We start from the raw sequence: 230,686 nt of genomic DNA, 5'->3' as shown, positions 1-230,686 counted from the left end.
GGAATCAATTCTGTATAACTCACGCTTAAAGTTTTGTCTTCGTCATCTGCTGTGTGCACAATTTCTTTTATGACAGACTGTACATCTTGTGCTATTAGCCCTAAAGATTTATTTACTTGATTTGTTTTGGCTTTCCAATTGTATGCTTTAGGCTGTAGTTTTAATATTTCGTTTAAACCATAAGGCAAGGTTTCAATATCTTGTTTTAATCTACGATCACTACTGTGTACGACACTTCCATTTACTAAAACATTGCCATTACCCAAAATAGACATGATATCACCAACATCTGAATGGTAAAAATTAATACGATCTGTAGCTGTAGTTCCATTCAAACTTCCTGCAATAGCCCAATAGTCTGAACTATTTGTATTAGAAATATTTAGTCGTGCATACGTGCCAGATGTTTCTCTGATATTAATTTGAGGCGAGGTTTGAGAACTTGCGTGATCGATATCTAGTTTTGCATTAATGCCTGTGTGTTTATCAACACCTATTTTGCCACTCTTTAAAATGGTTAAGGCATTATTCCTTGAATTAACTATTCCATTGCCTATCACAAACAAAGGTTCGGTTGGAAACCATGAAGTAGAATTACCTCCCAATACATTAAAACGACCCATTACTATAGAGTTGAACGATTGAGCTGTTGTATAAGTGCCCAATGCTAAAGAATTATCTCCAGAGGCTGAGTTTAGATTTCCCATAGCTACAGAATTATCTCCAGAGGCTATTGTTATATCACCCATTGCAGTAGAATTATCCCCATAAGCAAACGTACCAGATCCCATTGCTGTGGATTGTTCTCCAGAGGCTTCGGTTTCTTTTCCTATGGCTGTGGAATGATTCCCTAATGCTTGAGTGTTAGAACCAAGGGAATTAGAACTAGCTCCAGAGGCTGTAGCTCTATAACCTGAAGCCAATGAATAAGCTCCTGTTGCCCCAAACGTAGAACTTGAAATATTACTAAAACTAAAATCTACAGCATTAAAACCCACTTCTCCATATCGGCTTGGATTTCTTCCTACTATTCTATAACCACCACCTTCATCTAATTTTTCTAAACCAGTAACATTTGCCGCACTTAAAGCATAAGGCACTGCCAAAAACTGTGTAGTTCCCATATCTACAAAACCAGAACCTGTATCAATATGCACATTCAAAAAGTGGTCGTCTTTTGCCCAATCTATCTCTGTAAATACATCACTAGTTGTGCCTTCTCCTATATTTAGAACAATAAGACCGTTGGCATCTGTAGTAGGTGTATGTGTTTCTTGATAAACATTGGTAGCATCTTCCAAAATGGTGAATTGCACATCTATGGTTTGGTTGGCTACCACATTGCCTAAGCCATCTTTAACAAGGGCTTTGTAGTTAATGCCTTGTTGAGCATAATTTAAAAATGTCATACTAAATGCAAGTAAAAGAAATACTTTTTTCATGATTTGAGGTTTAAGTTGTTAAGTGTTACAAATCAACAATATATGAAAAAATAAAAAACACTTACATATATTGTAAGATTAATACAAAGTATTACATCGTTAGTTATTTTTAATATGGTTTCAAACAATTGTTGAGTTTTGCCTTTCTGCTCTAATTAGGTAGTTAAGTCATTTATTATTTTTGCAACTGCTATCTTCAAATTAAATGTTTAAAGCTTAATTTTTGTAAGTGTTTACTAACTTATCAGTATCAGAATATCCAATGTTTTCAAATTTTAAACCTGTTATGTTTAAAACTGAGTCTTCAGCGTTTTTTAGCTTATCTTTTTCATAATTAATATTAAGATTTGTTATTTCTGCTGTACCTATTGTAACTGATGCATTTGATAAATCAATACTTCCAGATAGTTCACTTTCAGGATGACGTTTACGTGTTTCGGGTTTTAAGTCAAAGTAAGCGGTAGATAGTTTTCCATCCTTTTTTGGTAGTCTTAGTTGCACAGATACAGCTATGAGTTGAAACGTAACTGCATCATAAGTTAACTGTAGGTGTTCGCTGCCTTTCTCTAATTTCTTTTTGAAGGTAATTAAGGCTGTACGTTTTTTAGTTTTTGCATGTGTTGAGACAATACCTGAGGCTTTAGTGTATGCCCAATCTTTACTATTGATTCTACAGAGATAAGTTTCATTGTTGTCTTTAGGTTTGCTTGTTGAAACTTCTTCCTTTGGTTGAGTTATAACTGTTTCATTGTTGTCTTTTTTTGTTTCGGTTTTACAAGCAACTAATAGTAGTATTACAATGAGTGTTATGAGTTTTTTCATGGTTATTATTTATTAATTAAGGTTTATATATTACAAAAGAAAAAGTGGTATTTTGAGCAACACTAGCGTAGTTGCTTGTGGTTACTTGAAACAAACCTGTATTAGTTAAATTTGCTTTAATAAATCCAGAAGTATTACCAATTCTGCTTAACATAGTTATATAATCAGTAGTATTCCATACCTCGTTATTTATTGTAATGTAATAAGCACCAGTAAGATAGTTGGTTACCGTAAAATTGCCGCTACCAGTAGAAATATCTCCATTACTTGCAATTGTACCATAAGCAATAGGAATCATATTGGCTGATCCTGTTGATGTAGTGTTCAATTCTCCATCTATAACAGTATTGCCATCTTCTGAAACCTTAAATACGCTTGTGTCATTACTATTTACAATGGTAAAGGCACTATTACTTTCGTTATTATCTGCATCTAAATAAACAAACACTTTGTCATTAGACTCTATAAATATATCGCTACTAGGATATTGAGGGTCTGAACTTATAATCCCATTCTCACTAGAATTAGAAGTGCCTCCCAAGATAAGATCTGGTTCGTTATCTGATTTATTATTTACTATGGTAGTACCATTTTTAAGTACGGTTAAAGCATTAGTTCTGGTTTCTGTGTTTACGGTTGCTGTGCCATTACCTATTTCAAAAAGAGGGTCTGTATCAATCCATGAGTTAGTATTTCCGCCTCCTACATTATAAGTTCCAATAGCTGTAGATGCATAGGACTCTGCTTTAGTTCTATTTCCTAAAGCAGTACTGTAAGAACCACTAGCAATGGTATTAAGTCCAAAAGCGACTGATCGATTACCTACATTTGTATCATCCCATTCATCATCTAAAGTACGACCTGCCCTAAACGATGATTTACCAGTATTGAAAAACATACGCGAATTTGAATTATTATCAACATTATCTAGTTGAGTGTTTCCAAAAACAAAATCATCATTTATATTCTCAGGTATAGTTAAACCGTTTTCGCTTTTGAATGCTTGGTTTTTAATTGTTTTGGCATGTAAAGCATAGGGCACAGCCATAAATTGAGTTGTTCCCATATCCGTAAAATTAGTACCACCAGTGATGTCTATTTCCACTCTTAGGTAGTACATATGGCTTCCCCAATCTATATCATTAAATAAAGTATAACTTAAAGATTGTATGCCTTCGCCAATGTTGGCTATAACGATACCGTTTGCATCAGAAACAATATTATCATGGGATTCTTGAAACTCAATATTGCCATCTGAAAGTGCATCTAACATGGTGAATCGAATCGTTACATCTTGATTTGCAACGATACTTCCCTGATTGTCTTTAATAAGTGCTTTATAATTTATGCCTTGTTGTGCAAAACTTGAGATTGAGATTAAAAAAGCAATAAAAAATGTAATTTGAGTTTTACTCATCATTAAATATTTTTTTTGGTAGTCTTGAATCTTCGATTTCATAATCTTATTTTTTAAAAGTGGTTTTCTTAATGATTTTATTTTTATGCACAATATTTAAAACATACTTGCCAGGCTCTAAAAGATTAATATTGAGATGGATCGCTTTTGTGGAAATGTGATCTATCTTACCTAGGTAAGTGGTACGCTTTTTTTTCATACACAACAAATCTAAACGGAAGCTCATAAGAAGACTGTGACGTATGTAACAAGAACTATGATTATTGTAACATCTTAGTAATAATGCAAAATGTAAGTGGTATTTAATTGAAGAATTTAGAATTAACTAAGATTAAGTGTGCAATTATAAACGTCTTTAAAATCTCTAAAATTCGTTGAGAAATTAAGAATCAGACAATAAAAAAGTCTAAACTACAATTGTAATTTAGACTAAAATAGAAACCATAGTGTATTAAAATTTTAATCTTCTAAGTCAATTCCAAACGCTTTGAAAGCTATTAATTGTCCTGGATATTCTACATCTTTTAAATCAAAATTACCTTCAAATTTAGTTTCATTATCAACTTCAACTTGATAAACTATTACTTGTTTTTTTTCGTTCTCAGTAATATTAATTTTTAGTGTTGGCCAATCTGAATTGTTTTCAACCCATTCAATATTACAATCCTTAAGTTCTTCTATAATTTCTTCCTGTCTTGGTGTCAAGCTCTTATTAATCACTTTAAGATTAAATTTCATTTTAAGACTTGAATATGGAACCAATTGAGGATAATTATTATAGAAGTCAATTAAGTACTTATTTGCAGATGCGCTATCATCTTTTTCGGTGTAAGCTTTACTTAGTGCCTCATTGATTCTAGCAATTAAAAGTATTTCATTTTCTGTATCTAAAAATTCGTTTTCTAACACGTTCTCAAATTCATTTATGGCTAAGTCATAATCTCCATTTTCTAAATGAAACTGAGCAATAAAATAATTGAAATATTTATGCACTCTTTCTCGTTCGTCATCCTTTAGTTTACTTTCAAATATTTTAAGAAAATAGTCAGGATTGAAAAACTTAATGAGCTCCCATATCTCATCGAAAAATATATTGTTTTCTGATGCAAACAAATTATAATAGCCTATAAATCGTTCTGGATCTGCCGACAATTCACTAGTAAGAAGTAAATGTGCATTTTCTTGTTTAAAATGATGTTTAGATATCTCATATAGTTTTTTGGGTTGATACCAATAATATTGATCTCGAAACTTAATTTCATTTATTGATTTCTTATGGAATAAATATTTAAACAAAAGCGTGTTGCGATCATATGCAACTTCTCCCCAAGTACTACCAACATGTATTTCCTTAAAATTAGCCGCTATGTCTCTAAATTTTTTAGATTTTTTTAAATCTCCTGAATAATAATATGCTCTACTAAGCGCAATATTATTCCATCCAAATCCAGGAGCATTGCCAAGGTTATTTATAGACTCTTCAATTATGGTTTTAGATGAAGGTATATCATTTTTGAAAATTTTTATAGCCGATTGCATATAATCAAACTCTTTTATGCTTTTTTCATCATAATTATCTTTTTCACGTGCGATGTCATAACTGTCTTCTGCCTCTTGATATTTAGCTTGAATGAATTGAAGGTTTCCGTAATTGTTATAGGAAAGCTTATCGTATTTTTCTAATTGTTTACTGAAATATTCAGCAGAATCTAATTTAATTTGATGGGAGTAAATAATATTCTTATAATGGTAATAACTCATTAGTGCATCATTGGCAAAATCTGGCCACCAAATGTCTAAATATTGTTGATTGTATTTATCACTATTTTTAATAGAATCGGCATATTTGGATGCTATTTCAAGGTTTTCTTCGATAGTAGGTTTTAGAAAATCATATTTTTCTGGACTATACATTCTATTTCGCAAATAAATCCAAGAGATATTTGCGTAGGCATTAACACCAAAATTACATACAAAATTGCGTTTTTGGAGCCTCTTAACGACCTTAATAGACTTGCCAGGTTCGTCTATATATTCGTAACACTTAGAAAGAAGGAAAATAAGAAAAGTATACTTTCTTTGAAATTGATACTGATCTATATAAACATTAATATTTGTGGATCTTTTAAGCTTTCTAGGAAAGTCTTTTTCAAGTAAATCGATCGCTTTTTCAAGTGATTTAATTGCAGATTCGTATCCTCGTTTATCTGAAGCTCTAAAATAACGATAATTCGCTTCAAAAAAATGACCAACATAATAGGTGCTATCTAATTGTATCATCTTCTGCGAAAGCTCGTAAGATTTACGACCACTATAACGTCCTTTAAAGTCACGTTCTAGTCGGTCAATTTCAATCCGTTGACCATAGACAGAGAGGAATCCTAAAAAGAAAAAGCCTAAAAGTAAATGTGTTTTTTTGCTTGCCATTTTCACGAGTTACCTCCTTAAATTAAGTCTAGACAAACGATCTATTTCAGATTTAACGATACTATTTACAGCATTCGTTTCGGCTCCAAGATTTTTAAAAAGAAGTCTGTGTTGAAGTACTGGTTTTGCTAATGAAGCTAAATCATCTTCAATTACATAATTACGTTTATGAATTACGGCATATGCTCTTAAACATTTTAAAAGGATAATTCCGGCTCTAATTGAAGCACCTAGAATAATTCCTGAGTGCTCTCTAGTATTTCGAACAATATTGTTAATGCCTACAATAATTTCGTCAGCTACATGTACTTCTTCGGCTTGACTTCTAAGCATTAATACATCTTTCATATTTAAAACTGCCTCGACAGAATCCTGTGATTTTTGGATTTCTAATTGTTTTTTATAAATTTCAAGCTCGACTTCTTCAGTAACATATCCAAAATTTATCTTCATAAAGAAGCGATCCAATTGTGCGTTTGGTAGCGGATAAGTTCCTTCCATTTCAATAGGGTTTTGCGTTGCAATTACGAAAAAAAGATCTTCTAGTTTGTAGGTTTGGTCTCCAATTGAGATTTGGTTTTCTGCCATACATTCCAGCAGTGCAGATTGAACTTTTGGTGACGCTCTGTTTATTTCATCTGCTAATAATATATTAGAGAATAAAGGTCCTTTTTTGAAAATGAAATCTTTGTTACCTTCATCATATAAATGTGTTCCTATTAAGTCCATAGGTAAAAGATCTGGAGTAAATTGAATTCTTTTAAAATCAGAATGCTCATTCTCACCAGAAAGTGAATATGCTAAAGTTTTTGCCAAAACGGTTTTACCAGAACCTGGATTATCTTCTAATAAAATATGTCCTTTAGCAATTAAACAGGTAATTATTTGAATGATCTGTTCTCTATGTCCTTTAACAACCTTCCCAATATTTTCAATTAATACATCTATGTTTTGCCCAGAGACAGCTGTAGAACTTGCTTCACTCATTGGTGGAGCGTACCTTAGATTATCAGAATTTGTATTTTCTATGTCTTCATTCATAATTACATGCTATTTTTTAAGATTAAGATTCAACATAAAATGAATCCATTTATTCGGTTTAATGAAATTTAAAAATTGTTCAGACTTACTATATTTAGATAAGACTTTTTGATTAAAATCAGAATGAAAACTCTGAATTAAATCGACTTCTTCACTAGTGAGTTCTACTTTACTGTATTTTAGTTTTTGATAAATTTTGATAAATGCTTCAAAATTAGTTCCAAATTTTGGATCTATTAAATCTCGAGCATAAACCATTGATGTTTGATGATTTCTAGGAATACCCATTTGATTGAGTATAAAATGTGCATTTTTATAATTCACTTCAGACAGCTCCACTATTGAATTGTTGTTTTTAGCTTTTTTAGACAACCACCAATAATAACATATTGGAGAAAGTACTAATATAAATACTAAAAATAGTAGTAGTGAGAGAATATAAATAGACCAGTCTGTAATGGTTTCAATAACACTTACATCCTCTTCTTTATCAGTTTCACTTAATTTTTCTTCTTCAATTTCTGGCACATGCACTTCCATAATTGTAACTGGATCTGGGAAGAGTTGCATGTATTTTTCTATGCTTTCATTTTTATTTTTCTTTCGTATTCTACTGAGCTTATAATCAAAAGACACCATTACAGCAGTGTCTCCAAGTTGAACTTTTTGTAGTGGAATGATCTCTTCTCCAGCAAAAACTTTAGCTTGATTTACATCAAATTTCATATTAACAACATTAGTACTGTCTAGAGAAATACCGTTGTCATTTATAATTATTTGGTCTACCCGAACTTCCATTCTTCGGCTTAACGTATCAACTACAGTAATAACACCTTTACCTACAAATGTCTCTTTAGTTGGTGGTGTTGGAGGCGTTCCATCAGGTTGTGGTGCTTGTTCTGCATCTGAATTACTTACAGTCATATCGAAATCTAACCAACCATATTCAGGGATATAAACCTGAGTCCAAGCATGACCTTGATCTCCATAAAACCAATACCAGCCAGGTGTTTTATGACTTCTATCAACTGTCATAAATCCTACAGCTACTCGTGTAGGAATTCCTAATGATCTAAGCATAAATAATGAAGACGTTGCAAAATAGGTACAGTAACCTTCATGTGTGTTGAATATAAACTCACCCAACATACTTGCGTTAGGAATATTTGGATCTGTAACTTTTCCTGGTGTTAGAGTGTACGTATAAAGTGGCTTACCATACTCATCTTCAGACAGAAAGTAATTTCGAATACTTAAGATTTTATCAATAGTTGTTTTATCACCAATGGTTAAGCTATCGGCTAATTGGTCAATTTGATTGTAGAGGTCTCCTTCTGGCATCTCTGTGTAATACTCCATAAACCGATCATCTTCACCATCATAATTCTTAGCCTGTCTCAACGTACGATATCGACTTTCTTGATAATCAACAATTGACTGATTATTAGTATTGTAAACAAAATATGCGCTATTTAGTTCTGATACTTCCGAATACACATTATAAGCAAATTTATAATCCTCTTTAAATTCTTCTTCAATAGAAATTGGTTGACAAGCATACGCTGTACTTGGTGCTACAAAAACCTCTGGACTTAGGCCTGCGATGTAGATTGTACTTTTAACTTGTTTAGTCGCTCGCTCCATCTTATCATACACAAGGACAGAATCATTTTGCTGACTAAAATATTGAGGAATTTTAGTAGGATTAGGTAAAAATAGATCTCGAACAATACTATCTGGATCAATCTCGAACTGTTCTAAAGCTGGATTATATTGATTTAAATGGTATAACGTAATATATTGTGGATTAGGTGTTGTTTCGTTAATAAAATTATCAATGTTGGCGCAAAAAAGGAGTTCATCTGATACTTTCAAACGGTCTTTAAGGCCTAAATAATCATCAATATTAAACTGAGATGACCCATTACTGTCTTTTTTAGAATCTTTATCATCTTCTTCACCTTCTTTTTCCGAATTCTCATCATCGCCTTCTCCATCTTTTGTTTTAGTAATTTCATTTTGAATATGATTCAACTTTGAATCTAACAACTGTATGGTTGCCCAAAACAAAAAAAGAGCAATCAATGAGAAAAGCGTAATCCTCAAGACAACCATTGCATAATTTGTTTTCTCTTGTTTTTTTATGGATTTGAGTTGTTCTTTTACAAATAGTCCATAAAACAGAAAAAGGACTGTTGGAGCAACTAACCATATCATGTTGTTTACATTGGCCATTTCTAAGTCCGAAATAAGAATTACAGATATGGTTGTTAGTAGTATTGAAAAAAATATTAAGTAATATCTCCATTTAGATATTGCAAATCCTGAAAACCAACCAAATACAAAGATGATGGTATTAATTTTGAATCTACTTGCTACATAATAAGCATCAAACTCACTAAAAGAAGCTGAGCTAATAGAATTATAAAGGATATTTATAACTAATATGAGTAAGCCAAATATAATTAAGAATCTAATTTTTGTTTTATGTAAAAGGTAAGCTGTAACGATACCAATAGCAAAAACACTAATCAAAAAATGCTTATCAATAAAAAGTAACGAGTAATATTCAGCCAAAAACCCTAATAAAGGATACATGATTAGTATCGTGGGAAGAATCAAAAAAATTAATCCAAGTGCTAGTTCTTTAAAGTCTATATTTTTCATAAGATTTGCCCTTGAAAATTTGAGTTAGACACTAGTTTCATAATTTCTTTTTCATTTCTTTTTACCGTTCCTCGAGTTTTTGACAAAAACCAACCTAATTTATTGAGTTCAGTTTTTTCATCTTTCCTTAAAAATAAATTCTTGAAATTAAATAAATTTTGATTATCCAAATGACGAGAAACGAAAACAATAATAATGTTTGAAGATTCTTTTTCTACCAATGTTGTTAATTCTTCTATTCTTATCAATGATGACACACAAAGTATAGATTCTCCTGACATTTTTAATTCATTTGCCGAAAAATTATTTTGCCAATTTGCTGAACTTAATTGAAATCCGATACGATCTTTCTCTGTTACAGATACAAATTCATTAACGGCTTGATCAATATTAAATTCTATTTTTTTATCCTTTTTCTTAATATTCATACAAATATTATAAACAATATCTTTATAATAATTAAGCATACTAATAGCATATGCAGAGGTTGGGTCTTTGGATATTAAATTAAAAAAACTCGTATGAAATCTAATATGAGAAGCATAAGGGTTAATAACTTCAGGTGTTCTTATGACAAGCTCTCGGTTTTTAGCAAAAATTTTCCATACAATTCTTCGTACATCATCACCCATTTCAAAGTCCTTATAATTTAAGAAATCGCCTTGCACCTTTCTTGATGTTTTTATTTTTTCTACCTCTTCTTTCGTTTTAGAAGGATTAATTTCTTTTTCTGAAATATCTATTTCCGAAGAATGTAAGTAGAAAGAATTTGATGACTTATGATAAGTAGTAAAACGGAAAAATTGCAAATAATCTATAAAACTGATTATAAAACCTTTAGCATGATACTGTTTACGATCTGGAAGCCAAATTAATGTAAACCCTTCTTTTGGTAGTAACTTTTCAAAACCTTTTGAGTATTTATTAATTTCGATAGTATCTGAAAGATTACCATTCTCAAATTCTATTTTTATTTTAATATAACCTAGTAAAGGAAGCAAAGCTTTAGGTAAAGAAATCATTATGGGCACGTGTCCTGCTTCTCCTTTAACATTACCTTCAAGTCCGATATCAATTTTAGGATGTATACTTTTTTTATTGAAAACAAAATGCAAATAACATATTAGAGTGTGCAAAAAACCAACACCTACTAAAATCAAGATAAAAGATCCTATCAACCAGGCAAACAACTTAAGGTAAATTGTAATATTTGACTCCTCCAAAAAGAACTCAATTCTAATAAAATAGATTGCAGCTATTAATACGAATACAAAAATTAATGCATTTCTTTTAAAAGGTAAGAAACTAATAAGTCTATTAAAATTAATATTCAAAGTGAAATTTATTTGATTAATACCATCGCATTTATACTTGTTTATGGTCGTGGATTAAACAAGTTTAAAACGTTCTAAATCTACAAAAATAAATAAGTGTATAACATCTCAAAATAGTTTTTGTTCATATTCAAACGTTTTATTCTAAAACGTATTCTACAAGCAATATTTTAATATATAATGTTAAAATAAAAAAGCCCTACATCTCTGTAAGGCTTCTATCTTATTAAGTGGTCCCACTTGGGCTCGAACCAAGGACCACCTGATTATGAGTCTGTAACTGTTATGTTTCAGATTGTTGCTTTTTGTTTCAGATGGTTGATTATCAATGATATAATTAAAAACCATTCTTTTCTTTGTTTCCTTTAGTTACCTATTATTATAAAAATGTTTGACCTATGTTTGACCCAGAATTTTAAACACTCTTAGCTTTATATCTTTCTCTATATTTAGCATCAGACTAAATTCTGGAAAACTGAAAACAGTAAATGTTTGACCTAAATCAAATTTATCTCTAATTAATAAATAATCACTTAACTTCTCTTGCAACTTACCTAAATCCTTTATATCAAAGCTATATACTATTCCAGAAAGTATATCTCCATTGTACTGTAAGATTGGATTACTGCAAAAAGAAACCCCGAATAGTGTTCTAAAATCTCCTTTTATATATTCGTAATTTTCATTCTCTAATCCATTACTAAAAGTTGATTCTAAAGCCTTAAGATTAAACTCATTTAATTCATACTGTTCTCCAATACTAAAGCGAAATTCTTTTAATAAGGAATTACACATACCTTAATTAAAAGTATATTGATATTGAAAACTCTGTTGGTTTATGCTTTCTTGATGAACATTAACGTTATCTACAGAACCATAAAAACGCATTTCAGCTTGAGATGAATCTTCAATATAAAATTCTAACTCAAAGCTTACTGTATTCTCTGGAATCTCTACACTAACTATATTTTGGGTATAGTCAAAATCTGAACTAATTGTTGACTCTGTTCCATCATCTGAAGTTAATGTCGTTGTTAAGCCTACAGATACCCAATCCTCAAGAGCACCTGTTGTAAACTGTACAATATGAGATTGACTAATTTGTTGTTCTTCTCCTTGATTGTCATCATCACTTGAGCAGGCTGTAAATGCTAAAATAGCTATTAATATTAAAAATGTATTCTTCATTCTATTAGGTTTTAGTTTATTAAAAATTATGGTTATAAGAATAATTTACTTCTGAAATAGTCTGTTCATCTATGATGTTACCTTCAGAACTAATTAACTTAATATTTACTTCTGAACCTCCTTCAATATAGAAATTCGATTCTATTTTAACTGGATTTAAATCTGTTTCTACTGTAACAGTTCTAGTATCTTCATCATAACCAACTTCTTTAAACTCAAAGGAATCTTCATATGTAATTGTATTTCCTGCTCTTACTACATAATAACTAGGCAATACACCTGTAGTATATACTAACTTATAACTGAGGTTAGCATTTGTCATTTCTGCAACCTCACTATCATCATCACTAGAACAAGCTACGAATGACAAAATCGCTATTAATGTTAAAAAGATATTCTTCATAATTTATTATTTATTGGTTAATTGATTCTTATTAAAATGGCAAGTCGTTATCTACTTCATCCAAAAAGCTAACTGGTTCTTGCTGTGTTTGTGGATTAAATGTAGGTTCTTGACTATTTACAAGCTCTATTCTCCAACCTTGAATAGCATTAAAGTATTTAGCTACACCTTCAGGATTAATCCATTCTCTACCTCTCAAATTAAGGGCTATTTTCACTTCTTGACCTACAACAAAACTATCTAGCAAATCACACTTATCTTGTATAAACTCTACTAAAATATGTTGTGGATATTGTTCTTCTGTAGTGATAACAACTTCTCGTTTTCTAAAGCCATTGCTCCCTATATTTTGAATATCATTTAAGACCTTTATTTTTCCTATTAATTCCATAGTTTTTTATTTAAAAAGGTAATGGTAAAATGTATTTATAATACAAATCCATTTCCTTTGTGTTTTTCTTTACTTTTGGTTTAGCATCTAATTTCTCTACACGCCAACCATATAAATTATGTCTATACTCATTAGTGCCTTCTGAATTTTGCAACTCTCCTCCTGTGAGTCTTGCAAATACTTTCACAAACTGACCTACACTTAAATTATCCAAGTGTTTTACCCTTCCATCCGAAAACGTTATTAGATATTCACTACAGCAAAAATCATTTATAGAAAGAACTATTTTACGCTTAGAGTAAGCTCTATTATTATTTGATTCTATATGAACATATAAATCACCAATTGTTTTAACTGTACCCTCAAACACTACAGCTTGACTGTCTTCAATAATGCTTAAGTATTTAAGTGTGTGTTTAAAATCTTCTGGATTAAGAGTTAGCTCATCAATTTTTAAAGAATAATGTGTTAGTGTTCTATTGTTATAAAAGACATCTGAAAACAATTGATATTTGTTTTTATTTTCTGCTTGATAGTCAAACCAATTTTTAAGTCTTGAAATGCTGTCTTTAACCTCATTGTAGTCTTTTATTTGCTGCTTGAAATAAGCTTCTTTCTTATGTAATATGGACAAGACGTTTAGCTTTCCGTATAGAATTTCAAACTCTTTTTTTACAGCTAATTCTACTAAGTTAAGTTTAAAAGTATTTTCTTTAAGTAGTGCAACTGTTTCACTGTAGGAGTCTTTATGCTTTTCTAACCATATTTCTATAGCATTCATATTACAAATGACTTTAGAGCAAAATGCAGTGTATTCCTTAATAGGGCAAGAGGTTTGCTTATGATTTTTATATTCTGAAGTGTTTTCTGGTTTTATTGAAAAGTGATGAAAGTTGTTGACATCGAGTTTTTCATCATAGCTTACTTCGCTACAAGATGTAGAAAATTTGTAATACTCTTTTTCATTTTCTAGGTAGGATAATGTAAAGTAATCTTTGGTTTTATCCCCAACAAAGCAAAACACTTTTTTGTCTTTATTACATTCACATATACCAATACCTTTATAAGCTTCTAAACGCGTGTTTCCAACTGTTTTAAATTCAGCAAATAACTTGTTTAGCTTTTCTATAAAACTGGTATTAGCATATTTTTTAAAAGCATTTTCTACTAAAACAGTTTCTAGTGATTTGGTATCCATAAAAGAAATATGGTTTATAAATTCTTCTTTTTGGGTCATAGTATTATTAGGTGTTATATTTTCCTGTGTTTATAATTAATTAAAAAGCATTAAAATAGGCTTTATTAAAAGCAACCATATGCTACTAATAATAATAGCACCAAGTGCTACACCTCCAAAAATTATAATAACCCTAGATATTTTACTACTTTCTCCTAATTTAATCTTTAGGAATCCCAAAAAAACAACCAGTGCTACTAGTGAATAAGGAATTGAGTCAGGATAAAAGCGATATATTATGTAAGGTAATAGTAGTAGTACTATAATTTTCAGAAACCCCTTCTCATTAAAAAACTTAGCCATCTCTTCATTTACTTCTTTGAATAAATCTTGAATAAATCTCGAAATTTTGGTTAGTTTTTCTCTATCCCACTGAAATAAAAGTTTAAATAGCTTTAAGTTCATAAAGTTAGTTTTTGTTTTCCTCTTCTTAGAGTTTCATCTTTTTACTGCTATCCATTATATGCTTATTAATAATAAAACTATTATTAAAATAGATAAGGCTATGTAAGCTATAATTGTTTTTGGGTAAGGATTGATTATATATTTAAGGACACCACTAGGAGTAACAAGAGATAGGATTTTTATAGTAACCGCTGGCACTATTAATAATCCTACAAAAAATATCAATACACTATAAATCCAGTAGAATGAGTAATACAAATTAATAGCTAAAACAATATAGCCAATCCAAGGTGTAGCTCTTAACATCAAATTAGAAAGGAAAGAACCTGTAGCCAACATCTCACCATCTTTAATTCTTGATGAAATTGAGTTATGTATCCCAAATATTATAAATGATAATGCAAATAATAAGTAATAGTAATTCATAAGTTTTATAATTTATTTAACAAACATACTTTTTTTATCATTTATGATAACCATAACAGCTTACTTAATTATCATTTTTGACAACTAGATAATGTATGTTTTAAAATGGACGATAAAGACCAACTTCAAATAGCAATTGGAAAGCGAGTTAAAATGTTAAGAGAAGAGCAAGGTATTGCTCAACAAGACCTTGCTGCCAAATGTAATATTGAAAAATCTAACTTTAGTCGTTTAGAAGCTGGAGGAACCAATCCTACTTTATACACCTTAAAAAGGATTGCCGATAATTTAGGTATCACTTTATGTGAAATTGTAAACCTAGAAGATAAAAAGTAAAATTTAGCTATTAATACTAATCTTTAGGACTTTCAAACTGTAATTTTTTGCTTAAAAAGCCTACTCTCACACTCATTCATACATAAACAAAAGACAAAAAGTCCCACTTTTTCCAATTCACTATATATAGAAATGGAAAAAAGAGAACTATTTTATCAATCCATTATCACTAAAACTATAAAAGTCATCTTTAGTTACTATTAAGTGGTCTAACAGCACTATATCTAGATAATGCCCTGCTTGTTTTAGCTTTTGTGTTAAATTCTTATCTGCTTCACTTGGCTGAAGGTTTCCTGAAGGATGATTATGTGCTATTATAATGTTTGAAGCATTGCATTTAAGAGCAACACTAAACACCAATTTTGCATCTACCACAGTAGCAGAAACACCTCCTTTAGAAAGCGGATAAACACCTAAAATCTGGTTACTCCTATTCATCATTAGTACCTTAAACTCTTCTTGTAATTCTATTGTAGAATCACTCCAACAAGCTCTTATAACATTATAAGACTGTTTACTATTACTTATTTTTAGTCTATCCCCATTATTGTTTGAATATGATACACTTATTTCGGAAATTTTCATAATGAATATTTTTGTTATTAGAAACCTCAACACCTTACAAAATTCATTTATCTACTTACACCCACCTTCAAGATTAATAATATATCCCTATAGTAATAAAGTAAACTCGCTACAGTTAGACTATCTTTTATTTATGAAGGTATAAGCAATCAAGTACAATATTGTAGGGTGTTTTATAACTCAAAAAACAAAGCCTAATCTATTTACATAGACTAGGCTTATATTTTTACTCTGCATGCTCAAGAATACCATTCTGTGAAAACACATCAGAATTAGCTATAATATTATGTTTAGGCACAAAAGTTTCTTGCTTTGGCTTTACAGCATCTTCTGTAACATAAACCCATCTGTGGGATAATGTAATTTCCTCTCCTGTTTCCTTTACAACATATTCAAAAGGCTCACAGTCTTCTTTAATGATGCTCCCTGGCATTTCTGTACCAATAAGCCCAGTACACACCTGCTCATCAAATGTTGAAGGTATATAAGCTTTCTTCGCTGTAGCATAAAAGTTTCCTGTAACTTTGCTTAATACCATTTCAATTCCTCCTTGTAGTTCCAGAACGAAGAATGAAGTTCCATCCTCCTTTTGTCTCTCTTTGTAATTTACGATTCTAACCATTTTTCTAAAAGTTTTTGAGTTGTAGTATACCACACACAGAAAATCAATTACCAACAGCATATAAAATCTCAACTATCACCTTGAATTTATTAACTCTGCCAGAAAATCTTCTTTACTATATAAAGTGGTAGGGGCATCTTTATCCCCAGAACTTAGTGGGGGTTTTGCACAAGGTATCTGGCACTCTCACAAAGCATTCAAAAAATATATTTTTCAAAAATTTTTTATAACAAAATTTCTAATTAGATTTAGACAATATTTGACAAGAACTAATTTGACTACCAAATGATACTCTCAGAATTACTAAAATCTAAAAGGGAAACTAAAAACCTATTACTGCGCGAAGTAGCTTCTATGATAGATACAGACACTGCTTTAATAAGTAAAATTGAAAAAGGAGATAGAAAACCTACTAGAGAGCAAATAGATAAATTAGCTATTGCACTAGATATTGAACATAGCAAACTTTTAAAGCTTTGGCTTAGCGAGAAAGTATATGAAGATGTAAAAGGAGAAGATGTTGCCATAGATGCCATTAAAATAGCCTTAAAAAGAATTAAAACAGAAGAAAAGAACTAACTGTATGCCAACATTAAACTGGATAGGAAAAGAAAAAGTGATAAACCATCATCAAGATGTACCCTATAAAACATTAGAACCTCAATACACTTTTACTAATGGTAAAGTGAGTAAAACCGCTACCTCACAAAATAAAATTATACATGGTGACAACCTAGAAGCTTTAAAAAGTTTATTACCAGAGTATGAAGGTAAAATAAAATGCATCTATATAGACCCTCCATACAATACAGGTAATGAAGGTTGGGTGTATAATGATAATGTAAGTGACCCAAAACTTAAAAAGTGGTTAGGACAAGTAGTAGGTAAAGAAAGTGAAGACCTATCTAGGCATGACAAATGGTTATGCATGATGTACCCAAGATTAAAGCTACTACATAAGTTATTGGCTAATGATGGGGCTATTTTTATTTCTATTGATGATAATGAACTTGCTAATTTAAAGCTGATTTGCGATGAAATTTTTGGAACAGGTAATTTTATTTCTAATATAGCTGTAGTTAATAATTTTAAAGGCAGAAGTGATGATAAGTTTATAGCATCTGCACATGAAAGTTTGTTGATTTATAAAAAAAGGGATTTTGAAACTAATGGTGTTTCATTGCCAGAAGAGTATTCCAAAGATTACAAGCTTAAAGATAACATAGGTAATTATAGATTACTAGGCTTAAGAAAAAGAGGAAGTAACTCTAGACAAATTGATAGACCCAACTTGTTTTATCCAATTTATTTTTCTGAAAAAGAAAATTTAATTAGCCTTGAAAAAACAGAGAATTCTTTAGAGATAACGCCTAAACTTTCCAATGGAGAAAATGGTAATTGGAGATGGGGAAAAGAAACATTTATAAAAAGACTAGATGAAATTGAAGTCAAAATTGTGAAAACCAGAAATGAGTATGATGTTTTCCAAAAAGACTACTTAAATAAAGATGGAGATGAAAAAAGGATTAAACCTAAATCTTTCTGGCATGGTTCGGAATTTTCAAGTGAAGCAGGGACATTACAATTAAAATCTATATTAAATAGTAAAGAGTTTCCGACTCCAAAATCAATTGATTTAATTGAATATTGTTTACAACAAGCCACAGACAAAAACTCCATCATTTTAGATTCTTTTGCAGGCTCAGGTACAACTGCTCATGCTGTATTAAATCTGAATAAACAAGATGGTGGTAATAGAAAATTCATTCTAGTTGAAATGGAAGACTATGCCAATACCATTACTTCTGAAAGAGTAAAGAGAGTAATTAATGGTTATGGAGAAGGCTCTAAAGCTATTGAAGGTACAGGAGGAGATTTTACTTACTATGAGCTAGGAGAACCTTTATTTTTAGATAATGGTTTTTTAAATGAAGACATTGCCTTAGATAAAATACTAGAATATGTTTGGTATAGTGAAGCTAAAGAACCATTTAACAAACCTAAAGAAGATTATCTATTAGGTGCTAAAAATGATACTGCTTATTATTTCTATTACCAAAAAGACAGTATCACTACTTTAGATGAAAGCTTCTTAAGGTCTATAAAAACCAAAGCTTGTCAGTACATTATTTATGCAGATAATTGTTTGCTAGACCAAAGCATCATGGATAAGTATAACATTGTATTTAAAAAGATACCTAGAGATATAACTAGATTTTAATATGGAGATATTTTCTAAAATATTAGAGCCTATATTGAATAACTATTTTTCAAGTATAGATTTCACTAATACTGAAAAAGAAAGGATTGCTACTGTTAGAAATATGCAAATTATCATTTATAGTAATGACCACAATCCTCCACATTTTCATGTAAAATCTAAAGATGGAAGTATTGATGCTAAATTTAAAATTGAAGATTGCTCCTTATTAACAGGTAAAATTTCAAATAAAGAAATAAAAAAAGTAGAGAGTTTCTATAGTGACCCAAAAACAAAAGTAATAATGCAGAAAATCTGGAATAAAAGAATAAACTAATGGAATTAAAACCATACCAACATAAAGTCATTAAAGATTTAGAGCATTTTTTGTCCTATACACAAAAAGAGGTTACACCTGCTAAAGCATTTAATCAATATTGGGAAGACAAGTTAGGTATACCCTATACCCCACAATTAGATGGTTCTTTTACAGGTATGAAACCTTATAAAGATAATGTCACAAATGCGTTACACATTGCTATAAAAGTACCTACTGCTGGTGGTAAAACATTTATTGCATGTAATGCTATACACACTATAAACAAGCATTTTTATCAAGGTAATGCAAAAGCAGTTGTCTGGTTAGTCCCTTGGTCTAATTTATTACAACAAACAGTAAAAAACCTTTCAGACTCTAATCACCCATATAGAGAGAAGTTAAATAGCCTATTTGGTAACAGAGTTGAAGTGTATGAAAAAGACCAACTCTTACAAGGTGCGAATTTCAACCCTACTTCTGTAACAGAACAGCTTAATATTTTTGTGTTCAATTTTAGTAGTTTACGTATAAATTCGAGAAAGAAAGATGACAGAAAAGTGTTTCAAGAAAATGGTGCTTTAGAGTCTTTTAGAAACACTATTGTAGATAAAGACCTTGTGTTACCAGATACAGATGAAACTGCTTTAATTAATGTTATAAGAAGCCTCAGCCCTATTGTAATTGTAGATGAGAGCCATAATGCTGAAAGTGATTTAAGTGTTGAAATGCTGAACAATTTAAACCCTTCTTTAGTTTTAGATTTAACCGCTACACCAAAAGAAAACAGTAATATTATTTCATTTGTAAATGCATTGGCTCTTAAAAAGGAAAGTATGGTAAAGCTTCCTGTTGTGGTTTATAATCATCATAAAAAAGAAGAGGTTATAACTAGTGCATTGCACCTACAAAGACAGTTAGAACTACTAGCTATTGAAGAAGAGAAGCTAACAGGAAAATATATAAGACCTATAGTATTATTCCAAGCTCAATCTAACATTAAAGGGAAGAAAAATACAACTTTTCAGAAGATTAAGGAGCAGCTAATAAAGATTAAGATTCCAGAGGAACAAATAAAAATAAAAACTAGTGGTATTGATGAGCTAAAAGGTATTGACCTTATGGCTAAGGACTGTCCTGTAAAATATATTATTACAGTAAATGCCTTAAAAGAAGGTTGGGATTGCCCTAATGCTTACATATTAGCTTCATTGGCAGATAAGTCTTCTCCTGTTGAAGTTGAACAAATTTTAGGTAGAGTTTTAAGACAGCCTTATGTAGTTAAACATAAAGAAGCATTATTAAACATGTCTTTTGTTTTAACAGCTTCAGCAAAGTTCAATGAAACTTTAGATAGTATTGTTAAAGGTTTACAAGAATCTGGTTTTAGTAAAGATGATTATTATGCAGAAGAAGCACCTGAAGAAGAATTAACTCCAAATGAAATACTTACAGATAACTTATTTTCAGAAGAACCTAAACCTGATGACTATGTTAAATCTGATGAAGATTTTGATGTAGAAGCTGTAGAGTTTAATCCAGAGGAAGAAGTCACATTAGATACTATTAGTCAACAAAACACTTTAGTATCTCATATTACAGAAAAGGCAAAAGTTGAAGGACAAACCTTTGAACAAAAAGTAAATGATATTGAGATTGATGATACTACTTCTATTTTTACAGATATTATGAAAACTGCACCTAAAGTTTATAAACTAGACTCCCAATTTAAAGAGGTTGCAACTACTATTAAATTACCTCAATTCTTTAAAAAAGTGGAAGAAGGGGAACTTGGAGAGGTTAGCCTGTTTGAGGAATTAAATTCTGAAGACCAATACCTAAACAAGGTGAGTTTATTAGATGGTTTCAAGCTATCTAATTACAGTACACAAGTTACTTTTGATGATATTTCTAAAGAGATATACGCAGTAGATTTTAATGAGCAAAAAAAGACTGCTACTGCTCAAAAAGTAAGTAAAAGAGCTAAGGATATTCTTGTAGATACAATTCTTTCTAAACCTAAAGAATCACAAGTAAATCAAATTAGTAGTATTCTAGTATCTAAGCTTGGAGATATGACACCTATATCTCAGCAAGAACTTCAAAAGTATGTTAGTCGGGTTTTTGACAACCTATCTAGTGAGCAAATTAGAGATATAGTAGATAATGATTTTATTTATGTAAAAAAGATTAGAGATAAAATTAATGAACTAACTGACACTTATGCTAAAGAGCGCTTTAAAGTACTTATAGATAGTAATAAGATTATTGTAAAAGACAATTTTGAATTCCCTGAAACATTAACCTTTTTAAATCCTAGTACTACTATTGGTAAATCTCTATATGATAGAGAAGCTAGTATGAACAATTATGAGCAAAAAATGATTATGGAGGTTGCTTCACTTGAAAACATAGTCTTTTGGCATAGAAACCTCGAAAGAGGTAAAGGGTTTGCTCTAAATGGGTTTAGTTCTAACCACTATCCAGACTTTATCCTTTATACAAAAAAAGGAAACATCATACTATTAGAAACCAAAGGAGATGTGTATGATAATGATGATAGTAGAAATAAAAATATTTTAGGTAAGACTTGGGCTGAAAAAGCAGGAGATAACTTTAAATACTTTATGGTATTTGAATCTAAACAGGTTGAAAATACTTATACAGCTAGAAGTGTAATTGAAGTATTAAAAGGATTATAAAATGAATGCAGATTTAAAAACACAAATACCAGATTTCCAAACAATAATGCTTCCTATGCTTAAATTATTAGCAGATGGTCAACCTAAATCGCTTAATGATGTAATGACATTACTTTCTAGTCATTTTAATTTGACTCAAAACCACTTAAAGATTAAAGTTCCTAGTGGTCAAATGGGGCTATTTAGAAATCGTGTAGGTTGGACAAGAAGCTATTTAAAAAATGCGGGGTTAATTCATTATCCAAGTAGAGGAATATATCAAGTTACAGACTTTGGTAAGGATTACTTGAAAACTAATCCAACAGATTTAAGAATAAAGCATTTAAAAAAAATGCCTAAATATAAAGAATGGACTGACACATTTAATCAAGACCAGCCTGACTTGGTAGATAACACTTTAACTAAAGATATTGTTAGTAAAACTCCCGAAGAGATTTTAGCGAACACAGTTACTCAACTAAATAAACAGTTAGCCACAGAAGTATTAGATAAGCTGAAAGAAAATACGTTTGGATATTTTGAAAGCTTTGTAATTTCCTTATTACAAAAAATGGGGTATGGTGAGTTTAGAGAAGATTCAGGTACAGTTACAGGAGGAACAGGAGATAATGGTATAGATGGTATTATCTACCAAGACAGGTTGGGTCTAGAAAGCGTATATATACAAGCAAAACGATTCACTACAGGAACTGTAGGCTCTCCTGACATAAGAAACTTCATAGGTTCATTGGCTCTTCAAGGAGTAAATAAAGGTGTGTTCTTAACTACATCCAAATTTTCAGATAGTGCTATGAAAACTGCCCAAGACAGTAAACAACAAAAAATCATTTTAATAAATGGTCAAGAGTTATCGAAACTTGCCATAGAATACAATTTAGGCGTTCAAGAAGATAATACTATCGTTATCAAGAAAATTGATTTAGATTATTTTGAAGAGTAATTTATGTTTAACAATGAATGGTATTCTATTTATATTCCAAATGCTAAAAGACAAAATAGATGGGGTTTTAATGGCTCTATAGCAAAGGACAATGTTAGAAACCTTTACACTAATAAGTCAATAGCCCACACGAAGAAAAAGGGAGCTGCAAACCCAATTAAATATTTTTTATAGATAATGCAACTCACTAAAACAGATTTCATACAATACTTAAATTGCCCAGAATTATTAAGACTACTTAAAAACAAGCTTGAAATTTACCTTAAAGGAAAGATGTGAACGATTAACTTTAATTATTGAAAATTGAGTTATCAACAAAATTTAAATTTTAATTAACACCTTCTGTTAACAAAAAAATCTATATTTGCATGAAGATTACGTTTGATAATAACAAATTAAAAAAGTATGCTAACAATGATAGCTTAGCAGAAAGAAAATTAGGAAAGCGAGAAGCAGAGCTGTTTAAGCAAAGACTTGATGACTTAACAGCAGCCAAAAACTTAGAAGATGTTAGATATTTACCAGGAAAGTATCATGAATTAATTGGAAATAGAAAAGGACAATGGGCTTGTAATTTAGTTCATCCTTATAGATTAATTTTTGAACCCCATGAAGACCCAATCCCTGAAAATGAGGATGGTCAATATCTTTGGATTGAGATAAAGGGGGTTGAAGTAATTGAAATTGAAGATTATCACTAACAAAAAAAAAAAAATGGCAACAATTAACGAATATTATCCGCAGTCTGTTTCACACCCAGGAACTACTTTGTCAGAAATATTATCTGAAAAAAAAATGGGAGCAAAGGAGTTTGCAGTAAGAACAGGTAAGCCTGAGAAAACAATATCAGATGTACTAAATGGTAAGAGTAGTATAACTCCTGAAATGGCTATTCTATTTGAACAAGTTTTGAAAATTCCTGCACACTTTTGGATTAACAGACAAAAAAATTATGATGAATACTTTGCTAGAATAGAGTATCAAAAGACTATTGAAGAGGGAATAGAATGGTCTAGACAATTTCCCTATGCAAAGATGGCTTCATTAGGCTGGATTGAACCAACATTAAAAAAAGAAGCAAAAGTTATTAATTTATATGATTACTTCGAGGTTTCTAATACCAAAGGGTACCATGACTTTTATTATAATCAGAAACTTTTAGTTAATTTTAGAATTTCATTAAAAAATAATGAAAATGCAGGAGCAATAGCAGCTTGGTTAAGACAAGGTGAAATTCAAGCAAAAAAATTAGTAGTTACTGAATTTAGTAAAAACGGCTTAAATAAGGTTTTACCAGAACTAAAGAAAATAATGGCTATACAGCCTATTGATTTCTTTGCCCAAATACAAGAACTTTGTAAAAGTATTGGTCTTAAGGTTGTTCATACACCTTGCCTACCTAAAGCTCCTATTCATGGTTCTACTAGATGGCTCGGCAACACACCTTTAGTACAATTAAGTGGTAGATACAGAAGAAATGATATTTTTTGGTTTACTTTTTTCCACGAGATTGGTCATATCTTACTACATGGTAAAAAATATATATCAATAGAGAATATTGAATATGATGGTGAAAACCAAGTTTATGAATATGAAGCAAATGAATTCTCTGCAAATATCCTTTTAACCAAAGCTGAAGAACAAGAAATAATAAAAAATCAAAGATTAAGTGAAAAAGACATAATTTCTTATGCAAAAAAATTCAAAACTCATCCTGCTGTCATTATAGGAAGGCTACAGCACTTAAAACTAGTCCCTTTTGGAATGGGTAATCATTTATGTAAACCTATTGATTTTACAGTCAAATAAGATAAAAAACACCCTGTAATTAAACAGGGTGCATCACTCAACTCAAAAACCAATGATGTTTAGAATCACCATTGATAGCATTAGCCAACCCTTGAGTAAAATCAAAGGCATTGACATTTCTTGATAGAAAAGAGTCTATGTAAGAGCTCTTATTAGCTCCTGTGAATAGATTATATACATTCCAAAGGTTAATATCGCCATTCTCGTTTCTACAAAAGCTATCATCTAAATAATAGTCTTTAGCTACTGTAGAAATTTGTCCATCATTAAGCATTAATTCTGGAATTAGAGTCTTTTCCTCTTTAGGTAAAAAGTTATATAATCTTGCTCTACCTATAAGCTGAGCAAATTGCTGTTCAGTTAAATTATGCTGAGATAATTGCTTCATTTCCTGTAAATGAGTTTGTGCATTATAATTCTCAATTAAGTCCATGATTTTAGACTGTAATTCAGAATAGTTCCCTACTCGCATTTCATCTTGATAACCATCTGTAGAAATACATAGATTACAACACACCATATTTTTAAACCCAATAAAGAATTTAAATTTCTCATAAGATTTCCTGTTATACAGGTTTTCTTGGTTGTAAGCTCTAACACCTCCAACTGTTAATGATACATCATGACCATTTATGTTTTCTGTAATAGATGGAATTCTAATGATAAATGCCATTCTTTCAAAATACTGGGTTTTCTCATGCTCTAAAAGCTCTTTTACTGGCTTGTAAATAGCATCAGCAGTTCTGCCTTTAATTTGATGAGAAACTCTAACCTCTGGAACTTCTATTGTATGATGTAAAAACACCTTACCAACACAGTCTTGAGCTATCTCTATAAACTCTTGATGCGCTAAAGTCTTTTCATTATCTTTACTGAACACAGGAATGATACAATCCTGTTTTAAAGTAGAAAGGCTAACCTCTTTTGTGTTCGCCTCTATAAATGGGTTATGTTGATATACTTTATTTTTTGAAGGTATTTGCAAAGGATACACAATTTCAGGAATACCTTCAGGATAATTAAATACTCCATTACGTTGCTTGTTAAGCTCTGTTACTGATACTATTTCCATTTTGACTAAAATTTTGTGGGTTAACTAATTTTTCTAATAAATCTTTTTTAGCTTGATACAAAGCTTTTAATGGCAACTGAAAACTAGGATATTCTTTATACAGTTCCATTAACTGACTAACAGACAAACACTCTTCTATTCGCTGTTTTACATCTTCTTCTTTTACAGGTGAAGTACACCATTCTAAAATCCGTTTACCTGTAGAAGTATTTATCATAAATTCTGGTCTACCTGAAAACAGATTAGTTCTGTCTTTACTCGCTATTGCAAAGTGCTTAATATCTATATCAAATACTATAGTAAATTCATAAGAAACATCATCTCGTTGTACAGCTTTAAGACCAACTTTTTCAGGAACATATTTTCCATCTTTTTGTTGTAGTACATAATCCTGTTTTGTTCTCATTGTAGCTATAACATGTGCATCACATTGTAAAATCTTATTGATAAATGCTTTTTGTCTTGGTGTAACTTTGTTCCAATTAGCAAATGAATTACCTGGTAGTTTTGAATGATAATCTAAAAGCTCATCCCATACTTGAGAGATGGAATCTAAAATTATCACTTCCATCCCTGCCTTTTCACAAACAATGATTGCTTCTATGAATTTCTCTGGTGTATAAGGTGGTTGTAATGGCAATACATTGTAGTTGCCTAAATGAGCATAAAGGTCTGCTGAACCATTCTCTGTATCTATTACAGCCACTTTATCTAGTTGGTCATTAGTTAGCCCTTTAGCAAGTAAAAGAGAGCTTAAACTCTTGCCTGAACCTGATGAACCTTGTAGAGCCATTTTAATTTTTGCTTGTTGCCTTTCTGATTTTCGTAATTGCATAATTTTATGTTTTTGAAGGTTAATATTAATTTGAATTATTTTTAAGTTGAATCTGAATAGATTCAGTACATAATGAAAAAGACCCTCATAAAATGAGAGTCTTTTCATATAGTTTTAAGATGCATATTGTAATATGGGTTCTTCTAAAAGTTTTGACATTGCGTCATCAATAATGTCATCTTTAAATTCTTTAAGGTAAGCTTGTGTTATACTAACATCAGCATGCCCCATAGACTTCCCAATAACATCAGTTGAAATACCTGCAAACTTTAAGTTAGTAGCAAAGCTGTGTCTGATAACATAAGATGTTACATTTTGTTCCAATCCTTGAATTTCAGCTATCTCTTTGAGTTGCTTATTAAATCGTCTTAATGTTTTATGCTTCCTATTGTCTATTTGTATTGGTGTTAAGTCTTCTTTTAGTAAAATTGGAAACACATATTTTGTTGGTCTATTCTGAGCTTTGTAATAAGCTATAATTTGCTTTACAGGCTCTAACATTTTAACTGTAAACTTACCTTTGGTTTTAGAACGTATATATTGAATTCTATCACCTTGAATATTATCCCATTTCAATTTCATCATATCAACAAAGTTCATTCCTCCCATGTAATAGCTAAAAACCAAGTAGTTCTTAGTGTTAATTAAATGCGGATATTTCTGGGTATCAACAGCTTCCATCAACTTCATTTCATCTCTAATCAATGCTTTTTTAACCCCTTTAGCTTTAAACTTTGAAATTTTATAAATCTTAAACGGATAGTATTTTTCATCTACAATTCCACTTTTAATAGCATAGTTATATAAAGCTCTAATAGTTCTCATTTTTATACCAATACCTCCATTGGAATTATTATTACTCCTTAAAAAGGTTTCATACTTATCTAGAAAAGCTGGTGTGACTTCTCTAAACACAATGTTTTTGTTCTTATGGAATTTAAAAAATGAGTTATAAGTGTCTTTATATGGTTTTGAATTACCTATCCTTCCAGCTTTTATAAAATCATTTATTTTTTCTTTCCAAAATTCGGAGACAGTTACACTGGAAGATTTACGCCCCCTAAACTTGGTTTCAAATTGATTTAAAGTAAAGTCAATGTCATCTAAAGCAAATTCATCAATTATTTTTAATGCTTTTTCTTGTAGCTTTAATAACACTCTATTTCTCTGTGAGGCGTTAGCATATGTTTTTTTAAACTCGTTCTTTTTAGAATCCCAATCTTCCTTTTCACAAAGCATCCCTAAAGAGATTAGCTTAGACTTTCTATCTTTAACTATTCTTAGTATTACTGGAAATTCGTTTTTCTTATTAGGTTTACTTCTTAAGGTTATATTAATACTTGCCATAATTATGATTTTAAGTATGCGACATTTTCTCAACTATATATTACATATACTATAATGGTTGATAAAATGTCACATTATTAGTTGGAAATGAATACACTAAAAGCTTTCCTTAGTTCGCTTTCTAGATTTAGTTTTTCTTTATTTAGATTGTACTTAAGTATCAATGCATTGAATTTCGTCTTTTCTCTATACTTTGCTTTTCTGCCATTTCGGGTATTAAAAGACTCCCAATACCTGTTACTTAAATATTTCTCCAGTGATAGCTTATCTTTCCCCTTAACATTTTCATAATTATCTACAATAATTATCTCGTTAAACCTCAGCATAAAGAAATCAAATAGTAGTTTTAATTTTTCCTTTTTTTCTAAGTCATTTACGTTTAGAATCCCCATCTTTTTAAGTTCTAAACTCTTACTTAACGTAAGGTTTATACTTAAAAAATTTTCTAAACCAAGTTTCTTTTTACTTGCATAAATGCCAATAGTATAATTGGTGTATTCAAATTCCTTTAACTCTATGTTTTTCTTCTTCTTTTTGTTATGATTGTAATAATTTAATTTATGCATAAGAATGTTCATTTTTATTAAATCTTTTCCTGCAATTTTTGTTGGTACACTAAAGCCATAACTAATCTTAGATATTCTAGTTTCATCGGAATCAATCATATAACTTTTAAGGTTTTTGATAGCTTGTAAAGACTCCGAAAATGTTAAGTTTTTATATTGATGTATATATCTTCTAGAGATATGACGATAGATGTTCTTTTGATAACCAATTACAAATGCTCGATACCTATCTATTAAGGCTGAAATTCCATTTTGATAAGCAATTATAGGATAATTGATTTCTCCTGTTTTAATATCAATTACTCTTTTAACATTGTCAAAAACATTACTACTAGTAATAAAAGATTGATATTCTGATTTAGTTTTGTGGTATGATTTTATCATATCTATCATAACCTTAGTTCTCTAAAGGTTTAGACAAATAATCATCAATCTTTAAAGTACAATCATCATCAGTACTGACTCTACTGCCTGTTATCCATTGCTCTAATTCTGGACGCTTTAAATATATTTTCTTGCCACCAGGTTTATAATGAGGAATCTCCTTATTACTTGTCATTTTGTAAAGCCTAGAGGTTGATAACCCCAAGAACTCTGAAGCTTCTTCAATTGTTAAAATCTCTTTTTGCTGAATGTTTAGAGCTAAAAGAAGTTTTTTTATTTCTTTAATTTCATTTTGAATAAAATCCATAATTATAAATAAATTATGGATAGCCGACTATCCTTGTTAATGTTGAAACAAAGAAACTGCGAAGAAGACCTTACATTAGTTTACCATACCTTGACTGTATGGTAAAGCTATATTTATAGTGAAGAAATAATGGTGTCTATTCTATCTTTAGAAGCTGGATTATCTGACATAGCTTCTCTAGATTGTTTTAAGTTTTTTAAGTCATTTCCTTTATGGTCTCTAAAAACATATCTAATGAATTTATAGAGGTCATGTATTATATTTTTACTTAAAAACCCTTCCTTAATTAGCTCATCTAAGAAGTATAGTAATGAAGGCTTACTAACATAATTTTTATTCTTACCTGTAATTAGCCAATTAATACCTTCGTCTATTTCTTTTCCTGTAAAGGCATTAATAAACTCTTCTAGTGAACAAGAAATAACTGATGGTTTTTCATGAAGCTGTTTATATAAAGTTTTAATTTTAGATAATTGCTCTTCAGGTGTCTTTGCTATAAACACAAAGGAAGGTGTGTAAGAATAGTTTGTAGATTGTTTTGAATACTGGTCAATCAAGCTATCTAATTGCCCTAAATACAAGAGTAAAAAGGGAAATTCTTTACAAGCACTATTACTAAAAAGACCGTTTAGTTTTATTCTTAAAAAATCGGCATAAGCCCTAACTTCTTTTTTTTCAGAAAAGCGTTTCTGAAAACCTAACTCAATGAAGTCTTTAGCCCTTTTAACTTCCTGCTTAAGCTTTGATTTAGAAGAGTGTTCAAAAGAAAAAGTAATATACTCTGATGTTACTTCGTCATGATGAATGTTAAGGACTTTAATAATGTGATTTACATTATCTATTTCATCTGTATTATTAAAATACAATTCTTCAGTAATATTAGTATAAAACTTTTTTAGGTCTCTCTGTATTTCGTTTTCTAAATACCAATCAAAAAATGCTAAAGGGAATTCTGCTGTACTTTCCATAAATCAAAACTACTAAAAACCGTGTTTACAAAAAGAGAAATGTTTGACCTATGTTTGACCTCAATCCACAAAAAAAGCCTTACATCTCTGTAAGGCTTGGTTTTACTAGTGGTCCCACATGGACTCGAACCATGGACCACCTGATTATGAGTCAGGTGCTCTAACCAACTGAGCTATGGGACCAATAAGGCTGCAATATTACTACATATTTTAATACTCTACAAGAAATTTGTATCAATATTACTTATCAATATCTTGACACAACTCAATGAGAACGCCATTTGTTGCTTTTGGATGCAAAAAAGCGATGAGCTTATTGTCGGCTCCTCTCTTTGGTTGTTCATGAATCATTCTAAAACCTTCGCCTTTTAGGCGTTCAATTTCTGCTTTTATATCTTTAACTGCAAAGGCTATATGATGAATCCCTTCTCCTTTTTTTTCTATGAATTTTGCAATCGGACTTTCAGCATTAGTTGCTTGAAGTAATTCAATTTTATTTGGACCAACTTTAAAAAATGATGTTAAAACACCTTCGCTCTCAACGGCTTCAGTTTTATAATGTGTTTTATCAAATAGCTTTCCAAATAAATCATTTGAAGCCTCAATATTTTTAACCGCAATTCCAATATGTTCAATTTTTTTCATCTTCAATGGTCCGTAAAAACGAACTGTCTTTTAATTATATTGCCTCTTTTATCTATTCAAAGTTAACATATTCCTCAATTATCGCCTATTTTTGCAGTTCGAAACCAAAACTTGGTTCTATTATTGATAAAAGTCGTTATATTAGAATAACCTGATGATGAACTGATAATGACTTAAATTTAAGACAATGGAAGAATTAACCCAAAGACAAAAAAAAATTGGCGGACTTTTACAAAAAGATCTCGCAGATATATTACAAAAAGCAGCTACTGATGGTGGATTACGAGGTGTAATTATTTCAGTAAGCAAGGTAAATGTAACCACAGATTTATCTGTTGCCAAAGTATATCTCAGTGTCTTTCCTAATAATAAAGGAAAAGAATTAATTGAAGGGATTCGCTCAAATACGCCTTTAATTCGTCATGAAATGGCACAGCGCACAAAAAATCAATTGCGACGCATGCCTAATTTAGAGTTCTTTATTGATGATTCACTAGAATATATTGATGGTATAGAAAAATCATTAAAAGGTGAAGAAAATCCTATAAAAAATGAAGACCTTTTGGGTAGACGTAAAAAATCTTAACCGTCTATTTTCTAAATTAGAAAAATGAACTTCTCATTATACATAGCAAAACGTTACTTGTTTTCAAAAAGCAGTAATAATGCTATTAATATAATGACCATCATTGCTGCTTCAGGAACTATTATTGCTTCTGCAGCTCTATTTATTGTACTTTCTGGTTTTGGTGGTTTAAAAGAATTTAGTCTTAAATTTTCGTCTTATGTTGACCCAGATTTAAAAGCAGTTCCTGTTCAAGGCAAATCGTTTACACTTACCGAACAACAATTAGAAGCTCTAAATAAAATTCAAGCTATTGCTTCCTATTCTAAAATCATTGAAGAACGTGCGATTGTACAGTTCGATCAAAAACAACAAATAATTACATTAAAAGGCGTAGATGCTAACTACAAAAAAGTAACGTCAATAGACTCTATGATAATGTATGGTCGATGGCTTGAAGATGGCACATCTCAAATCGTTTCTGGAGGCGGAATTTCAAATCAATTATCCTTTGGTGTTTTAGACATGTCTAAAAGCCTTACTATTTCTGTGCCTAAACCAGGAAAGGGACAAATCACCTCTGTAAAAGGGGCTTTTAATACTGTTAAGGTGTTTAATATTGGTGTGTTTAACATCAACGAAACACTAAATTACGAATACATTTATGCAGATTTAAAAACCGTAAAGCAACTCCTAAATTATAACGACAATCAGCTTTCTGCCTTAGAGTTTAAACTACAACCTAATGCTAATGAATCTGAAGTTTCTAAAACATTGCAATCTATCTTAGGAAATACCATTCAAGTTAAAAACAGAACACAACTCAATGATGCGCTTTATAAAATGTTGAATACCGAAAATGTAGCGGTTTATCTCATTTTCACCTTAGTCATCATCATTGCTTTATTTAATGTGATTGGTGCATTAATTATGATGATTCTAGATAAAAAGGAATCGCTTCACACACTTTTTAATTTAGGTGCAACCACAAAAGAAATCAGACGTATTTTCTTTCTTCAAGGAAGTTTAATGACGATTCTTGGTGGAATTATCGGACTCATATTAGGCTTCATTATCGTGTTTTTGCAACAGCAATTTTCTTTGGTTATGATTATTCCTTCAGAGCCTTATCCTGTGGTTATTAAAGCCATTAATTTTATACTCGTTTTGGTTACTATTACCATACTGGGCTTGTTGGCATCAAAGTTGGCATCGCAACGTATTACTAAAAGTTTAGTGAAATCTAATTAAAATTATTTGGGCAAGTTGCTTAGGCAAACAGGCTCTCACAACTCGCTTCTAGACAAAAAAGTCTAGAGAGCTCAAACAGATTGTTCCATCCTTCTTGCAAAAACTACTAAGTAGCAAATTGAAACCCTGAAAATTTATCTAACACCTCATCAAAAGCAGCAAATACATCTTTTGAATCATCACTAGTCACCATTTTCATTCGGTGTTCCTTGAAATTTGGAATTCCTTTAAAGTAGTTTGTGTAATGTCTTCTAGTTTCAAAAACACCTAACCGTTCGCCTTTCCAATCAATAGACATTTGCAAATGACGTCTCGCTGCATCCACACGTTCTCCCATCGAAATTGGAGCTAAATGTACTCCTGTTTCAAAATAGTGTTTTACTTGTTTAAAAAACCACGGATTTCCAATTGTTGCACGACCAATCATACAACCATCTAAACCATAACTATCTCTCATTTCCGCAGCGCGTTCAGGCGTAGTAACATCGCCATTTCCAAATACAGGAATGTGCATTCTCGGATTGTTTTTTACAGCTGAAATAGGTTTCCAATCGGCATCACCTTTATACATTTGAGCACGTGTTCTTCCGTGAATAGAAATCGCTTTACAACCTACATCTTGCAAACGCTCTGCAACCTCAACAATTTTTATTGAATCGTGATCCCAACCCAATCGAGTTTTTACAGTTACAGGTAGATTGGTACGTTTCACCATTTCAGCAGTCAGTTCTTCCATCAAACAAATGTCTTTCAGGATTCCTGCTCCTGCGCCTTTACTCACCACTTTCTTCACTGGACATCCAAAATTGATATCGATAATATCTGGATTCGATTTTTCAACAATATCAATGGTTTGCAACATGCTTTCCATATTAGCTCCAAAAATCTGAATCCCTACAGGGCGTTCTTTTTCATAAATATCAAGCTTCATGACGCTTTTAGCAGCATCACGAATCAAGCCTTCACTAGAAATAAACTCAGTGTACACAACATCTGCGCCTTGCTCCTTGCACAATGCTCTAAATGGAGGATCGCTAACGTCTTCCATAGGAGCTAAAAGTAATGGGAAATCTGGAAGTTCTATGTCACCTATTTTTACCAAACTCGATTTATTTTGCGCAAAATTAGGCTTTTTTGTTAAAAGACTAGAATTGAGTTGTGACGTTTTACATTTATGAAGTTAAATCGAAAACGGAATTTAAAAAATATATGTAGAAATTAAAAACCCTAGAGTCATATTAATAATGAACTTAATTTTTTAATTTTTAGTACCTTATAGTGCTAAAATCCTTTTATGAAAAGTTATTTAATAGGTGTTTTTAAAAACGCTTCCGATTTTGAAACCAAACAAGGTGTAATTAAATTGACTTCTGCTAAACTACAATCGCCAAATAATCCTGCCAATTTTCCTTTTGAAGACGCTAGAGAATATGAAGGTCATCTTGCAATTGTTAGTGGCTTTTTTCAAAACAACACCCTTTTTGAAAGTCAACTTATAGAAATATCGCCAAGTTGGATTTCAGAAATCCTAGTCCAGATGCTAAAAAGTGGAGATACAACTTGGGATGTTCTTATTCGCCAACTAACTATATCTAAAGATATTGTTATTGGACCTGTTCCTGTTCCGTCTGCAAATCCAAGTATAAAACCTTTATGTGTATTAGTGGTTGGCCATAGAAAAAGTCAGAAAGGCGCACGCATGATGATAAACAATATTTTTGAATTCGATTTTAATTCAGAAATTGCTCAAGCCGTTAAACAACAAGTCACTAAAGCAAATGTGAAAATTGTTTTCAGAGATGATAATAATCAAGGTTATACACATTTACCAGCAAAAATAAATGCGCTACAACCAAAATTTATAGTAAGCTTACACTTCAATGCGGCTGGTCATAAAAGTGCTAATGGGACTGAAATGCTTTATTATCATAGTTCTAAAAATGGGCATAGTATGGCATTAATAATGCAAAGACAAGTGTTAGCGTCCTTAGGCTTAAGAAATCGTTATACTAAAAAAGTAAAAGCCACAGAACGTGGTGGACATTTATTAAAATATACAGCTGCTCCATGTATTATTACTGAACCTTTTTTTGGAACAAATGACCTAGATGAGCTTACAGCAATCACTAAAAAACGAGATCTTATTAATGCATACGTTTCTGGTATTGATGAAATTGTAACGAGCATGTTTTAAGTGGTCTAAAACTTCTATAATAACAGTATATTTAAATCAAAAATAAGCCATTGCAAATTCCTTTCGATACAGAACTCTTCGGTATTTCTATAAATATCCATTTGGTTTTAGAGTATCTTGCTTTTTTTATTGCCTTTAGATATTATGTAATTCTAAGACGAAAATCTGAAGACCACATCACGTCTGGTAATCGATTATCTATTATTCTTGGTGCTGCTTTAGGTGCTTTAGTTGGATCTAGATTAATTGGAGTGCTAGAAAACCCGTTAGTAGATTTTTCCCAAGAAAATTTAATCCAACTCCTAAACACCAAAACAATTATGGGTGGATTATTTGGTGGATTGCTTGGTGTTGAACTTGCTAAAAAAATAATTGGCGAGCAATCTTCTTCTGGTGATCTCTTTGTGTTTCCTATTATTCTCGGCATTTTTATTGGTCGTATCGGTTGTTTCTTGTCTGGCATAAAAGAATTTACCTATGGAAAAGAAACAGCCTCATTTTTTGGAATGGATTTAGGCGACGGATTGCTTCGGCATCCAACCTCACTTTACGAATTGATATTCTTAGTCATTCTGTTTTTTGGATTAAAACAATTTCAGAACAAAATAGACTTAAAAAACGGAGAGTTATTTAAGGTTTTTATGGTATCTTATTTCGGATTTAGATTTTGTATTGAATACATAAAACCTAATGTGTTTTATGTATTCGGATTAAGTACTATTCAACTTTTATGTGTAATTTGTTGGTTGTATTATTCAAAATTCATTCTTCAAAAATTAGCTAATGCCAGTTAGAAAATATACCTATTACGATTTTACATTAAGCCTTTGTCCAGAATGTTTACGGCGTGTAGATGCTAAAATCGTATTTGAAAACGGAAATGTTTATATGCTTAAACGTTGCAATGAACATGGCAATAGTAAGGTCTTAATTGCTGATGATATTGAGTACTACAAAAACATTAGAAATTACAACAAACCAAGTGAAACGCCTTATACATTTAATACCAAAACCCATTATGGTTGTCCTTACGATTGTGGTTTGTGTCCAGATCATGAACAGCATAGCTGCCTAACGGTTGTTGAGGTCACAGATCGCTGTAATTTGACCTGTCCAACGTGTTATGCTGGATCATCACCAACCTACGGAAGACATCGTACTTTAGAAGAGGTTAAAGCAATGTTAGACACCATTGTTAAAAATGAAAAGGAGCCAGATGTTGTTCAACTTTCTGGAGGAGAACCAACGATTCATCCTCAGTTTTGGGAGATTATGGATTATGCGAAATCATTACCTATTCGGCATTTGATGCTCAATACCAACGGCATTAAAATTGCTAAAGATTTTGCTTTTGCAGAGCGACTTAAAACCTATACACCAGATTTTGAAATTTACCTTCAGTTTGATTCCTTTGAAAATAGTGTTTTACAAGAATTGCGTGGTGCAGATTTGAATGCAATTCGAAAGCAAGCACTAGATAACTTGAATAAATTAAACCTTTCAACAACTTTAGTGGTCACGCTTCAAAAAGGGTTAAATGACAATGAAATAGGAAAGATTATCAACTATGCTTTGAAGCAAAAATGTATTCGAGGTGTTACGTTTCAGCCTACGCAAATTGCAGGTCGTTTAGATAATTTCAATCCAGAAACCGATCGAATGACGCTTACCGAAGTACGACGAAAAATCATGGAACAAACCGATATTTTCAACTCAGACGATTTACTTCCTGTACCATGTAATCCTGATGCTTTAGTGATGGGTTATGCTTTAAAATTAGATGAAGAAGTATTTCCATTAACACGATATATCAATCCGAATGATTTATTAGATAATAGTAAAAACACAATTATTTATGAGCAGGACGAGCAACTTCACGGAAAGATGATTGAACTATTTAGTACAGGAAATTCCGTAGAAAAAGCTGAAGAGAATTTAAAATCCATTATGTGTTGCTTGCCAAATATTGATGCACCAGAATTGGGTTATGATAATTTATTCCGTATTATTATAATGCAATTTATTGATGCTTATAACTTTGATGTGCGAGCTATCAAGAAATCTTGTGTTCATATTGTGGATAAGGATAATAAAATCATTCCTTTTGAAACGATGAATTTGTTTTATCGCGATGATAAAAAAGAGCGTTTAGAGGAACTTCGAAATCAAATACTATGAATTATTTAATTTATGGAAGCGGTTGGGAATCATTTATTGTTATAATGGTTTTGTTTGGAGTTATTGTTCCGCTTATTCTTTTTCTTATTGGTTTAATTCAAATAGGCAAGAATAAAAAGAAAGGTCAATTAATTTTAATCATCGCTACTATATATTCAATTATAAGCTTTGGTGTTTGCGGAGGCTTCGGATTTTAAACTATAAACTATGATGTTATTAAGTCCAAATATGAATCTCGACGGATTATTTACCATGATTATACTAATCATGTTTGGTCCTGCAATTCTATTAGCAATAATTGGTACTTTCGTTTTTAAAAAAAACAAAAAGGCCGCAAAAGTCTTATTTATTTTGGCAGTGGTTTACTTGATTATTAGTCTTGGTATTTGTGGAGCGCTTATTGCTGGTTTTTAGAAAAAACCAAGTTTAAAATTCAATATCAGCTTCCACCTCATCATCACCTCGTTTAACTTTTACTTTCGTTTTGTCTCCAGTATCAAAAGTAGATAATGCTCTCATGTAACTCATCATGTCTGTCACCAAACTATCACCTAATTTCACAACAATATCTCCTTTTTGAAGTCCTGCTTTTTGAGCTGGTTTGTCTTCGCTTATACCATCGATTCGCAATCCTCCTCCATCGTATAAATAATCTGGTATCACACCTAAGCCAACTTTAAATCGTGGTACTTCTTCGCTTTCATTTTTAGTTTTTCTAAACGGCAACTTTCCATTATCATCAAGATCAGAAATGATGTCAAAAATATATGTCGCAATGGTATTCATGCCTTCATAATTCAACTTTTCAGTATCGTCTCCAGGTTTGTGATAATCTTCATGTTGACCAGTAAAAAAATGCAATACAGGAATGTCGCTATTATAAAACGATGTGTGATCGCTTGGACCAACTCCAGATTCTTTTTCAATAATGTTAAACTTTGAGTTATTTGCTTTTACAACGTGTTTTAAAATAGGCGAAGTCCCAACACCATAAACAGCCAAAGTACTGTCTTGTTTCAAACGTCCAACCATGTCCATATTTATCATATAATTCGCTTTTGATAAATCGATTGTTGGATTTTTCGTAAAGTAATTAGAACCTAACAATCCCATTTCCTCTCCCGAAAACGCCATGAATAAATAGTTGTTACCTGTATTCTTTTCTTTAAGAGTCATGGCTAAATTTAAAAGCACAGCGACTCCACTTGCATTATCATCTGCTCCATTATGAATTTCTTGAGATTCACCTCTAAACAATGATCCTTCTGCTCCATAACCTAAATGGTCGTAATGTGCTCCTATAATGATGGTGTTTTCGGCTTTATTATTAAGAAATGCGATAACATTAGTTCCTGTGATTGTGCTATCTCCATCTTTAACCGTATAATTAACCTCTTGATGTGGATCTGTTTTAGGTTTAAAAGAAAATGTTTGAAAATAATCTTTAGTGCCTTTAGCCTCTAATCCTAAACTTTGAAAGCGTGATGCAATATATGCTGCTGCTGCTTTCTCTCCATCAGTTCCAGTTTGCCTGCCTTCTAACTTATCATCAGCTAAAAAAGTAACATCTTCTTTGATGGTTACTGGAGTCTGTTTTTCTTCAGAATTGGTTTTACATGCTACAAACAGCATCAAAAAAAGTATAAATAATAAGTTTTTCATCTTATGAAGTCTTAATTTTGAACAAATTTAGTTAATATTCTAATCAAACCTATAAGGTTTTAAAAACCTTGCAGGATAAAATCTAAATATGAAATATCTATACGTTTTAGTTTTCTGCGTTTTAATTTTTAATTGCAAAAACGACAAAAAAACAAATTTAGAATCTGAAAAAGATGCTCAAATACAAACTGTAGAAACTACAAAAGACAGTTTGATTTATCCTGAAGAAAAACATTTTAAATCCATTCGTCAAGTGACTTTTGGTGGAGATAATGCGGAAGCCTATTGGAGTTTTGATGACAAACAACTTGTATTTCAATCTAATTATAAGGCCTGGAATGTTGGTTGTGATCAAATGTTTTTAATGAATGCTGATGACTCCTTTAAAGAGAGTATACCTCCAATGGTAAGTACTGGAAAAGGAAGAACCACCTGTGCTTATTTTTTACCTGACAATAAGCATATCATTTATGCGTCTACACATTTAAAACAAGATAAATGTCCAGACACACCTTTGCGTAAAAACGGAAAATACATCTGGCCAATCTACGACAGTTATGATATTTTTGTGGCAGATTTAGAGGGTAATATTGTAAAGCAGTTAACGAATGAAGTTGGCTATGATGCAGAACCAACAGTCTCTCCAAAAGGCGATAAAATTGTATTTACCTCAACAAGAAGTGGCGATTTAGAATTGTACACAATGAATATTGATGGTAGTGATGTAAAGCAAATTACTCATGAATTAGGTTATGATGGTGGTGCTTTCTTTTCTCCAGATGGCACTAAATTAATTTTCCGTTCATCTCGTCCTAAAACTAAAAAAGAAATCAAAGATTATAAAGATTTATTAGCTGAAGGTTTGGTTGAACCAACAGAAATGGAATTATACATTTGCAATGCAGATGGTAGTGACTTGCGTCAGCTAACCGATTTAGGAAATGCGAATTGGAGTCCGTTTTTTCATCCATCAGGAAATAAAGTTTTATTCTCATCAAACTTTGAAGCTGAGCGTGGATTCCCCTTCAATTTATACTTAATTGATTTAGATGGGAAAAATCTAGAGCGTGTCACGCATGGCGAAACTTTTGATGCGTTTCCTGTGTTTTCTAATGATGGGAAATATTTAGCCTTCTCGTCTAATAGAAATAATGGAGGCGGAAGAGATACGAATCTATTTATTGCTGAATGGCAAGATTGATAGATTCTTCCTTATTTTGGATGGACATAAAAAGATGAATTATTTTGTTTTCTTTTCTAAACGATCTCGTTCTTCGGTATCAATAGCACGAGCATTACTGTTTAGTTTTGTATTTCCGAATTTATATCTAAAACCTAGTCTGATATAACGATTATCAATATCGACAAATTGTCTATTAGACTGATTTTGGTATTTAGTAGACAAATCATAATCATGCATATTGAATAAATCACTTACAGAAAGTGATATGATGCCCTTTTTATTTAAAATAGATTTTGAAACAGCAAATTCAGAAAACAATCGGTTGTCAACAACTTGAAAACCTTGTAAATTTTTCCCAACCCAAGTTAAGACAAAGCTAATATTTAAGCTATTGTCTTTTAATAATGTAAAATCATTTTGTAATTCAGAATAATTAGACCATTGGTCTTGGGTTACAAAACCTTGTCCAAAATCTGTTTCTTCTTCTAAATTATAAAACGAGGTCACAGCATAAACTGACCATCGATTTGTAAGATCAAAATTCGTGATAAAATCAAAACCAAATTCTACTGTTTTATCAAAATTTACTGAAATGTATTCAATATCATTTGTGTTGTTATTTTGTCTAGGTACTTCAGAAATTGCGCCATCAAAATTTTGATAATACGCTTCAAATGTAAAGTAATCGGTAATGTTTGTTCCCACTTTGATATGATCTGTAAACGTTGGTTGTAAAAATGGGTTTCCCGAAACCACATAATTATCATTTAAGAAAAATTGAAACGGATTTAAAGCCGCATAACTTGGTCGAGCAATACTTCGTTTGTAGTTGACATATACATTATAATTATCCGAAATACTGTATTGCAAACTAGCGTTTGGAAACCATTCAAAATAGTCTTGTGTATTGCTAATATTTGTTAATGGTGAATTGCCTTTAATGTTAGTCTGTTCAACACGTAATCCTGCATTAACACTCCATTTTTCGATACTCATATCATAGTTAACATAAGCAGCGAAAATAGTTTCGTCGTAATTAAAAGCATCAGAATTTAAAGCATCAATAGTTTCATTTCCTGTATTAAGATCTACATCAAACTGTGTGATATCACTTTCTGCATTTGTTCTAGAAAACTTAAGTCCTGTTTCAAAATTTGAGGAGTCATCTATAGGTAAACTATAATCTATTTTTCCAGCAAAAATATTAGTGTCTTGATTGTTATTTGTGTTAAAAGCACTTGCATTTAGAAACGAATTATTTATGTCAAAAGCGTTACTGATTACACTTTGGTTTCTTTCATAATTATAAGTTGTATAATGTGCATTTACAGCTAATTCTCCTTTTGTAAAACTGTGACTAAAATCGATATCAAAAGCCAAGTTATACTTATTATCTCTCGATAAATTATCTGCAGTAAATCGAGATAAAAAATCACCATTAACATCACTAATTATGTTATTACTTGCAATTTTGTATTTAAAATATGGAATATATAAAGCGTTTGAAGATACACTTAATGTACTACTTTCGTTAATGAAGTAATCAAAATTAGCATTGATATTATGGGTTTCAGACCATGTATTTCTATTAGATAATGATTGCCAGCTTTGATTAAGTAGATTAGAATTATTTAGAAAATTAACCGTGTCATCACCATCTCTATTAACTTTGTCTTTAGAATAACTATAATTCACATTAAGACTAATGTCTTCGTTTTTAAAAAAATGACTAGTTCCTGCAGTATAATTTGGAAAAACACCTTGTGTATAGTTCGCAAAAACACTTCCTCTATATCCTGTAATGAGGTTCTTACTCATTACAATGTTTATGACCACTCCACTTTCTGCGTCATACCTCGCTGAAGGGTTTGTAATCACTTCAACAGATTTTATTGCATTTGCAGAAGATCCAGTTAATAATTGATTTAAATCTTCGGAAGATAAATTGACTTTCCGATTGTTAATATAAACTGTTGGGTTAGTGTTTTTAACTGTAATTTCATCACCAATAACTAAAACACCTGGTGTGCTTTTTAAGACTTGAAGCATATTTCCTTCAACTAGCGCAGTCTTTTCAATATTGAATACCAATCGGTCAGCTTCCCGTTTTATGGTTGGTTTCTTAACCAAAATACTCACCTCATCTAAGCTTTCTGAAACTTGATTAAGTTCAATTATTCTCAAATCTAAATGACCTGTAAGTACTATCTTTTGATTAAAATCTTCAAAACCTATATAACTTATTTTTAATATGTAAGTGTTAGGTGCTAAATTAATAAGATTAAAAAAACCATTATCATCCGTTGAAATCCCTTTTAAAATTTCGCTCTCATCTTCATTTAATATAATAACGTTAGCGAATTCAATTGGGTTCTTATCGATGTCAATTATAGTTCCAGAAACAGATAGGCTCTGTCCATAGCTCAAGAGTGAGCATAACAATATGAACGTAAAATTGAGTAGGGATTTCAAATTTAATTAGGGTTTTGAATTGCAATATAACATTTGTTTTTAAATCCAAATTACTGATTTTCCATACTTCTTATGGTTTTGTAAACATTTATGCCTTTTTATGCGTTAGAAATCAATTATATTTGCAGCATCTTTTAAAGGAGATTTGATTTATGAAGTATATCAGAAATTTTTGCATTATTGCACATATTGACCACGGAAAAAGTACATTAGCAGATCGTTTACTCGATTTTACTGGTGCAGTTACAGCACGTGAAAAACAAGACCAGCTTTTAGATAGTATGGATTTGGAACGTGAACGTGGTATCACTATTAAATCACATGCCATTCAAATGGAATATACATTTGAAGGTCAAGAATATGTACTTAATCTTATTGATACTCCTGGTCACGTTGATTTTTCTTATGAAGTATCACGCTCTATTGCTGCCTGTGAAGGTGCTTTATTGATTGTAGATGCTGCTCAAAGTATACAAGCGCAAACTATTTCTAACCTATATCTTGCTTTAGAAAATGATTTAGAAATTATTCCAGTACTAAACAAAGTTGATTTACCTAGTGCGAATCCAGAAGAAGTTACAGATGATATCGTTGACCTTTTAGGTTGTGATCCTGAAGAGGTCATTCACGCAAGTGGAAAAACGGGTTTTGGTGTAGATAATATTTTAAAAGCAATTATTGAACGTGTTCCAGCTCCAAAAGGAGATCCTGATGCACCATTACAAGCCTTGATTTTTGATTCGGTTTACAATACATTTAGAGGAATTGAAACCTATTTTAGAGTTTTTAATGGTGAAATTAAAAAAGGACAAAAAATTAAATTTGTCGCTACAGATAAAGAATATTTTGCTGATGAAGTTGGTACCTTAAAATTAAATCAGGTTGCTAAAAAAAGTGTTAAAGCTGGTGATGTTGGTTATTTAATAACAGGAATTAAAACCGCTAAAGAAGTAAAAGTTGGTGATACCATCACCGATTTTGCAAATCCAACAACCAATATCGTTGAAGGGTTTGAAGATGTAAAACCTATGGTATTTGCTGGTATTTATCCTGTAGACACTGAAGACTATGAAGAGCTTCGTAACTCAATGGAAAAACTTCAATTGAATGATGCCTCTTTAGTATTTCAACCAGAAAGTTCGGCAGCTTTAGGTTTTGGTTTCCGTTGTGGATTCTTAGGAATGCTTCACATGGAAATTATTCAAGAACGTTTAGAGCGGGAATTTGACATGACTGTTATAACTACAGTTCCTAACGTGTCGTATCATGCTTACACAAATAAAAATCCAGATGAAGCTTTTATTGTAAATAATCCTTCCGATTTACCTGAGCCTACAACTGTAAATCGTGTTGAAGAGCCGTTTATTAAAGCGACTATTATAACAAAAGCAGATTTTGTTGGAAATGTCATGTCGCTTTGTATCGAGAAACGTGGAATGGTTTTAAATCAAACTTATTTAACAACAGAACGTGTTGAATTAACTTTTGAAATGCCACTTGCAGAAATTGTTTTCGATTTTTATGATCGTCTTAAAACAGTATCTAAGGGCTATGCTTCTTTTGATTATTCGCCTATTGGAATGAAAGTTTCTAAATTGGTTCGATTAGATATTTTATTAAATGCACAAACCGTAGATGCACTATCTGCTTTAATTCATACAGATAATGCACAAAACATTGGGAAGAAAATGTGTGAAAAACTAAAAGAACTTATCCCAAGACAACAGTTTGATATTCCTATTCAAGCAGCAATTGGTGCTAAAATAATTTCTAGAGAAACAATTAAAGCCTTGCGTAAAGATGTAACTGCAAAATGTTATGGTGGAGATATTTCACGTAAACGTAAGCTTTTAGAGAAACAGAAAAAAGGTAAAAAACGCATGCGTCAAGTAGGAAATGTTGAAATTCCACAGCAAGCATTTATGGCTGTTTTGAAGTTGAATGATTAATCTTCATTTGCAACCGCTTCAACATCAAATGGCTTTCCTAAATAAACTAATTTACATTTTTCTCCAATACTATCAACATTAGTATTATAAGATGAAATGATGTGGAGTTCGGAATCATCATCTTTTAAAAATAAAGGAATCATGTCTTTATCACTATTTGTGATTTCAATCAGACTATCATAATGCTCCTTATTATTAATTTCTATTTCTTGTATAGAAGGGAATTTGCGTGTAACTTCTGTTAATCGACTATAATCATCAGTATGTGAAAACAAACCTTCTTTAGGATTGTTTTCAGAGTTGTTCATTTCATCCGTTGTAACCAATCTAAAAGAACCATTTTCTCCAAACTGTTTACTAAATTTATTAATTGCATACTTATTAATGTCTGAATTACCTGTCATTGCCATTAAATATCCAACAGCATTCAATTCAATATTATCAGTCAATGTCTCCGAATAAATATTAGTACTCAAAGCTTCTAAACCTAATTCTTTTGCTTTAGCTATATTATTTTGGTTGCTATCTATTAACACTACATGTCTACCATTTGACTCTAAATAGTGTCCTAATAATCGAGATACTTTTGAGGCTCCAATAATTAAAATTCCATCAGATTTTGTTAAAAACACACCAACTACCTTAGCAAATAAACGCGCTGTAGTCGCATTTAATAATACGGTTCCTAAAACAATCACAAACACTAATGGTGTTATATATTCGGCTCCAGCGACACCTTTACTTGCTAGTTTAAGACCAAAAAGTGAAGCAATACCAGCTGCTACAATACCACGAGGACCAACCCAACTTATAAATAACTTTTCATTTAGTTTTAGCTTTGATCCATATGTACTTAAAAACACTCCAAAAGGTCTTATGATAAAAACTACAGCTGCAAAAAGCAACGCGGTTTTCCAGTTATAAATTAATAATAATTCATCAAAATTAATATTAGCGGCTAGTAAAATAAAAAGTATTGAAATAAGTAATACACTAAGTGATTCTTTAAAATATAAAATGTCTTTTAAAAATGGAGAATTGGAATTCCCTAAAACCATTCCCATTACTACAACGGCTAACAAACCAGACTCATGAGCAAAGGTGTCAGACAATACAAAAACACCTAATACCGCAGCTAATGAAAATACGTTCATTAAATAATGTGGAACTAACTTTCTGTTCAGAATAAAATTAAGTGCATGGGCAAATGTGAATCCAAATGTAGAACCAAACAATACTATTTTACCAAATTCAATAAGTGCTGTTTTAGTAAATTCTCCTCCTGCATCAACACTAATAAATTCATAAACTAATACGGCAACTAATGCTCCAATTGGGTCAATTAAAATACCTTCCCATTTCAAAACCGCAGACACGTCTTTTTTAAGAGGAATATTTCTTAGAATTGGCGTAATTACTGTAGGTCCAGTAACAATAATTAAACCTGAAAATAAAAATGAAATCTCCCAACTCAAATTAAAAATAAAATGAGCAGCAACTGCTGCGCCAAAAAAAGTTACAATAGATCCAACTGTAATGAGCTTAGAAATTACAGGTCCGACATTCTTAATTTCACTAAGTTTTAATGTAAGTCCACCTTCAAAAAGAATAATACTAATCGCTAATGAAACGAAATAAAACAAGCTTTCTCCAGGAAACAAGCCTTCTTTTCCATTCCAAATCGGCTCAACCCATTTGGTACCGTCTTCTGAAAGAAATTCTGCAGCAATTGGTCCTACTAAAAGTCCAATTAAAATCAAAGGTAAAATAGCAGGTATTTTAAATTTCCAAGCAACCCATTGAGCTAATATACCAAGGATGATAATTCCGGCTAATTCTAACATATATCTAAAATTTTGAAAGCTAAAGATAAACCAATTTTAACTACTTAAAAAACAACAAAAACCTACTTAATAATTTATTCTTTTGTAAGCACAAAAAAAGCACTAACTTACCATCAAAATTGATTTAAATAGCGCTTGAATAAAATAAATTTTCATACTATTGGTATTGGTGTTGCATTTTCTCCAAACCTAAAAGCAAATATTTACGAAGCAGCAAGGTTGTCTTTGTTTTTTGAGAGTAAATTAGTGCTTATACATGTTGGTAAAACATCTTCAGAAAAAGAACAGAAACTTCAAGATATTTTAGTCCCTTTTATTAAACAAAACCTCAACTATGAGATCGTATTTAAAACAGGTGAGCCTGTTGATGTTATACTATCTACATCTGAACAAAAACAAGTAAACCTTTTGATTTTAGGGGCTTTACAAAAGGAAAATTTTATGCAATATTATTTAGGTACAATTGCAAGAAAAATTACACGTCAAGCTAAGTGTTCTATTTTATTACTTATTAACCCCTCAGTAGAAAGAGTACCTTGTAAACACATTGTTGTTAATGGTTTGAATGACCCAAAAACAAAGCAAACCATTTCTACAGCCTATTATGTGTCTCATAAATTACAATCAAAAAAAATCACTATAGTTGAAGAAATCACAAAACAAGAAGTTTCTGTAAGTGTTGATGATGATAGGTCACTTAGAAAATCTGCAATCGTAAAGGAGCGTATTAAAAGACGTGAAGATTCTCGGGTAAAACAAATTATTTCTGAAGTTCCTCAACATTTTAAAACAGGGTTACAAACAAAAACCCAATCCATTTTTGGAAAAAGAGGATATAGTATTGGTCATTATGCTCAATTTGTAAGAGCTGATTTATTAATCATGAATGCACCTTTAAAAACTGGATTTTGGGATCGCTTATTTCCACATGATATAGAATATATTTTATCTGAATTACCAACTGATGTCTTAATTATTAGATGACACCAAAAAAGAACAACATATCGCTCTTTTTTAATCAGCTTCCGAAGAATATCTTTTCAGGATTTGTAGTAAGTTTAATAGCTCTTCCTCTAGGCTTAGGTCTCGCTATGGCTAGTGATGCTCCTGCTATAGCTGGTATTATAACAGCTATTGTTGGTGGAGTTATTGTTTCTATATTAGGAGGAAGTTACGTAACAATTACTGGTCCAGGAAATGGGTTGGTTGGTGTGACCTTAGTTGCTATTTCTACATTAGGTTTAGAGACTGCTTATGCTGCAATTATTTGTTCAGGTGCTATAATTATGCTACTTGGTTTTTTACGAATGGGAAATTTAGCAGATTTCTTTCCGTCATCAGCTATTCAAGGTATGCTTGCTGCAATTGGATTAATTATTTTGGGTAAACAATTTCATATCATGTTTGGTCATAAGATATCAAGAGAAAATACAATAGATTATCTCATAGAAATCCCTTTCACAATTAATGATGCTTTACATTATGAAAATACTGGTTTAATTTATGCTGCAGGTGCAGGTGTAATTAGTCTCATAATTATGGTGTACTACTCAAAAATTCGAAACAAATATCTGCAGCTTATTCCAGCACCAATGTGGATTGTTCTTTTATCAGTTGCCTTTAGTTATTATTTTGAATTAGTTCTGCATCAAAATAACCCAATTGCTAAAGAATATATGATTCCAGCAATACCTTCTTTTTCTGAAATTACAACAGAATTACCTAAGGTGTCTTTCTCTGGAATTGGAAGCTTAGTGTTTTGGGGAAATGTGTTCTCACTAACTTTAATTGCTAGTATAGAATCACTTTTAAGTATTAAAGCCGTTGATAAATTAGATTCTGAAAAACGGCGATCTAACGTAAACAGGGATTTAAAAGGCTTAGGTTTAGCTACTATTGGAAGTGGGTTTTTAGGTGGTTTAAATGTTGTAACTGTAATCGCTAGAAGTTCTGTAAATGTAAATAATGGTGGAACCAATCGCTCTTCAAACTTTTTTCATGCGTTCTTTCTTGTCGTTTTTATTGTATTGTTCAGTTCTCAATTAACAAGAATTCCGTTGCCAGCTTTAATGGCAATATTAGTATATACTGGCTATAAATTGGCTTCTCCAGATTTAATTAAAAAGATTTTTTCTATAGGAAAGGAACAGCTTTTCATCTTTTTTGTTACACTACTAACAACACTAAAATTCGGATTAATTCTTGGTATTTCTGCTGGTGTAATTGTCACAATTATTATCCACTTTATTATTAATAAAAATATCACTCTATTTTTAAGACATTGGATAAAACCAAATGTATTGATGTTTAGAGAAGATGATGAAAAATCGAACTACTATGTTAGTGTAAAACATTTTTGCACCTTCGCTAATTTTTACAGATTAAAACAAAAACTTGATGCTATTCCAGAAGAAAATGACGTCATAATAGATTTCTCTTTATGTGAGTTTGTTGACCATACTGTAATGGAAAACCTCAATAATTATCAGAGTACATTTACTAAAAAAGGAGGTCATTTAGATATTATTGGCTTAGACATGCATGATGCTGACTCTAAGCATCCTTTTGCTCTTAGAAAAATAGTTGCTGTACCAAAGCTCTTTGGTTACAACCTAACTAAAAGACAAGAAAACCTTGAAACTATAGCGAATGATTACAAACTTATATATAACGCAGAAAAAAACAAAGACACTCATTTTTTAAACCCTTTTCTATTTTTTAAAGTCAAGCAAATCAATCATATTTATAATAAATTAGCAGATAAAAGTAAGAGTTTTAAGCTTTTTGATATTGAATTTTCTGAAGGCGAATTCATCGCTAAAGAAGTCATTAGAACGTCAATGCTTCATATCGTTTTAGATAAATCTATTCCTGTGTTCACACTTGATAGAGAAAGTTTATTTGATAAGGTATATGCTCTTGCTGGGTTTTCTGATATTAATTTCGAACATCATCAAGATTTTTCTAAACGTTTTCATTTAGTAGGCGAAGATAGAGAAGCTATTAAAACACTATTTAATGATGATGTGATACACTTTTTTGAAAGTAATCCGTATTATCACATTGAATCTAATGGAAACTGTTTACTTATTTTTAGCAAACAACGTCTGGCTAGTACAAAAGAAATTAAAGCACTTTTAGACTTTGGGAAGCGTTTAAAGCAAGTTATATCTTAATAAACTGCTAAAACCTATCGTGTTCATGGTCATATTTATTAATTTGCAAACATGAATTTATATCCTATAAACGCTGGTAATTTTAAACTTGATGGTGGTGCAATGTTTGGTGTTGTCCCAAAATCACTTTGGACAAGAACCAATCCTTCAGATGCCAATAATATGATTGATATCGCAGCTCGCTGTTTGTTAATTGAAGATGGAAATCGATTGATTTTAATCGATACTGGAATGGGAAACAAACAAAGCGATAAGTTTTTTGGCTACTATTTTCTTTGGGGAAATGATACTATTGATAATTCTCTTAAAGCCCATGGATTTCATCGTGATGATATTACAGATGTATTTATGACGCATTTACATTTTGATCATTGTGGTGGTAGTGTTCAATGGAATAATGACCGAACAGGTTATGAAATTGCATTTAAAAACGCTCAATTTTGGAGTAATAAAAATCACTGGCAATGGGCTACAAATCCAAACAACCGCGAAAAAGCATCTTTCTTAAAAGAAAATATTTTACCTATAGAAGATAGTGGGCATTTAAAATTTACATCGCTTCCAGAATCCAACATACTTAAAAACTCTGAGTTAGGTTTCGATATCTTCTTTGCAAATGGGCATACCGAAAAACAAATGATTCCAATGATTCAATATAAAGATAAAACCATTTGTTTTATGGCTGATTTACTTCCTACTGCTGGCCACATACCTCTTCCATTTGTTATGGGTTACGATACTAGACCGTTGTTGACTTTAGATGAAAAAGAAAAATTTCTAAATCTAGCAGCTAACAACAATTACTATTTGTTTTTAGAACACGATGCTCACAACGAAATTATTACTGTTCAGCATACAGAAAAAGGGGTAAGGCTAAAAGATGTGTACACTACATATGATATTTTTAATTAAAATGAATAACTACATTAAATATTTTGCTTTACTAGTTTTCTTTTCAATGTTTCTTTTTGGATGTGGTGGTTCATCAGCTATTATTTCAACACCTACTGAAAACATTGATAGCTCACCTATAAAAGTTTCTCCTTTAACTGAAAATGAACTAAAAACATGGTCGCATTTGGATTTGGTAAAAGATACTATTCCAGGAATGAGTGTTGAAAAAGCGTATTCAGATATTATAAAAAGGAAAATGGGAAAACCCGTTATTGTTGCAGTAATAGACTCTGCAACTGATATTGATCATGAAGATTTAGATGATGTTCTATGGACGAATGAAAATGAAATTCCTAATAACGGAAAAGATGATGATAACAATGGTTATGTTGATGATATTCATGGCTGGAATTTTATTGGAGACACCTATTATGAACAATTTGAATATGTGCGATTATTAGCTTCAGGAGATACGAATAATCCAAGGTATACTGAAGCTCAAGAAAAATATAATGAACAGTTTCAAAAGTATTCTCAACTCAAAATAAACTCCTCCAAATTATTACAAGATGTTATTGATGCAGATAATGCTGTTTCTAAACATTTAAAAAAGAAAGATTATACACAAAAAGACATCTCTGCAATTAAAACGGATAACAAAGAGCTTCAAGATTCCGTAGCATTAATAGATTACATTTTTAGTATAGATAGATATGATACTGTTGAAGCATTTAAAGAAGCGGTCGAAGGTGATCTAATGACCATTAGTATACGATTAGATTATCATCTAAATAAAAGCCATAAGGGTAGAAAAACAGAAGATAATCCAAATGATTTATCAGATGTTGGCTATGGTAACAACAACCCAAGACCAACAGTGAAAACAGAAAGCCACGGAACTCATGTAAGCGGCATTATTTTGGCTGAACGTGACAACGATATAGGCGTAAAAGGTGTTGCTAATAATGCCAAACTTATGGCTATTCGCTCTACTCCTAATGGAGATGAATATGACAAAGATGTTGCATTGGCTATTCGATATGCTTCAGATAATGGTGCAAAAATTATTAATATGAGTTTTGGTAAATCTTTTTCACCTCATAGCGATTGGGTGAAAGATGCTATTTTATATGCAGCAGCAAAAGATGTACTTATTGTTCATGGTTCTGGAAATGATGGTCATAATATCGATCTAAATAAAAATTACCCTAACGATATTATTAATAAAACGTCTGAGATTTCTGATAATTATATTACAGTTGGTGCTTTAACTCCAAGATATGGTTCGAGTATGGTTGCTGATTATTCTAACTTCGGAAAGGTTAATGTTGATGTTTTTGCTCCTGGATCTGAAATATATTCGTCTTTACCAGAAAACGAATACAAATTACAAAATGGTACATCAATGTCTGCACCTAATGTCTCTGGTGTTGCTGCTTTAATCCGTTCTCAATTCCCAAATTTAACAGCACCTCAAGTAAAACAAATTATCATGGATTCTGGATTGCCTATAAACACCAAAGTAGTTGTAGGTGAATCAGAAACTATTGAAAACCTTGCTGACATCTCTAAATCCGGAAAAATTGTTAATGCATACAATGCCTTAATTATGGCATCACAAATTGGAAATCAATAAGTATCAAATTTAAATCATGAAACATACTTCATTTTTACTCTCTTGTTTTGTGTGTTTTCTATTGACGTCACATGCTATTTCGCAAACACCTCAAATTGTCTACAAAACTGATGGTTATTGGCAGCAACAAGCAGATTATATAATGGAAATTGATATGAATGTTTCAACATATCAATTTACAGGAAAGCAAAAGATTATATACACCAACAATTCTCCAGATGTATTAGATAAAGTATTTTATCATCTCTATTTTAATGCCTTTCAACCAGGTAGTGAAATGGATATGAAAGCTCAAACCATTGCAGATCCAAGTAAACGAATGGTTATTAATGTTGGTGAAAAAGGAGATCCAATTTATGAAAGTAAAATTGCAAAATTACAACCAGATGAGATTGGATATATTAATGTAATAGCGCTTTCACAAAATGGAATAGCGCTGAATTATAACGTAGAAGGCACAGTTTTAGAAGTTCAACTAGCAAACACGATTCAGCCAGGTGAACACGTTGAATTTGATATGGTTTTTAAAGGTCAAGTGCCTGATCAAATTCGTCGTTCTGGACGAAGCAACTTAGAAAATGTCGCCTTATCAATGTCGCAATGGTATCCTAAATTAGCAGAATATGATGATGAAGGTTGGCATGCCTATTCGTACATTGGAAGAGAGTTTTATGGTGTTTGGGGAAATTATGATGTAAAAATAACCATAGATAAAAATTATGTTTTAGGTGGTACAGGTTACCTTCAAAATCCAAACGAAATTGGTCATGGCTATGAAACTTCAAAAGTAAAACCTTCTAAAAGCGATAAACTCACTTGGCATTTTATAGCACCAAATGTTCATGATTTTGCTTGGGCAGCTGATCCAGACTATAATCATGATACCTTAAACGTTGAAAATGGTCCAACACTTCACTTCTTGTATAAAAATACTATGGCTCCAGAAAAATTGGAGAACTGGAAACAATTACAGCCAAAAGCTGCTAAATTAATGACCTATTACAGTGATTTGGTTGGTGCTTATCCTTATAAACAATACTCCATAATTCAAGGAGGTGATGGAGGCATGGAGTATGGAATGTGTACACTCATTAATGGTGAAGATAATCTAGAAAGCATGTTTAGATCTACTGTATCTCACGAAATGGCACATACTTGGTTTCAGTTTTTATTAGCAACTAATGAAGCTAAACACGAGTGGATGGATGAAGGTTTTTCCACCTATATCGAATACAAAGCAATGGATGATTTTTATAACGAGAATAAAACTAATCCATGGAAAAGATCATATTCTAGATATATAAATATTGCTAATTCGGGTCTAGAACAACCACAAACAACATATGCAGATAAATATGAATTAAACAATTTATATAGTGCTGCATCTTATCATAAAGGTTGTGTGTTTTTAGCACAATTAGGCTATGTAATTGGTGAAGATAATTTAGTGAAAACCATTAAAAAATATTACAACAATTTTGCATTTAAACATCCTAAACCAATAGATATTATTCGAACCGCAGAAAAAATTTCTGGAATTGAACTCGATTGGTATTTAATAGATTTCACACAAACCACAAATACTATAGATTATGCTGTTAAAAGCATCGATACTAAAACAGTTACTCTTGAACGTATTGGACTCATGGCAATGCCTATAGATGTTAGAATCACTTATACTGATGGATCAGTTGAAGATTTTTACATTCCGCTTCGTCAAATGCGAGGAGAAAAACCAACCTCAGCGACATTACTTAAAGATTGGGCTTGGGTGTTTCCAACGTATAGTTTTAAAACATCAAAAAAAGTAGCATCTGTTCAAATAGATCCATCAAGTTTAATGGCAGATGTAAATAGTGAAGATAATCTATTACTTAAAGACAAAAACAACTAATTCTTGCTGTATAATATAGTATAACAAATGTTTGATTTTGCTGTGCTTTTAGTATATTGGCTGTGACATCAAATAAGAGATTCAATACGTTGCAATATGCTACATATAGATGAAAAAATAACGACAATTATAAATCGGTTTAACCTTAATAACTACGCGTTTTCAAAACGTATTGGTGTTACAGGAACAACGATAGATAGTATCGTTAATGGTCGACCACAGAAAAATGGTTCTCGTAAAAAAACCAAACCTGGTTATGATGTACTTTTAGCTATTATAGATACATTTGATATTAATCCTGATTATCTCTTTGGAAAAAGCGACATCATGCTTACCTCAGAAATTAATCCTATTCCAACATATTCAGGAATACCACAAGTCATTTCTACGACATCTGAAGGTAAAGAAAATGTGGTATTTGTAACCACAAGAGCAAGAGCAGGTTATCTAAATGGCTATGGAGATACTGCCTATATTGAGTCGCTTCCATCTTTTAAAATGCCATTATTGACTAACGGAACTTTTAGATGTTTTGAAGTTCAAGGCAATTCAATGGTACAAACATTTTATGATGGTGATTTGGTTTTTGGAAAGTATATTGAAGCTATTTCAGATATTAAAAATAATGACGTTTATATTGTGGTCAGTAAAAATGATGGTGTGGTTTTGAAACGAGTTTTTAATCCAACTGAAAATGCACAAAGACTTATTCTAAAAAGCGATAATAAAGATGGAAATTTCCCTGACTACATTATAAATTCAGAAGATGTAATGGAAATATGGAAAGTCGTAATGTACGCATCAAAACAAATTCCGAAACCTGTTGATGTGTTTGATAAACTGCATGAACTTGAAAGTAAAATTATGAACCTAGAACATAAAATACACTAAAGATTACATGTCATTTTCCTACCCTAAAAAAGAAAAACTGAAAAGCCAGAAGTTGATTGATCGACTGTTTTCTGAAGGAAAGTCTATATCTTCGTTTCCGCTTCGGATGGTGTATTTAAAAACGGATTTTGAAGACCATACTCAGTTTAAAACAGGAGTGTCAACTAGCAAACGAAACTTCAAAAATGCAGTCGATAGAAATCGAATAAAACGCTTACTTAGAGAATCTTACAGACTCAACAAAGCCGTATATTTTAACAACATTTCTGAGTCTTATGCGTTAATGATTTTGTACATTAGTAAAGATGGAACAGATTTTGAGTCCGTTGACATAAAAATGAAACAACTTTTAGATACTTTTTCTAAAAAAGTGTCCCAAAACTAAATGATGAAAATGATGAAAAGAGTATCACAAAAACGAATCCTTATTCCGCTACTTGCAATCACTATATTTTTTGGAGGAACCGCTTTTAAAAGTGATTTTTTTGAAATTGCAAAACAAATAGAAATTTTTACGACTGTATTTAAAGAACTCAACATGAATTATGTTGATGATACCAATCCTGGAGATCTAATGGATACAGCGATTAAAAGTATGCTTGCAGATCTAGATCCTTATACCAATTACTACAACGAACAAGATGTTGAAGCTTCAAGAATTAATAACTCTGGAGATTATACAGGAATTGGTGCTAATGTATTAACACTTAAAGATAAATTAGTAATTGTAGAACCTTATAAAGATTTTGCAGCTGATAAAGCGGGTTTAAAAGCTGGTGATGAAATTATAAAAGTAGACAATGTTGTGGTTGCAGATTTTAAAGATGATGCTGGAAACCTTCTCCAAGGTGCTGCAGGTTCAGAAGTTAAAGTGACATATATAAGACAAGGAAAAACAGAAATAGCAACTATTAAACGAGAAGCTGTTGATATTCATGCAGTTCCTCATTTTTCTATGATCGATGAAAAAACAGGCTATATTGTACTTCGGAAATTTACACGTAAAGCTTCTTCAGAAACAAAAAATGCTTTAAGAGCTTTAAAAAATCAAGGTGCAAAACAACTCATTTTAGATCTTAGAGGAAATCCTGGTGGTTTACTAACTGAAGCAGTTAATGTCACAAATATTTTCGTGCCTAAAGATCAATTGGTTGTAACCACCAAATCAAAAGTTAAAAAATATAATAAAACGTACTACACACAAAAAGAACCTATAGATACTGAAATTCCTGTGGTCGTTCTTATTGATGGAAGTAGTGCTTCTGCTAGTGAAATTGTTTCAGGAGCGCTTCAGGATCTGGATCGCGCTGTTGTTATTGGCGCAAGGAGTTTCGGAAAAGGCTTAGTGCAACGTCCAAAACCACTCATTTATGGTACACAAATAAAAGTGACCATTTCACGTTATTACACACCTTCTGGTCGATGTATTCAAGCATTGGATTATTGGAATAGAGACGAAAATGGAAAAGCCACTAGAACTAAACGTGAAAATTATAATGCATTTAAAACCAAAAAAGGAAGAACGGTTTATGATGGTGGTGGTGTTCAGCCAGATTTAGAATTAGACGAAACAAAAAAGAGTCCAATTACTAACGCTGTTATTGCTGAAAATTTAATTTTTAAATACGCTACAGAATACTATTACAATAATCCTGAACCTGCAGATGTTACACAATTTAAATTGGCAGATACTGAATTTTCAAACTTTAAAAAATTCTTAAAAAATAACAACTTTGATTTTGAGACCAAAGCCGAAAAAGCCTTTGCTGGAGCTTATTTAGTTGCAAAAGAAGAAAAAATAGGTACTGCTATAGATTCAGATTATGAAGATTTATTAAATGCCTTAAACAGATATAAAACGCAAGCAATTGATACCAATAAAACAGAATTATTAGCGTTATTATCAGACGAAATTATAAAACGATACTTTTACAGAGAAGGGCTTTATACATATTATAAAGCTACAAATCCTGAGATTCAAAAAAGTAAAGACATTCTTAATTCAAGCTCGAATTATCAAGGATATTTGGATTAAATAGCTTTATATTTTTGAAATAAGAGCCAAAATAGACTATATTAGAATCCCTATTTTATAGACTTTATGAAAAAAATAGCACTCATTTTATTACTTTTTACTTCGTTTTTGTTTGCTCAAACAGACATCAAAACACACGAAGTCTATTTTGAAACCGATCAGTTTGAAGTTCCTCCTACAGAACATTATAGGTTACTCCTATTTTTATCTGAAATAGAGTCGTTGGATATTAAAAAAATATCTATTTATGGGTTTACAGATGATAGAGGAAGTGATTCTTACAACTTGGTGTTGTCTCAAAATAGAGCCAACGAAATAAAAACTATTTTTTCTAATAATGAATTTGATGAATCCATCATCACTAACGTTGATGGAAAAGGAGAAGTCCTTTTGAAACTCATTAAAGAAGAGGATATTCATAAAATTAGAGGACTCAACCGAAAGGTTGAAATAATTGTTGAACCTTATAATCCTGCACGCGTTCAAAAAGTTGTAAATAAAGAACCTCAGAAACTTGAAGATATTATTAAAGGAGAGTTAGTTGCTGGTGATAAATTCACATTAGAAAACATTCTTTTTAAAACAGGTTATAGTAAATTACTGCCTGAATCTAAGTCAACACTTGAGGGTTTAGCTCAGGCATTATTAGAACGAAAAGATATTTACTTTACTATTCAAGGTCATGTGTGTTGTACAAAATATAGTAGAGATGCTATTGACCGTCAAACTAAAAAAAGAAATTTATCGTTAGCAAGAGCAAAGTTTATCTATGATTATTTAGCTAAAAAAGGAGTTGATAAACGACGTATGAAGTATGTTGGTATGCGACGTAAATTTCCTCTAGGTGGAGAGCCAAAATTTGATCGACGTGTTGAAGTTTTAGTCACTTATGTTGGTACTGCAAACCAAAGAAATTAATTTCTAATCATTGCTATATGTGGAATACCATCTTCGAGGTACTCCTCTCCTACTTCAAAAAATTCTAAGGCATTATAAAATCGCTTTAAATACGTTTGTGCAGAAATTTTAATAGTACTTACTTGATAATGACTTTTAATCGCTTTAATAGAAGCCTTCATAATCTCATAACCATATTTATGCTCACGTTGAGAATCTTTAACCACTACTCTACCAATACTGGCTTTATCAAAATAATAACCCGGTTTGAAAAGTCTTGTATAAGCCACAACGTTTCCATCTTTAAAGCCTATTACATGTAATGCGTTATGATCTTTTCCGTCGATATCTTGATACACGCAATCTTGTTCTACCACAAATACTTCACTTCTAAGTTGAAGTACATCGTATAATTCTTGTGTCGTTAATTCTTGAAAGGTTTTGACTTTTATTTTTAACATTATTTTAAATGATTTGTCATCCTGAACTTGTTTCAGAAGCTCATTATTATAGATGATGACGTCTTAATTATTTTAATTTATAGTAATATATTAATCCTGTACAATCACATGTTTATCATCACACTTACCAAATTCTGGTTGAATGTTAACATGATTAATTCCGAAGTTATGAAAAACCAAGTCTTCAATCTTGTGCAAGATGACATCAAATTCTGATAAGGTAATGTCCTCTTTAAAATCGATATGTGCTTCTAAATGAATTTCTTCTTCATTCAATTGCCAAATATGCACATGATGCACATTTTTAATAACGTCTATATCTTGAACGACACGAACAATATCTTCAACTTCAATATCTTCTGGAGTGAATAACATTAATACTTTAAATGAATTTTTAAGTAAGCTATAACCCATTATGATAAGATACACAGCAATAGCAAACGTCAAGACACTATCTACCAAAAATAATTGGAAATACTTCATCAATAAACCACCAATTAACACTGCAACACTAGCCATCATATCGGTTAGTAAATGTAAATAGGCACTTTTCATATTCATATTAGATTGGCTATCTTTTTTTAGAAGTAAGACGCTAAAACCATTTCCTAAAATGGCAACAAACGATAACCAAATCACTAGATTTGATTCAATCTCTTGCGGATTTTGAAAACGCTCAACGGCTTCAATAATTAATAAAACTGCCACAATAATAAGTGTCGCAGCATTAATGAAAGCGGCTAAAATTTCAGCACGTTTATAACCAAAGGTTTTTTGTAATGAGGCTTGTTTTTTAGAAAGTCGTTCAGCAATATAACTTACCATCAGCGAGACAACATCACTAAAATTATGGAGTGCATCACTCAGTAATGATAAACTTCCAGAAAGTAATCCACCAATCACTTGAGCAACAGTGATGATGATATTTAATAAGATAGAAATAAGTAGATTTCTACCTTTTAAATCGCTATGATTATGGGAGTGGTTATGATTGTGTGAATGACTCATTACACTATAATAATTATTTGATATCATTCAAAAGGAATAATATGACTGAAGAATCTATCTAATTTTCAAGAGATTCTTTGTCTCACTCTGAATGACAGTATTTTCAACTTAACGGAATTTTATCTACACGGTTTTGGTGTCGTCCACCTTCAAATTCAGTATTTAAAAACGTGTCAACCATTTCAATGGCTTGTTGTTGAGCTGTAAAACGCGCTGGAATACTTAATATATTAGCATCATTATGTTGTCTTGCTAAAGCTACTATTTCCTTATTCCAACACAAAGCAGAACGTACACCTTGATGTTTATTTGCAGTCATGTTAGCACCATTTCCACTTCCGCAGACAATAATTCCTAAATCTACTGTTTTAGATTCAACATCATTCGCTACAGGATGTACAAAATCTGGATAATCTACACTGTCATTTGTGTTTGTTCCGTAGTTATTAACAATAAAACCTTTAGCTTCTAAATGTGCTACAATAGCTTGTTTATATTCAGTTCCTGCGTGATCGTTACCTATTGAAATCGTCATATTTTTCTGTGTTGTTTAAAACCTTAAAGTTAATAATTGCTTATAAATAAACCGAAGGATAATACACTTAGTTCTTCATAATATATAAGTTTGACAAGGATGTGATTTTCTTAACAATTAAGTATTGTTAACTTCTATGGTGATTTATATTCATTACTTGTTAATATCTTCTCTTAAGTATTTACAACTTTTACTAGGATTATCTCGTAATTTTTTCAAACCAAAATTGAAATGAAACAACCTAAAAAGTTACCTAGTTTTTTTAGTCAAGTTATCAGCATCGAAATACTAAGATACCAACACTAAATTTTAAAATACTTATTAAATTTTAGTTGTCAACAGTAATTATTAACAGCTGTTAATAGCTTTATAAATGAAGTTTAAAATGAGGCGTTTATAATTAAAAACCATGTTAACTAATTATTCATCGAATTATATAAGTCACATATCAAAACAAAATACAAAAAAGTTATAGTCACTATTAACACACTATAATAACCATCATTTATTTTTTTAAATTTTAAAAGAAAAATGATAATATGTATATATATGTTGATAACTATAAATTTTAAATTATGGTAGGTAAATATCTAGTTGAGCTGTTTTATATGAAATAGATAGTTATGAAAAAAATTACGTTACTTTTTATTGTAATTCCATTTTTATGTTTTTGTCAAGTCCAAATTGGTAATGATATTAATGGTACTAATATTACTGATAGATTTGGAATTAGTGTATCTATATCTTTAGATGGAAGTATTGTAGCAATTGGTTCAGATTTTAGTGATGAAAATGGGTTTAATTCTGGTTCAGTTAAAGTGTATACAAACATAAATAGTAATTGGGAACAATTAGGAAATACCATAAGTGGTGAAGCAGAATTTGATGGTTCTGGTATTGTTACCACTTTATCATCAGATGGAACTACTGTTGCAATTAGTGCTTTTGGAAATGATGGAAATGGTGATAGAGCAGGACATGTTCGCATATTTAAATTTCAAAATAATTCTTGGATTCAACTTGGATCTGATATTGATGGAGAAAATGAATTAGATTTCTTCGGAAGAAGTACTTCTTTATCTTCTAACGGTAATATAGTAGCAATTAGCTCTGCAGATAATGACACTAATGGAGAAAATACTGGACATGTAAAAATATTTCAATATCAAGGAAATAATTGGACGCAATTAGGAAATACTATCAATGGTACAGCAGATTATCAAAGGTTTGGTGAGAGTATTTCATTATCATCAGATGGCACTATTTTAGCCGTTGGAGCAACAGGAAACTCAAATAAAACAAGTATTTATGAATTTGAAAATAATAATTGGATACAGTTAGGAAACGACATTGTTAATGAAACTCTTTTTGATCAATCAGGTCAATGTGTATCGTTATCTTCTAATGGACAGATAATAGCTGTTGGAGCACCTCTTAATAATGACAATGGAAATGATTCTGGTTATGTTCGTGTATTTGAATATTTAAATAATGAATGGCAACAATTAGGTGATGATATAAATGGAGAGGCTTCAAATGATTATTCTGGATGGTCTTTGAGTTTATCTTCTGATGGAACAACTGTTGCAATTGGAGCACATTTAAATGATGGAAGTGAACCAGATGCAGGTCATGTTCGCGTGTATAATTTTGAAAATAATAGTTGGACACAAGTAGGAATCGATATTGATGGCGAAGCTTCTGAAGATAATTTTGGTACAAGTGTATCCTTATCTGGAGATGGTACAACATTAGCTGTTGGAGCATTAAATAATGATGCTAACGGAACTGATTCTGGTCATGTAAGAATCTTCGATTTATCAGATCCTTTATCAATTGATGAATTTCAAAATTCTATGTTTCAGCTTTATCCAAACCCAACCAAAAATCAATTCACAATTCAATTAAATAATACTTCAATCTTAAAAGAAATAAATATTTACAACACTTTAGGTCAAGTGGTTTTAACTTCTGAAAATACAGTAATTGACACCTCAACATTGGCTTCAGGTTCTTACATTGTAGAAATTCAAACCACAGAAGGTAAAGCGTCTAAAAAACTAATTATAGATTAGTATAAAATAAATATTACGTTATTAATTTTTCATTAGTTTTTTTGTAATACTACCTTTATCTGTGGTTATTTTTATTAAATATAAACCAGATTCTAAATGACTTGTAGAAATAGTAGTACGCGTAGCTGTGAGTATTACTTTTCCTGTGATATCATATAATGTCACATGTTGTAATATAGCAACATTGTTTAATAGTATTTGCAACTCATTTTTTACAGGGTTTGGACCAATATATACTTTAGAGACATCAAAGTCTGAAACACTTAAAGCATCACAGTTTTCACTATAACTACAAGTAAAATCTTTTATCCAATTAGTGTAGATTCCTGTACCTGTTGTTGCTGCTGCTTCATCTGCTACAGCAATACAATCTAAGTTAGGTGTATCATAAGCATACATAGTATTTAATACGGTATTCGTACTTACATCTAAAGTACTTAGTAAAGTATTATGAACATACAAAAGAGTTAATTCGGTATTGGTGCTCACATCTAAAGTACTTAGTGGAGTGTTAGAAACAATTAGAGTATTTAATTCGGTATTGGTACTCACATCTAAAGCACTTAGTGAAGTATTATTAGCAGATAGTGTATTCAATTCGGTATTGGTGCTTAAATCTAAGCTACTTATTAAGGTTTCATAAACAATTAAAGTATTTAATTCGGTATTGGTACTTACATCTAAAGCACTTAATGAAGTACTAGTATTGGTATTATGAACATCTAAATAAGTTAATTGAGTATTGGTGCTTACATCTAAACTAGACAACGAGTTGTTAGAAGCATCTAAATAAGTTAATTGAGTATTAGTGCTCACATCTAAATCAGTTATCAAAGTGTAAGAAATATCAAAATAAATTAATGCTATAAAATCCTCTAGTCCTGTTAAATCACTAACATCTGTATTATTTAAATCTACTCCAAATACATTATTAACATTATCTGTTAATACATAATCGTCTAATACATCATCATAACCTTGATCTATTGTGTACTGCTCAAATACATCGTCAGGAATATAAGTACGATTACAAACCTCACTATAATTACAAGTTACATCTTTTTGCCAATTGGTGTAGATTCCTATACCTGCATTGGCTGCTACTTCATCTGCTACAGTAATACAATATAGGTAGTATGTCCCACTGGCTATTAAATCATTTATAAGGTTATTAGTACTCAAATCTAAACTATTTAGCGATGTGTTATAAACATATAATCGTGTTAAAGCCGTATTTACGCTAACATCTAAATTGCTTAAAGGTGTGTTATTAACATCTAAGTCGGTTAAAGCAGTATTTGTGCTCACATCTAAACTGGTTATTGAAGTGTTTCCAATATTTAAAAGTTCTAATGCCGTATTATTACTCACATCTAAACTACTTATTAACGTGCTACCTATCCATAAATTAATTAATGAGGTATTAGTGCTCACATCTATACTATTTATAAAATTATTACTAGCAGATAAACTAGTTAAGGCGGTATTGGCACTCACATCTAAACTACTTATGGATGTACTACTAACTTGTAAAATTTCTAATAACGTATTATTACTTACATCTATACTGCTTAGAGGTGTGTTAAAAACTTGAAAGTTTTTTAATGCAATAAAATCCTCTAGTCCAGTTAAGTCACTAACACTTGTATTATTTAAACCTATATAAGTTACATTATCAATATTAGTTGTTAGCACATAATCATCTAAGACATCATCATAACCTTGGTCTATTAAATATTGCTCAAAGACATCGTCTGGGACGTATGTTGTTTGAGCATATGAATAATTTAAAAATATTAGACTAAATAAAAATAATAGGTAGTGTAATTTTGTATTCATAATACAAGTTTTTAATTAATAGGTTTAAAAACCTAATACCATAAGGTAGATTTTATATACTTAACATTTATAAAAAAAAGTATGGTTGGTTAGTAATTTATTATAGATGGTAGTTGATTCACTTTTTATTTAAAAAGTAGGAGTTATATTTCTAATTATAACAGCTAGTTTCCATTAATTTAACACTTACAAAACAGCATTAAATAATTAAACCGTAGATTTGCAGAAACTTAATAACCTTCTTCTCCTTTTATTAAGTTGAAAATTAATTGTCATTGCGAGCAAAGCGTGGCAATCTCTAATAATAAATGAGATTCTTCGCTTCACTCTAAATGACACACAATTAGATTACAAATTAAATGACAAAACGAAAAAAAAAGAAATCCAATAAAGGGATTCCAAATCTTACAAATACTATTCTGAGTATTTTAAAAAAAGACAGAAACAAAACATTTAACTACAAACAAATTGCTGCTATACTTGGTGTTAACGACGCAAGTAGTAGAAATCAAATCATAAAAAAACTACATCAACTCAAAGCAAAACAAGAGATTGAAGAAGTAGATCGTGGTAAATTTAAAGCCATTGTAAATACCGAATATCACACAGGTCGTGTCGATATGGCATCTAGAGGATCTGGATATATTATATGCGACGATTTTGAAGACGATATTTACATTGCTTCAAACAATATGAATAAAGCACTTCATGGAGATGAGGTCGAATTTTATGCATACAAACGTAGAAAACGTGGCAAGCTTGAAGGTGAAATTACAAGCATCATCAAACGTGCAAAAAGCGAATATGTTGGCGTCATCCAAATTCATGAGAAAAAGAATTTTGCATTCGTCGTTCCTGATGGAAACAAAATGTATAAAGATATTTTTGTCCCAATTAACAAAATTAACAAAGCAGAAGATGGTGACAAAGTTCTTGTCTCTCTTGAAGATTGGCCAGAAAAAGCTGATTCTCCAAACGGAAAAGTTTTAAAAGTATTAGGTAAACCTGGAGAACATAATACAGAAATTCACGCCATTCTTGCTGAGTATGGTTTACCATTAGAATTTCCTCACGAAGTTGAAGAATTTGCCAATAAAATAGATACGTCTATTACTAAAGAAGAAATCGCAAAACGTCGTGATATGCGTAAAGATTTAACCTTTACCATAGATCCAAAAGATGCTAAAGATTTTGATGATGCCTTATCATTTAAAATCTTAGATAATGGTTTATTTGAAATCGGAATTCATATTGCAGATGTCTCTCACTATTTACAAGAAAATACCATTTTAGATGACGAAGCTTTTGAGCGTGCAACGTCTGTGTATTTAGTAGATAGAGTCGTACCAATGCTTCCAGAAATCTTATCAAATGGTGCGTGTTCATTACGTCCACACGAAGAGAAATATACGTTTTCAGCTGTGTTTCATATGAATGAGAAAGCAGAAATAAAAGACCAATGGTTCGGAAGAACAGTAACCTATTCTGATGCGCGATTTGCTTATGAAGAAGCACAAGCTATTATAGAAAATAATGCCACATTGAGCGCAGTCGAAGTGCTTAAAAAGCCAAATAAGATAGATTTAACGATTCCTAAAGAGGTGTCGCTTACAGGTAAAGAATATAAAACATCGCAAAAAGTTGCTCAAGCGACTTTAAAACTAGACGAACTCGCAAAAATCATGCGTCGTAAACGTATGAGTTCTGGTGCGATTTCTTTTGATAAAGTGGAAGTAAAATTCAATTTAGATGACGATGCAAATCCAGTAGGAGTGTACTTTAAAACAAGTAAAGATGCGAATAAACTGATTGAAGAATTCATGTTATTAGCCAACAGAAAAGTTGGTGAATTTATTGGAAAACAAAAGAAAACTTTTATCTATCGTATTCATGACGAACCTGATGATAGTAAATTAGCAGCATTGCAAAATGTTGTTGGACGCTTTGGTTATAAGCTCAATTTTAAAGACCGAAAAAGTGTATCTTCATCCTTGAATAATTTATTAAAAGACGTTAATGGTAAAAAAGAGCAAAATTTGGTTGATACCTTAACAATTCGAACTATGAGTAAAGCCGAATATTCAACACATAACATTGGTCATTACGGATTAGCATTTGATTATTACAGTCATTTCACATCACCAATTCGTCGATATCCAGATGTCATGGCACATCGTTTATTACAACAGTATCTCGATGGTGGAAATTCAGCTAATGCAGACATTTACGAAGAAAAATGTAACCATTCTAGTCGAATGGAATATCTAGCCACTAAAGCAGAACGTGACTCAATCAAATACATGCAAATTCGCTTTATGGAAGATCATAAAAACGAAAATTTTGTTGGTGTGATTTCTGGTGTTACAGATTGGGGAATTTATGTCGAAATCATTGAAAATAAATGCGAAGGCATGGTAAGTGTTAGAGACATGAAAGATGATCATTACCAATTTGATGAAGACCATTTTGCATTAATTGGTAAAAATTCAAAAATAATGTATCAGCTTGGAGATGAGGTTATTGTAAAAGTTAAAAACACCGATTTAGTTAAGAAACATCTTGATTTTACTTTAATAGGTAAGCACGAAGAAGCATAATTTTTTGTCAGTTCGAGTGTTCCAACGATATGTGTTGTTATGTATCGATAATTTTTATGGCGTTACCTAAAGGTCAGGCTATCCGTTATATCTTTTGGTAAAAAAACCAAAAGGATGCCACTTCTATCCTTAACGCGAATCGATACTACTTTTGTAACATTTCCTGAAAAAGAAACACAAATAAGAAAAATAAATAAGAAAAACAATAAACCATGATTCTAACCACAACAAACACTATCGAAGGCTTTAAAATAACAGATTATAAAGGTATTGTCACAGGAACGTCTTCGGAGCTCAAAACAAAATTTTCCTTCAAAAATGATAAAAACATGCAAATCATTGAGGATTTAATGAACGAAGCTAAAGAACAAGCCTTTCAAAAACTTCAAACAAATGCGAGTCATTTAAAAGCCAATGCGGTTGTAGGAATTAGTGTCGATGTTGAAACCGTTGGTGGATCCTACTTTTTTGTTTCCGTCACAGGAACTGCTGTTTTGGTTGCTTAGTTGTATTTAATGATTTTAAAACTGTAACAATTTTGTTTTTGTTCACTCTTTAATAAAAGAAACATATAAATACATAGTCAAATGAAAACTATTTTAACCATTGCATTATTAGTAGTAACATCAGTATTAACAGCACAAAACCCAAAAGAAAAAGGCGTTGGTGATTTTGACGAAGTTAAAGTATACGATCTCATAGAAGTGAATTTAGTCAAATCTGATGTTGATAAAGTTGAGATTACTGGAGATGATATTGAAGATGTAGAAGTCATCAATAAAGATGGAAAGCTAAAAATTAGAATGAAGTTTGATAAAGCCTTTAATGGAGAACGAACTTTTGTTGCCGTGTATTACACCAAATTAAATGTTATTGATGGTAATGAAGGGGCTTTTATTTCTTCAAACGAATTAATAACGCAAGACTATATTGAACTAAGAGCACAAGAAGGAGCAATTTTAAAAATAGGTTTAGATGTCGATAAAGTAGATATTAGAGCAGTTACAGGTGGTATTATTGAAACTAAAGGTAAAGCCATCTCTCAAGACATTGTGTTAAATACAGGAGGCATTTATGAAGGCATGTCTTTCGAAACTAAAAATACAACCGTAAGTATTAAAGCTGCTGGAGAAGCTGAAGTTCATGCCTCAAAAAAGGTCAACGCTAAAGTTCTTGCTGGAGGCGATGTTTTTATTTATGGAAATCCAGACAATATCAAAGAAAAAACAACTTTTGGAGGTCGTGTAAAACGAATGAACTAATCCTTATAGGTTTAGGTTGAGTTAGTGTCTTTTTTTATTAGTTTTGTAGGAAAGCCATGCAACTCATATGTTTGATGATATTTTAGCAGCTATTCCGTTCGGAATTATTCTTGCCTTCACTATTGGTCCAGTATTTTTTGTACTGCTCGAAACTAGTGCTACTAAAGGCTTTAAAAGCGCTTTAATTTTTGATTTAGGCGTTATATTTGCTGATATTGTTTTTATTCTTTTAGCTTTTTACAGTACCAATAAACTTATTGATAAAATAAAAGATGATCCAAATTTCTTGATTTTTGGAGGTGTATTATTGGTTGTTTATGGTATTATTTCTTTTATGAAAACCTCTAAATCATTTAGATCGATTGTTAGAGAATATCATAAAGTAGAGATTGAAAAGAATGCTTATGGGAAATTATTTGTAAAAGGGTTTCTCCTCAATTTTATAAACATTGGAGTACTTTTAGGATGGCTAGGTTTCATTGTTATTGGAAGCTCAATTACCGAATCAGAAAATGGTGTTACAATTTTTATTATAACCATGTTAACGGTTTACTTCCTTACGGACTTGGTGAAAATTGCAGCTGCAAAGCGATTAAAAAATAAGCTTACACCACGACTTATTTATAAAACAAAAAAAATAGTGGCTCTAGCTATTCTAGGTTTTGGAATTTTATTATTGGTTCAAGGCTTATTTCCAGCAGGTAAAGAATTACTTCAAGAAGAAATTGAGCATAGATTATAACTTTAACATTATACTATGCCAAAAACAGAATATCGTATCTACGTTGTAGAATTATCTAAAAAAGTATTTACAGAACACCGTAAATTTAGAGAAGCTAATCCACAATTTAATGGTGTTTTAGAATGTCTTTATGTTGGCATGACCAGTAAAACACCTAAAGAGCGATTTGAACAACACAAAACAGGTTACCGAAATAAAAAAGGCCATAAATTATCTTCAAATATTGTAGAAAAATATGGATCCTATTTAAGACCAAGTTTATACAATCATATTCAGCCATTACAGACTAGAGCAGAAGCTTTAAAAATGGAAGAAACCTTAGCCTTAGAGTTGAGACGACAACGCTATGCTGTGTGGTTTAATTAAATGGTTACAATATTATTAGGTAACGTCATGCTGAACTTGTTTCAGCAATTCATTACTACTTGACAAAATCTATTTTGATAATTTTTTTAAAAACTTCCATGTATAAATATGAAGGCTCTTGAGTTTTCAATAGATTCGAACTGCTTTTGTCTTTAATTAATTTTCATAAAAATTGTAAAACAAAAAAAGAGATACCAATTTGTATCTCTTTTTTTTCTGAGGCGTCTAGCGGATTCGAACCGCTGTAGATGGTTTTGCAGACCACTGCCTAGCCACTCGGCCAAGACGCCAATTTTTCTGCGAAAGCAGGAATCTTTATTGGTTGTTATCAACAAAGAAGGCAAATGTAAAAAAAAATACCATTGTATACACTAAACCCTTACTTTTTTCGTCTTTTGGTCATTTTTATCGTTACCATTTCAACATCACCACCAATTGGAGGGTTCAGCTTACTCACACTAATTGTTGCTTTTTTAACCAATAAATCTTCATTAAAAATACGTTTTAAAATACGTTTAGCAACCGTTTCTAATAGTTTTGAAGGCTGTTGCATTTCTTCCTTAACAATTTTATTTAAAAGTACATAATCAACAGTATCAGACAACTCATCTGTTTTTGAAGAGGGTTTTAAATTCGCTTTAACTTCTAAATCTACACGATAATCGCTACCAATTTTTGTTTCTTCTTCTAAGCAGCCATGATGTGCATAAACTCGTATGTTTTCAACTTTAATAATTCCCATGTTTTAATTTGTAAAGAAATCAAATACATTACTTAAGCCACTTGTTTTGGTTTTATAAAACTCTGTGTAAGTGCAGCGTTCACAAGTTACGCTAGTGAATTTTTGATTTTGAACATCAAATATTTTTGAAAGTGTTCCTCCTGTTGCTCTCATTTGTCCTGTTTTATAAGTTCTGTTATCGCACTTTGAACATTTGTAGTTTAGGTGTTCCATTAGTTTTAAATTTTCTATAAAATTAATCAAACTAGAATAGATTTATAACCAATAAAAGGGATATTTACTTAATTTTGTGCAATAATTTTGTAAAGATGTCTGAAGAAACAAAATCGCTTAATTTTATTGAGCACATTATAGAAGAAGATTTAGCAAATGGTTTATCTAGAGATAAACTTCGGTTTCGTTTTCCTCCTGAACCTAATGGATATTTGCACATTGGTCATACTAAAGCCATCGGAATTAGCTTTGGTTTAGGCGAAACTTATAATGCACCAGTCAACCTTCGTTTTGATGATACTAATCCTGCTAAAGAAGAACAAGAATATGTAGATGCTATTAAGCGAGATATTGAATGGTTGGGTTACAAATGGGCAAATGAATTGTACTCTTCAGATTATTTTCACAAGCTCTATGATTGGGCTGTTCAGTTGATAAAAGACGGAAAAGCATATATTGATTCCCAGTCTAGTCAGGCTATGGCAGAACAAAAAGGAACACCAACACAACCTGGTGTTGATGGTCCATATCGTAATAGAAGTGTAGAAGAAAATTTAGATTTATTCGAACGTATGAAACAAGGTGAGTTCGATGAAGGTTCACATATTCTTAGAGCTAAAATAGACATGCAACATCCAAATATGTTGATGCGTGATCCAATAATGTATCGTATTTTAAAGAAGGATCATCACAGAACAGGAGATGAGTGGTGCATTTATCCAATGTACGATTGGACACATGGTGAAAGTGATTATATCGAACAAATTTCACATTCGTTATGCTCACTTGAATTTAAGCCTCATAGAGAGCTTTACGACTGGTTCAAGGAGCATGTTTATGGCTATGCTTCAGAAACACTTCCTATGCCTCCTAAACAACGTGAGTTTGCACGATTAAACTTGAGTTACACCATAATGAGTAAACGTAAATTACTCAAACTGGTTGAAGAAAATCTTGTGTCTGGTTGGGACGATCCTAGAATGCCAACAATTTCTGGATTACGACGACGCGGTTATACGCCAAATTCTATTCGACAATTCATTGAAAAAGTTGGTGTAGCTAAACGAGAAAATGTCATTGATGTATCACTTTTAGAGTTTTGCATTCGTGAGGATTTAAATCAAACAGCACCAAGAGTTATGGCTGTTTTAGATCCTGTGAAATTAGTAATTACGAATTATCCAGATGATAAAGAAGAGTGGTTTGAAGCAGAAAATAACCCTGAAGATGCAAGTGCTGGTTTTAGAAAGGTACCTTTTTCTAAAGAATTATATATTGAACGTGATGATTTTAAAGAAGAAGCAAGTAGTAAATTTTTTAGATTAAAACTAGGAGGTGAGGTGCGTTTAAAAAACGCATACATTATCAAAGCTGAAAGTGTTGTTAAAAATACGGAAGGGAATATTACAGAAATTCATTGTACCTATGCTACTGATACCGAAAAGAGGGTTAAAGGTACATTGCATTGGGTATCAATAAAACATGCCATAAAAGCAGAAGTTAGAGAATATGATAGATTGTTTATCGATGAAGCACCTGATAGTCATCAAGATAAAGATTTTATAGAATTTATCAACCCTAATTCTTTGAAAACTATTGAAGCATTTGTTGAGCCAAGTTTGGCAAATGTTGAAGTATCTGAACGTTTTCAGTTTCAACGTATTGGATATTTTAATGTTGATGATGATTCAACATCAGAACATTTGGTATTTAATAAAACAGTTGGTTTAAGAGATTCTTGGGCAAAACAAAAGCCTAAACCACAACAAAATCAGAATAAGCCTCAACAACCACAACAAAAGCGCCCAGCAATTGAAGTGATAAAACAACTCGGTAAAAAGTACAATAATGTTCCTGAAGCTAAACAAGAAAAGTTTAAAGTTGAAATTTTAAAATTAGCAAAAGAAGTAAGTTATGAAGATTTACAACCGCTATTTAATACGGCTGCTAAAAAAGTAGGAACTCGAATAGCAACACTGATTACTTTGAGTGTTTTACTTAAAAACGGACAAGAACGAAATGAAGATATTGATGCGTTTATAGAAAAAGCTAAAGCTGATAAAAATGAGCTTTTAGTAGCCGAAGCTAACACTATTTAAATACAAAAAATAGTTTTAACGACCTCAAAGAAAGTCTCTTTGAGGTTTTTTTGTACATTTAACAGACTAACTATAATCAAAACACATCATGGAAATTAATTTTTTAGCAGTACTTGTTGCTGCAATTGTACCTATGGTTTTAGGCTTTATTTGGTATAACCCAAAGTTTTTAGGTACAGTTTGGGCTCGAGAAGCTGAAATGACTGAAACTAAAATGAAAAGCGGAAATTTACCTGTCATTTTTGGCTTGTCATTCATGCTTTCAATTTTACTTGCTTTTTCTATACAAACACTAACCATTCATCAATTTGGAGCGCTAGGTATGGTTGGAGGAGATCCAACAGTTGAAGGTGTTTTACCTTCGTTTCAAGCGTTTATGGATGATTATGGAACAGCGTTTAGAACCTATAAACACGGAGCATTCCATGGTATATTAGCAGGAATATTTATTGTATTTCCAATACTAGCGACCAACGGAATGTTTGAACGTAAAAGCTGGAAACTCATATTTATCAATTCTGGATATTGGACTCTTGCTCTGACAATTATGGGAGCAATTGTTTGTGGTTGGGTTTAATTTTGTAACATAATAAACTTTTAAAAGACTGATGACATATGTTTTCAGTCTTTTTATTTTATCACCTTGACGCACTTTAAATTATATCATTCTACAACAGATTTACCTCAATCTTGGGACAATCTCCCTATTCAAGATACGTTTTTAAAAACTCCCTTTTTAAAAGCTTTAGAGTCCTCAAGTCCTGCTAATATATCAACCTATTTTTTAGGTGTATTTAATTCTGAAGATTTAGTTGGAATTGCCATAATTCAACGTGTCGAAATGTACTTTGATGATGTGTTTAGAGAAACTTCTAATCCGTTTTTTAAACGTTGTGGAAAGATGCTCATTTCAAAAATTGTTAAAGGCAATGCTTTAATAGTAGGAAACCTTATGCATACAGGACAGCATGGCATGTATTTTAATTCTGAAAGCACCTCACAAGATGTGTTTTTAGATCAAATTTCTCAAGGATTAAAAACACTTTCAAAAACAATTAAGGATGAATTCGGTAAAAAAATAAGAATTATAGCGTTTAAAGATTACTTTAAAAACGATTCATTTCACTCTAGTAAAGGTTTTTTTAGAAAAGAAAAATTATATAAAGCCCAAGCACAACCAAATATGATTTTTGATATAAAACAAGAGTGGTCTTCACCTGAAGATTATATTTCAAATTTCAATAAAAAATACCGAAGACGATACAAAACTGCTCGTAAAAAAAGTGAAAGTATTGAATGTAAAGAGTTCAATTTAGATGACGTTAGTGGTTTTTCAGAGGAGATTTATGAGCTTTATGAAAATGTGTCTAATAATGCAGGAGTAAATTCATTTAAGCTTCATAAAAATCATTTTTATCAACTCAAAAATGAACTTAAAGATAACTTCAAAATATATGGCTATTTTTTAGGTGAACAACTCATTGGGTTCTATACTGTCATCAAAAATTACGATAAACTTGAGACTTATTTTTTGGGTTATAATCAAGAGCTGCAACACCAACATCAAATGTATTTAAACATGTTGTTTGATATGGCTTCTTTCGGAATTGAACAGCAATTCAAACAAGTTGTTTTTGCAAGAACAGCAATGGAAATCAAAAGTTCAATTGGAGCCAAACCTTATGATATGTATATTTATTTAAAGCACACTAATAATATTATTGCGAATACAGTTTTAAAATTGGTTGTGAAATACGCAAATCCAGTTAGAGATTGGGATGAGAGACATCCTTTTTCATAAAAAAGCCTCAAAATTAATTTCCGAAGCTTTTAAATTTTCAAAATAAATTAATTACTACTCTTCTTTTTTCTTTCTTGAATTTTTCATCGCCTCACCAATTTGATTACTCGCTGTAAAACTAGCAACCATATCATTTAGCATCTGACTTCCAGCTTGAGGTGAATTTGGTAATAATATTAAGTTACTATTGGTTTCTTGTCCAATTGATTGTAAAGTATCATAATGTTGTGTTACAACAATAAGCGCAGAAGCTTCTTGAGAGTTGATACCCACTTTATTTAATACTTCAACAGACTCCTCTAAACCACGAGCAATCTCACGACGTTGATCTGCAATACCTTGTCCTTGTAGTCGCTTGCTTTCTGCTTCTGCTTTTGCTTTTTCTACGATTAAGATACGAGCAGCATCACCTTCAAATTGTGCAGCTGTTTTTTCACGATCTGCAGCATTAATTCTATTCATAGCTGCTTTAACCTGAGCATCAGGATCAATATCTGTTACTAAGGTTTTAATAATGTCATAACCATAGTCTGCCATAGCATCGTTCAATTCTGTTTTCACAGCTATTGCAACATCATCTTTACGAACAAAGACGTCATCTAATTTCATTTTAGGCACTTCAGCACGTACCACATCAAACACATAAGAAGTAATTTGGTCATGCGGATAATCTAACTTATAAAAAGCATCATACACTTTATCTCTAATCACTTTATATTGAACAGATACTTTTAAACGCACAAATACATCGTCTAGAGTTTTTGTTTCTATAATCACATCTAATTGCTGAATTTTTAAACTTAATTTACCAGCAATACGATCTACTAAAGGTATTTTGATTTGCAATCCAGACTGCCTAATACTATTAAAACGACCAAATCGCTCAATGACAGCTGCTGTTTGTTGTTTAACAACGAAAAATGACGAAATCAATATGATTAAGCCGAAAAATATAATTGGAATTAAAATAAATTGACCCATAAGATGTTTTTTTAAATGGTTAGGAAAATAATCAGTTACTAAATTAAGTTATATTTGTTCACTCACACAATTTAGAGATGCAAAAGAAGCAGTTTATAGTATTAGTAGTGTTTTGTATAGCTTTTGTTACAATTTCAACAGCTCAACATAAAACATACACCATAAAAAACGGTATTGGACTTGTTGGAGGACTAACTCAATATGATATTACAACAGATAATTTTAAGACGAAAAGCGGTTCTGGTTTTCTTGGCGGAATGATTGCTACAGTTGATATTCCTCATAAATGGTTTACTGTGAGTTATGGTTTGCAATTTTCTCAAAATTCAATTGAAATTGAAGGCCGATCAGGTCTATTGTCTAAAGATGTTGAACTTTTAGAATATGATTTAATGGCCATACAATTAGCATTTATGCTTCACGTGAAACTATTAAGCGATAATATCACGCTAGATGTAGGACCTCAATTGCAATATAATGGTCAGCTTGATCTCAAAAATAGCAACCAAGAAGCATTTTTAATTAATGGGTATGACGCATTATTAGCTGAAGATATAAGTGATATTTCTCCCTTTAATGTGAATGGTGTCGTAGGTGCATCTGCAGGAATAGGGAATTTTAAACTAAGAGCGACCTATAGTTACGGGTTTACAAATATTTTTAGAAAACTTAATGACGACGATAATTTAGCAACCACACCTTTATCTGAAAAATTTGAAGGAAATCAAACCATGCTGGCTTTTGCTTTGATGATTACGTTTTAATCATAGTTTATCATCATTCAGAAGGATTGGTCGCGACTGAGCACTCTTTTAAAAATAGAAAAAGTATTCATTATTACTCATAATGACACGACTATGCACTTGACTTAGAAATCAAATTATCAATTCGTTTTGATGTTTCAGTTTTTCCAATCATATAGATAATATCAAAAACATCAGGACCTTGTAATGCACCAACTAAAGCCAAACGCAATGGCATCATTACTTTTCCAAAGCCAATCTCATTTGAAGTAATCCAGCTTTTTACAGTATTTTGAAGGTTTTCAACTGTGAAATCTTCAATACTATTAACTAATTCTTTGACCTTCGTTAATATATCAGCTGTGCCTTCTTTTAAAGCTTTTTTTGATGCCTTTTCATCATAAGCATCAGGAGCAATAAAGAAGAAATGACTTAAGTCCCAAAAATCACTTACAAACGTAGCACGCTCTTTAATTAAAGCGATTACCATTTCAATGTATTGTGAATCAATTTCAGATAATTCATTTCTAGAATTTTTAAAGGCTATTGCTAAATTAGAATTATCTTGAATTTGCATATAGTGATGATTAAACCACTTGATTTTATCTGGATCAAAACGCGCTCCAGCTTTATTGACACGTTCTAAATCGAAAGCATTAATAAGTTCATCTAAACTGAAAATCTCTTGCTCTGTACCAGGATTCCAGCCTAAAAATGATAAGAAGTTAATCATCGCTTCAGCAAAATAACCGTCTTCTTTATAACCTCTAGAAACGTCTCCAGATTTTGGGTCTGTCCATTCTAAAGGAAACACAGGAAACCCTAATTTATCACCATCACGTTTACTTAGTTTACCCTTACCTGTTGGTTTTAAAATTAATGGTAAATGTGCAAATTCAGGTGCTTCCCAACCAAAAGCTCCATAAAGCTGATAATGTAATGCTAAACTTGGTAACCATTCTTCTCCTCGAATCACATGTGAAATTTCCATTAAATGGTCATCAACGATATTTGCTAAATGATAGGTTGGCATGCCATCACTTTTAAATAAAACTTTATCATCTAAAACATTGGTGTCAATTTTTATATCACCACGAATACTATCTTTTAGATGTAAGGTTTCATCTTGAGGTGATTTAAATCGAATCACATAATCGTCTCCAGCTTCTAATTTTGCGTTTACTTCATCTTCAGAAAGCGATAAAGAATTACTCAATTTCAATCGGTTATGCCAATTGTAAATAAAGGTTTTTCCTTTTGCTTCATGATCTTTTCTATGGAAATCTAAAGTTTCAGCAGTATCAAAAGCATAGTAAGCATGACCTTTTTCAATCAATTCATCTGCATATTGCTTGTATAAATGTTTGCGTTCGCTTTGCCTGTATGGTCCAAATTTTTCGTTTTTCCCAACACCTTCGTCAAAAGGAATTCCGCACCAATTTAAAGACTCAACAATATAATCTTCTGCACCTTCAACATAGCGATTTTGATCTGTATCTTCAATACGAAGCACGAAGGTTCCGTTATGCTTTTTAGCAAATAGATAGTTAAAAAGCGCTGTTCTTACACCTCCAATGTGTAAAGGTCCTGTTGGGCTTGGTGCAAATCGCACACGAACGGATTTGGTCATGGTTTTGTTTTAAGTCCGCAAAGGTATTAAAAATACGTTATTTGACGTATGTTTTCATGTTTGTTGATGCTTTAGATTTGCTTTTATGTTAATTATCACAATAAACACCATGAAACAATTACTACTTTTATTTTTATTAGCTCCTTTTATGTTACAAGCTCAATGGACTCAGGTTGGAAGTGACATTGATGGAGAAGTTATAAATGACACTTCAGGATTTGAAATTAGTCTTAACAACGAAGGAAATATAGTTGCCATAGGTTCCTATAGAAATGATGATGGCGGAAGTGATGCTGGACAAGTTAGAGTATATCAAAACAACTCTGGAAGCTGGACACAATTAGGAAACGATATTGAAGGTCAGTCTGATAACGATAATTTAGGCTTTTCAGTAAGTCTAAATGGAACAGGAAGCATAGTTGCTGTTTCATCTCCTGGAAACTCTGATGGAGCTCCATTTGCTGGACAGGTTAAAGTATTACAGTATGATGGTACAGATTGGGTTCAATTGGGTAGCGATATTAATGGCAGTGGGAATGTAAATAATTTTGGATCATCTATAAGTTTAAATAATGACGGAACTGTTTTGGCTATAGGAGAAATAGGCAATGATACAAATGGTAACAATTCTGGATCAGCAAGTATCTATAATTTTGATGGAACCAATTGGATACAAATGGGACAAAATATTATTGGTGAAGCTTCTGGTGACCAGTTTGGAAGAACCACTAGTTTAAGCGCAGATGGATCTATTGTTGCTGTTGGAGCGATTGAGAATGATGGACTAGTAAATAATGGAGGACATGCAAGGGTTTTTCAATTTAATGGAACAGATTGGCTACAATTAGGAAATGATATTGATGGTGATACTAACAATGGTTATGCAGGATATGCTTTAAGTTTAAGCTCTAATGGACAAATTTTAGCCGTAGGAGCAGTAAATGATGATGATGGTGGATTAAACTCAGGAAGTGTAACTGTTTATGAGTTTAACGGAACAGATTGGAATTTGAAAGGAACAAAAGTTTTAGGAGAAGCTGTTTCTCTTCAGTCAGGCTATTCTACTAGTTTAAATGGAGATGGGTCAATTTTAGCTATAGGTGATATTGGATCTAATGGTTATGCTGGTCAAGCAAGAATTTTTCAATTTAATGGAACGGATTGGGTGCAAATTGGAGCTGGAATTTTAGGTGAAGCTACTAATGACCAATCAGGTTATTCTATTTGTTTAAATGATAGTGGCTCTATGGTCGCAATAGGAGCTATTAATAATGATGGAAATGGTTCAAATTCAGGACATGTTAGAGTGTTTAATGAACCGTCGTTAACTACTAAAGATTTTACTTTTGAAGGCTTTAATTTATATCCTAATCCTAGTAGTGATTATGTTTATATTCAATTCCATAAATTATTTGAAAGCATATCTGTTCAAGTTTTTGATATTTCAGGAAAATATGTAATTCAACAAAAGAATAGAGAGTTGAGTGCTATTAAATTAGATGTTACTCATTTGAAACCTGGACTTTATCTTGTAAATATTAAGACGGAATTAGTCAATAAAACCGTAAAACTAATTATAAAGTAAAGATATTATTTAACCAAAATCATTTCTTTCGGCACACGTTTATTCATAATCCGAAACCATAAAGGTGGAACCATTGCCAAAACCATAGATGTTGGATAGCCAAAGGGCATTTGCGGACTCTCATCATGGCAATCTAATACTTGGTATTTTTTAGATGTTTTGTAGTGATGATCGCTATGCCTTGTTAATTCGTAAAGCACAATTCGCCCAATGACGTGGTTAGAATTCCATGAATGTATTTCTTTAACACGTTCATAACGACCAGATGCTGTTTTGAGGCGCATTAATCCATAATGTTCGATATAATTTACTGATTCTAAGAGCAATATACCAACTATAGCAGAACAAAAAGCAAAAAGAAATCCAATGATTCCGAAGAAAAAGGATACCATCAATAAATACCCAATTTGAAGCAAAACGAACCAAAACATGTCATTTTTGACAGAAAAGAAGCTCTTTTTGTTATTTTTTAGTAGTTTTTGCTGAATTTGCCATGCTTTAAAATATTGCCTAAATATTGATGTAAACCAAAATGAGTAGACACTTTGATTGTATCTGGCTGTTGCAGGATCCTCAGGAGTTGCGGCATGCAAATGGTGACCAAAATTATGCTCGATGTAAAAATGCATGTATTGAGCTGGTAGGAGTAAGGCTTTACCAATAAAACGCTCGTTTGTGGTTTGTCTGTGACCTAATTCATGAGCAACGTTGATACCATTGACACCTAAAACAATGCCTATAGAAATAATCATCCCAATAAGTTCGTAGGTTTCAATAGTTGTTGTTGTAGCTTCGTATATTCCGAAGAAAACTAATCCATAAACCATAGGCAAATTCAAGTATAATAACCAATCAAAGGTCTTTTGTTTTGATTTATGGTCTCTGTTTTCAGTTGATAGATTTTTAGTATCAATAGGAAAAAGGAGTTCTAGAATTGGAATGATTACAAATCCATATAAAGGCGTTAAGAAAACCAGATTGCCTTTAAAATACAATCCAATACACGCAACTAATGGAATAGAGAATGCTGCAAGATATTTTAGATCTTTCATAGAAATGGTAGTGTAATTTGGTCTTTATTTTAACACAACTCCTCGAAATTAACAGAAACTTACCAAAGTTAGGCATTTGCAGGTTAAAATAAAATTGTAGTTTAGTGAGTTAAATAATTAATGTTGAATAATTTCAAGACCATACAATCTAAATTAGAGCAATTTATTAGAAGATATTACACTAATGAGTTGGTTAAAGGCGCAATCTTATTTTTTGCCATTGGATTATTGTATTTGATTGTCACCTTGTTAATTGAGTATTTTTTATGGCTCAACCCAACGGCTAGAACCATTCTTTTTTGGGTGTTTATTAGCGTTGAATTGGCTTTATTTACTAAGTTTATTGCATTTCCAATAGCGAAATTATTCAAGCTTCAAAAAGGCATTAATTATGAAGAAGCGTCGCATATTATCGGAAACCACTTTCCAGAAGTCAACGATAAACTACTTAATGTACTTCAGTTAAATCTTAATAATTCACAATCCGAACTTCTTGAAGCTAGTATTGAGCAGAAATCGTCTGAATTAAGTCCGATTCCATTCAAATTAGCCATTAATTTTAATAAAAACACCAAGTATTTAAAATATGCAGCCATTCCTATTGCAATTTTATTAATCTCCTATTTTACTGGTAAAATAAACTGGTTTAGTGATAGTTATGAGCGTGTTGTGAATTATCAAACCGCTTACGAACCACCAGCTCCTTTTCAGTTTTTTGTGACTAATGAAGACATGAATGCCATTGAAAACAAAGAATTTAAACTTATTGTTAATACTGCTGGTGATGTTGTTCCGGAAAATGCTCAAATTCATTATAACGGACAATCGTATTTCTTACAACAGTCAGCTCCAGGACAATTTGAATACCTATTTCCTCAATTAAAAGATGGGTTTAGTTTTAATTTGTCTGCTAACGATGTGCGTTCAAAAGATTATATTATTAATGTCACTAAAGTACCAACCTTAGTGAATTTTGAAATGTTTTTAGATTATCCAGCCTATACTCTAAAGAAAGATGAGGTTTTAAAAAGTACAGGGAATTCAACAATTCCTGAAGGCACAAATGTGACTTGGAAAGTATCAACGCGTTCTACTGATGAGGTTGCTTTGTATTCTAAAGACACTATTAATTTTAAAAACTTAACCGAAGGTAATTTTGAAGCTTCAAAACGAATTTTTAATAATACAGATTACAGTATTAGCACTAGTAATTCGAACCTAAAAGACTATGAAAATTTAGCATTCTCATTAAATGTTATTAAAGATAGTTATCCTGAACTTAATCTAAAAATGGAAAAAGACTCTTTAGATAATCAAACACTGTATTTCTTCGGACAAGTAAGTGATGATTATGGATTGAGTAAATTGCAATTAGTATATTACCCTTCAACAAACCCAAGTGATAAATCTTTTGAAAAAATACCAGTATCAAAATCTAATTTTGATGAGTTTGTCAGTGCATTTCCAAACCAATTAAATTTGACCGATGGAGTTGATTATGAGTTCTATTTTCAGGTGTTTGACAATGATGCCATTCATAATTATAAAAGCACCAAAAGTACCGTTTATAGCTACAGAAAACTGACTCAAGAAGAAGAAGAACAGAAGCAACTTCAAGAGCAAAATGAAACTATAAAAGATATTGGCAAAACATTTGAGAAACTCAAAGAACAAGATAAACAACTGGAAGAGTTTTCTAAAACTCAAAAAGAAAAAGAAGAGCTCAATTTTAATGATAAAAAGAAGTTTGAAAATTTCTTAAAGCGTCAAAAGGAGCAAGAACAACTCATGCAAAACTTCAATAAAAAATTGAAAGAAAACCTTGAGGAGTTTCAAAAAGAAAATGAAGAGAAAGATCAGTTTAAAGAAGATTTGAAGCAACGTCTTGAAGAAAATGAAGAGCAACTCAAGAAAGATGAAAAACTGTTAGAAGAACTTGAAAAAATGCAAGAGAAAATTCAAAAGGAAGAGTTTTCTCAAAAACTTGAAGAATTAGCAAAACAAAACAAAAACAAAGAGCGAAGCTTAAAGCAACTTTTAGAATTAACAAAGCGTTTTTATGTCGCTAAGAAAATTGAGAAACTTCAAAAAGAACTTGAAGAGCTTGCAGAAGAACAAGAAAATATTTCAGAAGAAAGTGAAGAAAACAACACTAAGGAAGAGCAGGAGAAACTCAATAAAAAGTTTGAAGATTTTCAAAAGGAAATGGACGCACTTCAGAAAGAAAATAAAGAACTTAAAAAACCGATGGAGCTTCCTCAAGATAAACCAACAGAGGAATCAATTAAACAAGACCAACAAGAAGCAACTGATGCTTTAGAACAAAAAGAACAAGAAAAGCAAGAGTCAGGAGATCAAGGTGAGCCAGGAGAAAAGCAAGAAAGTCAACCTCAAGATTCTCAGCAAAAGGCTAAAAGGAAACAAAAACAAGCCGCTAAAAAAATGAAGGAGATGAGTGGTGAAATGTCTCAAATGATGCAAATGAGTGGTGGTGATCAAGCTCAAGAAGACGCTACAATGCTTAGACAGGTTTTAGATAATTTAGTATTATTTTCTTTTGATCAAGAACACCTAATGGATCAATTTAAGAGTATTGAAATAAACCATAATGAGTATGGAAAATTCTTAAGAAAGCAGAGCAATTTAAGAGAGCATTTTGAGCACATTGATGATAGTTTATTTGCTTTATCATTAAGGCAGCCCAAAATTTCAGAACGCGTTAATGGTCAAATTACTGAAGTGTTTTTTAATATTGATAAATCTTTGGGACAATTATCCGAAAACCGATTATATCAAGGTGTTGCAGCTCAACAATACACCATCACAGCTACCAACGAATTGGCTAGCTTTTTAAGTGATGTTCTCGATAATATGAATGCACAAATGAATCCTTCTATGGGACAAGGTGGTGGAGATATGCAGTTGCCTGATATCATTATGAGTCAAGAACAACTTAATGAGATGATGAAAGATGGAATGAAAAAAAGTGAGCAAGGAAAACCAAAAGAAGGCGAAGGTGAGAAAGAAGGCGAGAAAGAGGGTGAAAAGGAAGGTGATAGTAAGAAAGGAAAAAAGGGAGAAAAAGGCGAAAATGGTGAAAATGGAGAAGGAGGAGAAAACGGAAATTCTCAAGGAGAAGGAGAAGGTAGTAATGAAGATCTTAATGGAGAATTATACCGTATTTACCAGCAACAACAACAATTACGTCAAGCTTTAGAAAATAAATTAGGCGAACTTGGTAAACAAGGTCAAGGAGAGAAACTTTTAAAGGATATGGAAGACGTTGAGCTTGATTTAATTAATAAAGGTTTCACTAATCAAACCCTTCAAAAAATGATGGATCTACAACATCAGTTATTGAAAATGGAGAATGCCACATTCATGCAAGGAGAAGATAACAAGCGTAAATCTGAAACAGATAATACAACTTATAAAAATACCACTAGCAATAAATTACCTAAAGCAAAAGAATATTTCAACACTACTGAAATTTTAAATAGGCAAGCATTACCTTTGCAAGACGTTTATAAAAAGAAAGTCCAAGAGTATTTTAAAAAAACAAATGATCAGCTTTAATTACGAAACCGATTTTGATTTGCCCAATGAAAATGAAATGTCAACATGGATTTCAAATGTTATTGTTTCTGAAAATTGTAGGGAAGGAGAAATAAATTATATTTTTTGCAGTGATGATTATTTGCATGATATCAATGTAAAATATTTAGATCATGATACCTTAACAGATATTATTAGTTTTGATTATTCAGTAGGAAAAGAACTACATGGAGATGTTTACATTTCTATTGATAGAGTGAAAGATAATGCAGTGGATTTTAACGTTGATTTTGTAGAGGAAATCAAACGGGTTATGGTTCATGGTGTTCTTCATTATTGCGGCTACAAAGACAAATCAATTGAAGATAAATCTGTCATGCGAACTAAAGAGGATTTCTACATAAAACAACTATCTTAATATCTTAGGATTTAGCTGTATATTTGCAAACTGAATTTTCTAAAAATTTAATGTTCCACGTGGAACAATATTCTAAATTATGTTCAACGATGTATACGATGTAATAGTAGTTGGAGCTGGTCATGCCGGAAGTGAAGCCGCTGCTGCTGCTGCAAACATGGGAAGTAAAACGTTACTTGTTACAATGAACCTTCAAAACATTGCACAGATGTCTTGTAATCCTGCTATGGGTGGAATTGCGAAAGGGCAAATTGTAAGAGAAATTGATGCTTTAGGTGGTTATAGTGGAATTGTAAGTGATACATCTGCGATTCAGTTTAAGATGCTGAATAAATCTAAAGGACCAGCAATGTGGAGCCCAAGAGTTCAAAGTGATCGTATGCGCTTCGCTGAAGATTGGAGATTGCTATTAGAACAAACCAAGAATCTTGATTTCTATCAAGAAATGGTGTCTGGATTAATTGTAGAGAATCATAAAGTGGTCGGTGTTAAGACTTCACTAGGATTAGAGATTAAAGCCAAAACAGTTGTGTTGACTAATGGTACTTTTTTAAATGGATTAATTCATATTGGTGATAAAAACTTTGGTGGCGGAAGAGCAGGAGAAAGAGCGGCAACAGGAATAACAGAGCAACTTATCGAATTGGGTTTTGAATCAGGCAGAATGAAAACAGGTACGCCTCCAAGAGTCGATGGTCGTTCTTTAGATTATTCTAAAATGATTGAACAACCTGGTGATGAACAGCCTGAAAAATTCTCATATTTAGAAAATATTAAGCCATTAACAGAACAGCGTTCATGTCATATGACGTATACAAGTCTGGAAGTTCATGATTTATTACGTGAAGGATTTGATCGTTCACCAATGTTTAATGGTCGAATTAAAAGTACTGGACCAAGATATTGTCCTTCAATTGAAGATAAAATTAATCGTTTTGCAGATAAGGATCGTCATCAATTATTTGTGGAGCCTGAAGGGTGGAATACTGTTGAAGTTTATGTAAATGGCTTTTCAACTTCATTGCCTGAAGATGTTCAGTTTAAAGCATTGAAATCTGTAGTTGGTTTTGAAAATGTTAAGTTTTTTAGACCAGGTTATGCTATTGAATATGATTATTTTCCACCAACCCAATTAAAGCATACTTTAGAAACTAAATTGGTAGATGGTTTGTTTTTTGCTGGTCAAATTAACGGAACAACTGGATATGAAGAAGCGGCTTCTCAGGGTTTAATGGCTGGAATTAATGCTGCTTTAAAAGTTCAGGAAAAAGATGAGTTTATCTTAAAACGAAATGAAGCTTATATTGGAGTTTTAGTTGATGATCTCATAACAAAAGGAACCGAAGAGCCATATCGTATGTTTACATCTAGAGCAGAATATAGAACGCTTTTAAGACAAGATAATGCCGATTTTAGACTTACTCCTAAAGGTTATGAATTAGGCTTAGCTAATGAGACGCGTTTATGTCGTATGGAAGAAAAACAAAAACAATCGGATAATTTTGTAAATTTTTTTAGAGAAACAAGTGTGAAACCAGAAGATGCAAATCCGGTTTTAGAAGCTAAAAACTCCTCTCTAGTGAAGCAGTCTGATAAGATGTTTAAATTATATTCTAGACCAAATATTACTGCTGAAGATATGCGCCAATTTGATGTTGTTGAAAGTTATATTCAAGAACATAAATTGGATAGAGAAGTTATTGAGCAAACAGAAATTCAAATTAAGTATTCTGGTTATATTGAAAAAGAAAAGAATAATGCAGATAAATTGAACCGTTTAGAAGATGTGAAAATACCTAAAGGTTTTGATTATGATAAATTGAAGTCTATGAGCACTGAAGCGAAACAAAAACTTACAAAAATTCAACCTGTAACGATTTCTCAAGCGTCACGAATCTCTGGTGTTTCTCCAGCTGATATTTCTGTTTTATTAGTTTATTTAGGACGATAGTTTTATAAATGTTCCACGTGAAACATAAGTAAAAAAAATTTGATTTTTTATCATTCAGAGTAAAACGATGAATCAATTTAATGAAAGATAATTCAACATATTTAAAAGTAAAAGATCACTCTGTTTCTGGAGAAGAATTTCAATTGATTTATAATAAAGAATTTGAAATGCTCGAAACTTTTCCTCAGCCTTCAGAGGAACAATTGCCTAAATATTACCAAAGCGAAGACTATATTTCTCATACAGATGCAAAGCGCAATTGGTTTGAAAAAGTGTATCATTTTATCAAAACGATTGCTTTAAAACGAAAACTAAAATTGATCAATTCATTTAATTCTAAAGAGAAACAACTCTTAGATATTGGATGCGGAACAGGAGATTTTTTAAAAGTTGCAAAAGATAATAATTGGAGTGTTTTTGGGATTGAACCAAATCCGAATGCTAGGAAAATTGCCAATCAAAAAACTAATAATTCTGTTTTTGATATTGAACAATTATTGAAGTTTGAAAAGTACAGTTTTGACGTGATTACGCTTTGGCATGTTTTAGAGCATCTTCCAAAATTAGAAAACCATATTGCTGTATTTGAATCACTTTTGAAGCCCAATGGTCGATTAGTAATTGCGGTTCCAAATTACAAAAGTTACGATGCAAAATATTATAATAAGTATTGGGCAGCTTTTGATGTTCCTAGACATCTATGGCATTTTTCTCAAAAGGCCATTTCAAAATTAGTTTATCAAAAAGGCATGGAATTAATTAAAACGAGTCCGATGACATTTGATGCTTATTATGTGTCTTTACTTTCTGAAAAATATAAAAATGGATTTATGAATCCTATTAAAGCATTTAGGATTGGATGGTATTCTAATTTTAAAGCAAAACGTACAGGAGAGTTTTCTTCTTTGATTTATATCATCAAAAAGTCATAAAAACTATTTTTATGCGTTCTAAGGCGTTTTTTCAACCATAGTAATAAAATCCCTACAAGTAGATTGTTTTAATATATTCTAGCAGCTTTTAAAGAGTTAAATTGTAATAGGTATAATTTATTATGTATAAAAAAACCATACATAATATTTATAGTGCTAATTTTTATAAAATAAATACTTGCACTTTCATACATTTGCAAAAATTAAAATAACTTAAAATGAAAAAAATAATAGGTGTACTTAGTTTGGTACTTATTTTAGCATCTTGTCAAGAGCAACAAAAAATTGCATTTATAGATAATGCTAAAGTTGTAAATGAATATCAGAAAAAAGTAGATTTCGAAAAGGTGTTTCAGGTTAAAGTAACTGCGTTTAATAAAAAAGCGGATAGTTTAGGACAAGCTATTCAAATTGAAGCGCAATTATTTCAAACTAAAGCCGCAAAAATGTCACAAAAAAATGCTGAAACTGAATATCAAGCATTACTTCAGAAAAAACAAATACAAGATTACCAGTTACAAGGTGAGGAGCAAAAACTTCAAGCTGAGGGTCAAAAACAAATAGATACGCTAATTAAAGAAGTCAAAGCTTTTGTTAAAGATTATGGTAAGAATAATGGATATACTTACATTCTTGGCGCTAATGATGCTGGAAGCGTAATGTATGGAACTGATGCAAATGATATTACTCTAACGGTAATTGATGCATTAAATGCAAATACAAATAAAGAAGAATAGTTTTATTTCACATAACTTATAAAGCCGGTTGTGTATCAATCGGCTTTTTTATGTAATAAACGTGTGAGTTTAATAGAGAGATCAGTAAGAATAATCTTTGAATTCCCATTTCGTTCTATATGATAAATTGCATCTTGTAGCTCATTTGAGATGTCCATAATATTATTGCCATGAACATATGGTGCAAAATTTTCAAGTTTAAACGAGGTCTTGGGTTCTATAAAAACTAAATCTTCAGCACTATAATTTAAGAGTAATGCTTGTCTGAAAAAATCAAGGCAGAAGTTTAAAAATTGCTTTTGAGTTTCACGACCTGTTTTTGCAATAGTTTCACTCCAAGAAATTAAATCATGAATTGCACTTTTATTTCCTTTGGCTTTAAACGCTGATCGAATCCAAAATACAAACCAGTCTTCAAACTGAGTATCCTCACTGTCATTATAAACTAAATCACAAGCTTTATTGTAGTTTCCATTGGCTTGATGCGCAATTTTTATAGCATCAGCTTCTGGAATTTGGTAGTTTTTAATTAAAGCCTTTTTAATGACTTCTTCTGCTAAAGGAGGGAAGTTTAATAATTGACATCTTGATCTAATTGTGTTTATTATTTGTTCTTCATCTTCAGCAATAAGAATAAAAATGGTCTTATTTGGTGGTTCTTCAATAAGTTTTAAAAGTTTATTTGAAGCTGCGGTATTTAATTTTTCTGCCATCCAAATTAACATCACTTTATAACCGCCTTCATAGGATTTTAATGCTAACGATTTAACAATATCTTGAGCTTCATCTACACCAATCTGGCCTTGTTTATTGTTTATACCCAAGATACGATACCAATCAAATAAATTCCCATAAGGTTGACTGTCAATGAGTAACCTCCATTCTTCCATAAAATGATTTGACACAGGATGGCTTTTTATCTTATCATTGGTAGCTACAGGAAAAGCAAAATGTAAATCAGGATGTGAGAGGTTTTTAAACTTTAAATTGCAAGCTTCATTACCATTAGTGTTTTTCCCTTCTGAATTTTTGCAAAGTAAGTATTGCGCATATGCAATAGCCATAGGAAGTGTACCTGAACCTTCAGGTCCAACAAATAATTGTGCATGAGGTATTCGACCATGGTCTGCACTTTTTGTGAGATGGTTTTTAATATGTTTTTGACCTAAAATTTCTGAAAATAACATGTGGTAAAGATACCTTTTTTATAATATTAATTTATGCAAACGTTTTCGTAATAAAACAACTTTTATCAGTCTCATTTATTAGTTACATTTGTGTAACATTTATTAAAAAGCAGACTTATGAAAACCTTAAATGATTTTAATTTTGACAATAAAAAAGCACTAATTCGTGTAGATTTTAACGTGCCTTTAAATAACAATTTTGAAGTTACTGATGCGACTAGAATTGTGTCTGCAAAACCAACAATTATTAAAATTCTTGAAGATGGAGGAAGTTGTATTTTAATGTCTCATCTAGGTCGACCTAAAGGAGTACAAGAAGAATTTTCACTTCGTCACATTATAAATAAAGTAGAAGATATTTTGGGTGTAGAAGTTAAGTTTGTTGATGATTGTATTGGATCTAAAGCTGAAGAAGCTGCTAAAAACTTAAAGTCAGGAGAAATTTTATTATTAGAAAATCTACGTTTTCATGATGAAGAAAAGCAAGGTGATAAAGATTTTGCTGAAGGCTTATCAAAATTAGGTGATATTTATGTAAATGACGCTTTTGGTACAGCACATAGAGCACATGCGTCTACAACGATTATTGCTCAGTTTTTTCCAGAACACAAATGTTTTGGTCACTTATTAGCTCAAGAAATTCAGAGTATTGATAAAGTAATGAAAACAGGAGAAAAACCTGTTTTAGCAGTTCTTGGAGGTGCAAAAGTATCTTCAAAAATTACGATTATTGAGAATATTTTAGATAAGGTTGATCATTTAATAATTGGAGGCGGAATGACATTTACTTTTATAAAAGCACAAGGTGGTTCTGTTGGAGATTCAATTTGTGAAGATGATAAAATGGAACTTGCTTTAGAAATCATGAAGCAAGCTGAAGCTAAGAATGTACAGATTCATTTACCTGTTGATGTTATAGCGGCAAATGCATTTAGAAATGATGCCGATACTCAAGTTTTAGATGTTGCTCAAATTCCTGATGGATGGCAAGGTTTAGATGCAGGACCGAAATCAAAAGAAATTTTTCATAATGTAGTAATGCAGTGTAAAACAATTTTATGGAATGGCCCACTTGGTGTTTTTGAAATGGAACGTTTTGCTAATGGAACTATTGCTTTAGGAAATTCTATTGCTGAAGCAACCAAAAACGGAGCTTTTTCTCTTGTTGGAGGAGGTGATTCTGTTGCTGCAGTAAAACAGTTTGGATTTGAACATAAAGTAAGCTATGTAAGCACTGGAGGAGGCGCAATGCTAGAGAGTCTTGAAGGTAAAACGTTACCAGGAATCGCTGCTATTTTAGAATAGAATATATTTATTTCCTTTTTTTGTATTTCAGAAGAATCGTACAGGTCTTGTTAAATTGTCTTGTCAAACTTTCATTTTAAGTAAAAAAATACGATTTTAGCTGACCTATCGTTTTGATAGTTAAATAATTTACCAATGAACCCAAAGCTTAAAATACTAACGATTGGAATTCTATTGAGCTGTGTATTTAGTTTTGGTCAGGATAGTATTCCGAAGACAACCGAAATTATAAAGCCAATAGAACCTGCCCAAATAGAAAATATACCAATCGTTGTTGATTCTCTTATAGATGGAAATAAAGTCCTAAAAACCGAAATTAAAGCAGAGCCAGATTCAACCGGTTTTAAACGCTTAGAAGATCATAAGTTAGCAGCAAAATTAGATCAAAAATGGCTAGAAGAACTTTATAGCAATACGCTTTTTGACACCATTTATAGGAGCGTTACTGAACTAAAATACGAACCAGTTGATTATCCTGAATTACCAACGGATACATTAAAAGCAAGACTTAAAGAGTTAAATGCTCGAACACCTTTTAATATAGAATACAATACCTCACTAGAAAGTGTTATTAAATCGTATTTAAAAAACAGAAGGAACTCTATGGAGAAATTAATGTCTTTAAGTGATTATTATTTTCCGCTATTTGAAGAGTCATTAGATAATTATGATATTCCTTTAGAAGTAAAATATCTTGCCATTGTAGAATCGGCACTAAAGCCTAGAGCAAAATCTAGAGTTGGAGCAACAGGTTTGTGGCAGTTTATGTTTGGAACAGGAAAAGAATACGGACTAAATGTGAGTAGTTATGTAGATGAACGAAGTGATCCCATAAAATCTTCAGTTGCTGCAAGTAAATATTTAGCAAGACTATATAAAATATTTGGCGATTGGGATTTAGCTTTAGCAGCTTACAATTCTGGACCAGGAAATGTAAGTAAAGCCATTAGACGTTCTGGAGGTTATGAAAATTACTGGAATATTAGGGCGCATTTACCACGAGAAACAGCTGGATATTTACCAGCATTTTTAGCAACAATGTATATTTTTGAATTTGCTGAAGAACACGGGTTTAAAAAAGAACGACCCAATTTTCATTACGTAGAAACCGATACAATTCATGTGAAAAAAATGATTTCTTTAGATCAAGTTTCAGAATTACTTGAAGTTCCAATTGAAGAACTTCAGTTTTTAAACCCTTCCTATAAACTAGATATCATTCCGTATATAAAAGGCGAAGATTATACTTTACGCTTACCTCGTGAAGCCGTTGGAAAATTTGTTACTAATGAAAAAGAAATTTACGCATTTGTTGAAAAGGAACTTAGTAAACGAGAAAAACCATTACCTCAATTTTTTGATTCAAACTCGAAAGAGCGATATCGTGTTCGTTCGGGAGATTATTTAGGAAAAATAGCCAGAAAGTATGGTGTTCGTGTTAGTCAAATTAAACGATGGAATGGATTAAGAAGTAATAATCTAAAAATTGGACAACGATTAACGATTTACCCTAGAAAACCTTCAACACCTTCAAAAGCTGTAAGTACTTCAACGGTTAAGAAAACACGTAATACAGAAGGTAAATCGACCTATAAAGTAACAAAAGGAGATTCTCTTTGGAGCATCTCAGAAAAATTCCCTGGTGTTTCTGTTCAAAATATTAAAGATTGGAACGATATTAGTGGTAACAAGCTAAAAATTGGAATGACACTTATTGTGTCAAACTAATTAAAAACATATACAATGAAAAATATACTTGCATTATTGCTATTGACTATTACTTTATTTTATGGATGTAATGACAAAAATGCCAAACGCGTTGTCCCTAAATCTTCTGGAGGAAGTTTAAATGATATCACTGTTGTGGTTGATAATTTACTTTGGGAAAACAATGTAGGAGAAGTTGTAAGAGATACCTTAGCAGCATCAGTAGAGGGTTTATCTATACCTGAAGCTCAATTTAGATTAAGACAAATGCCACCTTCAGTATTTACTGGGTTTGCAACCAAAAACAGAACGGTTTTAAAAATTGAAAAAGGCAAACCAGCAGAAACGTTAATCCTTACAGATAAGTTCGCAAAACCGCAAACAGTAGTTGTTATATCAGGTAATACAAATGTCGAAATAATAGATCAAATTAATACTAATTCAGTAAAAATTGTTGATGCATTTAAGAAGGAAGAGCTTAAAGAAAAACAAAGAAGAATTAAGAAAGCATTGTTTAATGATAAAGACATTAAAGAGCGATTAGGATTATCTTTAAGGTTTCCTACTGCGTATAGAATTGCAAAAAATGAAGACGGCTTTTTCTGGTTAAGACGAGATATTGAAACAGGAACAGTAGATATTATGTTATATGAAGCACCTCTATCTTCAATTAGAAAAGGAGATAGTGCAGTAGTTGATATTGTTAGATTACGAGATTCAGTAGGTAAAATACATATTGAAGGACCACTTGATGGTTCATATATGGCAACTGAAAATAAATATACTCCATTTATTTCAAAAACGATTTTAGATAATAAACCTGCTTTTGAAACCAAAGGGCTTTGGGATGTTAAAAACGCGTTTATGTCTGGACCTTTTATAAATTATGCCATTGAAGATAAAGTAAACAACAGAATAGTTATTGTCGAAGGTTATGTATTTGCACCTTCAGTAGCAAAACGAGATTATATGTTTGAATTAGAAGCTATAATTAAATCGATTACGATTAAATAATAAAAAAGCCAACATTTTAAATGTTGGCTTTTTTATTGGTTTATAAAACGTTAATCGTTTTTATCAGTAGTTGTAGGCTTGTCTTCATCTTTACTGGCATCTTTAAATTCTTTGATGCCGCTTCCAAGACCTCTCATGAGTTCAGGGATTTTCTTTCCTCCAAACATAAGTAATACCACTACAACTATTAAAACAATTTGCCATGCTCCAAAAGCTAAAAATATGCTAGATGCGATCATAATGATTAATTTTGAATTGCAAATTTAATAATTAAACTTAAGAATAAACGTTTTATAGTAAACTTTAAGATAAGGCTAGTACTTGTCCTGTAAATTTTATTTAATTTTGTTTCACAATGGCAAAAAAAGATAAGGAAAAAAGAATATCAAGAAAGTTACTTCACAAGTATCGATTGGTTGTCTTAAATGAAGACACTTTTGAGGAGCGTTTTGCAATTAAATTAACACGATTAAATGTTTTTGTTATTGCATCAATTTCGACAATTTTATTGATTGCTGGTACCATTTTTCTTATTGCTTTTACATCTTTAAAAGAATTTATTCCAGGGTATTCTTCAACAGCGCTTAAAAAAAAGGCAACTGAACTCAATTATAAAACAGATTCTCTACAACAGGTAATTAATTTAAACGAACAATATTACGCATCTATTAAACGTGTGTTAACAGGAGATGTTAGCACAGTTGAATTTAATAGAGATTCAATAATTGACGCTGCTAATATAGATGCAGGACAATTAAATTTATTACCCACAAAAGAAGATTCACTTCTACGTGAAGTTGTAGATAAAGAAGATAAGTATAACGTTTTTGAATCAGCTTTAACTAACACTAACTTTGTATTGTTTCCTCCTGTAAACGGAACCATTTCCGAAGCTTATAATGTTAAAGAAAAGCACTACGCTGTAGATGTTGTAGTTGCTAAAGATACACCAGTAAAGGCCACTGCAGATGGAACCGTTATTTTTGCGGAATGGACAACTCAAACAGGATATGTAGCTATTATTGAACATAGCAATGATTTAATATCTGTTTATAAGCACAACGCAACTTTAACAAAGAAACAAGGTGATTTAGTAAAAACAGGAGAAGTTATTGCTTTGGCAGGAAATTCAGGTGAATTAACAACTGGACCACACTTGCATTTTGAACTTTGGAATAGAGGATATCCTGTTAATCCAACTAACTTTATTGATTTTAAGTAATGCAATCTATAAAATCTTTATTAGCAGTACCTTTTGCTAAACTAGTAAAAAAATCAGTTTTAAAATGGGTTAATAATCCAATTGAAACTCAAGAAAAAGTGTTTCAAAAACTAATTAAAGATGCCACGAATACTCAGTTTGGTATAGATCATAAATTCAAAGACATTATCTCTTATAATGATTTTAAGAATCAAGTTCCTGTAAGAGATTATGAAGCCTTAAAACCTTATGTTGATCGTATGGTTGCAGGAGAAGAAGATATTCTTTGGAAGGGAAAACCAATTTATTTTGCTAAGACGTCAGGCACAACATCTGGTGCAAAATATATTCCTATTACTAAAGAAAGCATGCCAACTCATGTTGAAGCCGCCAGAAATGCAATTCTAATGTATATTGCTGAAAAAGGAAATAGTAAATTTGTTGACGGTAAAATGATATTCTTACAAGGAAGTCCAGTTTTAAATGAACAAAATGGAATTCAGCTTGGGCGACTTTCGGGAATTGTTGCTCATTATGTGCCCAAATACCTTCAAAAAAATAGAATGCCCTCATGGGAAACTAATTGTATTGACGATTGGGAAACTAAAGTCGAAGCAATTGTTGACGAGACTTTGCCAGAAGACATGACAATCATTTCAGGAATACCTTCTTGGGTGCAAATGTATTTTGAAAAAATTCAAGAAAAAACAGGGCAAAAGATTGGTGATGTTTTTAAAAATTTCAATCTATTTATTTTTGGAGGTGTAAATTACGAGCCCTATCGAGCAAAGTTTGAAAGCCTTATAGGACGAAAAGTTGATAGTATAGAATTATATCCAGCAAGCGAAGGTTTTTTTGCATATCAAGATAAGCAAGGCGAAAAAGGCATGTTACTTCAATTAAATTCAGGCATATTCTATGAGTTTATTAAAGCAGATGAGTTTTTTGATGAAAACCCTGAGCGTTTAACAATTAAAGATGTTGAGGTTGATGTAAATTATGTAATTATTATTTCAACTAATGCAGGTCTTTGGGCTTATAATATTGGAGATACAGTTCAGTTTACAAGTGTAAAACCATATCGCGTGATAGTGTCTGGTAGAATAAAGCACTTTATCTCTGCATTTGGTGAACATGTTATTGGAAAAGAAGTTGAGCAAGCACTACAAGAAGCTGTTTTAGGTTCAAATGTTCAAGTTTCAGAATTTACCGTAGCACCTCAAATTAGCCCTGAATCAGGTTTACCTTATCACGAATGGTTTATTGAATTTGAAAATTTACCAGACAATATTTCCGCATTAGCGCAAGAAATAGATCAATTATTACAACAGCAAAACAGTTACTATTTTGATTTAATTAAAGGAAAAGTGCTTCAACCATTAAAAATTAAAATCATTCAAAAAAACGGATTTCAAGATTATATGAAGTCTATCGGAAAATTAGGAGGACAAAATAAGCTTCCAAGGCTTTCAAATGATCGAAAAATTGCAGATACTTTATACGCATTAAAATTGACTAAATAATGTTATATTTGCTAGCTAAACAGTGTATATGAGTAATAAAAAACTTCACGCAAGAACAAGAGCTCAAGAGAGCTCAAGTGCCATTGAAAGAATGTACATTACAATGAGACATTTGTTCAATCGAGGCTTTTATAAGCCTATGGGAGTTTCAGGTGAAACTTTACGTGAGGCCTTATTACTTTTAAGACCAGAAATTTACGGATCAATTTCAGAAGAAAAAGCCGAACTAGAAGGGCTATTATACGTTATTGATAGACTTCCTGAAGGAATTGAAGAGTGTCGTTTTATTAACCTTACAAGTGATGAAGGTTATGGAAATTCTCATTTTAAAGCAATTATTCCACCTAAAAGAAGACGGAATTGTTATCGAATAGATGATGAGCAGATGAATATTGAGATCACGAGAGGTCGCTCAGAAATTTATGACATACTAACACATATTACATTCTTGTTTGTTGAATCTCATAAAATTAGCAAACGTGTTTTAATAGATGAAAATGGATCGACAACTCGCGACTGGATTAAGCTGGAAAAAGCAGTGCTTTCAAAAGATAAGCTAAGTCAAAAAGAACGAGAGATTGCAATTACGCATACTGCAAATATATTAGGCAGAACATTTAATGAACTTACAGAAGCTCATAAACAATTTACATCAAACACAAAACCAGATCGTTTATTGCACATCATATATTGGTTAGGAAAACTAGCGATAGATGAAGTTATGAATAACGATAAACGGACTGTTACTTTTAGTCCTGTTTTAAGAGAACGTTTAGGGCATCATATTCATGGAGAAATTTGGTCAGATCGTATTAAAGAAGTTTTACATAAAAATGATCTTTTAAAACGACCAATACACGTTATAAGTGCCAATATGCATAGTGTGATGAACTCTCTTTTTGCTTCAAATGCATTAAAGAATTCAAAGACTAAAAAAAGTATTTTTGAAGTTTACGAAGCCTTAAGTCAAAAAGATAATCAAGCCTTACGCAATAAAGTAAATAAAGAAGCGTTGCAGAATGGAATGATTTACATTGAAGACACTTCAGGAACTAACATTGATGTTCAGATTTTTGATACTGATAAAATCGATTTTTCTAAAACAGATATTGAGATTGGAAAAGGGTTTAAGAATACTGAAAAACCAGTCATTTTTGTAATGGATTATGCGTTTGGAGAACAAGCTTATGAGACCATTGATGAGTTATTAAAGCCTATAAAAGCTGATGGAGAAAAAGTACACCTCAATGTTGAATCTGTTTCTATAATGGGTAAGGCTGGTATTTTAGAAGGAGGTAAAGGTGATATTATGATTCCTTCAGCTCATATTTTTGAAGGAACAGCTGATAATTATCCTTTTAAAAATGAATTATGCAAATCAGACCTAGAAGGTCAAGGTGTAGATGTTTACGAAGGTTCAATGATTACTGTTTTAGGAACATCACTTCAAAATAAAGAGATATTAAAGTTCTTTTATAATTCTACTTGGAATGTTATTGGACTTGAGATGGAAGGTGCACATTACCAAAAAGCAATTCAAGCCGCTTCAAAAGTAAGAGGTAGTATCAATCCAAATGTAAAAGTAAGATACGCTTATTATGCTAGTGATAATCCATTAGAAACAGGAAGTACATTAGCATCAGGTGGTTTAGGAACTTCAGGTGTAAAACCTACATATTTAATAACAAGAAAAATATTACAACAAATATTCAATAATAATTAATAATTATGAGTAAAGATTTACAGAACCAAAATAACAATAATGAAGAAGTAGATTTGTTAGTTCTATTTAACTATTTAGGAGATAAAATAAATAATCTTGTTACCTTAGTTAAAAAGCTTGTTATTGGTCTTTTTTCAATATTTATATATGCTTCAAGAGCAGTTTTTAATAATATAAAGTTGATTGCTTTAGTAATGGTTTTAGCTGGAGTATTGGGATATGTTTTACAAAAAGCAAACCCAAAAGTTTATGAGTCAAGCATGTTGGTTAGAACATATTTTGATGCTAAATATCAATTAGCCACTAATATTAATTATTACAATGCATTATTAGGAGACCAAGATTATGATGAAATGGCATCTATTTTTGAAATTGATCAAAAAGCAGTTTCAGAAATACTACGTTTTGAAATGTCTGTTGGTCCTGAAACAGAAAATGACCGAATAATTGAATATGACGCATTTCTTAAGTCTATTGATAGCACAAGAGCAAGTGAAATTATATTTGAAGACTTCGTAGAAAACAGAGATATTTATACTGGTAATCTATTTGAAATTCGTGTAGAATCTCATAAAAAAAATATCTTTAAGAGATTAGAAACAGGTATTAATAACTCATTTGAAAACCGATATTCTACCAAAAAAATGGAAAAACGAGACTCTATGATTGTTATTAAAAGGAAGAGTCTGCAAGATGCCATTAATCAAATTGACTCACTTAAAAGAGTGTACATAAAAGTTATGCAGAATGAATCAGTATCTCCAAAGGCAAATATTAGTTTAGGAGAAGGGTTTCCATTAATGCAAGAAAAGTCTCAAACAAAAGAATTTCAATTATTAGATAAGGAAATAAAATTAAAAGCCGAATTAAGAGTTTTAGATGAACAAAAACTTGAAGAAAATGTATTTTTTGATGTTATATCTAGCTTTCAGGTTGTTGGTAACGAAGTTAAGCATTGGCAGGATCGCTATGCATTGATATTCCCTGTACTTGCTTTTATCTTATTATGTTTGGGGTATTTGATCAAAAAATTTGCTATTTATGTGAAAAATTATTCTGCATAAATCTATTTTAGCAACAAAAACTTTTGGTTTTATTAAATCAATTTTTATTCTTTTTAAATCTAATATTGTTAAAGTAATAAAAATGTAACTTATAAAGTTGCCGAACCTTATTAAAGGTTGGCTGTTTTTAAATTCCTGTAACAACTTAAATAAAATGATAGTTGAACAAACCCAATTAGAAGGCTGTTTTATAATTTCACCAAAAGTTTTCCTTGATGATAGAGGCTATTTTTTTGAAAGTTTCAATAGAGAAACCTTTAAACACCATACAGGTGTTTCTGTTGATTTTGTACAAGATAATCAATCAAAATCCTCTAAAGGAGTATTAAGAGGTTTACATTTTCAAACAGGAGATTTTCAGCAAGCTAAACTTGTTACAGTCATTAGTGGAAGTGTATTAGATGTGTCTGTAGACATAAGACCAAACTCACCAACTTTTGGGAAACATTTTTCTATAGTTTTAAATGAAACTAACAAAAAACAATTATTTATTCCTCGAGGATTTGCCCATGGCTTTTTGGTTTTAGAAGACGACACTATTTTTTCTTATAAATGTGATAATTATTATAACAAAAGTGCAGAACGAGGAATTATTTATAACGATCATACTCTAAATATTGATTGGCATTTTAAAACCGAAAACTTAATACTTTCTGAAAAAGATACCAATTTGCCAACTTTCGAAAGCTTGTTTGCATGAAAATAAAAGCCTTAATTACAGGAGCAGAAGGTCAACTTGCTAAAACTATTTATGAAATCTACTCGCAAAACTCTGATGAAATAGAGTTTACATTTGCTAATAAAGAGGACTTAGATATTACAAATAAGAATCAAGTAGCATTATATTTTAATTCGCATCATTTTGATTATTGTATAAATTGTGCAGCATATACAAATGTTGAACAATCTGAAAAAACTCCTAAAATAGCTTATGAAACCAATTCTGAAGCAGTAAAAACCATCGCTGAGTATTGTAAAAACCAAAACATTATACTCATTCATATTTCTACTGATTATGTGTTTGATGGTCAGAAAAATTCACCTTATACAATTAGTGACTTGCCAAAACCGATAAATGTATATGGGAAATCTAAATTGATTGGTGAAGAATACATTCAAAATATTATGACCGATTTTTTTATAGTTAGAACATCTTGGTTATATAGCAAAAATTATGGCTACAATTTTTATAAAACCATATTAAGAAAAGCTAAGACTAATGAAATCATAAAAGTTGTTGACAATCAAGTAAGTTGTCCAACAGACTGTAAAGACCTTTCTAATTATATTTACAGAATTATTAAAAGCAAATCGAAAACATTTGGACTTCTTCATTTTAGTGGAAAAAATCAAATGTCTTGGTATGGTTTTGCTAAACAGATCTTGAAAGAAAATAAACTGTTAAACGACACAAATATCATTGTAGATAATAGTTATGTCACACTAGCAAAACGACCAAAATATTCAGCGCTACAAATCACCAAGTTGTGAGCAATTAAATGAGAAGAATTTACAGAAAAATAATTTTAAAAGTCATAGATAATTAACCTATATTTTTTATAAATTATATTTTAAATCTTAATTACAAATGTGTTACTGTAAAACTAATAATTATACTACATTTATAAATCAGTTAAATTAAACCAAGAGTTCAACATATAAAAGATTAGCCCTAAAATTTATGAGTGAAAAGACGTTGATTTATATCATTGGAGCCGGAAGAAGCGGAACCACTTTGCTTGACATAATTTTAGGAAATAATACCAATTCAATTAGTTTAGGTGAGATTAATAGATTCTTTAAAAGAAAAGGAAATCCACCAAAAAGGGATCTAAATTCGCAAGTTCATTTGTTTTGGGAAGCCATAAATAAAGAGGTAACAAAAAAACATAATGAATACAAGTATTCGTATGTGTCAAAAGTTTTTAAAAAAAACGAATACCATTCCCATGCCTTTAAAGTCATTTTTAATAAAAATGATAAAGAATACAGTGAAATATTAACAACACTGTACAATTCACTGTATTTAAAAACAAGTGAAAATATTTTAATTGAATCATCAAAATACCCATTACGAGCTTTAAATATCTCAAGAATTTTATCTAGAGATCAGTATCAAATTAAATACATTTATTTAAAGAAAGATCCGGTAAAAGTTGTTCAGTCTTTTCAAAAAAAACATATTGAACAGCCATCTAAAGGGTTTTTTGCGGCCAATGTTTATTATTTATTTGTTAATTTATTGTGTAGGTATATTGTAAAGCTATTAAAAGTCAATGGCCACAATGTCAGCATTGTAAATTATAAAGATATAATTGAGAACAGTCAACAGACGATAAACAGCATCAGTAAAGACCTAAATTTAGATTTATCTGATTTAAAAACGAAATTAGACACAGACAAACCATTAAACACAGGCTTTTTATTTGATGGAAACAGAATAAGATTAAAAGAAACATTATCTTTGCAGACTTCAAGTAAAATTGATGCAAAAAACTTAAAGTATTATTTTACAAGGATGTTTAATTATATAGTTTACAATTAATGAAAATAAGCATATTTGGATTAGGTTATGTAGGCGTTGTGTGTTGTGCATGCTTCTCTAAGGACAAACATAAAGTCATTGGAGTGGATGTCGATAAAATCAAAGTAGATCTAGTAAATCAAGGCAAATCGACAATAATAGAACAGGGTTTAGAAGAACAAATAAATGAATCGGTTGAAAATAAGTTGTTAACTGCAACTAAAAATTATAAAGAAGCCGTTTTAAATTCAGATATTTCTTTTGTTTGTGTAGGTACGCCCAGCTTGTCTAACGGCTCAATAAATTTGGGTTACATATATGAAGTGGTTAAGCAAATTGCTGAAGTCATAAAAGATAAAGATACCTTTCACACGATAGTTATTAGAAGCACTGTAAAAGTAGGAACACTTAAAGCTTGCCAAGAAATAATAGAAGATATTTCAGGAAAAACGCATGATGTAGATTTTGGTGTTGTCTCAAACCCTGAGTTTTTAAGAGAAGGGACTGCGATGTTTGATTTTGTCAATCCACCTTATACAGTGGTTGGAACTAATAGTAAAATAAGTGAAGCAGTAATGTCAGATCTTTATAGTTCAATTGATGCTCCAATTCATTACATCAAACCAGAAGAAGCAGAAATGATTAAATATGCAAATAATAATTTTCACGCAATGAAAATTACTTTTGCTAACGAAATAGGTAATATTTGTAAAGAAAATAATGTTGATGGACATGTTGTGATGGACATTGTTTCTAAAGACACAAAACTTAATTTATCACCTTACTATTTAAAACCTGGTTTCGCTTTTGGAGGATCTTGTCTCCCAAAAGACGTCAGAGGATTAACACAAATCGCAAAGAATTTAGACTTAAAAACACCTTTACTATCAAGTCTTTTAAAAAGTAATTTTTATCAAATTGAAAGAGGTCTTGATTTAATTTATAATACAGGAAAGAAGAAAGTAGGATTTCTTGGATTTGCATTTAAATCAGGAACTGATGATTTAAGAGAAAGCCCAATTGTAGATGTTATCGAGACTTTAATCGGCAAAGGATATGATTTAAAAGTATACGACAGTAATGTACATCTCTCTTCATTATTAGGGAAAAATAAAGACTATATTAATAGCCACATACCACATATATATAAATTACTAAAGCAAGATGTCCAAGAAGTAATAGACAATTCAGATGTAATTGTAATTGGAAACGGAGCAAAAGAATTTGCTAAAATAGTTCCAACTATTTCTAAAGAAAAAATTGTTATTGACTTTGTTAGAGTCGATAAAGAAAAAACTTCAAAAGACAATTATATTGGAATTTGCTGGTAAACACATATTAATCGTTATTGAAAATCTACCAGCTCCTTTTGATAGAAGAGTTTGGCAAGAAGCAACAACCTTAAAGGAAAATGGAGCTAAGGTTTCTATTATTTGTCCTAAAATGAAAGGCTACGAAAAGAGCTATGAACTTATAGATGATATTGAAATTTATAGACATCCATTAAGAGAGGGTAAAGGTGCTTTAGGATATTTAATAGAATATAGTCAAGCCATCTTTTGGGAATTCGTTTTAAGCTGGAAAATCTTTTTTAAAAAACGTTTTCATGTGATTCATGGCTGTAATCCACCAGATTTGATATTCATTACCTCCTTGTTTTTTAAACCTTTTGGTGTCAAGTATATATTTGATCACCATGACATAAATCCAGAACTTTACATATCTAAATTTGAAAAGAAAGGGTTTTTCTATAAGTTGATGGTACTCTTTGAAAAACTAACGTTTAAAACTGCTAAATATTCAATAGCTACCAATGAGTCTTATAAAAAAATTGCTGTAGAACGAGGTAATATGAAGCCTGAAAATGTTCAAGTGGTTAGAAGTGGACCAAAGTTAGATCGATTAAGAATTTTAGAGCCAAAAAACGAACTTAAGAAAGGAAAGAAATACCTAATTGGGTACATTGGAGTTATTGGAGAACAGGAAGGATTAGACCTTTTGTTAGAGTCTGCTAATTATATTTTATCTAAAAGAGATGATGTTCATTTTGGTATTGTTGGAGGAGGCACTCACTTAGAAGAGATAAAGAAAATGGCAATAGATATGAATCTTTCTGAAGCATTTGATTTTTATGGAAGAGTAGATGACCAAACCATGCTTGATGTTTTAAATACTGCAGATATTTGTGTAAATCCTGATAAGCCAACAGCAATGAATGACTTGTCTACAATGAACAAAATAATGGAGTACATGGCATTAAAAAAGCCCATTGTTCAATACACTTTAAAAGAAGGTAAGTTCTCTGCCCAAAAATCATCACTTTATGCAAATAATACCGATCCTATTGATTTTGCTGAAAAAGTTATGTTGTTATTAGATAATGAATCTCAAAGAAATGAAATGGGAGAATATGGTTATAATAGGGTTATTAATGAACTTTCATGGGATTTTGAGAGTGAAAAATTAGTTTCAATATACAATAAGGTGTTTAATAATTAAAAGTTTGGAAACATGACAAATAAAGAGTTATTAAAAATAGCAGTTGAAGCAAGTCTCAAAGCAGGACAAGCAATAATGGAGGTCTACGACACAAACTTTGATGTCGAAATAAAAGAGGATAATTCACCCTTAACTATTGCAGATAAAAATGCAAACACAATAATTAATTCGTTTTTAATTGACACTAAGATCCCAATTATTAGTGAAGAGAATAAGCAAACCAACTTCTCTACACGTAAACATTGGGATACATGTTGGATTGTTGATCCTGTTGATGGCACTAAAGAATTTATCAAAAGAAATGGTGAATTTACAGTCAATATTGCATTAACAAAAGAAGGATTTCCTAAAATGGGAGTTATATATGTTCCTGTAACCAAAACACTTTATTTTGCAGATGTTGATCAAGGGTTAGCACTAAAAGTAATTTTAGATTCTCATGATACAACTATTGATGAAGTCTTTGCTAAGGCAATACCTTTAGAGCCTAAACTAGAAACTGGTGAGGCTATTCAGGTTGTTGGAAGCCGTTCGCACATGAGCCAAGAAACCTTAGATTTTATTGAGAATCTGAAAGCATCAGGAAAAGATGTGAAAATAGTATCAAAAGGAAGTTCATTAAAATTTTGCCTAGTCGCAGAAGGGAATGCAGATGTATATCCTCGTTTTGCTCCCACAATGGAATGGGATACTGCTGCAGGTCACGCCATTTGTAATGCCTTAGGAATACAAGTGATTTCTAAAGAAACCAATGAGCCTTTATTATATAACAAAGAGAACCTTTTAAACCCATGGTTTGTTGTATCTAAGTAATGAAAGACCAATCTCATAAAAGACATATTGCCAAAACAATTACTTGGAGAATAATAGGAACCTTTGACACGATATTATTGTCATGGATTATTTCAGGTGATGCAACGATAGGTTTAAAAATTGGCATGGTTGAGGTCATTACAAAAATGCTATTATATTATTTTCATGAACGTGCTTGGTTTAAAATTAACTTCTCAAGAGAAGGTGTGGTTTTGGAAAGCAGAAAACGACATATTGTAAAAACATTTACATGGAGATTAATAGGCACCATAGATACAATGATTATTGCCTGGATTATTTCTGGAAACCCACTTACAGGATTAAAAATAGGGTTCGCAGAAGTTGTCACTAAAATGATTTTATATTATTTTCACGAAAGAGCTTGGTATAAAATTAATTACGGCCTTTCAGATCGGCATAAATCTAAATAAAGAATGCCTTATGATTAATAAGAAGCATTATTTTAGGTTAAAAAAAGGAAAAATAATACTCATGTTATTTTCCTTCTTCATACTTTTTTCATGTACAGATATTGTTACTCATCACCTAAATCAAGGACTGGAAGAACTTGAGTTTAGTTTTGATATAAATCAAATATTAATTGATGATATTAAAGTAGAATCGGTAGGTTTTTTCAAACTAAATGACAGTATATATAAAATTGCCATTAAGTTTAATGATGAAGCCATTAATGAAGATCTAAATAAGTATACCTTAGGAATGCATATAAAACCAAAGGATTCTGATAAGCACTTATTGCAAAAAAATAAAAATTATATTAGTTGGGATTTTATCCCAAAGTTAGAAAGTTATAATAATCATAAATATGTAATTCGAACACTAAACTCAAAAGTAAAACACATTAAATCATTACGGATTTTTTTATATAATCAAGGTGTCTACAAAGAAAGATACGGGAACAATATTATTTTGAATAATATTACTTTATATTAAGACGTTATTTTTTTAATTAATAAATAATTTCATGAAGAAAGACCTTTTTTTACACAATTATAATATTTCTTCTCAAGACAGAAGAACTCTAAACAAGCACAACTCATTTTTAATTTGGTTTACAGGCTTATCAGGATCAGGCAAATCTACAATTGCTAATGCTGTTGAAAACGCATTATTCAAAAAAGGTGTAAAAACGTATGCATTAGATGGTGATAACATTCGAAAAGGAATTAATAACGATTTAACTTTTTCGCCCGAAGACAGAACAGAAAACATTCGTAGAATTGCCGAAGTAGCAAATCTTATGGTAGATGCAGGCATAGTTGTTCTTGCAGCATTTGTTTCACCATATAAAAAAGACAGAGAGAATATTAAAAATATCGTTAAAGATATTAACTTTGTCGAAGTTTATGTAAACACTAGTATAGAAGAGTGTGAACGTAGAGATGTAAAAGGACTATATAAAAAAGCGAGAGCAGGTGAAATAAAAAATATGACAGGCATTTCTGCTCCATATGAAGCGCCAGATAATCCGCAGATAGAAGTAAAGACAGAAACAGAAAACATAGATGAGGCTGTAGCTAAGATTTTAAAATGTATAGAGCCTAAGCTTAAATTAAGCAAATGAAAAACTATATTTTAATCCTAATTATTTTAAATCTTCTGTGTTTTAATTGTAAGAACGAAACAAAGAATAGTTCAGAAATAACCGAATCTGAAATATCTAAAGACATATTAAATGATTATGACCAAAAATTATTAGACTATAGAAAATTAGATGTTTTATTAAATGGTAATTTCAAAATTGAAGGTTTTGGAATGAAGAAAATGCCTAATGGAAATCATGGTTTTGTGTTTAAACTTGGTGACCACACCACCAATAAAATAATAGACTATTACAGTATAGGGCTAATAGGCTATAGTAATGAAAGTCCTCAAAAACCATTTGAGGCTTCTTTGCACCCAAGACTAACAACAAAGCAAAATAATAATTACATTATATTACAAAGAAAAATTGATAAAATTAGATATTTTGATAGCCTTGATGTTTATATTTACCTAAGAAAAAATTACAAGAAATCAAAGCGTTTAGGAACCGTAATAATAAAAGACATATTATTCGAAGACAAAAAATAAATGAGCAAATATTATTTAAATTATTTAGACGAATTAGAAAGTGAAGCTATATTTATACTAAGGGAAGTATGGGCTCAATTTGAGAATCCAGTGATTTTATTTTCTGGTGGTAAAGATTCTATTTTAGTAACACATTTAGCTAAAAAAGCATTTTACCCTTCTAAAATACCATTTCCTTTAATGCATGTAGATACTGGACATAATTTCCCTGAAACAATTCAGTTTAGGGATGATATTATTAAAGATTTAGGCGTAAAACTTATTGTTGGTTCAGTTCAAGAATCTATTGATGATGGAAGAGTAGCTGAAGAAAAAGGAAAAAATGCTACGCGTAACGCTTTACAAATTACAACCTTATTAGATGCTATAGAATCTAATAAAATTGATTGTGCTATTGGAGGTGGAAGACGTGATGAAGAAAAAGCAAGAGCGAAAGAGCGCTTTTTTTCACATAGAGATGATTTTGGGCAATGGGATCCAAAAAATCAAAGACCTGAGCTTTGGAATATTTTCAACGGAAAACATTTTGAAGGTGAACATTTTAGAGCTTTCCCTATTAGTAATTGGACAGAAATGGATGTGTGGAATTACATAAAACGTGAAAACATAGAAATCCCTTCTTTATATTTTGCACATGAACGCGAAGTGGTTTGGAGACAAAACACATGGATTCCAAATTCAGAATTTTTAGTATTAGAAGAGCACGAAGAGGTCGTCACTAAAAAAATCCGTTTTAGAACCTTAGGAGACATTACAATTACTGGAGGTGACGAATCTGAAGCTGATACTTTAGAAAAAATTGCCACAGAAGTTGCGGGAATGCGAAACACAGAAAGAGGAAATAGAAGTGATGATAAGCGTTCAGAATCTGCAATGGAAGATCGTAAGCGTCAAGGTTATTTCTAAAAATCACAAATTTTTAATTCCTTTTAAAATAGGAATCTATTTAATAAAAAGTAAACAATGGTAGATAATAATCAATTATTACGTTTTACAACAGCAGGAAGTGTAGATGATGGAAAGAGTACTTTAATAGGTCGTTTATTATATGATTCTAAGTCCATATTTGAAGACCAATTAGAAGCAATAACAAACACAAGTAAAAAGAAAGGTCATGAAGGTGTCGATTTAGCCTTATTTACTGATGGTTTACGCGATGAGCGTGAGCAAGGTATTACTATTGATGTGGCTTATAGATATTTCACAACACCAAAGCGTAAATTTATTATTGCAGATACTCCAGGACATATACAATATACACGTAATATGGTAACAGGAGCGTCTACAGCAAATGTTGCAACTATTTTAATAGATGCAAGACATGGTGTTATAGAACAAACCAAAAGACATGCATTTATAGCTTCCTTATTACAAATACCTCATATCATTGTATGTATTAATAAAATGGATTTGGTAGCGTATTCTGAAGACGTTTATAATAAGATTGTTAGAGAGTTTGAAGATATTTCTTCGAAAATGTTGGTAACAGATGTTCGTTTTATTCCTATGAGTGCTTTAAATGGAGACAATGTTGTTAATAAATCGAAAAATATGCCTTGGTATCAAGGAGCTCCAATGTTGCATACCTTAGAGACCATGCATATCAGTAGCGATATAAATAAAGTTGACGCTAGGTTTCCAGTGCAAACCGTTTTAAGACCACAACGTGAAGGTTTTATTGATTATAGAGGATATGCAGGTCGTGTTGCAAGTGGTATTTTTAGAAAAGGAGATGAGATAACAGTATTACCATCAGGTTTTACTTCTAAAATTAAAAGTTTAGATAGTTTAGATAAATCATTAGAAGAAGCTTTTGCACCAATGTCTATATCTATTACATTAGAAGACGATATTGATATAAGTCGTGGTGATATGATTGTTCGTTCTAATAACAAACCTGAACCTTCTCAAGATATTGAAGTCATGTTATGTTGGCTAAATAACGATGCTGCAAAACCAAGAGCTAAATACACTATAAAACACACGTCTAATGATCAAAAAGCAATGATTAAAGAAGTCGTTTACAAATACAATATTAATACTCTAGATCGCATTAACGATGATAAAGAGCTTAATATGAATGATATTTGTAAGGTTAAAATACGCACTACTAAACCTTTAATGGTTGATTCATATAGAGAGAATAGAACTACAGGAAGTATTATTTTGGTTGATGATGCTACAAATGAAACTGTAGCCGCAGGAATGATTGTATAACTTAACTGTTATTTCATCTTTAATATTATTAGAAAAAATCACAATTAAAGAGTGAACAGTTTTCTCAATACAAATAAAAAAGAAATACTAGGAAAAGGAATAAAAGTGTTTTTTATTCGTGGTATTGGTTACGTCTTTGGGTTTTTATTCACTTGGATTTTAGCCAATAAGTATGGACCCTATACACAAGGTGTTTTTGCAATAGCCTTCTTATTTTTATCTATTGGAAATATGATTTCCAAACTAGGAATAGAGACCGCTTTGGTAAAATGGATTGCTAATTCAGTCGATATAAGCGAGAAGAAAGCAATTTTTTTTAAATCCTTAAGAGTCACATTTATAAGTTCCGTTTTAGTTGGTTTAATTATTTTTTTATGCGCTCCATTAATAGCATTAATGTATGATAAACCTAATGTAGAAAACAGTATTAAAATTGCTGCAATTGCCATCCCTTTTTTATCAATATTAGATGTATCAAGCAATTATTTTAAAGGTGAAAAGGAAACAACAACTTTTGGAATCTATTTTCATCTATTAAAATTCTTATTACCTTTTTTAATTATTTTAGTTTTTTATTTGGTTTCAATACAAACCATAGAAGCTCCTATAATTAGCTATTTACTAGGCTTGTTTTTAGTATCTACTACAATATTTTCGCATGTTATCATTAGGTTTAAAAACAAATCCGTTTCTTTAGATAAGTCATTTACCAATAAGTTTATTATTTTAGAATCTTACCCAATGATGATATCTTCTGCCATTGTAATGATTATGGGTTGGAGTGATGTTTTTGTTTTAGGATTTTATGTTTCAGAAGAAAACATAGGTATATATAGTACAGCTATCAAACTTGCAGCAATTGTTTCATTTATTTATAGTGCTGTTGCTACAATTGTAACTCCAAAAATAGCAACGTATTATAAAAATAAGCAACAAAAAGAATTAAAAGAAACGGTTCGGTTTTCCTCTAAGATTATTTTTTTAAGTAGCTTACCAATATTTCTATTGATTTTTTGTTTTCCAGAATTAGTTCTAACTATATTTGGTGAAGAGTATATTAAAGGCAAAACAGTGCTAAGAATTTTACTGATTGCTCAATTAACAAATGCTATAACTGGCCCTGTTGGTCCTGTTTTTCAAATGACAGGTAAACAAGTAAAACTACAAAACTTTATTAGCATAGCATTGGTCATAAATCTCATTTTAAGCGTTGTTTTAGTAAACTTCTATAGTTTAGAAGGAGTTGCTGTCGCAAGTGCACTTGGTATGATGACATGGAATGTTTTAGGAGCTTTATATTTATATCATAAAATGAACATAAAAACATGGGTTAGTTTTAAATCTTTTTCAAAATGAAATGGTTAAAATACATATATCATCCTCATTCTTATATTGTATTTTTTGTACTAATTAGTGTTTTAGCTTTTATCCCTAATGGTTTAGGGTGGAGGCATACAATGTTAGGGTATACGACTGAGTATTTTTGGCTTTATGTATTTTATATCTTTTTTTATTTTTTAGGCTATTCAACATCTAAATCTAAAGTTGAATTTTCAGCGAAAGAGATTTCATTAAAAACAATAAACCTATTTCATATTATATATTTTATATGTGCTTTGTTTTTCATATTGAAATTTGTTTACATTGGAGGAACACCAATGTTTGCTGATTCTGGACACATGAGGATTAGATTGGCAAAATTAGGTGGTTTTGTTGATTTTCCCACTAAAGCCATTTCATTACTAGGAATAGTTGCATATTATTTTTATCTCACTAGAAATAATAGCCTTTACCTCGTACAGTTTATAATTTCAATTGCATTAAATATCTTATTTGCTGAAAGGTCACCAATTGTTTTTACAATTTTAGGCGCCGTAATTCTGTATGTTAAACATAGAGAGATTAGTGTAAAAACATTTAGAAAAGTAGTTTTTTCTTCCATGCTTTTACTATTTTTAATAGGTTGGATACAAATAAGGCGACATGGAGGAAAAGACCATTTAAACAAAACCAAAACCATGTCTACAGCAGAAGTTGTTGGATGGGTAATACATGGAGATCTTACTGGATCACAGAAATTTGGAGCATATACTGTAAATGAACTCGATGGTCAAAAGCTCTATGGTAAATATACTTTCGGAATCTATTTATCTCTATTTATTCCAAATTATAAAGATCATGGAGCGACGTATTTACAGAAAGAATTTAATCCTAAAGCTCGAACCGCACAATCTGCGGCAATCCCTTATAGTTATTATATGGATTTTGGGTACTTTAGTTTAATGTTACCATTTATTATAGGGTATATGTCTAAAAAACTTTACCTTAAATTTAGAGATTCAGCCTCTCTTTTTTATAAAATTCTCTACATTGCTTTTTTCTTTAATCTATTATGGAGTGTAAGAGCAGGAAATTTTCCCGTAGACCCTAAATTAGTATATTTTGTTTTGGTTATGATATTTATTTTTAACCCTCAAAGCAAGGTTAAAATCAATAATCAAATAATTCAATTAATCAGACTTTTGTTTTTGGCAACTTTAGTTTTGAGTGTTTTAGCATTAATAATAAGATGGTAAAAACAAATTTTTTCAAAAGCGTTTTGTTTGTTGCTCCTAACTATAAAAGGAGGAAAGGCGGTATTTCAAGTGTGCTTAAACAATACGAGTTAAACATAAAAGACTTTAATTTTTTACCATCAGCATATGTTACCAATAAATGGTTGAATTTTATGTTGTTGCCTATAACCTTAGTTGTCTTTTGTCTATACTTAATCGTAAATAAAGAAATTAAAACGATTCATATTCACGGAGCCTCAAGAGGGAGTTTTTATAGAAAATATTGTTTTTATTACATTGGAAAAAAATTGTTTTCAAAAAAATTGGTGTATCATATACATGGTGCAGAATTTCACTTGTTTTATGATAATTCGAATGCGTTTGTTAAAGCTAAAATTGATGCCATGATTAGCAATAGCGATGTTATAATTGTATTATCTAAAGAATGGAAAGAATACTTTGAAACAACATTTATTCATCCTAAAATATATGTCCTTAATAATATCGTAAAAAGAGTAAATGAACAAAAGAAAGAGGTTTATGAAATCATAACAGTTGTCTTCTTAGGTCGAATTGGAGAAAGAAAAGGAACATTTGATTTATTAAATGTAATAAGCAATAACAAATCATTTTTTAAAGATAAAATACAATTTATTATTGGAGGTGATGGTGAAATTTCTAGAATGCATAATTTTATAAAAGAGGAAAAATTAGATGAACTTATAAAATATGTTGGATGGGTTTCTGGAGAGAAAAAAACAGACATACTCCAAAAGTCTGACATTATGATATTGCCTTCTTATAATGAAGGGTTGCCAATATCTTTGTTAGAAGCAATGAGTTATTCCATGCCAATTATATCTACTAATGTTGGTGGAATTCCTCAAATTTTAGAGGACAACTATAATGGGAAAATAGTTAATCCCGGAAATGAAACCGAAATCGAAGAGGCTTTAAAATATTATATTAATAATAGAGAAGTTATTAAAACACATGGAAAGAATTCGTATAAAATAGTTGAAGACTATTTCCCAGAAAATGTGATTTCTAACTTAAAAGATATCTATTCTTTTTAGACTAAATTTTATGAGTAGTATTAAAAATTACATATTAAATCAAATTAAGTACGGCTACTTTTTTAAGAAACAACTTAATTTGGTTAAATCATATCAAGATTTGTCACAAAATGAATTAGAACATCTTGAAAATGAAAAACTAATAACTCACATCCATAATGCGTATCATAAATCTAAATTTTATAAAGATTTTTATAATAAGCATGGCGTTAACTTAAATCAAATTCAAAATAAAGCGGATGTACTTAAACTACCCATTGTAACAAAATCAGATATAAAAAATCATATCGATGATGTTTATATAGGCAATAAAATAAAATACACGAGTTATACTAGCGGAACTTCTGGTTCACCATTAAAAGTTTATTATGATTTAGGATGTGTTTTAAACGAAGCTTCTTATAATGAGATTTTCAGAAATAAAGCAGGTCATTTTTTTGGTCAAAAAGTAGTCTCACTAAGAGGTGTTCTAGATAAGAACACTATCAAACGATTTGATACCTATGCAAATACATTATATTTATCTAGTTTTAATTTAAATCGAAAACATATAGATACATATATTAAAGCAATTAAAGAATTTCAACCTAATGCTATTTTAGCGTATCCAAGTTCTCTTGAGATGCTATCAAATTTACTTTTAGAAAAAAATGAAGAACTAAATATTCCAGTAGTATTTACATCTTCAGAAACACTCTATTCCTATCAAAGAGAGAAAATAGAAAGGGTTTTAAATACCAAGATTTATGATAGGTATGGAAATGCAGAACGAACCATTTCACTTATTCAAGAACCTAATAGCTCCAATTATATTGAACCTAAATTATATTCTATAAACGAGTATAAAGAAGACGCCATTATTACAACAAATCTAATCAATAAGAGCTTCCCTTTAATTAGGTATTTTGTGAATGATTCCGTTGTTTTAGACACAACGTCTAACAAAACTGTTATAAAAGAAATAACTGGGAGAATTGACGATTATTTGCTTACTAAAGATGGTACAAAGATAGGTAGAATGGATTTGGTTTTTAAAGGTGTAAATAATATTAGATTTGCTCAAATAATTCAAAATACTCAAGAATCATTTATAGTAAATATTGTAAAAGCTATAGATTATTCTGATAAAGATGAAACGTTGATTCGTAGTAATATTATTGATAGAATAGGAAACGATACGCCTTTTTCATTCAACTACATTGAAGAAAACGAATTGATAAAATCATCAAAAAATAAATTTAAGCTTGTGATTAATAACTTAAATTAGTGAAAAATACTGACATCAATTTTGAATAAACTAAAATGGTATTATAATAGACTCAAGTTAATGAGTATTAAAGAAGTTGTCCTTTTTAGGCTGCCTCAATTTATTCAATCTCATATTTTAGGAAAATTTCAAGCCAATTCTAAACTTAAGCGTTTACAATTAAATTCAGAATTCAAGTCAGTTCCATACCATAAAAACGACATTGAACAACATTTTAAGGCACATCCTTTCTCACCTAATTTTCATTTGTTTAATACCGAAGTTAATATTTTTGAAGTATCAGAATGGCGAAAAGACTATCATAACAATATCGTTTCTCCTATTGATTATTATGGAAAAATAAAACGGCAAGATTTTAATAAAAATGGAGATATAAAATTTGTTGCAGAACTTTCAAGATTTGAATTTTTACCCTTTTTAGCTTTCGAAATTGCTGTAGATGACCATTCTAAAAATAGCAATGCACTAGAAAAAATACTAACCGATTGGTCGCTTCAGAATCCATTTTTAAATTCGATTCATTGGACATCAGGTATTGAAATTGGCATAAGAACGGTTAACTTGATTTACACGCATTTCATCTTAAATCATTTTGATAAATTAACCCAAACTATTGATGAAGAAATACGTCAACAATTAGCCTATAATTACAAGTATTTAAAACATCACCTTTCATTATTTTCTTCAGCAAATAACCATTTAATGGCAGAATTGATGGGACTTGTCATTATAAGTTCGTATTGTAATATTGAAGAAAAGGAGTCAAGACGTTGGATTAAAATGTTTTACGAACAAATTGAAAAACAAGTCAATAATGATGGCGTTCACATGGAACTTTGTCCCAGATATCACGCCGAAGTTACCGATCAAGTTTTAATAGGGTTGACATTCTTGAAACAATCCAATCATCAAATTCCAATTGAAACGTCAAATGCATTAAAATCACTTTTTAAATTCACTGAACATGTTCAGTATTATAACATTGATACTGTATTTGGCGACAATGATGAAGGTTGCGTTATCAATCCTTATTTTGCGGAAGGGTTTTCATTATTTGAATCGCAATTAAAGACATCAAACCATCTTTTTAACACGAGTTTTAACGTCAATAATACATTTGATTTCCGAAACTATTTAATTTTTGGAAGTGCATATCAAAGTAAAGCATCAAAAAAATTAGAAGCTGATACAATATTTGAGAATTCAGGATATTGTTTTATTTATGATCATGATAAAAAAATGAAACTATCAATTGATATGGGACCAATTGGTGATACTATTTCTGCAGCTCATGGTCATTCAGATATTTTTCATTTTAATTTGCAAATAGAAAACCGTCCTTTTATTATAGATTCGGGAACCTATCAATACCATTCAAATAAAACCTTTTGGAGAGATTATTTTAGAGGCATAACAGCACATAATACGATTTCTGTAAACCATAAGCAACATGCCACAAACAATGGAAGAATGAGTTGGATTAATTGTCCTGAAACAACTATAGATGGCTTTACTTCTTCTAATCAAGAATCGTCCTGTAAAGGAACAACCAATGCTTTTAATTCTGAAAACGTTATTCACAGCAGACACTTTTCCGTTGAAAAACAACATCAAAACATCACGATTATAGATACTTTAACTTCTGATACTAATAAGAATAAAAATGTGTCATTCTATTTGCATTTTCATCCCAATGTGAACATTATTGAATCTAGCGATGGATCGTTAATTTTAGAACATGACAATAAAAAAATTCAATTAAAAAATGAATTCTTTAACAATAAAAAACTTGTAAGAGGAGACAAAAACGCTCCATTGGGTTGGTATTCTTCCTCATTTAATAAGAAAATAGAAACACAAACGTTAGTATTAACATTAGAAATGAAACAGCGTTTACAAATAGAAACAATAATAAATTATAATGTCTAAGCTTAAACAATACCTTTTTAAGTATAGCATAGAGGAATTCTTGTTAATGGTTTTTGTGTTAACATTACCAATTAATGAGAACGTAAACACTTGGTTTTTGATTTCAGTTACCGCTGTTACTTTGTATAAAGTGTATCAATTAAAACTGAAATCTTATGTAAAAGAAAATTCACTTTTATTGTTCATTCCTGCATTCCTGTTTATTTTAAAACTCATCGGACTTATATATGCAGAAGATGCTGGAAAAGCATTTGAACAAGCCATAAGATTACTTACCTTACTGTTTTTACCTTTAGTGCTCATAGTCTTGTCTAAGATTTCAAGTAAAAACATTGAAAACTTAGTGTTTAAAGCGCTTATATTAGGTTGTTCAATAGCAATAGTAATTTGTTGGACAAATTCTATTTCAGCAGTTATTAGAAATAATGAACCTTTATTAAATGTGTTAGAATGGAAGAGAAGCAATGAATTTTTAACTAGAATCATTGATATTCATCCTCCATATTTAGGGTTAATGTTGGTCGCATCTATATTATATTTGTTTTCAAACTACATATACAACAAGCAAAATTCATTTAAAAAAACAGTTGCATCTATAACAGGTTTAGTTTTTCTATTATTTTTATTTAACCTTGCGGCAAGAAATTCATTATTGTCATTATTAATTTTATCAATTATATTTTTCGTTTATAAAAAGAATTGGAAGGTAATTCTTGGCCTATTAACAATAATCATATTAACATCTATTTTAGTAACAACATCATTATCAAATGACGACCGAACATCGTTTATTGAAAGAAAATTTTATACAACACTTAATCTTTATGATGAAGAATTTGGAGACAAGCGATTTCAACGATTAGATGCAACTTTCGAAGCCTTTAAGCAGAATATTATTTTTGGCTCAGGAACTGGTTACGATAATAATATTCGAAAGGCTTATTATAAAAAGACCAATCAAATGAATGCTTATGCTGAAAGCCATAATGCTCATAATCAATTTGTAGAATATTTAGGAGCATATGGTTTATTAGGCTTTTTTACATTTCTTTATGTGTTATTTTTTGTTTTCAGAAAAGCAGTTGTTAAAAATCAATCATTTTATATTGTTTTATTAACCTTATTTTCTCTTGCTTGTCTAACTGAAAGTCTACTTGAAAGAGAGCTTGGAATTAAATATTTTTCACTTTTAATAGGTCTTATTTATTGTAGTAATAAAAAGGTTAAAACATGACAAACTTTTTTAAAATATATCATTTTTTAAAAGACAGAGGACTTGCAGTTTTACTGGTTATATTTTTTATTAGTGAAGCTTACGGGAAGATTATCATGTCATCATTAAGACATGCTACAATTCTTCCAAAAGGGATTAAAACAATCATTTTAATAACCTTAGCCATCATCTTAATTATGAATAAAAAAGTAATGATTCAAATAGGTTTAATTGCTATTTGTTTTTTAATAGGACAGCTTTGTATTCAACCCAAGTTTGATCCATTAGTGGTTAATTTTTTTGTGAAATATTGTTTTTTAATAGTATTACTAGCTTATACACATTTTTATGTCTCAAATTCAAAACAATCTGAAACGTTATTTAAGGTTTTTGAAACTTTAATTTTAATTAATTCAATATTCATTGTTATTGGGTTCCTTTTTAATGTTGCTATTTTCAAAACTTATCTAGGTCAAAGATTTGGTTATAATGGTCTTTTTGTGTCTTCTGCAACTTCAACGTATGCCTACTTTACAATTCTAGTGTATTTGTTTTTTAGATACAAATCAAGATTTTTATTAAGCTTGAAGCCTTTGATAATACTTATATCATGTCTGTTAATTGGCACTAAGTCACTTTATATAATTTTAGTATTATTGGTAGCTATTTATATTGTAAAGTTTACTTCTAAAAAAATTAAAATTATTAGCAGTATTTTAATTGGATTGGTTAGCTTATTTGGGACGTATTATGTTTTTTTTATATGGGAAACCTTTAGTCAAATTAGAAAAACTAATGGTTTTATGACAGCACTACTTTCTTATCGAGACCAACTTCTAATTAATAAAACATTACCCTTTATAGATAATAACTGGACAATCTTTAATTATTTATTTGGAGGCATTAATGATGTCTCTTCAAGACCACAAATGAGCTTTTTTGATATGGCTTACTTTTTTGGATTGATAGGAATGACGATATACCTTATAAGTTTTAAAAAATGGTTTTTTAATTTTAAATTTAACAAAACAAATGTGTACTTCTTAAGTATATTATTTTTTCTAGTCTTTATATCTGGAAACTTTTTTTTAAATGCTTCAGTTGCAATTTATTTAGTGGTATTAAACCAGTGTTTTAAAGTCTATAATGACTCAATGTAATAAGGATTTCTTCTTTCATAATATAGAGGCATAAGTTTAATAAATACCATAATCTTTTATATTTTTACAACAAATAATAATTATGAAAATTTCAGTAATTGGAACAGGTTACGTAGGTTTAGTTACAGGAACATGTCTTGCAGAAACTGGTAACGAAGTTCTTTGTATTGATATTGATGCAAATAAAGTTAAACAAATGCAACAAGGTGAAGTGCCAATTTATGAGCCGTACCTAGATGTGTTATTTGAAAGAAATATAAAAGCGAGTCGGCTTAAGTTCTCTACCTCTTTATTAGAAGGGCTTGAGCATGGCGAAATTATCTTTTTAGCTCTACCAACTCCTGAAGATGAAGATGGCTCTGCAGACCTTTCCTATGTTTTAGGTGTTGCAAAAGAAATAGGAAAGCATATAAAAAACTATAAAGTTATTGTTGATAAAAGCACTGTTCCTGTAGGTACTTCAGATAGAGTGAAAGCGGCAATTGAAAAAGAAACTGACATAGATTTTGATGTCGTATCTAATCCAGAGTTTTTAAGAGAAGGATTTGCCGTAGATGATTTTTTAAAGCCTGAACGTATCGTAATAGGTTCAAGTTCTGAAAAAGCAACTAAGCTCATGCAAAAACTTTACAAACCATTTGTGCGTTCTGGAAATCCTATTTTAATTATGGATGAACGTTCGGCAGAATTAACAAAATATGCTGCAAATTCGTTTCTTGCTACAAAAATCACCTTTATGAATGAAGTCGCTAATTTTTGTGAAAAAGTTGGTGCAGATGTAGATATGGTTAGAATTGGAATGGGATCAGACTCCAGAATCGGGAAACGATTTCTGTTTCCAGGCATTGGTTATGGAGGTTCTTGTTTTCCAAAAGATGTTAAAGCCTTACACAAATCTGGAAAAGACAATAACTATGATTTTGAAATTTTAAATTCTGTTATAAAAGTTAATAGTGCTCAAAAAACAATTCTAATACCTAAGATTTTATCATATTATAATACTGATTTAAAGGGTAAAACTTTTGGTGTTTGGGGACTTGCTTTTAAACCAGAAACGGATGATATTAGAGAAGCACCAGCACTGTATATAATTGAGGAATTACTTAAACATGGTGCAAACATTAATGTTTTTGACCCAGAAGCAATGCCAAATGTTGAAAAGAAACTAGGCGACAAAATTAATTACACTTCTAACATGTATGATACTATTAAAGATGTCGATGCATTAATCATTTGTACTGAATGGAGTATCTTTAGAACCCCTAAATTTAATTTACTAAAAGAGCGAATGAAAGCTCCAGTTATTTTCGATGGAAGAAATCTTTATGATATAAAAGAAGTTGAAAATGAAGGATTTCATTATACATCAATAGGAAGAAAAGTAGCGACACTATGAAAAAAGTTCTCATAACAGGAGCCGCAGGCTTTTTAGGATCACATTTATGTGATAGGTTTTTATTAGAAGGATTCTATGTTATTGGAATGGATAATTTTATTACTGGTGACAAGAAAAATATTAAACAATTAAAAAGCAATCCTAATTTTGAATTTATTGAACATGATGTAACTGAACACATTTCAATTGAAGGTGAATTGCATTATATATTACACTTTGCATCTCCTGCAAGTCCAATAGATTATTTAAAAATCCCTATCCAAACTCTTAAAGTAGGTTCGTTGGGCACACATAATCTATTAGGATTAGCAAAAGCAAAAAAGGCCAGATTGTTAATTGCATCTACTTCTGAAGTTTATGGAGATCCATTGGTGCATCCACAAACAGAAGATTATTACGGAAATGTAAATACAATTGGCCCAAGAGGTGTTTATGATGAAGCCAAACGTTTTCAAGAATCTATTACAATGGCTTACCACAGATTTCATGGTGTTGAAACTAGAATCGTTCGTATTTTTAATACATATGGTCCACGAATGCGCCTAAATGATGGAAGAGTTATTCCTGCATTTATGGGTCAAGCACTGCGAGGAGAAGATCTAACTATTTTTGGTGATGGTTCACAAACGCGTTCATTTTGTTATATTGATGATCAAGTAGAAGGGATTTTTAGATTGCTTTTTAGTGACTATGTTTATCCTGTAAATATTGGTAACCCAAATGAAATTTCAATAAGTGATTTTGCTGAAGAAATTATTAAATTAACCAATACAGATCAGAAGGTAATTTATAAAGACCTTCCTGTGAATGATCCAATGCAAAGAAAACCAGATATAAGTTTGGCAAAAAAACTATTGGATTGGGAACCTAAAACACAACGAGAAGAAGGAATGCTTAAAACGTTTGAATATTTTAAGAGCCTTTCTCAAGAAGATTTATTTAAAAGAGAACATAGAGATTTTTCTAAACATATAAAGATATAAATTGAGCTTATTTAAACAAGGAAGATATTCAGGGTATTTAAGACCAATTTCATACTTAATTGATTTAAGTATCATTAACGCATTGGCTATTCTTTATTTTTTCAAGGACATCGATCCACAAATGTTTATTCTTTTTGCTTCAGTGTCATGGATCATTCTTTCAATATATTCAAACTTTTACGAAGTATATAGATACACCAGAGAGGTTACAATTTTCTCACTAGCTTTAAGGCAAATGGTGCTTTTTACATTAATTGTTTTTGCGTTTTCAGGATTTTACCACAATCTTAATATCAATACAAGAACAGTTTTTAATTATATTCTAATTAGCTTTCTCTGCATAACCTCCTTTAAGTTTGCATTATATTATTTGCTTCAAAAGTATAGAGTGTCTTTTGGAGGAAATTATAGAAAAACGGTAATATTTGGGTTGAATAAAAAAACCTTAGCTCTTGAAAACTTCTTTAATAAAAACCCTGAATATGGATATGTCCATAAAAAGACATTCAGTTTTAAAGACAAAAAATCTGTTAACTTAGAGAGTTGTTTTCAGTACATTAAAGAAGAGGCTATTGATGAAATTTACTGTTCAATATCTGAACTTACAAATAGTCAAATTAGCGAAGTAACAGATTTTGCAGATAACAATCTTAAGATATTAAAATTCTTACCAGATAATAAAGAGATTCATTCTAAAAAACTGAAATATGAATACTATGACTATATTCCTATTTTAACCTTAAGAGATATTCCTTTAGAAGAGCCATTTAATACCGTCATAAAACGCATGTTTGATATTGTGTTTTCAAGCTTGGTTATCATTTTTTTATTATCATGGTTAACTCCTTTGATTGCTATTTTAATTAAAATGGAATCAAAAGGACCAGTGTTTTTTAAACAATCAAGAAATGGGTTTAATTATAAGGAATTTGATTGTTATAAATTTAGATCTATGACACCTAATAAAAATGCTCACCTTTATCAAGCCACACGAGGAGATCAAAGAATCACCAAAATTGGAAGATTTATTAGAAAGACAAGTATAGACGAATTACCACAATTTTTTAATGTGCTTTTTGGAGATATGTCTGTAGTTGGGCCAAGACCTCATATGGTTAGCCATACTAACATGTATGCCAAAAAAATTGATAAATTTATGGTAAGACACTTTGTAAAACCAGGCATAACCGGTTTAGCACAAATTAGCGGATTTAGAGGTGAAGTGGAAACCGATAAAGATATTATTGGTCGTGTTAAATACGATATATTTTATATAGAAAATTGGTCGCTTCTTTTAGATCTTAAAATCATCACCAAAACCTTTGTAAATGCTGTAAATGGTGAAGAAAAAGCCTATTAAATGATAGCCTTTAATCGTTCTAATTGATTTTTGAAATCAAATTCTTTTTTGCCATTTTCTACAATTTTTTTACGCAGATCTTCCGAAATCATGTTTAGTTCAATAGAATTAATAATCGCATTTAAATTATGATAATTTCCAGCTTCTGCTACCCAACCTAATTCATGTTTTTTTATTATACTTTCACCTTCCCCACCTCCAAAATATAGCATTGGCAATCCTAACTTTGCATATTCAAAAATCTTAGAAGGTACAGATCCATAAATCCGTTTTAAGAGCGGTATAATTGTAATATCATATTGTAATAGAACTTCGTGTAATTCGCTTCTTGAAACTTGCCCATGATATACAATTGGTAATTCGGGATGATTCAAAATATAAGTTTCAATTTTCGCTTGTTCAGCTCCAGAACCGTAAATATGAAATTCAATAGTACTGTAATCTAATTCTTGACATAACTTATAAATGCCTTGTGCTATACCAAGTAAACCTGCATAAACAATTTTCAATTTTTCATGAGGAGGATTTTCATATAAATTTGGACTTTTAAAATCGGGAAAGTTGCGATACAAAAAAGTTTTCTTCTCTGAATAAATAGAAGTGATATGAGATAATATTTCTTCACTTTGACCCAAAACTAAATCTGCCCTTTTGTAATTAAAATGTTCAATTCGTTCAAGAACGTTATAGCTAAAATTCTTTTTAAAGGCTCCTAATTCTAAACCTGCTATTGGCCATAGATCGCTTACATTTAAAATGAGTTGTCGTTTTTTAGATTTAAGAAACAACATGCATGTAAAAGCAACTAAAAGTGGAGGAGACTGAACAATTACGGTTTTTGGCATTTTATTCCACATAAAAAACCAAACCAAACTTAAACTATAAGATAACATTGCGATTAATCGTAATAATTTGTTTTTTGAATTGCTAGCATAAATCCATAGCCTGTTAATTATGATTCCATTTTCAGATGAGGTATGTTTAAATCGTCCTTTATATGCTTTAAAGATTTGACCTGTTGGATAGTTTGGTAAAGGAGTCAATACCGAAACATTAAAGTCGTGACTTTTTAAGCCCTCAGCTAAATGAAAAATTCGGTTTGAAGCTGCTCCAGTTTCCGGAGGGAAATAGCTTGTAATAATAAGCACTTTCTTCATTATAAACCGTGTTTTATATGTGAGGTGAATTGTCTTAATTTTCCACTTTTAGATCGCGCTAGTTTTTGTTCTTGTTTAAAAATAATCTTAATTCCTGGCTCTAAATAACGCTCCATTTCTTTTTTTATAATGTTCATCTTTTCACTAGACAATTCTTTATCACTAGAATACAAAATCTTAAAAGTATCTGTTTTTAGTTGTTCTATGATAAATTCTTTTACATTACCATCATCTTCAATAAGTGTTTTGGTGATATAGTAAAAGGTTAATCCAGCGGCTCTTTTTCCGCTTGGTAATATAGCAATATCATTAGTTCTACCTACTAATTTTTCAAGTATTGGTTTTTGTAACGTACTTGATTTTGATAAGATTCCAACATCACCAATATCGTAGCGAATAAATGGATGTGCCTTATTATATAAAGAGGTAATAACAATACGACCTTCCTCTCCATAAGGCAAAGGTTTGTTGTTTTGATCTAAGATTTCTACAAATAAAGTTTCACTGTTCACTTGCCACTGATCGTCTTTATTTTGAAATGCAATTAAATCAAGTTCTGAGGCTCCATATTCGTTTATGATTGCGATGCCTAGCTGATTTTTAAGTAATTTTTTGTCGTTGTAAAAAAGCATTTCAGAGGTGACAACACAAGCATTTAAACTAGGACATATATCTTTTAAAATAATATTTTTTCGTTTTAAAAATTTTGCAAACTGAACAATAGCACTTGTATAACCATTAATATACTCAAAAGGAATTGTTTCAAATTTTTTTAGAAGTTTTTCAAATGCATCATCACTTAAATCAAAAACTGAAAACCGCAAACGATTGCTTAAAACATCTTTAAATCGCTCTTTATAATACCCTTTTTTATCGAGTGGAATACCATAAAAACGCGCTTGCTTTGAACTGTTGAAATCTAATGCAAACCAACGGAATCGATCTTGTATAACTGCCCAAGTTAATGCATGACAGAATTTATCTTTTGCAAAAACAAATGGGTCTCCAGATGAACCAGAGGTTTTGTTTATATATACATTAGATTTTGTATATCCTTCAGATAAACGCTGTTCAAGAGAATGCTGTAAATCAGATTTCGTCATGATTGGAACAGTGTCCCAATTATCTAACTGAATAGATGTTCCAAGTGATTTATAAAAAGCGGTATGCTCTAAATGATGTGAAATAATTGCATCTCTTTGCTTTTTTATGTAGTGATCAAATTCAGCACGATCTATATTTTGAATTTTTGACAAAGCAAGCTTTGCTTTATCAATTGGAAAGCCATTCATTTTTAAAGAAAAATCGAATAAACGCAAGATTTTAGAATACAATTAAGGTTTGTGTAAATTAATTGTTTTTTCAAGTTAAAACCAATTATTTTTGTGCAAAGAACAAATTACATGAACATTTTAATTCTTGGCTCTGGCGGAAGAGAGCATACTTTCGCTTGGAAAATAGCTCAAAGCTCTTTATGTAACTCGCTTTATGTGGCTCCAGGTAATTCAGGTACTAATAGTATAGCTCAAAATTTAGATATTAAGGTTACAGATTTTCAAGCGATTAAAACAACAGTTTTAGCTCATCAAATTGATATGGTCGTTGTTGGTCCAGAAGACCCATTGGTACAAGGAATTCATGACTTCTTTTTAAACGACACACAACTTAAACATGTTGCTGTAATTGGCCCTCAAAAAGCAGCAGCAGAGCTTGAAGGAAGTAAAGAATTTGCTAAAGAATTTTTGTACAGACACAATATACCTACAGCTGCTTACCAAAGTTTCGATGCTTCAAATGTTGAAGAAGGTTACACTTTTCTAGACACGTTGAATCCTCCATATGTTTTAAAAGCCGATGGATTGGCAGCAGGAAAAGGTGTATTAATTCTTAATGATTTAAATGAAGCAAAAACAGAACTTAAGAACATGTTAGTTAATGCTAAATTTGGAGTGGCAAGCTCAAAAGTTGTGATTGAAGAGTTTTTAGACGGAATTGAGCTTAGTTGCTTTGTTTTAACTGATGGTAAGAATTATAAAATTCTACCTACTGCTAAAGATTATAAACGAATTGGAGAAGGAGATACTGGTTTAAATACAGGTGGAATGGGAGCTGTTTCTCCAGTACCATTTGCTACAGAAGAATTTCTAAATAAAATTGAAGAACGGGTTGTTAAGCCTACAATTAACGGACTTCAAAAAGATAATTTACCCTATAAAGGCTTTGTGTTTATAGGATTGATAAAAGTGGGAGATGATCCAAAAGTAATAGAATATAATGTTAGAATGGGTGATCCCGAAACAGAAGTTGTATTGCCTAGATTAAAAACAGATTTAGTCGAAATTTTCAAAGCCATTTCCGAAGAACGTCTCAATGAAATTAATCTAGAAATAGATGAAAGAGCTGCAACAACAGTAATGTTGGTTTCTGGAGGTTATCCTGAAGCGTATGAGAAAGGTAAAGCAATAACAGGTCTAGAAAAGGTTAAAGATTCTTTAGTATTTCACGCTGGAGCTATTACAAAAAACGAAAAAGTAGTTACTTCTGGAGGACGTGTTATGACAATCACGTCTTATGGTAACACATATGAAGAGGCCATAAAAAAATCCTATCAAAATATAAATCAATTACATTTTGATAAGATGTATTATCGTAAGGATATTGGTTTCGATTTATAAATAAGAATGCGATGTAATGCTTTTATCTTCTTCTCCGGTTTTACTTTGTTTTTTTAATTCAAGCATCCAGTAAGTAAAGGCAACAATACCAATAACAATAAATGTCCAAGACATGAAATTTGCTGACCACCAATTTTCTAATTCAAGTGCTCTTAAAGCATCGAATGGTAAGAATAAAACGTTTACAAATAAGTCTTCTATTGCGTAAAAAAAGTCTTTCATTAGTCTAAAAATTAATACAGTTGTAGGTTTAAATTATATCTTTACAATACAAAATTACGTTTTTTCAATTTAAAACTGAAAAAATCTATAAATATTAGTGTTGTCTTTTTACTTTTTCACTTAATTAATGATATCAAAATTTTTTAGTCAGTCGAAACCCATAAACTTTGTAGTCGTTAGCGCTATACTTCTTGTGATTTTTGTGGTTACAAAGTATATGACGTTTGATATGGAGTTAAATACACTTTTAATCACTAAGCAAATCCTTCTTTTTGGAGTGTGTTTGTTTGCGGTTTTTGTGTTAGATTTTTTAGTTAATAAAAACAACCTCACAAAAAAAAACAGTTATACTATTTTATTGTTTGTTTTATTTATAGCTGTATTGCCAGAAACACTGATGAATTCTAAAACAGTAATAGCTAATCTTTTTATACTCTTTGCGCTAAGACGTATTATAAGCTTAAGATCTAAAAAAGAAATTAAAAAGAAACTTTTTGATGCATCATTCTGGATAACTATTGCCTCGCTATTTTACTTTTGGTCAGCATTATTTTTTATTTTGATTCTCGTTGCTTTAGTTTTGTTTGTGATTACAGAATTAAAAAATTGGTTGATTCCATTAATAGGAATTTCAACCGTAGCTGCTATAGCAGCATCATACATGATTTTGATGAGTATTGATATCTATAGTTTTTTTAATAACCTTATAGATGTGAGTTTCGATTTTAGCACCTTAAACTCTAAGCGAATTATCATTGGAACGACAATTTTATTATCTTTTGGAGTATGGTCGCTTTTTTATTATATCAAGAATCTAAAGTCTAAAACAAAAAGTTCAAGACCATCGTTTTCATTAATTGTTATTGCAGCAATAATTGGTTTAGTTATTATTATTGTTTCTCCTATAAAAAGTGGAAGCGAGTTTGTTTTTCTTTTTGCTCCTTTAGCTATAATTATGACTAATTACTTAGAAGTGATTTCAGAAAAATGGTTTAAAGAAAGCTTATTATGGATTTTGTTATTGGTTCCAATCATTACATTATTGTTGTAATTTTTTTCCAAAAGCCAAATCGCCTGCATCTCCAAGACCTGGAATTATATACCCTTTGTCATTTAGCTGCTCATCAATTGTAGCAATCCATAAATGAGAATCATCATCAAAATGTGAGTTAACAAAATCGACACCTGCTTGTGCACCAATAACACTTACCAGATGAATTTCTTTAGGAGTTCCAAAAGGTTTTAAAGCTTCAAAAGTAGCTACCATAGATTGACCAGTAGCCAACATAGGATCTGCTAGTATTAAAGTTTTTCCGCTTAAATCAGGGCAAGCAAGGTATTCTACAACAATCTCAAAGGTTTCAGGATCATGTTTATGGTGTCTATATGCCGAAATAAATGCGTTTTCTGCATCATCAAAATAATTTAATAGCCCATTATGTAATGGGACACCTGCTCTTAAAATTGAACATAATACAATGTCGTTTTGATAAATATCAGTAGGCTTTTCTCCTAAAGGTGTTTTGATATTTTTTGTCTTAAATTCTAAAGTCTTACTCATTTCATATCCTAAAACTTCACCTATGCGCTCAATGTTTCTTCTGAAACGCATACGGTCTTGCTGAATAGAAACGTCTCTAATTTCAGCGATAAAAGAATTTAAAATAGAATTGGACTCAGAAAGATTATGAATGTTCATAGTGTGTTTTTATGGGAGATAAAGTTAATAATTACTTCTATATTTGCACTTTAAATTTAAAGATTATGTTTTCAGAAAGCGCAAATAAGATATTTCAAGAGGTTATTGAAAAATACCACATCATTAATACTGTTGATCAACCCTTTACAAATGTATATGATAAAGACTCTAATTTATTAGAACATTTATTATATAGAAAGTGCTGGATAGATACTGTTCAATGGCATTACGAAGATATTATTCGTGATCCTCAAATAGATCCTGTTGCTGCCTTAACACTAAAACGTCAAATAGACGCTTCAAATCAAGACAGAACAGATATGGTAGAATTTATTGACAGCTACTTTCTTGAAAAATACAAAGATGTTACGGTTAAAACGGACGCAACTATTAATACCGAAAGTCCTGCTTGGGGAGTTGACAGATTATCAATTTTGGCATTAAAAGTATATCATATGAATGAAGAAGCAACTCGCGAGAATGCTTCAGATGCTCATAGAGCAGCTTGTCAGACAAAACTTAATATTTTACTAGAGCAACGAGTTGATTTATCGACTGCAATAGATACACTTTTAAATGATATTAGTAAAGGTGACAAGTATATGAAAGTATACAAACAGATGAAAATGTACAACGACGATGAGTTAAATCCAGTCTTGCGTTCGCAAAAATAAATAGCAGTCATTCAGAGCAAAGTGAAGAATCTTTATGAATGAGATTCCTAAAAGCTCAACATGACATAATTATTCATTTATGTCTAAAAAACCTGAACACCTCTTAGTCATTCGTCTCTCAGCAATGGGTGACGTAGCGATGACTGTTCCTGTGTTAAGGGCATTAACAAATCAATATCCAGCCTTAAAAATAACAGTGTTAACCAAAGCATTTTTTAAACCTATGTTTAGAGATTTGGCAAATGTATCTGTTGTTGAAGCTGATATAAAAGGTGAGCATAAAGGAGTTTTAGGCTTGTATAAACTTTCAAAAACTCTTAAGAAAACGGGTTTAGATAGTGTTGCAGATTTGCATAATGTTTTACGTAGTAACATTTTGAAATTCTTTTTTTTCGGAAAAAAAGTTGTTCAAATTGATAAAGGTAGAGCTGAAAAAAAAGCATTGATTTCTGGAAAAATATTTGAACAGTTGAAAACAACACATCAACGTTATGCTGATGTTTTTGAACATTTAGGCTATTTAATTGATTTATCAAATCCAAAATTCCCTGAACCTTCAAAATTAACCTCCAAGAGTATTGATTTAATTGGTAATGATTCAAAATCATGTATTGGTATAGCGCCTTTTGCAGCATTTAAAGGAAAAGCCTATCCTTTGCCTCAAATGCAAATAGTTATTGAAGCACTTTCAGAAAAATATAAAATTTTACTTTTTGGAGCTAATGGTGCTGAAGCAAATCAACTTCAAATTATTGCAGATAAAAATGACAATGTTATCAATCTTGCTGGAAAACTAAATTTTAATGATGAATTGGATATCATTTCAAACCTAAAGTTGATGATCTCTATGGATTCTGGAAATGCACATTTAGCAGCAATGCAAGGTGTGAAAGTTTTAACAGTTTGGGGAGTTACGCATCCGTTTGCTGGTTTTTCTCCATTTAATCAAGATTTAAATAATGCTGTATTAGCTAATCGAGTACAATACCCAAAAATTCCAACTTCGGTATATGGTAATTCATTTCCAATAGGTTATGATAGTATTTTTAGTACTATTTCACCCGAGGATATTCTAGATAAAATCAAAATGATTATTAAATAAAAAAAAAGCCTTATTCTTAAGAATAAGGCTCTGATTAAGAACTCTTAGATAATCCCAAATGAAAATAGCGTTCTAATCTTTTGCTAAAGGTATTTTGTTTAAATTTTAGCATCAAACGTTTGTAAGAATAACTTCCAAATATTCGATAAAATGTCTTTTATTTCAGTTTAAAGGTAGTTTTATCAGACTAAGTTCGTTTTTAATAAATTAAACATCATCATAATCAACTGTGATTTTTTCTGTAGTTGGTTGTGCTTGACATGTTAAAATTAAACCTTCAGCCAATTCGCCATCAGTTAGAATATTATTTTGCCTCATTTTTGCTTCACCTTCTGTGATTCTTGCAATACAACTACTACAAATTCCACCTTGACATGAGTAAGGAGCATCAATATCTTTATCTAAAGCGGCTTCAAGAATGGTTTGTTTTTGAGGCATCTCGAAGTCTGTTGTCTCATCATCTAGAATTATTGTAACTTTTGTGTTACCACTAGCAACGCCTTCAGTACTAATAACTGTAGGTTTTGAGGCTTTAAAAAGTTCATAATGTATGGTGTCTTTATTGACGTTATGTTCTTCTAAAACACCTTTAACAGTATTAATCATTCCTTCAGGACCACAAAGGTAAAATGCATCAATATCAAGATGCTTGTATTTGTTTTTTACAACTAAATTAACTGTGCTTTTCTCAATTCTACCAAAAATTGCATCGTCTTCTTGGGTTTGACTAAACACAAATTGAATGGCAAATCGATCACTATATTGATGTTGTAATTGCAACAATTCGTCTAAAAACATAGTGTCTTTCGTTTTTTTATTTCCATAAACAAGAACAACATTGCTTTTCACTTCTTCTTCTAAAGCACATTTAATAATACTTAATACAGGAGTAATTCCGCTTCCTGCTGCAAATGCAGCAATGTGTTTTGTTTTAGAATCATTGGGTTCAAAAACAAAATGCCCTTTTGGTGTTGCAACATCTAAAACATCACCTATCTTAAGTTGTTTATTTGCATACGCTGAAAATGTTCCATCTTCAACCTCTTTTACAGCAACTTTTATTTCTCCACTTTTTGGTGAAGAGCATAACGAGTAATCGCGTCTAATTTCGTTGCCATTTATTATAGTTTTTAACGTAATATATTGTCCGGATTTAAAAGCGAAATCAGTTTTTAAATGTTCAGGAATATCAAAACTTATAGCTATAGATTCTTCAGTGATACGTTCTAAATTTTTTATTTTGAGTGAATGAAATTTTGACATGGTATTGTTTTTTATGCTGATTTAAAACTAACAAGCTGTCAATAAAAAAAATAGATTATTGCAATTTGCTAAACAGTATTATTAATAAATGCCCATTTATGGCTTTCAAAAATAAGAAATCGAACATTGATTTTAGTTTTGTTTGTAACAAAAAGTGTGTTAATATTACTAACCTTTGTAATACAACCAAAAACTATGATCAAACGTTTTATTAGCTTAGAGTGGAAATCTTTTTTTAGATCGGCATCATTTAAAATGAATTTAGCATTAAAAATAGTAATGCTATTAGGTGCGTTTATGATGATTATGTATTTTCTAGGATTAGGAGTTGGAGCATTCTATATCATTGAAAAATATCTTGAAACAGACCCTTTAGAAGTCGTTAATAGGTTTTTAATTTTTTACATTATTGTTGACCTTTTGATTCGGTATTTTTTACAAAATATGCCAATCATTAACATTAAACCATTATTGTATTTGCCTTTAAAAAAGAGTAAGGTGATCAATTTTGCTTTAAATAAAACAGTTATTTCTTTTTTTAATAGTGTTCATGCCTTCTTTTTTATTCCATTTTCTATTGTTTTAATTATTGAAGGTTATCCGTTAATTAATGTTTTGGGTTGGCATTTGGCAATTTTAGGACTCATCTTTTGTAATAATTTTATTAATGTTTTTGTAAATAATAAAGACGTTGTTTTCTACGGAATTCTTGGATCAGTTATCGTACTTTTTGGCTTAACATATTATGAAATATTTGATATTACAACATATACAGCACCAATTTTTCAAGCATTTTATAACCATCCATATTTGGCAATAATTACCATTGTTTTGGCTATAGTTTTATATAAAATTGCATTTAATTATTTCAGAAAGCACTTTTATTTAGATGCAGGATTAGCAAAGAAAAGTGTAACCGCTCAAACCGAAGATTTAACTTGGTTAAATAGATTTGGAAGCGTGTCAACATTTTTAAAAAATGACATAAAGCTTATTAAAAGAAATAAGAGATCGAAAACTACTTTAATGTTGAGTGTTCTTTTCCTTTTCTATGGATTATTATTTTTCACAGGTGCTGTTGAAGCTTATGATGGTCCATTTTGGAGAGTTTTTGCTGGAATTTTTGTTACAGGTGGCTTCTTATTTAGTTTTGGTCAATTTGTTCCAAGTTGGGACAGCGCATATTATCCATTAATGATGAGTCAAAACATTAAGTATAAAGAGTATATTTCATCTAAATGGTATTTGATTGTTATTGCTACAATTGCATCAACGATTATCGCTTCATTCTATCTCTATTTTGGCTGGCAAGCTTATGCTGCTGTGCTTGTTGGAGGAATTTACAATGTTGGAGTTAATGCACATATTGTACTTTGGGGCGGAGCTTATATTAAAACGCCTATTGATTTAACATCTAATAAAAAAGCGTTTGGCGACAAGAAATCGTTTAATATAAAAACATTATTGCTAACCTTACCAAAATTGGTTTTACCTATGATATTATATGCCATTGGCCATTTTGCAGTTGGAGAATTATTCGGATTTGCTTTAGTTGCAATAGCAGGATTAGCAGGATTATTATTTAGAAACAAGGTTTTTGATATTATTGAAAAAATATATAAATCTGAAAAGTATAAAACCTTAAATGCTTATAAACAGACAAATTAATTATGATAACAACATCAAACCTTTCAAAAACATATAAAGACAAGAAAGTTCTTAATATTGCAAACCTTGACATTCCAAAAGGTCAAAGTTTTGGATTAGTAGGAAATAATGGCGCAGGAAAAACAACCTATTTTAGTTTGTTACTAGACTTAATTCAACCGACAACTGGACACATTGAAAATAATGGTGTTTTGGTTCATGAAAGTGAAGACTGGAAACCTTTTACATCTGCATTTATTGATGAAACGTTTCTGATTGGTTATTTAACACCTGAAGAATACTTCTATTTTATTGGTGAACTTCGTGGGCAAAATAAAGCTGATGTAGATGCTTTAATTGCTCAGTTTTCAGATTTTTTCCATGATGAAATTTTAAATCAGAAAAAATACCTACGTGATTTAAGTAAAGGTAATCAGAAAAAGGTTGGTATCGTTGCAGCACTTATAGGTAATCCTGAAGTTATTATTTTAGACGAACCTTTTGCTAATTTAGATCCAACGACTCAAATTAGATTAAAACAGATTATTAAAAATTTAGCCGAAAAACAAGGCATAACTGTATTAATTTCAAGCCATGACTTACTTCATGTTACAGATGTTTGTGAGCGTATTGTAGTGTTAGAAAAAGGTGAAATCATTAAAGATTTAGCGACTAGCACTGAAACATTGAAGGAGTTGGAGGCTCATTTTGCAGGCCCTGAGCTAGCTTAAGCCCAGGCAAGACATCTAAAAAGCATGCATTTTTAGACGATAATTCAAAAAGATGCTTATTTTTACAGCATTACATAATATTTGTAGTCGTTTTTAGTTAATACCTTAACCAAACACAACCACGTTGAATACATCGTTTAAAATCATAATTTCTATTTTTTGTGTAGCCCTTGTAGTTACAAGTTGTTCACGCAAAAAAGACTCATTTATAAATAGAAATTTTCATGCATTAGGCACCAAATACAACATTCTATATAATGGTCATATTGCTCTTGAACAAGGGAGAGAAACTGTAGATAATGCTGCTACTGATAACTTCTGGGAATTACTGACCATTGAACGTATGCAGGAAGCAGAAGATATCTTCTTACCAGGACAATCTAAAAACCAAGATTTTGAACGTGCTGAAGAAAAAGCAATCAAAGCTGTTCAAAAGCATGGGATGAATATTAAGGGGAAAGAGTATAACCCTCAAATTGATGAAGCGTATTTACTTTTAGGAGAAGCGCGTTATTTTGACCAACGATTTATACCTGCAATAGAAGCTTTCAATTATATTTTATACAAGTATCCTGCTAGTGATAAAATCAATACCGCTAAAGTGTGGAGAGAAAAAACGAATATTCGTTTAGAGAACAACGAATTAGCACTTAAAAATCTTAAACGCCTTTTAGATCAAGAAGAATTAGAAGACCAGGATTTAGCTGATGCTACGGCAATCATGGCTCAGGCATATATTAACATTAAATCAAAAGATAGTGCGTTAACTCAACTAAAAGTTGCTGCGGAATACACTAAGAAGAATAGAGAAAAAGCAAGATATAATTTTATAATTGGTCAGTTATATAATGAGTTTGGACAAAAAGATAGTGCCAACTTAGTTTTCGATAAAATTATAGACATGCATCGAAAAATCCCAAGACCATATTACATTAATGCGCATCTAGCCAAAGTGACAAACTTTGATATGGAAACTGGAGATAAATTAGAATTTGAAGAATATCTTACAGACATAGAGGAGAATCGTGAAAATCGTCCATTCCTTGATAAAATTTACTATCACATTGCAGAATATCACAGAGCTAATGCTTCAGATTCTATGGCAGTAGTTTATTACAACAAGTCATTAAGAACGAATACAGGTGATAAATTATTAAAATCTTATGATTATTCTACGCTTGGTGATATGAATTTTGATGAAGCTAATTATAGAGCAGCAGGTGCTTATTATGATAGCACAATGACCAATCAAAAATTAAATTCAAAACCATATAGAGTTATAAAAAAGAAGCGAGAAAATTTAGAAGATGTAATCTACTATGAAGATATCGCTCAGGATAACGATAGTATTTTAAATTTAGTAAGTCTATCAGATGCAGATAGATTAGAGATTTTCACAGCGTATACTAATGATTTAAAAGCGAAAGCTAAAGAAGCACAAGAAAAAGCAGAAGCTGCTGAGCGAGTAAGTACAGGAATGGCGACTACTGATAATAATAAAGTTGGTAAATCTCAAAGAGCAGATCCAAACGCTAAAAACGGAAAACAAAATTTCTATTTCTATAACCAAACCACCTTATCTTTTGGTAAAAATGAGTTTGTAAAAATTTGGGGAGATCGAGAACTTAAAGATAACTGGCGACTTTCGAGCAGTGCAATAAACAAAGCTAAAAATCAACAATCAGGTGCTGTTGATAGTTTAGCAACAAATGAAGAATTATTTGATCCAGAGTTTTATATCTCTAAAATTCCTTCAGATCAAAAAGTAATAGATAGTATCAGTAAAGATAGAAATTTTGCCTATTACCAATTAGGCTCTATTTATAAAGAAAAATTTAAAGAGTATGAGCTTGCTCAAGATAAATTAGAAAAGCTATTACTTAACAATCCTGAGGAGCGTTTAGTATTGCCTTCAAAGTACAATTTATATAAAATATATGTTGAGCTTGGTTTAGATGGCAAAGCAGATACTATAAAGAATGAGATTATTTCTGATCATCCTGATTCAAGATATGCTCAGATTTTGTTAAACCCTTCTTCAGAATTTGCTAAAGATGAAAATAGTCCTGAACGGATTTATGAAGCGCTTTACGCAAAATTCAATAACCAAGAATATGCCGAAGTCATTTCTAGTGCAGAAGCTAATATTATAAAGTTTGAAGGCGATGTCACAGTTCCAAAATTTGAAATATTAAAAGCCTCAGCAAAAGGGCGTTTGTTTGGTTTTGAAGATTATAAAGAAGGCGTTAATTATATTGCTTTAACATATCCAAATTCAGAGGAAGGAAAGCGTGCAGAAGTCATCTTGAGAGAAGTAATACCACTTTTGGCTAGAAAAGAATTTAGTGATAATAATGACGCAACACATTTTAATGTATTATATCCTTTTGAAGCGAATCAAAAAGATGAAATCAATGCATTTGTAGCAAAACTAAATGATGCAGTTTCTAAGGTGGCTTACTTTGATTTAACCACATCTATTGATGTATATGACAGCAACACTACATTTGTTGTTGTTCATGGCTTAAAAAGCGCTCAAGGTGCTTCGGGTTTTGCTGAAATCTTAGAGGAGAACAAACATAAAATTGTACGTGACTTCTATTCAATTTCATCTCCTAACTATGAAATTATACAAAGACATAAAAATTTAAATGAATATTTAGCATCTCAATAAAACAAAAAACTATGTTTTCTTCAGATAAAAAAACAGGAAAAATGGCTACAGAAACAACTTCGCAGCAAAACACTATTGCTAAAGGAACAACCATTACTGGTGATATTATTAGTGATGGCGATTTTAGAATTGAAGGGACTGTTCAAGGTAATATAAAAACACCTGGAAAAGTTGTTGTTGGTAAAACAGGAATCATAAACGGAACACTTAAAAGCGCTAATGCAGATATTGAAGGTAAGTTCTCTGGTAAATTATTGCTATCAGATACGTTGTCTTTAAGATCTTCTGCTCATGTTGAAGGAGAAGTGATTGTTGGGAAATTAGCTGTCGAACCAGGAGCAACATTTAATGCTACGTGTTCAATGAAAGGCGCTTTAAATGAACTTAATAATGGCTCAAGAACAGGACAACATACCACAACACAAAGACCAGCACAAACAGGAGGGCAATCTGAAAAAGGTCAGTCCGCTTAAAAATGTTGCCATTCTTTCTGGAATTGGCATCGAAATGGGTGTGATTATCTACGTATTTGTCAAGCTGGGAAAGTGGTTAGATTCTTCATATAATGATAGTGGTAAACTTTACGTCGTTATCTGCACACTTTTGGGTGTTGGAATCTCATTATTCGTAGTCGTAAAACAACTCAACCGAATTAAATATTAAATGAAACACACTTTCACTCTATTTTCTATAAAACTTAGTATTTTATTATCTGTTGCTTTTGCAATTCATCTTTTTATTCTAAGTTCAAAATCACTTCCTCTATATGATAATAAAATTGTGTTAGCTTATGTTGTTAATGCTGTTTTAGCAATTACAATTTTTGGTTTTCTTTTTAAAATGAAAGAGAAGTATAAAGAGCAATTAGGTTTTTTGTTTCTAGGAGGAAGCGCACTTAAATTTGTTGTCTTTTTTATTGTGTTTTACCCATTTTATAAAGCAGATGGAGATATTTCTAAATTAGAGTTTGCTGCTTTTTTTGTGCCTTATATGTTAAGCCTATTTCTTGAAACATTTAGCCTTGCAAAATGGCTTAATAAAATGGAATAATTACTTTCACTCTTCTACTGAAATTAACACCCAAAAATAAAGTTTGAAATTGTTTTTGTTTTTGAGATAAAAACCTACCTTTGCAGCGATTTTTAGGCCACTATTATTTTAAGTGATATGCAAAGAAAAATAACTATTAAGACAATTACCTTATTACTGTGTTTAGTTTCATTCGCTTCGTTTGGTAAAAACGACGATGCCGCTAAAGGAGATAAAAAATCTGAAATAAAGGAATATATTCAACATCACTTGAAAGATTCTTACGATTTTAGCTTATTCTCATTCACAAACGATGCTGGAGAGCACAAATATATTGGAGCACCACTTCCTGTTATTCTTTGGGATAACGGTTTAAAAGTGTTTTCATCTTCAAAATTTCACCATGGTGAAACTCTTGCTGAAGTTGATGGTGAATACTACAAATTATACCACAGTAAAATATATAAAACTGATGCTCAGGGAACCATCAATTATGATGAAGAGCATCATCCAACAAACGTAAAGCCTCTGGATTTTTCAATCACTAAAAGTGTCGTAATGATTATCATTACAGGTTTGCTAATGTTCTTTTTATTTAAAGGACTAGCAAAATCGTATGCTACTAATGGTGGCATTGCAAAAGGGTTTGGACGTTTCTTTGAGCCAATCGTACTTTACATTAGAGATGACATTGCGATTCCTAATATTGGTGAGAAAAAGTACATGAAGTACATGCCATTTTTATTAACCGTGTTTTTCTTCATTTGGTTTTTAAACATCTTCGGTTTAACGCCATTGGGAGTTAATGTTACTGGTAATATTGCTGTAACTGCATCGCTAGCCATATTAACTTTTTTATTGACAAACTTAACAGGAACTTCAGATTACTGGAAGCATATTTTTGATCCATTAGGAGATTCTATGCCTTGGTACGCTAAAGTGCCTTTATATATCATATTGATTCCTATTGAAGTTTTAGGAATTTTTATCAAACCATTTTCATTATTAATACGTCTATATGCAAATATGCAAGCAGGACATATTGTATTAATGAGTTTAATAGGTTTAATGTTTATTTTCAAAAGTTGGTTGGGAAGTCCTTTATCATTTGGTTTGGCTTTCGCAATCTCACTTATTGAAATATTAGTAGCATTGCTACAAGCATATATTTTTACAATGTTATCTGCGCTTTACTTTGGTTTTGCAGCAGAAACTCATGACCATGCAGAAGAGCATGATGGTGAGATACAACATTTGTAATCGTATTAATTTGAATGTTTAATTTTTAAATATATTTATTATGGAAATCCCAGTAATGGTAGGTGCAGGTTTAGTTGTAATCGGAGTTGGTATTGGTATTGGTAAAATTGGTGGTTCTGCTATGGAAGCGATCGCTCGTCAACCAGAATCTTACGGTAAAATCCAAACAGCTATGCTTATTGCAGCAGCTTTAATTGAAGGTATTGGATTTGCTGCTTTATTTGCAGTATAATCAAAACCCAAAAGTAACCTTGTAACGGTTGGTTGCAAGGTTGCTTTAATTAAAAATTAAATTGATATAACAGTTATATATTATGAATTTATTAGAAGATTTTTCGATAGGTCTATTTTTCTGGCAAACATTATTATTTGTGTTGTTATTACTTCTTTTGAAGAAATACGCATGGAAACCAATGCTAAATGCTGTAAACGATAGAGAAGAAGGTATTAAAAATGCACTTGATTCTGCTGAAAAAGCAAAACTTGAGATGGAAAACCTTCAAGCAGATAATCAAAAATTATTGAAAGAAGCTAGAGCTGAACGTGAAGCAATGCTTAAAGAAGCTCGTGAAATCAAAAATAAAATGATTGAAGATGCTAAAGACCAAGCTAAAGAAGAAGCAGGTAAATTAGTAGCTCAAGCTCAAGCATCTATCCAAACAGAAAAGAAAGCAGCCATTGCAGAATTAAAAACGCAAGTAGCTAATCTTTCAATAGACATTGCAGAAAAAGTAGTACGTGAAGAACTTTCTAACAAAGACAAACAAATCAAATTGGTGGAGTCTATGTTAGGTGAAGCGACATTAAACTAAGCAACTATGTCAGGAACAAGAGCAGCAATACGTTACGCAAAAGCAGTTTTAAGCTTAGCTATAGACCAGAAGTCTGAAGAGGCTATAAATATTGATATGAAGCTAATTGCTAATACTGTATCTGAAAATACAGACTTAGATCTAGCTCTAAAAAATGCGATTGCAAAACAAGAGACTAAAAGAGAGATTTTAAATCAAGTATTTCCAGATTTAAATGCCTTAACATCAAAATCATTTGATGTATTAGTTGAAAACAATAGAATTGATGCTGTTGCAGACGTAGCTCGTAAATATAACGAGTTGTATGAAGCTCATATTGGCAAAGAAAAAGCAACAGTAACAACTGCAGTTGCAATAACTCAAGATTTAGAAATTAAAGTGATGGCTAAAATCAAAGAGTTAACTAGCAAATCTGTAGAGTTAGAAAATATTGTTGATGAAAGCATCATTGGTGGTTTCATTTTACGTGTTGGAGATATTCAATACAATGCAAGTATAGCTAATAAGCTAAATAAGTTAAAAAGAGAATTTACATTAAATTAATTGAGTTTTATTGTTGGCTTTTTTGAAGGCTAACAGCTAAAAGCTAAAGACTAAATAAAATGGCAGAAGTAAAACCAGCTGAAATTTCAGCAATTTTAAAACAACAACTTTCAGGTTTTGAAGCAGGTGCTTCATTAGACGAAGTGGGAACAGTATTAACTGTTGGTGATGGTATAGTACGTGCTTACGGACTTTCAAATGCACAATACGGAGAATTAGTAGAATTCGATGGTGGTTTAGAAGGAATCGTACTTAACCTTGAAGAAGATAATGTTGGTATCGTATTGTTGGGCCCTTCAACTGTAGTTAGAGAAGGATCAACAGTAAAAAGAACCAACAGAATTGCATCTATTAACGTAGGTGAAGGAATTGTTGGTCGTGTAGTTGATACACTAGGTACTCCAATTGATGGTAAAGGACCTATTTCTGGTGATACTTATGAAATGCCATTAGAGCGTAAAGCTCCTGGTGTTATCTATCGTGAGCCAGTAACTGAACCATTACAAACAGGAATTAAAGCAATTGATGCGATGATTCCAGTAGGTAGAGGTCAACGTGAGTTGGTTATTGGAGATAGACAAACGGGTAAAACAGCTGTTTGTATCGACGCTATTTTAAATCAAAAAGAATTTTACGATGCAGGTGAACCTGTATATTGTATATATGTTGCTGTTGGTCAAAAAGCTTCTACAGTAGCTTTAATTGCTAAAACTCTAGAAGAAAAAGGAGCATTAGCATACACAACAATAGTAGCTGCAAATGCATCAGATCCTGCTGCAATGCAAGTTTACGCACCTTTTACAGGAGCATCTATTGGAGAATATTTTAGAGATACTGGTCGTCCAGCTTTAATTGTATTTGATGATTTATCAAAGCAAGCGGTTGCATATCGTGAGGTATCTTTATTATTACGTCGTCCACCAGGACGTGAAGCGTATCCAGGTGATGTATTCTATTTACACTCTAGATTATTAGAGCGTTCTGCGAAAGTGATTAACGATGATAACATTGCTAAAGAAATGAACGATTTACCAGAAAGCTTAAAGCCGTTGGTAAAAGGTGGAGGTTCTTTAACAGCTTTACCAATTATCGAAACACAAGCAGGTGACGTTTCTGCATATATTCCAACAAACGTAATTTCAATTACTGATGGACAAATTTTCTTAGATGGTGATTTGTTTAACTCTGGTGTTCGTCCAGCAATTAACGTAGGTATTTCTGTATCTCGTGTTGGTGGTAACGCTCAGATTAAATCAATGAAGAAAGTTGCAGGTACATTAAAATTAGATCAAGCTCAATATCGTGAATTAGAAGCGTTTGCTAAGTTTGGTTCAGATTTAGATGCTGTGACTTTAAATGTAATTGAAAAAGGAAAACGTAACGTTGAAATCTTAAAACAAGGTCAAAACGATCCATTTACAGTTGAAGATCAAGTAGCAATTATTTACGCTGGATCTAAAAACTTATTAAGAGACGTTCCTGTAGAGAAAGTAAAAGAATTTGAAAGAGATTATATTGAGTTCCTTAAAGCGAAACACAACAATGTGTTAACGACTTTAAAAGCGGGTAAATTAACTGATGAAGTTATCGACACATTAACTACTGTCGCTAAAGATTTATCAGGTAAGTATAGAGCATAATTAATAATCCTGCTCTCTAATTTAGAAAGCAGGATATTTTCATATTTTCAATATGGCAAACTTAAAAGAAATACGTAATAGAATATCATCAGTATCTTCAACGATGCAGATTACTAGTGCCATGAAAATGGTATCTGCTGCAAAATTGAAAAAAGCTCAAGATGCTATTACTGCAATGCGACCTTATTCTGATAAGTTATCTGAGCTTCTACAAAGCTTAAGTGCAACTTTAGATGCAGATTCAGGAAGTAAGTATTCAACACAAAGAGAAGTTAAAAAAGTGCTTTTAGTGCCTATTACTTCAAACAGAGGTCTTGCTGGAGCATTTAACTCTAACATTATTAAAGAAGTAACTAAGTTGGCTGCTGAAAAGTATGCTAACAAAGATGTTTCTTATTTAGTTATTGGTAAGAAATCAAACGATGCTTTTAAGAAAACCAATAAGGTTATCGATAATAAAAGTGAGGTTTATGATGACTTAACTTTTGATAATGTTGCTGAAATTGCTGAAATGCTGATGGAAAAATTTGTTGATGGCGAATTTGATAAAATTGAAATCGTTTACAATAAGTTTAAAAATGCGGCGACTCAAATTGTAATGACTGAGCAGTTTTTACCAATTGTTCCTTTTGAAAGTGATTCCGATGTAAATTTAGATTATATTTTTGAGCCTTCAAAAGCTGAAATTGTAGAGCAACTTATTCCAAAATCATTAAAAACACAATTATACAAAAGTATAAGAGATAGTTTTGCAAGTGAACATGGAGCACGTATGACTGCAATGCACAAGGCTACAGATAACGCAACTGAATTAAGAGATCAGTTAAAATTAACATACAACAAAGCACGTCAAGCTTCTATTACCAATGAAATTTTAGAAATTGTTGGTGGAGCTGAAGCATTGAACAATTAGAAATAAGTATTGTCATGCTGAACTTGATTCAGCATCTCATATAAAAATCAAAACCCAACTTTTAAGAGTTGGGTTTTTTTATGGCATTAAATTTGAAAACGTATATTTATAATCATAGAAATAAATATATATGAAATCAATAAAGCGTATATCATTTTTAATTGTAATGCTCATCCTTATGGTTAGCTTTTCTCAATGTTCAACAGCTCAAAAATTACAAAAGAATGCTCCAATAGAATTTGGAGAAACCTATGCTCAAAAATGGGTTGCAGGAGTTAAAGGAGGAGGATCTGGCATTACTGTTTATATTCCAGTGAAAGATGATTCTGTTGTTTTAGATAGTGTGTTTTTTAGAGGTCAAAAAGCAAAACTTGAATTTAAAAAAGGAAATCAAGCGCTATATGTTGGTCGATTTTCAACAGATTTCAATAAACGAAATGACATCATATTGAGTTCTGAAATGAAAGAAGAGTCTAAAAATAGACTTCCAAAACTTAAAGAAAAAATGCCGTTTAAGTTTAATGATGACGAGTGTATTATTTCGTACCGTAAAGGTAACAAAACAATGTATTATAAAATTTCAAATATTAAAATGGAGGAACCACTTCATTATCCTAGTGCTCCACCAAATGGACAATAACATATCTTTGGTTAACGTTTCCTAAACGCGTATTTTTAGCAGAACAAAAATTAACTTTTGAGCGTACTAAAAACTTTTTTAAAAGACACAGTTATCTATGGTTTGGCGATTGTAGTGCCAAAACTAATTAATGTTCTCTTACTTCGTTTATATACTGATGTATTACCTAATGAAGGTTATTCTGAAACCACAGAATTTTACGTCGTTGCTGCTTTTTTCAATGTGATTCTTACGTATGGAATGGAAACATCATTTTTTAGGTTTTTTAGTAAGAATAAAGATAAAGACAGCGTGTTGTCAACTGCAATGATAACTATTGTAGTAAGTACCTTTCTTTTTGGAATACTATTGTTTTTATTTAGAGTTCCAATTTCTGAAGCGCTTAGAATTAATACCGATTTCTATTCAATTCTTGTAGGAATAACACTTCTAGACACACTAATCGTAATTCCGTTTGCTTATTTAAGAGTTACAGGAAGACCAATAAAGTTTGCATCGATCAAATTGATTAATGTGCTTATTATTGTGCTTTTAAATGTACTTCTACTATCTTCAACGTATGGTTCAGAAGGGTTAAAATCGTTGTTTACTGTTGAAAATAATGTAGAATATATATTTATCGCAAACCTCATTGCAAGTGCTGTTGTTTTAATATTAGTATTGCCATATTTCTTTAAAACGAAACTAAATTTTGAACCTAAAGTTTTAAAACAACTCTTAAATTATGGCTGGCCAATCATGGTTGCAGGTTTAGCTTTTGTGATTAATGAAAATTTTGATAAATGGTTGTTGCCAGAAATTGAAGGTGAGTTTGTTAATGGCGCCTATAGTGCATGTTACAAATTAGCGGTTTTTATGACCTTATTTATTCAAGCTTTCAGAATGGGAGCAGAACCGTTTTTTTTCAACCATTCCGATAAAGAAAATGCGACACAAACTTACGCGACTATTTTAAAATATTTCACCATTGTTGGTGCTTTAGGTTTAATGATTGTTGTGATCTACATCGATTTATTGCAACCTGTTCTTATTAAAAATGAAAGTTACTTATTAGCTCTAGATATTGTTCCAATTGTATTATTAGCGAATCTCTGTTTAGGGATTTATCATAATCTTTCTATTTGGTATAAACTAACAGATCGTACACGTTTCGGAATGTACATTTCAATTATTGGTGCCGCAATTACCATTGGCTTTAACCTCATATTTATTCCTAAAATTGGTTTTATGGCTTGTGCTTATGCAACACTTATTGCATATAGTTTGATGATGTTTATGTCTTATGTATTAGGTCGAAAATATTATCCTGTACCTTATGATGTAAGTAGAATCGCAATTTACCTTCTGATAAGCACTGCATTAAGTTTCATAACTTATTATCATTTAGATAGAAATATGTTATTAGGAACTGTATTTTTGTTACTCTTTGTCACTTTAGTTGCTTTTTTAGAACGAAAAGAATTAAAGTTTTTAACTAGAAAAAAATTAAACAATAATTAAATGTCACCTCGAGCGCAGTCGAGAGGTCTTTAGCTATGAATATAAAGATAATTAACAAATCCAATCACGATTTACCGCACTACGAAACCATTGCTTCAGCAGGAATGGATTTAAGAGCGAGTCTTTCAGAGTCTAGAACATTAAAACCTTTAGAAAGAAGCATCGTTGGCACAGGACTTTTTATAGAATTGCCAGTTGGTATTGAAGCTCAAGTTAGGCCACGTAGTGGATTAGCAGCAAAAAAAGGAATCACTGTACTCAATGCTCCAGGAACAATCGATGCTGATTATAGAGGTGAAATAGGAGTGATTTTAGTAAATTTATCTAGTGAAGATTTTGTAATCAATAATGGCGAACGTATCGCACAACTAGTGATTGCAAAACACGAACGTGCAGAATGGATTTCTGTTCAAGAATTATCTGAAACTGATAGAGGTGAAGGCGGTTTTGGTAGCACAGGCGTTTCCTAGTAAACTCTGCAAGGTTTTTAAAACCTTGTAGGTATAATAAAATAATCAATAATGTTATTTCTAACGAATGTGAGAAATCTCAATAAATATACAAATCAACTTTTTAAGCATGAAAATAATAGTACCAATGGCAGGACGAGGTTCTCGTCTTAGACCACATAGTTTAACAGTACCAAAACCATTAATTCCAGTTGCTGGACAACCCATTGTTCACAGATTAGTAAAAGATATTGTGAAAGTTTTAAAGCAACCTATTGAAGAAATTGCCTTTGTTTTAGGAGATCCAGCTTGGTTTGGAGACGATGTTGTGGAGAGTTTAAAAAATCTAGCGACTAGTTTAGGAGCGAAACCTTCTATCTATCGTCAAGACCAACCTTTAGGTACAGGTCATGCTATTATGTGTGCTGAGCCTTCATTATCTGGACCAGCAGTAATTGCTTATGCTGATACTCTAATTCGAGCTAAATTTGATTTAGATCCAGAAGCCGATAGTGTGATTTGGACAAAGCGTGTTGCAAATCCTGAAGCTTATGGTGTGGTGAAACTTAATGATAATCAAGAGATTGTTGAGTTGGTTGAAAAACCAGAAAGCTTTGTCAGCGATCAAGCCGTAATTGGGATTTATTACTTTAAAGATGTTTCAGTATTAAAAGGAAAACTTCAAGAAATTCTTGATGAAAACATCATGAATGGTGGCGAATACCAAATTAATGATGGCATCAAACGCATGATGGCTGAAGGCAGAATTTTTAAAACAGGAACTGTTGATGAATGGATGGATTGTGGAAATAAAAGCGTAACTCTTGATACCAATACCAAAATGCTTGGGTTTTTAAAAGCCGATGGTGAAGAGCAATTAATAGCAAATTCAGTGAAAAGCAACAATTCTACAATTATAGAACCTTGTTGTATTGGCGAAAATGTGGTCTTGAACAATGCAACAGTTGGTCCTAACGTTAGTATTGGGAATAATTGTACGATTGATAATTCAACCGTTAAAAATAGCTTAATACAAACGCATACTACCATTAAAAATGCTAATTTAGACAATGCTATGATTGGTAATCATGTTAGTTATGATGGAAAGTTTACTAGCATTAGTATTGGTGATTATTCAATTTTGGAATAATAATTGACTAAATATTTAGTAACTATGTCACCTTGAGCATTATCGAATTCAAAATATATTTTGAATGAAGATAGCAAGCGCAGCTTAACGAAAGGTCCTTTTTATGAAAATTAAATTTCAAATCTTAATAGCTATTCTCGGAATCTTTATGCTTCCGCAGAATACTTATGCACAAGTCGATTTTAATAAACGACCAGATGATGATTTAGGAAATTATGAAGATGCATATCAAGAACACTTTTTTGAAGCCTTAAAACAAAAAGGAATTGAGAACTACCAACGTTCAGCTAATGAATTACTCAAATGTATTAAAATTGATGATACCGATCCTACGTTGTTTTTTGAACTAGGAAAGAATTATAAAGCGCTTAAAAATTTTGGTGCTGCTGAAGATGCATTAAAACAAGCCATTTCTAAATCTCCAGAAAATGAATGGTTTCTTGATGAGCTTTATGATGTCTATATGTTGCAAAATGATCTAGACAAAGCCTTAAAAACAGTCAAACAACTGGTGAAATTTCATCCAGATTACAAACAGGATTTAGCGAGTCTTTATATAGAAGCAAAAAAATATAAAAATGCACTAGAAATTCTTGATGAACTTGATAATGAATTTGGATACAATCAAGATCGAGACTTTTTGCGTAATCAAATTTATGACCTGACAGGTAATGATGATGACCGAATTGAAAATCTTGAAACGCGTGTTAAGAGTAATCCTGAAGATGAAGCGAGTTATTTGAGACTTATTTATAGATATAGTGAAACAGGTGACACAGCAAAAGCATTTGACACAGCAAAAGAGTTATTAGAATCCAATCCAGAATCTCGATTAGTGCATTTAGCATTGTATAAGTTTTATTTAGATGATAACAATACCGAAAGCGCTATTAAATCTATGAAGACCGTGTTAACGAGTCCAAATATAAAGCCTGAAGCAAAAGCAAAAGTCTTAAACGATTTTGTAAAATTTGTTTCTAATAATCCTGAATATGAACCTCAACTTGTTGAAGTTACTACTTTAATTGATGATGATAAAAACCCAAAAACCTTAAGAGAATTGGCTCAATATCATCTAAAAGTAAATGATAAAGAAAAGGCATTAGGCTATTTGGAAGACATTTTAGATGAAGAACCAAACGATTTTAATACGATAAAGGATGTGCTTTTATTACGTTTAGATTTAAATAAAGATGCTGAAGCAGCAAAATTAAGTGCAGATGCATTAGAGATCTATCCTGCGCAGCCTATTTTATATTTAGTAAATGGAATAGCGAACAACAAATTGAATCAACCTAAAAAAGCCATTGAAAGCTTAGAAATGGGAACCGATTTTGTAGTTGATGATGACAAAATGTTGTCAGATTTTTATAGTCAATTGAGTATTGCTTTCAAACAAAACAATAATATTTCCAAATCTGAAGCGTTTGCTAAAAAAGCAGAAGCATTGACTAAACAGTAATAATGTTATGAAAATCGTTAAATATAGTATCATTATTCTTTTAGTAAGTCTTGCTACATCTTGTAAGTCAGCCAAAGCAATTGCAAGTGATGGTAAAATTAATAATGGTCTTTCTGCAAAGCAACTGATAAAGGAGAATACTCGACAAGATTCTAAGTTTAAAACACTACAAGCTAGAGTTAAAATTGATTATACTCAAGATTTACAAGAGCATGGTTACACCGTTAATCTTAGAATGGAAAAAGATAAAGCCATCTGGATTAGCGCTACTTTAGGCTTAGCTAGAGCCATGATTACTCCTGACGAAGTGAGTTTTTACGATAAGATAAACGACCAATATTTTAAAGGAGATTATACCTTGTTAAGTAATTTATTAGGTGTTGAACTCAATTTTAAAAAGGTCCAAAGTTTGTTGCTAGGTGAATCACTTTTTAATTTGAAAGGCGAAAAATATATAGCTTCAACAAACGATAAATCTTACATTTTACAACCTAAAGAACAAACAGCACTATTAGAATTGTTTTTGCTTTTGAATCCATCACATTTTAAAATGGATTCACAGCAATTACTTCAACCATTGAAGAAACGGTTTCTTCAAGTAGATTATCTAGCATATCAAGATGTGGATAAAGAAATTCTACCAAAAGACATTAAAATCATGGCTGTCGAAAACAATGACGAGGTTATTATTGCAATGGAATATAAATCAGTATCATTAAATCAAGATGTTCGTTTTCCATTTAAAATTCCTTCAGGATTTAAAGAAATAATATTAGATTAATGATGCGCAATAAACCAACCTACATTATTGTATTGTTATGCTTCTTTTTAAGCATCACTTTAGCCAATTCACAAAGCAATAAGCAAAAGGAATTGGAAGCTAAACGACTAAAGTTTAAAAATGAATTAAAGCAAATTAATGCGCTTTTATTTTCCGATACGAAAAAGGAAAAATCTTTAGTATCTTTAGTTGAAGACTTAAATTACAAAGTAAGTGTAAGACGAAATTTAATTAAGATAACTAATGATCAAGCTAATCTTTTGACACGTGAAATTAATGCAAATCAAAACGAAATTACCAGTTTAAGAGATCAACTTAAAGAGTTAAAAGAGAGTTATGCAGCTATGGTTGTAAAATCCTATAAAAGCAAATCTGAACAAAGTCGAGTGATGTTTTTATTGTCTTCAGATAATTTTAAACAAGCTTATAAACGTTTGCAATATATCAAGCAATATGCTAATTACCAACAAGAACAAGGTGAGCTTATAAAAGGGAAAACTATTAAATTACAAGAACTCAATACCAATTTATTACGACAAAAAAAGGACAAGGATAAATTGGTTCTTGAAAACAGAGAAGTTAAAAAGCAACTTGAAATTGAACTCAAGGAGCAAGAAGAGTTGATGGTTACTATTAGAAAAAATATGACTACTTATGCATCTCAAGCTAAGAAAAAACAGCAAGAAATAAATAAATTAGATCGTGAAATTGACCGCTTAATCCGTGAAGCCATTGCAGCTTCAAATAAGAAAGCGGGTAAAAATACCTCGCCAACTAATAAGTTTATATTAACTCCAGAAGATAAAGTTTTAGCCAAAGGATTTGAAAATAATAAAGGGAAATTACCTTGGCCTGTTGAAAAAGGTGTTGTAAAATTAAGATATGGAAAACAACCTTCACCAATAGATAGAACAGTTACAATTAATAGTCAAGGTGTTAAAATAGCTACTCAAAAAGGCACGAAAGTAAGAGCTGTATTTGATGGAGAGGTATCACAAATTTTAGTGATTCCAAATGCCAATCCTGTAGTGATGATTCGTCATGGTAATTATATTACAGTGTATAAAAACATGTCAAAAATTTACGTCAAAAAAGGCGATAAAGTTACTACAAAACAAGAAATAGGAGAGGTGTTTACTAATAAGTCTAATGGTGAAACCATGTTAGGTTTTGGTGTGTATAAAGATTCTAAAACACAAAATCCTGCAGGTTGGTTATTTAAGATGTAATCTTATTACTCAAATAAAGCTTTTAGCTCAGTGGCATCACCAGGCTTCATTTTTCCAGCTAACACTAAGCTTAATTGTTTGCGACGTAAAGCGCCATCATAACGATCTTTCTCAAGTGAGGTTTCTGCAATAAGTTGAGGCACTTTTACTGGACGTCCAGTTTCATCAACAGCAACAAAAGTATAAATAGCTTCATTGGCTTTTATACTTTCTCCAGATTCTCTATCTTCAATCCAAACATCAAGATAGACTTCCATAGAGCTTGTAAATGCACGCGAGACTTTTGCCTCAACAGTTACTACACTTCCTAAAGGAATAGATCTGTTAAATGCTACATGATTTACTGAAGCCGTTACAACGATACGTCTACTATGTCGTCTTGCAGCTATACTGGCAGCACGATCCATTCGTGCCAAAAGTTCACCACCAAAGAGATTATTTATTGGATTGGTTTCACTAGGTAAAACCAAATCGGTCATTATGGTTTTAGTTTGAAATGCTGTTTTTGGTTCCATCAACTACTTAAGTTTATGCAAAGGTAAGATGAATTTAAATCTAAGCTAAATGATTTATGATTTTAGTTGTGCAAAAATAAAGTAGAATAATAGTTGTCATTTCGACAGAGTGTAGTATGAGTGACGATAAATCTAGATTTCTCACATTTCACTTCGACTGCACTCAGTGTGATGTTATAAATGATAGAAAGAATTAATCTAAAGCTTTAACCAGTAACCAAGCATCTCTATTGTGCTCACGTTTTATTTGGCGTAATGTTTTTAAAGCTTCAAGTCTATCAGAAAAACTCGCATACACAACTTCATGCAAGCCGTATTTATTAGCACCAATTTTTCTGGCTTTGTAACCTTTTGCTCTAAGCTGATCTACTTTTTTGTCAGAATTTGCTTCAACTCTAAAAGCACCAGCAACAATATGGTAATTTCCTGTTTGTTTTTTTTCTACAGAAAGTGTAGCAGCAGGTAATGGATTATTTATAATGAAAGTAGCTTCTTGAACTTTAACATCTAAGCGTTGATTTGCTTCTTCTTGAGCCAATTGATTATGGCTTTCAATTTGATTTCCATAATAATGAGAAGCCGTAAAACCTCCAACGGTTAATGCAATTAATGCAATAGCAGCATATTTTAAGTAAGGACGAGATTTGCGTTTTTCAGGTGTAATAATTAGTGGAATGACCTCTTCAATAGCTTCAACATCTTCTTTATACACTTCACGAGTAATATCCGAAGATGTAAATTGAGATAAACCAAAAGCATCTGTTAAGTAATTGATATGAAGTGAAGGTTCAAAATTAATTTTCCCTTCCTTATTCAATAATAACTCACCAATATTTTGAAATGCAATCGTTTCGCCTTCAACTAAATACGATTTTATTGATTTCACATGCTTCGTTACTTTTTCAACGGCAACCTCATAAGGAATCTTCTCAACATCTGCAATGTAATTGGCTAATAGACCATCATTGTTCTGTAATTGCTCGTTAAAAGACAAGGCTTTTTTGGGAGGATAAAACGCATGAGTGGATTCGTGAATCTTCGCCGACACACGATGTGTTAAAAATGCACCAAACTCTGGTACAGTAACACAATCGTATCTATATAATAAATCGCTGATGTAAGTCTCTAATTGCATAGAAACAAAGTTAAAATTTTTTGAACACGAATAAAACATCAGTAGAAGTATTTATTAACAAGGGAATTTTTACTACTTTCATAGAAAATAATCTACAACTATGAAAGATGAGCAATTAATTTATGCTTTAGCATTGCAGCATGTTCCAAAAATTGGAGATGTTACAGCTAAAAAGTTAATTAACTATTGTGGTTCTGCCGAAGCTGTGTTAAAGGAAAAACGACATCTCCTTCTTAAAATTGATGGTATTGGCACAACAACTATTAAGGGATTATTTAATTCTGAGCATATAAAAGCTGCTGAGCATGAACTACAGTTTATTAAAGAAAATAAGATCTCTTGTCTCTATTTTACGGAAGATGTGTATCCTGAAAAATTAAAACATTGCATAGATGCTCCAATACTACTATTTCAAACTGGAAACATTAACTTGAAGCAACAACGCATTATAAGTATTGTTGGCACTCGTAAAATTACGACCTATGGAATTGCATTCTGTAATAAATTGATTGAAGAATTAGCAGCTTTTAATCCCATTATCGTATCAGGTTTTGCTTATGGAACTGATATTACAGCACAAAGAGCAGCTGTAAAACACAAACTTCAAACCATTGGTTGTCTAGCACATGGATTGAATCAAATGTATCCAAAAACACACAAAAAATATAGCGCTGAAGTTGAAAAACATGGTGGATTTCTAACCGATTTTTGGAGTACAGATACCTTTGATAGAAATAATTTTTTAAAACGTAACCGAATAATTGCAGGAATGAGCGAAGCGACTATTGTCATTGAATCTGCCGAAAAAGGTGGAAGCCTAGTCACAGCAGATATTGCAAATTCTTATAATAGAGATGTATTTGCTGTTCCTGGTCGTGTGACTGACAGTCAGAGCCTTGGTTGTAATAATTTGATTAAATTTCAACAAGCACATGTATTATCAAATCCTTTAGATGTTCCTTATATATTGAATTGGGAATTAGACATACTAGAAAAACCAGTCATTCAAAAACAATTATTTGTTGAGCTTACTTCCGAAGAAAAAATCATTTATAACTATCTAGAAAACAATGATAAACAACTTTTAGATGTGATTGCTTTAGAATGCAATTTGCCAATTTATAAAGTGGCAAGTATATTATTAACAATGGAATTGAAAGGTGTCACGAGACCACTTCCAGGAAAATTATTTGAGCTTGTTTAATGTCTTGCGTTCCACAAAAAAATGAATTAAGGTTAACACGATAAGAACAGCAGGAATAAAAATAAGCCAATCAAATCCTTCAATTTTAGAATCAAACCTTGAAATAATTAATAATACCATTGAAGTAGTATTTAAAATGGTAAACCATATTAATTTTTTCATATTAATACCCTGTTTTTTTTCTTACACGTTTTAGTACATCATTAGCTACAGTTTTGGCTTTATCAGTCCCAACAGCTAATGCGTCGTCAATTTCAACAAGATTCGCCATGTAATGATCATAACGTTCACGTTGTATGGTAAATTTAGAAAGGACTAATTCATACAAAGCTTGTTTGGCATGACCATAACCATAACCACCATTTTCATAATTAGATGTCATCGTTTTAATCTCAGCTTCAGAAGCTAATAACTTATAAATGGCAAAACAATTACAGGTTTTCCAATTTTTTGGATCTTCTAAAGGTGTGCTATCTGTTTCGATAGACATGATTTGCTTGCGCAACTTCTTTTCTGGAAGGAAAATATTGATAAAGTTATTTCGACTTTTACTCATTTTCTCACCATCGGTTCCAGGGATAAGCATCGTATTTTCTTGAACTTTACCTTCAGGTAACACAAAAGTGTCTCCCATTTTAGCATGAAAACGAGTTGCAACATCACGTGTCATTTCAATATGTTGCAATTGATCTTTACCAACAGGAATAATTTCAGCATCATACAATAAAATATCTGCAGCCATAAGCATAGGATACATAAATAAGCCAGAATTTACATCATCCAAACGATCAGCCTTATCCTTAAAACCATGAGCTAACATTAATCGTTTATACGGAAAAAAGCAATCTAAATACCAAGCCAATTCAGTGACTTGAGGAATATCACTTTGTCTATAAAATACAGTTTTGTTAATGTCAAGTCCAAAGGCCAACCACGTGGCAGCAACCGAATACGTATTATGACGTAATTCTTCGGCATTTTTTATTTGTGTTAGCGTGTGCATATTAGCGATAAATAGATACGACTCATTTTCAGTGTCGTTAGCCATTTTAATTGCAGGTAAGATTGCGCCTAATATATTTCCTAAATGTGGTGTTCCTGTACTTTGTATTCCTGTAAGTATTCTTGCCATGTTAATTTCCCATGAAAATGGGAATCTTTTTTATTAAACTATTATTATTACCTGTTTTGCATTTTGATAAAATTCGTCAATTCGAGTGAATTTTACGATTGAAAATGAGTGAAATTTGTATCGAGAATAGAATTTTTGCTTTAAATTGGTTCTCGATACGATTTTTCGTGTCTCAAAATCACTCGAACTGACGCTTCGATATGTTTTAAATTTCCAAACCTCAACTTCCACTACGATTTCAATATATTATATCGTTAGCAAAGGTACTTTTTTTAGTAGAATTGTTGAATAAATTTGAGTAGTTTTGAGCCACATGAAGCTATTTAAGTACATCTTTTGGGTTTTATATCGCATCTGGTTCTACATTTTGGTAGCACTTCCTATAATTATTCTATTTCCAATATTGGTTATTTCTATTCTTAAGGAATCATGGTATCCTTTCTTTTTTAGAATTGCTCGTTTGTGGGCTCGTTTTATTTTAATAGGAATGGGATTTCGTGTTAAAATTGAAAGAGCACAAATTCCTGAAGCATCAAAAAGCTACATGTTTATTGCTAATCACACTTCTATGGCAGACATAATGCTTATGTTGGTAGCATCAAAAAACCCATTTGTTTTTGTCGGTAAAAAAGAGCTGGCTAAAATACCATTGTTTGGATTTTTCTATAAACGGACGAGCATTTTGGTAGATAGAAGTAATCCTAAAAGTAGACAAGCTGTTTTTTTAAGAGCCCAACGACGATTAAAGCAAGGCATGAGTATCTGTATTTTTCCTGAAGGAGGCGTTCCAGATGAAAGTATTGTTTTAGATGCATTTAAAGATGGTGCTTTCAGAATGGCTATAAATCATCATATTCCTATTGTTCCCATCACTTTTGGTGATAACAAAAAACGATTTTCATATACATTTTTCAGTGGAAGTCCAGGTTTAATGAGAGCTAAAGTTCATAAATTCATCACTACTGAAGGATTAGCCGTTGAAGATACTAGAAATCTAAATAAAGAATCACATTCTTTAATTTTAAACCAATTATTAGAATTTCATAAAAACTAAAAAGCCACTCTTGGCACAGAGTAGCTTTTTAAGCGCTATTGTAATCAACAATAACTATCTAACCAACTAAAAAACCTAAAATTTAAAACTGAGTCCAGTGTATAAACCGATAAAAAATGGTTTAAAATCACCAGATGTATTGTTAAATGTATTTATTTGATACTTAAATGTAGGGTCAAGATTGAATTGAAGCTGTTTTGAAAAATTATAATCTACACCAATTCCAAAATTAGCTGTATAACTTAAATCTTTAATGTTGGTAGCTTCGCCCAAACGTGTACGTTCACCATTATTTAAAACGGCATACACATCATTTTCACTTAAGAATAGCGCACTAAAACCACCAATAAGATTTAGACCTATTTTATTTTCAATAATATTATATTCGAGTTCAATTGGAACTTCAACAAAGCCAAGTTGTTGATCTAAAGCGCCACGTTCTTGAGTAAATAAAGTTGCAGGAGCATTATCAAATTTAAAATTTCTTGCACTGTAAATGGAATGTTTACTCATACTATCCACTAAGTTTACATTTGCAATTTGTCGTCTTCCATGAGCAACAGGATTTGTATTTTCAAAAATTAAAATTTCATTTGTTTTATACCCTAACTGCACCTTATTAATTCCTGCTCTAATTTTTAGTTTTTTGTTGACAGCATAACTTCCGTTAACACCATAACTCATATTAATTTCTTGTTCTTTAGTGTTTTCTATAAATTGACTGTCTAGAGGTGAGCCTTCACCCAATGAACTGAAATAAACAGGCGCAACGCTTGGAGAAACGCTCCACCTGTTTAGTTTCTCTTCCTCTTCTTCTTTTTCATCTGTATCTTCGGCTTCAGCAATAGCGTTTTCTATGGCATTCGCTTCTTTCTCTTTTTCTTCTTCCTTATTTTGAGTGTCTAATATTGACTTATTTTCAACTTCTGAATTTTCTTTTTCTAATGCATTTTTGTCTTTTGTATTTGCATCAGCAACAGACGTTTTGTTTTCAGTTTTAGTAGATTCCATTAGGGCATCAATTTCTGATTTATCCTTAAGTTTATTTTGATCTATCTGATTTGTTTTAGTTGATGTCTTAGTCGTACTTGCAACAGCATTTTTAGTACTGGTTTCTGTTGAGTTTGATTTAAGCATCTCATCAATTTCTGATTTCTCTTTAACCGAATTTTTGTTATTTTGATTGGTTTTAGTAGGTGCTTTTGTTGAGCTTACTATTGCATTCTTAGTTGATGGTTTCTGATTTGGACGTTTCTTTTCTTCAAGTAGTTTTTTGTAATCATTAGTAGTCGAAGGACTATTGTTTTGATTTTTGTCTTTGAGGTTTTTGTTATCAGAATTGTCTGAAACTATTACAGAGTGTACTTGATCATTTGATTTAATTACGTTGTTTTTATTTGTTGAAGACTCCTCTTCTTCAGCAGATGATTTAGAATTAGTATCAACAATTTGTTCTTCTGTATCGTTTTCTAAAATTATTTTTGATGCATCATGTTGTTCTAATACGTTTGTTTCATCTTGAGATTTGTCATTTTCTGAATTAGTGTCATCAACAATAATATCTTTTGAAACAGTATTGGTGTTAGTTGTATTAAAAACTTGATTGGCAACAGCAAATAAAAGAACTAAGCCAGCAGCAATTCCTGCAACTTTCCACCAAATAGGAATAATACGTCGTTTACGTTTATCCTCATGAAGTCTTTCTTCTATATTTTCCCAGACATGATCTTTAGGTGCAACATCAAAATCTTTGAATTGCTCCTTAAAGAGTTTATCTATATTCTTTTTTTCGTTCATTATAAACTTTGCGAATTACTATTCGCCTTGTATTGTTCTACTTTATTTTTCAAAATCAATCGAGCTCTTGCAAGATTTGATTTTGATGTACCTATTGAAATGTCAAGCATTTTACCGATTTCTTTATGAGAGAAATCATCTAGAGCATACAGGTTAAACACTAATCTGTAACGATCAGGTAGCTCTTGAATGATTTGCAATAAAAAATCTAAACTAATAGTGTCATCATCAATTTCAACAGAGACATCTTCAATTTGATCTTCATTAATTATGTTAAAAACACCAGTACTTCTATAGCGTTGTAAGGCTGTATTAATTGTTATTCTTTTCAACCATCCTTCAAAAGAGCCTTTGCTTTTAAACTGATCTATTTTTTTAAAAATGGTAATATATGCATCCTGCAAATTATCTTCAGCTTCAGCATAGTTACGTGAATACTTCAAGCAAATCGAAAACAGTTTACTCGCAAAGAGCTTATATATTTGACTTTGAGCCTGAGCATCATTTTTTTTACATTGTGCTATGAGTTGTTCTAAACTCAAACGTATTTGTTTTATTAATTAATATGAATTTAATTAGTCTACTACAGGAATTTCTATAACATAGTAGGTGTCATTTCCATTATCGTCTTCACCTTGCCAAAATCTAAATACATATGGATTAAGGTCATTTACATTGAAATTTAAAGTTACTTCTACTTCCTCTTCAATGTTTTCACAATTTTGATCTGGAAAAACGGTTGTGATAATTGCAATTGTTCTTTGGTTAAGCTCACTTAAATAATAAAAATCATTAAATACGTGGCAACCAGAAGGTTTTATGTAAGTCATTTTTATTTCATAAGTGACACCCAACTGAAACTCTGTTGGCATAATAACACTTTCAATCGGTAAAGTTTCATAGTAAAAATTTGATGAATTATCATCATCATTAGGACTACAAGACAATACTGTACAGATTAAAAAACTTAATAAAAGCAATTTCTTCATATAATTAATATTTAGGCAATACATACCTTAATTGCTATATAGATACAATAATTACTAAAAGGTTGCGTCTAAAAATAAAAAAATCCCTATTAAGGGATTTTTTAAGTCAATTTATTTTAATTGTCACCTTTAATGAGCGCTCTTACTTTGTCTTCAAGCTCATCCATTAATTCAGGATTGTCTTTTATTAACGATTTAACTGCGTCTCTACCTTGTCCTAATTTTGTTTCACCATAACTAAACCAAGAGCCACTCTTTTTGACGATTTCATGTTCAACTGCTAAATCTAATATTTCTCCAACTTTCGAAATTCCTTCACCATACATGATATCGAATTCACACATTTTAAAGGGTGGAGCGACTTTGTTTTTTACAACTTTAACCCTTGTTTTATTTCCAGCAACATTACCATCAGTCTCTTTAATTTGTGTCGATCTTCTAATATCTAATCTTACAGAGGCGTAAAATTTTAAAGCGTTTCCTCCTGTTGTAGTTTCTGGATTCCCAAACATAACACCAATTTTTTCTCTTAACTGGTTAATAAAAATTACAGTACAGTTGGTTTTACTAATTGAACCTGTTAATTTTCTTAAAGCTTGAGACATTAAACGTGCATGAAGACCCATTTTAGAATCTCCCATTTCACCTTCAATCTCACTTTTAGGAGTAAGAGCTGCTACAGAATCTATCACAACAATATCAATAGCTCCTGAGCGAATTAAATTATCTGTAATTTCAAGAGCTTGCTCACCATTATCTGGTTGAGAAATAATAAGATTACCTATGTCTACTCCTAGATTTTCGGCATATGTTCTATCAAAAGCATGCTCTGCATCAATAAAAGCTGCTATACCACCAGCTTTTTGAGCTTCAGCAATTGCGTGGAGTGTTAATGTTGTTTTACCAGAAGATTCTGGCCCGTAAATTTCAACGACTCTACCACGAGGATATCCTCCAACTCCTAATGCAATATCTAATCCTAAAGAACCAGATGAGATGGCATCTACATCTACGACTGCTTGGTCGCTCATTTTCATCACTGTGCCTTTTCCGTAAGCTTTGTCAAGCTTATCTAACGTTAGTTTTAAGGCTTTTAATTTTGCGTCTTTTTCACTACTCATTTCAATCTGTTTTTTATTTGATAGGTCTGCTAAATTACAATAACTTTTAATTTTTTTCAATCTTCTGACGCAACCTTTTTCAACATTTTGCATCTACCAATTGAGATTGGGAAATCTTGTTATGAAAAAGGTCAGTTATATGACGTATCCACTTAAATTTAATTCTTGTAATTGGAATGAAATTTTTTAGAAAAATTATTTTTAATAATGCATTAGGTGTTTCAGCAGCTGTACATATAAACAGCAACTGTAAAGCCGATGGAGGTTAACTCGGAATATATTTTTAAGATCAAATTAAAAATATTAATAACGAGTTAGTCCTCAAAAAAGCCCTTTAGATCGTCTAAAAGGCTTTTTTTGTTGTAACGATTCGATGTTCTATTAAAAATTATACCTTTGTAACTCAATACCAGAAATGGTTATAATCTTTAATCTTAAAAATTAGTATAGCATGCAACTGTACAATAACTTAAGTGCTAAAGAAAGAGCAGAACTTATAGAGAAAGCGGGAAAAGAACGCTTAACTATCTCTTTCTACAAGTACGCCAAAATTGGCAATACAGAAATTTTTAGAAACCATATGTTTTTAGCTTGGAACGATTTTGACGTTTTAGGCAGAATTTATATTGCAAAAGAAGGCATTAATGCTCAGCTTTCTGTACCTGCAGAAAATTTTCAACCTTTTAAAAATCATTTAGACACGATTTCTTTTTTAGAAAACGTAAGATTAAACATTGCTGTAGAGCATGATAATTTTGCTTTCTTAAAGTTGAAAGTTAAAGTGCGTCATAAAATAGTTGCTGACGGTTTAAATGATGATACCTTCGATGTTACAAATAAAGGCGTTCATGTAAATGCTTCAAAATTTAATGACTTAATTGAAGATCCAAATACAGTTTTGGTCGATATGCGTAATCACTATGAAAGCGAAATAGGGCATTTTAAAAACGCAGTTACGCCAGATGTAGATACGTTTAGAGAATCTTTAGACCTTATTGAAGAAGATCTTAGAGAACATAAAGAAGGCAAAAACCTAGTGATGTATTGTACTGGTGGAATTCGATGTGAAAAAGCGAGCGCATATTACAAACACAAAGGATTTAAAAATGTATTTCAGTTAGAAGGAGGAATTATTAACTATGTACGACAAGTAGAAGCTAATGATTTAGAAAATAAATTCTTAGGTAAGAACTTTGTATTTGATGAACGTCGATCTGAACGCATCTCAGATGATGTTATTGCAAACTGCCATCAATGTGGTAAGCCTGCAGATTTGCATACTAATTGCGCAAATGAAGCATGTCATTTATTATTTATTCAGTGTGATGATTGTAAAGAACACATGGAAAATTGTTGTTCTTCAAACTGTATGGAAATCAATAGACTGCCTTTTGAGGAGCAAAAAGCATTGCGAAAAGGCCAAGGAAATAGTAATGATATCTTCAAGAAGGGAAGAGCAGATCATTTGCCTTATAAAAAGGATTTGAGAAATATTTTTGAAACGATGAAGTCTTAAAAATACATAAATGTCAGTTTGAGCGCAGTCGAAATGCTATTTAAGATCAAAGACTTAAGGTTTTCGACTGCGTTCAAACTGACATCTAAAGTATTATTCCTTTATTAATTTGATTGTTTTCTTTTCGTTTACATCACTTTCTAGCATTAAAAAGTACATTCCGTTTGAAAGTGAAGAAAGGTCAATTGTTGTAATGCCTTCCGAAGACCCTTTGAGAGATAAAACAGTTTTACCCAAAACATCTACAAGATTAGCATTTGCTATTTTGGTTGGTGATAAAATATGAATCACATCATTAAATGGATTTGGATACACAGACGTTTGATTAAAATCATTTTCATCAATACTTAAAGGATCATTGACATTAAAAGTATGTGTGACAGTTTCTCCTGCGTAAGTAGCTTCCCATTTCCATTCTCCAGCAACATCTGGAAAAAGATTCCATCTCCACCAAGAGGTATAATAATTAGCGGTTAAATCATGAATCCAATCAAATAAAACGGTGTCATCGGGTTTAATAACTCGTAAATTAACACTAGAACCTGCAGTTTGATCTTTTAGATATATTGCTAGGAATACCTCATCATTAACATCAAACTGATTGCTTTCATTAGTTATTTCAGCAGTTGGACACTCGGGAAAAATAGGATCTGCTGTATGAGTTAAAACGGCATTAATACCAGGATCATTATAAGGCCTTTGTGATTGCCACCAAGAATCAACACTCGTTGGGTTACAAACTCCAACATATGGGTCAATTATTTCAGTAAATGTTGCATCTGATAGAACTTCAAAATGTAAATGTGGAAAATCAGAAATACCAGAACTTCCCACAATTCCTAGAAATTCGCCAGCAGAAACCATGTCGCCAACCTCTTTTGAAGTTAGAGACCCATTTTTCATGTGTCCATAAGCAGCTACACTTCCGTCGCCATGCTGCACTATTATTAAGTTCCAGTCTCCCATTGGAGCACTAGCGTCACAACTACGATCAAATTCACCATCATGTTTTACAATTATTTGACCTGGAGCAGCTGCTATAACCTCTACACCATCGTCGTCCATCATTTTCCACATAAATGGCCATGTAACGATATCTGTACCTTCATGATTATATCCAGCAGTTGTGTCATAGGTTCTGGCTCCACAAGTATAATCCTCAATTTGGTTTGGGAACCCTGTATCATGATCTACATAATTAAAAACGCTATAAACTTCATTGTAGCTTACATCGTTAGCTTTTTGTATTGGCCAGATAAAAAGCGGATGATTACCTCTTCGCTGTTCTGAAAATGTCAATTGATTTTTTCTTTGTAAATTTTCAATGTTTGTTTGAACATTTTTAATCATTTCACTTCGTTGTGCTGGAGTTATGCATGGTTTTTTAGCAGAATTAAATACAAATTCCCCTCCACCAACTTGAGAGTTTGGAGATTGAGAATAGCTTATAACTGCAAAAAGAATTGCAAATAAGGAAAGTGTAATTTTTGACTTCATAATCAATGGTTTTAAGTTTATATAATAACATCGAAAAAAAATGGAATTGTGAGCATAAGTTAATATTTTTATTTTAATTAATTGAGAAACAGCATATTGAATAACTTTTAAAAACGAAAAGCACTTGTATTTATTCATCTATTTTACTCAATAAATAATCTTATCTTTACATTTCAAAAGAACTATGAATCGCCTTCTGAAAGAAACCCTTTCAGAATCTATATATTAAATTTATGAGTTGTAAAAGTTGCTCAACTGGAAAAGATGGACAACCAAAAGGATGTAAAAACAATGGAACTTGTGGCACAGATAGCTGCAATAAATTAACTGTTTTTGATTGGTTAGCAAATATGTCGTTACCTCAAGGTGAAGAGCCTTTTATAGGTGTTGAAGTACGTTTTAAAAATGGAAGAAAACTATATTTTAAAAACACCGAAAATCTTTCTTTAAGTATTGGTGATATTGTTGCCACGCAGACACAATCTGGACATGATATTGGGATGGTAACTCTTACAGGGGAATTAGTAAGAGTACAAATGAAACGTAAAAAAATAGATATTAATGATGAAGATAACGTCATGAAAATCTATAGAAAAGCATCTCAAAAAGATATTGATATATGGTCAGCTGCAAGAGACAAAGAGGAGCCTATGAAGGTGAAAGCGCGTCAATTTGCTATTGATTTGAAACTAAAAATGAAAATCTCCGATATTGAGTATCAGGGAGATGCAAGCAAAGCTACATTTTATTATACTGCTGAAGAACGTGTAGATTTTAGAGAGCTCATAAAGTTATTTGCTCGAGAGTTTAGAACTCGTATTGAGATGAAACAAGTTGGTTTTCGTCAAGAAGCAGCTCGTCTTGGTGGAATAGGTTCTTGCGGAAGAGAATTATGTTGCTCCACTTGGTTAACTGATTTTAGATCTGTAAGCACATCAGCAGCTAGATATCAGCAATTGTCTTTAAACCCATTAAAACTTGCAGGCCAATGTGGCAAACTTAAATGTTGTTTAAATTATGAGCTTGACGCTTATTTAGATGCTTTAAAAGCATTTCCAAAAAATGACACGAAATTATATACCGAAAAAGGAACAGCTGTATGTCAGAAAACAGATATTTTTAAAGGACATCTTTGGTATGCCTATGAAGGTGAATGGATGAATTGGCATGTGCTTACCACGGATCAAGTCAGAGAAATTATTATTAAAAACAAAGCGAAAGAAAAAGTAGCTAGCTTAGAAGAATATGCTGCAGATCTAATTGAAGATACTAAAACAGAGTTTGAAAACGTTGTTGGTCAAGATAGTTTAACACGTTTCGATAGTCCAAAACGTAAAAACAAACGTAGAAATAATAAAGGGAAACAAAGACGTCGTCAAAAGCCACAGAATAATGCCAAAAAGTAAATATTGCATTGTTTTTTTAGTATTCTTAATTGCAGTCTCATGCGATTCTAATCGGGTTTATGATGAGTATAAGTCTATACCAGATCAATGGAATAAAGATTCAGCTGTTTCATTTATGGTGACACCACCAGATACAATTAACAACTATAATTTGTTTGTGAATTTGAGAAATACAAACGATTATAAATTTAGTAATTTATATTTGGTTGTAGAATTAAATTATCCAAATGGTAAAATTGTAAAAGATACTTTAGAATATAGAATGACTGCGCCAGATGGAGCTTTTTTAGGTACAGGCTTTACAGATATAAAAGAAAACAAACTTTGGTATAAAGGTTACGACGAACCTTTTGTTTTTAATGAATCTGGAGATTACAAGGTTAAAATACAGCATGCTATGCGTAAAAATGGAGAAGTATATGGTGTATTAAACCTTGAAGGAATTACAGATGTTGGTTTTAGAATAGAGCGAGATAAAACAAATTGATTATGGCAAAAAAAACAGTAAAAAAGAAATCAGCATCAACTAATGTTGTTGATTTTTCTAAATATGTACGTTGGTTTTGGATGACATTTGCTAGTGGAGTTTTGTTATTCATATTGATGTTCTTGTTAGCGTCTTGGGGTTTTTTAGGCGAAATGCCAGATCATACTATTCTTGAAAATCCTAAAACTCATTTAGCCACTGAAATTATTTCTTCAGATGATAAAACCTTAGGAAAGTTCTATCTTAATGATAATCGTACTCCTGTTGATTACAGTGAATTACCAAAACATTTAGTTGACGCTTTAGTTGCAACAGAAGATATTAGATATTATGATCATTCAGGTATAGATGCCAGAGGAACACTAAGAGCAATCGCTAAATTTGGAGAAGGAGGAGGTGCGAGTACAATTTCACAGCAACTGGCAAAACAATTATTTACTAAGCAAGTTTCTTCAAATAAAATACAACGTGTATTCCAAAAAGTTAGAGAATGGGTGATTGCTATTCGATTGGAACGTCAATACACAAAAGAAGAAATCATTGCGATGTATTTCAATATCTATGATTTTGGAAATAATGCAGATGGAATTAGAAGCGCAGCTCGAATATATTTTGGTAAAGAACCTAAGGAATTAGATATCAAAGAATCGGCAATGTTGGTTGGAATGTTTAAAAACTCGTCTTTGTATAATCCAAGATCTCATCGTAATCCTGAAGGTACAAAAAACAGAAGAAATGTCGTGTTTAGCCAAATGGAAAAATATGAGTTTATTACAGAAATTCAAAAGGATTCACTTCAAAAAACTGAATTAGATTTAAATTATTCACCCGAATCTCATCGAGAAGGAATTGCTACATATTTTAGAGCCTATTTAGATCGTTTTATGAAGGATTGGATTAAAAATAATCCAAAGCCAGATGGAGGAAATTATAGTTTATATAACGACGGACTTAAAATTTACACGACTATAGATTCTAGAATGCAGAAACATGCTGAGGACGCTGTTCAAAGACATATGCCTAGGCTTCAAGCAGAATTTGACCACCAAAACACACCTGATAGAAATAAAACAGCACCTTTTTTAGAACTTGATGAAAGTGAAATAAAAAGCTTGATGAAAACATCGATGAGACGTTCAGAACGTTGGAGGGTTCTAAAAAATAAAGGCAAAACAGAAAAAGAAATAGAAGCTTCATTTGAAAACCCTACGCAAATGTCTGTTTTTGCTTGGAAAGATGGAAAAGCATCAGAAATTGATACCATTATGAAGCCCATCGATTCAATGCGATATTACAAATCATTTTTGCATCCAGGAATGATGTCTATGGATCCACAAACAGGTCATGTTAAGGCCTGGGTTGGAGGAATGAATTATAGACATTTTCAATACGACCATGTTAAGCAAGGAAAACGACAAGTTGGTTCAACCTTTAAGCCATTTGTTTATGCAACTGCTATTGATCAATTACACTTATCTCCTTGTGATACTCTACCAAGACAACAAATAACTATTGAAGCAGATAAATATGGAAACCCAGACCCATGGACAACTAAAAATTCTGATGGTCGTTACGATGGATTTTTAACATTAAAAGATGCACTTGCAAATTCAGTCAATACAATTACTGCTCGATTAATGGATAAGGTTGGTCCGCAACCAGTAATTGATATGGCAAGAAGTTTAGGTGTAGAATCAGATATTCCACCTGTTCCTGCAATTTCATTGGGAACTCCAGATTTAAGCGTTTATGAAATGGTTGCAGCTTATTCGACGTTTGCTAATAAAGGTGTTTATAATAAACCAGTAATGGTGACTCGAATAGAAGATAAAAACGGAACCGTTTTATATCAATTTACTCCAGAAAGTCGTGATGTCTTAAGTGATGAAGTAGCTTACACAACCATTAATTTAATGCAAGGTGTTACAGAGTCTGGCTCTGGAGCTCGACTTCGCCGAACTTGGGGAGCTGATCAAGGTGTTTATAAAGAAATTATAACAGGATATCCTTATGGATTTACAAATCCAATAGCTGGTAAAACTGGAACGACACAAAATCAAAGTGATGGTTGGTTTATGGGAATAGTTCCAAATCTAGTAACTGGTGTTTGGGTTGGTGCAGAAGATAGAGCTGCACATTTTAAAAGTATAACTTATGGTCAAGGAGCAGCTATGGCTCTGCCAATTTGGGCGTTGTATATGAAAGATTGCTATGCTGATTCAGAATTAAATATATCTAAAGGTAATTTTGAAAAACCTCAAGAACTTTCAATAGAAGTCGATTGTGATAAATTAAAAGATGTCACATCTGATGAAAAAGATCCAGCTGATGATTTAAAAGACGTTTTAGATTTTTAATAATTAGCTACTCTTTATTATGTAAAAAATCAAAAGCCATTCATTTTAGAATGGCTTTTTTTATAATTGTGTTGTCATTCAGAGCAAAGCGAAGAATCTTTCACTTTTATATAATAAATGGAGATTATTCAGTTATCCGATAACTATCGGAACTCCTTCTAAATGATAAATATATTTTGTAATTTTCCAATGCTAAAATATAGACAAATGATTAATAAAAAAGTAGCCAATGTTTCCGAAGCCTTAGTTGGAGTCAAGGATAATATGACCTTTATGTTTGGTGGATTTGGCTTATCAGGAATACCCGAGAATGCAATAGCAAAACTAGTGCAAATCGGAGTTAAAGGACTAAAATGTATTTCTAATAATGCTGGTGTTGATGACTTTGGTTTAGGCCTATTACTACAAGGCAAACAAATAGATAAAATGACGTCATCCTATGTTGGTGAGAATGATGAATTTGAAAGACAAATGCTATCTGGTGAATTAGAAGTTGAATTGATACCACAAGGGACTTTAGCTGAACGTTGTAGAGCAGCTCAAGCCGGTTTTCCAGCAATTTATACACCAGCTGGCTACGGAACTGAAGTTGCTGAAGGAAAAGAAACTAGAGAGTTTAACGGAAAAATGTATGTGTTAGAACATGCGTTTGATGCTGATTTCGGTTTTATAAAAGCTTGGAAAGGTGATGCAGCTGGTAACTTAATTTTTAAAGGAACTGCACGTAATTTTAATCCAAACATGTGTGGTGCTGCAAAGATTACTGTAGCCGAAGTTGAAGAATTAGTGCCAGTTGGAGAATTAGATCCAAATCAAATTCATATACCAGGTATTTTTGTTCAACGTATTTTTAAAGGTGAGCATTATGAGAAAAGAATTGAACAAAGAACTGTAAGACAAAGAGATTAATATGTTGGATAAAAACGGAATCGCAAAGCGTATAGCAAAAGAAGTCCAAAATGGCTATTATGTTAACTTAGGTATAGGTATACCAACTTTGGTGGCTAATTATGTGAGAGAAGATATTGAAGTAGAGTTTCAAAGTGAAAATGGCGTATTAGGAATGGGACCTTTTCCTTTTGAAGGCGAAGAGGATGCAGATATTATTAATGCAGGAAAGCAAACCATTACTACAATGCCTGGAGCAAGTTTTTTTGATTCAGCTTTAAGTTTTTCTATGATACGAGGAAAGCATGTTGACTTAACAATATTGGGCGCTATGGAAGTCTCAGAAAATGGAGATATTGCGAATTGGAAAATCCCAGGAAAAATGGTTAAAGGCATGGGAGGAGCAATGGATCTAGTCGCAAGTGCAGAAAATATTATTGTAGCGATGATGCATACCAATAGAGCTGGACAATCTAAATTATTAAAAGCATGTTCTTTACCCTTAACAGGTGTAGGATGTGTGAAAAAAGTGGTTACTAATTTAGCTGTTATGGAAGTTACAGGTAAAGGATTTAAACTTTTAGAACGAGCTCCAGGAGTTTCAGTTGACGATATTAAAAATGCAACTGAAGGAACCTTAATAATTGAAGGCGATATTCCTGAAATGTAAATCTGATACCAATTAGTTTAGAAATCATATAAACCACTTTTTTAGTGGTTTTTTTATGTTTTAAAATTAATATCAATAAAGAGAAATCATTTATATTTGTAAGAATACACTTATATAATGTTAAAATTTAATGTATTTTATCGATTAATTATGTATTTTAACTGATAAAATAAAAATAGGCTTCATATTGCAGAACCAAATCGAAATAAATAATTAACCAAATTTACCATAAACTTAACTTTATGATTTGCCCCAAAACTATCATGAACTTTAACCTATGAACTTTTTTGCCCCAAATTTACTTAAACCTACAAATTCTGAAAATAAGGTAAAACTTAATTTTAGAAACACATTAAGATTATTCAAAAATATCTTAACCTTAACTAAAAAAATATTCATGCTATAATCCTTTTGGAATAGCATGAATAAGTTTTTTGGTGTATTCTTTTTTTGGACTGTCGTAGATGATGTCTGCATCATCCATTTCTTCAATTTGACCTTTATTCATAACTATTAGTTGATCAGACATATATTTCACCACAGCAAGATCGTGTGAGATGAATATGTATGTAAATCCGAAATTATCTTTAAGGTCATTAAGTAAATTTAATACTTGAGCTTGAACAGAAATATCTAAAGCAGAAACCGACTCATCACAAATAATTAGTTTAGGTTTTACTGCAATGGCTCTTGCAATTCCTATTCTTTGGCGTTGACCACCAGAAAATTCATGTGGATACCGATTAAAATAACTATCATCTAAACCTACTTTTAATAATAAGTCTAATACTTTTTCTTTTCTATCAGAATCTGATGTTCCTATACCATGAACTCTCATTGGTTCCATAATGGCTTTTCCTACTGGAACTCTAGGGTTTAATGAAGCATAAGGATCCTGAAATATAATTTGAATATCTTTTCTAAGATGGCGTACTTGATTTGTATTTAGTTTCGTAATATCAATTCCATCATATAGTATTTGTCCAGCTGTTGATTTATCTAGTAATAGAATTGCATTTGCTAAGGTAGATTTTCCACATCCAGATTCACCAACTAATCCTAATGTTTCACCTTTGTAAAGCTTGAAACTCACTTGGTTTACTGCTTTAAAAGACTCTGTTTTACCAAACCAACCTGATTTTGAGATGTATTCTTTTTCAAGATTTATGACCTCTAATAATGGTTGTGAATTGTATAATATTTTATGAGCAGCTTTACGTTGTGATAAACTAATTGCTTCAGAAACAGAATTACCATTCATAAAATCTTTTATAGTTGGCAAGCGTTTTAAACGAATTTCTATTGAAGGTTTTGAGCTTAGTAACGCTTTTGTATAAGTGTGTTGAGGTTTATGAAATATATCTGATACGTTTCCTTGTTCAACGATCGTACCTTGATACATGACTAAAACACGATCTGCAATTTCAGAAACCAAAGCTAAATCATGAGAAATAAATAAAACACTCATGTTTTCTTCTGTTTGTAATTGTTTTAAAAGTTCAATAATATCTTTTTGAACAGTTACATCTAATGCTGTTGTTGGTTCATCAGCAATTAAAAGCTTTGGTTTACATGCTATAGCCATGGCAATCATTACCCGTTGTTTTTGTCCACCAGAAATTTCATGAGGATAGGCCTTGTAGATACGATCAGGCAATGGCAGTTTTACTTTTTCAAAAAGCAATATGGTTTCAGTTTTAGCTTCAGGTTTCGATAATTTGGTATGCTGAAGTAGAATCTCAATAACCTGTTTTCCACATGTCATTGATGGGTTTAAAGAACTCATTGGTTCTTGGAAAATCATTGCAATATCATTTCCTCTAATCTTTTGAAATTCTTTTGTAGATAATGTCGTTAAATCTTGGTCGCTAAAATTAATGGTTCCGTTTGTGATTTTTGAAATTTTCTTTGGAAGTAATCCTAAAACAGCTAATGATGATACCGATTTACCAGAACCGGATTCGCCTACAATACCAAGAATTTCATTGGTATTTAATTGATATGTAATATCATGAATGATTTCAGTCTCTTTTTTTTTATTGAAAAATGAGATTGAAAGATTATTTACTTCCAGTAAGATGGTTTTTGGCATATGTAAAAATAAACAATTTTAAATACCATAATTATATTAAAAACATTCCTTTTTTATTGTTCTAAATTGAATTACCACACCCAAAACTGAAAAAGCACCAGATATTAAGTAGCTTAAAATTCAAGCAATATGTCTTTTGTCGATTTTATCAGCGTTTTACGGATAAAAATTCATCAAGATGTTATATATTAGCTTAAACAAAATTTATCGAAATCCCAACTAAATGAAAAAAATCACGCTAATTTTAGCCGCTTTTTTGATGTTTTTACTAAATGTGAACGCACAAAATTCAGAAAAAGAAAAAGCCGAAAATTATCTAGCTAAACAAGGTGAACTTACCTTTACATTTCAAATAGAAAATGGTAATGATTTAGAAAGATTAACTAGAGATATGTCTCTTATTAATTACGATCCTAGTACTAAAATGGTTAAAGCTTGGGCAAATGAAACCCAGTTTCGAAGATTTGAAACGAGTAATATCCCTTACAATGTACCAAAAAACGAAAATGAAGTTGATGAATCTGTTATATATGATGTAAGACCTTTAGCTTATAGATCAGCGGCAGCCACACTTACATTTCCTGTAAACTCTTACCCAACTTATGCTGAATATGCACAACAAATGCAAGATTTTGAAGATGATTATCCTGCTTTAGTAGAAAAAAGTAGTATTGGATTTACTGGACAAGGAGATAAAGAATTATTATTCGTGAAAATTTCTGATAATGTGTCTATGGATGAGAAAGAACCTAAACTCATGCTAACATCTTCGATGCATGGTGATGAAATTGCAGGCTATCCAATGATGTTATCGTTAATAGATTATATTCTTACAGTTTATAGTAATACAGGACATGCTGATCATGCTAGAGTTAAAAATTTAGTTGAAAACACAGAACTTTGGATTAATCCAAGCGCGAATCCAGATGGTACTTATCATAATAGTGCTACAAATACTTCGGTAGTAAATTCAAGACGAGGAAATGGGAATAATATAGATTTAAATAGAAATTATCCAGATAATGTTGCAGGACCTCATGACGATGGAAATGCATATCAAACTGAAACAATAGCATTTATGAATTTTGCAGATGCGCATGATTTTGTGTTATCTTCAAATTTTCATGGAGGTACAGAATTAGTTAATTACCCCTTTGATAATGCGTATTCAGCTCAACACGTTCATGCAGACAATGATTGGTTTGAGCATATTGGTGTAGAATATGCTACACATTGCCAAACTGATGCAAATGCTGGCGGAAGTTCTGCGCCTACTTACACTAATAAAGCTTCATATATGACAGATGATGATGATTGGGATGAGAACGCTGGAAATCAAGCTTGGCATAATGATTATGCTCAAAGCCCTGGTGTAACTCATGGTGCTGAATGGTATCGTGTTTATGGTGGACGTCAAGATTATATGAATTTTTATCAACAATGCAGAGAAATCACTATAGAATTATCTGATGTAAAAATTTTACCTGAAAGCTCATTAGTCGATTATTGGTATTATAATAGAGATGCATTATTAGACTTTCTAACACAAGGAACTTATGGTTTTAGGGGAGAAGTTGTAGATGTAAACACAACTAATCCAATAGAAGATGTAAAAGTGACTATCGTTAGTCATGATGCTTATGGCTCTGAAGTATATACAGATACAGGCGGAGATTACTATCGACCAATTAAAGCAGGCACATATGATTTATTATTTGAAGCACCATGTTACCAACCTATAACGGTTACTGCTCAAACCATAACAGATGGTAATACAGTAGTTTTATCAGACGTACAATTAGCACCTTTAGCGTCTGTGCCAACAGGACTTGGAACCACGAACGTTAGTACAACTTCAGCAACTTTAAATTGGGATGTAATATCTGGAATGACATACGGTTTACGATATAGAGAAGTTGGAACGCCTTCTTGGACAACAACTACAGTTGCAGTTGCGACTTTTCAATTAACAGGTTTAACAGCATTAACGCAATACGAATTTCAAGTAAGGAGCGATTGTGGAAGCTTTAATTCTGCTTATAGTAGTTCTGAGTTATTTACAACCACAGGCGTGGTTGCATGTGCTGGGACATTGATATCGTCTTATCCATATTTAGAAACGTTTGATTCTGGACTCGGAGATTGGATACAAAATTCAGGTGATGATGGTGATTGGTCTTTAGATGCAAATGGAACTCAATCAACAGGGACAGGTCCTTCAGATGACATTACTGGTAGTGGCAATTATTTATATACTGAAGCATCAACTTCTGGTTTAGATGCTAATGCCACTGTACTTTTAACAAGTCCATGTTATGATCTTACAAGTTTACCTGATGGTTATTTTTCTTTTTACTATCACATGTTAGGTGATAATGTAGGAACATTAAATTTAGAAGTTACATCAGATAATGGAGACAATTGGGTAAATATATTTACTGAATCAGGTAGTCTTGGTGATGTTTGGAATTTTGAAAATATCGATTTAAGTGGTTACTATGGACAAGTTGTGAAATTTAGATTTACAGGTATAACAGGTGATGGTTGGAGTAGTGATATTGCTATTGACCATATTGGACTAGGCGGTCCAATACCAGATACAGAAGTTCCAGTAATCACATTGAATGGCGCATCTACAATCGATTTAAATGTAGGATCAACATATGTCGAATTAGGCGCAACGGCAACAGATAATGTTGATGGCGACCTTACGTCAAGTATTATAATAGGAGGAGATACTGTTAACCCAAATGTTATAGGTGTTTATGTAGTAACCTACAATGTAAGTGATGCAGCAAGTAATGCAGCTGTAGAGGTTACCCGAACAGTCAATATAGTTCAAGGCATCTATTGTGATTCTTCAGGAACGACACAGTATGAAACTGGAGTGACACGCGTGCTCTTTGGAACAATAGATAATAGTGATGGTTCTCCAAAAGATATAGGTTATGAAGACTTTACAAATATAAGTACAGATGTTACACAAGGGACAAATGTAGACCTCACTGTTCAGGTAGATACAGATGGAGACTATACGGTTCATGCTTTTGTATGGATTGATTGGAATCAAAATTCAGATTTTGATGACCCAGGAGAAGAATATGATTTAGGAGATATAACTGATGTCGAAGATGGAGCCTTACCTACCTTAGTGATTACCATTCCTGAAAGTTTTAATTTCGGTAATACAAGAATGAGGGTTTCTGCTCAGTACGATGCTAATCCAACATCTTGTCTAGAAAATTTTGATGGTGAGGTTGAAGATTATACAGTTAATGTCAAATATGATGGATTATTGTATTCTGGAGGTACTTGGGATCCAAGCGCACCAGATGGGACAACAACATCAGATAATGTACTCATATTAGATGGCATCTATGATGTTAATAGCGCAGATATTAGTATAAATGACTTAATAGTTAATTCAAGTGCAACCATTACAATTGATAAAGCCTTTAATGCAACAATTGCAGGAAACATAGATGTTATGAATAACGGCGAATTCATTTTAAATTCAGATTCGAATGAGTTTTCAAGTTTAATTGTAGATGGTACTGTTACAGGAGATGTAAAGTACAATCGTCATGTGACATCAAATGCAGGAGGAAATGATTTAATATCTCCACCAGTCAGTGGAGAATCGTTTACAAGCTTTATTTCTAATAACTCGAATATATTTGCAAACTCAGGACAAACATTGTATTTATTTGGACCTTTCGAAAAGCCTCTGAATGATTATGGACTTTTCTCAAGTGCTGAAACAACAACTTTAGATGTCGCTAAGGGGTATCGCGCTGCATCTACTGATGATGGTACATTTACATTTAAGGGTGTTGTGACCACAGGATCATTAAATGTACCTATTATAAAAACAGGAACAGATTTTGCAAAGTGGAATCTAGTAGGTAATCCATATACATCTTATATAAAATTAGCAGATTTTTTAACAGCTAATCTAAACGAGCTAGATCCTAATACTGTTGCAGTATATGGCTATGATGCTGATTTAACTTATGGAACCGAATGGACGATCTGGAATATGGCGTATTCAGATAACAATCCTGGGAGTTTAATTGCACCAGGTCAAGGATTCTTTGTGTCTTCAAAAGATGGAGGCTCTAATGTTATATTTAACCCCTCAATGCAAACTATTGGAACGTCAGATGATTTTATAATAGGAAGAAATACGAATCTTGCTCATTTTGTAATTACTATGAGTAAACCAGGTAGAGCCTATAATACAGATATTTACTTTAAGGACAATACTACTTTAGGTTTAAACATTGGTTATGATGCAGAATTATTTACTGAAGAGCCTTCGTCTTTTTCGATTTACTCTGAACTCACTGAAGATGGTCAAGACTTAAACATGGCAATTCAAACTATTGGATTCAATGATGTAAATGGAAGTACTGTTATTCCTGTAGGGATTAATCTTTTACAAGGGGAACAAGTGACGATAAGTATGGAAACTTCTGAAATGAATTATGACGTTTATTTTGAAGACATATTTACAAACACAACAATACTTTTAAACACGTCTGATTATAACTTAACAGCAAACACAGATTTATTAGGAACAGGGCGTTTTTATATCAGATTTGAACCCGAAACGTTATCTGTTGTTGATTCTGACCTTAATGATATACAAATTTACAACAACTCTGATTTAAAACAGATTATTGTAAATGGTCAATTAACAAAAGATACATCGTTTGTATTATACGATATTCAAGGAAGAGAAATTATAAGAACCAATCTAGATACTACTAATATAGTAAATACAATAGATGCTTCAAACTGTTCAAATGGTGTTTATGTAGTTCAGCTCACAAATAAATTAGGTACAATAAGTAAAAAGCTTATAATTAAATAAATTTATAAATCACATAAATAAAAAAAGCCCAGATTAAAAATCTGGGCTTTTTTGTATTGAATTATAAAACTTATATAAAAGGGTTTGTGTTAATGTAATTTTTAATTGTAGTGTTTTTCGTTAAAATTGATGCGGAAAAACCGCAATTTTATTATTTATGATGCAAACTTATTAACAATTATCTTGTTTCTTTATGAAAAATGCTAATTTGAATCCGGAATTTTTCCCACTATTAAATTAATCTAAATAACCCTCAAAACAATGAAAATTAAATTACTCCTACTCATCTTTTTGATGAGTACAAGCTTTGCAATGTCACAAAGCAAAAAGATTTGGCAAAAACAAACAATTAACATTAATCAACGCGTAAAACCAAGCAAACAAGATCTTCCAAGAACTCAAATATTTGCTTTAAATACCGAAAGTTTAAGACAAACTTTATCAAAAGCACCTCAAAGAGGTAAACTTACAAAAGGTTCTAATTTGGTATTGTCATTTCCAAATGCAGAAGGTGAATTTGAACGCTTTAAAGTTTTTGAAGCTTCTGTAATGGATACTGAATTATCAGCAAGATATCCAGAAATTAAATCATATGCTGGCCAAGGTATAGATGATCCTACAGCTGTTATTCGATTTAGTGTCACACCATTAGGCTTTCAGAGTATAAGATTTTCAGCTAATAAACCAGCTTCTTTTATAGAAGCTGTTACAGATGATGCTACTATGTATTCCGTTTTTACTAGAGCTAACAAGATTAATATGAATGATGATTTTGAATGCTCTGTAACAGAAAGCATGAATAGATCTATGAATCCTGATAGTGGTATGTATATGAGAAATGCTGATGATAGCATTTTGAGAACATATAGATTGGCAGTTTCAACAACAGGAGAATACACATCTTATCATGGTGGCACAAAAGCATTAGCATTAGCTGCTGTAGTTCAGACTATGACTAGAGTAAACGGAATATTTGAAACTGATTTTAGTGTTAATATGGTTTTAATTAATAATACTGATGATGTTATTTATACAAATTCCAGTAACGACCCTTATACAGGGTCTTATAATTCACAACTTCAATCAACATTAACAAGTGTGATTGGCGAATCAAATTATGATATAGGACATTTATTTGTTAATGATTCTAATAATGGTAATGCAGGTTGTATAGGTTGTGTATGTGTGAATAACCAAAAAGGAAGCGGATTTACATCATCAACAGTTCCAGAAGGTGAGTTTTTTGATGTAGATTATGTAGCTCATGAAATGGGACATCAATTTGGCGCTAACCATACTTGGACGTTTAATGGAAATGAAGGCACAAATGTTCAAGTTGAACCAGGAAGTGGAACTACAATTATGAGTTATGCAGGAATTACTGGAGCTACAGATGTACAAGCAAATGTAACTCCAAATTTCCATGCAGTATCTATAGAACAAGTCACAGATTATGTGAAAAGTACAAGTTGTCAAACCAATACAAATACTGGGAATGCTGTTCCTGTCGTTAATGCAGGTTCTAATTATACAATTCCTAATGGGACTGCTTTTGTTTTAGATGGCTCTGCTACAGACGCAGATACATCAGCAAACGCTTTGACATATTGTTGGGAACAGATGGATGAAAATAATGCATCTTCAACTTATCCAAGTACAACAGCAACAACAGGTGTGGCTTTTAGAGCATATGAACCAACAACGGATACAAATCGTTATTTCCCAAGATTATCAACTATTAAGACAGGAGCTACATCATGGCAATGGGAAGCTGTTCCTAATGTAGCAAGATCGCTTAACTTCAGATTAACTGTTAGAGATAATGTTGCTGGAGGTGGAACAAACAGCAGTGACGATATGATTGTTACAGTAAATGGAACTGCTGGCCCTTTTGTAGTTAATGCACCAAATTCAAATGTTACTTGGAATGCTGGAACAACTCAAGCTGTAACTTGGGATGTTGCAGGTACTACTGGAAATGGAGTTAATGCAGCCAATGTAGATATTTTCTTATCAACTGATGGAGGAGATACTTATCCAATTTCATTAGCCTCGGGAGTACCAAATGACGGTTCACATGATATAGTTGTTCCTAATAACCAAGGAAATCAAAATAGAATCATGGTTAGAGGTGCTAATAACATTTTCTTTGATATTTCTAATACCAATTTTACTATTGGAGTTCCTGTTATTTGTAATGCTGATGTTCCAACTGGATTAGCAGCCTCAAATGTATTATCAACATCAGCAACATTAAGTTGGGATGCAGTTCCTGGTGCAACTTACGATTTAAGACACAGAGAAGTTGGAGCGTCTACTTGGACGACTACTGCTATTAGTGGAATTTCGTCAAATGTTTCAGGATTAACAGTTTTAACTCAGTATGAAGCTCAAGTAAGGAGCAAATGTTCTGGAGGAAGTAATTCAACATACAGCAGTTTAATAAACTTCACAACTACTGATGTTCAGTTAGATTATTGTGATTCAGCGAGTACCAATATAAATGATGAATTTATAGGTAGAGTACAATTATATACGATTGATAATGCATCAGGTGGTCAATTTTATTCTGACTTTACTAGTATTTCGACAACTCTAACTAAAGATACACAATACACAATCGCAGTAACACCAACATGGACAGGAACTGTTTATAGTGAAGGATATGCTGTTTGGATTGATTATAACTTAGATGGAGATTTTGATGATGCAGGAGAGCAAGTTTGGTCTCAAGCCGCTACACAAAACACACCTGTAAGTGGGAGTTTTACAATTCCTTCAGGTGCTGTAGAAAATTCAACTCGAATGAGAGTATCAATGAAGTATAATGGAATTCCTACGGCTTGTGAATCGTTTCAGTATGGAGAAGTTGAAGATTATACAGTAATCATTGAAGGTTCTGGTCCAGATATCGAAGCTCCAGTGATTACGCTAAATGGCGCTTCCACAGTAAACTTAAATGTTGGTGAAACGTATTCAGAATTAGGAGCAACCGCAACTGATAATGTAGATGGTAATCTTACATCAAGCATAATAATTGGTGGAGATACAGTTAATACAAGTGCTGGTGGAACGTATGTAGTAACGTATAATGTTTCTGATGCAGCTGGTAATAGCGCTATCGAAGTGATTAGAACTGTAAATGTGATTCCTGATACAACAGCTCCTGTAATTTCCCTTATAGGCTCTGCAAATATTAGCTTACAACTTGGCGATTCTTATTCAGATCAAGGCGCAACAGCTTTAGATAATATTGATGGTGATTTAACATCTAGTATTGTCGTTGGAGGTGATACTGTAAATACGAATTCAGTTGGTGCATATACAATTACATATAACGTAAGTGATGCGGCTGGAAATGTAGCTGTTGAAGTCACTAGAACTGTTACTGTTAATCCTGACACAATTGCTCCAGTAATCACTTTAATTGGAGCGTCAACAATTAACTTAAATATTGGTGATGTGTATAATGAACAAGGTGCGACAGCAACAGATAATTTAGATGGAAATTTAACATCTAGTATAGTAATTACAGGAGCAGTTAACACTGCTTCTGCAGGAACTTATTTTGTAAACTACAACGTTAGTGATTCCTCAGGTAATGCTGCAAATCAAGTCACAAGAACAGTAGTTGTTAGTGCAGATACCACACCTCCAGTGATTGTTTTAGTTGGTGCTTCTACAATTAATTTAAATGTTGGAGATGCTTATAATGAGCAAGGTGCAACAGCAACAGATAATTTAGATGGAAATTTAACGTCTAGTATAGTAATTACAGGAACAGTTAACACTGCTTCTGCAGGAACATATTTTGTAAACTATAACGTTAGTGATTCCTCAGGTAATGCTGCCAATCAAGTCATAAGAACAGTGGTTGTTAGTGCTGACACAACAGCTCCTGTAATTACTTTGAATGGAGCCTCAACAATTAATTTAAACGTTGGAGATACTTATAATGAGCAAGGTGCAACTGCAACAGATAATATAGATGGAAACTTAACGTCTAGTATTATCATTGCAGGAACTGTTAATACAGCTTCTGTTGGATCTTATAACGTAACATATAATGTGTCTGATGCTGCTGGTAATGCAGCTACAGAAATAGTAAGAACCGTAAATGTTTCAACTGTTCAGTTAACGTATTGTGATGCTGCAAGTACAAATACAAATGATGAGTACATAAGCAGAGTGCAATTAAATACAATTGATAATAGTTCTGGGCCACAGTTTTATTCAGATTTCACAAATATCTCTACAGCTTTAACTAAGGATGAACAATACACAATTACTGTAACACCAACTTGGACAGGCACAGTTTATAACGAAGCTTATGGCGTTTGGATCGATTATAACCATGATGGTGATTTTACTGATGCAGGTGAAGAGGTCTTTTCGCAAAGCGCTACTCAGACAACACCTGTAAGTGGAAGCTTTACAATTCCTTCAGGTGCCGATGAAACGTCAACACGAATGAGAGTTATTATGCGCTATAACCAAGTTCCTGGACCTTGTGATAGTTTTACATATGGAGAAGTGGAAGATTATTCTGTAGTTATCGAAGGTTCTGGTCCAGATACAACAGCTCCTGTAATTACACGTAATGGATCTGCTAATATTAGCTTAGAATTAGGTGCTTCTTATTCAGATCAAGGCGCAACGGCTTCTGATAATGTTGATGGTAATTTAACATCTAGTATCATCGTTGGAGGAGATACTGTTAATACTAATGTCGTTGGAGTATATACAATCACCTATAATGTAAGTGATGCAGCTGGAAATGCAGCAGTTGAAGTTACTAGAACTGTTACTGTTAATCCAGACACTACTGCTCCTGTAATTACTTTAATTGGAGCTTCTACAATGAATTTAAATGTTGGAGATGCATATAATGAACAAGGCGCAACTGCTACTGATAATTTAGATGGAAATTTAACGTCAAGTATTGTCATTGCTGGAACAGTTAATACTTCTAGTGCTGGATCTTATAATGTAACGTATAATGTAAGTGATGCAGCTGGAAATGTCGCTAACGAAGTGATAAGAACAGTAAATGTTTCTGAACCTTCAACAGGATGTTCAGGTGGTATTTCAACGTTCCCTTATAGTGAAGGTTTTGAAAACACACTTGGAGATTGGTTGCAATCTAATGCAGATGATATAAATTGGACAATTGATGCAAATGGAACACCTTCAAGTAACACAGGACCATCAAGTGCTTCCGAAGGGTCTTATTATCTATTCGTTGAAGCATCAGGAACAGCTGGATATCCAACAAAACAAGCGATCTTAAATTCACCTTGTTTCAATTTAACTACTTTATCTGAAGCAATGTTTACATTTAAATACCATCAGTATGGCTCTGCAGATATGGGAACTCTAGATTTAGAAGTTAGTAATGATGATGGAGCAAGTTGGTCAACAATTTGGAACAGTTCAGGAAATCTAGGCAATTCATGGCAAACAGCTAATGTAAACCTTAATGCTTATGTTGGTGGAAGTATTCAATTACGATTTAATAGAGTTACAGGAAATACTTGGCAAGCTGATATTGCAATTGATGATGTGAGTTTAACTGAAGGTGAAGTAGTTGCCTCAGGTTGTTCAGGTGGTATAACATCTTATCCATATACTGAAGGTTTTGAGAGCTCATTTGGAGCATGGACGCAATCTACTGCAGACGATTTAAATTGGACAAGAGATGCAAACGGAACGCCTTCGAGTAACACAGGACCTTCAAGTGCAACTGAAGGTAGTTTCTATGCTTTTGTTGAAGCATCTGGAAATAATACTGGATATCCAACAAAACAAGCGATTCTAAATTCACCTTGTTTTGATTTAAGCGCACAAACGTCGGCTACATTTAGTTTCGATTATCACCAATATGGAGCCGCTAATATGGGAACTTTAGATGTAGAAGCTAGTAATGATGATGGTGCTAGTTGGTCATCAATTTGGAATAGCTCTGGAAACCTTGGTAACTCATGGCAATCGGCTAGTGTAAATCTATCAGCTTATGTTGGTGGAAGCGTGCAATTACGTTTTAATAGAGTAACGGGTAATACTTGGCAAGCAGATGTTGCAATAGATAACATTAACCTTTCTACTGGAGTTACGGCTAAAGGAGAAGTGATCGTTGATTCTTCTATTGATACAATCAAGGACATCAAATTATATCCTAATCCGGTAAAAGGAAATCAATTACATGTCGCTACTACTTATTCTAATGTGACTTTTGAAATATACAATGCGATTGGTCAAATCGTATCAAAAGGACAGCTTAAAGGCAATACAATTGATGTAAGTAATTTAGATGGCGCAATCTACCAGATTAAATTTACGACAGAAGGTGAGTCTTTAATTAAACGTTTTATTAAACAGTAACAATTAACTAACTACTAATTGAAAAGTCCAGATGTCATGTCTGGGCTTTTTTTATTTGGGCAAATTTCTAGAAAAATTAGAAACCAGGCTTTCACTACTCAATCTTTTTTTGAAAATAAAAAAAGGATTTCAAACAGACCGTTCAATCCTTTTTGCGTGTCTACATATGAATAATCTCGTTATTATAAAACAATTCATCGTCTTTAGCATTACAAGCATAATAATTACTAATTTTCGACTTACTACAAAATTCAGTTCATTTCGTTTTAGTTATTGAAATAGAACATATCTAGGTGGCACTAATCCGTTTAGTCTTAAATACACAAGCATTTGTCCTCTGTGATGCGTAATGTGGTCGGCTAGTAAAGAAAAAATTTGTCTCTTTGATCTAGTCAACCCGAAGTAATCTAACTCGTCATTTAATTCAGTAGTATCAAAGTCTTTGATTAAGTTGATCGCCTCATCGAATGTTTTGTCAATTGTAGCAATCATTTCTTTTTTTGATTTATCAGCAACTTTATAGATGGTATCCGTTTTCCACTCTCTAGATTCTCGACCTCCTAATAATGACTGACTATGCCAATCTATCGCAAAACCGATATGTAACAAGTTTTGAGCAAAGGTCAAAGATTCTGGAGTGGCTCCAAAGTTATAGTTATCCTCAGGCATCATTTCTGCTACAAGAATTAAATATTTTCGTGAATTTTCTAATCGTTCTAAATAGTCTTCTATAAACTTATCTTGTTGAGCAAATAGAGGTGAAGAAACCGTACTGTATATTATAATGGTAATTAAAGCGAGTATGTGTTTCATAGTAATTAAATTAAGCTTGTAATTTAGCAAATAAAAACCGAATAGGAAATCTGTTAGAATTTGTAAGTAATTTAGAGACAGTAAATTACTTGTAATTAATACATTTTAAATATGAATAATCTCATTATCATGCAGTAGTTCGTCACCTCGTAATCTTAAAAATATTTGTGCAACTGCAATGGTATCTTTTTCACAATAGGTAACAATTCTATCGATGTTATTTTCTTTATAATACACGCCAAATACTTCGCTACCATCAATATCATCTTTAGGCGAAGGAATGCCTAAAACATTCGTTAGTAATTTTAAAGATGTATAGGTTTTATAATCACCAAACTTCCATAATTCTAAGGTGTCTAGATGAGGTACTTCCCAAGGTTTTTTTCCGAAGAGGTTCAATTTATAAGGCAATTCTATATTGTGAATAATCATTCGTCTTGCGATATATGGAAAATCAAATTCTTTCCCATTATGAGCGCAAAGTAAATGTTTGGTCTGACTGAAATGTGAGATTAAAAGGTTTTTAAAATCCTTCAATATTTTAATTTCATCGCCATAAAATGAAGTTACTCTAAACGTTCTTACATCACCTTGGTACGTAAAATAGCCAACTGAAATACATACAATTTTTCCAAACTCAGCCCAAATTCCTGCGCGATCATAAAACTCTTCAGCAGTAAATTCATCACGTCTTTGGTATTGTGATTTAGCTTCCCAAAGCTGTTGTTTGGTATCGTCTAAATCTGAAAAATGTTCAGTCTCAGGAACTGTTTCAATGTCTAAAAACAAAATATTCGCTAAGTTGAGTTTAGAAATCATCGTATTAAGCTTTAGTTTTTAATAAAGTAGCACATTGTTTGCCGAAAATTGCAGCTATTCCAGCAGCTAATCCACCAATAATTCCAGTCACCAAAATCAAGATATAAGGATTCCCCTGAAATGGTAATAAAACAGCTATTTTTTTAGAAAGTGTAAAGTCATTACTACTACTCAACCAAAACGCATAAACGATCCAAAACACTGCAATCGCTAAAAAAGGAATATAAAATACAGCACTCTTTTTTAAAGCAAATATAATAGCTGTTAAAAAGCTAGCGAGCATTACAGACCACCAAGGTAAAAATTGAGATAGTATTAGGGCAATGATTATTGTGGCTATAAAATTGATTAAATTCTTTTTCATTGTTTTGGTGTTAATGTTTGTGTAGAAGTAACGCCTTCAGTTGTATTTTCGTCTTGCATAAATAATAAATCATAATAATTTCCAGCTGCCCAATCGTTAATAAAATTATCGTAGTACACACTTCCTGGATTACCTGATTGTCCACCTGGATAAATTCCTACTGCTTTTGGAGGTGAAGACATTTCAACAATCATTCGCCATGAAGGACCATGATTAACACCTGATGCATTTACAGTATGACGATCGCCTCCAACCGGAATGTCAAATCTAGAAAAAGCAGGCAATGATTGCAAAAGGTGACCAACATATGCGCCTTTATAATGCCTCCATTCATAATCGCCATTTTCAGTTTTCCATTCGTTTAATTCTTTGGCAGCGGCTTTAAATGATAGACTAAATAAATCTATGGCAGTTTCCTTTTCTGGAGTATCTATTATATCCATAAAAGGGTCATTAGGATGAGTCTTCAACATGTAAATAGTTTGATACATAAAAGGCGCTGTTAACGCTTCACCTTTTGCATCAAATTCATCCCAAGTCATTCGATATAAATGTTTAATCCATGTTGACCAAATACTTGGGCCAACATTATCTAGACTTGTATTAAAATTCCATTGTCTCACATGATTTAATAACAATTGTTCATCTTTAGTTAATGCAGGAGTTTCCATATGACTTAACATAAATGGAATGAGTTCTTTTGCTTTTAAATTATAATTATTGTTTTGAAGGTTTTTAAAATCTTGAATATTAACGGTTTCCCTTACTCTTAAATAATTATTAATTACTCGATTTCTATAGGTTTCATAGCCATCATTAAATACATAAAAAGGATAAGTTTCATCAACAGGATGTTGGTTTGCTGAACTCACAAAACCGCGTTCTGGATTTTTAATATGAGGATTAAACTCTTTCGGAATAAAACTTTGCCAATCATGTTCTGGATCGCTTCCATCTAGCAAAAACTTTCCTTGACCTTCCCATTTATTTGCAAACTCACCTTGAACCCATAATGCAATATCGCCTTGAGTTGATGCAAAAGCAAAATTTTGAGCAGGTGCAACATGATTTGAAATGGCATCTAAATAGTCGTCATAGTTTTTGCCTTTATTGAGTTTTAAAAACAGTTCTGTAAAGTTGTGTCCTTTATGACCAGCCCATTTCATCGCAAACCCCTTTTTCTCATCATCACTTTTAAATGTATGATCGTAACTTACAGGTCCATGATGCGTATAAATTACTGAATCTATATATGTTTCTTTACCTCTAATTTTTATTTCTTCGAGTCTAACTGATGTTTTTTTCCAACCGTTATCATATTTATAAGCTTGCTTGCTTTTATCTTGAAACTCTATTTTATACCAATCTTTAACATCTCTTGTCGCATTTGTAACTCCCCAAGAAATATCATTATTAAACCCAATTATAACTCCTAAAGCTCCTGGAAGTGTTGCCCCAAATACATTTTGATTTGGAGAATTCAATTGCATGACAAACCAAATAGCAGGAAGTTTTAATCCTAAATGAGGATCGTTTGCTAGAATTGCATTTCCTGTAGATGATTTTTGTGGACTTACAGCCCAATTATTACTTCCATTATTTGGGTGAGGTTTTACCATTGTTTCTGAAATAGAATCTAATGGCAATTCGCTTAATGGAGTTTCAGTCTGTTCAACATCAATAAAACTCCAATCTTGTTCTTTTGGAATTACTGGTTCATTGACATCAAAGAAGTCAGGGAATAATAAATTGAAACGCTCTTCACCAAACTTTCTGAGCATATTAGTATATTCTAAATCATAATCTTTTCCACAGAGCATGTCAGTCATATACATTAATAGATGCATAGTTTTATCAATGTTCCAAGCTTCTGGTTTATAGCCTAATAATTTATATTCAACAGGATAGTCTTTTGGTTTAAGCTGACTAATATAAGCATTGACTCCATCGCTATAGGCTTCCAGATATTTAAGAGATTCAGGATCATTTTTAATTACCTCTAAACTGTTTTCAGCACCAAAAAGCATTCCTTTTCTGCGTTGCGCTCTATCAAATTCGAGGCCTTTTTCTCCAATAATTTCTGAAATTCGTCCAGCAGCAGCAAAGGTCTGAAACTCCATTTGCCAAAAACGATGTTTGGCAGTTATATAACCTTGTGCTTTATATAAATCATAATCATTTTTAGCAAAGACATGTGGAATGAGTTGAGCATCGTAATGTACTGTAACTTCGTTTTCTAAACCATCGATAGAAACAATACCAGAAGTTGCATCATCGGTTTCATTTTGCCAAATACCTTCGGTTGGCGCTAAAAATTTCCCTAAAGGCGGAAGGTCACCAAGTTTTGTGTTTAATACATAAAAGATTGCTATTGTAGCTAAAAGCGATAAAACGAGTTTAATGTACTTCATAGGTGAATAAGTATTCAGCACTAAAGATACAAAAATATAGAATATATTCTACAAAATTTCTATTTTGTGCTATATGATTAGAATTATTTATATATAGAATTGCTATTTGTTTAGCATTTCATAAGCTTCTTCAATGTAAATTGAAACATCATCAGTGTAAGTTTCTAAAGGATTTTCAGGCCCTTTTGAATGTCCTAATCTGACAATAATAACATTATCTTTAGGTTGTACAATGACGTATTGACCTAGATGACCTTGCATCATAAAGAATTGTTTTCCTAAATGTTCTTTTAGCCACCAACCATAGCCGTATTCTGGACTTTCAGGAAAACGTGGCACTATAGATTTTGCGACAAAAGCAGAATCTAAAATTTGTTGTCCATTCCATTTTCCATGGTCTTTATAAAGCTTACCAAAACGAGCAAAATCTTTAGCGTTGCTACCAATACAACAAAATGCTTTGGCAAGTCTATTGTCTTCATCATCTAATTGCCATATGGCATTATCTGACGAGCCTAGAGGTTTCCAGAAACTTTCAGATAAATAATTTGATAAGGTTTTACCAGATGCTTTTTCAATAACCATTCCTAATAATTGAGTGCTTCCGCTTAAGTATTCAAATTCTACACCTGGCGTTTTAACAACTTTCTGATTTAAAATAGTTTCAGATAAATCATCATCATAATTTGCTCTGGCTGTAACAGAAAACGGACTTGTATAATGTTCAACCCAATCTAAGCCTGAAGCCATAGATGATAAATCTCCAACTGTAGTTTTAGCATAACTGTATTCTGGATAAAAATCACTTACTGGTTGATCTAAACTTTTAATATAGCCATCCATAATTGCTTTTCCTAATAAACCTGAAACATAACTTTTTGCCATTGAAAACGAATTTGTTTTCGAATTTTCGTCAAAACCATCATAATACTCTTCAAACCAAATACTATCATTTTTTATGATGACATAAGCTACTGTTCCCCAATTTTTATTTGCTCTTTTTAAGATTTTTGTGGGTTCAACCGAATTAAAATCTTTATGCTTTGCCCAAGCCTCAATTTTATCCCCTTTTTCAATGATATCGTTTTCAAAATAAGGGAAATCGTCAATAAAAGCTGAATTGTGACCAGTGAAATAGACAACACGAACACCTCTTAAAATATATCCATAGTCAAAAACATACAATAAAAGGACTACTGCAGTAATTGTTATAAGTGTCCATTTTAAATTTTTCATTAAAATTCAAGTTGTTTAATTGTTCTATAATTTTTTAGAAGCAGCAATTTGTACCTTAAAATAAGCGTTGTTGTTTGTAAGGGCTTTCATGTTCTAAGAGCCATTGTTTTCGGTGTAAACCACCAGCATATCCAGTTAAACTACCATCACTTCCAATAACACGATGACACGGAATAATAATCCATAACGGATTTTTACCATTAGCATTAGCGACTGCTCTAATGGCTTTTATGTCACCAAGCTGTCTTGATAATTCTAAGTAGGAAAATGTTTTTCCATAAGGAATTTGCTCTAATTGTTTCCAAACTTTATTCTGAAATTCTGTGCCTTGCGGATTTAAGTTAAGGTCAAACTTAGTTCGAGTGCCTTCAAAATATTCTTGAAGCTGAATGACACAATCTTCAAGTTCTATAGGTATAATGTCTGTTATACTTTCTTCTGAATTAAGGACTATCACTTCTGAAATACCATTTGCATCACCAACAATTTTGGTATAACCTAAAGGTGAAGACATAATACAAGTTTCCATTGCTATTCGTTCTCTTCTGAAGGCTTATCATCAAGGATGCCTAATTTTTTTGCTCTAGTTTCCCAACTTTTTCTAGCCATATGCTGAAGGTCAGATACATTATCACTTTCGTCCATAATTTCAAGACCAAGAAGTGTTTCAATCACATCTTCCATAGTAACCAAACCGCTTACAGAGCCATATTCATCTACAACTATAGCCATATGGTTTCTGCTTTCAACTAATTTCTCAAACAGCTTAGGAATAGGTAATTCTCTAGAAACAACAATAATATTTCGTTTCAATTCTGAAAGTTTTTTAGAACCGTTATTTAAAGCCATTTCTTTAAAGACTTCACCTTTTAAAACAAGTCCTTTAATGTTATCAGGATCATCAGCAAAAACAGGAATTCTAGAAAACCTAAGGTTCATGTTTTTGTTGAAAAAGTCTTCAACAGTTGTTTTTTCATCTTCAGATTTCATAACCGTTCTAGGTGTCATGACGTCCTTAGCAAAAACCTCTTTAAAGGTTAATAAATTTTTTATAATTTTACTTTCATTCTCTTGAAAAACACCTTCTTCATGAGCCATATCTGCCATGACTAAAAACCCTTCTCTACTTAAAATACTTCCATGACCTTTGCCTCCTATTAGTTTTGTAGTGAGTTGTAAAAGCCAAAGAATACCAGTCCATCTTAAAGGAAAAATTAAAACATGTAATGCTTTGGTTGTAAAATTTGCAAGTTGTTTCCAGTAGGTAGCACCAATAGTTTTTGGAATAATTTCTGAAGCCACAAGAATTAAAATAGTCATAATTGTAGATACCACACCAACCATTAAATCTTCGGTAAACGTTATGCCTAAAACACTTCTAGTTGTAGAACCATAAAGTTCTATGTAAGCCACTTTTGCTTGTACACCAACTAAAATTGCACCAACAGTATGTGCTATTGTGTTTAAAGTTAAAATGGCAATAAGCGGACGATCGACATCTTTTTTGAGCACTTCTAAATCTTCAGCATAAGCTTTGCCTTCACTCTTTTTTAAATTAATAAAAGTTGGTGTTACACTTAGAAGAACAGCTTCTAAAATAGAACAGAGAAAGGAAAAGAAAATGGAAATTATAGCATAAAATATCAGTAATCCCATGGATAGTTTTTAGTTTTAATTGTTGCGAATTTACGATAATAATTTTACAACATCTTTAGCGAAATAAGAAGCAATCACATCTGCTCCAGCCCGTTTTATTGCAATTATTTGCTCCATCATAACTGCATCATGGTCTAACCAACCTTTTTCGGCAGCTGCTTTAAGCATAGCATATTCACCTGAAACTTGATACACAGCAACAGGAACATCGACTTCATTTTTAATCTCGCGAACAATATCTAAATAACATAAACCTGGTTTTACCATCACGATATCTGCGCCTTCATCAATATCCATTTCGGTTTCTCTTATGGCTTCAAAACGGTTCCCGAAATCCATTTGATATGTTTTTTTATCCTTCGGAACATCTTTAAGTTCTGCAGGAGCAGAATCTAAAGCATCACGAAAAGGACCATAAAAAGCTGATGCATATTTGGCAGAATAACTCATGATACCAGTGTCTGTAAACCCGTCGTCCTCTAAAGCTTCACGAATTGATAAAATTCTACCATCCATCATATCACTTGGAGCAACGAAATCGGCTCCAGCTTGCACATGAGATAAGCTCATTTCGGCTAACACATCTACTGTGTCATCATTGATAATTTTTCCGTTTTGAATAATGCCATCATGACCATACGATGAATATGGATCTAGTGCAACATCTGTCATTACTAACATTCCAGGACAAACATTCTTCACAGTTTTGATGGCGCGTTGCATCAATCCGTTTGGATTTATAGCTTCAGTGCCTTTATTATCTTTAAGATTGTCTGGCACTTTTACGAATAGTAAAACTGATTTTAAACCCAATTTCCAGAGTTCTTTTACTTCGTGTTCTAATAAATCTAAGCTGAAACGGTAATAATTTGGCATAGATGCAATTTCTTGTTTGATGCCTTTTCCTTCCACAACAAAAAGCGGGACAAGGAAATCGTTTGGTGTAATTATAGTTTCACGAACTAAGCTTCTAATCGCTTCGTTGGTTCTTAATCTTCGGTTTCTTCTTAGTGGATACATAGATTTTATTTTAATATACCTACAAGGTCTTCGAGACCTTGTAGGTGTTATTTCGTTGTTAGTTTTTACGTTTAACTTATTGGATGTTGCAATAGTTCCATTAATTTTCTTTGTGACTTCTAATGTTTTATATTTTTTTGGCATAACCTAAGTAATACCATTTGTTGTTTTCTTTTATAAAAGCAGATTTTTCATGAATAACATCGATGGATTTGTTGTCATAAAAATAAGCATTAAACGTTACTGTTCCTTTATCATCATTTTCTAAACCATTAGCTGTTTCAAGAATTTCTAGTTTGATCCAATCTACAGATTTCGCCCATTTTACAATCGCTTTTTTTTCTGTTATAGGTCTTGTAGAGTTGTGATGTGTTTGCATTAAATAATCACCATTGGCTAATACAAACGCACTATATCTTGATCGCATTAATTGTTGAGCGGTTTCTGTTTTTCCATTGTTTGAATGAAAGACTTCACAGCAGTTATTATAGGTTTTGTTATTTCCGCAGTAGCATTTCATGTTACACCCAGTTTACAGGATTTTGTAATACTTTAATTAATTTTTCTTCCTCACTTCCTGCTTCTGGATGATGGTCATAAACCCATTGTACATGTGGTGGTAGGCTCATCAAAATACTTTCAATTCTTCCGTTGGTTTTTAATCCGAAAAGCGTGCCTTTATCATGAACTAGATTAAATTCTACATAACGACCACGACGAATTTCTTGCCAATCACGTTGTGGTTTTGTAGATTCTATATTTTTTCGTTTTTCAACAATAGGAACATAAGCATCAAGAAAACTATCACCAATTTCTGTTACAAAATCATACCAATTCTGCATACTCATATCATCTGAAGCTTTGCAATAATCGAAGAATAAACCTCCAATACCACGACCTTCATTTCTGTGTGTGTTGTAAAAATACTCGTCGCAACGCGCTTTATATTTTTTATAGAATTCAGGATCGTGCTTATCACATGCTGTTTTACATGTTTGATGAAAGTGTTTAGCATCGTCTTCAAACAAATAGTAAGGCGTTAAATCTTGTCCACCACCAAACCATTGATCAACAATGTTACCTTCTTGGTCATACATTTCAAAATAGCGCCAATTCGCATGAACTGTTGGAACCATTGGGTTTTTAGGATGTAATACTAAACTTAAACCACAAGCAAAAAAGTTAGCATCTTCAACACCAAAGTAGTTTTGCATGCTTTCTGGTAATTTTCCGTGAACACCAGAGATATTGACACCACCTTTTTCAAAGACGTTCCCGTTTTCTATCACGCGAGTTCTTCCGCCTCCACCTTCAGGACGTTTCCAAAGGTCTTCTTGAAATTTTGCTTTACCATCAATCGCTTCCAATTTAGACGAGATTGTGTCTTGTAATTCGTGTATGTATTTGAAGAACTTATCTTTGATTTCAGAATCAAAAGTTATTTTTTCTTCTAATTTTTTTTCTTTTCCTGCAAGGTTTTCAAAACCTTGTAGGTATGAATCTGAATTTTTATGCATATGCTCAAAATTTTCAATACTATCAAAAACTCTTAAGATTTCTGATTTTGCCAAATTAAAAGAATTAGGATTAGTACCATTCAAGTAATGCAAATAAGATGAGAATTTATAATTTTCAATCGCATTGATAGGGTTGTTATGAATATATAAGATTAGATTTTTTAGATAATCTTCTGTATCTAATCGTTTTCGTTTAAAATGCTTTTCAAATAAACTTCCAGTTCTTCCTTGTTGTCTGTTATAAGCTTTAGCATAAGAATTAAAAAAATTAGAAAAGCAATTTGTTATGTTTTTCTCATTAGTAACTTTAATGATGAAATGAAAATGATTGTTCATTAAGCAGTAAGCAATAATATCAGCATTATCATTTAAGTATTTACCTGATAAGTTTAGAAAATACAACATGTTATCATCATTCTTAAAAATGACTTCACTATTAATTCCACGATTGTAAATGTGATAATAATGATCTTTTTCTAAGTTGTCTAACTTCATGTTTTTCTTTTTAAAAGATCTACAAGGTTTTGGAAACCTTGCAGGATATTTTAGTCTTTATATAATTCGTATAATTCCATATCTAAAGGTTGCTCGCCTTTAGGTGTAAATTCATTTTTCAATGTTTTTTGCCACTCAAAATGATTATTCAACGCGACTTTAACACTAGATCGGTTTTCTTTATGTGAGATGATTTGCAATCGTTCTAATCCTAAAGTTTCAAAAGCGTAAACTGAAAGCTTTTCTATGGCTTTAGACATTAATCCTTTTCCATTAAAATTGTAATCTATAGCATAAGCAAATTCACCTTGTTTTGAAGTCCAATTGAGTTCTTTTAAGATAATGAGTCCAATAAGTTTTCGTGTTTCTATTTGTTTTAATGTGAATACAAATCCATCTTTATTTTGAAATGCTTTTACGCGATTTTCAACATAAATTTGAGAAAGCGTCGGATTCAAATTTTGTTCTAATGTCTTCGGAAAGTAACGTTTTAAACGATCGGTATTTGCAATCACAAAATCACAGATTTTCCAAGCATCACCTTCGTGAATAGGATTAATTTCGAAGCCATCAAATTGAGCAATCACGATACTAAAATTTTATGTTCTAAAAGAAGGTTTTCTTCCTCAAGAAGCTTAACTGTTTTTATTGAAGCTGCAGTAACACTCATTGGTAAAACGAGAATCACACCAATAACAGGAAGGAGTAAGAATAGGATAAAAACAATTCCGTTTCCAATGGCAACACCTTTGTTTTTTCTTACAAATTGAACACTTTTGCGATAATTTAAATGGCGCTCTAAGGTATAATCCATATTTCCAAAACCAGCATAATAGGCTTGAACAAGGAATAGTAAAACTGTTGAAAAAATAGTTACAATAGGAATAAAATTTAACAATAGAATAGGAATAGTGATTAGGAGTTCTTTAGCAAGATTTCTTATATTTATTCTAATACCTCGCCAAAGTTGTTCTTTAAACGTTGTATTTCTATGGTTTTTTCTTTCGGCTCCAGTTAAATAGACTTCAATTTTTTCTGAAACTGGACTCATAAATGGTGCAGAAAGTGCCATAATGATGTGTTTATATAGAATTAATCCAATGGCTAAAATTATAATTCCACTAATGAATGAGAAAATCCCTTTTATCCATGAATTCTCAGCCCAGTCAGGTAATAAACTTGTAATGTAGTCACTAATATTGTCAGATAAGCCATAAGCCGTGAGGATAATAACTGTTGCTGTAATAATACTGATGATGATAGGAACGAAAAAGAACTTCCAAAGCTTTAGCTTTGAAATTAATGCTAAAGCACCTGAATATGCTTGTATGCCATTTAATATGTTCTTTATCATAATATGTCCTATAAAAAGTAGGAATCTATTTAATTTAGAGAACTAAGGTAACAATTGTATCTCGATTTGCGTTAGCGATGGAGCAATTGTTGGAGCTCATCTTTGATAGCGACTTGGGAAATATTTATATTCACGAATTCATCAATATCAAATAGCTTCAATGAGTAAAGCGCGACCCTTGTGGTAACGCCCAACTTGTGCTAAGCCTTATATTCTTTTACAGCATCGATAAATGCTTTTGCATTGTTTAACGGAATATTGGGTAAAATGCCATGACCTAAATTTACAATATATCTGTCTTTTCCAAACTCGTTAATCATTTGGTGTACCATTTTTTTAATCTCTGAAGGCGGAGAAAACAATCGTGTTGGATCAAAATTACCTTGCAGAGTAATATTTCCACCGCTTAAATATCTCGCATTTTTTGCAGAACATGTCCAATCAACACCTAAAGCAGAAGCTCCAGATTTTGCCATATCTCCAAGAGCAAACCAACAGCCTTTACCAAATGCAATTACTGGAGCATCTTCTTTTAAAGCATCAATAATTTGCTGAATATATTGCCATGAGAATTCTTGATAATCAACAGGAGACAACATTCCTCCCCAAGAATCGAATACCTGTACAGCATTACAACCAGCTTTTACTTTTTCTTTTAAATACGCAATTGTAGTATCTGTAATTTTCTGTAATAATTGATGAGCTGCAATAGGATTTGTAAAACAAAACTCTTTCGCTTTATCAAAGTTTTTACTGCCTTGCCCTTGTACACAGTAACATAAGATTGTCCAAGGTGAACCAGCAAATCCAATTAAAGGAATCTCATCATTTAATTTTTCTTTAGTTGCTTTTATGGCTTCGTAAACATAATTTAAAGCTTCTTTAACATCTGGAACAATAACATTATCGACATCTTTTTGTGAGCGAATAGGATTTGGCAAATAAGGACCAAAATTTGGTTTCATTTGAACTTCAATATTCATGGCTTGAGGAATCACTAAAATATCTGAAAACAATATAGCAGCATCCATTCCGTAGCGACGAATAGGTTGCACTGTAATTTCACTTGCTAATTCTGGTGTTTGACATCGTGTAAAGAAATCATATTTTGCTTTGATTTCCATAAACTCAGGAAGATAACGACCTGCTTGACGCATCATCCAAACTGGTGGACGTTCGACTGTTTCACCTTTTAGTGCTCTTAAAAATAAATCGTTTTTTATCATATGTCTGTCATTCCTGCGAAGGCAAGAATCTTTTTAATTAAACGTAATTTTTTCAATTAGGTCTCGACTCCGCTCGAGGTGACAGATTCTGTCACCTCGAGCGGAGTCGAGAGGTCTTTTTTATTGAAAATACTCATTCACCAACTCAATCACACTTTCAACTGTTGGGATTTTTGCAATTCGTACATCATCAAAATGCTTACTTGCTTCTTTAGCTGTTGTTTCTCCAATGCAAAATGCTATAACATCATCATCATTTTCTTGCTTATAACTTTGCACAGTTGACGGACTATAAAACATAACCCCTTTTATAGTGTCATTAATTTTTACTGAATCGTATTTAGTTTCGTAAGCTGTAACATCTTTAACCACAATATTATTTTCATTTAAAATACTTGGTAATTCATCCATACGAATATCACTACAGAAATAGGTGACCTCTGTACCATCAATGTATTCAACTAAATATTCAGCTAAAGCTTTAGAGTTATTTTCAGTATGTTTTACTTTTCCAATTTTACGTTCTACAAAACGTTTGGTTTTTCTACCTACACAATAGATGTTTTCAAATTGTAATTCTTGAGGCGCAAAGTTTGTTAGTAAGGCCTCAACTGCATTTTTGCTCGTAATGATCACATTTTTTGGTAAAGGTTTTAAGACCTTTGGTGTCATTCGATTTAAGCTGATTTTTATAAAATCTGAGCTTTCAGAAACCACATCCTCATGAAACAATTGTTTCTGATCATCGGTTAACGTTTTAGTTGAATAGATATTAGTGTCTTGAGATGATTTTTTAAGATGATCCATTAAACGTTTTCCACCACGTTCGATTATATAATCAGCACAAAATTGTGCTAATTCATCGTGTTTATCGAGAGTAACTGTACGTTGGACTTCAATTTTTTTGCTTCCATCAAGACTTAATAAAACAGCTTGTAAATGAACTTCTTCATCTTTTACAAAAGCTAAAGCACCAATAGGAGCAGAGCATCCACCTTCTAAACGATTTAAAAACTCACGTTCTATTGATGTTGCAATTTCAGTTTCTTTATGATTAATTTCTGCACAAATAGCAAGTGTTTCTTCATCACTTTCTAAGGCAGTAATCATAACAGCACCTTGAGCAGGAGCAGGAATCATCCATTCTAAATTGAAACTTTCTTCAGGTCTTATGTCGAGTCTTCCTAAACCAGCAGCTGCAAAAACAGCGCCATTCCAATCGTTGTCTTCTAATTTTTGTAAACGTGAATTTACATTGCCACGTAAACCAACAATAGTATGTGTTGGATAACGATTTAACCATTGTGCTCGTCTTCGTAAACTACCTGTTGCAATAACGGCATCTCGTTGTGATAGAAATTCTTCATTGCGTTTAAACACTAAACAATCTCTAACATTTCCTCGTTTCAAAACAGCAGCCTGAACAATACCTTTTGGGAGTAATGTTGGGACATCTTTTAAAGAATGAACAGCAATGTCAATCTCTTCATTGAGCATTGCTATATCTAGTGTTTTTGTAAATACACCTGTAATTCCTAGTTCATAAATAGGCTTATCTAAAACGATGTCTCCTGTTGATTTAACAGGAACTATTTGTGTTTTATGACCTAAATGTTCTAGTTGACTTTGTACGGTTTTGGCTTGCCATAACGCAAGTTCGCTATCACGAGTACCAATTCTTATAATTTTAGACATTCTCTTTAGTTGCTTCTAGTTGAAACACTTTTTTTATGAGTTCAAGGCTATCGTCTGTAGATACATCATCGCCTTTTAAATGATGTGCAAAATGATTTGTTATTTTCTGAATGATATTATTACTAATAACTTCAGCTTGAGTTTCATTAAAGTCACTCATTTTTTTGCGTTGTGTGTCTAATTCTGCCACTGCAAAATCAGTAAGTTTATGTTTTAAAGCTTTAATAGTAGGTGCAAATTTCCGCGTCTCCAACCATGCATTAAAATCAGATTTGACATCTTCAATAATTGCTTCAGCTACAGGAATGTGAGCTTTTCTTCGCTCTAAAGTTTCATCTGTAATTTGTGATAAATCATCTAAATGAACTAAAGTCACATTCTCCAAATCAGTCACATTTTCATTTACGTTCTTTGGTATTGATAAATCTAAAATTAATAATTGTTTGGTTGTTTGAATACAGTGTTTATCAACCGTTGGGTTTTGGGCACCAGTAGCAACAATTAAAATATCAGAGGTGTTAATTTCTTCTTGAAGATTGGCGTAGTCTTTTACAATTAAATTGAATTTACCTGCAATCGCTTCAGCCTTACCTTTAGTTCTATTGATTAAAGTGATATGTTCGTTCTTAGTATGTTTTACTAAGTTCTCACATGTATTTCTTCCAATTTTCCCTGTTCCGAATAGTAAAATATTCTTTTCTGAAACCGTATCAATTTCATTCATAATATATTGCACAGAGGCAAATGAAACAGATGTGGCTCCTGAAGAAATTTCGGTTTCGGTTTTAATACGTTTTGAAGCTTGTATAACTGCGTTTATTAATCGCTCTAAAAAAGGATTAAGTAATTCCTGTTTTTTAGAGAATCTTGCACTAATTTTTAACTGACTTATAATTTCAAAATCACCAAGAATTTGGCTGTCTAATCCAGAACCAACACGAAACATATGGGAAACAGCATCTCTGTTCTTATACACATAAGCAACTTTTTGAAACTCTTCAACAGTGCCTTTTGTGTTTTCGCAAAGCAATTGAATCAATTGAAATGGATGTTGTGCAAATCCGTAAATTTCAGTTCTGTTACACGTAGAAGTAACGATTAAACTTTCAATACCATTTTGTTTTGCTTGCTCTAATACAGCAAGTTTAGATGTTTCGTCTAAACTGAAATGACCACGCACTTCAGCATCAGCTTTTTTATAGCTTAAACCAATTGCATAAAATGTAGTGCCTTTCGACATATTGTAGTGCTCCATACCTGATTTGGATAATACCAAAGCAAAAATATAAAGCTTGGCAGATAAAAAACAACGCTAGAAGAACTTTTAGTATCGTTTGTGGTTTTTTAATGATATTTCTTATTATAAAATGATAAATGTCATATTTTTGTAGTGAAAACAAGACTTTAAAGCTTATTAGTTTAGAATGAATCTAAATAACAATAAAAATAAATCGGATTTTATACATTCGAAAAATATCGCTAGAGGTTCTTTTGAAGAATCTAAATTAGATGATGGTTTTTTTGCATTAACCTATCAAAATGAATCTGATGCGATTCAAATTGTTGAACGTGAGATTGATAGTAGTTTTATTCAGTTTCACTTTTGTATAAAAGGCTCTAGTGAGTTTATCTTTAATAATGGTAATTATCGCCTAAATATTGAAGAAGAAAATTCATTGTTATTATATAATCCTGAACGTGATTTGCCGATTCATTTAGAAGTGCATTCTAAATCTTGGTTAGTTTCTGTACTCGTTTCTATAAAGAAATTTCACGGATTATTTTCTCAAGAAGCGGATTATATCACATTTTTAAGTGATGACAATAAGGATAAGAAGTATTATAAAGACGGAAAAATTTCTCCTTCTATGGCAATTGCGTTGAATCAAATGATTAATTATAATTTAAATAGCTCTATTAAAAACCTTTATTTTAAAGGAAAAGCGCTAGAATTATTGAGTTTATATTTTAACAGAAGTGAAGATGCCGATATTGAGCAATGTCCGTTTTTAGTAGACGAAACAAATGTAATTAAAATAAGAAAAGCGAAAGATATCATCATATCTAGAATGGCTGAACCACCAACTTTACAAGAACTTTCTGAAGAAATCGGACTTAGTTTAAAAAAGTTAAAAGAAGGGTTCAAGCAAATTTATGGCGATTCCGTTTTTAGTTTCCTGTTTGATTATAAAATGGAAGTGGCTAGAAAATTATTGGAAGCAGGTGATCACAATGTAAATGAAGTCGGACTTAAAGTTGGATACAGTACATCGAGTCATTTCATTTCGGCTTTTAAAAAGAAATACGGAACGACTCCAAAGAAGTATTTGATGTCGTTGAGTTAAACAGAATAAGATTAGTTACAAAAAATACTGTTGTATTTTTGAAAAACAAAATAGCAAAAGAAACATAAATACATGAAAGGAGTTTTACTTGTTAATTTAGGCTCGCCAGATTCTCCAGAACCTAAAGACGTTAAAAAATATTTAGGTGAATTTTTAATGGATGAACGTGTTATTGATGTGCCTCTTTGGGCAAGAACATTACTCGTAAAAGGCATTATCTTAAACACACGACCAAAAGCATCAGCAGCAGCATATAAAAAGATTTGGTGGAAAGAAGGATCTCCTTTGATTGTATTGTCTGAACGATTACAAGACAAAATTCAAGATCAGGTTGATTTGCCTGTGTCTTTGGCTATGCGTTATGGAAGTATGACCATTAAAAAAGGGCTTCAGGAATTGGTTGATAAAGGTGTTGATGAAGTATTTTTAATTCCGTTGTATCCTCAATTTGCAATGGCAACGACCGAAACAATTTTGGTGTTAGCGGAAGAGATTAGAAAAGCACATTTTCCTAACATTAGTATTCAAGACCTTAAATCGTTTTATAACAATACTAATTATATTAATGTCTTATCAAACTCTATTGAAAAGTATTTGGAAAGTAAAGATTATGAGCATTTATTATTTTCTTATCATGGTGTTCCAGAACGTCATATTCGCAAAAGAGACATCACAAAATCGCATTGTAAAATTGATGGTAGTTGTTGTGTAACCGCATCTCCTGCACATGAGTTTTGTTACAGACATCAATGTTTAGAAGTGACTAGGCTTGTTGCTGAAAAATTAAACTTAAAAGAAGGTAGTTTTTCAACATCCTTTCAATCGAGATTAGGTTTTGATCCTTGGTTACAACCTTATACTGACAGAACCATCGAGCGATTAGGGAAACAAGGCATCAAAAAAATGGCTATTGTAACTCCAGCCTTTGTTAGTGATTGTTTGGAAACCCTTGAAGAAATAGCGATGGAAGGCGAAGAAATTTTCCATGAAATGGGAGGAAAAGACTTTACAACGGTTCCGTGTTTAAACGATGACAAAGAATTTGTTGATTTATTATCTAGTTGGATAACTGATTGGGCAAAAACTGAAACAGTTACTGCATAATGTCAAATACGGCTTCAAAAGATTTAGGAACTCAGCCCATTGGTAAATTGCTGATTAAACAAGCTGTTCCTGCATCTATTGGAATCTTAGTGATGTCTCTCAATATTTTGGTAGACACAATTTTTGTTGGAAACTGGATTGGTTCAACTGCCATAGCTGCAATTAATGTCGTGCTTCCTGTCTCTTTTTTTATTGCTGCTTTAGGAATGAGTATTGGTGTTGGAGGTTCTTCAATTATTTCAAGAGCATTAGGTGCAAATAATACAACAAAAGCATTACAAACCTTTGGCAATCAAATTACACTTACACTTCTATTTACGATTCTATTAATTATTCCTGGTCTTTTATATGTAGATGATATTATTCCTGTATTTGGAGGTAAAGGTGCTATTTTCGAACCTGCTAAAATCTATTATACTATTGTGCTTTACGGAATTCCATTCTTGGCACTTTGCATGATGGGAAATACCGTTATAAGAGCAGAAGGGAAACCAAAATTCGCCATGTATGCCATGATGATTCCTTCAGTTGCGAATTTGGTGTTAGATTACGTTTTTATAAACCTCATGGATCTAGGAATGGCTGGAGCAGCTTGGGCTTCAACACTATCCTATTTGTTGTGTTTTTTGTTTGTTTTTTGGTATTTCTTATCTAAAAATTCAGAATTAAAACTCATTAAATGTCAGTTTAAATTGAAGCTTCCTATTGTTAAAGAAATAGGGTCTTTAGGATTTGTAACGCTTTCAAGACAGGCTATTGTAAGTATTACGTACTTGTTTATGAATAATATTTTATTCGACCTTGGAGGAGAAACCTCTGTAACTGCTTATGCCATTGTTGGTCGAATGCTCATGTTTGCCTTATTTCCTGTTTTCGGAATTACACAAGGGTTTTTGCCTATTGCAGGTTTTAATTATGGTGCTAATCAATACGAACGCGTTAAACAAGCCATTTCTACAGCGTTAAAATATGCAGCAGCTTTAGCGACTTTAGTATTTATTATGTTGATGATTTTCCCTGAAGACATCACTAGATTATTTACAACTGATGCAGACGTTATCAAGGAAACACCTTCTGCTATGCGATGGGTCTTTGCAGCAACACCAATTATTGCAGTTCAACTAATTGGAGCTGCCTATTTTCAAGCTGTTGGAAAAGCAATTCCAGCATTACTATTAACATTAACACGTCAAGGATTTTTCTTTATTCCATTGATTTTTATTTTACCAAAATTTTATGGCGAACTAGGTGTTTGGATGTCTTTTCCAATTTCAGATGTGTTATCGACAATTGTTACTGCTCTATTTTTACATCGTGAAGTCAAGTTAAATTTGAGCAAGACAGCAGCATAATATTATTTTATGCTTATTTTTATACAACTAACAAAACCACCTTTACAATGAGATTTTTCTCTTTTATTTTTTGTCTTTTTTTCTTCGGAAACTTCACACAATTAGAAGCACAGACTTTTGATGAATCAAAATATTCAGCTTTAGAATACCGATTACTTGGTCCTTTTAGAGGTGGTCGAAGCGCTGCTGTCACAGGAGTTCCTAATAAACCTAACCTATATTATTTTGGCTCTACAGGTGGAGGGATTTGGAAAACGTTAGATGGTGGACGAAGTTGGGATAATATTTCTGATGGGTTTTTCGGTGGAAGTATTGGTGCAATTACGGTTTCTAAAAGCGATCCTAATGTTATTTATGTTGGTGGTGGAGAAAAAACCGTTCGCGGAAATGTGTCTTCAGGATATGGTATTTGGAAAAGTGTTGATGCTGGAAAAACATGGAAATCTGCAGGACTGAAAAACTCACGTCATGTTCCAAGAATTGCGGTTGATCCAACCGATCATAATGTTGTATATGCTGGTGTTTTAGGAAATATATACAAACCAACCCAAGAACGTGGTGTATATAAAAGCGTAGATGGAGGGAAAACATGGAAGAAAACGTTATTTGCTAATGAGCATGCTGGAGTTGTAGATTTATTGATTGATCCAACCAACCCAAGAATTTTGTATGCTTCTACATGGAGAGTGCAACGAACTCCTTATAGTTTGAGTTCTGGTGGTGAAGGTTCGGCACTATGGAAAAGTATAGATAAAGGTGAAACGTGGACAGAAATTTCTACTAAAAAAGGATTTCCTGAAGGAACCCTTGGGATTATTGGAGTCACTGTGTCACCAGTAAATAACCAACGTGTTTGGGCTATCATTGAGAATAAAGATAAAGGTGGTTTGTACAGAAGTGATGATGGAGGAGATACATGGTCACAAGTAAATAGTGAACGTAAATTACGTCAGCGAGCTTGGTATTACACAAGATTGTATGCTGATACTAAGGATGTTGATATGGTTTATGTATTGAATGTACGTTATCATAAAAGTACAGATGGTGGAACATCATTCAGCACACATAATGCACCACATGGAGATCATCACGATTTATGGATTGCTCCAGAAAACCCAAACCGAATGATTATTGGTGATGATGGAGGAGCACAAGTCACTTATGATGGAGGAGAAACCTGGAGTACATACCACAATCAGCCAACATCACAATTTTATCGTGTTACGACAGATAACCATTTTCCATATCGCATTTATGCAGCTCAACAAGATAATTCAACAATTAGAATTCCTCACAGAACAGATGGTTGGTCGATTTCTGATGATGATTGGGAATCTACAGCTGGAGGAGAATCGGCACATATCGCAATAGACCCAGAAGATGATGATATTGTGTATGGAGGAAGTTACGATGGTTTTTTAACACGATATAATCACAAACGCGGAACCGTTAGAGCTATCAATGTTTGGCCAGATAATCCAATGGGTCATGGCGCAGAAGGTATGAAATATCGCTTTCAGTGGAATTTCCCAATAATTTTCTCAAAGCATAATCCAGATCGTTTATACACCTTTTCTCAACATGTCCATGTGACTGAAAATGAAGGACAATCATGGGACATTGTGAGTCCAGATTTAACTCGAAATGATCCGGAAAAACTAAAATCTTCAGGAGGACCAATTACGCAAGATAATACTTCAGTAGAGTATTACTGTACCATTTTTGCAGCACAAGAATCACCTATAACCGAAGGCTTACTTTGGGTTGGAAGTGACGATGGATTGATTCATGTTACAAAAGATGGAGGTCAAAATTGGGAAAATGTAACTCCTAAAGGCATGCCAGAATGGATGATGATTAATAGTATTGAACCAAGTGCTTTTGATGCTGGAACATGTTATGTAGCTGGAACTAAATACAAAACAGGAGATTTTACGCCATATTTATATAAAACCACTGACTACGGAAAAACATGGGCGACAATCACGAATGGAATACATCCAGAACATTTCACCAGAGTCGTAAGAGAAGATCCTAATCAAAAAGGTTTGTTATATGCTGGGACTGAAACAGGAATGTATATTTCGTTTAATGATGGTGTAAATTGGAAACCATTTCAATTAAATCTTCCAATTGTACCAATTACTGATTTAGCGATAAAAGACAATAATTTAATCGTTGCAACACAAGGAAGAAGTCTTTGGATGATTGATGATTTAACAGTTTTACATCAGTTAAATGATTCACCTTCCGAAGCCAATACATTATTCAAACCGAAAGATACTTATCGCATACAAGCTGGTTATCATAAAGACAGTAAAACGTCTGGAACGAATCATCCAAATGGCGTGATGACTTATTTCAATTTAAAAAGTTATGACAAAGAAAATGATGAAGTGTCTTTAACGTATTTTGATCAAAAAGGAGATACCATAAAAACCTATTCTACAAATAATAAAAAGAAAGATAAGCTCGAAGTGAAAAAAGGAATGAATCAGTTTATTTGGGACATGACTTATGAAGGTGCTGAAAAATTAGAAGGCATGATTTTATGGTGGGCAAGTTTAGATGGACCAGTTGCAATTCCTGGAGCTTACAAAGTGAACTTAAATGTAAATGGAAATTCAATTCCGCAATCCTTTAATATCGTTGCAGATCAAAGAGCTGAAAGTACTCAAGCTGATATGCAAAAGCAATTTGATTTCATTACTGATGTCAATAAAACAATGGATGATGCTCATAAATCGATTAAGAAAATTAGAAATATTAAAGAACAACTTTCAGCATTTGAAGCGCAATATAAAGACAATGAGGATTTAAAAGAGTTGTTAGAAAAAGCGAAGGCTATTAAAGAAGACTTTACTAAAATTGAAGAAGCGTTGTATCAAACGAAAAACAGAAGTGGTCAAGATCCGTTAAATTTCCCAATTAGATTAACCAACAAATTAGGGCATCTAAATGCTTTGGTTGGAATGGGAGATTTTGCGCCAACAGATCAAGATATTGCCGTAAAGAATGAATTGTCAGCAGAAATTAAAGTACAATTAAATGCTTTTGATATGTTAATTAGTGATGAGATTAGTGCTTTTAATTCTGCATTTAACGAAAAGCAATTAAACTATTTATTTGTAGAGGATTAAGTGCAATAAACATCTCGACTCCGCTCGATGTGACAGTTATCTTTAAATTAGAATTCTTCTGTCATGTCGAGCGGAGTCGAGACACAACATAATAAAATATTTAAATGGAATATTACAATTACATAAAAGCATTACACCTCATTTTTATAGTGACTTGGTTTGCAGGTTTGTTTTACATTCCTCGGCTTTTTGTGTATCAAATAGAAGCTTTTCACAAACCCTCTCCTGAAAAGGAAATTTTAGGCAAGCAGCTAAAATTAATGGCAAAACGTTTATGGAATATCATTACTTGGCCATCAGCAATTTTAGCGACAGGTTTTGCTATATGGTTAATTATTTTACAGCCTTTTTGGCTAGAACAATCATGGATGCATGTTAAGCTAACATTTGTTGTATTGTTGATTTTATATCATTTAAAAACACATCACTATTACATCCAGTTGCAGCGTGACGAAGTAAATAAATCTTCAAATTTTATGAGACTTTGGAATGAAGGTGCTACATTTATATTGTTTGCAGTTGTGTTTTTAGTCATCTTAAAAAGTGCAATTAATTGGGTGTTTGGTGTAATTGGAATTTTTGTTTTAGGAATTTTATTAATGCTAGGTTTTAAGCTTTATAAAAATATACGACACAAAAATCCAAATGCTTAATATTGGCTTAATTATTGTTACATTTAACCTAAGTTACACCTAAAATCATTACAAATTTTCAGATGAGGTTAAAAAAATTGTCTTTACGAGTTCGTATCTTTTTTGCAATGATATTATTGGTGCTTATCGCTTCAATTTTAATAGCTGCTGTTACTATTTATCAATATAATGAAGAGGCTATAGATTATCATAAAGAGCGATTAGAACGTAAAGAAATTGCTATTATTAGTCATATCAATAAGGTGATTGAAAAGACAACTTGGGAAGTTGCAACAGAGAATGTTCCATTAATATTCAAGGACGAAATTTATAATATTGCAGATATTCATAGTTTGCGAATTAATTTATATGATTTAGATGGTGGACTTTTAAAATCTTCTAAGGCAAGTTTTAAAAATGATTCAATAACAAAATGTATTGACACAGAAGTGTTAAATGCAATTTCAAATACAGCAAATCATAGATATGTTGTTAAAAACAGAAAGAATGGAGAAACATTTCAATCGTCTTATAGTTTTGTTTATGATAAAAAATCTAAGCCACTAGCGATATTAAATTTGCCATACTTAGAAAATGACGATTTTCTAAATAAAGAACTTAATGAGTTTTTAGAACGCTTAGGTTATGCGTATTTATTCATGATGTTAATTGCTGTAATTTTGGCACTGTTATTATCAAAATATATAACACGTACATTAAAAACAATTTCAGATAAAATCAATCAAACACGTTTAGAAAAACGGAATAAAAAGATTGATATAGAATCTTCAAGTGAAGAAATATCAACCTTAGTTAATTCATATAATAGTATGATTGATGAACTTGAAGAAAGTGCTGTTCAGTTGGCTACTAGTGAACGTGAACAGGCTTGGAGAGAAATGGCAAAACAAGTCGCTCATGAAATTAAAAACCCATTGACACCAATGCGATTGAGTGTACAAAGTTTTCAGCGAAAGTTTAACCCTGAAGACGAAAACATTTATCAAAAAGTCGATGAATACAGTAAAACACTTATTCAGCAAATAGATACAATGAGTTCTATTGCATCTGCATTTTCAAACTTTGCAAAAATGCCTGCGCAAAAGAATGAAACACTAAATGTTTCGAATATTGTCAAATTAGCCTTAGATATTTTCAGTGAAGATAATATTGAATTTTCAACAGATAATTCTGAACTCATGGCAAATTTTGATCGTACACAGTTGATCAGAGTTGTGACTAATTTAGTCAAAAATGGAATTCAAGCGATTCCACATGATAAAGAAGATCCAAAGATTATTGTAAGAGTATCTTCAGAGAAGGAGATGATCAAAATTACTATAGAAGATAATGGTATAGGTGTTGCTGAAGAAAATAAAAGCAAGATTTTTGAACCTAAATTTACCACTAAAACCAGCGGAATGGGATTGGGACTCGCGATGGTAAAAAATATTGTTGAAACTTATAAAGGAAGTATTACCTTTACATCTCAACAAGGAATAGGAACCATTTTTACCGTTACTTTCCCTAAGATTTAATAAGACAAAACACCATGAGCTACCAGAATATTTTATCGACTACCAATAGCCGAATAACAACGATTACAATCAACAGACCTAATAAACTTAATGCTTTAAATAAAGACACTATACAAGAGTTGCATGATGCTTTTGATGAAGCTAATAGCAGCAAAGACACAAAAGTAATTATTATTACAGGAAGTGGAGAAAAGGCTTTTGTAGCTGGTGCAGATATTAGTGAGTTTGCAGATTTTGATGTCAAACAAGGAGGAAAATTAGCTGCCAAAGGTCAGGAGTTGTTATTTGATTTTGTTGAAAATTTATCGACTCCAGTAATCGCTGCGGTTAATGGTTTTGCATTAGGAGGAGGTTTAGAATTGGCAATGGCTTGTCATTTTAGAATTGCAAGTTCAAATGCTAAGATGGGTTTACCAGAAGTATCTCTTGGAGTTATTCCAGGTTATGGTGGTACACAACGTCTGCCTCAATTGGTAGGTAAAGGTCGCGCAATGGAAATGGTGATGACAGCAGGTATGATTGATGCCAATCAAGCCTTAAATTACGGATTGGTAAATCATGTTGTTGAACAAGAGGAATTGTTAGCACTTTGTGAAAAGATTGCAAGTAAAATCATGCGAAACTCTTCAGTAGCAATTAAAGCGGCTATCAAATCTATTAATGCGAACTTTAAAGATGGCGTTGATGGTTATAAAACCGAAATTAAACAATTTGGAAAATGTTTCGGTACAGATGACTTCACAGAAGGAACTACTGCATTTTTAGAAAAAAGAAAAGCAGACTTCCCAGGAAAATAATATTTTTATTTTTGTTGATAACCAAAATTTTAAGTTGTCGTTTGAAATTTGGTATTTTGTAATTTTACAAAAAATTATGAAATATGTTTAAAAAAGATAGTGTAAAAGGTCGTGGTGCTCAAAAAAATGTTCATAACCGTTTCTTTGAGTTAAGCCATGAACAACGAGATGATTTTTTAGAATATTGTGCAAAGGAAGGCGAAGAACCAGATCAAAATAGAACCCAATATTTACCGGTTTTTCCTAAAACAATAGTGAATAAGCTCGCTAGTCCAGATGTCGGAATGGCATATTCTATGAATATGTATCAAGGTTGCGAGCATGGTTGTGTCTATTGTTATGCAAGAAATAGTCATGAATTTTGGGGATTTAGTGCTGGATTGGATTTTGAACGTCGAATTTTAGTAAAGAAGGATGCACCAATATTATTAGAAGCTTTTGTAAGACGAAAAAGTTGGAAAGCTTATCCAATAGTCATGTCTGGAAATACAGATTGTTACCAACCAGCAGAAAAAACATTTGAAATCACTAGAGCTTGCTTGAAAGTGTTTTTAAAATATAAACATCCTGTTTCAATTATAACCAAAAACGCACTAATACTTCGTGATTTAGAGATTATTAAAGCCTTAGCCAAAGATAATTTGATTAGTGTTAATATTTCTATAACGTCTCTTTCTGAAGCGACTAGAAGAATTTTAGAACCACGAACAGCAACTATTAAAAAACAACTAAAAGTTGTTAAAGAATTAAGTGAAAACGGAATTCCGGTAAACGTGATGTTTGCACCAATCATACCTTCAATTAATAGTCATGAAATTTTGTCTCTAGCAAAAGCAGCTTCTGAAGCTGGAGCATCAACTATGGCGCATACTATTGTGAGATTAAATGGTGCTATTGGAGAAATTTTTACAGATTGGATACAAAAAACCTTACCAGATAGCGCTGAAAAAGTATTGCATCAAATTGAAAATTGTCATGGAGGAACATTAAACGATTCTAGATTTGGAACACGAATGCAAGGTGAAGGAGAATTTGCAAAACACATTAATGATTTAATTAAGTTGGCTCGCTTAAAATATTTTAAAAATAAATCAATGCCCAAATTAAATACTGAACTGCATGACGTTTATAAATATGGTCAGATGAAACTATTTTAAATACAAAAAGCCATCAACTGATGGCTTTTTGTATTTCGTTTGAATTTGTTTTATAATTCAAAATATTTAACAAAGGTTCTGTTATTTGTTTTTATAACAGTATGATAGTCACCTCTTTCAGCCTTTGAAAGGCTGTAAATACGATTTAAAGTTTTTTCACCTTGTAAAGTTTCAGTATATATAAGTGAATCTTCATAATAGATTTCTACATGTATAGGATTTGATTCTAAAGACAATTGAGATACCAATAATTTATTGTTTTTAGTCTTTATTACTGGTTTAAATGATTTTGTTTCACCGTTTTTTAAAAATAGAACTTCATTATTTTTAATTTCAAATGATTTGACTATTATTTCAAAATCTTTCTCTAACTCAATTGAGTAATTTCCATTTTCAAGTTCGTTTAAATCAAACCACTTAGAAAGCTTTCCATTATCTTTAACAGTTTCTGAGTGAAGAACTGATCCATACTTATCTTTTACTAAAAGTTCTTGCCCTTTTTTTGCATTAACAAATTCGACCATAGTAACTTTTGAAAAAGATCTAATTTTTCTTTTGCCTGCATAGCTTAATGTTGTTACTAACATTAATACTATTAGTGTCATTTTTTTAATTGTTTTCATCATGTTTGGGTTTTATGATTATGGGTACAAATCTATACTGCTTTAGGTCTTTAGAAAACATCCATTTTGGCACATATGTGTTCTAAATTATCACAATCACCTAATGAAAACAAATAATTGGTTAATTTAGGATACATTTTTGATAATTATACATACTTTTGAAATTCATTTACAGTTAACTTTGTATTAAAGAAAGAATTATGAGCATAAGAAAGCCTACATTAGAAAAAATAAGCCCAGAGTTTGGGAGTTCTATTAAGGTTATGAAGCAAGAGGCTTATATGGGAGAAAAAAAGCCCTTTTGGCATTTTCATCCTGAAGTTGAATTGGTTTATGTTAATAAAGGAAAAGGAAAGCGACATATTGGAAATCATTTATCATACTTTAATAATAGTCAACTAATACTTATTGGAGCCAATTTACCTCATAACGGATTTACAGATCGACTTACAATAAATGGAAGTGAAACCATTGTTCAGTTTAGACCAGAGTTTTTAGGAGATTATTTTTTTAATGTTCCAGAAATGGAAGGCATTAGTAATTTATTTGAACGTTCTAAAAGTGGCATTTTGTTTGGTGTGAAAACGAAACAAAAAATAGGTAAGAAAATTGAAAAACTTTCTGAAAAAGAAGGTTTCAAAAAGATATTGGTTCTACTTGAAATTTTACATGGTTTAGCAAAATCTGAAGACTATACGATTTTAAATGCTGATGGTTTTGCATTTGAGGCTGAACCTCAAGATAGCGCTCGGATTGATATCATTTTTAAATATGTAAATCAAAATTTCACACAACATATTACCTTAGATGAAATTGCTGATAAAGTAAGTATGACTGTTCCAGCTTTTTGCAGGTATTTTAAAAAAGTAACAGGAAAAACATTCACTAAGCTTGTAAATGAATATCGCGTTGTACATGCAACAAAGTTATTGTCGGAAAGTCAAATGAGTATTGCAGATGTAAGTTATGAATGTGGATTTAATAATTTTTCGCATTTTAATAAATTATTCAAGGAATTTACTGGAAAAAGTGCATCTAAATATAGAGGCGAATTAAAATTAATGGTTCATTAAGTTTTTTTAGATTAAAAGATAAACCGAATAACATTTGAGTATCATTTTAGTTAATCAGTAACAAATTCTAACAATTGTGAATACTACAACAATAACAGTATTAGAAATTGTAAAAGAGAAGTAAATTAGTGTTCTCCATTCCATTCTGAATAAAATTGCTGCAGAAATGATTTCATATAATTGTGTCTCTTTATTGCTATTTGAGTTCCTGTTTTTGTATTCATTCTATTTTTTAGAAGTAGTAATTTTTCATAAAAATGATTAATAGTTGGTGCTTTAGAAGCTTTATAGGCTTCTTTATTCATATTTAAATCGGGTTCTATTGAAGGATCATATAATTTACGATTTTTAAAACCACCATAATTAAATGTTCTTGCGATGCCAATTGCACCAAGCGCGTCTAATCGATCTGCATCTTGTACAACATCTAATTCAGCAGATGAAAAATTTTGAGAAACATTTCCGCCTTTGAAAGAGATGTTTTCAATAATCTTCACAACATGTTCAATAGCTTCAGAATCAACATTTATATCTAATAAAAACGCTCTAGCTTTTTGTGGACCTATGCTTTCATCTCCATTATGAAATTTACTATCAGCAATATCATGCAATAAAGCTCCAAGGGATACAATAAACAGATCTACATTTTCCTTTTTTGATATGAGTAGTGCATTTTTATAAACACGTTCAATATGAAACCAATCGTGACCACCTTCAGCATTTTCGAGTGTGATTTTAACGAAGTCTTTCGTTTTTTCTATAATTTCTTCGGAAGTATACATAATCTAAAATTAAAAATTCCTTTCAGTTTAAGAAAGGAATTTTATGTGTTGTAATAATTTATTTCAATACAGCTGGTTCTACCCATTTAAATTGAAAAGAGTTTTCAGGGATTTTCATTCGCTCTGCTATGCGTATCATTCTAGATGGAAGTTTTATTAGATAATCACGAGCTTTCTCTGCTTCATCTGTAAGGTTATTAATGTTACCAATATCCCAACGATCAATTAGTTTTTGTAAAATATCAACATAATCTAAAGAAGTATAAACACCAATACGTTGTGCTGTATTTGAAAACTCTTCAAATGCGGTACTGATTTTATCTCCAGATTCTCTAAGAAAATGAGCTGGCATAGCAATTTTTTGCTTCATCATAAAATGAAAAGCCATCATCATTTGACTAGGATCAACATCAAAAATACGATCTACAAATTCAGAATATGCATGATGATGTCTCATTTCATCGCCTGAAATGATTTTACACATTTTAGAAAGCTGTTTGCTGCCTTTTTCTTTAGCAATTTTTGCTACACGATTGTGGGAAATGTAAGTTGCTAATTCTTGAAAACTTGTATAAACAAAATTTTTATATGGATCTTGTCCTGTTCCTATATCAAATCCATCAGCAATGAGATATTGTGTTGTTTTTTCAATCTCTTTCATATTTACTCGTCCTGATAAATAAAGATATTTATTAAGAACATCTCCATGACGGTTTTCTTCTGCAGTCCAATGTCTCACCCATTTTGACCAACCATTTCGTTCCGATTGACCAACGCCTTCGACGTCCATTAACCAAGACTCATAAGTTGGTAGCGCTTCTTCAGTTATCATATCACCTACTAAAACTACCCAAAAGTCATATGGTAATTCTTTAGATAATTCTCTTATTTCCTTCACTTCTTCTAAGAAATTATCGTTTTCAGTATTTGGCAAGAAGTCAGTTGGTTGCCAGATTTTTTCAATAGGAATAAGGTATTTTTCGATAAGTTTATCAACATCTTTTTCTAGGTGATGCATCACTTCTAATCTTATATTTTTATGGGACATTAATTTAGGTTTTAGTATTAATGCTCAATAGCATTAATGATGGTTGTTTCAATGTTTTTTATGAGTTCTTTTTGATCCTTAACTGTATTTAATTCAACAGGTTCATGCACTGTAAACTTTAAGTGATTTCCAATTCCCATTGGAAACTTTCCATAACGCAACATTTTCCATGAATTATTTACAGTTATAGGAACCACTAATGCTGAAGGCGCTTTTTTAAATAACAACTCCATTCCTTTTGTTTTAAATGGTTTTGGATGCCCATCTTTACTACGTGTGCCTTCAGGAAAGATAACTGCAGTACGATTGTTATTTTCTATATATGTTCCAAATTCAAGCATTGCAGGTAAAGCTTGACGCGGATTTTTTCGATCTATTAAAACCGAACCACCATGACGTAAATTATACGACACACTTGGAATGCCTTTTCCAAGTTCCTTTTTACTAACAAATTTAATATGGTGCTGCCTCATAAACCACATAATTGGCGAAATATCGTACATGCTTTGGTGGTTTGACACTATAATTAAAGGTTTGTTTTTTGGAATCTTATGAGGATTATTCCAAGTAAAACGCGTTCCTAAAATATGCAAACATCTTACAAGGCAAAATTGAAGCGCATCAACACTTTTTTTATGAGCTTGATAACCGAAAACATTAAAACAAATCCATTGTATTGGATGAAAAATGAGCAAAGTCATTCCAAACACAAACAAGTATAATACTGTTAATGGATAAGCCAATAGTTTTCTCATTTAACAAATGTAATTTAATGTCATAAAAAAACCACGACTTAATCGTGGTTTTTAATTCTATAATAATTTTAGGTTTTCTAGCAATGATCGTTGTAAGCATCTACAAGGTTTTCAGAAATTAATTCTGCTGGTCGACCTTCAATATGATGACGTTCTAGCATGTGAACCAATTCGCCATCCTTGAATAATGCCATACTTGGCGAACTTGGAGGAAATGGAACCATGTGTGCTCTTGCCGCATCAACAGCTTCTTTGTCAACACCTGCAAAAACAGTGACAATATGATCTGGACGCTTAGCATTTTGTAAACTCATTCTTGCTCCTGGACGAGCATTTGCTGCTGCACAACCACAAACTGAATTTACAACGATTAAAGTTGTTCCTTCTTTGCTCAATGCGGTTTCAACAGCTTCTGATGTATGTAATTCTTCAAAACCAACGTTAGTTAAATCTTCACGCATGGGTTTTACCAATTCTGCTGGATACATATATTTAATTTTATAAGATTAATATTTAGATTGCAAAGATACGTAAAATAACTGTGTTGTATTAAGTCTTCAGTTGGCAGTTTCAATGAAGCTATTTAGGTTTTCTATATATAAATTCAGTAACAAATGTTGATAAAAATATACTAACTGTAGTATATTTGATTTAATTAAAAATAAACACATACATGAGTTTTGCAAAATGGATTGGTGGTGCTTTAGGATGGTCTTTTGGAGGACCAATTGGTGCTATTATAGGATTAGCGATTGGTAGTTTAATTGATGGCACAGCGCAACAAGGCGGCTTTTTATTAGGTGATGGACAAACATCTAGAAAGCAATCTCGAGGAACGCATAATAAGAGGCCTAATTATGGGAAACAAACACAGCGTTCTCAAACACAATCTGGAGATTTTGAAGTGAGTTTACTTATTTTGGCTTCAGTTGTCATTAAAGCTGATGGGATTCAAGATCAAAAAGAATTAGATTTTGTAAGACAACAGTTTGTAAGTATGTATGGTAAAGAACGTGCTAATCATGCATTTCGATTGTTCAAAAATATTAGTCAGCAACAAATTCCAACCAGAAAAGTATGCATGCAAATTAAGCAAATGATGGACCATTCGTCACGTTTACAATTGGTTCATTTTCTCTTCGGAATAGCTAAATCTGATGGCATAGTAGTTGAAGTTGAGGTGAAACAAATCTATACCATATGTGGTTATTTGGGCATAAGTTCACGTGATTATGAAAGTATTAAAGCCATGTTTTATAACAGCAGTGATAATGCTTATAAAATTTTAGAAATTACTAAAAGTGCTTCAGTAGATGAGATTAAGAAAGCGTATCGAAAAATGGCTAAAAAATACCATCCAGATAAAGTAATTCATTTAGGAAAGGAACATCAACAAGGTGCTGAAGAAAAATTTAGACAAGTTCAAAAAGCTTACGAACAATTGCAGAAAGAAAGAGGGTTTTAAGTATTTTGATTTCTTTTACTTATCCGTTTTTCTATATCTCTAAAATAACGTTTTTCCTTATATTTTCTGTAGATAAATGCAGCTATTGCAATTAGGCCAAGAATCATTATTCCGCCTTTACCTGTTATGTATTCAATAAGTTCCATATTAATAGATTAAGGGTATTATAGTCGACAATAAAAGCAAAACTTTCATTTAAATCGTTTATTTTAGATGAATTACACAATTATACGTTTTGGATATAGCACATGTAAAAACAACTATACTAGATGAGATTTCAACTACTGAAGCGTCTCTACGTTAATCTGAAAGCAAAAACAACGCATTAAAAACTGTGCTTTCTAAAATTAATGATGATGATTTGTACTTTCTTTAAAACACCAAGAAACCAACCCATTAGGTAGAATATTGATAAGACCACAAAGCTTATTTTGTGTGAATTGTGCGAGGTAAAATATTGAATAAATTTCTATTTCCTATTTTTATAAAAAAATGCAATTCTATGAAGCTTACAATTACTTATTCTATTTTGTTGTTTACATTTTGTTTTTCCTTTTCCCAAAGTTACTCTGGAGCTGAAAGTGTAGAGTATGATCCTATCAATGATCGATGGTTAGTCTCTAACGGAAGCAGGATAATTAGTGATGATGGTCAAGGTAATCTCAGTTATTTTGGAACTGGAGGAGCGTCTTTTGGGCTCGAAGTTATGGGAAATACCGTTTTTGGTGTTCAAGGGTCTAATATTGTAGGTTACGATTTAACTACAGAACAACAAGTAACGATAGCTACAATTTCTGGAGCCTCTTTTTTAAACGGAATGACAAGTGATGGTGTGCATACTATTTATGTTACTGATTTTGGTCAAGATGAAATTTATAGCATTGACTTTTCAGATTTTGCTAGTCCAGTTACAACTCAAATTGTTGCAAATACTCAAAATACTCCAAATGGTATTTTATATGATGGTGACAATAATCGTTTGATTTATACGTCTTGGAATAGCAATGCCCAAATTAAACAAGTGGATTTATCCAACAATCAAGTATCAACAATTATAACAACATCTCTTAGTAATATTGATGGAATTGATGATGATGCAGCTGGTAATTATTATGTATCTTCTTGGACACCAGATAGAATAACAAAGTACGATTCTAATTTTGAAAACCCAGAAACAGTAAGCACACCTTCTTTGAGTAATCCTGCAGATATTGGTATAAACAAGGCTACAGGGATTATGGGAATTCCAATGGGAAGCAGTGTCGTTTTTGTGGATTTAGGTGTGTTGTCTGTTGAAGAATTCAATACTAATGCATTTAATTTTACTGTATCTCCAAACCCAATAGATGCTACAAGTACTATAAGTGTATTTAATTTAAATTCTGAATCCATTACAATTCAATTATTAGATGTTTCAGGTAGAGTTGTACAAACTATTTCTAATCGAATAGGTTTAGATAATAGCTCTGTGTCTCTTAAAAATATAAATCAAGCTTCTGGGATTTACTTTATTCGGGCTTCAAATGAACTTGGTGTTATTACTAAAAAAGTAATTATTAAATAACGTCATTTGATTACAAAACACTAATCTTTCTTATTTGCGGTTTTCTTTTTGCAATAAAATAATCGAATAATTTTAGGAGACCTTTTTAGCTTTTGACCATTAATAAGTATAGCAAGTTACTAATACGTCAAAAACAAACTAAAAAACATTATGAGAAGTTTAAGCCTAATAATACTCACAGTATTTCTTTTTGGTTTTCAAGAACAAAAAGAGTTAAACGAAAAATCTTCAGCTGAATTAAAAACAATGGCAACGAAGGGAATTTATATTGAATTTATCTTTAAATCGAATAAACCAACATTTGGAGAACTGTTTTTAATTACGGGCTCTGAAGATCCAAAATTTCCCGCTCAAAATCGTCAATTTGAAAAACTTAATAATTTAGGCTTTTCATTTATTGATTATGCATATTATGGGATAAAAAATGAAAATAAAATTGGAGATGGCGTTACAATATGGCTATTTCCTATGAAAAATGGTAATACTGAATATGATGATTACGACGCACCATTTGATTCAATGCTTATGGAATATACGGTTTTAAGCAATACAGAAAAGTCATCTTATGTAGTAAAAAAAGTATTTTTTGCTTTTAAAGATAATATAGATGTAAAAATAGTATTCGAAGGAAAAGAAGTTAATGATTATAAAATAATTGAAAACAGAATTAATGATATTATTGAGGTATGCCGAACAGAATTGAAAGTTGAACCTGGTTCTGAAGAAGCCTTGAGACTTGTTTGGGGAACCATGCCTTTATACAAAAACGGGAATAATTAATTGTTTTTGTTATGCATTTTATAAAATACCTCCTTTTTTATTGAAAGTAATATATTTCAAAATTAACTAGAAGAAAAATATTCTCTAATTTCATGTTTTCTAATTGCAATCCACTATTTTTTGGTAAAACTTCAAATAATGTAATATCAATGATTTCAGAATACTTTTCAAACAAAACAAGAATGAGAAAATACTGGAATTAAATATTGCATAGTTCTTGAAATGAAATTTGAATAGCTCTATGAACGATCAAAAAATCTTGCTGTGCTTTAAAAATGGTCAGCGTGAAAAAGCCTTTGCGAAACTTTATCAATTGTATCCTAGAATTGAAAGCGTAATACTTTCTAAAGGTGGACAAAAGCAAGATGCATTAGATGTTTTTCAAGAATCTTTAATCATTCTGTATCGAAATTTAGAAAAAACCGATTTTACACTTACATCATCATTTTACACCTATTTGTATTCAGTTTCTCGATTTATTTGGAGCGATATGCAAAAAAAGGAATTAAAGATAATTTCAAATCAATTAAATGAAAATGAAGAAATCATTATTGAAACTATTCAAGATGAGGAACAATTCAAATTAGCTGAATACGCTTTTTTTGAATTAGGAGAACGCTGTAAAAAACTCTTATTACTGTTTTACCACCAACGTATGTCATTTAAAGAGATTTCTACAGTGATGCAATTTTCATCAGAAAAAATCGCCAAAAATCAGAAGTACAAATGCTTATCTAAAGCACGAGCAATTTATCAAAACCATCAACAAGCGGCTCAATCCTAAACATCAGGAAACATGAAAACAGATATAAAAAATATAGAATTAATCCATAAATATTTAGATAAAAGTCTTAATCATGATGAAATAGAAACTATTGAAAACCAATTACAAACAGATTTAGAGTTTCAAGACTTGTATAAAGAACAATTAATACTCATTCAAGGGGTAAAACGCGCAGGATTAAAGCAAGAAATTCAAACCGCAAAAAAATCATACTATAAATTTAGGTGGTTAAAAATTTCTGGTATATCGTTGTCATTTATAGTTGTTCTATTACTAGTTTGGATGACTTTCTTTAAGGCTTCACAAATTAAAACTTCTAAACCTATCACAGAAAGTAATACGGTTGTAATTTCAAATACGGATTTAGTAGAAGAAATAGAACAGGGAGAAATAAAAATTTTAAAGGATTCAGCAGTTGTTGGTGTCGATATAATTAAAATATCTTCAAAAGAAAAGACTCTAATTACGTCTCAAGAATTGAAGGATCAAACAGAAAGAGTGAAAGTAAAAGAATCAGAATTCGTTAGGTTTCCTTTAGATTCGATATCTATTAAAAAGAAACCGCAAGCCGTTATAGATAAAACTGAAAAGGTGTTTTCGGAGACCATCAAAGATAGCGCAACACTTAACATTCCAGAAATTGCTTTTATAAATAGTCTCATTGGTACATATGAAATGAAGTTGGAGGCTAGTAATGCTCTTATTATTGACAAACTTACTCTTAACCAAAATGGAACATTTGAGTTTCACGAATACGATAGGCACGACAATGGAATCCCTCCTGAACGAAACAAATATGCAAAAGGAACTTGGGTTTCAGATAAAAACATTATTTATTTTACTGCAATTAATAGTGATATTGACAGTACACACCAATTAAATTTTAATGCTACTAAAGCACGATTTATATCTAAGTCACCTAGAGATAAGTCAGATCGAGTAATAGAAACATCTTTATTGTTTTACGAATCAGAACTCTTTTGGATTACTGGTAGAACTCTTTTAAAAAAGTAGTTAAAACAGTTATCTTTTTATCATTTTCTGTGTATATAGTATTTGACTATTTGTGTCTAAAATTTGTATAAAATACAAGCCTTTCGAAAGGTTGTAATTGAATTTTATAGACATTAAATTAGAAATAATACTTTCCTCTTGTATCAATTTGCCTGTGATATCAATAAGTTTAATTTTAGAAATAGTATTGACTTCATCTGTAGGAATATCCAGATGTATTTCAGAATTAAACGGATTTGGATACACTTTGATTTTATTGTCAATGTGATGATCAGAAACAGATAAACTTGAACCAGCACAAATAACTTCAAGATCAGCAATTGAAACCCATGGTCCAGTATATGTGGCTGCACCAGTTACTGTTAAACGAATGTACCTTACTACTGTTAAATCAAAAGTATCATTGAATACTGTTGTCGTGGCAGTGTTTGTTTGTCTATCTACAAGTGTTACAAATCCTGATGTTGCAGATGTTTCAGAGCCTTCTACTAAATATTGGTAATCACGATTTTGATATGTATATAAATTAATTTCATTAACGTTTAAACCATCACCTAAATCAAAAACCATGGATTGAGGAAAGTTTTCTGCAGACCAACGATTACCCGAATCTCCATCTATAACATTACTTGCAGGATTGGCAGTCTGCTGGGCTGAATAACTAACCACATTTGCTGATAATGAAAGGTTGGTGCCTTGAACGCAATCTGGTGGTGTAAGAGGCTCTAAAACTTCTATGCTTGCTGTATCTATATGTGATCCATCAACTGTAGTAACCGTTACTGTTATTATTCCTGGACTCATTGCAGTAACCAAACCGTTAGTGTTAACTGTTGCAATTAAAGCATCACTAGATGACCAAGTCACTTGAATATTAGTCGCATTAGAAGGTATTATAGTCGCTGTTAATTGTTGTGTGTTACCTATTTCAAGACTTGTCATTTCTGGATTCACTTCAACACCTGTAACTTGAATTGGTGCACAATTAGTTCCATATTCTATTAAAGGGCAAGAACTAGATGAGGGCATTTCCTGAGCATTTAAATAGCAAACACCAATTCCGTTACCAACATCAGCATCTTCTATTGGAATTGGGTTTGTTGCAATACCTGTAGCACCAATAATTTCGTGTGCACCAACGTCTTTAGTGTTTACAGGTCTATTATATCCTTCTATATCTAATGTAACTTGGTTATAAGTACCTGATGCAGTATTTGCAGCTGGACCAGTAGTACTAGGCTTAAACAGTTCACCATTTGCTGTAAAATCTCCATTTGTATCTGTGATTCCAGGATCTGTAATCCCTATTGTTGAGCCTCCAAATATGTTACCATCATAGTTCATTCCTCCTCCAATATTAGCAATATCTCCAGTAACAATATTTCCGTTAGTACTGTAAATAAGGTTATTAGCTATTGTGCCTTGCGGCACATTATTACCTTTTTCATCATTATAATGAATTGGATCATCAGAATTATATATTGTATTAAATGCGATTAATACATTACTTACGGTTTGATAACCATTACTTGTGCCACCTGAAGCAGTGTCTCCACCCATTAAAGTAATTCCATTATTGTATATACTAGATGCATTATCTAATTCTTGCATGTAGTTATTAATGATAATATGGTCTTGATCAGAGACTCGTATACCACCAGAATTTTCTTTATTCTCTCCTAAGAAATAATTGCCTTCCACCAAAGCTTGAGCACCATGTCTTAGTACTAATGAACCTCTACAGTTTCTAAATGTGTTGTTTCGGAATGTGTTTCCAAGGCTTTTATTTGAAATAATTTCGTTCTCACCATCTACTTCTTGAAAATAGTTGTGTTCTACAAGTAAGCTTGCATTTACGGTTTGTTCTGAACTTGACCCAATCCTTATTCCTTCAGAATCACCAGAATTTTCACGACCATCTTTTGGTGAAACATTGTAAAAATAATTGTTTTGTATGTTATGATTAACGGGGTTTCCATTGTGATATTCTAATTCTACCAAAATGCATACACCTGTTGTGTCTTTATTAAGAAATGAACAGTGTTCAATGGTGTTGTTAGAACCATAAAGCACGATCCATCTACTTTTAGCATCTGGCTCATCTATTGGGTCTTCAGGTTGTAAATTATTAAAAGCACAATTTCGTAGAATACAATTATTTGCAAAGTCGGTATCTGAACCACTTCTCCTAAATTCAGTATGGTTATTAAAACCTATACCTCCATTCCAATAAAAGCCATCAACAATAAGATACTCACCATACATATTCAGTTTAGATTCTCCTGTGAAAATTACACCTCCAGGTGTTTCTGTTTTCAATACAATCGGACTTCCAGACTCACCAATGCCTGAGAAAACAATTTCTTGATTTGAATACGTGCCATTAGTCCATGTTACAACATCACATGGCTGTAGCGTAAGGTTATTAAATTCATCAGCAGAATTTACTGTATAATCGGTTGCAAATGTTGTATTCGAAAAAAGCATTAACACGATTAAAGAAATGCAGAAGTGTAGTTTTTGAAACATAAAACAGGTATTTATATTGATATAATTGGTAGACCAGTTTGGTTAACCAATTATAAATATAGATAATTTATTTTATAAACTCACAATAATTCTATGTGGAATTGACATCTAAAAGTTAAAATAGGATAGTTTTTGGATAATATACTATCCTCTAAACAGAAAGAAATCATCCTTCATGTCTTCAATTTGGGAATCTTCATTGGTAATGATATAATCAATGGCTTGTGTAGTAAATTCATCGCCTTTAGACGTCAGTGATACAATATTATTATCGATTTCAATCATATTGTTTTTTGAGGCTAGATCTAGTACGGTTTTTGATCTTACTTTTTGCCAATTGATATGTTCATTTAAATGATTTACATGACGTTCTTGCTCATCATCATGATTTTTTAAATGCAGTAGAAATGTTAGTAATGACACTTCAGTTCGTTGTTGTTTTTCTCTGTACATTACAGCAATAATACCTTTACTAGGAGCAAATAAATAGACAGTTAAAAACAATAAACCAAGCATTGTTGTTATTGAACCAGCAATTGAAGCATCTAACCAATGCGCAAACCAATACCCAGAAATTGCACTAAAAACACCAAAAATAATAGACAAGATTAGCATTTTTTTAAGGTCTGTAGTTAATAAGTATGCAGCAGCAGCAGGAGCTATCATTAAGGCAACGACTAAAATTGCACCAACGGCATCAAAAGCTCCAACCGTTGTTATTGAAGATACAGTCATCAATCCATAATGAATGACAATTGGTGAAAATCCAAGTGAAGCTGCTAAACCTTTATCAAAGGTGCTTAGTTTTAATTCTTTGAAAAAGGCAAATAATAACGCGATTGTAATTAGGAGAATACTTCCTATAATCCATAATGATTTCGGACCAACATCAACTCCAGAAATTAGTAAACGATCAAAAGGAGCAAATGCTAATTCACCTAGTAATACAGCATCTATATCTAAGTGGACATCATTAGCATTTTTAGCAATCATAATAACACCAATACTAAATAAGACAGGAAATACCAATCCAATAGCTGTGTCTTCTTTTACCAGTCCTGTTTTTTGAATATACTCAACTAGAACAACAGTAATCACACCAGTTAAAGCTGCAAGAAGAATGAGTAATGGCGAATTTAAATCTTGTGTTATAAAAAAGCCAATCACAATTCCTGGCAATATAGAATGACTAATAGCATCACTTATCATCGCCATTTTCCGAAGCACCAAAAATGTACCTGGAATAGCGCAAGCAATAGCAACAAGACTTGCAATGATTTGTATTTCTATTTGAGCATTACTCATCTTGTTTTGTTAATTGATTATACAAATTCGAAGCCGATTTAAATCCTTCATTAGTTAAACTCCAAGTAGATCCTTGAAGCGTCACATAATTTTTTTCAACAAGTTTTTTTAAAGTACCTTTTGTAAATCCATGAAAATTATTTAAGATTTTAATTTCATGAGGATGAGAGGTGTTTTCATGTGTTTCAGCAATATGATACATAAAGGCTAAAGTCTTATGCAATTCTAAATCACGTCTGTTTTTTATAAATCGAATTTGTTTAAAAAGCAATCCACGACTTGGAGAAAATATAAAAGAAATTAATACAAAAACAGCAGCAACAATAACAATTACTGGTCCAGTTGAAAGGTTATTTTGACTAGCACTAATTGCGGTTCCCAAAACGCCAGAAAACGCTCCAAATATTGCAGCTAAAAACACCATTTTAGCAAGGCTGTTTGTCCATTGTCGAGCAGCTGCAGCTGGAGCTAATAACATAGCACTCATTAGTACTACACCAACGGTTTGAAGCCCTAAAACAATTGCTAAAACAATAAAACTTGTAATTAGGATGTCTATAACTTTAGTGTTGAAACCGAGTGTTTTTGCATACTCTTTATCGAATAATAAAATTTTAAATTCTTTCCAAAAAAGTAGTAGTACGAAAAAGCAAATTCCAGTTACTGTTGCCATCAACCAAATATCACTTTCAACAAGTGTTGCTGCTTGACCAAATAAATATTTATCAAGTCCAGCTTGATTAGCATTAGGTTGTTTTTGTATGAATGTTAGTAATAACATTCCGAAGCCAAAGAACAAAGATAAAATGAGACCTAAAGCAGTATCAGATTTAAGATGTGTTTTGGTAATAATTCCCCTTATCCAAAACGTGCCAATCAATCCACTTACTAATGCGCCAAGTAACAAGGTATTGCTGTCTTTTGCTCCAGTAATAAGGAATGAAATAGCAATTCCAGGAAGCGCAGCATGAGAAATAGCATCACCTAATAGGCTCTGTTTTCTTAGTACAGCAAAGCTACCTAACATTCCAGTAACAGCACCTAAAATAGCAGTTCCTAGTGTGATGGTTCTTAGAGTGTAGTCTGTGAAGACTAGAGAAAAATATTCTTGGATATTCATTATTCCTGAATACTTACTTTATAATTAATACCATAGGTCTTGGTCAAATTATCATCATTGAAGATGTCTTTAACTGGACCAGTAGCTATTTTTTTAACGTTTAAAAATGTAACCCAATCAAAATATTCAGGAACCGTTTGTAAATCGTGATGAACCACAATAACCGTTTTTCCAGCTTTTCGTAATTCCTTTAAAATATTGATTATTGCGATTTCTGTTGTTGCATCTACACCTTGAAAAGGTTCATCCATAAAATATATAGAAGCATCTTGCACTAACGCTCTAGCTAAAAAAATACGCTGTTGTTGACCACCAGATAGTTGGTTAATTTGTCTGTTTTTAAAAGGCAGCATGCCAACTTTTTCTAATGCTTCTAAAGCCGCTTTCTTTTCTTTTTGTCTTGGACGCTTTATCCATCCTAAACTTCCGTATGTTCCCATTGTAACAACATCAAGTGCAGTTGTTGGGAAATCCCAGTCAACACTTCCTTTCTGTGGCACATAAGCCACTAAAGATCGTTGTTTTTTATAAGATTTTCCGTAAATAGAAACACTACCAGCAATGGGTTTTAAAATTCCTAAAACAGCTTTAATAAGTGTTGATTTTCCTGCGCCATTAGGACCAACAATAGCCATGAGTACACCTTCTGGAATTTCTAAATCAATATCCCAAAGTACAGGCTTATAGTTGTAAGCTACTGTTAAATCATCTATTTGTACTGCTATGTTTTGTTTCATAATTATTTGTTGTTTTGTGACATTCAGAGCAAAGCGAAGAATTTAAAAAAAAATCCTGATAGATACTTCAGTCGTGCCTCCTTCTGAATGACATCGCAACCTTTATTTTAATGCATTCACAATCGTATTCACATTATATTCAAACATGCCAATATAAGTGCCTTCAATAGTTCCTGTAGTTCCCAATGCATCAGAATATAAAGTACCACCAATAGAGACATCATGACCTTTAGATTTTACAGCTGCTTGCAAAGCTTCAATAGTTCGTTTAGGAACAGAACTTTCAACAAAAATAGCTTTGATTTTTTTATCAATAATGAATGCTGATAATTTTTGAACATCTTGTACTCCAGCTTCAGTAGCTGTAGATAAGCCTTGCAATCCAACAACTTCAAAGTCATAAGCCTTTCCGAAGTAATTAAATGCATCATGTGCAGTTACTAATACTCTTTTTTCTTTTGGAAGCGTTTTAATAATACTTTTCAATTTTGATTGAAGTGTATTTAATTTATTGATATATGTGGTTGCATTAGTTTTATAGTTATCTGCATTTTCAGGATCTTTTTCAGAAAGTACTTGAGTTACTTTTTTAGCAAATTGCTTAAAATAATTTATGTCAAACCAGACATGCGGATCATAATTAGATGCAAAATAATCTGAACCAATCAAGGTGTTTTTATCTAATTCTTCACCGAGAGCAATTGGTGTTTTCGTCTGACTTCCCATTTTGTCAAACACCTCTACAAGTTTGCCTTCAAGATGTAAACCATTGTAAAAAATAATGTCTGCGTTAACTAACTTGGTAACATCGCCTTCACTTGCTTTGTATAAATGTGGATCAACACCACTTCCCATTAAGCCTTGTATATTGATATTGTTACCACCAATATTTGCCACCAAGTCTGTAATCATTGAAGTTGTTGCAACTACATTTAGTTTTCCATTAGCAGTAGATTGAGTGTTGTTTTTACAGCCAAAGGAGGTAATTAATATTAATACAGCAAGTAGTTTTTTCATTGTAATTAATTTAATGTGAAAGTACTAAAAAATCATCAGTTTATTTTAGTGTATATCTTAATCCAAAAAACGCACGAATGCCTTGATTTGGTGCATAAACGTAAGAAGGATCAAAGGTTAGAGCATATGGGTTTTCAGTTGTAGCTATAGCATTTCCCTGAGGGTCAAAAGTTACGTTTTCATCAAAAGGATCATTAGCTCTTGCAATAATAAAAGGATTTCCTTTATTTGGTGTCCAGTTTAAAAGGTTTTTTATTCCTGTATAAAGTTCAATATTATTTATGGCATCATAAGTAAACTGTATGTTTTGAATACTCCAAGTAGGCGAATATTCTTGTCTAGGATCTAAACCACCAAGTGTTGGCAATCGCATTGGACCATAAATATTTCCAGTGTAATCAATTGTGATTTTTGTAGGTTGGTGTGTATAAGATAATGCCCAAGTGCCAGTAAATTTTTCAGTTAGTATTTGTTGTGTAGTATTATCATTTTCGGTTTGTGTAACATCTTGATATGTCGCTCCAATACTCCCTTTAATTCCGTTAGCTAAAACAGCGTCTATATTTAAGCTGATTCCCTTAGAAGTTGAATAACCATCTAGATTATCATAAAGAATCTGATTTGGATTTGTATCATAATCTGGAATTATAGCATTTGTAAAATGGGTGTACCAAACTGAAGCATCAAAAGTAAATATCATGCCTTTTTTTGTGTAAAGTTTTCTTAGATAGTTTACATTGATATTATAAGATTGTTCAGGCTCTAATTCTTCCTCAATAATTACATCTCTTGCTCCAGTTAAAGCAGCATGTTCTTCGGTAAATAAATTGACGACTCTAAACCCTGTGCCAGCATTTATTCTAATAATATCATCAGGAGTAGGTTTGTATTTGTAGGCCATTCGAGGAGTTATAATTGATCCGTGTCTTTTATCATAATCATATCGCAAACCAAGCAGTAGGTTGTTTTTTTCGTTTAATTTAATTTCATCTTGTATAAAGAGAGATGGAATTGTGACTTCATCAGCGCTTAAAGTCGCTGTTGTGTTGTCATTGTAATAATTATACCGAATGGCTGTTCCAAATAAAAGGTCATGATTTTTAAGCGGCTTATCCCAAACCAACTGACCGAATCCAATGCGTTGTTTTGCCAAATAAGGTGTAGTGCCATACACCGAATTTTGATCATGATCAGAATAAGAAAATTGGAAATTTACTTTTTCATCAATAGGCAGTTGGTATTTCCCAAGCAGTTCATAACGAGTCGTGTATATGCTTTCGCCATATACTTCATCACCACCTCTAAAACTAGGATTCCATTGTAATTCTCCTCCCCAACGATCTTCATAAAAAAAGCGTCCAGCTAATGAAAAAGTTCTATTTTCTTTTCGTTTGAAGTCCCATTTGTTAAAAATAGAAATGCGATTCTGTAGTGTAAGATCTGTAAAATTATCATTGTTATTATCTACACGATTATTAAATTTGAAATAATTTGTACCGAATAAAAGTGTAGCTTTTTCACCGACTTTTGTTTTAAAACCAGCATCAACATTAAGTTCTCCCCAAGTATTAATGAAGCTGTCAGCAAATACAATTGGCGCATTTTCTGGTAATTTTGTAATGATGTTTATTAAGCCTCCAACGGCTTCACTTCCATATAAGGTGGAGGCTGGACCTTTGACGATTTCTACTTGTTCTATTAAAGAATTTGGAATTCCAGATAATCCGTAAACAGTAGATAATCCACTTACGATAGGCATGCCATCAATTAAGACAAGTGTATAAGGTCCTTCTAGTCCATTAATATGAATATCTCCTGTATTACAAACATTACAATTAAGTTGAGGTCTAACACCATTGACATTTTGTAGTGCTTCAAAAATATTTGGAGTAGGGTTTTTTTTGAAAAAAGCAGGAGAATACACTTCAACAGGAACAGCGCTTTCTAAACGACTCACAGGTTTAAGTGTACCAGTGATGACCACTTCATCTAGTGAACTATCAATTTCTAAATTAAAAATCAGACCATTTAAATTTTCTGAAAGTATTATGGCTTTTTTTTCTGTTCTATAGCCTACAAAAGAAGCTATGATCTCGTGTTTTCCTGAAGTTGCATTTGAGATTTTAAAGTTTCCATTTTCGTCAGTTGTACTTCCCAGATTTGAATTTTTTAAATAGACACTTACAAATGGAAGCCCTTCATTTTGAGATAATACTCGACCTTGAATAGTATATGAATTCTGCGCTTCAAGTAGTGAGTTTACTAGTAAAAATAAAACAAATATTCGCTTCATCTTAATTAATTTTTAAGCAAATATAAATTAATTTTTAGATTGATCTAAAAATTAATTATTAAAAATATAAACTTTACCTTTGATAATAATTTTTATAACAGAACATGCTTACATTAACAGAAGAGAATTATATTAAGGCAATTTATCATTTAGGAGTCTATGGGAAAGAAATGGTAAACACCAATGCAATTGCAGAAGCTTTAAAAACCAAAGCTTCATCTGTTACAGATATGGTTAAGAAATTAGCTGAAAAAGAATATCTTGATTATAAAAAATATCAAGGTGTTAAATTAACTAATAGTGGAATTATAGTTGCGGTTAATATTGTTAGAAAACATAGACTTTGGGAAGTGTTTTTAGTTGATAAATTAAATTTTACATGGGATGAGGTACATGAAATAGCAGAACATTTGGAACATATTAAATCTGAAAAACTTATAAACGAACTTGATGCCTTTTTAAAATTTCCTACTCACGATCCTCATGGAGACCCTATACCAGATAAGGATGGTAAGTTTAATAAAATTGAAAAAATCACCTTGTCTCAAGCTATCGTTGGAACAACCTATAAATGCATTGGAGTTGAAGATACATCTACTAGTTTTTTACAATATTTAGATAGTAATAAAATTGGTTTAGGTACCATTATTGAATTACTTTATAAAGAACCTTTTGATAATTCTGTTAAAATAAAATTGAATAATTCTGAAGTGGTCGTTTCTCAAAATGTTGCTAAAAATTTATTTTTAAAACAACTATAAAAATTTTTAATTGACATCTAATCAGGTTATACAATGATCACTCGATTGGGTACTAATTGACAAGATGAGTACTTAAGAATTATGTTAATGGCAACCACAACCATCATCTCCACCACAAGATTTTGCTGAAGCTTTTTTCGGTTTCCAAACAAATTTACGAACCAAGAACACTAAGGCGATGCTTACAGCAGAAAAGACAAGTATGTTTTGTATTATGGTGTTCATTTTGTTTTAGTCGAATTATAAATATAAACCTTTATTTTAAAACTTGAAAAGCGATTAAAGCAACTACATAAGCAAAAGCACTCATGCCAACAAGTTGCAAAGTTGGCCACTTCCAGCTATTGGTTTCTCGTTTTACAATCGCTAAAGTACTCATGCATTGCATGGCAAAAGCATAAAATAATAAGAGCGAAATTCCACTAGCAAAATTAAATAATGGTCCACCCAAAATTGGATTCACTTCTCCAGCCATTCTGTTTTTAATGGTTTCTTCTTCATCACTTCCAACGCTATAGATTGTCGCTAATGTTCCAACAAAAACCTCTCTAGCGGCAAATGAACTCACAATGGCAATACCAATTTTCCAGTCATAACCCAAAGGTCTAATAGCTGGCTCAATAGCATGTCCAGCAATACCTATAAATGAATGTTCTAATTTATGAGATGCTATTTTTTGTTGTAGTTCTTGAGCAGTTAAATCTTTCGACGCATATTCTGTAGTTACAATATCTTCAGCGTTATTAAATTCATCACCAGGACCATAAGATGCTAAAAACCATAATATAATAGAAATAGCTAGTATTATTTTACCAGCTCCAAATACAAATGACTTTGTTTTTTCAATAACCGTTAAAGCTACATTTTTGAATAGAGGTAATTTGTAATTAGGCATCTCTACTACAAAAAAGGTTTTGCCCTTAATCTTAAGCATTTTATTTAGTAACCAAGCTGAAAATATTGCAGCTCCAAACCCTATTAAATACAAAAGCATTAAGGTGAGTGCTTGATAGCTTAACCCAATAAATCTGCCTTCAGGAATTACCAAAGCGATAATAATAAGATATACTGGAAGTCGTGCAGAACAGGTTGTAAAAGGCGTAACTAAAATGGTAATTAAACGCTCTTTCCAACTTTCAATATTTCGAGTTGCCATAATAGCAGGAATAGCACACGCTGTTCCAGAAATTAAAGGAACAACACTTTTTCCACTTAATCCGAAACGTCTCATAATGCGATCCATTAAGAAGACAACACGACTCATGTAGCCACTTTCTTCTAAAACAGCAATGAATAAAAATAAGAATGCAATTTGCGGAATAAAAATCACAATTCCTCCAAGACCTGGAATTATACCTTCAGCAATCAAATTTGTAAACGCACCTTGAGGTAAAGTGTTTTTTGTCCATTCACTAAAAGAAGCAAAAACACTATCAATAAAGTCCATTGGAATACTAGACCAATCATAAATAGCTTGAAAAATGGTTAATAAAATCACGAAGAAAATTAAATAACCCCAAACTTTATGAGTTAAAATTCGATCTAGTTTTATTCGTAAATCTTTAGCAGATTTTAGATCGATTGTTTGTCCTTTTTTAAGTGTATTATTTATAAATTGATACCGTTTAATCGTTTCTTTTTGCTGTAATCGTTTTAAATCTGCTTTACTTTTTGTTTTAAAGCTATTGATAGCATCAACTTCATTTCTATCTGTTTTTCCGAAGTTTACATCTTGTGTAATTACAAGCCAAAGCTTGTATAACAATTGATTTGGAAATGCATTTCGAAGACTATCAAAGTAATTCGTATCAATTTCGGAAGCATTTACGCAAGGCTTAGTTGAAAGTTCCTTGAAATTAATCATGAGTTCTTTAAGTTGATCTATGCCTTTATTTTTTCTTGTACTTATAAGCGCAATTTTTGTATTTAGCTCTTTTTCTAAAAGTGGAATATCTAACTGAATACCTTTATATGTCATTCGATCAGACATATTGATTGCTAAAATAGTTGGGATTTCTAAATCTTTTATTTGAGTATAGAGAAGTAAGTTTCGTTTTAGGTTTTCAACATCACTAACAACAACGGCTACATCTGGAAAATCTTTATCATTCTTATTAAGAAGCAATTCTATAACAACGTTTTCATCTAATGAAGACGCATTTAAACTGTAAGTTCCAGGGAGATCAATGATATGAGCTTTTACGCCTCTTGGTAATTTGCAAACACCTTCTTTTTTTTCAACAGTAATACCAGGATAATTTCCAACTTTTTGATTTAAACCAGTTAAAGCGTTAAAAACAGAAGTTTTTCCTGTATTTGGATTACCAATAAGTGCAACATTTATTTGTTTAGGCATTGGTAATGTCAATTAAAATGTGAATAGCAGTTTCTTTTCTAATAGCTAAGTGTGTTCCATTAATATTTAGATACATTGGATCTGCAAATGGAGCCACTTGTACAAGTTCTACTAAATTTCCTGGCAAACAGCCCATTTCTAGTAATTTAAGTGGAATATGAATTGAAGAAACATCAGTTATGATGGCTTGTTGTCCTCGTTTTATATCTGCTAATGTTATTTGCAAGCTTATTTAGATTGATTTTAAAGAAGCAAAAATAAGTCAAAAATTTAAAGTGGAGAAATTGTAGTGTTAAAACTATTGATATTCCTTTTTAAGTCGTTTAATATCTTGAAGTAAAGAGTCTACAGATGTTCGGCTAATTCCATTATAAATACCTCTAATTTGCTTGTCTTTATCAATAAGAGCGAAATTTTCAGTATGAACCATTCCGTAGTCTTCAGAATCATCAGTTTTAACCACTAAATATGATTTTCTTGCTAAGTCATAAATTTGTTTACGATCGCCTGTAACGAGATTCCATTTGTTGTCATTAACGCCTTTTTCAATTGCATAGCGCTTTAATTGTGCTACAGAATCTATTTCTGGTGTAACCGAATGTGATAAGAGCATCACATCATCATCATTAATTATGTCTTTTTGAATGCGATGCATTTGATCTGTCATTATTGGGCAAATAGTTTGGCACGTTGTAAAAAAGAAGTCAGCCACATAAATTTTACCTTTATATGTGTCTTGTGTAATTGTTTCTCCATTTTGATTAATGAGATTAAAATCGGCTATTGTATGGTATTTCTTTTTATGCTGAATTGTACTATCAACTAGAGTTGCATCTATTCTGTTTGGTTGATAGACAGGTAAAGGTTGTTCTACATTGAGAATAGAATAGAAAATAGAAACAATAATTACAGAGACAATAAAGAGTACTATGAAAAAGAATTTAAACTGTTTAAAAAACGCGAGCATGACTTGGTTTTTAAGGTTTTAATGTAAGATTTGATTACAAAAATACGACAGATTTATAACAAATTCAGTACTTTTAACACGCTATATTGCTTAAAGAAAGAAAAATTTAATTCTTATGAGAATACTATTACTCACTCTTTTTTGTTTTTTATCATTCAATTTGTATTCTCAAGATTTCAATGAAACTTTAGATGAAATTCGATTTTCTGAAGCCAAATCGGCCTTAAGCCAAATTATACATCGTGCTAATTTAAACACAGGAAATTATGATTTAAAATATCATAGATTAGAATTGGATATAGATCCATCTGTAGCTTTTATTTCTGGAGACATTACCACTTATTTTGAAGCTAAAGAAGCTATAAACGAAGTTACTTTTGATTTATCAAGTAATATGATAGTTTCTCAGGTTGATCAAAGAGGAAATAGTTTGGCATTCACACAAAATGCTAATGATGAATTGGTGGTTACATTACCTATTATTCAAAATTTAGGAGTTTTAGACTCTTTAACGATTAGTTATTCGGGAAATCCTATAGCTTCTGGTTTAGGCTCTTTTGTTCAAGAAACTCATAATGGTGATCCAACTATTTGGACGTTATCTGAACCTTATGGTGCCAAAGCATGGTGGCCTTGTAAACAAGATTTAATTGATAAAATTGATTCAATTGATGTACATATAACTTCACCACAATTTAATCCAACTAATGAAGAATATATTGCAGTTTCTAACGGTTTAGAGCAAAGTCAGATAATAAATGGAGGTGAAAAAACAACACATTTTAAGCATCGTTATCCAATTCCTGCTTATTTAATTGCAATTTCAGTTACTAATTATGAAGTGTATTCTCATGAGGTTTCAAATAATGGAGACCCATTTGATATTGTGAATTATGTATATCCTGAAAGTTTAGCTAATGCACAAGCAAGTACTCCTGTTACTGTTGATATCATGGATTTATTTATTGATCTTTTTGAAGCTTATCCTTATGAAGATGAAAAGTATGGTCATGCCGAATTTGGTTTTGGTGGAGGTATGGAACATACAACTGTATCTTTTATGGGTAGTTATGGTAGAAATTTAATAGCTCATGAATTAGCGCATCAATGGTTTGGTAACAAAATCACTTGTGGTAGCTGGAAAGATATTTGGCTTAACGAAGGATTTGCAACGTATTTATCAGGTTTAGTTTATGAAAATTTAGATGGTAACGATACCTTTAGAACTTGGAAACAACAACGTATTAACTCTATTACTTCACAAGTTAATGGAGCAGTGTATTTGAGTGATGTTGATACAACAAGTGTTGGTCGTATTTTTAGTTCTAGGTTAAGTTATAACAAAGGGTCTATGGTATTACATATGCTTCGGAAAAAATTAGGAGACACAAACTTTTTTCAGGCATTACAAGATTATCTGAGTACTCCTGAACACGCCTATGGATATGCAAAAACTGAAGATTTTATTTCTATTGTTGAAACATCTTCTGGAGAAGATTTAACCGAATTTTTTAGTGATTGGTTATACAATCAAGGCTATCCAAGTTATACACTCAGTTGGAATCAGCCTTCAGCAAGTGAAATTGCAATTGAACTGTCTCAAAACCAAAGCCATGCATCAGTATCATTTTTTGAAGCGCCAGTTCCTATACGATTAATAGGGACTTTAGGTGAAGAATTAGATCTGGTGTTAAATCATACGTCTAATATGCAACAGTTTTCAGAAACTGTGAATTTTGCGGTTCAGGATGTGATTTTTAATCCGGAATTTGATATTATTTCAGCTAATAATCAAGTGGTACTGAGCTTAGATACGTTCGAAATTGAAAGTGATCTTAAAATGTTTCCTAATCCGTCTTCAGTGAGTGTAAGTATTCAAAAACCAGAAACATTAGAAGTCAAATCTATAACAATTTACAATACTATTGGTCAATTATTATATCGTTCAGAATGGACAGATAAAATTGATGTGTCATCTTTTTCG

At 31.7% G+C, this 230,686-nt stretch carries 204 protein-coding genes, 2 tRNA genes and 1 pseudogene (2 of these 207 cut by a window edge); 120 read left to right on the top strand and 87 right to left on the bottom strand.

The genetic code is table 11. The features are described 5' to 3' along the window. The 14 genes from MUN68_RS16975 to MUN68_RS16910 form a co-directional block, all read right to left on the bottom strand. Window positions 1–1,442: the 5' portion of a tail fiber domain-containing protein gene (locus tag MUN68_RS16975; RefSeq protein WP_249992699.1), read on the bottom strand. Its footprint begins 130 nt before the window's first position; 1,442 of the gene's 1,572 nt are visible here — the first part of the coding sequence; the start codon lies at window positions 1,440–1,442; the stop codon falls past the left edge of the window. A gap of 216 nt (window positions 1,443–1,658) precedes the next feature. Then, window positions 1,659–2,264, bottom strand: a complete 606-nt coding sequence (locus MUN68_RS16970) for a hypothetical protein (RefSeq protein WP_249992701.1) — start codon at window positions 2,262–2,264, stop codon at window positions 1,659–1,661. Between the two features lie 16 nt (window positions 2,265–2,280). Continuing rightward, complete coding sequence (locus MUN68_RS16965) at window positions 2,281–3,723, bottom strand: hypothetical protein (protein WP_249992703.1); 1,443 nt, start codon at window positions 3,721–3,723, stop codon at window positions 2,281–2,283. 417 nt (window positions 3,724–4,140) lie between these two features. Beyond that, window positions 4,141–6,108 (bottom strand): hypothetical protein, encoded by a 1,968-nt coding sequence (locus MUN68_RS16960; protein ID WP_249992705.1) that lies wholly within the window; start codon window positions 6,106–6,108, stop codon window positions 4,141–4,143. A gap of 9 nt (window positions 6,109–6,117) precedes the next feature. After that, window positions 6,118–7,149 (bottom strand): AAA family ATPase, encoded by a 1,032-nt coding sequence (locus MUN68_RS16955; protein WP_249992707.1) that lies wholly within the window; start codon window positions 7,147–7,149, stop codon window positions 6,118–6,120. Between the two features lie 9 nt (window positions 7,150–7,158). Next, window positions 7,159–9,816 carry a transglutaminase domain-containing protein gene (locus MUN68_RS16950; RefSeq protein ID WP_249992709.1) on the bottom strand — a complete coding sequence of 886 codons (2,658 nt, stop codon included), beginning with the start codon at window positions 9,814–9,816 and terminating at the stop codon, window positions 7,159–7,161. Continuing rightward, window positions 9,813–11,150, bottom strand: coding sequence for a DUF58 domain-containing protein (locus MUN68_RS16945; RefSeq protein ID WP_249992711.1), 1,338 nt, complete (start codon window positions 11,148–11,150; stop codon window positions 9,813–9,815). Before MUN68_RS16945 ends, MUN68_RS16950 begins: the two co-directional genes overlap by 4 nt. Window positions 11,151–11,546: 396 nt before the next feature. Further along, a complete protein-coding gene (locus tag MUN68_RS16940) occupies window positions 11,547–11,945 on the bottom strand; it encodes a hypothetical protein (RefSeq protein ID WP_249992714.1) in 399 nt (132 codons plus the stop codon). A 3-nt stretch (window positions 11,946–11,948) separates the two neighbouring features. Then, complete coding sequence (locus tag MUN68_RS16935) at window positions 11,949–12,338, bottom strand: putative periplasmic lipoprotein (RefSeq protein ID WP_249992716.1); 390 nt, start codon at window positions 12,336–12,338, stop codon at window positions 11,949–11,951. Window positions 12,339–12,357: 19 nt separating this feature from the next. Beyond that, window positions 12,358–12,741 (bottom strand): hypothetical protein, encoded by a 384-nt coding sequence (locus MUN68_RS16930; protein ID WP_249992718.1) that lies wholly within the window; start codon window positions 12,739–12,741, stop codon window positions 12,358–12,360. 31 nt (window positions 12,742–12,772) lie between these two features. Then, window positions 12,773–13,132: a DUF3127 domain-containing protein gene (locus tag MUN68_RS16925; RefSeq protein ID WP_249992719.1), complete on the bottom strand. Its 360-nt coding sequence runs from the start codon at window positions 13,130–13,132 to the stop codon at window positions 12,773–12,775. Window positions 13,133–13,142: 10 nt separating this feature from the next. Then, window positions 13,143–14,369 carry a DUF3127 domain-containing protein gene (locus tag MUN68_RS16920; RefSeq protein WP_249992721.1) on the bottom strand — a complete coding sequence of 409 codons (1,227 nt, stop codon included), beginning with the start codon at window positions 14,367–14,369 and terminating at the stop codon, window positions 13,143–13,145. 36 nt (window positions 14,370–14,405) lie between these two features. Beyond that, window positions 14,406–14,774, bottom strand: a complete 369-nt coding sequence (locus MUN68_RS16915) for a hypothetical protein (RefSeq protein WP_249992723.1) — start codon at window positions 14,772–14,774, stop codon at window positions 14,406–14,408. Window positions 14,775–14,828: 54 nt separating this feature from the next. Continuing rightward, on the bottom strand, window positions 14,829–15,200 hold the full coding sequence (locus MUN68_RS16910) for a hypothetical protein (RefSeq protein WP_249992725.1): 372 nt from the start codon (window positions 15,198–15,200) through the stop codon (window positions 14,829–14,831). 105 nt (window positions 15,201–15,305) lie between these two features. Between MUN68_RS16910 and MUN68_RS16905 the strand changes: the two genes are divergently transcribed. Further along, window positions 15,306–15,536 (top strand): helix-turn-helix domain-containing protein, encoded by a 231-nt coding sequence (locus MUN68_RS16905; RefSeq protein WP_249992727.1) that lies wholly within the window; start codon window positions 15,306–15,308, stop codon window positions 15,534–15,536. Window positions 15,537–15,683: 147 nt separating this feature from the next. On the opposite strand, the gene MUN68_RS16900 is transcribed toward MUN68_RS16905, so the two are convergent. Together MUN68_RS16900 and MUN68_RS16895 are read right to left on the bottom strand one after the other, a co-directional pair. Then, entirely contained in the window at window positions 15,684–16,121 is a 438-nt protein-coding gene (locus MUN68_RS16900; RefSeq protein ID WP_249992729.1) for a JAB domain-containing protein, read from the bottom strand. Between the two features lie 226 nt (window positions 16,122–16,347). Next, window positions 16,348–16,743, bottom strand: a complete 396-nt coding sequence (locus tag MUN68_RS16895) for a hypothetical protein (protein ID WP_114677283.1) — start codon at window positions 16,741–16,743, stop codon at window positions 16,348–16,350. A gap of 285 nt (window positions 16,744–17,028) precedes the next feature. Here MUN68_RS16895 and MUN68_RS16890 point away from each other — a divergent pair, with 285 nt between their 5' ends. From MUN68_RS16890 to MUN68_RS16860, 7 genes are all read left to right on the top strand, one after another. Further along, window positions 17,029–17,322, top strand: a complete 294-nt coding sequence (locus MUN68_RS16890; RefSeq protein ID WP_173279251.1) for a helix-turn-helix domain-containing protein — start codon at window positions 17,029–17,031, stop codon at window positions 17,320–17,322. 4 nt (window positions 17,323–17,326) lie between these two features. Continuing rightward, on the top strand, window positions 17,327–18,964 hold the full coding sequence (locus MUN68_RS16885; protein WP_249992731.1) for a site-specific DNA-methyltransferase: 1,638 nt from the start codon (window positions 17,327–17,329) through the stop codon (window positions 18,962–18,964). 1 nt (window position 18,965) lies between these two features. Further along, entirely contained in the window at window positions 18,966–19,280 is a 315-nt protein-coding gene (locus MUN68_RS16880) for a DUF4160 domain-containing protein (RefSeq protein WP_249992733.1), read from the top strand. Then, complete coding sequence (locus tag MUN68_RS16875) at window positions 19,280–21,961, top strand: DEAD/DEAH box helicase (RefSeq protein WP_249992735.1); 2,682 nt, start codon at window positions 19,280–19,282, stop codon at window positions 21,959–21,961. Before MUN68_RS16880 ends, MUN68_RS16875 begins: the two co-directional genes overlap by 1 nt. A 46-nt stretch (window positions 21,962–22,007) precedes the next feature. Beyond that, a complete protein-coding gene (locus MUN68_RS16870; RefSeq protein WP_272792387.1) occupies window positions 22,008–22,901 on the top strand; it encodes a restriction endonuclease in 894 nt (297 codons plus the stop codon). Window positions 22,902–23,269: 368 nt separating this feature from the next. Next, a complete protein-coding gene (locus MUN68_RS16865; protein WP_249992741.1) occupies window positions 23,270–23,602 on the top strand; it encodes a type II toxin-antitoxin system RelE/ParE family toxin in 333 nt (110 codons plus the stop codon). Between the two features lie 13 nt (window positions 23,603–23,615). Next, window positions 23,616–24,710 carry an ImmA/IrrE family metallo-endopeptidase gene (locus MUN68_RS16860; protein WP_249992743.1) on the top strand — a complete coding sequence of 365 codons (1,095 nt, stop codon included), beginning with the start codon at window positions 23,616–23,618 and terminating at the stop codon, window positions 24,708–24,710. 37 nt (window positions 24,711–24,747) lie between these two features. Here the strand turns inward: MUN68_RS16860 and MUN68_RS16855 are convergent, their stop codons facing one another. From MUN68_RS16855 to mce, 8 genes are all read right to left on the bottom strand, one after another. Then, entirely contained in the window at window positions 24,748–25,782 is a 1,035-nt protein-coding gene (locus tag MUN68_RS16855) for a DUF3871 family protein (RefSeq protein WP_249992745.1), read from the bottom strand. Next, window positions 25,754–26,617, bottom strand: a complete 864-nt coding sequence (locus MUN68_RS16850) for an AAA family ATPase (protein ID WP_249992747.1) — start codon at window positions 26,615–26,617, stop codon at window positions 25,754–25,756. Before MUN68_RS16850 ends, MUN68_RS16855 begins: the two co-directional genes overlap by 29 nt. A gap of 114 nt (window positions 26,618–26,731) precedes the next feature. Then, on the bottom strand, window positions 26,732–27,964 hold the full coding sequence (locus MUN68_RS16845) for a site-specific integrase (RefSeq protein ID WP_249992749.1): 1,233 nt from the start codon (window positions 27,962–27,964) through the stop codon (window positions 26,732–26,734). A 77-nt stretch (window positions 27,965–28,041) separates the two neighbouring features. Beyond that, window positions 28,042–28,914 (bottom strand): hypothetical protein, encoded by an 873-nt coding sequence (locus tag MUN68_RS16840; RefSeq protein WP_272792386.1) that lies wholly within the window; start codon window positions 28,912–28,914, stop codon window positions 28,042–28,044. A gap of 13 nt (window positions 28,915–28,927) precedes the next feature. Then, the gene (locus MUN68_RS16835) at window positions 28,928–29,221 is read right to left on the bottom strand and encodes a helix-turn-helix transcriptional regulator (protein WP_249992753.1); all 294 of its coding nucleotides are present in this window, start codon (window positions 29,219–29,221) and stop codon (window positions 28,928–28,930) included. Between the two features lie 113 nt (window positions 29,222–29,334). Further along, window positions 29,335–30,189 carry a hypothetical protein gene (locus MUN68_RS16830; protein WP_249992755.1) on the bottom strand — a complete coding sequence of 285 codons (855 nt, stop codon included), beginning with the start codon at window positions 30,187–30,189 and terminating at the stop codon, window positions 29,335–29,337. Window positions 30,190–30,298: 109 nt separating this feature from the next. Then, window positions 30,299–30,372, bottom strand: a tRNA-Ile gene (locus MUN68_RS16825). Window positions 30,373–30,429: 57 nt separating this feature from the next. Beyond that, window positions 30,430–30,834, bottom strand: a complete 405-nt coding sequence (mce, locus tag MUN68_RS16820; RefSeq protein WP_249992757.1) for a methylmalonyl-CoA epimerase — start codon at window positions 30,832–30,834, stop codon at window positions 30,430–30,432. A 187-nt stretch (window positions 30,835–31,021) separates the two neighbouring features. Between mce and rbfA the strand changes: the two genes are divergently transcribed. Continuing rightward, a complete protein-coding gene (gene rbfA, locus MUN68_RS16815; RefSeq protein WP_249992759.1) occupies window positions 31,022–31,420 on the top strand; it encodes a 30S ribosome-binding factor RbfA in 399 nt (132 codons plus the stop codon). Window positions 31,421–31,444: 24 nt separating this feature from the next. Further along, the gene (locus MUN68_RS16810) at window positions 31,445–32,650 is read left to right on the top strand and encodes an ABC transporter permease (protein ID WP_249992761.1); all 1,206 of its coding nucleotides are present in this window, start codon (window positions 31,445–31,447) and stop codon (window positions 32,648–32,650) included. Window positions 32,651–32,756: 106 nt separating this feature from the next. Here the strand turns inward: MUN68_RS16810 and dusB are convergent, their stop codons facing one another. Beyond that, window positions 32,757–33,752, bottom strand: coding sequence for a tRNA dihydrouridine synthase DusB (dusB, locus tag MUN68_RS16805; protein ID WP_249992763.1), 996 nt, complete (start codon window positions 33,750–33,752; stop codon window positions 32,757–32,759). 192 nt (window positions 33,753–33,944) lie between these two features. On the opposite strand from dusB, the gene MUN68_RS16800 reads away from it, so the two are divergent. The 5 genes from MUN68_RS16800 to MUN68_RS16780 are packed head-to-tail and all read left to right on the top strand — an operon-like array spanning window position 33,945 to window position 37,436. Next, complete coding sequence (locus MUN68_RS16800) at window positions 33,945–34,844, top strand: N-acetylmuramoyl-L-alanine amidase (protein ID WP_249992765.1); 900 nt, start codon at window positions 33,945–33,947, stop codon at window positions 34,842–34,844. Window positions 34,845–34,894: 50 nt separating this feature from the next. Continuing rightward, window positions 34,895–35,638, top strand: coding sequence for a prolipoprotein diacylglyceryl transferase (locus MUN68_RS16795; RefSeq protein WP_249992767.1), 744 nt, complete (start codon window positions 34,895–34,897; stop codon window positions 35,636–35,638). Further along, window positions 35,628–37,022, top strand: coding sequence for a radical SAM protein (locus MUN68_RS16790; protein ID WP_249992769.1), 1,395 nt, complete (start codon window positions 35,628–35,630; stop codon window positions 37,020–37,022). The genes MUN68_RS16795 and MUN68_RS16790 overlap by 11 nt, the downstream gene beginning before the upstream one ends. Then, window positions 37,019–37,219, top strand: a complete 201-nt coding sequence (locus MUN68_RS16785; RefSeq protein WP_249992771.1) for a hypothetical protein — start codon at window positions 37,019–37,021, stop codon at window positions 37,217–37,219. Before MUN68_RS16790 ends, MUN68_RS16785 begins: the two co-directional genes overlap by 4 nt. 10 nt (window positions 37,220–37,229) lie before the next feature. Further along, window positions 37,230–37,436 (top strand): hypothetical protein, encoded by a 207-nt coding sequence (locus MUN68_RS16780; protein ID WP_249992773.1) that lies wholly within the window; start codon window positions 37,230–37,232, stop codon window positions 37,434–37,436. Between the two features lie 12 nt (window positions 37,437–37,448). Here MUN68_RS16780 and MUN68_RS16775 read toward each other — a convergent pair whose 3' ends face one another. Further along, window positions 37,449–38,684, bottom strand: coding sequence for a M28 family peptidase (locus MUN68_RS16775; RefSeq protein WP_249992775.1), 1,236 nt, complete (start codon window positions 38,682–38,684; stop codon window positions 37,449–37,451). 88 nt (window positions 38,685–38,772) lie between these two features. On the opposite strand from MUN68_RS16775, the gene MUN68_RS16770 reads away from it, so the two are divergent. Next, on the top strand, window positions 38,773–39,885 hold the full coding sequence (locus MUN68_RS16770) for a TolB family protein (protein ID WP_249992777.1): 1,113 nt from the start codon (window positions 38,773–38,775) through the stop codon (window positions 39,883–39,885). A gap of 39 nt (window positions 39,886–39,924) precedes the next feature. On the opposite strand, the gene MUN68_RS16765 is transcribed toward MUN68_RS16770, so the two are convergent. Then, on the bottom strand, window positions 39,925–42,339 hold the full coding sequence (locus MUN68_RS16765; RefSeq protein ID WP_249992779.1) for a TonB-dependent receptor domain-containing protein: 2,415 nt from the start codon (window positions 42,337–42,339) through the stop codon (window positions 39,925–39,927). A 152-nt stretch (window positions 42,340–42,491) separates the two neighbouring features. Between MUN68_RS16765 and lepA the strand changes: the two genes are divergently transcribed. Further along, complete coding sequence (gene lepA, locus MUN68_RS16760) at window positions 42,492–44,288, top strand: translation elongation factor 4 (protein ID WP_249992781.1); 1,797 nt, start codon at window positions 42,492–42,494, stop codon at window positions 44,286–44,288. On the opposite strand, the gene MUN68_RS16755 is transcribed toward lepA, so the two are convergent. Next, complete coding sequence (locus MUN68_RS16755; protein ID WP_249992782.1) at window positions 44,285–46,132, bottom strand: cation:proton antiporter; 1,848 nt, start codon at window positions 46,130–46,132, stop codon at window positions 44,285–44,287. The two genes, lepA and MUN68_RS16755, sit on opposite strands and share 4 nt — an antisense overlap. A 135-nt stretch (window positions 46,133–46,267) precedes the next feature. Here MUN68_RS16755 and MUN68_RS16750 point away from each other — a divergent pair, with 135 nt between their 5' ends. The 9 genes from MUN68_RS16750 to MUN68_RS16710 all read left to right on the top strand — a co-directional run bounded on the left by MUN68_RS16750 (window position 46,268) and on the right by MUN68_RS16710 (window position 57,576). Next, window positions 46,268–47,116 carry a universal stress protein gene (locus MUN68_RS16750; RefSeq protein ID WP_249992783.1) on the top strand — a complete coding sequence of 283 codons (849 nt, stop codon included), beginning with the start codon at window positions 46,268–46,270 and terminating at the stop codon, window positions 47,114–47,116. Next, window positions 47,113–49,308 carry a SulP family inorganic anion transporter gene (locus MUN68_RS16745; RefSeq protein WP_249992784.1) on the top strand — a complete coding sequence of 732 codons (2,196 nt, stop codon included), beginning with the start codon at window positions 47,113–47,115 and terminating at the stop codon, window positions 49,306–49,308. Before MUN68_RS16750 ends, MUN68_RS16745 begins: the two co-directional genes overlap by 4 nt. A gap of 51 nt (window positions 49,309–49,359) precedes the next feature. Next, window positions 49,360–50,220 (top strand): MBL fold metallo-hydrolase, encoded by an 861-nt coding sequence (locus tag MUN68_RS16740; RefSeq protein ID WP_249992785.1) that lies wholly within the window; start codon window positions 49,360–49,362, stop codon window positions 50,218–50,220. A 1-nt stretch (window position 50,221) separates the two neighbouring features. Beyond that, window positions 50,222–51,838, top strand: a complete 1,617-nt coding sequence (locus tag MUN68_RS16735; RefSeq protein WP_249992786.1) for a S8 family peptidase — start codon at window positions 50,222–50,224, stop codon at window positions 51,836–51,838. A 16-nt stretch (window positions 51,839–51,854) separates the two neighbouring features. Then, entirely contained in the window at window positions 51,855–53,732 is a 1,878-nt protein-coding gene (locus MUN68_RS16730; RefSeq protein WP_249992787.1) for a M1 family metallopeptidase, read from the top strand. A 96-nt stretch (window positions 53,733–53,828) separates the two neighbouring features. Next, window positions 53,829–54,623, top strand: a complete 795-nt coding sequence (locus tag MUN68_RS16725) for an XRE family transcriptional regulator (RefSeq protein WP_249992788.1) — start codon at window positions 53,829–53,831, stop codon at window positions 54,621–54,623. Window positions 54,624–54,630: 7 nt separating this feature from the next. After that, window positions 54,631–55,008, top strand: a complete 378-nt coding sequence (rnpA, locus tag MUN68_RS16720; protein WP_249992789.1) for a ribonuclease P protein component — start codon at window positions 54,631–54,633, stop codon at window positions 55,006–55,008. Between the two features lie 12 nt (window positions 55,009–55,020). Next, window positions 55,021–56,658, top strand: coding sequence for a S41 family peptidase (locus MUN68_RS16715; protein ID WP_249993939.1), 1,638 nt, complete (start codon window positions 55,021–55,023; stop codon window positions 56,656–56,658). A 66-nt stretch (window positions 56,659–56,724) separates the two neighbouring features. After that, a complete protein-coding gene (locus tag MUN68_RS16710) occupies window positions 56,725–57,576 on the top strand; it encodes an OmpA family protein (protein WP_249992791.1) in 852 nt (283 codons plus the stop codon). On the opposite strand, the gene MUN68_RS16705 is transcribed toward MUN68_RS16710, so the two are convergent. From MUN68_RS16705 to rpiB, 3 genes are all read right to left on the bottom strand, one after another. Continuing rightward, complete coding sequence (locus MUN68_RS16705; protein ID WP_249992792.1) at window positions 57,573–58,016, bottom strand: GNAT family N-acetyltransferase; 444 nt, start codon at window positions 58,014–58,016, stop codon at window positions 57,573–57,575. The two genes, MUN68_RS16710 and MUN68_RS16705, sit on opposite strands and share 4 nt — an antisense overlap. A 90-nt stretch (window positions 58,017–58,106) precedes the next feature. Further along, window positions 58,107–59,024, bottom strand: a complete 918-nt coding sequence (locus MUN68_RS16700; protein ID WP_249992794.1) for a cation diffusion facilitator family transporter — start codon at window positions 59,022–59,024, stop codon at window positions 58,107–58,109. A 103-nt stretch (window positions 59,025–59,127) separates the two neighbouring features. Further along, on the bottom strand, window positions 59,128–59,559 hold the full coding sequence (rpiB, locus tag MUN68_RS16695) for a ribose 5-phosphate isomerase B (RefSeq protein ID WP_249992796.1): 432 nt from the start codon (window positions 59,557–59,559) through the stop codon (window positions 59,128–59,130). Between the two features lie 623 nt (window positions 59,560–60,182). Here rpiB and MUN68_RS16690 point away from each other — a divergent pair. Further along, on the top strand, window positions 60,183–61,634 hold the full coding sequence (locus tag MUN68_RS16690) for a T9SS type A sorting domain-containing protein (RefSeq protein WP_249992798.1): 1,452 nt from the start codon (window positions 60,183–60,185) through the stop codon (window positions 61,632–61,634). Window positions 61,635–61,655: 21 nt separating this feature from the next. Here the strand turns inward: MUN68_RS16690 and MUN68_RS16685 are convergent, their stop codons facing one another. Beyond that, window positions 61,656–63,473 carry a T9SS type A sorting domain-containing protein gene (locus MUN68_RS16685; protein ID WP_249992800.1) on the bottom strand — a complete coding sequence of 606 codons (1,818 nt, stop codon included), beginning with the start codon at window positions 63,471–63,473 and terminating at the stop codon, window positions 61,656–61,658. A 359-nt stretch (window positions 63,474–63,832) separates the two neighbouring features. On the opposite strand from MUN68_RS16685, the gene MUN68_RS16680 reads away from it, so the two are divergent. The 5 genes from MUN68_RS16680 to MUN68_RS16660 all read left to right on the top strand — a co-directional run bounded on the left by MUN68_RS16680 (window position 63,833) and on the right by MUN68_RS16660 (window position 68,440). Continuing rightward, window positions 63,833–66,070, top strand: coding sequence for a ribonuclease R family protein (locus MUN68_RS16680; protein ID WP_249992802.1), 2,238 nt, complete (start codon window positions 63,833–63,835; stop codon window positions 66,068–66,070). Window positions 66,071–66,282: 212 nt separating this feature from the next. Further along, on the top strand, window positions 66,283–66,576 hold the full coding sequence (locus MUN68_RS16675; RefSeq protein WP_249992804.1) for a YbjQ family protein: 294 nt from the start codon (window positions 66,283–66,285) through the stop codon (window positions 66,574–66,576). Window positions 66,577–66,657: 81 nt separating this feature from the next. Next, window positions 66,658–67,332 carry a head GIN domain-containing protein gene (locus MUN68_RS16670; RefSeq protein WP_249992806.1) on the top strand — a complete coding sequence of 225 codons (675 nt, stop codon included), beginning with the start codon at window positions 66,658–66,660 and terminating at the stop codon, window positions 67,330–67,332. Between the two features lie 67 nt (window positions 67,333–67,399). Beyond that, on the top strand, window positions 67,400–68,074 hold the full coding sequence (locus tag MUN68_RS16665) for a LysE family translocator (RefSeq protein WP_249992808.1): 675 nt from the start codon (window positions 67,400–67,402) through the stop codon (window positions 68,072–68,074). Between the two features lie 15 nt (window positions 68,075–68,089). Then, window positions 68,090–68,440, top strand: coding sequence for a ribose-5-phosphate isomerase (locus MUN68_RS16660; RefSeq protein ID WP_249992809.1), 351 nt, complete (start codon window positions 68,090–68,092; stop codon window positions 68,438–68,440). A 219-nt stretch (window positions 68,441–68,659) separates the two neighbouring features. On the opposite strand, the gene MUN68_RS16655 is transcribed toward MUN68_RS16660, so the two are convergent. The 3 genes from MUN68_RS16655 to MUN68_RS16645 form a co-directional block, all read right to left on the bottom strand. Beyond that, window positions 68,660–68,730 (bottom strand) — tRNA-Cys (locus MUN68_RS16655). 89 nt (window positions 68,731–68,819) lie between these two features. Then, on the bottom strand, window positions 68,820–69,182 hold the full coding sequence (gene folB / locus MUN68_RS16650) for a dihydroneopterin aldolase (protein WP_249992811.1): 363 nt from the start codon (window positions 69,180–69,182) through the stop codon (window positions 68,820–68,822). Window positions 69,183–69,185: 3 nt separating this feature from the next. After that, entirely contained in the window at window positions 69,186–69,395 is a 210-nt protein-coding gene (locus MUN68_RS16645) for a zinc ribbon domain-containing protein (protein ID WP_249992813.1), read from the bottom strand. A 95-nt stretch (window positions 69,396–69,490) separates the two neighbouring features. On the opposite strand from MUN68_RS16645, the gene MUN68_RS16640 reads away from it, so the two are divergent. From MUN68_RS16640 to MUN68_RS16630, 3 genes are all read left to right on the top strand, one after another. After that, the gene (locus MUN68_RS16640; protein ID WP_249992816.1) at window positions 69,491–71,494 is read left to right on the top strand and encodes a glutamine--tRNA ligase/YqeY domain fusion protein; all 2,004 of its coding nucleotides are present in this window, start codon (window positions 69,491–69,493) and stop codon (window positions 71,492–71,494) included. Window positions 71,495–71,582: 88 nt separating this feature from the next. Beyond that, window positions 71,583–72,071, top strand: a complete 489-nt coding sequence (locus MUN68_RS16635; protein ID WP_249992819.1) for a DUF1761 domain-containing protein — start codon at window positions 71,583–71,585, stop codon at window positions 72,069–72,071. Between the two features lie 66 nt (window positions 72,072–72,137). After that, entirely contained in the window at window positions 72,138–73,295 is a 1,158-nt protein-coding gene (locus MUN68_RS16630; protein ID WP_249992822.1) for a GNAT family N-acetyltransferase, read from the top strand. 54 nt (window positions 73,296–73,349) lie between these two features. Here MUN68_RS16630 and MUN68_RS16625 read toward each other — a convergent pair whose 3' ends face one another. Then, window positions 73,350–74,276 carry an SPFH domain-containing protein gene (locus tag MUN68_RS16625; protein WP_249992825.1) on the bottom strand — a complete coding sequence of 309 codons (927 nt, stop codon included), beginning with the start codon at window positions 74,274–74,276 and terminating at the stop codon, window positions 73,350–73,352. Window positions 74,277–74,353: 77 nt separating this feature from the next. On the opposite strand from MUN68_RS16625, the gene MUN68_RS16620 reads away from it, so the two are divergent. Further along, window positions 74,354–75,040 carry a porin family protein gene (locus MUN68_RS16620; RefSeq protein WP_249992828.1) on the top strand — a complete coding sequence of 229 codons (687 nt, stop codon included), beginning with the start codon at window positions 74,354–74,356 and terminating at the stop codon, window positions 75,038–75,040. A gap of 91 nt (window positions 75,041–75,131) precedes the next feature. Here MUN68_RS16620 and gltX read toward each other — a convergent pair whose 3' ends face one another. Next, window positions 75,132–76,649: a glutamate--tRNA ligase gene (gene gltX / locus MUN68_RS16615; protein WP_249992830.1), complete on the bottom strand. Its 1,518-nt coding sequence runs from the start codon at window positions 76,647–76,649 to the stop codon at window positions 75,132–75,134. Between the two features lie 109 nt (window positions 76,650–76,758). Here gltX and MUN68_RS16610 point away from each other — a divergent pair, with 109 nt between their 5' ends. Next, entirely contained in the window at window positions 76,759–78,234 is a 1,476-nt protein-coding gene (locus tag MUN68_RS16610) for a T9SS type A sorting domain-containing protein (RefSeq protein ID WP_249992833.1), read from the top strand. 5 nt (window positions 78,235–78,239) lie between these two features. Here the strand turns inward: MUN68_RS16610 and MUN68_RS16605 are convergent, their stop codons facing one another. Further along, complete coding sequence (locus MUN68_RS16605) at window positions 78,240–79,286, bottom strand: alkane 1-monooxygenase (RefSeq protein ID WP_249992835.1); 1,047 nt, start codon at window positions 79,284–79,286, stop codon at window positions 78,240–78,242. Window positions 79,287–79,406: 120 nt separating this feature from the next. Here MUN68_RS16605 and MUN68_RS16600 point away from each other — a divergent pair, with 120 nt between their 5' ends. From MUN68_RS16600 to MUN68_RS16580, 5 genes are all read left to right on the top strand, one after another. Continuing rightward, window positions 79,407–82,862, top strand: a complete 3,456-nt coding sequence (locus MUN68_RS16600) for a DUF4175 family protein (protein WP_249992837.1) — start codon at window positions 79,407–79,409, stop codon at window positions 82,860–82,862. Then, window positions 82,849–83,259: an rRNA maturation RNase YbeY gene (gene ybeY, locus MUN68_RS16595; RefSeq protein ID WP_249992839.1), complete on the top strand. Its 411-nt coding sequence runs from the start codon at window positions 82,849–82,851 to the stop codon at window positions 83,257–83,259. The genes MUN68_RS16600 and ybeY overlap by 14 nt, the downstream gene beginning before the upstream one ends. A gap of 79 nt (window positions 83,260–83,338) precedes the next feature. After that, window positions 83,339–85,210, top strand: coding sequence for a tRNA uridine-5-carboxymethylaminomethyl(34) synthesis enzyme MnmG (mnmG, locus tag MUN68_RS16590; RefSeq protein WP_249992841.1), 1,872 nt, complete (start codon window positions 83,339–83,341; stop codon window positions 85,208–85,210). Between the two features lie 80 nt (window positions 85,211–85,290). Then, window positions 85,291–86,142: a class I SAM-dependent methyltransferase gene (locus MUN68_RS16585; RefSeq protein WP_249992844.1), complete on the top strand. Its 852-nt coding sequence runs from the start codon at window positions 85,291–85,293 to the stop codon at window positions 86,140–86,142. A 218-nt stretch (window positions 86,143–86,360) separates the two neighbouring features. Then, window positions 86,361–86,879 carry an OmpH family outer membrane protein gene (locus MUN68_RS16580; protein WP_249992848.1) on the top strand — a complete coding sequence of 173 codons (519 nt, stop codon included), beginning with the start codon at window positions 86,361–86,363 and terminating at the stop codon, window positions 86,877–86,879. A gap of 35 nt (window positions 86,880–86,914) precedes the next feature. Here the strand turns inward: MUN68_RS16580 and MUN68_RS16575 are convergent, their stop codons facing one another. Next, window positions 86,915–88,066 carry a DNA polymerase III subunit gene (locus tag MUN68_RS16575; RefSeq protein ID WP_249992851.1) on the bottom strand — a complete coding sequence of 384 codons (1,152 nt, stop codon included), beginning with the start codon at window positions 88,064–88,066 and terminating at the stop codon, window positions 86,915–86,917. 117 nt (window positions 88,067–88,183) lie between these two features. Between MUN68_RS16575 and MUN68_RS16570 the strand changes: the two genes are divergently transcribed. From MUN68_RS16570 to MUN68_RS16560, 3 genes are all read left to right on the top strand, one after another. Further along, window positions 88,184–89,371 (top strand): phosphoglycerate kinase, encoded by a 1,188-nt coding sequence (locus tag MUN68_RS16570; protein WP_249992854.1) that lies wholly within the window; start codon window positions 88,184–88,186, stop codon window positions 89,369–89,371. Between the two features lie 135 nt (window positions 89,372–89,506). Beyond that, entirely contained in the window at window positions 89,507–91,099 is a 1,593-nt protein-coding gene (locus MUN68_RS16565) for a LysM peptidoglycan-binding domain-containing protein (protein WP_249992857.1), read from the top strand. Between the two features lie 15 nt (window positions 91,100–91,114). Beyond that, complete coding sequence (locus MUN68_RS16560) at window positions 91,115–92,092, top strand: DUF4837 family protein (protein WP_249992859.1); 978 nt, start codon at window positions 91,115–91,117, stop codon at window positions 92,090–92,092. A gap of 50 nt (window positions 92,093–92,142) precedes the next feature. Here MUN68_RS16560 and MUN68_RS16555 read toward each other — a convergent pair whose 3' ends face one another. Further along, window positions 92,143–92,331, bottom strand: a complete 189-nt coding sequence (locus MUN68_RS16555) for a twin-arginine translocase TatA/TatE family subunit (protein ID WP_249992861.1) — start codon at window positions 92,329–92,331, stop codon at window positions 92,143–92,145. A gap of 116 nt (window positions 92,332–92,447) precedes the next feature. On the opposite strand from MUN68_RS16555, the gene MUN68_RS16550 reads away from it, so the two are divergent. The 26 genes from MUN68_RS16550 (at window position 92,448) to MUN68_RS16425 (ending at window position 120,689) form a co-directional block, all read left to right on the top strand. Then, window positions 92,448–93,314: a M23 family metallopeptidase gene (locus MUN68_RS16550; protein ID WP_249992863.1), complete on the top strand. Its 867-nt coding sequence runs from the start codon at window positions 92,448–92,450 to the stop codon at window positions 93,312–93,314. After that, complete coding sequence (locus MUN68_RS16545) at window positions 93,314–94,816, top strand: GH3 auxin-responsive promoter family protein (RefSeq protein WP_249992866.1); 1,503 nt, start codon at window positions 93,314–93,316, stop codon at window positions 94,814–94,816. The genes MUN68_RS16550 and MUN68_RS16545 overlap by 1 nt, the downstream gene beginning before the upstream one ends. A gap of 28 nt (window positions 94,817–94,844) precedes the next feature. Then, window positions 94,845–96,539 carry a DUF6909 family protein gene (locus MUN68_RS16540; RefSeq protein ID WP_249992869.1) on the top strand — a complete coding sequence of 565 codons (1,695 nt, stop codon included), beginning with the start codon at window positions 94,845–94,847 and terminating at the stop codon, window positions 96,537–96,539. Between the two features lie 5 nt (window positions 96,540–96,544). Next, window positions 96,545–97,603, top strand: a complete 1,059-nt coding sequence (locus MUN68_RS16535; protein ID WP_249992871.1) for a hypothetical protein — start codon at window positions 96,545–96,547, stop codon at window positions 97,601–97,603. Window positions 97,604–97,757: 154 nt separating this feature from the next. After that, window positions 97,758–98,303: a dTDP-4-dehydrorhamnose 3,5-epimerase gene (rfbC, locus tag MUN68_RS16530; protein WP_249992873.1), complete on the top strand. Its 546-nt coding sequence runs from the start codon at window positions 97,758–97,760 to the stop codon at window positions 98,301–98,303. Then, entirely contained in the window at window positions 98,300–99,094 is a 795-nt protein-coding gene (gene rfbD / locus MUN68_RS16525) for a dTDP-4-dehydrorhamnose reductase (protein WP_249992875.1), read from the top strand. The genes rfbC and rfbD overlap by 4 nt, the downstream gene beginning before the upstream one ends. Before the next feature lie 190 nt (window positions 99,095–99,284). Then, window positions 99,285–100,148 carry a sulfotransferase gene (locus MUN68_RS16520; protein WP_249992878.1) on the top strand — a complete coding sequence of 288 codons (864 nt, stop codon included), beginning with the start codon at window positions 99,285–99,287 and terminating at the stop codon, window positions 100,146–100,148. Then, complete coding sequence (locus MUN68_RS16515; RefSeq protein ID WP_249992880.1) at window positions 100,148–101,458, top strand: nucleotide sugar dehydrogenase; 1,311 nt, start codon at window positions 100,148–100,150, stop codon at window positions 101,456–101,458. The genes MUN68_RS16520 and MUN68_RS16515 overlap by 1 nt, the downstream gene beginning before the upstream one ends. Next, window positions 101,442–102,626, top strand: coding sequence for a glycosyltransferase family 4 protein (locus MUN68_RS16510; RefSeq protein ID WP_249992883.1), 1,185 nt, complete (start codon window positions 101,442–101,444; stop codon window positions 102,624–102,626). The genes MUN68_RS16515 and MUN68_RS16510 overlap by 17 nt, the downstream gene beginning before the upstream one ends. 12 nt (window positions 102,627–102,638) lie before the next feature. Next, window positions 102,639–103,439, top strand: coding sequence for a 3'(2'),5'-bisphosphate nucleotidase CysQ (gene cysQ, locus MUN68_RS16505; protein WP_249992885.1), 801 nt, complete (start codon window positions 102,639–102,641; stop codon window positions 103,437–103,439). After that, complete coding sequence (locus MUN68_RS16500) at window positions 103,439–103,870, top strand: DUF2061 domain-containing protein (protein ID WP_249992887.1); 432 nt, start codon at window positions 103,439–103,441, stop codon at window positions 103,868–103,870. The genes cysQ and MUN68_RS16500 overlap by 1 nt, the downstream gene beginning before the upstream one ends. Before the next feature lie 61 nt (window positions 103,871–103,931). After that, the gene (locus MUN68_RS16495) at window positions 103,932–104,393 is read left to right on the top strand and encodes a hypothetical protein (RefSeq protein WP_249992889.1); all 462 of its coding nucleotides are present in this window, start codon (window positions 103,932–103,934) and stop codon (window positions 104,391–104,393) included. A 31-nt stretch (window positions 104,394–104,424) separates the two neighbouring features. After that, window positions 104,425–105,024, top strand: coding sequence for an adenylyl-sulfate kinase (gene cysC, locus MUN68_RS16490; RefSeq protein WP_249992891.1), 600 nt, complete (start codon window positions 104,425–104,427; stop codon window positions 105,022–105,024). After that, a complete protein-coding gene (locus MUN68_RS16485; protein ID WP_249992894.1) occupies window positions 105,021–105,533 on the top strand; it encodes a hypothetical protein in 513 nt (170 codons plus the stop codon). The genes cysC and MUN68_RS16485 overlap by 4 nt, the downstream gene beginning before the upstream one ends. Further along, a complete protein-coding gene (gene cysD, locus MUN68_RS16480; protein WP_249992896.1) occupies window positions 105,534–106,439 on the top strand; it encodes a sulfate adenylyltransferase subunit CysD in 906 nt (301 codons plus the stop codon). A gap of 57 nt (window positions 106,440–106,496) precedes the next feature. Then, the gene (locus MUN68_RS16475) at window positions 106,497–107,750 is read left to right on the top strand and encodes a sulfate adenylyltransferase subunit 1 (RefSeq protein ID WP_249992899.1); all 1,254 of its coding nucleotides are present in this window, start codon (window positions 106,497–106,499) and stop codon (window positions 107,748–107,750) included. Between the two features lie 51 nt (window positions 107,751–107,801). Then, window positions 107,802–109,106, top strand: a complete 1,305-nt coding sequence (locus tag MUN68_RS16470) for a flippase (RefSeq protein ID WP_249992901.1) — start codon at window positions 107,802–107,804, stop codon at window positions 109,104–109,106. After that, window positions 109,103–110,326 (top strand): O-antigen polymerase, encoded by a 1,224-nt coding sequence (locus tag MUN68_RS16465; protein ID WP_249992903.1) that lies wholly within the window; start codon window positions 109,103–109,105, stop codon window positions 110,324–110,326. Before MUN68_RS16470 ends, MUN68_RS16465 begins: the two co-directional genes overlap by 4 nt. Next, a complete protein-coding gene (locus tag MUN68_RS16460; RefSeq protein WP_249992905.1) occupies window positions 110,320–111,381 on the top strand; it encodes a glycosyltransferase family 4 protein in 1,062 nt (353 codons plus the stop codon). The genes MUN68_RS16465 and MUN68_RS16460 overlap by 7 nt, the downstream gene beginning before the upstream one ends. A 10-nt stretch (window positions 111,382–111,391) precedes the next feature. After that, window positions 111,392–112,648, top strand: a complete 1,257-nt coding sequence (locus MUN68_RS16455; RefSeq protein WP_249992907.1) for a phenylacetate--CoA ligase family protein — start codon at window positions 111,392–111,394, stop codon at window positions 112,646–112,648. A gap of 60 nt (window positions 112,649–112,708) precedes the next feature. Further along, entirely contained in the window at window positions 112,709–114,577 is a 1,869-nt protein-coding gene (locus tag MUN68_RS16450; protein ID WP_249992910.1) for an alginate lyase family protein, read from the top strand. Next, window positions 114,570–115,811 (top strand): O-antigen ligase family protein, encoded by a 1,242-nt coding sequence (locus tag MUN68_RS16445; protein WP_249992912.1) that lies wholly within the window; start codon window positions 114,570–114,572, stop codon window positions 115,809–115,811. The genes MUN68_RS16450 and MUN68_RS16445 overlap by 8 nt, the downstream gene beginning before the upstream one ends. Then, complete coding sequence (locus MUN68_RS16440) at window positions 115,808–116,950, top strand: hypothetical protein (protein ID WP_249992915.1); 1,143 nt, start codon at window positions 115,808–115,810, stop codon at window positions 116,948–116,950. The genes MUN68_RS16445 and MUN68_RS16440 overlap by 4 nt, the downstream gene beginning before the upstream one ends. Window positions 116,951–117,032: 82 nt before the next feature. Then, window positions 117,033–118,346 carry a UDP-glucose dehydrogenase family protein gene (locus MUN68_RS16435; RefSeq protein WP_249992919.1) on the top strand — a complete coding sequence of 438 codons (1,314 nt, stop codon included), beginning with the start codon at window positions 117,033–117,035 and terminating at the stop codon, window positions 118,344–118,346. Then, a complete protein-coding gene (locus tag MUN68_RS16430; RefSeq protein ID WP_249992922.1) occupies window positions 118,343–119,329 on the top strand; it encodes a UDP-glucuronic acid decarboxylase family protein in 987 nt (328 codons plus the stop codon). The genes MUN68_RS16435 and MUN68_RS16430 overlap by 4 nt, the downstream gene beginning before the upstream one ends. Before the next feature lies 1 nt (window position 119,330). Then, window positions 119,331–120,689, top strand: a complete 1,359-nt coding sequence (locus tag MUN68_RS16425) for an undecaprenyl-phosphate glucose phosphotransferase (protein WP_249992924.1) — start codon at window positions 119,331–119,333, stop codon at window positions 120,687–120,689. Here MUN68_RS16425 and MUN68_RS16420 read toward each other — a convergent pair. Next, window positions 120,686–121,846: a glycosyltransferase family 4 protein gene (locus tag MUN68_RS16420; protein WP_249992927.1), complete on the bottom strand. Its 1,161-nt coding sequence runs from the start codon at window positions 121,844–121,846 to the stop codon at window positions 120,686–120,688. The genes MUN68_RS16425 and MUN68_RS16420 overlap by 4 nt on opposite strands. Further along, window positions 121,846–123,138 (bottom strand): phenylacetate--CoA ligase family protein, encoded by a 1,293-nt coding sequence (locus tag MUN68_RS16415; RefSeq protein ID WP_249992928.1) that lies wholly within the window; start codon window positions 123,136–123,138, stop codon window positions 121,846–121,848. The genes MUN68_RS16420 and MUN68_RS16415 overlap by 1 nt, the downstream gene beginning before the upstream one ends. A gap of 111 nt (window positions 123,139–123,249) precedes the next feature. Here MUN68_RS16415 and purD point away from each other — a divergent pair, with 111 nt between their 5' ends. Beyond that, window positions 123,250–124,521 (top strand): phosphoribosylamine--glycine ligase, encoded by a 1,272-nt coding sequence (gene purD / locus MUN68_RS16410; protein ID WP_249992929.1) that lies wholly within the window; start codon window positions 123,250–123,252, stop codon window positions 124,519–124,521. On the opposite strand, the gene MUN68_RS16405 is transcribed toward purD, so the two are convergent. Then, complete coding sequence (locus MUN68_RS16405; protein ID WP_249992931.1) at window positions 124,516–124,743, bottom strand: DUF6341 family protein; 228 nt, start codon at window positions 124,741–124,743, stop codon at window positions 124,516–124,518. The genes purD and MUN68_RS16405 overlap by 6 nt on opposite strands. Window positions 124,744–124,870: 127 nt before the next feature. On the opposite strand from MUN68_RS16405, the gene MUN68_RS16400 reads away from it, so the two are divergent. Beyond that, on the top strand, window positions 124,871–125,794 hold the full coding sequence (locus MUN68_RS16400; protein WP_249992932.1) for a DUF6427 family protein: 924 nt from the start codon (window positions 124,871–124,873) through the stop codon (window positions 125,792–125,794). Here the strand turns inward: MUN68_RS16400 and upp are convergent. Next, window positions 125,783–126,442 (bottom strand): uracil phosphoribosyltransferase, encoded by a 660-nt coding sequence (gene upp / locus MUN68_RS16395; protein WP_249992933.1) that lies wholly within the window; start codon window positions 126,440–126,442, stop codon window positions 125,783–125,785. The genes MUN68_RS16400 and upp overlap by 12 nt on opposite strands. Window positions 126,443–126,507: 65 nt before the next feature. On the opposite strand from upp, the gene MUN68_RS16390 reads away from it, so the two are divergent. Next, entirely contained in the window at window positions 126,508–127,116 is a 609-nt protein-coding gene (locus tag MUN68_RS16390; protein ID WP_249992934.1) for a DUF4254 domain-containing protein, read from the top strand. 79 nt (window positions 127,117–127,195) lie between these two features. Next, complete coding sequence (locus MUN68_RS16385; protein ID WP_249992935.1) at window positions 127,196–128,218, top strand: glycosyltransferase family 9 protein; 1,023 nt, start codon at window positions 127,196–127,198, stop codon at window positions 128,216–128,218. Window positions 128,219–128,425: 207 nt separating this feature from the next. On the opposite strand, the gene MUN68_RS16380 is transcribed toward MUN68_RS16385, so the two are convergent. Next, window positions 128,426–129,481: a ferredoxin--NADP reductase gene (locus MUN68_RS16380; RefSeq protein ID WP_249992937.1), complete on the bottom strand. Its 1,056-nt coding sequence runs from the start codon at window positions 129,479–129,481 to the stop codon at window positions 128,426–128,428. A gap of 195 nt (window positions 129,482–129,676) precedes the next feature. Between MUN68_RS16380 and MUN68_RS16375 the strand changes: the two genes are divergently transcribed. From MUN68_RS16375 to MUN68_RS16285, 19 genes are all read left to right on the top strand, one after another. Further along, on the top strand, window positions 129,677–131,149 hold the full coding sequence (locus MUN68_RS16375; RefSeq protein WP_249992939.1) for a DUF5687 family protein: 1,473 nt from the start codon (window positions 129,677–129,679) through the stop codon (window positions 131,147–131,149). A gap of 2 nt (window positions 131,150–131,151) precedes the next feature. Then, the gene (locus MUN68_RS16370) at window positions 131,152–131,859 is read left to right on the top strand and encodes an ABC transporter ATP-binding protein (protein WP_249992940.1); all 708 of its coding nucleotides are present in this window, start codon (window positions 131,152–131,154) and stop codon (window positions 131,857–131,859) included. A 124-nt stretch (window positions 131,860–131,983) separates the two neighbouring features. After that, entirely contained in the window at window positions 131,984–134,533 is a 2,550-nt protein-coding gene (gene porW, locus MUN68_RS16365; protein ID WP_249992941.1) for a type IX secretion system periplasmic lipoprotein PorW/SprE, read from the top strand. Window positions 134,534–134,544: 11 nt separating this feature from the next. Continuing rightward, the gene (locus tag MUN68_RS16360) at window positions 134,545–135,006 is read left to right on the top strand and encodes a bactofilin family protein (RefSeq protein WP_249992942.1); all 462 of its coding nucleotides are present in this window, start codon (window positions 134,545–134,547) and stop codon (window positions 135,004–135,006) included. Continuing rightward, window positions 134,912–135,196 carry an AtpZ/AtpI family protein gene (locus MUN68_RS17740; RefSeq protein WP_317134783.1) on the top strand — a complete coding sequence of 95 codons (285 nt, stop codon included), beginning with the start codon at window positions 134,912–134,914 and terminating at the stop codon, window positions 135,194–135,196. The genes MUN68_RS16360 and MUN68_RS17740 overlap by 95 nt, the downstream gene beginning before the upstream one ends. Further along, complete coding sequence (locus tag MUN68_RS16350; protein ID WP_249992944.1) at window positions 135,197–135,583, top strand: DUF6168 family protein; 387 nt, start codon at window positions 135,197–135,199, stop codon at window positions 135,581–135,583. Between the two features lie 117 nt (window positions 135,584–135,700). Further along, window positions 135,701–136,822 carry a F0F1 ATP synthase subunit A gene (atpB, locus tag MUN68_RS16345; protein ID WP_249992945.1) on the top strand — a complete coding sequence of 374 codons (1,122 nt, stop codon included), beginning with the start codon at window positions 135,701–135,703 and terminating at the stop codon, window positions 136,820–136,822. Between the two features lie 40 nt (window positions 136,823–136,862). Then, window positions 136,863–137,054 carry an ATP synthase F0 subunit C gene (gene atpE, locus MUN68_RS16340; RefSeq protein ID WP_033959615.1) on the top strand — a complete coding sequence of 64 codons (192 nt, stop codon included), beginning with the start codon at window positions 136,863–136,865 and terminating at the stop codon, window positions 137,052–137,054. A gap of 82 nt (window positions 137,055–137,136) precedes the next feature. Further along, window positions 137,137–137,634 carry a F0F1 ATP synthase subunit B gene (locus MUN68_RS16335; RefSeq protein WP_394357624.1) on the top strand — a complete coding sequence of 166 codons (498 nt, stop codon included), beginning with the start codon at window positions 137,137–137,139 and terminating at the stop codon, window positions 137,632–137,634. A 6-nt stretch (window positions 137,635–137,640) separates the two neighbouring features. After that, on the top strand, window positions 137,641–138,177 hold the full coding sequence (gene atpH, locus MUN68_RS16330) for an ATP synthase F1 subunit delta (protein ID WP_249992946.1): 537 nt from the start codon (window positions 137,641–137,643) through the stop codon (window positions 138,175–138,177). Window positions 138,178–138,236: 59 nt separating this feature from the next. Beyond that, window positions 138,237–139,817: a F0F1 ATP synthase subunit alpha gene (gene atpA, locus MUN68_RS16325; RefSeq protein WP_249992947.1), complete on the top strand. Its 1,581-nt coding sequence runs from the start codon at window positions 138,237–138,239 to the stop codon at window positions 139,815–139,817. A gap of 52 nt (window positions 139,818–139,869) precedes the next feature. Next, the gene (gene atpG, locus MUN68_RS16320; RefSeq protein ID WP_249992948.1) at window positions 139,870–140,730 is read left to right on the top strand and encodes an ATP synthase F1 subunit gamma; all 861 of its coding nucleotides are present in this window, start codon (window positions 139,870–139,872) and stop codon (window positions 140,728–140,730) included. A gap of 130 nt (window positions 140,731–140,860) precedes the next feature. Beyond that, entirely contained in the window at window positions 140,861–141,370 is a 510-nt protein-coding gene (locus MUN68_RS16315; RefSeq protein ID WP_249992950.1) for a hypothetical protein, read from the top strand. 57 nt (window positions 141,371–141,427) lie between these two features. Further along, on the top strand, window positions 141,428–142,870 hold the full coding sequence (locus tag MUN68_RS16310) for an oligosaccharide flippase family protein (RefSeq protein ID WP_249992952.1): 1,443 nt from the start codon (window positions 141,428–141,430) through the stop codon (window positions 142,868–142,870). A gap of 35 nt (window positions 142,871–142,905) precedes the next feature. Beyond that, window positions 142,906–143,340 carry a dUTP diphosphatase gene (gene dut, locus MUN68_RS16305; RefSeq protein ID WP_249992953.1) on the top strand — a complete coding sequence of 145 codons (435 nt, stop codon included), beginning with the start codon at window positions 142,906–142,908 and terminating at the stop codon, window positions 143,338–143,340. Window positions 143,341–143,449: 109 nt separating this feature from the next. Next, window positions 143,450–144,469: a sugar phosphate nucleotidyltransferase gene (locus tag MUN68_RS16300; protein ID WP_249992955.1), complete on the top strand. Its 1,020-nt coding sequence runs from the start codon at window positions 143,450–143,452 to the stop codon at window positions 144,467–144,469. Between the two features lie 103 nt (window positions 144,470–144,572). Next, window positions 144,573–145,931: a tetratricopeptide repeat protein gene (locus MUN68_RS16295; protein WP_249992957.1), complete on the top strand. Its 1,359-nt coding sequence runs from the start codon at window positions 144,573–144,575 to the stop codon at window positions 145,929–145,931. Between the two features lie 7 nt (window positions 145,932–145,938). Continuing rightward, a complete protein-coding gene (locus MUN68_RS16290) occupies window positions 145,939–146,712 on the top strand; it encodes a DUF4292 domain-containing protein (protein WP_249992959.1) in 774 nt (257 codons plus the stop codon). Next, window positions 146,712–147,941 carry a murein hydrolase activator EnvC family protein gene (locus MUN68_RS16285; RefSeq protein WP_317134782.1) on the top strand — a complete coding sequence of 410 codons (1,230 nt, stop codon included), beginning with the start codon at window positions 146,712–146,714 and terminating at the stop codon, window positions 147,939–147,941. Before MUN68_RS16290 ends, MUN68_RS16285 begins: the two co-directional genes overlap by 1 nt. 5 nt (window positions 147,942–147,946) lie before the next feature. Here the strand turns inward: MUN68_RS16285 and MUN68_RS16280 are convergent, their stop codons facing one another. Together MUN68_RS16280 and MUN68_RS16275 are read right to left on the bottom strand one after the other, a co-directional pair. After that, the gene (locus tag MUN68_RS16280; RefSeq protein ID WP_249992961.1) at window positions 147,947–148,456 is read right to left on the bottom strand and encodes an acyl-CoA thioesterase; all 510 of its coding nucleotides are present in this window, start codon (window positions 148,454–148,456) and stop codon (window positions 147,947–147,949) included. 193 nt (window positions 148,457–148,649) lie between these two features. Continuing rightward, window positions 148,650–149,591, bottom strand: a complete 942-nt coding sequence (locus MUN68_RS16275; RefSeq protein ID WP_249992963.1) for an HU domain-containing protein — start codon at window positions 149,589–149,591, stop codon at window positions 148,650–148,652. A 100-nt stretch (window positions 149,592–149,691) separates the two neighbouring features. Here MUN68_RS16275 and dprA point away from each other — a divergent pair, with 100 nt between their 5' ends. Further along, window positions 149,692–150,795: a DNA-processing protein DprA gene (dprA, locus tag MUN68_RS16270; RefSeq protein ID WP_249992965.1), complete on the top strand. Its 1,104-nt coding sequence runs from the start codon at window positions 149,692–149,694 to the stop codon at window positions 150,793–150,795. Here the strand turns inward: dprA and MUN68_RS16265 are convergent. Beyond that, complete coding sequence (locus MUN68_RS16265) at window positions 150,778–150,957, bottom strand: hypothetical protein (protein WP_249992967.1); 180 nt, start codon at window positions 150,955–150,957, stop codon at window positions 150,778–150,780. The two genes, dprA and MUN68_RS16265, sit on opposite strands and share 18 nt — an antisense overlap. Window position 150,958: 1 nt before the next feature. Further along, a complete protein-coding gene (gene trpS / locus MUN68_RS16260) occupies window positions 150,959–151,927 on the bottom strand; it encodes a tryptophan--tRNA ligase (protein WP_249992970.1) in 969 nt (322 codons plus the stop codon). A 313-nt stretch (window positions 151,928–152,240) separates the two neighbouring features. On the opposite strand from trpS, the gene MUN68_RS16255 reads away from it, so the two are divergent. After that, window positions 152,241–152,981 carry a lysophospholipid acyltransferase family protein gene (locus MUN68_RS16255; protein ID WP_249992972.1) on the top strand — a complete coding sequence of 247 codons (741 nt, stop codon included), beginning with the start codon at window positions 152,241–152,243 and terminating at the stop codon, window positions 152,979–152,981. A gap of 75 nt (window positions 152,982–153,056) precedes the next feature. On the opposite strand, the gene MUN68_RS16250 is transcribed toward MUN68_RS16255, so the two are convergent. The 4 genes from MUN68_RS16250 to recA form a co-directional block, all read right to left on the bottom strand. After that, window positions 153,057–154,778: a hypothetical protein gene (locus MUN68_RS16250; RefSeq protein WP_249992974.1), complete on the bottom strand. Its 1,722-nt coding sequence runs from the start codon at window positions 154,776–154,778 to the stop codon at window positions 153,057–153,059. Further along, window positions 154,778–155,320 (bottom strand): RNA polymerase sigma factor, encoded by a 543-nt coding sequence (locus tag MUN68_RS16245; protein WP_249992976.1) that lies wholly within the window; start codon window positions 155,318–155,320, stop codon window positions 154,778–154,780. The genes MUN68_RS16250 and MUN68_RS16245 overlap by 1 nt, the downstream gene beginning before the upstream one ends. Before the next feature lie 33 nt (window positions 155,321–155,353). Continuing rightward, on the bottom strand, window positions 155,354–155,767 hold the full coding sequence (locus MUN68_RS16240) for a hypothetical protein (RefSeq protein ID WP_249992979.1): 414 nt from the start codon (window positions 155,765–155,767) through the stop codon (window positions 155,354–155,356). 116 nt (window positions 155,768–155,883) lie between these two features. Next, the gene (gene recA, locus MUN68_RS16235; protein ID WP_249992982.1) at window positions 155,884–156,888 is read right to left on the bottom strand and encodes a recombinase RecA; all 1,005 of its coding nucleotides are present in this window, start codon (window positions 156,886–156,888) and stop codon (window positions 155,884–155,886) included. 451 nt (window positions 156,889–157,339) lie between these two features. Here recA and trhO point away from each other — a divergent pair, with 451 nt between their 5' ends. After that, the gene (gene trhO, locus MUN68_RS16230; RefSeq protein ID WP_249992985.1) at window positions 157,340–158,404 is read left to right on the top strand and encodes an oxygen-dependent tRNA uridine(34) hydroxylase TrhO; all 1,065 of its coding nucleotides are present in this window, start codon (window positions 157,340–157,342) and stop codon (window positions 158,402–158,404) included. Between the two features lie 93 nt (window positions 158,405–158,497). On the opposite strand, the gene MUN68_RS16225 is transcribed toward trhO, so the two are convergent. Next, on the bottom strand, window positions 158,498–159,901 hold the full coding sequence (locus MUN68_RS16225; protein ID WP_249992987.1) for a peptidoglycan DD-metalloendopeptidase family protein: 1,404 nt from the start codon (window positions 159,899–159,901) through the stop codon (window positions 158,498–158,500). Between the two features lie 233 nt (window positions 159,902–160,134). Between MUN68_RS16225 and MUN68_RS16220 the strand changes: the two genes are divergently transcribed. From MUN68_RS16220 to MUN68_RS16200, 5 genes are all read left to right on the top strand, one after another. Continuing rightward, on the top strand, window positions 160,135–161,307 hold the full coding sequence (locus tag MUN68_RS16220) for a PSP1 domain-containing protein (protein ID WP_249992990.1): 1,173 nt from the start codon (window positions 160,135–160,137) through the stop codon (window positions 161,305–161,307). After that, window positions 161,294–161,794: a gliding motility lipoprotein GldH gene (locus MUN68_RS16215; protein WP_249992992.1), complete on the top strand. Its 501-nt coding sequence runs from the start codon at window positions 161,294–161,296 to the stop codon at window positions 161,792–161,794. The genes MUN68_RS16220 and MUN68_RS16215 overlap by 14 nt, the downstream gene beginning before the upstream one ends. A 2-nt stretch (window positions 161,795–161,796) precedes the next feature. After that, window positions 161,797–164,151, top strand: a complete 2,355-nt coding sequence (locus MUN68_RS16210) for a penicillin-binding protein 1A (protein WP_249992995.1) — start codon at window positions 161,797–161,799, stop codon at window positions 164,149–164,151. A 207-nt stretch (window positions 164,152–164,358) separates the two neighbouring features. Beyond that, a complete protein-coding gene (locus MUN68_RS16205; RefSeq protein ID WP_249992996.1) occupies window positions 164,359–165,060 on the top strand; it encodes a CoA transferase subunit A in 702 nt (233 codons plus the stop codon). 1 nt (window position 165,061) lies between these two features. Further along, window positions 165,062–165,709, top strand: coding sequence for a 3-oxoacid CoA-transferase subunit B (locus MUN68_RS16200; protein WP_249992997.1), 648 nt, complete (start codon window positions 165,062–165,064; stop codon window positions 165,707–165,709). 400 nt (window positions 165,710–166,109) lie between these two features. Here MUN68_RS16200 and MUN68_RS16195 read toward each other — a convergent pair whose 3' ends face one another. Continuing rightward, window positions 166,110–167,801 carry an ABC transporter ATP-binding protein gene (locus tag MUN68_RS16195; RefSeq protein WP_249993000.1) on the bottom strand — a complete coding sequence of 564 codons (1,692 nt, stop codon included), beginning with the start codon at window positions 167,799–167,801 and terminating at the stop codon, window positions 166,110–166,112. A gap of 223 nt (window positions 167,802–168,024) precedes the next feature. Here MUN68_RS16195 and MUN68_RS16190 point away from each other — a divergent pair, with 223 nt between their 5' ends. Both MUN68_RS16190 and MUN68_RS16185 read left to right on the top strand, forming a co-directional pair. Beyond that, a complete protein-coding gene (locus MUN68_RS16190) occupies window positions 168,025–172,677 on the top strand; it encodes a M14 family zinc carboxypeptidase (protein WP_249993002.1) in 4,653 nt (1,550 codons plus the stop codon). 261 nt (window positions 172,678–172,938) lie between these two features. Further along, window positions 172,939–179,058, top strand: a complete 6,120-nt coding sequence (locus MUN68_RS16185; protein ID WP_249993004.1) for an immunoglobulin-like domain-containing protein — start codon at window positions 172,939–172,941, stop codon at window positions 179,056–179,058. A 270-nt stretch (window positions 179,059–179,328) separates the two neighbouring features. Here the strand turns inward: MUN68_RS16185 and MUN68_RS16180 are convergent, their stop codons facing one another. The 16 genes and pseudogenes from MUN68_RS16180 to hemA all read right to left on the bottom strand — a co-directional run bounded on the left by MUN68_RS16180 (window position 179,329) and on the right by hemA (window position 194,919). After that, window positions 179,329–179,871: a DinB family protein gene (locus MUN68_RS16180; RefSeq protein WP_249993005.1), complete on the bottom strand. Its 543-nt coding sequence runs from the start codon at window positions 179,869–179,871 to the stop codon at window positions 179,329–179,331. Window positions 179,872–179,976: 105 nt separating this feature from the next. Then, window positions 179,977–180,690: a 3'-5' exonuclease gene (locus MUN68_RS16175; RefSeq protein WP_249993006.1), complete on the bottom strand. Its 714-nt coding sequence runs from the start codon at window positions 180,688–180,690 to the stop codon at window positions 179,977–179,979. Window positions 180,691–180,694: 4 nt separating this feature from the next. Continuing rightward, window positions 180,695–181,054 carry a hypothetical protein gene (locus tag MUN68_RS16170; RefSeq protein ID WP_249993007.1) on the bottom strand — a complete coding sequence of 120 codons (360 nt, stop codon included), beginning with the start codon at window positions 181,052–181,054 and terminating at the stop codon, window positions 180,695–180,697. After that, window positions 181,051–183,465: a penicillin acylase family protein gene (locus MUN68_RS16165; protein WP_249993008.1), complete on the bottom strand. Its 2,415-nt coding sequence runs from the start codon at window positions 183,463–183,465 to the stop codon at window positions 181,051–181,053. The genes MUN68_RS16170 and MUN68_RS16165 overlap by 4 nt, the downstream gene beginning before the upstream one ends. Before the next feature lie 102 nt (window positions 183,466–183,567). Beyond that, complete coding sequence (locus MUN68_RS16160) at window positions 183,568–184,701, bottom strand: serine hydrolase domain-containing protein (RefSeq protein WP_249993011.1); 1,134 nt, start codon at window positions 184,699–184,701, stop codon at window positions 183,568–183,570. A gap of 55 nt (window positions 184,702–184,756) precedes the next feature. Beyond that, window positions 184,757–185,230, bottom strand: coding sequence for a methylated-DNA--[protein]-cysteine S-methyltransferase (locus tag MUN68_RS16155; RefSeq protein ID WP_249993013.1), 474 nt, complete (start codon window positions 185,228–185,230; stop codon window positions 184,757–184,759). 2 nt (window positions 185,231–185,232) lie between these two features. Further along, entirely contained in the window at window positions 185,233–186,357 is a 1,125-nt protein-coding gene (locus tag MUN68_RS16150) for a CNNM domain-containing protein (RefSeq protein ID WP_249993016.1), read from the bottom strand. 30 nt (window positions 186,358–186,387) lie between these two features. Next, entirely contained in the window at window positions 186,388–187,377 is a 990-nt protein-coding gene (gene hemB, locus MUN68_RS16145; protein WP_249993945.1) for a porphobilinogen synthase, read from the bottom strand. Window positions 187,378–187,504: 127 nt separating this feature from the next. Beyond that, window positions 187,505–187,897 carry a YchJ family protein gene (locus MUN68_RS16140; protein WP_249993018.1) on the bottom strand — a complete coding sequence of 131 codons (393 nt, stop codon included), beginning with the start codon at window positions 187,895–187,897 and terminating at the stop codon, window positions 187,505–187,507. A gap of 1 nt (window position 187,898) precedes the next feature. After that, window positions 187,899–188,801, bottom strand: a complete 903-nt coding sequence (hemF, locus tag MUN68_RS16135) for an oxygen-dependent coproporphyrinogen oxidase (protein WP_249993947.1) — start codon at window positions 188,799–188,801, stop codon at window positions 187,899–187,901. 285 nt (window positions 188,802–189,086) lie between these two features. Further along, window positions 189,087–189,389: pseudogene (locus MUN68_RS16130) on the bottom strand (transposase); the annotation flags it as partial. Between the two features lie 50 nt (window positions 189,390–189,439). Beyond that, window positions 189,440–189,976 (bottom strand): GNAT family N-acetyltransferase, encoded by a 537-nt coding sequence (locus tag MUN68_RS16125; RefSeq protein ID WP_249993020.1) that lies wholly within the window; start codon window positions 189,974–189,976, stop codon window positions 189,440–189,442. Further along, a complete protein-coding gene (locus tag MUN68_RS16120; protein WP_249993022.1) occupies window positions 189,973–190,743 on the bottom strand; it encodes an EI24 domain-containing protein in 771 nt (256 codons plus the stop codon). Before MUN68_RS16120 ends, MUN68_RS16125 begins: the two co-directional genes overlap by 4 nt. Before the next feature lie 200 nt (window positions 190,744–190,943). After that, window positions 190,944–191,969 carry a uroporphyrinogen decarboxylase gene (hemE, locus tag MUN68_RS16115; RefSeq protein ID WP_249993024.1) on the bottom strand — a complete coding sequence of 342 codons (1,026 nt, stop codon included), beginning with the start codon at window positions 191,967–191,969 and terminating at the stop codon, window positions 190,944–190,946. Window positions 191,970–192,089: 120 nt separating this feature from the next. Next, on the bottom strand, window positions 192,090–193,664 hold the full coding sequence (gene hemC, locus MUN68_RS16110) for a hydroxymethylbilane synthase (protein ID WP_249993026.1): 1,575 nt from the start codon (window positions 193,662–193,664) through the stop codon (window positions 192,090–192,092). Next, window positions 193,657–194,919 (bottom strand): glutamyl-tRNA reductase, encoded by a 1,263-nt coding sequence (hemA, locus tag MUN68_RS16105; protein WP_249993028.1) that lies wholly within the window; start codon window positions 194,917–194,919, stop codon window positions 193,657–193,659. Before hemA ends, hemC begins: the two co-directional genes overlap by 8 nt. 169 nt (window positions 194,920–195,088) lie before the next feature. On the opposite strand from hemA, the gene MUN68_RS16100 reads away from it, so the two are divergent. The 8 genes from MUN68_RS16100 to MUN68_RS16065 all read left to right on the top strand — a co-directional run bounded on the left by MUN68_RS16100 (window position 195,089) and on the right by MUN68_RS16065 (window position 205,729). Beyond that, window positions 195,089–196,009 carry a helix-turn-helix transcriptional regulator gene (locus MUN68_RS16100; RefSeq protein WP_249993030.1) on the top strand — a complete coding sequence of 307 codons (921 nt, stop codon included), beginning with the start codon at window positions 195,089–195,091 and terminating at the stop codon, window positions 196,007–196,009. 72 nt (window positions 196,010–196,081) lie between these two features. Further along, complete coding sequence (hemH, locus tag MUN68_RS16095) at window positions 196,082–197,113, top strand: ferrochelatase (RefSeq protein WP_249993032.1); 1,032 nt, start codon at window positions 196,082–196,084, stop codon at window positions 197,111–197,113. After that, window positions 197,113–198,465, top strand: coding sequence for an MATE family efflux transporter (locus tag MUN68_RS16090; protein ID WP_249993034.1), 1,353 nt, complete (start codon window positions 197,113–197,115; stop codon window positions 198,463–198,465). Before hemH ends, MUN68_RS16090 begins: the two co-directional genes overlap by 1 nt. A 47-nt stretch (window positions 198,466–198,512) precedes the next feature. Then, the gene (locus MUN68_RS16085; RefSeq protein WP_249993036.1) at window positions 198,513–201,605 is read left to right on the top strand and encodes a WD40/YVTN/BNR-like repeat-containing protein; all 3,093 of its coding nucleotides are present in this window, start codon (window positions 198,513–198,515) and stop codon (window positions 201,603–201,605) included. A gap of 104 nt (window positions 201,606–201,709) precedes the next feature. Then, the gene (locus tag MUN68_RS16080; protein WP_249993038.1) at window positions 201,710–202,258 is read left to right on the top strand and encodes a CopD family protein; all 549 of its coding nucleotides are present in this window, start codon (window positions 201,710–201,712) and stop codon (window positions 202,256–202,258) included. A gap of 62 nt (window positions 202,259–202,320) precedes the next feature. Then, a complete protein-coding gene (locus MUN68_RS16075) occupies window positions 202,321–203,775 on the top strand; it encodes a sensor histidine kinase (protein WP_249993040.1) in 1,455 nt (484 codons plus the stop codon). 14 nt (window positions 203,776–203,789) lie between these two features. Further along, window positions 203,790–204,572 (top strand): enoyl-CoA hydratase/isomerase family protein, encoded by a 783-nt coding sequence (locus MUN68_RS16070; RefSeq protein WP_249993041.1) that lies wholly within the window; start codon window positions 203,790–203,792, stop codon window positions 204,570–204,572. An 83-nt stretch (window positions 204,573–204,655) separates the two neighbouring features. Continuing rightward, complete coding sequence (locus MUN68_RS16065) at window positions 204,656–205,729, top strand: PA0069 family radical SAM protein (RefSeq protein WP_249993042.1); 1,074 nt, start codon at window positions 204,656–204,658, stop codon at window positions 205,727–205,729. Window positions 205,730–205,779: 50 nt separating this feature from the next. Here MUN68_RS16065 and MUN68_RS16060 read toward each other — a convergent pair whose 3' ends face one another. After that, the gene (locus MUN68_RS16060; protein ID WP_249993043.1) at window positions 205,780–206,352 is read right to left on the bottom strand and encodes a hypothetical protein; all 573 of its coding nucleotides are present in this window, start codon (window positions 206,350–206,352) and stop codon (window positions 205,780–205,782) included. Between the two features lie 200 nt (window positions 206,353–206,552). Between MUN68_RS16060 and MUN68_RS16055 the strand changes: the two genes are divergently transcribed. Beyond that, on the top strand, window positions 206,553–207,425 hold the full coding sequence (locus MUN68_RS16055; RefSeq protein WP_249993044.1) for an AraC family transcriptional regulator: 873 nt from the start codon (window positions 206,553–206,555) through the stop codon (window positions 207,423–207,425). Between the two features lie 125 nt (window positions 207,426–207,550). On the opposite strand, the gene MUN68_RS16050 is transcribed toward MUN68_RS16055, so the two are convergent. From MUN68_RS16050 to MUN68_RS16035, 4 genes are all read right to left on the bottom strand, one after another. Beyond that, on the bottom strand, window positions 207,551–208,207 hold the full coding sequence (locus MUN68_RS16050; RefSeq protein ID WP_249993045.1) for an HD domain-containing protein: 657 nt from the start codon (window positions 208,205–208,207) through the stop codon (window positions 207,551–207,553). A 58-nt stretch (window positions 208,208–208,265) separates the two neighbouring features. Then, entirely contained in the window at window positions 208,266–209,255 is a 990-nt protein-coding gene (locus MUN68_RS16045) for an acyl-ACP desaturase (protein ID WP_249993046.1), read from the bottom strand. 17 nt (window positions 209,256–209,272) lie between these two features. Next, window positions 209,273–210,010 carry a lysophospholipid acyltransferase family protein gene (locus tag MUN68_RS16040; RefSeq protein WP_249993047.1) on the bottom strand — a complete coding sequence of 246 codons (738 nt, stop codon included), beginning with the start codon at window positions 210,008–210,010 and terminating at the stop codon, window positions 209,273–209,275. Window positions 210,011–210,087: 77 nt separating this feature from the next. Then, window positions 210,088–210,498 carry a BrxA/BrxB family bacilliredoxin gene (locus MUN68_RS16035; RefSeq protein ID WP_249993049.1) on the bottom strand — a complete coding sequence of 137 codons (411 nt, stop codon included), beginning with the start codon at window positions 210,496–210,498 and terminating at the stop codon, window positions 210,088–210,090. A gap of 185 nt (window positions 210,499–210,683) precedes the next feature. Between MUN68_RS16035 and MUN68_RS16030 the strand changes: the two genes are divergently transcribed. Further along, a complete protein-coding gene (locus MUN68_RS16030) occupies window positions 210,684–211,475 on the top strand; it encodes a DnaJ domain-containing protein (RefSeq protein WP_249993051.1) in 792 nt (263 codons plus the stop codon). Here MUN68_RS16030 and MUN68_RS16025 read toward each other — a convergent pair. Further along, complete coding sequence (locus MUN68_RS16025; RefSeq protein ID WP_249993053.1) at window positions 211,472–211,621, bottom strand: hypothetical protein; 150 nt, start codon at window positions 211,619–211,621, stop codon at window positions 211,472–211,474. The two genes, MUN68_RS16030 and MUN68_RS16025, sit on opposite strands and share 4 nt — an antisense overlap. A gap of 356 nt (window positions 211,622–211,977) precedes the next feature. Between MUN68_RS16025 and MUN68_RS16020 the strand changes: the two genes are divergently transcribed. The 4 genes from MUN68_RS16020 to MUN68_RS16005 all read left to right on the top strand — a co-directional run bounded on the left by MUN68_RS16020 (window position 211,978) and on the right by MUN68_RS16005 (window position 215,617). Next, window positions 211,978–213,039, top strand: coding sequence for a T9SS type A sorting domain-containing protein (locus tag MUN68_RS16020; protein WP_249993056.1), 1,062 nt, complete (start codon window positions 211,978–211,980; stop codon window positions 213,037–213,039). Window positions 213,040–213,189: 150 nt separating this feature from the next. After that, window positions 213,190–213,819: a hypothetical protein gene (locus MUN68_RS16015; RefSeq protein ID WP_249993057.1), complete on the top strand. Its 630-nt coding sequence runs from the start codon at window positions 213,190–213,192 to the stop codon at window positions 213,817–213,819. Window positions 213,820–214,060: 241 nt separating this feature from the next. After that, on the top strand, window positions 214,061–214,603 hold the full coding sequence (locus MUN68_RS16010) for an RNA polymerase sigma factor (protein WP_249993059.1): 543 nt from the start codon (window positions 214,061–214,063) through the stop codon (window positions 214,601–214,603). 12 nt (window positions 214,604–214,615) lie between these two features. Next, window positions 214,616–215,617, top strand: coding sequence for a hypothetical protein (locus tag MUN68_RS16005; RefSeq protein ID WP_249993061.1), 1,002 nt, complete (start codon window positions 214,616–214,618; stop codon window positions 215,615–215,617). A gap of 9 nt (window positions 215,618–215,626) precedes the next feature. Here MUN68_RS16005 and MUN68_RS16000 read toward each other — a convergent pair whose 3' ends face one another. The 6 genes from MUN68_RS16000 to MUN68_RS15975 all read right to left on the bottom strand — a co-directional run bounded on the left by MUN68_RS16000 (window position 215,627) and on the right by MUN68_RS15975 (window position 224,618). Further along, window positions 215,627–218,146 carry a chondroitinase-B domain-containing protein gene (locus MUN68_RS16000; RefSeq protein WP_249993063.1) on the bottom strand — a complete coding sequence of 840 codons (2,520 nt, stop codon included), beginning with the start codon at window positions 218,144–218,146 and terminating at the stop codon, window positions 215,627–215,629. Between the two features lie 144 nt (window positions 218,147–218,290). Then, complete coding sequence (locus MUN68_RS15995; RefSeq protein ID WP_249993064.1) at window positions 218,291–219,451, bottom strand: metal ABC transporter permease; 1,161 nt, start codon at window positions 219,449–219,451, stop codon at window positions 218,291–218,293. After that, the gene (locus MUN68_RS15990; RefSeq protein WP_249993066.1) at window positions 219,444–220,571 is read right to left on the bottom strand and encodes a metal ABC transporter permease; all 1,128 of its coding nucleotides are present in this window, start codon (window positions 220,569–220,571) and stop codon (window positions 219,444–219,446) included. The genes MUN68_RS15995 and MUN68_RS15990 overlap by 8 nt, the downstream gene beginning before the upstream one ends. Next, window positions 220,571–221,308 carry a metal ABC transporter ATP-binding protein gene (locus MUN68_RS15985; protein WP_249993068.1) on the bottom strand — a complete coding sequence of 246 codons (738 nt, stop codon included), beginning with the start codon at window positions 221,306–221,308 and terminating at the stop codon, window positions 220,571–220,573. Before MUN68_RS15985 ends, MUN68_RS15990 begins: the two co-directional genes overlap by 1 nt. A gap of 102 nt (window positions 221,309–221,410) precedes the next feature. Beyond that, window positions 221,411–222,325: a metal ABC transporter solute-binding protein, Zn/Mn family gene (locus MUN68_RS15980; protein WP_249993070.1), complete on the bottom strand. Its 915-nt coding sequence runs from the start codon at window positions 222,323–222,325 to the stop codon at window positions 221,411–221,413. Window positions 222,326–222,365: 40 nt separating this feature from the next. After that, entirely contained in the window at window positions 222,366–224,618 is a 2,253-nt protein-coding gene (locus MUN68_RS15975) for a TonB-dependent receptor (protein ID WP_249993072.1), read from the bottom strand. A 104-nt stretch (window positions 224,619–224,722) separates the two neighbouring features. Here MUN68_RS15975 and MUN68_RS15970 point away from each other — a divergent pair, with 104 nt between their 5' ends. Continuing rightward, window positions 224,723–225,379, top strand: coding sequence for a metal-dependent transcriptional regulator (locus tag MUN68_RS15970; RefSeq protein WP_249993074.1), 657 nt, complete (start codon window positions 224,723–224,725; stop codon window positions 225,377–225,379). Window positions 225,380–225,463: 84 nt separating this feature from the next. Here MUN68_RS15970 and MUN68_RS15965 read toward each other — a convergent pair whose 3' ends face one another. From MUN68_RS15965 to MUN68_RS15950, 4 genes are all read right to left on the bottom strand, one after another. Further along, window positions 225,464–225,604, bottom strand: coding sequence for a FeoB-associated Cys-rich membrane protein (locus tag MUN68_RS15965; protein WP_249993076.1), 141 nt, complete (start codon window positions 225,602–225,604; stop codon window positions 225,464–225,466). 31 nt (window positions 225,605–225,635) lie between these two features. Further along, window positions 225,636–227,735, bottom strand: coding sequence for a ferrous iron transport protein B (gene feoB / locus MUN68_RS15960; protein ID WP_249993078.1), 2,100 nt, complete (start codon window positions 227,733–227,735; stop codon window positions 225,636–225,638). Next, complete coding sequence (locus tag MUN68_RS15955) at window positions 227,728–227,961, bottom strand: FeoA family protein (RefSeq protein WP_249993080.1); 234 nt, start codon at window positions 227,959–227,961, stop codon at window positions 227,728–227,730. Before MUN68_RS15955 ends, feoB begins: the two co-directional genes overlap by 8 nt. Window positions 227,962–228,033: 72 nt before the next feature. Continuing rightward, complete coding sequence (locus tag MUN68_RS15950; protein WP_249993082.1) at window positions 228,034–228,702, bottom strand: SCO family protein; 669 nt, start codon at window positions 228,700–228,702, stop codon at window positions 228,034–228,036. Window positions 228,703–228,817: 115 nt separating this feature from the next. On the opposite strand from MUN68_RS15950, the gene MUN68_RS15945 reads away from it, so the two are divergent. After that, window positions 228,818–230,686, top strand: the 5' portion of a protein-coding gene (locus tag MUN68_RS15945; protein ID WP_249993084.1) for a M1 family aminopeptidase. Its footprint extends 69 nt past the window's final position; only the first 1,869 of its 1,938 coding nucleotides appear in the window; the start codon lies at window positions 228,818–228,820; the stop codon falls past the right edge of the window.

Origin of the sequence: Psychroserpens ponticola (assembly GCF_023556315.2) — a bacterium.
GTDB lineage: Bacteria > Bacteroidota > Bacteroidia > Flavobacteriales > Flavobacteriaceae > Psychroserpens > Psychroserpens ponticola.
The sequence above is the reverse complement of the archived record's forward strand: the minus strand, read 5'-3'. Positions and strand labels throughout refer to the sequence as shown.

What these genes read in the sequence shown, in the direction of transcription:
- MUN68_RS16970 (WP_249992701.1), bottom strand. Translation starts at nt 2,264, where the DNA reads ATGAAAAAACTCATAACACTCATTGTAATACTACTATTAGTTGCTTGT.
- MUN68_RS16965 (WP_249992703.1), bottom strand. Translation starts at nt 3,723, where the DNA reads ATGAAATCGAAGATTCAAGACTACCAAAAAAAATATTTAATGATGAGT.
- MUN68_RS16960 (WP_249992705.1), bottom strand. Translation starts at nt 6,108, where the DNA reads ATGGCAAGCAAAAAAACACATTTACTTTTAGGCTTTTTCTTTTTAGGA.
- MUN68_RS16955 (WP_249992707.1), bottom strand. Translation starts at nt 7,149, where the DNA reads ATGAATGAAGACATAGAAAATACAAATTCTGATAATCTAAGGTACGCT.
- MUN68_RS16950 (WP_249992709.1), bottom strand. Translation starts at nt 9,816, where the DNA reads ATGAAAAATATAGACTTTAAAGAACTAGCACTTGGATTAATTTTTTTG.
- MUN68_RS16940 (WP_249992714.1), bottom strand. Translation starts at nt 11,945, where the DNA reads ATGTGTAATTCCTTATTAAAAGAATTTCGCTTTAGTATTGGAGAACAG.
- MUN68_RS16935 (WP_249992716.1), bottom strand. Translation starts at nt 12,338, where the DNA reads ATGAAGAATACATTTTTAATATTAATAGCTATTTTAGCATTTACAGCC.
- MUN68_RS16930 (WP_249992718.1), bottom strand. Translation starts at nt 12,741, where the DNA reads ATGAAGAATATCTTTTTAACATTAATAGCGATTTTGTCATTCGTAGCT.
- MUN68_RS16925 (WP_249992719.1), bottom strand. Translation starts at nt 13,132, where the DNA reads ATGGAATTAATAGGAAAAATAAAGGTCTTAAATGATATTCAAAATATA.
- MUN68_RS16920 (WP_249992721.1), bottom strand. Translation starts at nt 14,369, where the DNA reads ATGACCCAAAAAGAAGAATTTATAAACCATATTTCTTTTATGGATACC.
- MUN68_RS16915 (WP_249992723.1), bottom strand. Translation starts at nt 14,774, where the DNA reads ATGAACTTAAAGCTATTTAAACTTTTATTTCAGTGGGATAGAGAAAAA.
- MUN68_RS16910 (WP_249992725.1), bottom strand. Translation starts at nt 15,200, where the DNA reads ATGAATTACTATTACTTATTATTTGCATTATCATTTATAATATTTGGG.
- MUN68_RS16905 (WP_249992727.1), top strand. Translation starts at nt 15,306, where the DNA reads ATGGACGATAAAGACCAACTTCAAATAGCAATTGGAAAGCGAGTTAAA.
- MUN68_RS16900 (WP_249992729.1), bottom strand. Translation starts at nt 16,121, where the DNA reads ATGAAAATTTCCGAAATAAGTGTATCATATTCAAACAATAATGGGGAT.
- MUN68_RS16895 (WP_114677283.1), bottom strand. Translation starts at nt 16,743, where the DNA reads ATGGTTAGAATCGTAAATTACAAAGAGAGACAAAAGGAGGATGGAACT.
- MUN68_RS16890 (WP_173279251.1), top strand. Translation starts at nt 17,029, where the DNA reads ATGATACTCTCAGAATTACTAAAATCTAAAAGGGAAACTAAAAACCTA.
- MUN68_RS16885 (WP_249992731.1), top strand. Translation starts at nt 17,327, where the DNA reads ATGCCAACATTAAACTGGATAGGAAAAGAAAAAGTGATAAACCATCAT.
- MUN68_RS16880 (WP_249992733.1), top strand. Translation starts at nt 18,966, where the DNA reads ATGGAGATATTTTCTAAAATATTAGAGCCTATATTGAATAACTATTTT.
- MUN68_RS16875 (WP_249992735.1), top strand. Translation starts at nt 19,280, where the DNA reads ATGGAATTAAAACCATACCAACATAAAGTCATTAAAGATTTAGAGCAT.
- MUN68_RS16870 (WP_272792387.1), top strand. Translation starts at nt 22,008, where the DNA reads ATGCTTCCTATGCTTAAATTATTAGCAGATGGTCAACCTAAATCGCTT.
- MUN68_RS16865 (WP_249992741.1), top strand. Translation starts at nt 23,270, where the DNA reads ATGAAGATTACGTTTGATAATAACAAATTAAAAAAGTATGCTAACAAT.
- MUN68_RS16860 (WP_249992743.1), top strand. Translation starts at nt 23,616, where the DNA reads ATGGCAACAATTAACGAATATTATCCGCAGTCTGTTTCACACCCAGGA.
- MUN68_RS16855 (WP_249992745.1), bottom strand. Translation starts at nt 25,782, where the DNA reads ATGGAAATAGTATCAGTAACAGAGCTTAACAAGCAACGTAATGGAGTA.
- MUN68_RS16850 (WP_249992747.1), bottom strand. Translation starts at nt 26,617, where the DNA reads ATGCAATTACGAAAATCAGAAAGGCAACAAGCAAAAATTAAAATGGCT.
- MUN68_RS16845 (WP_249992749.1), bottom strand. Translation starts at nt 27,964, where the DNA reads ATGGCAAGTATTAATATAACCTTAAGAAGTAAACCTAATAAGAAAAAC.
- MUN68_RS16840 (WP_272792386.1), bottom strand. Translation starts at nt 28,914, where the DNA reads ATGATAAAATCATACCACAAAACTAAATCAGAATATCAATCTTTTATT.
- MUN68_RS16835 (WP_249992753.1), bottom strand. Translation starts at nt 29,221, where the DNA reads ATGGATTTTATTCAAAATGAAATTAAAGAAATAAAAAAACTTCTTTTA.
- MUN68_RS16830 (WP_249992755.1), bottom strand. Translation starts at nt 30,189, where the DNA reads ATGGAAAGTACAGCAGAATTCCCTTTAGCATTTTTTGATTGGTATTTA.
- mce (WP_249992757.1), bottom strand. Translation starts at nt 30,834, where the DNA reads ATGAAAAAAATTGAACATATTGGAATTGCGGTTAAAAATATTGAGGCT.
- rbfA (WP_249992759.1), top strand. Translation starts at nt 31,022, where the DNA reads ATGGAAGAATTAACCCAAAGACAAAAAAAAATTGGCGGACTTTTACAA.
- MUN68_RS16810 (WP_249992761.1), top strand. Translation starts at nt 31,445, where the DNA reads ATGAACTTCTCATTATACATAGCAAAACGTTACTTGTTTTCAAAAAGC.
- MUN68_RS16800 (WP_249992765.1), top strand. Translation starts at nt 33,945, where the DNA reads ATGAAAAGTTATTTAATAGGTGTTTTTAAAAACGCTTCCGATTTTGAA.
- MUN68_RS16790 (WP_249992769.1), top strand. Translation starts at nt 35,628, where the DNA reads ATGCCAGTTAGAAAATATACCTATTACGATTTTACATTAAGCCTTTGT.
- MUN68_RS16785 (WP_249992771.1), top strand. Translation starts at nt 37,019, where the DNA reads ATGAATTATTTAATTTATGGAAGCGGTTGGGAATCATTTATTGTTATA.
- MUN68_RS16780 (WP_249992773.1), top strand. Translation starts at nt 37,230, where the DNA reads ATGATGTTATTAAGTCCAAATATGAATCTCGACGGATTATTTACCATG.
- MUN68_RS16775 (WP_249992775.1), bottom strand. Translation starts at nt 38,684, where the DNA reads ATGAAAAACTTATTATTTATACTTTTTTTGATGCTGTTTGTAGCATGT.
- MUN68_RS16770 (WP_249992777.1), top strand. Translation starts at nt 38,773, where the DNA reads ATGAAATATCTATACGTTTTAGTTTTCTGCGTTTTAATTTTTAATTGC.
- lepA (WP_249992781.1), top strand. Translation starts at nt 42,492, where the DNA reads ATGAAGTATATCAGAAATTTTTGCATTATTGCACATATTGACCACGGA.
- MUN68_RS16755 (WP_249992782.1), bottom strand. Translation starts at nt 46,132, where the DNA reads ATGTTAGAATTAGCCGGAATTATCATCCTTGGTATATTAGCTCAATGG.
- MUN68_RS16745 (WP_249992784.1), top strand. Translation starts at nt 47,113, where the DNA reads ATGACACCAAAAAAGAACAACATATCGCTCTTTTTTAATCAGCTTCCG.
- MUN68_RS16740 (WP_249992785.1), top strand. Translation starts at nt 49,360, where the DNA reads ATGAATTTATATCCTATAAACGCTGGTAATTTTAAACTTGATGGTGGT.
- MUN68_RS16735 (WP_249992786.1), top strand. Translation starts at nt 50,222, where the DNA reads ATGAATAACTACATTAAATATTTTGCTTTACTAGTTTTCTTTTCAATG.
- MUN68_RS16730 (WP_249992787.1), top strand. Translation starts at nt 51,855, where the DNA reads ATGAAACATACTTCATTTTTACTCTCTTGTTTTGTGTGTTTTCTATTG.
- MUN68_RS16725 (WP_249992788.1), top strand. Translation starts at nt 53,829, where the DNA reads ATGCTACATATAGATGAAAAAATAACGACAATTATAAATCGGTTTAAC.
- rnpA (WP_249992789.1), top strand. Translation starts at nt 54,631, where the DNA reads ATGTCATTTTCCTACCCTAAAAAAGAAAAACTGAAAAGCCAGAAGTTG.
- MUN68_RS16715 (WP_249993939.1), top strand. Translation starts at nt 55,021, where the DNA reads ATGAAAAGAGTATCACAAAAACGAATCCTTATTCCGCTACTTGCAATC.
- MUN68_RS16710 (WP_249992791.1), top strand. Translation starts at nt 56,725, where the DNA reads ATGAAAAAAATAGCACTCATTTTATTACTTTTTACTTCGTTTTTGTTT.
- MUN68_RS16705 (WP_249992792.1), bottom strand. Translation starts at nt 58,016, where the DNA reads ATGTTAAAAATAAAAGTCAAAACCTTTCAAGAATTAACGACACAAGAA.
- MUN68_RS16700 (WP_249992794.1), bottom strand. Translation starts at nt 59,024, where the DNA reads ATGAGTCATTCACACAATCATAACCACTCCCATAATCATAGCGATTTA.
- rpiB (WP_249992796.1), bottom strand. Translation starts at nt 59,559, where the DNA reads ATGACGATTTCAATAGGTAACGATCACGCAGGAACTGAATATAAACAA.
- MUN68_RS16690 (WP_249992798.1), top strand. Translation starts at nt 60,183, where the DNA reads ATGAAAAAAATTACGTTACTTTTTATTGTAATTCCATTTTTATGTTTT.
- MUN68_RS16685 (WP_249992800.1), bottom strand. Translation starts at nt 63,473, where the DNA reads ATGAATACAAAATTACACTACCTATTATTTTTATTTAGTCTAATATTT.
- MUN68_RS16680 (WP_249992802.1), top strand. Translation starts at nt 63,833, where the DNA reads ATGACAAAACGAAAAAAAAAGAAATCCAATAAAGGGATTCCAAATCTT.
- MUN68_RS16675 (WP_249992804.1), top strand. Translation starts at nt 66,283, where the DNA reads ATGATTCTAACCACAACAAACACTATCGAAGGCTTTAAAATAACAGAT.
- MUN68_RS16670 (WP_249992806.1), top strand. Translation starts at nt 66,658, where the DNA reads ATGAAAACTATTTTAACCATTGCATTATTAGTAGTAACATCAGTATTA.
- MUN68_RS16665 (WP_249992808.1), top strand. Translation starts at nt 67,400, where the DNA reads ATGTTTGATGATATTTTAGCAGCTATTCCGTTCGGAATTATTCTTGCC.
- MUN68_RS16660 (WP_249992809.1), top strand. Translation starts at nt 68,090, where the DNA reads ATGCCAAAAACAGAATATCGTATCTACGTTGTAGAATTATCTAAAAAA.
- folB (WP_249992811.1), bottom strand. Translation starts at nt 69,182, where the DNA reads ATGGGAATTATTAAAGTTGAAAACATACGAGTTTATGCACATCATGGC.
- MUN68_RS16645 (WP_249992813.1), bottom strand. Translation starts at nt 69,395, where the DNA reads ATGGAACACCTAAACTACAAATGTTCAAAGTGCGATAACAGAACTTAT.
- MUN68_RS16640 (WP_249992816.1), top strand. Translation starts at nt 69,491, where the DNA reads ATGTCTGAAGAAACAAAATCGCTTAATTTTATTGAGCACATTATAGAA.
- MUN68_RS16635 (WP_249992819.1), top strand. Translation starts at nt 71,583, where the DNA reads ATGGAAATTAATTTTTTAGCAGTACTTGTTGCTGCAATTGTACCTATG.
- MUN68_RS16625 (WP_249992825.1), bottom strand. Translation starts at nt 74,276, where the DNA reads ATGGGTCAATTTATTTTAATTCCAATTATATTTTTCGGCTTAATCATA.
- MUN68_RS16620 (WP_249992828.1), top strand. Translation starts at nt 74,354, where the DNA reads ATGCAAAAGAAGCAGTTTATAGTATTAGTAGTGTTTTGTATAGCTTTT.
- gltX (WP_249992830.1), bottom strand. Translation starts at nt 76,649, where the DNA reads ATGACCAAATCCGTTCGTGTGCGATTTGCACCAAGCCCAACAGGACCT.
- MUN68_RS16610 (WP_249992833.1), top strand. Translation starts at nt 76,759, where the DNA reads ATGAAACAATTACTACTTTTATTTTTATTAGCTCCTTTTATGTTACAA.
- MUN68_RS16605 (WP_249992835.1), bottom strand. Translation starts at nt 79,286, where the DNA reads ATGAAAGATCTAAAATATCTTGCAGCATTCTCTATTCCATTAGTTGCG.
- MUN68_RS16600 (WP_249992837.1), top strand. Translation starts at nt 79,407, where the DNA reads ATGTTGAATAATTTCAAGACCATACAATCTAAATTAGAGCAATTTATT.
- ybeY (WP_249992839.1), top strand. Translation starts at nt 82,849, where the DNA reads ATGATCAGCTTTAATTACGAAACCGATTTTGATTTGCCCAATGAAAAT.
- mnmG (WP_249992841.1), top strand. Translation starts at nt 83,339, where the DNA reads ATGTTCAACGATGTATACGATGTAATAGTAGTTGGAGCTGGTCATGCC.
- MUN68_RS16585 (WP_249992844.1), top strand. Translation starts at nt 85,291, where the DNA reads ATGAAAGATAATTCAACATATTTAAAAGTAAAAGATCACTCTGTTTCT.
- MUN68_RS16580 (WP_249992848.1), top strand. Translation starts at nt 86,361, where the DNA reads ATGAAAAAAATAATAGGTGTACTTAGTTTGGTACTTATTTTAGCATCT.
- MUN68_RS16575 (WP_249992851.1), bottom strand. Translation starts at nt 88,066, where the DNA reads ATGTTATTTTCAGAAATTTTAGGTCAAAAACATATTAAAAACCATCTC.
- MUN68_RS16570 (WP_249992854.1), top strand. Translation starts at nt 88,184, where the DNA reads ATGAAAACCTTAAATGATTTTAATTTTGACAATAAAAAAGCACTAATT.
- MUN68_RS16565 (WP_249992857.1), top strand. Translation starts at nt 89,507, where the DNA reads ATGAACCCAAAGCTTAAAATACTAACGATTGGAATTCTATTGAGCTGT.
- MUN68_RS16560 (WP_249992859.1), top strand. Translation starts at nt 91,115, where the DNA reads ATGAAAAATATACTTGCATTATTGCTATTGACTATTACTTTATTTTAT.
- MUN68_RS16555 (WP_249992861.1), bottom strand. Translation starts at nt 92,331, where the DNA reads ATGATCGCATCTAGCATATTTTTAGCTTTTGGAGCATGGCAAATTGTT.
- MUN68_RS16550 (WP_249992863.1), top strand. Translation starts at nt 92,448, where the DNA reads ATGGCAAAAAAAGATAAGGAAAAAAGAATATCAAGAAAGTTACTTCAC.
- MUN68_RS16545 (WP_249992866.1), top strand. Translation starts at nt 93,314, where the DNA reads ATGCAATCTATAAAATCTTTATTAGCAGTACCTTTTGCTAAACTAGTA.
- MUN68_RS16540 (WP_249992869.1), top strand. Translation starts at nt 94,845, where the DNA reads ATGAGTAATAAAAAACTTCACGCAAGAACAAGAGCTCAAGAGAGCTCA.
- MUN68_RS16535 (WP_249992871.1), top strand. Translation starts at nt 96,545, where the DNA reads ATGAGTAAAGATTTACAGAACCAAAATAACAATAATGAAGAAGTAGAT.
- rfbC (WP_249992873.1), top strand. Translation starts at nt 97,758, where the DNA reads ATGATAGTTGAACAAACCCAATTAGAAGGCTGTTTTATAATTTCACCA.
- rfbD (WP_249992875.1), top strand. Translation starts at nt 98,300, where the DNA reads ATGAAAATAAAAGCCTTAATTACAGGAGCAGAAGGTCAACTTGCTAAA.
- MUN68_RS16520 (WP_249992878.1), top strand. Translation starts at nt 99,285, where the DNA reads ATGAGTGAAAAGACGTTGATTTATATCATTGGAGCCGGAAGAAGCGGA.
- MUN68_RS16515 (WP_249992880.1), top strand. Translation starts at nt 100,148, where the DNA reads ATGAAAATAAGCATATTTGGATTAGGTTATGTAGGCGTTGTGTGTTGT.
- cysQ (WP_249992885.1), top strand. Translation starts at nt 102,639, where the DNA reads ATGACAAATAAAGAGTTATTAAAAATAGCAGTTGAAGCAAGTCTCAAA.
- MUN68_RS16500 (WP_249992887.1), top strand. Translation starts at nt 103,439, where the DNA reads ATGAAAGACCAATCTCATAAAAGACATATTGCCAAAACAATTACTTGG.
- MUN68_RS16495 (WP_249992889.1), top strand. Translation starts at nt 103,932, where the DNA reads ATGTTATTTTCCTTCTTCATACTTTTTTCATGTACAGATATTGTTACT.
- cysC (WP_249992891.1), top strand. Translation starts at nt 104,425, where the DNA reads ATGAAGAAAGACCTTTTTTTACACAATTATAATATTTCTTCTCAAGAC.
- MUN68_RS16485 (WP_249992894.1), top strand. Translation starts at nt 105,021, where the DNA reads ATGAAAAACTATATTTTAATCCTAATTATTTTAAATCTTCTGTGTTTT.
- cysD (WP_249992896.1), top strand. Translation starts at nt 105,534, where the DNA reads ATGAGCAAATATTATTTAAATTATTTAGACGAATTAGAAAGTGAAGCT.
- MUN68_RS16475 (WP_249992899.1), top strand. Translation starts at nt 106,497, where the DNA reads ATGGTAGATAATAATCAATTATTACGTTTTACAACAGCAGGAAGTGTA.
- MUN68_RS16465 (WP_249992903.1), top strand. Translation starts at nt 109,103, where the DNA reads ATGAAATGGTTAAAATACATATATCATCCTCATTCTTATATTGTATTT.
- MUN68_RS16460 (WP_249992905.1), top strand. Translation starts at nt 110,320, where the DNA reads ATGGTAAAAACAAATTTTTTCAAAAGCGTTTTGTTTGTTGCTCCTAAC.
- MUN68_RS16455 (WP_249992907.1), top strand. Translation starts at nt 111,392, where the DNA reads ATGAGTAGTATTAAAAATTACATATTAAATCAAATTAAGTACGGCTAC.
- MUN68_RS16450 (WP_249992910.1), top strand. Translation starts at nt 112,709, where the DNA reads ATGAGTATTAAAGAAGTTGTCCTTTTTAGGCTGCCTCAATTTATTCAA.
- MUN68_RS16445 (WP_249992912.1), top strand. Translation starts at nt 114,570, where the DNA reads ATGTCTAAGCTTAAACAATACCTTTTTAAGTATAGCATAGAGGAATTC.
- MUN68_RS16440 (WP_249992915.1), top strand. Translation starts at nt 115,808, where the DNA reads ATGACAAACTTTTTTAAAATATATCATTTTTTAAAAGACAGAGGACTT.
- MUN68_RS16435 (WP_249992919.1), top strand. Translation starts at nt 117,033, where the DNA reads ATGAAAATTTCAGTAATTGGAACAGGTTACGTAGGTTTAGTTACAGGA.
- MUN68_RS16430 (WP_249992922.1), top strand. Translation starts at nt 118,343, where the DNA reads ATGAAAAAAGTTCTCATAACAGGAGCCGCAGGCTTTTTAGGATCACAT.
- MUN68_RS16420 (WP_249992927.1), bottom strand. Translation starts at nt 121,846, where the DNA reads ATGAAGAAAGTGCTTATTATTACAAGCTATTTCCCTCCGGAAACTGGA.
- MUN68_RS16415 (WP_249992928.1), bottom strand. Translation starts at nt 123,138, where the DNA reads ATGAATGGCTTTCCAATTGATAAAGCAAAGCTTGCTTTGTCAAAAATT.
- purD (WP_249992929.1), top strand. Translation starts at nt 123,250, where the DNA reads ATGAACATTTTAATTCTTGGCTCTGGCGGAAGAGAGCATACTTTCGCT.
- MUN68_RS16405 (WP_249992931.1), bottom strand. Translation starts at nt 124,743, where the DNA reads ATGAAAGACTTTTTTTACGCAATAGAAGACTTATTTGTAAACGTTTTA.
- MUN68_RS16400 (WP_249992932.1), top strand. Translation starts at nt 124,871, where the DNA reads ATGATATCAAAATTTTTTAGTCAGTCGAAACCCATAAACTTTGTAGTC.
- upp (WP_249992933.1), bottom strand. Translation starts at nt 126,442, where the DNA reads ATGAACATTCATAATCTTTCTGAGTCCAATTCTATTTTAAATTCTTTT.
- MUN68_RS16390 (WP_249992934.1), top strand. Translation starts at nt 126,508, where the DNA reads ATGTTTTCAGAAAGCGCAAATAAGATATTTCAAGAGGTTATTGAAAAA.
- MUN68_RS16385 (WP_249992935.1), top strand. Translation starts at nt 127,196, where the DNA reads ATGTCTAAAAAACCTGAACACCTCTTAGTCATTCGTCTCTCAGCAATG.
- MUN68_RS16380 (WP_249992937.1), bottom strand. Translation starts at nt 129,481, where the DNA reads ATGTCAAAATTTCATTCACTCAAAATAAAAAATTTAGAACGTATCACT.
- MUN68_RS16375 (WP_249992939.1), top strand. Translation starts at nt 129,677, where the DNA reads ATGATCAAACGTTTTATTAGCTTAGAGTGGAAATCTTTTTTTAGATCG.
- MUN68_RS16370 (WP_249992940.1), top strand. Translation starts at nt 131,152, where the DNA reads ATGATAACAACATCAAACCTTTCAAAAACATATAAAGACAAGAAAGTT.
- MUN68_RS16360 (WP_249992942.1), top strand. Translation starts at nt 134,545, where the DNA reads ATGTTTTCTTCAGATAAAAAAACAGGAAAAATGGCTACAGAAACAACT.
- MUN68_RS17740 (WP_317134783.1), top strand. Translation starts at nt 134,912, where the DNA reads ATGAACTTAATAATGGCTCAAGAACAGGACAACATACCACAACACAAA.
- MUN68_RS16350 (WP_249992944.1), top strand. Translation starts at nt 135,197, where the DNA reads ATGAAACACACTTTCACTCTATTTTCTATAAAACTTAGTATTTTATTA.
- atpB (WP_249992945.1), top strand. Translation starts at nt 135,701, where the DNA reads ATGCAAAGAAAAATAACTATTAAGACAATTACCTTATTACTGTGTTTA.
- atpE (WP_033959615.1), top strand. Translation starts at nt 136,863, where the DNA reads ATGGAAATCCCAGTAATGGTAGGTGCAGGTTTAGTTGTAATCGGAGTT.
- MUN68_RS16335 (WP_394357624.1), top strand. Translation starts at nt 137,137, where the DNA reads ATGAATTTATTAGAAGATTTTTCGATAGGTCTATTTTTCTGGCAAACA.
- atpH (WP_249992946.1), top strand. Translation starts at nt 137,641, where the DNA reads ATGTCAGGAACAAGAGCAGCAATACGTTACGCAAAAGCAGTTTTAAGC.
- atpA (WP_249992947.1), top strand. Translation starts at nt 138,237, where the DNA reads ATGGCAGAAGTAAAACCAGCTGAAATTTCAGCAATTTTAAAACAACAA.
- atpG (WP_249992948.1), top strand. Translation starts at nt 139,870, where the DNA reads ATGGCAAACTTAAAAGAAATACGTAATAGAATATCATCAGTATCTTCA.
- MUN68_RS16315 (WP_249992950.1), top strand. Translation starts at nt 140,861, where the DNA reads ATGAAATCAATAAAGCGTATATCATTTTTAATTGTAATGCTCATCCTT.
- dut (WP_249992953.1), top strand. Translation starts at nt 142,906, where the DNA reads ATGAATATAAAGATAATTAACAAATCCAATCACGATTTACCGCACTAC.
- MUN68_RS16300 (WP_249992955.1), top strand. Translation starts at nt 143,450, where the DNA reads ATGAAAATAATAGTACCAATGGCAGGACGAGGTTCTCGTCTTAGACCA.
- MUN68_RS16295 (WP_249992957.1), top strand. Translation starts at nt 144,573, where the DNA reads ATGAAAATTAAATTTCAAATCTTAATAGCTATTCTCGGAATCTTTATG.
- MUN68_RS16290 (WP_249992959.1), top strand. Translation starts at nt 145,939, where the DNA reads ATGAAAATCGTTAAATATAGTATCATTATTCTTTTAGTAAGTCTTGCT.
- MUN68_RS16285 (WP_317134782.1), top strand. Translation starts at nt 146,712, where the DNA reads ATGATGCGCAATAAACCAACCTACATTATTGTATTGTTATGCTTCTTT.
- MUN68_RS16280 (WP_249992961.1), bottom strand. Translation starts at nt 148,456, where the DNA reads ATGGAACCAAAAACAGCATTTCAAACTAAAACCATAATGACCGATTTG.
- MUN68_RS16275 (WP_249992963.1), bottom strand. Translation starts at nt 149,591, where the DNA reads ATGCAATTAGAGACTTACATCAGCGATTTATTATATAGATACGATTGT.
- dprA (WP_249992965.1), top strand. Translation starts at nt 149,692, where the DNA reads ATGAAAGATGAGCAATTAATTTATGCTTTAGCATTGCAGCATGTTCCA.
- MUN68_RS16265 (WP_249992967.1), bottom strand. Translation starts at nt 150,957, where the DNA reads ATGAAAAAATTAATATGGTTTACCATTTTAAATACTACTTCAATGGTA.
- trpS (WP_249992970.1), bottom strand. Translation starts at nt 151,927, where the DNA reads ATGGCAAGAATACTTACAGGAATACAAAGTACAGGAACACCACATTTA.
- MUN68_RS16255 (WP_249992972.1), top strand. Translation starts at nt 152,241, where the DNA reads ATGAAGCTATTTAAGTACATCTTTTGGGTTTTATATCGCATCTGGTTC.
- MUN68_RS16250 (WP_249992974.1), bottom strand. Translation starts at nt 154,778, where the DNA reads ATGAACGAAAAAAAGAATATAGATAAACTCTTTAAGGAGCAATTCAAA.
- MUN68_RS16240 (WP_249992979.1), bottom strand. Translation starts at nt 155,767, where the DNA reads ATGAAGAAATTGCTTTTATTAAGTTTTTTAATCTGTACAGTATTGTCT.
- recA (WP_249992982.1), bottom strand. Translation starts at nt 156,888, where the DNA reads ATGAGTAGTGAAAAAGACGCAAAATTAAAAGCCTTAAAACTAACGTTA.
- trhO (WP_249992985.1), top strand. Translation starts at nt 157,340, where the DNA reads ATGCAACTGTACAATAACTTAAGTGCTAAAGAAAGAGCAGAACTTATA.
- MUN68_RS16225 (WP_249992987.1), bottom strand. Translation starts at nt 159,901, where the DNA reads ATGAAGTCAAAAATTACACTTTCCTTATTTGCAATTCTTTTTGCAGTT.
- MUN68_RS16220 (WP_249992990.1), top strand. Translation starts at nt 160,135, where the DNA reads ATGAGTTGTAAAAGTTGCTCAACTGGAAAAGATGGACAACCAAAAGGA.
- MUN68_RS16215 (WP_249992992.1), top strand. Translation starts at nt 161,294, where the DNA reads ATGCCAAAAAGTAAATATTGCATTGTTTTTTTAGTATTCTTAATTGCA.
- MUN68_RS16210 (WP_249992995.1), top strand. Translation starts at nt 161,797, where the DNA reads ATGGCAAAAAAAACAGTAAAAAAGAAATCAGCATCAACTAATGTTGTT.
- MUN68_RS16205 (WP_249992996.1), top strand. Translation starts at nt 164,359, where the DNA reads ATGATTAATAAAAAAGTAGCCAATGTTTCCGAAGCCTTAGTTGGAGTC.
- MUN68_RS16200 (WP_249992997.1), top strand. Translation starts at nt 165,062, where the DNA reads ATGTTGGATAAAAACGGAATCGCAAAGCGTATAGCAAAAGAAGTCCAA.
- MUN68_RS16195 (WP_249993000.1), bottom strand. Translation starts at nt 167,801, where the DNA reads ATGCCAAAAACCATCTTACTGGAAGTAAATAATCTTTCAATCTCATTT.
- MUN68_RS16190 (WP_249993002.1), top strand. Translation starts at nt 168,025, where the DNA reads ATGAAAAAAATCACGCTAATTTTAGCCGCTTTTTTGATGTTTTTACTA.
- MUN68_RS16185 (WP_249993004.1), top strand. Translation starts at nt 172,939, where the DNA reads ATGAAAATTAAATTACTCCTACTCATCTTTTTGATGAGTACAAGCTTT.
- MUN68_RS16180 (WP_249993005.1), bottom strand. Translation starts at nt 179,871, where the DNA reads ATGAAACACATACTCGCTTTAATTACCATTATAATATACAGTACGGTT.
- MUN68_RS16175 (WP_249993006.1), bottom strand. Translation starts at nt 180,690, where the DNA reads ATGATTTCTAAACTCAACTTAGCGAATATTTTGTTTTTAGACATTGAA.
- MUN68_RS16170 (WP_249993007.1), bottom strand. Translation starts at nt 181,054, where the DNA reads ATGAAAAAGAATTTAATCAATTTTATAGCCACAATAATCATTGCCCTA.
- MUN68_RS16165 (WP_249993008.1), bottom strand. Translation starts at nt 183,465, where the DNA reads ATGAAGTACATTAAACTCGTTTTATCGCTTTTAGCTACAATAGCAATC.
- MUN68_RS16160 (WP_249993011.1), bottom strand. Translation starts at nt 184,701, where the DNA reads ATGAAAAATTTAAAATGGACACTTATAACAATTACTGCAGTAGTCCTT.
- MUN68_RS16155 (WP_249993013.1), bottom strand. Translation starts at nt 185,230, where the DNA reads ATGGAAACTTGTATTATGTCTTCACCTTTAGGTTATACCAAAATTGTT.
- MUN68_RS16150 (WP_249993016.1), bottom strand. Translation starts at nt 186,357, where the DNA reads ATGGGATTACTGATATTTTATGCTATAATTTCCATTTTCTTTTCCTTT.
- hemB (WP_249993945.1), bottom strand. Translation starts at nt 187,377, where the DNA reads ATGTATCCACTAAGAAGAAACCGAAGATTAAGAACCAACGAAGCGATT.
- MUN68_RS16140 (WP_249993018.1), bottom strand. Translation starts at nt 187,897, where the DNA reads ATGAAATGCTACTGCGGAAATAACAAAACCTATAATAACTGCTGTGAA.
- MUN68_RS16120 (WP_249993022.1), bottom strand. Translation starts at nt 190,743, where the DNA reads ATGATAAAGAACATATTAAATGGCATACAAGCATATTCAGGTGCTTTA.
- hemE (WP_249993024.1), bottom strand. Translation starts at nt 191,969, where the DNA reads ATGATAAAAAACGATTTATTTTTAAGAGCACTAAAAGGTGAAACAGTC.
- hemC (WP_249993026.1), bottom strand. Translation starts at nt 193,664, where the DNA reads ATGTCTAAAATTATAAGAATTGGTACTCGTGATAGCGAACTTGCGTTA.
- hemA (WP_249993028.1), bottom strand. Translation starts at nt 194,919, where the DNA reads ATGGAGCACTACAATATGTCGAAAGGCACTACATTTTATGCAATTGGT.
- MUN68_RS16100 (WP_249993030.1), top strand. Translation starts at nt 195,089, where the DNA reads ATGAATCTAAATAACAATAAAAATAAATCGGATTTTATACATTCGAAA.
- hemH (WP_249993032.1), top strand. Translation starts at nt 196,082, where the DNA reads ATGAAAGGAGTTTTACTTGTTAATTTAGGCTCGCCAGATTCTCCAGAA.
- MUN68_RS16090 (WP_249993034.1), top strand. Translation starts at nt 197,113, where the DNA reads ATGTCAAATACGGCTTCAAAAGATTTAGGAACTCAGCCCATTGGTAAA.
- MUN68_RS16085 (WP_249993036.1), top strand. Translation starts at nt 198,513, where the DNA reads ATGAGATTTTTCTCTTTTATTTTTTGTCTTTTTTTCTTCGGAAACTTC.
- MUN68_RS16080 (WP_249993038.1), top strand. Translation starts at nt 201,710, where the DNA reads ATGGAATATTACAATTACATAAAAGCATTACACCTCATTTTTATAGTG.
- MUN68_RS16075 (WP_249993040.1), top strand. Translation starts at nt 202,321, where the DNA reads ATGAGGTTAAAAAAATTGTCTTTACGAGTTCGTATCTTTTTTGCAATG.
- MUN68_RS16070 (WP_249993041.1), top strand. Translation starts at nt 203,790, where the DNA reads ATGAGCTACCAGAATATTTTATCGACTACCAATAGCCGAATAACAACG.
- MUN68_RS16065 (WP_249993042.1), top strand. Translation starts at nt 204,656, where the DNA reads ATGTTTAAAAAAGATAGTGTAAAAGGTCGTGGTGCTCAAAAAAATGTT.
- MUN68_RS16060 (WP_249993043.1), bottom strand. Translation starts at nt 206,352, where the DNA reads ATGAAAACAATTAAAAAAATGACACTAATAGTATTAATGTTAGTAACA.
- MUN68_RS16055 (WP_249993044.1), top strand. Translation starts at nt 206,553, where the DNA reads ATGAGCATAAGAAAGCCTACATTAGAAAAAATAAGCCCAGAGTTTGGG.
- MUN68_RS16050 (WP_249993045.1), bottom strand. Translation starts at nt 208,207, where the DNA reads ATGTATACTTCCGAAGAAATTATAGAAAAAACGAAAGACTTCGTTAAA.
- MUN68_RS16045 (WP_249993046.1), bottom strand. Translation starts at nt 209,255, where the DNA reads ATGTCCCATAAAAATATAAGATTAGAAGTGATGCATCACCTAGAAAAA.
- MUN68_RS16040 (WP_249993047.1), bottom strand. Translation starts at nt 210,010, where the DNA reads ATGAGAAAACTATTGGCTTATCCATTAACAGTATTATACTTGTTTGTG.
- MUN68_RS16035 (WP_249993049.1), bottom strand. Translation starts at nt 210,498, where the DNA reads ATGTATCCAGCAGAATTGGTAAAACCCATGCGTGAAGATTTAACTAAC.
- MUN68_RS16030 (WP_249993051.1), top strand. Translation starts at nt 210,684, where the DNA reads ATGAGTTTTGCAAAATGGATTGGTGGTGCTTTAGGATGGTCTTTTGGA.
- MUN68_RS16025 (WP_249993053.1), bottom strand. Translation starts at nt 211,621, where the DNA reads ATGGAACTTATTGAATACATAACAGGTAAAGGCGGAATAATGATTCTT.
- MUN68_RS16020 (WP_249993056.1), top strand. Translation starts at nt 211,978, where the DNA reads ATGAAGCTTACAATTACTTATTCTATTTTGTTGTTTACATTTTGTTTT.
- MUN68_RS16015 (WP_249993057.1), top strand. Translation starts at nt 213,190, where the DNA reads ATGAGAAGTTTAAGCCTAATAATACTCACAGTATTTCTTTTTGGTTTT.
- MUN68_RS16010 (WP_249993059.1), top strand. Translation starts at nt 214,061, where the DNA reads ATGAACGATCAAAAAATCTTGCTGTGCTTTAAAAATGGTCAGCGTGAA.
- MUN68_RS16005 (WP_249993061.1), top strand. Translation starts at nt 214,616, where the DNA reads ATGAAAACAGATATAAAAAATATAGAATTAATCCATAAATATTTAGAT.
- MUN68_RS16000 (WP_249993063.1), bottom strand. Translation starts at nt 218,146, where the DNA reads ATGTTTCAAAAACTACACTTCTGCATTTCTTTAATCGTGTTAATGCTT.
- MUN68_RS15995 (WP_249993064.1), bottom strand. Translation starts at nt 219,451, where the DNA reads ATGAGTAATGCTCAAATAGAAATACAAATCATTGCAAGTCTTGTTGCT.
- MUN68_RS15990 (WP_249993066.1), bottom strand. Translation starts at nt 220,571, where the DNA reads ATGAATATCCAAGAATATTTTTCTCTAGTCTTCACAGACTACACTCTA.
- MUN68_RS15985 (WP_249993068.1), bottom strand. Translation starts at nt 221,308, where the DNA reads ATGAAACAAAACATAGCAGTACAAATAGATGATTTAACAGTAGCTTAC.
- MUN68_RS15980 (WP_249993070.1), bottom strand. Translation starts at nt 222,325, where the DNA reads ATGAAAAAACTACTTGCTGTATTAATATTAATTACCTCCTTTGGCTGT.
- MUN68_RS15975 (WP_249993072.1), bottom strand. Translation starts at nt 224,618, where the DNA reads ATGAAGCGAATATTTGTTTTATTTTTACTAGTAAACTCACTACTTGAA.
- MUN68_RS15970 (WP_249993074.1), top strand. Translation starts at nt 224,723, where the DNA reads ATGCTTACATTAACAGAAGAGAATTATATTAAGGCAATTTATCATTTA.
- MUN68_RS15965 (WP_249993076.1), bottom strand. Translation starts at nt 225,604, where the DNA reads ATGAACACCATAATACAAAACATACTTGTCTTTTCTGCTGTAAGCATC.
- feoB (WP_249993078.1), bottom strand. Translation starts at nt 227,735, where the DNA reads ATGCCTAAACAAATAAATGTTGCACTTATTGGTAATCCAAATACAGGA.
- MUN68_RS15950 (WP_249993082.1), bottom strand. Translation starts at nt 228,702, where the DNA reads ATGCTCGCGTTTTTTAAACAGTTTAAATTCTTTTTCATAGTACTCTTT.